Source organism: Corynebacterium felinum (assembly GCF_030408755.1).
GTDB lineage: Bacteria > Actinomycetota > Actinomycetes > Mycobacteriales > Mycobacteriaceae > Corynebacterium > Corynebacterium felinum.
The window spans coordinates 2,248,646-2,479,331 of the sequence record NZ_CP047209.1 but is presented as its reverse complement, the minus strand read 5'-3'; the positions used below and the strand labels follow the sequence as shown (position 1 = coordinate 2,479,331).

General features: G+C 53.1%; 184 protein-coding genes, 5 tRNA genes and 2 pseudogenes (1 of these 191 only partly in view). 128 read left to right on the top strand and 63 right to left on the bottom strand.

What is annotated here, in order from left to right:
• A protein-coding gene (locus CFELI_RS10470) for a DUF3558 family protein (RefSeq protein WP_277103981.1) crosses the window boundary here: on the bottom strand, window positions 1-14 show its start. 625 nt of this gene lie to the left of the window's left edge; 14 of the gene's 639 nt are visible here — the first part of the coding sequence; its start codon is at window positions 12-14; its stop codon lies beyond the left edge, outside the window.
• 144 nt (window positions 15-158) lie between these two features.
• Entirely contained in the window at window positions 159-377 is a 219-nt protein-coding gene (locus tag CFELI_RS10465) for a hypothetical protein (RefSeq protein WP_277103980.1), read from the bottom strand.
• 354 nt (window positions 378-731) lie between these two features.
• On the opposite strand from CFELI_RS10465, the gene CFELI_RS13655 reads away from it, so the two are divergent.
• Window positions 732-1,001 (top strand): helix-turn-helix domain-containing protein, encoded by a 270-nt coding sequence (locus CFELI_RS13655; protein WP_353959542.1) that lies wholly within the window; start codon window positions 732-734, stop codon window positions 999-1,001.
• Window positions 1,002-1,036: 35 nt separating this feature from the next.
• A complete protein-coding gene (locus CFELI_RS13690; RefSeq protein WP_374724702.1) occupies window positions 1,037-1,159 on the top strand; it encodes a hypothetical protein in 123 nt (40 codons plus the stop codon).
• Window positions 1,160-1,256: 97 nt separating this feature from the next.
• Here CFELI_RS13690 and CFELI_RS10455 read toward each other — a convergent pair.
• Window positions 1,257-1,330, bottom strand: a tRNA-Arg gene (locus CFELI_RS10455).
• A gap of 113 nt (window positions 1,331-1,443) precedes the next feature.
• Here CFELI_RS10455 and CFELI_RS10450 point away from each other — a divergent pair.
• From CFELI_RS10450 to CFELI_RS10430, 5 genes are all read left to right on the top strand, one after another.
• A complete protein-coding gene (locus CFELI_RS10450; RefSeq protein ID WP_277104537.1) occupies window positions 1,444-3,483 on the top strand; it encodes a bifunctional copper resistance protein CopD/cytochrome c oxidase assembly protein in 2,040 nt (679 codons plus the stop codon).
• Window positions 3,484-3,945: 462 nt separating this feature from the next.
• Window positions 3,946-4,662: a single-stranded DNA-binding protein gene (locus tag CFELI_RS10445; RefSeq protein ID WP_277104536.1), complete on the top strand. Its 717-nt coding sequence runs from the start codon at window positions 3,946-3,948 to the stop codon at window positions 4,660-4,662.
• Between the two features lie 253 nt (window positions 4,663-4,915).
• Window positions 4,916-6,586 (top strand): energy-dependent translational throttle protein EttA, encoded by a 1,671-nt coding sequence (gene ettA, locus CFELI_RS10440; RefSeq protein ID WP_277104535.1) that lies wholly within the window; start codon window positions 4,916-4,918, stop codon window positions 6,584-6,586.
• 223 nt (window positions 6,587-6,809) lie between these two features.
• Window positions 6,810-7,229: an acyl-CoA thioesterase gene (locus CFELI_RS10435; protein WP_277104534.1), complete on the top strand. Its 420-nt coding sequence runs from the start codon at window positions 6,810-6,812 to the stop codon at window positions 7,227-7,229.
• 14 nt (window positions 7,230-7,243) lie between these two features.
• A complete protein-coding gene (locus CFELI_RS10430; protein WP_277104533.1) occupies window positions 7,244-7,861 on the top strand; it encodes a DUF8185 domain-containing protein in 618 nt (205 codons plus the stop codon).
• A gap of 6 nt (window positions 7,862-7,867) precedes the next feature.
• Here CFELI_RS10430 and CFELI_RS10425 read toward each other — a convergent pair whose 3' ends face one another.
• Window positions 7,868-8,287 (bottom strand): globin, encoded by a 420-nt coding sequence (locus CFELI_RS10425; RefSeq protein ID WP_277104532.1) that lies wholly within the window; start codon window positions 8,285-8,287, stop codon window positions 7,868-7,870.
• An 11-nt stretch (window positions 8,288-8,298) separates the two neighbouring features.
• Window positions 8,299-9,222: a mechanosensitive ion channel family protein gene (locus tag CFELI_RS10420; RefSeq protein WP_277104531.1), complete on the bottom strand. Its 924-nt coding sequence runs from the start codon at window positions 9,220-9,222 to the stop codon at window positions 8,299-8,301.
• Between the two features lie 260 nt (window positions 9,223-9,482).
• On the opposite strand from CFELI_RS10420, the gene CFELI_RS10415 reads away from it, so the two are divergent.
• The 3 genes from CFELI_RS10415 (at window position 9,483) to CFELI_RS10405 (ending at window position 12,808) form a co-directional block, all read left to right on the top strand.
• Window positions 9,483-10,628, top strand: coding sequence for a cystathionine gamma-synthase (locus CFELI_RS10415; RefSeq protein WP_277104530.1), 1,146 nt, complete (start codon window positions 9,483-9,485; stop codon window positions 10,626-10,628).
• A gap of 477 nt (window positions 10,629-11,105) precedes the next feature.
• Window positions 11,106-11,597, top strand: a complete 492-nt coding sequence (locus CFELI_RS10410; protein WP_277104529.1) for a hypothetical protein — start codon at window positions 11,106-11,108, stop codon at window positions 11,595-11,597.
• A gap of 464 nt (window positions 11,598-12,061) precedes the next feature.
• Complete coding sequence (locus CFELI_RS10405; RefSeq protein WP_277104528.1) at window positions 12,062-12,808, top strand: hypothetical protein; 747 nt, start codon at window positions 12,062-12,064, stop codon at window positions 12,806-12,808.
• A gap of 26 nt (window positions 12,809-12,834) precedes the next feature.
• Here the strand turns inward: CFELI_RS10405 and pepN are convergent, their stop codons facing one another.
• A complete protein-coding gene (pepN, locus tag CFELI_RS10400) occupies window positions 12,835-15,486 on the bottom strand; it encodes an aminopeptidase N (RefSeq protein WP_277104527.1) in 2,652 nt (883 codons plus the stop codon).
• Window positions 15,487-15,727: 241 nt separating this feature from the next.
• Here pepN and CFELI_RS10395 point away from each other — a divergent pair, with 241 nt between their 5' ends.
• Both CFELI_RS10395 and CFELI_RS10390 read left to right on the top strand, forming a co-directional pair.
• Complete coding sequence (locus tag CFELI_RS10395) at window positions 15,728-16,357, top strand: mycothiol-dependent nitroreductase Rv2466c family protein (protein ID WP_277104526.1); 630 nt, start codon at window positions 15,728-15,730, stop codon at window positions 16,355-16,357.
• A 430-nt stretch (window positions 16,358-16,787) separates the two neighbouring features.
• Window positions 16,788-17,261, top strand: coding sequence for a ribose-5-phosphate isomerase (locus tag CFELI_RS10390; protein ID WP_277104525.1), 474 nt, complete (start codon window positions 16,788-16,790; stop codon window positions 17,259-17,261).
• Between the two features lie 71 nt (window positions 17,262-17,332).
• Here the strand turns inward: CFELI_RS10390 and CFELI_RS10385 are convergent, their stop codons facing one another.
• Window positions 17,333-18,148 (bottom strand): DUF1542 domain-containing protein, encoded by an 816-nt coding sequence (locus CFELI_RS10385; RefSeq protein ID WP_277104524.1) that lies wholly within the window; start codon window positions 18,146-18,148, stop codon window positions 17,333-17,335.
• Window positions 18,149-18,300: 152 nt separating this feature from the next.
• Window positions 18,301-18,522 (bottom strand): hypothetical protein, encoded by a 222-nt coding sequence (locus CFELI_RS10380; RefSeq protein WP_277104523.1) that lies wholly within the window; start codon window positions 18,520-18,522, stop codon window positions 18,301-18,303.
• 363 nt (window positions 18,523-18,885) lie between these two features.
• On the opposite strand from CFELI_RS10380, the gene CFELI_RS10375 reads away from it, so the two are divergent.
• From CFELI_RS10375 to CFELI_RS10340, 8 genes are all read left to right on the top strand, one after another.
• A tRNA-Gly gene (locus tag CFELI_RS10375) sits at window positions 18,886-18,960 on the top strand.
• A 79-nt stretch (window positions 18,961-19,039) separates the two neighbouring features.
• Window positions 19,040-19,177, top strand: coding sequence for a hypothetical protein (locus CFELI_RS10370; protein WP_290259008.1), 138 nt, complete (start codon window positions 19,040-19,042; stop codon window positions 19,175-19,177).
• Window positions 19,178-19,543: 366 nt separating this feature from the next.
• Window positions 19,544-19,617, top strand: a tRNA-Pro gene (locus CFELI_RS10365).
• A gap of 89 nt (window positions 19,618-19,706) precedes the next feature.
• A complete protein-coding gene (gene tig / locus CFELI_RS10360; RefSeq protein WP_277104521.1) occupies window positions 19,707-21,050 on the top strand; it encodes a trigger factor in 1,344 nt (447 codons plus the stop codon).
• Window positions 21,051-21,324: 274 nt separating this feature from the next.
• Window positions 21,325-21,924: an ATP-dependent Clp protease proteolytic subunit gene (locus tag CFELI_RS10355; RefSeq protein WP_277104520.1), complete on the top strand. Its 600-nt coding sequence runs from the start codon at window positions 21,325-21,327 to the stop codon at window positions 21,922-21,924.
• Between the two features lie 17 nt (window positions 21,925-21,941).
• On the top strand, window positions 21,942-22,568 hold the full coding sequence (locus CFELI_RS10350; RefSeq protein WP_277104519.1) for an ATP-dependent Clp protease proteolytic subunit: 627 nt from the start codon (window positions 21,942-21,944) through the stop codon (window positions 22,566-22,568).
• Window positions 22,569-22,772: 204 nt separating this feature from the next.
• The gene (clpX, locus tag CFELI_RS10345) at window positions 22,773-24,059 is read left to right on the top strand and encodes an ATP-dependent Clp protease ATP-binding subunit ClpX (protein WP_277104518.1); all 1,287 of its coding nucleotides are present in this window, start codon (window positions 22,773-22,775) and stop codon (window positions 24,057-24,059) included.
• A gap of 41 nt (window positions 24,060-24,100) precedes the next feature.
• Window positions 24,101-24,274, top strand: a complete 174-nt coding sequence (locus CFELI_RS10340) for a hypothetical protein (RefSeq protein WP_290259007.1) — start codon at window positions 24,101-24,103, stop codon at window positions 24,272-24,274.
• A 29-nt stretch (window positions 24,275-24,303) separates the two neighbouring features.
• Here the strand turns inward: CFELI_RS10340 and CFELI_RS10335 are convergent, their stop codons facing one another.
• Window positions 24,304-25,002 carry a TetR/AcrR family transcriptional regulator gene (locus CFELI_RS10335; RefSeq protein WP_374724743.1) on the bottom strand — a complete coding sequence of 233 codons (699 nt, stop codon included), beginning with the start codon at window positions 25,000-25,002 and terminating at the stop codon, window positions 24,304-24,306.
• A 622-nt stretch (window positions 25,003-25,624) separates the two neighbouring features.
• Here CFELI_RS10335 and CFELI_RS10330 point away from each other — a divergent pair.
• The 5 genes from CFELI_RS10330 (at window position 25,625) to CFELI_RS13650 (ending at window position 32,060) form a co-directional block, all read left to right on the top strand.
• Window positions 25,625-26,602 carry a malate dehydrogenase gene (locus CFELI_RS10330; protein ID WP_277104517.1) on the top strand — a complete coding sequence of 326 codons (978 nt, stop codon included), beginning with the start codon at window positions 25,625-25,627 and terminating at the stop codon, window positions 26,600-26,602.
• A gap of 254 nt (window positions 26,603-26,856) precedes the next feature.
• Complete coding sequence (locus CFELI_RS10325; protein ID WP_277104516.1) at window positions 26,857-29,556, top strand: valine--tRNA ligase; 2,700 nt, start codon at window positions 26,857-26,859, stop codon at window positions 29,554-29,556.
• 2 nt (window positions 29,557-29,558) lie between these two features.
• Window positions 29,559-31,088 carry a bifunctional tetrahydrofolate synthase/dihydrofolate synthase gene (gene folC, locus CFELI_RS10320; protein ID WP_277104515.1) on the top strand — a complete coding sequence of 510 codons (1,530 nt, stop codon included), beginning with the start codon at window positions 29,559-29,561 and terminating at the stop codon, window positions 31,086-31,088.
• A gap of 2 nt (window positions 31,089-31,090) precedes the next feature.
• Window positions 31,091-31,516 (top strand): DUF4233 domain-containing protein, encoded by a 426-nt coding sequence (locus tag CFELI_RS10315; protein WP_277104514.1) that lies wholly within the window; start codon window positions 31,091-31,093, stop codon window positions 31,514-31,516.
• Between the two features lie 199 nt (window positions 31,517-31,715).
• Window positions 31,716-32,060: an AlbA family DNA-binding domain-containing protein gene (locus CFELI_RS13650; protein ID WP_353959541.1), complete on the top strand. Its 345-nt coding sequence runs from the start codon at window positions 31,716-31,718 to the stop codon at window positions 32,058-32,060.
• A gap of 107 nt (window positions 32,061-32,167) precedes the next feature.
• Here CFELI_RS13650 and CFELI_RS10310 read toward each other — a convergent pair whose 3' ends face one another.
• Window positions 32,168-33,721, bottom strand: a complete 1,554-nt coding sequence (locus tag CFELI_RS10310) for an IS1380 family transposase (RefSeq protein ID WP_290258967.1) — start codon at window positions 33,719-33,721, stop codon at window positions 32,168-32,170.
• Window positions 33,722-33,853: 132 nt separating this feature from the next.
• Between CFELI_RS10310 and CFELI_RS10305 the strand changes: the two genes are divergently transcribed.
• From CFELI_RS10305 to ndk, 3 genes are all read left to right on the top strand, one after another.
• Window positions 33,854-34,060 carry an AlbA family DNA-binding domain-containing protein gene (locus CFELI_RS10305; RefSeq protein ID WP_277103360.1) on the top strand — a complete coding sequence of 69 codons (207 nt, stop codon included), beginning with the start codon at window positions 33,854-33,856 and terminating at the stop codon, window positions 34,058-34,060.
• Between the two features lie 112 nt (window positions 34,061-34,172).
• Window positions 34,173-35,042 carry an ATP-binding protein gene (locus tag CFELI_RS10300; protein ID WP_277103363.1) on the top strand — a complete coding sequence of 290 codons (870 nt, stop codon included), beginning with the start codon at window positions 34,173-34,175 and terminating at the stop codon, window positions 35,040-35,042.
• Between the two features lie 279 nt (window positions 35,043-35,321).
• A complete protein-coding gene (gene ndk / locus CFELI_RS10295; protein WP_277103359.1) occupies window positions 35,322-35,732 on the top strand; it encodes a nucleoside-diphosphate kinase in 411 nt (136 codons plus the stop codon).
• Window positions 35,733-35,859: 127 nt separating this feature from the next.
• On the opposite strand, the gene CFELI_RS10290 is transcribed toward ndk, so the two are convergent.
• From CFELI_RS10290 to CFELI_RS10280, 3 genes are all read right to left on the bottom strand, one after another.
• Window positions 35,860-36,531 (bottom strand): anti-sigma factor, encoded by a 672-nt coding sequence (locus tag CFELI_RS10290; protein WP_277103358.1) that lies wholly within the window; start codon window positions 36,529-36,531, stop codon window positions 35,860-35,862.
• Window positions 36,524-37,087, bottom strand: a complete 564-nt coding sequence (locus tag CFELI_RS10285) for a sigma-70 family RNA polymerase sigma factor (protein WP_277103357.1) — start codon at window positions 37,085-37,087, stop codon at window positions 36,524-36,526. The genes CFELI_RS10290 and CFELI_RS10285 overlap by 8 nt, the downstream gene beginning before the upstream one ends.
• 98 nt (window positions 37,088-37,185) lie before the next feature.
• A complete protein-coding gene (locus CFELI_RS10280; protein ID WP_277103356.1) occupies window positions 37,186-37,440 on the bottom strand; it encodes a hypothetical protein in 255 nt (84 codons plus the stop codon).
• A 1,483-nt stretch (window positions 37,441-38,923) separates the two neighbouring features.
• Here CFELI_RS10280 and CFELI_RS10275 point away from each other — a divergent pair.
• From CFELI_RS10275 to CFELI_RS10200, 16 genes are all read left to right on the top strand, one after another.
• Entirely contained in the window at window positions 38,924-40,591 is a 1,668-nt protein-coding gene (locus CFELI_RS10275) for a cytochrome c biogenesis protein CcdA (protein WP_374724742.1), read from the top strand.
• Window positions 40,592-41,270: 679 nt separating this feature from the next.
• Window positions 41,271-44,852: a translation initiation factor IF-2 N-terminal domain-containing protein gene (locus CFELI_RS10270; RefSeq protein WP_310127808.1), complete on the top strand. Its 3,582-nt coding sequence runs from the start codon at window positions 41,271-41,273 to the stop codon at window positions 44,850-44,852.
• Between the two features lie 187 nt (window positions 44,853-45,039).
• On the top strand, window positions 45,040-45,345 hold the full coding sequence (gene rplU, locus CFELI_RS10265) for a 50S ribosomal protein L21 (protein WP_277103354.1): 306 nt from the start codon (window positions 45,040-45,042) through the stop codon (window positions 45,343-45,345).
• A 44-nt stretch (window positions 45,346-45,389) separates the two neighbouring features.
• Window positions 45,390-45,659 carry a 50S ribosomal protein L27 gene (gene rpmA / locus CFELI_RS10260; protein WP_277103353.1) on the top strand — a complete coding sequence of 90 codons (270 nt, stop codon included), beginning with the start codon at window positions 45,390-45,392 and terminating at the stop codon, window positions 45,657-45,659.
• Window positions 45,660-45,837: 178 nt separating this feature from the next.
• Entirely contained in the window at window positions 45,838-46,125 is a 288-nt protein-coding gene (locus tag CFELI_RS10255) for a hypothetical protein (protein ID WP_277103352.1), read from the top strand.
• A gap of 412 nt (window positions 46,126-46,537) precedes the next feature.
• Window positions 46,538-49,096, top strand: a complete 2,559-nt coding sequence (locus CFELI_RS10250; protein WP_277103351.1) for an Ig-like domain-containing protein — start codon at window positions 46,538-46,540, stop codon at window positions 49,094-49,096.
• 146 nt (window positions 49,097-49,242) lie between these two features.
• Window positions 49,243-51,420, top strand: a complete 2,178-nt coding sequence (locus CFELI_RS10245) for a hypothetical protein (RefSeq protein WP_277103350.1) — start codon at window positions 49,243-49,245, stop codon at window positions 51,418-51,420.
• Window positions 51,421-51,454: 34 nt separating this feature from the next.
• The gene (locus CFELI_RS10240; RefSeq protein WP_290259004.1) at window positions 51,455-53,794 is read left to right on the top strand and encodes an Ig-like domain-containing protein; all 2,340 of its coding nucleotides are present in this window, start codon (window positions 51,455-51,457) and stop codon (window positions 53,792-53,794) included.
• A 211-nt stretch (window positions 53,795-54,005) separates the two neighbouring features.
• Window positions 54,006-55,517 (top strand): GTPase ObgE, encoded by a 1,512-nt coding sequence (gene obgE / locus CFELI_RS10235; protein WP_277103348.1) that lies wholly within the window; start codon window positions 54,006-54,008, stop codon window positions 55,515-55,517.
• Between the two features lie 5 nt (window positions 55,518-55,522).
• Entirely contained in the window at window positions 55,523-56,632 is a 1,110-nt protein-coding gene (proB, locus tag CFELI_RS10230; RefSeq protein ID WP_277103361.1) for a glutamate 5-kinase, read from the top strand.
• 457 nt (window positions 56,633-57,089) lie between these two features.
• On the top strand, window positions 57,090-58,193 hold the full coding sequence (locus CFELI_RS10225) for an HtaA domain-containing protein (RefSeq protein ID WP_277103347.1): 1,104 nt from the start codon (window positions 57,090-57,092) through the stop codon (window positions 58,191-58,193).
• A 466-nt stretch (window positions 58,194-58,659) separates the two neighbouring features.
• Complete coding sequence (locus CFELI_RS10220) at window positions 58,660-59,955, top strand: glutamate-5-semialdehyde dehydrogenase (RefSeq protein ID WP_277103346.1); 1,296 nt, start codon at window positions 58,660-58,662, stop codon at window positions 59,953-59,955.
• A 79-nt stretch (window positions 59,956-60,034) separates the two neighbouring features.
• Window positions 60,035-60,658 carry a nicotinate-nucleotide adenylyltransferase gene (gene nadD / locus CFELI_RS10215; protein ID WP_277103345.1) on the top strand — a complete coding sequence of 208 codons (624 nt, stop codon included), beginning with the start codon at window positions 60,035-60,037 and terminating at the stop codon, window positions 60,656-60,658.
• Between the two features lie 198 nt (window positions 60,659-60,856).
• Complete coding sequence (gene rsfS, locus CFELI_RS10210; RefSeq protein WP_277103344.1) at window positions 60,857-61,321, top strand: ribosome silencing factor; 465 nt, start codon at window positions 60,857-60,859, stop codon at window positions 61,319-61,321.
• A gap of 6 nt (window positions 61,322-61,327) precedes the next feature.
• Window positions 61,328-62,074, top strand: a complete 747-nt coding sequence (locus CFELI_RS10205; protein WP_277103343.1) for a histidine phosphatase family protein — start codon at window positions 61,328-61,330, stop codon at window positions 62,072-62,074.
• A 255-nt stretch (window positions 62,075-62,329) separates the two neighbouring features.
• The gene (locus CFELI_RS10200) at window positions 62,330-63,175 is read left to right on the top strand and encodes a DegV family protein (RefSeq protein WP_277103342.1); all 846 of its coding nucleotides are present in this window, start codon (window positions 62,330-62,332) and stop codon (window positions 63,173-63,175) included.
• 734 nt (window positions 63,176-63,909) lie between these two features.
• On the opposite strand, the gene CFELI_RS10195 is transcribed toward CFELI_RS10200, so the two are convergent.
• Window positions 63,910-64,389, bottom strand: a complete 480-nt coding sequence (locus tag CFELI_RS10195) for a PIN domain-containing protein (protein WP_290259002.1) — start codon at window positions 64,387-64,389, stop codon at window positions 63,910-63,912.
• Window positions 64,390-64,425: 36 nt separating this feature from the next.
• Window positions 64,426-64,827, bottom strand: coding sequence for a hypothetical protein (locus CFELI_RS10190; protein WP_277103340.1), 402 nt, complete (start codon window positions 64,825-64,827; stop codon window positions 64,426-64,428).
• A gap of 215 nt (window positions 64,828-65,042) precedes the next feature.
• Between CFELI_RS10190 and CFELI_RS10185 the strand changes: the two genes are divergently transcribed.
• The 6 genes from CFELI_RS10185 (at window position 65,043) to CFELI_RS10160 (ending at window position 72,136) form a co-directional block, all read left to right on the top strand.
• Window positions 65,043-66,238, top strand: a protein-coding gene (locus tag CFELI_RS10185) for an IS3 family transposase (RefSeq protein WP_374724700.1) whose coding sequence is annotated in 2 segments (ribosomal slippage) — window positions 65,043-65,328 and window positions 65,328-66,238 — 1,197 coding nt in all. Because the reading frame shifts where the segments join, the coding sequence is not laid out codon by codon here.
• Window positions 66,239-67,437: 1,199 nt separating this feature from the next.
• On the top strand, window positions 67,438-68,277 hold the full coding sequence (locus CFELI_RS10180) for a ComEA family DNA-binding protein (RefSeq protein ID WP_290259000.1): 840 nt from the start codon (window positions 67,438-67,440) through the stop codon (window positions 68,275-68,277).
• Window positions 68,274-70,007 (top strand): ComEC/Rec2 family competence protein, encoded by a 1,734-nt coding sequence (locus CFELI_RS10175; protein ID WP_277104189.1) that lies wholly within the window; start codon window positions 68,274-68,276, stop codon window positions 70,005-70,007. Before CFELI_RS10180 ends, CFELI_RS10175 begins: the two co-directional genes overlap by 4 nt.
• A 76-nt stretch (window positions 70,008-70,083) precedes the next feature.
• Window positions 70,084-71,031, top strand: a complete 948-nt coding sequence (gene holA, locus CFELI_RS10170) for a DNA polymerase III subunit delta (RefSeq protein ID WP_277104190.1) — start codon at window positions 70,084-70,086, stop codon at window positions 71,029-71,031.
• Between the two features lie 20 nt (window positions 71,032-71,051).
• A complete protein-coding gene (locus CFELI_RS10165) occupies window positions 71,052-71,477 on the top strand; it encodes an ankyrin repeat domain-containing protein (protein ID WP_277104191.1) in 426 nt (141 codons plus the stop codon).
• Between the two features lie 14 nt (window positions 71,478-71,491).
• Window positions 71,492-72,136 (top strand): LysE family translocator, encoded by a 645-nt coding sequence (locus tag CFELI_RS10160; RefSeq protein WP_277104192.1) that lies wholly within the window; start codon window positions 71,492-71,494, stop codon window positions 72,134-72,136.
• Between the two features lie 97 nt (window positions 72,137-72,233).
• Here the strand turns inward: CFELI_RS10160 and CFELI_RS10155 are convergent, their stop codons facing one another.
• The 3 genes from CFELI_RS10155 to CFELI_RS10145 all read right to left on the bottom strand — a co-directional run bounded on the left by CFELI_RS10155 (window position 72,234) and on the right by CFELI_RS10145 (window position 74,472).
• Complete coding sequence (locus CFELI_RS10155; RefSeq protein ID WP_277104193.1) at window positions 72,234-72,530, bottom strand: hypothetical protein; 297 nt, start codon at window positions 72,528-72,530, stop codon at window positions 72,234-72,236.
• An 858-nt stretch (window positions 72,531-73,388) separates the two neighbouring features.
• Window positions 73,389-73,652 carry a 30S ribosomal protein S20 gene (gene rpsT / locus CFELI_RS10150; RefSeq protein WP_277104194.1) on the bottom strand — a complete coding sequence of 88 codons (264 nt, stop codon included), beginning with the start codon at window positions 73,650-73,652 and terminating at the stop codon, window positions 73,389-73,391.
• A 262-nt stretch (window positions 73,653-73,914) separates the two neighbouring features.
• Window positions 73,915-74,472, bottom strand: coding sequence for a growth inhibitor PemK (locus CFELI_RS10145; protein WP_277104195.1), 558 nt, complete (start codon window positions 74,470-74,472; stop codon window positions 73,915-73,917).
• A gap of 154 nt (window positions 74,473-74,626) precedes the next feature.
• Between CFELI_RS10145 and lepA the strand changes: the two genes are divergently transcribed.
• Entirely contained in the window at window positions 74,627-76,477 is a 1,851-nt protein-coding gene (gene lepA / locus CFELI_RS10140) for a translation elongation factor 4 (protein ID WP_277104196.1), read from the top strand.
• 229 nt (window positions 76,478-76,706) lie between these two features.
• Complete coding sequence (locus tag CFELI_RS10135) at window positions 76,707-77,414, top strand: metal-dependent transcriptional regulator (protein ID WP_277104197.1); 708 nt, start codon at window positions 76,707-76,709, stop codon at window positions 77,412-77,414.
• Between the two features lie 306 nt (window positions 77,415-77,720).
• Here the strand turns inward: CFELI_RS10135 and CFELI_RS10130 are convergent, their stop codons facing one another.
• Window positions 77,721-79,583: a phosphoenolpyruvate carboxykinase (GTP) gene (locus CFELI_RS10130; RefSeq protein WP_277104198.1), complete on the bottom strand. Its 1,863-nt coding sequence runs from the start codon at window positions 79,581-79,583 to the stop codon at window positions 77,721-77,723.
• Window positions 79,584-79,998: 415 nt separating this feature from the next.
• Between CFELI_RS10130 and nrdI the strand changes: the two genes are divergently transcribed.
• The 7 genes from nrdI (at window position 79,999) to CFELI_RS10095 (ending at window position 89,820) form a co-directional block, all read left to right on the top strand.
• The gene (gene nrdI / locus CFELI_RS10125) at window positions 79,999-80,451 is read left to right on the top strand and encodes a class Ib ribonucleoside-diphosphate reductase assembly flavoprotein NrdI (RefSeq protein WP_277104202.1); all 453 of its coding nucleotides are present in this window, start codon (window positions 79,999-80,001) and stop codon (window positions 80,449-80,451) included.
• A gap of 177 nt (window positions 80,452-80,628) precedes the next feature.
• Window positions 80,629-82,818 carry a class 1b ribonucleoside-diphosphate reductase subunit alpha gene (gene nrdE, locus CFELI_RS10120; RefSeq protein WP_277104199.1) on the top strand — a complete coding sequence of 730 codons (2,190 nt, stop codon included), beginning with the start codon at window positions 80,629-80,631 and terminating at the stop codon, window positions 82,816-82,818.
• Between the two features lie 55 nt (window positions 82,819-82,873).
• Window positions 82,874-83,890, top strand: a complete 1,017-nt coding sequence (gene nrdF / locus CFELI_RS10115; RefSeq protein ID WP_277104200.1) for a class 1b ribonucleoside-diphosphate reductase subunit beta — start codon at window positions 82,874-82,876, stop codon at window positions 83,888-83,890.
• A 51-nt stretch (window positions 83,891-83,941) separates the two neighbouring features.
• On the top strand, window positions 83,942-84,514 hold the full coding sequence (locus CFELI_RS10110; protein WP_425551787.1) for an NADPH-dependent FMN reductase: 573 nt from the start codon (window positions 83,942-83,944) through the stop codon (window positions 84,512-84,514).
• Window positions 84,515-85,162: 648 nt separating this feature from the next.
• A complete protein-coding gene (locus CFELI_RS10105) occupies window positions 85,163-86,716 on the top strand; it encodes an IS1380 family transposase (RefSeq protein ID WP_290258967.1) in 1,554 nt (517 codons plus the stop codon).
• Window positions 86,717-87,948: 1,232 nt separating this feature from the next.
• Window positions 87,949-88,965, top strand: coding sequence for a 3'-5' exonuclease (locus CFELI_RS10100; protein ID WP_277104292.1), 1,017 nt, complete (start codon window positions 87,949-87,951; stop codon window positions 88,963-88,965).
• A gap of 180 nt (window positions 88,966-89,145) precedes the next feature.
• Complete coding sequence (locus CFELI_RS10095) at window positions 89,146-89,820, top strand: hypothetical protein (RefSeq protein WP_277104293.1); 675 nt, start codon at window positions 89,146-89,148, stop codon at window positions 89,818-89,820.
• Window positions 89,821-89,922: 102 nt separating this feature from the next.
• Here the strand turns inward: CFELI_RS10095 and CFELI_RS10090 are convergent, their stop codons facing one another.
• From CFELI_RS10090 to CFELI_RS10070, 5 genes are all read right to left on the bottom strand, one after another.
• Complete coding sequence (locus tag CFELI_RS10090) at window positions 89,923-91,452, bottom strand: APC family permease (protein ID WP_277104294.1); 1,530 nt, start codon at window positions 91,450-91,452, stop codon at window positions 89,923-89,925.
• Between the two features lie 3 nt (window positions 91,453-91,455).
• A complete protein-coding gene (locus CFELI_RS10085; RefSeq protein WP_277104295.1) occupies window positions 91,456-92,292 on the bottom strand; it encodes a universal stress protein in 837 nt (278 codons plus the stop codon).
• A gap of 3 nt (window positions 92,293-92,295) precedes the next feature.
• A complete protein-coding gene (locus tag CFELI_RS10080) occupies window positions 92,296-93,663 on the bottom strand; it encodes a flavin monoamine oxidase family protein (RefSeq protein ID WP_277104296.1) in 1,368 nt (455 codons plus the stop codon).
• Between the two features lie 120 nt (window positions 93,664-93,783).
• Entirely contained in the window at window positions 93,784-95,202 is a 1,419-nt protein-coding gene (locus CFELI_RS10075; protein ID WP_277104297.1) for an aminobutyraldehyde dehydrogenase, read from the bottom strand.
• 717 nt (window positions 95,203-95,919) lie between these two features.
• Window positions 95,920-97,401 (bottom strand): PucR family transcriptional regulator, encoded by a 1,482-nt coding sequence (locus tag CFELI_RS10070; protein WP_277104298.1) that lies wholly within the window; start codon window positions 97,399-97,401, stop codon window positions 95,920-95,922.
• Between the two features lie 219 nt (window positions 97,402-97,620).
• Here CFELI_RS10070 and gabT point away from each other — a divergent pair, with 219 nt between their 5' ends.
• Window positions 97,621-98,949, top strand: a complete 1,329-nt coding sequence (gene gabT / locus CFELI_RS10065) for a 4-aminobutyrate--2-oxoglutarate transaminase (protein ID WP_277104299.1) — start codon at window positions 97,621-97,623, stop codon at window positions 98,947-98,949.
• Between the two features lie 141 nt (window positions 98,950-99,090).
• Entirely contained in the window at window positions 99,091-100,566 is a 1,476-nt protein-coding gene (locus tag CFELI_RS10060; protein ID WP_277104300.1) for an NAD-dependent succinate-semialdehyde dehydrogenase, read from the top strand.
• A gap of 3 nt (window positions 100,567-100,569) precedes the next feature.
• On the opposite strand, the gene CFELI_RS10055 is transcribed toward CFELI_RS10060, so the two are convergent.
• From CFELI_RS10055 to CFELI_RS10040, 4 genes are all read right to left on the bottom strand, one after another.
• Complete coding sequence (locus CFELI_RS10055) at window positions 100,570-102,117, bottom strand: alkaline phosphatase D family protein (RefSeq protein ID WP_290258998.1); 1,548 nt, start codon at window positions 102,115-102,117, stop codon at window positions 100,570-100,572.
• A 190-nt stretch (window positions 102,118-102,307) separates the two neighbouring features.
• Entirely contained in the window at window positions 102,308-105,619 is a 3,312-nt protein-coding gene (locus CFELI_RS10050) for a UvrD-helicase domain-containing protein (protein WP_277104302.1), read from the bottom strand.
• A complete protein-coding gene (locus CFELI_RS10045; RefSeq protein ID WP_290258997.1) occupies window positions 105,616-108,420 on the bottom strand; it encodes a PD-(D/E)XK nuclease family protein in 2,805 nt (934 codons plus the stop codon). The genes CFELI_RS10050 and CFELI_RS10045 overlap by 4 nt, the downstream gene beginning before the upstream one ends.
• Window positions 108,421-108,776: 356 nt before the next feature.
• Entirely contained in the window at window positions 108,777-109,373 is a 597-nt protein-coding gene (locus CFELI_RS10040) for a Rossmann-fold NAD(P)-binding domain-containing protein (RefSeq protein WP_277104304.1), read from the bottom strand.
• A gap of 660 nt (window positions 109,374-110,033) precedes the next feature.
• On the opposite strand from CFELI_RS10040, the gene CFELI_RS10035 reads away from it, so the two are divergent.
• The 8 genes from CFELI_RS10035 (at window position 110,034) to CFELI_RS10000 (ending at window position 119,644) form a co-directional block, all read left to right on the top strand.
• A complete protein-coding gene (locus CFELI_RS10035) occupies window positions 110,034-111,008 on the top strand; it encodes a PIG-L deacetylase family protein (protein WP_277104305.1) in 975 nt (324 codons plus the stop codon).
• Between the two features lie 19 nt (window positions 111,009-111,027).
• Window positions 111,028-111,897: an ATP-grasp domain-containing protein gene (locus CFELI_RS10030; protein WP_277104306.1), complete on the top strand. Its 870-nt coding sequence runs from the start codon at window positions 111,028-111,030 to the stop codon at window positions 111,895-111,897.
• A complete protein-coding gene (locus CFELI_RS10025) occupies window positions 111,897-113,225 on the top strand; it encodes a glycosyltransferase family 2 protein (RefSeq protein WP_277104307.1) in 1,329 nt (442 codons plus the stop codon). Before CFELI_RS10030 ends, CFELI_RS10025 begins: the two co-directional genes overlap by 1 nt.
• 31 nt (window positions 113,226-113,256) lie before the next feature.
• Complete coding sequence (locus CFELI_RS10020; protein ID WP_277104308.1) at window positions 113,257-114,357, top strand: hypothetical protein; 1,101 nt, start codon at window positions 113,257-113,259, stop codon at window positions 114,355-114,357.
• 184 nt (window positions 114,358-114,541) lie between these two features.
• Window positions 114,542-116,437: a hypothetical protein gene (locus tag CFELI_RS10015; RefSeq protein WP_277104309.1), complete on the top strand. Its 1,896-nt coding sequence runs from the start codon at window positions 114,542-114,544 to the stop codon at window positions 116,435-116,437.
• A 648-nt stretch (window positions 116,438-117,085) separates the two neighbouring features.
• A complete protein-coding gene (gene relB / locus CFELI_RS10010) occupies window positions 117,086-117,322 on the top strand; it encodes a type II toxin-antitoxin system RelB family antitoxin (RefSeq protein WP_277104310.1) in 237 nt (78 codons plus the stop codon).
• Between the two features lie 121 nt (window positions 117,323-117,443).
• Window positions 117,444-117,581 (top strand): type II toxin-antitoxin system RelE family toxin, encoded by a 138-nt coding sequence (locus CFELI_RS10005; RefSeq protein WP_277104318.1) that lies wholly within the window; start codon window positions 117,444-117,446, stop codon window positions 117,579-117,581.
• A gap of 752 nt (window positions 117,582-118,333) precedes the next feature.
• Complete coding sequence (locus tag CFELI_RS10000; RefSeq protein ID WP_277104311.1) at window positions 118,334-119,644, top strand: amidase family protein; 1,311 nt, start codon at window positions 118,334-118,336, stop codon at window positions 119,642-119,644.
• Window positions 119,645-119,713: 69 nt separating this feature from the next.
• Here the strand turns inward: CFELI_RS10000 and CFELI_RS09995 are convergent, their stop codons facing one another.
• A complete protein-coding gene (locus tag CFELI_RS09995; RefSeq protein ID WP_277104312.1) occupies window positions 119,714-121,642 on the bottom strand; it encodes a solute carrier family 23 protein in 1,929 nt (642 codons plus the stop codon).
• 451 nt (window positions 121,643-122,093) lie between these two features.
• On the opposite strand from CFELI_RS09995, the gene CFELI_RS09990 reads away from it, so the two are divergent.
• On the top strand, window positions 122,094-123,194 hold the full coding sequence (locus CFELI_RS09990) for a trypsin-like serine protease (protein ID WP_277104313.1): 1,101 nt from the start codon (window positions 122,094-122,096) through the stop codon (window positions 123,192-123,194).
• Window positions 123,195-123,348: 154 nt separating this feature from the next.
• Here CFELI_RS09990 and CFELI_RS09985 read toward each other — a convergent pair whose 3' ends face one another.
• Window positions 123,349-124,545 (bottom strand): alpha/beta hydrolase, encoded by a 1,197-nt coding sequence (locus tag CFELI_RS09985; protein WP_277104314.1) that lies wholly within the window; start codon window positions 124,543-124,545, stop codon window positions 123,349-123,351.
• Window positions 124,546-125,149: 604 nt separating this feature from the next.
• Between CFELI_RS09985 and CFELI_RS09980 the strand changes: the two genes are divergently transcribed.
• From CFELI_RS09980 to CFELI_RS09960, 5 genes are all read left to right on the top strand, one after another.
• On the top strand, window positions 125,150-125,785 hold the full coding sequence (locus CFELI_RS09980) for a DUF3558 family protein (protein WP_277104315.1): 636 nt from the start codon (window positions 125,150-125,152) through the stop codon (window positions 125,783-125,785).
• 149 nt (window positions 125,786-125,934) lie between these two features.
• A complete protein-coding gene (locus CFELI_RS09975; RefSeq protein WP_277104316.1) occupies window positions 125,935-126,570 on the top strand; it encodes a DUF3558 domain-containing protein in 636 nt (211 codons plus the stop codon).
• A gap of 153 nt (window positions 126,571-126,723) precedes the next feature.
• Window positions 126,724-127,359 carry a hypothetical protein gene (locus tag CFELI_RS09970; RefSeq protein WP_277104317.1) on the top strand — a complete coding sequence of 212 codons (636 nt, stop codon included), beginning with the start codon at window positions 126,724-126,726 and terminating at the stop codon, window positions 127,357-127,359.
• A complete protein-coding gene (locus tag CFELI_RS09965) occupies window positions 127,356-129,152 on the top strand; it encodes a hypothetical protein (RefSeq protein WP_290258994.1) in 1,797 nt (598 codons plus the stop codon). Before CFELI_RS09970 ends, CFELI_RS09965 begins: the two co-directional genes overlap by 4 nt.
• Before the next feature lie 73 nt (window positions 129,153-129,225).
• The gene (locus CFELI_RS09960; RefSeq protein ID WP_277105351.1) at window positions 129,226-130,464 is read left to right on the top strand and encodes a WD40 repeat domain-containing protein; all 1,239 of its coding nucleotides are present in this window, start codon (window positions 129,226-129,228) and stop codon (window positions 130,462-130,464) included.
• Here CFELI_RS09960 and CFELI_RS09955 read toward each other — a convergent pair.
• On the bottom strand, window positions 130,435-131,664 hold the full coding sequence (locus CFELI_RS09955; RefSeq protein WP_277105350.1) for an alpha/beta hydrolase: 1,230 nt from the start codon (window positions 131,662-131,664) through the stop codon (window positions 130,435-130,437). The genes CFELI_RS09960 and CFELI_RS09955 overlap by 30 nt on opposite strands.
• A gap of 217 nt (window positions 131,665-131,881) precedes the next feature.
• Between CFELI_RS09955 and CFELI_RS09950 the strand changes: the two genes are divergently transcribed.
• Both CFELI_RS09950 and CFELI_RS09945 read left to right on the top strand, forming a co-directional pair.
• Window positions 131,882-132,478, top strand: coding sequence for a class I SAM-dependent methyltransferase (locus CFELI_RS09950; RefSeq protein WP_277105349.1), 597 nt, complete (start codon window positions 131,882-131,884; stop codon window positions 132,476-132,478).
• A gap of 42 nt (window positions 132,479-132,520) precedes the next feature.
• A complete protein-coding gene (locus CFELI_RS09945) occupies window positions 132,521-132,718 on the top strand; it encodes a hypothetical protein (RefSeq protein ID WP_277105348.1) in 198 nt (65 codons plus the stop codon).
• Window positions 132,719-132,812: 94 nt separating this feature from the next.
• Here the strand turns inward: CFELI_RS09945 and pflA are convergent.
• The 3 genes and pseudogenes from pflA to CFELI_RS09930 form a co-directional block, all read right to left on the bottom strand.
• Window positions 132,813-133,692, bottom strand: a pseudogene (pflA, locus tag CFELI_RS09940) (pyruvate formate-lyase-activating protein).
• Between the two features lie 230 nt (window positions 133,693-133,922).
• On the bottom strand, window positions 133,923-134,174 hold the full coding sequence (gene grcA2, locus CFELI_RS09935; protein WP_277105347.1) for an autonomous glycyl radical cofactor GrcA2: 252 nt from the start codon (window positions 134,172-134,174) through the stop codon (window positions 133,923-133,925).
• Between the two features lie 200 nt (window positions 134,175-134,374).
• On the bottom strand, window positions 134,375-136,462 hold the full coding sequence (locus tag CFELI_RS09930; protein WP_277105346.1) for a pyruvate formate lyase family protein: 2,088 nt from the start codon (window positions 136,460-136,462) through the stop codon (window positions 134,375-134,377).
• Window positions 136,463-137,162: 700 nt separating this feature from the next.
• Here CFELI_RS09930 and CFELI_RS09925 point away from each other — a divergent pair.
• The 3 genes from CFELI_RS09925 (at window position 137,163) to CFELI_RS13645 (ending at window position 140,231) form a co-directional block, all read left to right on the top strand.
• The gene (locus CFELI_RS09925; protein ID WP_277105345.1) at window positions 137,163-138,236 is read left to right on the top strand and encodes a sialidase family protein; all 1,074 of its coding nucleotides are present in this window, start codon (window positions 137,163-137,165) and stop codon (window positions 138,234-138,236) included.
• Between the two features lie 506 nt (window positions 138,237-138,742).
• Window positions 138,743-139,828, top strand: coding sequence for a transposase (locus CFELI_RS09920; RefSeq protein WP_290258993.1), 1,086 nt, complete (start codon window positions 138,743-138,745; stop codon window positions 139,826-139,828).
• Window positions 139,758-140,231 carry a transposase gene (locus tag CFELI_RS13645; RefSeq protein ID WP_353959546.1) on the top strand — a complete coding sequence of 158 codons (474 nt, stop codon included), beginning with the start codon at window positions 139,758-139,760 and terminating at the stop codon, window positions 140,229-140,231. The genes CFELI_RS09920 and CFELI_RS13645 overlap by 71 nt, the downstream gene beginning before the upstream one ends.
• Before the next feature lie 5 nt (window positions 140,232-140,236).
• Here the strand turns inward: CFELI_RS13645 and CFELI_RS09915 are convergent, their stop codons facing one another.
• The 6 genes and pseudogenes from CFELI_RS09915 to CFELI_RS09890 form a co-directional block, all read right to left on the bottom strand.
• Complete coding sequence (locus tag CFELI_RS09915) at window positions 140,237-142,291, bottom strand: hypothetical protein (RefSeq protein WP_290258992.1); 2,055 nt, start codon at window positions 142,289-142,291, stop codon at window positions 140,237-140,239.
• Between the two features lie 531 nt (window positions 142,292-142,822).
• A complete protein-coding gene (locus CFELI_RS09910) occupies window positions 142,823-143,911 on the bottom strand; it encodes an alpha/beta hydrolase (protein ID WP_277105285.1) in 1,089 nt (362 codons plus the stop codon).
• A 412-nt stretch (window positions 143,912-144,323) separates the two neighbouring features.
• Window positions 144,324-144,464, bottom strand: coding sequence for a hypothetical protein (locus CFELI_RS09905; RefSeq protein WP_277105286.1), 141 nt, complete (start codon window positions 144,462-144,464; stop codon window positions 144,324-144,326).
• A gap of 195 nt (window positions 144,465-144,659) precedes the next feature.
• Window positions 144,660-145,907 carry an alpha/beta hydrolase gene (locus tag CFELI_RS09900; RefSeq protein WP_277105287.1) on the bottom strand — a complete coding sequence of 416 codons (1,248 nt, stop codon included), beginning with the start codon at window positions 145,905-145,907 and terminating at the stop codon, window positions 144,660-144,662.
• A gap of 198 nt (window positions 145,908-146,105) precedes the next feature.
• Window positions 146,106-147,016 (bottom strand): annotated as a pseudogene (locus tag CFELI_RS09895) (AEC family transporter).
• Window positions 147,013-147,750: a YggS family pyridoxal phosphate-dependent enzyme gene (locus tag CFELI_RS09890; protein WP_277105288.1), complete on the bottom strand. Its 738-nt coding sequence runs from the start codon at window positions 147,748-147,750 to the stop codon at window positions 147,013-147,015. Before CFELI_RS09890 ends, CFELI_RS09895 begins: the two are co-directional and overlap by 4 nt.
• Window positions 147,751-147,885: 135 nt before the next feature.
• On the opposite strand from CFELI_RS09890, the gene CFELI_RS09885 reads away from it, so the two are divergent.
• The 5 genes from CFELI_RS09885 (at window position 147,886) to CFELI_RS09865 (ending at window position 153,648) form a co-directional block, all read left to right on the top strand.
• Complete coding sequence (locus CFELI_RS09885) at window positions 147,886-149,439, top strand: IS1380 family transposase (RefSeq protein WP_290258967.1); 1,554 nt, start codon at window positions 147,886-147,888, stop codon at window positions 149,437-149,439.
• A gap of 369 nt (window positions 149,440-149,808) precedes the next feature.
• Window positions 149,809-151,119: an alpha/beta fold hydrolase gene (locus CFELI_RS09880; RefSeq protein WP_277105064.1), complete on the top strand. Its 1,311-nt coding sequence runs from the start codon at window positions 149,809-149,811 to the stop codon at window positions 151,117-151,119.
• Window positions 151,120-151,468: 349 nt separating this feature from the next.
• Complete coding sequence (locus CFELI_RS09875) at window positions 151,469-152,467, top strand: bile acid:sodium symporter family protein (protein ID WP_277105065.1); 999 nt, start codon at window positions 151,469-151,471, stop codon at window positions 152,465-152,467.
• A 57-nt stretch (window positions 152,468-152,524) separates the two neighbouring features.
• Window positions 152,525-152,662: a hypothetical protein gene (locus tag CFELI_RS09870; protein WP_277105066.1), complete on the top strand. Its 138-nt coding sequence runs from the start codon at window positions 152,525-152,527 to the stop codon at window positions 152,660-152,662.
• A gap of 122 nt (window positions 152,663-152,784) precedes the next feature.
• Window positions 152,785-153,648, top strand: a complete 864-nt coding sequence (locus CFELI_RS09865; RefSeq protein WP_277105067.1) for a RelA/SpoT-related domain-containing protein — start codon at window positions 152,785-152,787, stop codon at window positions 153,646-153,648.
• A gap of 940 nt (window positions 153,649-154,588) precedes the next feature.
• Here the strand turns inward: CFELI_RS09865 and CFELI_RS09860 are convergent.
• The 8 genes from CFELI_RS09860 to CFELI_RS09825 all read right to left on the bottom strand — a co-directional run bounded on the left by CFELI_RS09860 (window position 154,589) and on the right by CFELI_RS09825 (window position 164,845).
• Window positions 154,589-155,779: an alpha/beta hydrolase gene (locus tag CFELI_RS09860; RefSeq protein WP_277105068.1), complete on the bottom strand. Its 1,191-nt coding sequence runs from the start codon at window positions 155,777-155,779 to the stop codon at window positions 154,589-154,591.
• A 423-nt stretch (window positions 155,780-156,202) separates the two neighbouring features.
• Window positions 156,203-157,645, bottom strand: a complete 1,443-nt coding sequence (locus CFELI_RS09855; RefSeq protein ID WP_425551782.1) for an ATP-binding cassette domain-containing protein — start codon at window positions 157,643-157,645, stop codon at window positions 156,203-156,205.
• A 2-nt stretch (window positions 157,646-157,647) separates the two neighbouring features.
• A complete protein-coding gene (locus CFELI_RS09850; protein ID WP_277105069.1) occupies window positions 157,648-158,484 on the bottom strand; it encodes an ABC transporter permease in 837 nt (278 codons plus the stop codon).
• Window positions 158,484-159,575 carry an ABC transporter permease gene (locus tag CFELI_RS09845; protein WP_277105070.1) on the bottom strand — a complete coding sequence of 364 codons (1,092 nt, stop codon included), beginning with the start codon at window positions 159,573-159,575 and terminating at the stop codon, window positions 158,484-158,486. Before CFELI_RS09845 ends, CFELI_RS09850 begins: the two co-directional genes overlap by 1 nt.
• Before the next feature lie 20 nt (window positions 159,576-159,595).
• The gene (locus CFELI_RS09840; protein ID WP_277105071.1) at window positions 159,596-161,104 is read right to left on the bottom strand and encodes an ABC transporter substrate-binding protein; all 1,509 of its coding nucleotides are present in this window, start codon (window positions 161,102-161,104) and stop codon (window positions 159,596-159,598) included.
• Window positions 161,105-161,115: 11 nt separating this feature from the next.
• Window positions 161,116-161,964, bottom strand: a complete 849-nt coding sequence (locus CFELI_RS09835; protein ID WP_277105072.1) for an MsnO8 family LLM class oxidoreductase — start codon at window positions 161,962-161,964, stop codon at window positions 161,116-161,118.
• A gap of 273 nt (window positions 161,965-162,237) precedes the next feature.
• A complete protein-coding gene (gene brnQ / locus CFELI_RS09830) occupies window positions 162,238-163,608 on the bottom strand; it encodes a branched-chain amino acid transport system II carrier protein (RefSeq protein WP_277105073.1) in 1,371 nt (456 codons plus the stop codon).
• 115 nt (window positions 163,609-163,723) lie between these two features.
• Window positions 163,724-164,845, bottom strand: a complete 1,122-nt coding sequence (locus tag CFELI_RS09825) for a MalY/PatB family protein (RefSeq protein ID WP_277105074.1) — start codon at window positions 164,843-164,845, stop codon at window positions 163,724-163,726.
• A gap of 166 nt (window positions 164,846-165,011) precedes the next feature.
• Between CFELI_RS09825 and CFELI_RS09820 the strand changes: the two genes are divergently transcribed.
• The 4 genes from CFELI_RS09820 (at window position 165,012) to CFELI_RS09805 (ending at window position 168,899) form a co-directional block, all read left to right on the top strand.
• Window positions 165,012-165,491, top strand: a complete 480-nt coding sequence (locus tag CFELI_RS09820; RefSeq protein WP_277105075.1) for a hypothetical protein — start codon at window positions 165,012-165,014, stop codon at window positions 165,489-165,491.
• Between the two features lie 215 nt (window positions 165,492-165,706).
• A complete protein-coding gene (locus tag CFELI_RS09815) occupies window positions 165,707-167,032 on the top strand; it encodes a hypothetical protein (RefSeq protein WP_277105076.1) in 1,326 nt (441 codons plus the stop codon).
• Between the two features lie 101 nt (window positions 167,033-167,133).
• Window positions 167,134-167,688, top strand: coding sequence for an isopentenyl-diphosphate Delta-isomerase (gene idi / locus CFELI_RS09810; protein ID WP_277105077.1), 555 nt, complete (start codon window positions 167,134-167,136; stop codon window positions 167,686-167,688).
• Window positions 167,689-167,738: 50 nt separating this feature from the next.
• Window positions 167,739-168,899 carry an MFS transporter gene (locus CFELI_RS09805; protein WP_277105098.1) on the top strand — a complete coding sequence of 387 codons (1,161 nt, stop codon included), beginning with the start codon at window positions 167,739-167,741 and terminating at the stop codon, window positions 168,897-168,899.
• 447 nt (window positions 168,900-169,346) lie between these two features.
• On the opposite strand, the gene CFELI_RS09800 is transcribed toward CFELI_RS09805, so the two are convergent.
• Entirely contained in the window at window positions 169,347-170,555 is a 1,209-nt protein-coding gene (locus CFELI_RS09800) for an alpha/beta fold hydrolase (protein WP_277105078.1), read from the bottom strand.
• A 32-nt stretch (window positions 170,556-170,587) separates the two neighbouring features.
• Between CFELI_RS09800 and CFELI_RS09795 the strand changes: the two genes are divergently transcribed.
• The 5 genes from CFELI_RS09795 (at window position 170,588) to crtI (ending at window position 175,517) form a co-directional block, all read left to right on the top strand.
• Window positions 170,588-172,639, top strand: coding sequence for a M3 family metallopeptidase (locus CFELI_RS09795; RefSeq protein ID WP_277105079.1), 2,052 nt, complete (start codon window positions 170,588-170,590; stop codon window positions 172,637-172,639).
• Window positions 172,640-172,828, top strand: a complete 189-nt coding sequence (locus CFELI_RS09790; protein WP_277105080.1) for a hypothetical protein — start codon at window positions 172,640-172,642, stop codon at window positions 172,826-172,828. It abuts the gene before it with no gap.
• A 9-nt stretch (window positions 172,829-172,837) separates the two neighbouring features.
• Entirely contained in the window at window positions 172,838-172,978 is a 141-nt protein-coding gene (locus tag CFELI_RS09785; RefSeq protein ID WP_277105081.1) for a hypothetical protein, read from the top strand.
• Window positions 172,979-173,162: 184 nt separating this feature from the next.
• Window positions 173,163-173,990, top strand: a complete 828-nt coding sequence (locus tag CFELI_RS09780) for a phytoene/squalene synthase family protein (RefSeq protein WP_277105082.1) — start codon at window positions 173,163-173,165, stop codon at window positions 173,988-173,990.
• A gap of 57 nt (window positions 173,991-174,047) precedes the next feature.
• On the top strand, window positions 174,048-175,517 hold the full coding sequence (crtI, locus tag CFELI_RS09775; protein WP_277105083.1) for a phytoene desaturase family protein: 1,470 nt from the start codon (window positions 174,048-174,050) through the stop codon (window positions 175,515-175,517).
• 98 nt (window positions 175,518-175,615) lie between these two features.
• Here crtI and CFELI_RS09770 read toward each other — a convergent pair whose 3' ends face one another.
• Window positions 175,616-177,658 (bottom strand): 4-alpha-glucanotransferase, encoded by a 2,043-nt coding sequence (locus CFELI_RS09770; protein WP_277105084.1) that lies wholly within the window; start codon window positions 177,656-177,658, stop codon window positions 175,616-175,618.
• Between the two features lie 202 nt (window positions 177,659-177,860).
• On the opposite strand from CFELI_RS09770, the gene CFELI_RS09765 reads away from it, so the two are divergent.
• The 13 genes from CFELI_RS09765 to CFELI_RS09705 all read left to right on the top strand — a co-directional run bounded on the left by CFELI_RS09765 (window position 177,861) and on the right by CFELI_RS09705 (window position 194,021).
• The gene (locus tag CFELI_RS09765; RefSeq protein WP_277105085.1) at window positions 177,861-179,693 is read left to right on the top strand and encodes an AMP-dependent synthetase/ligase; all 1,833 of its coding nucleotides are present in this window, start codon (window positions 177,861-177,863) and stop codon (window positions 179,691-179,693) included.
• Window positions 179,694-180,150: 457 nt separating this feature from the next.
• Window positions 180,151-180,819 carry a hypothetical protein gene (locus tag CFELI_RS09760; RefSeq protein WP_277105086.1) on the top strand — a complete coding sequence of 223 codons (669 nt, stop codon included), beginning with the start codon at window positions 180,151-180,153 and terminating at the stop codon, window positions 180,817-180,819.
• On the top strand, window positions 180,820-181,947 hold the full coding sequence (gene hemW / locus CFELI_RS09755) for a radical SAM family heme chaperone HemW (protein ID WP_277105087.1): 1,128 nt from the start codon (window positions 180,820-180,822) through the stop codon (window positions 181,945-181,947). It begins immediately after the preceding gene.
• A gap of 67 nt (window positions 181,948-182,014) precedes the next feature.
• The gene (gene hrcA, locus CFELI_RS09750) at window positions 182,015-182,980 is read left to right on the top strand and encodes a heat-inducible transcriptional repressor HrcA (protein WP_277105099.1); all 966 of its coding nucleotides are present in this window, start codon (window positions 182,015-182,017) and stop codon (window positions 182,978-182,980) included.
• Between the two features lie 593 nt (window positions 182,981-183,573).
• Complete coding sequence (gene dnaJ, locus CFELI_RS09745) at window positions 183,574-184,701, top strand: molecular chaperone DnaJ (protein ID WP_277105088.1); 1,128 nt, start codon at window positions 183,574-183,576, stop codon at window positions 184,699-184,701.
• Window positions 184,701-185,441, top strand: coding sequence for a 16S rRNA (uracil(1498)-N(3))-methyltransferase (locus tag CFELI_RS09740; RefSeq protein WP_277105089.1), 741 nt, complete (start codon window positions 184,701-184,703; stop codon window positions 185,439-185,441). The genes dnaJ and CFELI_RS09740 overlap by 1 nt, the downstream gene beginning before the upstream one ends.
• 32 nt (window positions 185,442-185,473) lie before the next feature.
• Window positions 185,474-186,460 (top strand): PhoH family protein, encoded by a 987-nt coding sequence (locus CFELI_RS09735; RefSeq protein ID WP_277105090.1) that lies wholly within the window; start codon window positions 185,474-185,476, stop codon window positions 186,458-186,460.
• Between the two features lie 4 nt (window positions 186,461-186,464).
• Window positions 186,465-187,025: an rRNA maturation RNase YbeY gene (ybeY, locus tag CFELI_RS09730; RefSeq protein ID WP_277105091.1), complete on the top strand. Its 561-nt coding sequence runs from the start codon at window positions 186,465-186,467 to the stop codon at window positions 187,023-187,025.
• Window positions 187,022-188,338: a hemolysin family protein gene (locus CFELI_RS09725; protein ID WP_277105092.1), complete on the top strand. Its 1,317-nt coding sequence runs from the start codon at window positions 187,022-187,024 to the stop codon at window positions 188,336-188,338. Before ybeY ends, CFELI_RS09725 begins: the two co-directional genes overlap by 4 nt.
• A 225-nt stretch (window positions 188,339-188,563) precedes the next feature.
• On the top strand, window positions 188,564-190,780 hold the full coding sequence (locus CFELI_RS09720) for a hypothetical protein (RefSeq protein ID WP_277105093.1): 2,217 nt from the start codon (window positions 188,564-188,566) through the stop codon (window positions 190,778-190,780).
• A gap of 610 nt (window positions 190,781-191,390) precedes the next feature.
• Complete coding sequence (pdxS, locus tag CFELI_RS09715) at window positions 191,391-192,284, top strand: pyridoxal 5'-phosphate synthase lyase subunit PdxS (protein ID WP_277105094.1); 894 nt, start codon at window positions 191,391-191,393, stop codon at window positions 192,282-192,284.
• Window positions 192,285-192,893: a pyridoxal 5'-phosphate synthase glutaminase subunit PdxT gene (gene pdxT / locus CFELI_RS09710; RefSeq protein WP_277105095.1), complete on the top strand. Its 609-nt coding sequence runs from the start codon at window positions 192,285-192,287 to the stop codon at window positions 192,891-192,893. It abuts the gene before it with no gap.
• 750 nt (window positions 192,894-193,643) lie between these two features.
• Window positions 193,644-194,021: a hypothetical protein gene (locus CFELI_RS09705; RefSeq protein WP_277105096.1), complete on the top strand. Its 378-nt coding sequence runs from the start codon at window positions 193,644-193,646 to the stop codon at window positions 194,019-194,021.
• 135 nt (window positions 194,022-194,156) lie between these two features.
• Here the strand turns inward: CFELI_RS09705 and CFELI_RS09700 are convergent, their stop codons facing one another.
• Window positions 194,157-194,951 (bottom strand): transposase family protein, encoded by a 795-nt coding sequence (locus tag CFELI_RS09700; protein WP_290258955.1) that lies wholly within the window; start codon window positions 194,949-194,951, stop codon window positions 194,157-194,159.
• Between the two features lie 381 nt (window positions 194,952-195,332).
• Window positions 195,333-195,503 (bottom strand): hypothetical protein, encoded by a 171-nt coding sequence (locus CFELI_RS09695; protein ID WP_277105652.1) that lies wholly within the window; start codon window positions 195,501-195,503, stop codon window positions 195,333-195,335.
• Between the two features lie 48 nt (window positions 195,504-195,551).
• Here CFELI_RS09695 and pdxY point away from each other — a divergent pair, with 48 nt between their 5' ends.
• The 5 genes from pdxY (at window position 195,552) to CFELI_RS09670 (ending at window position 200,140) form a co-directional block, all read left to right on the top strand.
• Window positions 195,552-196,403 (top strand): pyridoxal kinase PdxY, encoded by an 852-nt coding sequence (gene pdxY, locus CFELI_RS09690; protein ID WP_277105653.1) that lies wholly within the window; start codon window positions 195,552-195,554, stop codon window positions 196,401-196,403.
• A 49-nt stretch (window positions 196,404-196,452) separates the two neighbouring features.
• Window positions 196,453-197,370 (top strand): GTPase Era, encoded by a 918-nt coding sequence (gene era, locus CFELI_RS09685; RefSeq protein WP_277105654.1) that lies wholly within the window; start codon window positions 196,453-196,455, stop codon window positions 197,368-197,370.
• Between the two features lie 223 nt (window positions 197,371-197,593).
• Window positions 197,594-198,304 (top strand): DNA repair protein RecO, encoded by a 711-nt coding sequence (gene recO, locus CFELI_RS09680; RefSeq protein ID WP_277105655.1) that lies wholly within the window; start codon window positions 197,594-197,596, stop codon window positions 198,302-198,304.
• A gap of 28 nt (window positions 198,305-198,332) precedes the next feature.
• Window positions 198,333-199,070, top strand: coding sequence for an isoprenyl transferase (locus tag CFELI_RS09675; protein ID WP_277105656.1), 738 nt, complete (start codon window positions 198,333-198,335; stop codon window positions 199,068-199,070).
• Window positions 199,067-200,140, top strand: coding sequence for a VIT1/CCC1 transporter family protein (locus CFELI_RS09670; protein WP_277105657.1), 1,074 nt, complete (start codon window positions 199,067-199,069; stop codon window positions 200,138-200,140). Before CFELI_RS09675 ends, CFELI_RS09670 begins: the two co-directional genes overlap by 4 nt.
• Window positions 200,141-200,461: 321 nt before the next feature.
• On the opposite strand, the gene CFELI_RS09665 is transcribed toward CFELI_RS09670, so the two are convergent.
• The 3 genes from CFELI_RS09665 to CFELI_RS09655 form a co-directional block, all read right to left on the bottom strand.
• Window positions 200,462-200,881 (bottom strand): Fur family transcriptional regulator, encoded by a 420-nt coding sequence (locus CFELI_RS09665; RefSeq protein ID WP_277105658.1) that lies wholly within the window; start codon window positions 200,879-200,881, stop codon window positions 200,462-200,464.
• Between the two features lie 703 nt (window positions 200,882-201,584).
• On the bottom strand, window positions 201,585-203,138 hold the full coding sequence (locus CFELI_RS09660; RefSeq protein WP_290258967.1) for an IS1380 family transposase: 1,554 nt from the start codon (window positions 203,136-203,138) through the stop codon (window positions 201,585-201,587).
• Between the two features lie 1,015 nt (window positions 203,139-204,153).
• A complete protein-coding gene (locus tag CFELI_RS09655; protein ID WP_277103947.1) occupies window positions 204,154-204,471 on the bottom strand; it encodes an ArsR/SmtB family transcription factor in 318 nt (105 codons plus the stop codon).
• A gap of 637 nt (window positions 204,472-205,108) precedes the next feature.
• On the opposite strand from CFELI_RS09655, the gene CFELI_RS09650 reads away from it, so the two are divergent.
• From CFELI_RS09650 to CFELI_RS09620, 7 genes are all read left to right on the top strand, one after another.
• Window positions 205,109-206,662 (top strand): IS1380 family transposase, encoded by a 1,554-nt coding sequence (locus CFELI_RS09650; RefSeq protein ID WP_290258967.1) that lies wholly within the window; start codon window positions 205,109-205,111, stop codon window positions 206,660-206,662.
• A gap of 582 nt (window positions 206,663-207,244) precedes the next feature.
• Window positions 207,245-208,630 carry a glycine--tRNA ligase gene (locus tag CFELI_RS09645; RefSeq protein ID WP_277105061.1) on the top strand — a complete coding sequence of 462 codons (1,386 nt, stop codon included), beginning with the start codon at window positions 207,245-207,247 and terminating at the stop codon, window positions 208,628-208,630.
• On the top strand, window positions 208,631-209,161 hold the full coding sequence (locus CFELI_RS09640; RefSeq protein ID WP_277105062.1) for a hypothetical protein: 531 nt from the start codon (window positions 208,631-208,633) through the stop codon (window positions 209,159-209,161).
• Window positions 209,162-209,596 carry a hypothetical protein gene (locus tag CFELI_RS09635; RefSeq protein ID WP_277105063.1) on the top strand — a complete coding sequence of 145 codons (435 nt, stop codon included), beginning with the start codon at window positions 209,162-209,164 and terminating at the stop codon, window positions 209,594-209,596.
• 279 nt (window positions 209,597-209,875) lie between these two features.
• On the top strand, window positions 209,876-210,508 hold the full coding sequence (locus CFELI_RS09630; RefSeq protein WP_290258989.1) for a DUF3558 family protein: 633 nt from the start codon (window positions 209,876-209,878) through the stop codon (window positions 210,506-210,508).
• 191 nt (window positions 210,509-210,699) lie between these two features.
• Window positions 210,700-211,335, top strand: a complete 636-nt coding sequence (locus tag CFELI_RS09625; RefSeq protein ID WP_277105683.1) for a DUF3558 family protein — start codon at window positions 210,700-210,702, stop codon at window positions 211,333-211,335.
• Window positions 211,332-213,098 carry a hypothetical protein gene (locus CFELI_RS09620; protein ID WP_290258988.1) on the top strand — a complete coding sequence of 589 codons (1,767 nt, stop codon included), beginning with the start codon at window positions 211,332-211,334 and terminating at the stop codon, window positions 213,096-213,098. Before CFELI_RS09625 ends, CFELI_RS09620 begins: the two co-directional genes overlap by 4 nt.
• A gap of 205 nt (window positions 213,099-213,303) precedes the next feature.
• Here the strand turns inward: CFELI_RS09620 and CFELI_RS09615 are convergent, their stop codons facing one another.
• Window positions 213,304-215,361, bottom strand: coding sequence for a TPM domain-containing protein (locus CFELI_RS09615; RefSeq protein WP_277104850.1), 2,058 nt, complete (start codon window positions 215,359-215,361; stop codon window positions 213,304-213,306).
• 166 nt (window positions 215,362-215,527) lie between these two features.
• Here CFELI_RS09615 and CFELI_RS09610 point away from each other — a divergent pair, with 166 nt between their 5' ends.
• Together CFELI_RS09610 and CFELI_RS09605 are read left to right on the top strand one after the other, a co-directional pair.
• The gene (locus tag CFELI_RS09610; protein WP_277104851.1) at window positions 215,528-216,250 is read left to right on the top strand and encodes a YdcF family protein; all 723 of its coding nucleotides are present in this window, start codon (window positions 215,528-215,530) and stop codon (window positions 216,248-216,250) included.
• A 275-nt stretch (window positions 216,251-216,525) separates the two neighbouring features.
• Complete coding sequence (locus tag CFELI_RS09605) at window positions 216,526-217,800, top strand: deoxyguanosinetriphosphate triphosphohydrolase (RefSeq protein ID WP_277104872.1); 1,275 nt, start codon at window positions 216,526-216,528, stop codon at window positions 217,798-217,800.
• 290 nt (window positions 217,801-218,090) lie between these two features.
• Here the strand turns inward: CFELI_RS09605 and CFELI_RS09600 are convergent, their stop codons facing one another.
• Window positions 218,091-218,624, bottom strand: coding sequence for a guanyl-specific ribonuclease (locus CFELI_RS09600; RefSeq protein WP_277104852.1), 534 nt, complete (start codon window positions 218,622-218,624; stop codon window positions 218,091-218,093).
• A gap of 1,026 nt (window positions 218,625-219,650) precedes the next feature.
• On the opposite strand from CFELI_RS09600, the gene glmS reads away from it, so the two are divergent.
• Together glmS and dnaG are read left to right on the top strand one after the other, a co-directional pair.
• Window positions 219,651-221,519: a glutamine--fructose-6-phosphate transaminase (isomerizing) gene (gene glmS / locus CFELI_RS09595; protein ID WP_277104853.1), complete on the top strand. Its 1,869-nt coding sequence runs from the start codon at window positions 219,651-219,653 to the stop codon at window positions 221,517-221,519.
• Window positions 221,520-221,683: 164 nt separating this feature from the next.
• Entirely contained in the window at window positions 221,684-223,576 is a 1,893-nt protein-coding gene (dnaG, locus tag CFELI_RS09590; protein WP_277104873.1) for a DNA primase, read from the top strand.
• A 933-nt stretch (window positions 223,577-224,509) separates the two neighbouring features.
• On the opposite strand, the gene CFELI_RS09585 is transcribed toward dnaG, so the two are convergent.
• The 5 genes from CFELI_RS09585 to CFELI_RS09565 form a co-directional block, all read right to left on the bottom strand.
• On the bottom strand, window positions 224,510-224,896 hold the full coding sequence (locus CFELI_RS09585) for a bleomycin resistance protein (RefSeq protein ID WP_277104854.1): 387 nt from the start codon (window positions 224,894-224,896) through the stop codon (window positions 224,510-224,512).
• Between the two features lie 144 nt (window positions 224,897-225,040).
• A complete protein-coding gene (locus CFELI_RS09580; RefSeq protein WP_277104855.1) occupies window positions 225,041-225,607 on the bottom strand; it encodes a neocarzinostatin apoprotein domain-containing protein in 567 nt (188 codons plus the stop codon).
• Between the two features lie 117 nt (window positions 225,608-225,724).
• Window positions 225,725-225,967: a hypothetical protein gene (locus CFELI_RS09575; RefSeq protein WP_277104856.1), complete on the bottom strand. Its 243-nt coding sequence runs from the start codon at window positions 225,965-225,967 to the stop codon at window positions 225,725-225,727.
• Window positions 225,968-226,233: 266 nt separating this feature from the next.
• Window positions 226,234-226,509 carry a cg0963 family protein gene (locus CFELI_RS09570; RefSeq protein WP_277104857.1) on the bottom strand — a complete coding sequence of 92 codons (276 nt, stop codon included), beginning with the start codon at window positions 226,507-226,509 and terminating at the stop codon, window positions 226,234-226,236.
• A gap of 375 nt (window positions 226,510-226,884) precedes the next feature.
• Window positions 226,885-226,957 (bottom strand) — tRNA-Asn (locus tag CFELI_RS09565).
• Between the two features lie 205 nt (window positions 226,958-227,162).
• Between CFELI_RS09565 and CFELI_RS09560 the strand changes: the two genes are divergently transcribed.
• The 4 genes from CFELI_RS09560 (at window position 227,163) to CFELI_RS09545 (ending at window position 229,346) form a co-directional block, all read left to right on the top strand.
• A tRNA-Ile gene (locus tag CFELI_RS09560) sits at window positions 227,163-227,236 on the top strand.
• Between the two features lie 101 nt (window positions 227,237-227,337).
• A complete protein-coding gene (locus CFELI_RS09555) occupies window positions 227,338-228,072 on the top strand; it encodes a trimeric intracellular cation channel family protein (RefSeq protein ID WP_277104858.1) in 735 nt (244 codons plus the stop codon).
• 25 nt (window positions 228,073-228,097) lie between these two features.
• Complete coding sequence (locus CFELI_RS09550; RefSeq protein WP_277104859.1) at window positions 228,098-228,904, top strand: serine hydrolase domain-containing protein; 807 nt, start codon at window positions 228,098-228,100, stop codon at window positions 228,902-228,904.
• A gap of 142 nt (window positions 228,905-229,046) precedes the next feature.
• Window positions 229,047-229,346 (top strand): hypothetical protein, encoded by a 300-nt coding sequence (locus CFELI_RS09545; RefSeq protein WP_277104860.1) that lies wholly within the window; start codon window positions 229,047-229,049, stop codon window positions 229,344-229,346.
• Here the strand turns inward: CFELI_RS09545 and CFELI_RS09540 are convergent.
• Entirely contained in the window at window positions 229,320-229,616 is a 297-nt protein-coding gene (locus CFELI_RS09540) for an acyl carrier protein (protein WP_277104861.1), read from the bottom strand. The genes CFELI_RS09545 and CFELI_RS09540 overlap by 27 nt on opposite strands.
• Before the next feature lie 103 nt (window positions 229,617-229,719).
• Here CFELI_RS09540 and CFELI_RS09535 point away from each other — a divergent pair, with 103 nt between their 5' ends.
• Window positions 229,720-230,676: an alpha/beta fold hydrolase gene (locus tag CFELI_RS09535; RefSeq protein ID WP_277104862.1), complete on the top strand. Its 957-nt coding sequence runs from the start codon at window positions 229,720-229,722 to the stop codon at window positions 230,674-230,676.
• Window positions 230,677-230,686 lie beyond the last annotated feature (10 nt).

Genomic DNA, 230,686 nt, shown 5'->3' with positions numbered 1-230,686 from the left:
GTACGTAGATTCACGTATTCTCCTCTCCAAGTAGAAATCACTTGTCTGGGCCGAGGCGCCAACAAAACGCCTCTATTTATATGAGACTGAAAAACACCTTTTGCGTTCCCAAACGGGGGTAGCCCCAATTACCCCCACTGTTACACGAGTGCAAGCAATCACTCGTAACCGCCCTTGACCCGCAGTTTCTGTAGTACTTCAAAAGCCCTGCGGCAAAGCACATCTTTGCCCAGAACATCTCTCCCCGAGTGGTTGTAAGTAACGCTGAGACGACCATCTTGAGTGCTTATCGCGGCATCGCAGTATTCCTCCGTATCGCTGCGAATATGGCTGAAATGCCCCTGATCATCCGCATCAGAGAACGCCGCTTCAAACACCACTGAAATGTGTCTACTTTTCCGGAGAAATACTCACCGAACACGTCATCGACGAAACCCGCGACTACCAAAAACCAACATGGAAAAAACACAAAAAATAACCGACAGTCACTGCCCAAAAATTCAGAACAGCAACTGCCGGTTATATCCACTATGACGCGACTGAGTTGTCAACTATGACGCGACTGAGGACAACCGTGCCCCCAGCAGTGTCTGTGGTCATGACATAGTTGACAATTCTGTTCTGGGTTTTTCTTAATGACACTTGACAGATCAGTCGCGTCATTGTTGACACTTGGCATGCAAGGGCAGAGGTCTTGACACTTGACAGATCAGTCGCGTCATCGTTGACATATGAATAGTCCGAATCGAAACCTCGCGATCATCACCTACGTCCTTAAACAAGGCAACACAGTTGCAGCCGCAGCGCGCCATTTCAAAGTCTCACGCCAATGGGTATACACCCTCATCCACCGATACGAAACCAGCGGCGGAGCCGGTCTCCAACCCCGCACCAAAGCACCGCACACACCCACACCAATGAAGAATCGCGCACCAGAAAAGACAAAGTCGACAAAGCAGGAAGAGTCACACGACGCTACGCAGGCAAGCTCTACCACCTAGGCATCACACGCGCCTACAGCGGACAAAAAGTCACCATGGTCGTCGTCGACAAACACATCACCACAGCACTCACAGACACCGGAGAAATACTCACCGAACACGTCATCGACGAAACCCGCGACTACCAAAAACCAACATGGAAAAAACACAAAAAATAACCGACAGTCACTGCCCAAAAATTCAGAACAGCAACTGCCGGTTATATCCACTATGACGCGACTGAGTTGTCAACTATGACGCGACTGAGGACAACCGTGCCCCCAGCAGGATTCGAACCCGCGACCAATCGGGTAGAAGCCGACTGCTCTAATCCACTGAGCTATGGAGGCATGCCAAAGAGATTAACCTAGACCCCGCTGCAGTAGGAAATCTTGGCACCAATAAGGGTGGGTGATTGGCCGTCGATAAGCAAAAACGCAACGGTAGGGATAGTGTGGAATCTATGGCTGAAACACCCACGCAGCACACAGTGCGCCCCACATGGCCACTCTATCTGCTGTTTTTCCTCGTTGCAGGCACAACAGGCGCAATCATCTCTTATGGATTCCTCTCAGAATCCCTCGCCGCGCTTGGCATCCCCGATCCCGGCCCGCTCACCACAGCTGGGCTGCCTTTCCTCCGTGCGACCGCATGGATGCTCGCAGCATTAGCCACCGGATCGTTCATGTTTGCCGCCTTCTTCACCAGCCCACGCGACAACGATCTCAGCACCGCGCACCTGAGCGTCGACGGTATGGTCGCGACCCGCACGGGGGCTGTTGCCGCAGCAAGCTTCACAGTCATCGGCCTTGCCATGGTGCCGCTTGTGCTCTCAGATGTGTCAGGTCAGCCGCTTAGCGAAGCGATCAAACCACTCAACTGGTCACTCGCACTTGCCCAAGTTGCAGACGCCCAAGCATGGCTCGGTGCTGCCGCGCTTGCCCTCATTGTTGCCATTGCGGGCATGTTTGCAAAAAACTGGCGCTCACAACCCCTCCTCATGGTCGGTGCAATCATTATCATCGCGCCACTCGGGCTTTCTGGGCACTCCGCAGCCGGCGGTGACCACGACTACGGCACAAACTCCCTTCTGTGGCACCTGCTGTTCATGATGTTGTGGGTTGGCGGACTTATGGGTTTGGTTGCGCACGGGCGACGCCTCGGACCGGACATGGGACTTGCTGTTCGCCGCTACTCGCATGTAGCGCTGTGGTCCGTGCTTGCAATCAGCGCATCTGGGCTGATCAATGCCGCTATTCGCGTGCGCATGGAAGACTTGCTCACCTCCGGTTACGGTCGCGTCATTGTGGCGAAACTTGTGCTCACCGTGATCCTCGCACTGTTCGGCTTATTGCACCGCACCCTTACCATGCCACGCCTTAATGCTGGGGATCAACGCGCCTTCGCCCGTGTCGCAATCGGCGAAATTATCATCATGGCAGCGACAGTAGGTGTTGCAATCTCACTCGGGCGCACCCCGCCGCCCCCGCCACGTGTCTTTGATCTTTCCCCCATGGCGTTGGAGATGGGTTACGACCTGACCATTAAACCCACCATCACCAGCGTGTGGACAGTGTGGCGCTTCGACATCATGTTCACCACATTCGCCATCGTGCTCACGGGACTGTACCTGTGGGGTCTTATTAAGCTGAAGAAGCAAGGAAAAGCCTGGCCGTGGCACCGCACTTTCTGGTGGATGCTTGGCACCATCACCCTCGGCGTATGCATGTCCAGTGGCGTGGGTTTGTACATGCCTGCAACCTTCGCCATGCACATGGTTGCGCACATGGTGCTGTCGATGGTGATTCCTGTCTTCCTTGTTCTCGGGGCGCCGTTGCAGTTGCTTCTCGACGCCGCCACACCACACCCCAACTCTCACCCAGGTGTGCGCGAATGGGTGCAGGCACTACTGAACTCCAAGCTGCTGCGCTTCCTCATGCATCCAGCGTTTAACACCATCCAGTTTGTCACCATCTTCTACCTTCTCTACATCACTCCCTGGTACGACTACATGGTGTCCGAACATGCAGGTCATTTGATCATGAACTGGGTATTTCTCACCTCCGGGTACCTTTATTACTGGGATATGATTGGCTCCGACCCGAAGCCGCGTGATAATACCGTTATCCGGCGACTTGCTTGGTTGGTGTTTTCCATGCCCTTCCACCTGTACTTCGGCGTGTATCTCATGCAGCTGTCGACCATCTTGGCAGAAGATTTCTACCGCGAGCTCGCACTTCCGTGGGGCGTTGATTTGATGCATGACCAAAACGTTGGTGGCGGTATTGCGTGGGCCTCTGGCTCCTTCCCGCTCGTGGTTGTTTTCGGTACTTTGTTCTTGCAATGGCTGAAAGAAGACCGTACTGAGCAGCGTCGTGTCGATGCTCGTGTCGACGATGGCGAAGACGATCTTGAAGCGTACAACCAGATGCTTGCGGCGATGCGTCGAGGCGATGCCGACCACGTGTCTGCTTACCATGAGCAGGAATTCGACAAAAACTAAGACATAAGTTTGAGCACCACGACCTTCTTTTCCCTCACACTCCTGAACATGCAGGTAGTGCAGTGGAAAAGGAGGTTTTTTGCGTTTCGAGTGGACAGGGCAGCATAGCTGGGTGACAATGAAGAAGACAGCGACTTTAGAGTCCATGAAGCACACGGTTTTCTGTGGGGGATGTGCGTAAAACTTGCGTGGAAATATTTCACGGCAGGCGCGCACAGCCGGTGTATGTGGGTTAAAGGGTTGTGCTTGTCGACGCGCACACCACCTTTCCATCAACGCTCACCCTTGCCGCCTAGCAGCGGTGAAAGGGGAGGGAAGCATAGGTGGTGAGAGGGTTTCTTTTTCACGGGATTTGAAGAAACGAGGGCCCCAACACTTTTAGGCGTGCCACATTCCTCTTCACTGTGTGCCACACACATGTGCCGCGTGTGAAGGAAAACCATGAAAGGGGTTGAAACCCACATGCATAATTCCACCACGATCGTTGGCAATCTCACTGGGTTGCCAATGCACTACACGTTCGCTTCGGGGGCACAATTAGCCAAGTTTCGTCTGGCTACCTCCCGCTACCGCAAAAATGAGCGGGGTGGTGAAGAAAGTACCAGCCGCCAGAGCTCCAGCGCTTCGGAGAGTGCACAGGACTCGGCTGCGCCTCACAACCAAGCGCACACCATGACTGAAACCACTACGGATGGTGCTTATGCGGGCAACGGTTATGTCAGCTATAACCAGCTGTTTATTGATGTTGAATGTTGGGGCAATCTCGCCAACAATGTGATGCAAACACTGGGGAAGCATGGCAAAGGAACCCAAGTTGTAGTCGTTGGTGACTTGATTCACAAGGAATGGCATAAAGAGGACAGGCTGGAATCACGAGTCGTGCTTCGAGCCACGAATATCGGTATTGATCTGCGCAAATATGCGTGTAGCTACCGCAGGCATGAAGTGATTGTGACTCGGAGCCAAGGCGCGGACTTGGATAATCTGCAGGATCAGCCGTTCCACGAGTTGGCTTCCGAACCGGAGGCGAACCACACCTGTGCGCCTGCGGAAGACGAACATGTGATTCGTGAAATCATCAGCCTTGATGATTCGAATTCACAGATCATTGAAGAGCTCATGCCAGCAGTACCTGAATATGGTGAAGAGCTGGTTGAAGACGGAGCACCCAGCTACTAAATCCTGGCTAGGGTGCCACACTTAAGCCATGACCCTTGTGGGGTATCTGCGATGCATTGTGCGTACGCAACCCCACAAGGGTCTTGCTTGTCACTGTGGTGTACCAAAGCAGACGAGCATCTGGGAGGAATCTGGTTTTTATGGGGAGTAAGGGTGCTGGAAGGAATGCGACAAGCAGGCGGAAGTATTGTAGTCTTTCCTATTGACTAGTGTCTTAGATGCAAATTCCTAACATTTTTAAGGGGCAATCAACGTGGGTGAATTCATCTACACGATGAAAAACGTGCGCAAAGCCATTGGCGATAAGGTTATCCTCGATAACGTCACCATGGCTTTCTACCCAGGCGCAAAGATTGGTGTCGTAGGCCCAAACGGTGCCGGTAAATCATCGATTCTCAAGATTATGGCAGGGCTGGATCAGCCTTCGAACGGCGAGGCTTTCCTGGACCCAGGCGCAACTGTTGGCATTTTGCTGCAGGAGCCTCCTTTGAACGAGGAGAAGACTGTTCGTGAGAACGTCGAAGAGGGCTTGGGCGATATCTTTGAAAAGAAGAAGCGCTTCGAGGAAATTGCCGAAGAAATGGCAACCAACTACACCGATGAGCTCATGGATGAAATGGGCAAGCTGCAAGAAGAGCTCGATGCAGCAGACGCGTGGGAAGTTGATTCCAAGATTGAGCAGGCAATGGAAGCGCTGCGCTGCCCACCATCCGACGAGCCTGTCACTCACCTGTCCGGTGGTGAACGACGTCGTGTGGCGTTGGCAAAGTTGCTTTTGTCTGAGCCAGATTTGCTGCTGCTCGACGAGCCTACCAACCACCTCGACGCGGAGTCTGTGTTGTGGTTGGAGCAGCATCTAGCGAAGTACCCTGGTGCAGTGTTGGCTGTGACCCACGACCGTTACTTCCTTGATCACGTCGCTGGCTGGATTTGTGAAGTTGACCGCGGCAAGCTGTACCCCTACGAGGGCAATTACTCCACTTACTTGGAGAAGAAGGCCGAGCGTTTGGAGATTGCGGGCCAGAAGGACAAGAAGCTGCAGAAGCGCTTGAAGGATGAACTTGAATGGGTTCGTTCCGGTGCGAAGGCACGTCAGGCTAAGAGCAAGGCTCGTTTGGCTCGCTACGAAGAGATGGTGGCTGAGGCTGAGCAGTTTAAGAAGCTTGATTTCGAAGAAATTCAAATCCCAACTCCTCCACGCCTGGGTGCCCAGGTTGTTGAGGTGTCGAACTTGGAAAAGGGCTTCGACGGACGCGTCCTGATCAAGGATCTATCCTTCACATTGCCACGTAACGGCATTGTGGGTGTGATTGGTCCTAACGGTGTGGGTAAGTCCACTTTGTTCAAGACCATTGTTGGTCTGGAGCAGCCTGATGCTGGTGAAGTAAAGATTGGCCAGACCGTTCAGCTGTCCTACGTTGACCAGGGTCGCGAAAACATCGATCCTGAGAAGACTGTGTGGGAAGTTGTTTCTGATGGCCTTGATTACATCATCGTTGGTCAGAATGAAATGCCGTCGCGTGCATACCTGTCGGCTTTCGGTTTCAAGGGTGCTGATCAGCAGAAGCCTTCGAAGGTGTTGTCTGGTGGTGAGCGTAACCGTTTGAACTTGGCGCTGACCTTGAAGCAGGGCGGCAACTTGATTTTGCTTGACGAGCCAACCAACGACCTTGACGTTGAAACCCTGTCGTCGCTGGAAAATGCTCTGCAGAAGTTCCCTGGTTGTGCAGTGGTTATTTCTCACGACCGTTGGTTCTTGGATCGTACCTGTACCCACATTTTGGCGTGGGAAGGCAATGTTGCCGAAGGTCAGTGGTTCTGGTTCGAAGGTAACTTCGAGGATTACGAAAAGAACAAGGTTGAGCGCCTTGGTCCAGATGCTGCACGTCCTTCGCGTGTCACGCACCGTAAGCTGACTCGATAGTCTTTTCTTGTTGTGATTCCCATGGCCGGTGTGGTCATGGGAATTCGGCGTTTTTGGGGGTGTTTATGCAGGTGGTTGTGCACATAGCTTTGTTCAAGTAACAAATAGTGGGTGAAGAAGGTATGGTATGTGACAGACTTTCATTCGTGCTTGTTGGAGTTTTTAGCGCAAGATGCTTAGGGACTGCGACACAAATTTTCAGGAAGGCAACCTCCTTTTCATCATGACTGAGGCGACTGCAACAAACGGCAACGTCCACACTGAAACTATCCCTGTGCGCTGGGGTGATTTTGACCGTTTCAACCACATTACGAACGCGGCTTATGTGGAGTTGGCGCAGGAGGCACGTATGGTTTTTGCCCAGCGTGAGTTTGAAAAGCGCGGTATGGACATTCCCGCTGTTTTCGTGCGCAAGATTGAAGCTGATTACTTGCGCCCTATTTTGTCCAATACGAAGGCGGTCACGATTGAGACGCAGGTGATTGAGATCGGTAATACCTCTTTCACGACCCGCCAGGAAATTAAGGATGCGGACGGCAACCTTGCGTGTGTGGTGGAGGTTGTCCAGGTTGCTGTTGATATTGTGACTGCGCGTCCTCGCGCGATCACTGAACATGAGATGAAGGTTCTTACTTCTGCGTAGTAGCCTTGTAGGCAATGACTACGCAGCAGTTCTTAATCACCAGCGGGGAGCGCGGTTTACGTGCTCTTGCGCAGCGCGTGAATGTTCTAGATTCCAACGCCCTCGCCCGTCTTCGTACGGTTTCTGGGGGCGTTGATGTGTTTTTCTCCACCCCTTTTGGGGTGTTGGCATCTCGTCGCGTAACAGGGACTGTGAGCGTTGAAGGGTTGGTGGTGAAGGCATCAGAGCTTTTCGACGCCCCACTCACCCCACTTTCGCCTGCAGCGTGGCAGCAGGGTGCGCTTCCACCGAAGGAAGGGTTTGTTTTAGTAGATGAGGTCCCTGCCGATGTTGTTTATCGGTTGAATATTCAAGGCAAAGAACTTGCGCAACAGTTTTCAGGCCCTCTGGGCCCTCCGCAATCGTTGCTCAACCAAAAAGTGCTCACCGTGGAGGGCAACGGTGAGCGTGCAGAAGTTCCAATGCGGGTTATTTTCTGCTTGAGTTCTTTAGGGTTGATTCCTCGTTTTGATGCCGCTATCGAGGTGCCTCGTCATATTCGCGTTTCGAAAGTTGGCCGTTGGGTGCGTGTGGATGCACCTTTCGGCAGCGTGTACTTCAGTGAAGAATTAAACGTGCTGAGTTTTATCTAGTCACTGTTAGGTTGCTCGGTTGATCAACATGGCGGCAACCCTTTCCATGTGATCCCACATAGCGTGACGGTGTGCTTCAGGCATCTCTACCTGATCCATGGCTCGCCCCATGATATCGAGCCATCGTTGGGCTTCTTTTTCACCGATTGGGAAGTGGGCGTGGCGCATGCGCAAGCGGGGGTGGCCGCGCTGTTCGCTAAAGGTTTGTGGCCCGCCCCAGTACTGTACCAAGAACCAGCGGAGGCGATCTTCAGCTCCCTCCCAATCATCATGTGGGTACATGGGGCCGATCAGATCATCAGTCTTCATTTCCTGATAGAACAGGTGAACAACTTTTTTAAAGAGTTCTTCGCCACCGACTGCTTCATAAAAAGATTCAGGGGAATTGGTGGGACTTTGCGATCCATCTCCAAGGGGTGTTTTCATAAGTTACTATTCTACGTTTCTGCACTGGCGATCGGGTAAGGGCGGTAGGGAGTCGGGATACCTGCTTGCGCCAGCGCGTTGATGAGTGCTGCTGAGACGTGCCGTTCTACCACCCACTGTTTATCGGGCAGGGTGCGGATGCGAGTGCGGATTAGCATGTGATCGACCTTCACGGCATTCACACCATCAATAATTGGCTCTTCCAGAAGCAAATCCTTGAGTGCTTCATCTTCGCAGGCTTTCTTCGCCGCGATAGCAATGACATCAATGGCATGTTGAGTATCTGCCCCAAGGCTTACAGGCGTATTGATCAATGCGACTGCAAATTCTTGGCTAAAGTTACCGACCCGTAAAATTTCGCCGTTGCGTACAAACCACAAAGTGCCGTGTACATCTCGAAGGGTGGTTAGACGAAGCGATACATCTTCAACGGTGCCAACAGCTTCACCAATATCAATGGTGTCGCCGACTCCGTATTGATCTTCAATCAGCATAAAAATGCCTGAGAGAAAGTCCTTGACGAGGGATTGCGCACCGAAACCTAAAGCCACACCAACAACACCAGCGGATGCAATCAATGGGGCAACATTCACGCCCAAGGTTCCCAGAATTGACAGCGCGGCCCACACCCAAATGAAGATCGATGCCGCCGATCTAGCTACCGCTGCAAGCGTCTTTATGCGGGACTGGCGTCGAAGCTCTTTGGTGGCATTGAGTGCCACTATTGCGTTGCTTTCGGAGGAGGACGGAGTGGACTTTCTGGGCAGCTTAGATTCGAAAGAAGAATTGACCTGCGCAGCTTTCGATATAGCTTTGCGAACCAACCAGTGAATTACTCCAGCGGCAAGGAGCGTGAGGCCAATTTCTAAGGGCTTATCCACCAGCCAGGTTTGGAGTGATGGATGGGACTGAAAGAACTCAAGTGCGGTTTTCATAGCGATCTCTAGCCTATCGAACCCCGCCTCACATTCTCATAGTACGCACAACCCTTGCATGCACTAGCTGCCGAAAACACCCCCGATCACCATATCTAGAATACTTAGTCTATTGCCCCTGACTGGTAACTTTAATGGCCAAACTTTAGTTTACATGAGCGTTGCGGGTGGTCTACTTTGGACAAAAATGAACCGCTTAGTCTACTGTGGCCATTCAGGATTTGTTATCTATCTTTAGTTTTTCAAGGAGCTATATTTTTGTGAACGTCCAAGGTTTTTCTACAGCCAGTATCCATGCAGGCTATGAGCCAGATTCACTCTATGGCTCCATTAATACGCCGATCTACGCTTCCACTACGTTCGCACAAAATGGGCTCAATGAGCTGCGCGGTGGCTTTGAATATACGCGGTGTGGCAATCCCACCATTACAGCTCTAGAAAAAACAGTAGCGGCATTGGAGGGGGCTAAGTACGGTCGGGCGTTTTCTTCGGGTATGGCTGCAACGGATGTGTTGTTGCGGGCAGTACTGCGCCCAGGGGATCATGTGATTTTTGGACATGATGCCTACGGTGGCACATTCCGTCTGATCGATTCAGTATTTAGCCAGTGGGGGATTGAATACACAGTGGTTGATACCACCGATCCTAACCAGGTAGGCGCGTCATTGAAGGATTCGACCAAGTTGGTGTGGCTAGAGACTCCCTCGAATCCGGCCTTGGCGATCACCGATATCGCTGCTGTGGCGCACCAGATTGAGGGGCATTTCGCGCAACTTGTCGTGGATAACACCTTTGCAAGTCCGTATCTGCAGAACCCGCTTGCCTTGGGAGCTGATCATGTCCTTCATTCCACTACTAAGTATCTTGGCGGGCACTCAGATGTTGTCGGTGGCGTAGTGGTGACCAATAGTGCTGAACTGGATGAACAGCTGCAGTTCTTGCAAGGCGGAGCGGGAGCTATTCCGAGTGTGTTTGATGCCTACTTAACCGCGAGGGGGATTAAGACGCTTGCAGTTCGCATGGATCGTCACTGCGATAATGCGGATGCGATTGCGCGCCATCTTGAGGCCAGCGACAAGGTCGCTCAGGTACTGTTTCCTGGACTAGAGTCTCACCTTAACCATGATGTGGCTAAGAAGCAGATGAAGCGATTTGGCGCCATGATTTCAGTGCGCTTCCATACTGAGGAAGCGGCGCGGACGTTTTGTCTTTCAACGAAGTTGATTTGTTTGGCAGAATCGCTGGGCGGAGTGGAATCGTTGCTTGAGCATCCGGCAACAATGACCCATCAGTCTGTTACTGGCTCAACCTTAGAGGTGCCGCGGGACTTGGTTCGAATTTCTATTGGTATTGAAGATCTTGAAGATCTGATTGCGGATATTGATCAAGCGCTGGCAAAAATCTAAAAGCTTCTTGTAATCAATCAGGTCCCGGAGCAAAACTCTGGGACCTGATTGTTGTTTTTGGAAATCTGCACTATCGGCGAGTCAATTGCATGAATGTGAATCGGCCAAGGGGGGAGGGGTAGCCTGCTGTGGAAATAATGAGTGGTGGAATAAGATTTGCCTGTGTTCACAGCATGTCGCTTGCGCAATAACTCATCGCTTTTTCACCTATTTGGGGGTAAATGGGGGTGGGGAGGAATGAAAATATTGTCCGTTGTTCAACAGAATTGGACATCCTTAGACAAAGTAGTCTATTTTCTAAAATGTACTTACAGACTAGTTGGTATACATGGGCTGTTTGGTGACAGGCAGATAAACTGAATTTATTGCGAAGAATGTTGTCCAATAAACATTCTTTGTCAGATGATTTTTGGTGAATCGTTTTTGTCTTGCGACCTGCTCGTGGGGCCAGCTTTGAAATAAGGGACGGCGATTACTATGGCTAGCGGACTCACATCTGAGATAGTGCTGAATCTCATGCGTCAGGGGATGCGTCAAACTGATATTGCAACTGAATATGGTGTCACTCGTCAGTACGTGGGCAAGCTTGCGAAGCAGGGAGGCTACGAGTCGCCGATTACTGAGGTGACTCAGAATTTGCCGTGGGATGTTCCTCAGGAGTACTTCGATAATACGATCTATAAGTATCTCCGACTTCATGGGCATCGAATGCATGCCGGTGTCGATTCGCTCTCGGATGCATCAAAAGCAAAGCTTCGAGCGTTTTATCGCAAGCTCAAGCACTTTAATATGGTTGTGGATTACAGCCCTGACTATCCTCAGATGCCGGGCGTGACCAATACGCCAGGGTTTGCTTATGTTCCGAGGGTGAAGGAGGATGGCAATTATGTCATTCGTATCCGCGAGGGTATTAATCTAACCTCGGCTGGGCGAAAGCTCTGGAAGATGCCCAAGGATCTTCTTTTCTAAAATTTTTTGGGGATGTGTCCCACCGTTGCGGTGCAAAGTGTGAGTGCTTAAAGGCCGGTGGGGCCTTAAAAATCGCATGCCCACAGCACCGAGGGTATAGGGTTACAAAAGTTAAATATCTTCGAAAATGGGACTAGGTGTAACTGGTATCACTGGTGCTGTAGTGGGTGGGGTGGGGTAGGGCTTATTTCGATAGTAATCGTACGAAGAAATAGTGAAAATTGCGAAGTTTGCGAGGCTGTAGATAGATTTTGGGTGACGTATTATGTGGCTGATGGGGGCAATACTTTAGAATAGTGTGCCACCCCTATCTGTATGAAGCTGTGTTGCTGTATGTGGGGGAAACATGTTGAACGGGGGTGGTTGAAAAAATCGGGAACGGATCGCGCAGAATTTCAGTCTTTATATATAAGAGGTTGTGAGAAGCCTCCATGGATTGATACGAGTACTGAAGGGATTCTGTTATGAGCAATGCGCACAGTCAACTGTTGTACGTGAGTCAAACACTCGATGATGAGTTCAACGCTTTGATGATTGAATACGATCGCTCGCGGCTGAGTGTGTTGTCGAATGTCGAGGAAAGTGATGAAGATATTCGCACACTTTCGTGGGCGTTGAAATTGAGTGAAGCAACGACCCGTCTCTACGTCCGAAGCGTCAAGCTCTTGCGAGATCACGCGCCACGTGTTTTTGCTTACCTCATGGACACAGGAGTTTTTAGCCTCGATAAAGTTGCCGCAATCGCTAGGCCGTTGTTGGTGTTAATCCCTAGCCAAGTTGAGATGAATCAAGAGCATATTCTGCACGCGATCGTACCTAAAAAAGAGGGGCAGACAGTCCCGCAACCGAGTTCACTGAGCCGTGCGGTACGCAGCACCATGGCATCTGTTATTCACGACTATCCGGTGGAAACAAGGAAAAAAGATCTCAACACGGTGGTGGTATCTCACGACCGTGCTGGAAATACCAAGGTGCAACTCACCATGGAGCCTGAACGCGCCCGACCTTGGCTGGAACTGTTTGAAAAGATCGCCAACAAATTAACGTGCAGGGTAGAAGAAGCGATTGAGCGAGTTTTGACGGCGGAACCACACGCGATTTCATCCATGCTCGTGTGTGCAGATGATAGCAACTCGAAGCAACGGATCCCCAGGAAGGCGAAAAAGCGCCTCAAAAACTACCATCGCGAACTATTCGAGAAAGTAGCTTGAGAGACGCTTAACTAACGTGACGTTTATTACTCTGAGCAAGCTCCAGCGTCGATGCGGCGGTTGCGAACGGCACGAATGACATCCGCCTGGGCTTCGCTGATCAGGCGACGAACACCGCCAGGAAGATCTTCTTGGTCGAGGAATCGCTGAGCACGGTCGACTGTGGAGTCACTGATATTCCAACGCGGGAACAATCCAGCGATTGCGTCCTGAGCAATCTCTGAGGTGAAGGATTTCCACATGGGCAAAACCATTTCGAAGTAGCGTTCATTCAACTGCTCCAACAGCTCTGGGCGAGCAAAGCCAGTAAGACCAGCCATCTTCGCGCGGAAAATGGTGTTCGACAGCTCTTTGCCATGCTCTGTAAGCTCCGTGAATACACGCGCCTTATTTGTGGCAGTGTTGACTGCAGCACGCGCACGTTCCGCGAAAGCTTTGCCTTGAGAGGACGGGTCGTGTTCAGAGAGGATACCGATTTCCTTCTCTACCTCGAAAGACTTGTCAACGGCAGCCAATGAAATCAACGCATTCCAACGCAAGTCGTTGTCCGCGTCGAGACCCTCCAGCGAAGGAGCACCTGCCACAATATCTTTGAATAATTGAATGGCGGTAACCTCGGGTGCTTGTGCATCAGTAGACTCTCCACTATCCACAAGATTACGACCCAGCTCTTGGACAAACGCTAGTTGGATATCTGAGCTTGGTTCGGCAGTTCGTGCACCATCGAGGAGTGCATTAAGAAGTAATTGCGCACCAGTTTCTTCGACCCATGTCGGGTCGGCAAACATCTTTCGGGCTTGTGTTGCCTGTGACAAAATGCGTTGAAGAACAGCAATTTCCGTTTCGAAACGAGCACCGCGAGCAACAAGTGCAATGAAATCGCGAGCGCGCATTTCCCCATTTCGAGTCATCTCCCACGCCGCAGACCAGCACAGAGTACGAGCCATCGGATCTGCAATCTTGTCAATGTGTTTAACTGCGAAGGCCAAAGAGCCAGTATCGAGTTTCATCTGACAATAAGTCAGATCAAAATCGTTGGGCAATACTAGGTCGGCAGCTGCGACTCCAATGAGCTCAGGAATCTCAGTACGAGCAGAGTCCACATCTACCTCAATGCTGTGGGTGCGGGTAACCACGCCGTCGATAAGCGAGTACAGGCCGACGCAGGTACGGTGTGTGCGTAATTCGCCAGCGCCAGGTGTTGCGCCAGATTGCGTGATAGCGAAGGAAGAGTACACGCCGTCGACTACCTCGAACTCGCACGCAAGTTCGTTGATGCCAGTTGTTTTGAGCCATTGATTAGCCCAATGTGAAAGGTCGCGTCCGGAAGACTCCTCCAGTGCCGACAAAAGATCATCGAAGGTGGCATTGCCGTATGCATGTTCAGCGAAATGTTTACGAACCCCCGCAAAAAATGCGTCACGACCAACATACGCTTGTAGTTGCTTGAGCACAGAAGCACCCTTTGCGTAAGTAATGCCATCAAAATTCTGCTCCACCGTCTCGATATCGGAAGCATCAGTGGAAATAGGGTGAGTGGAAGGTAGCTGATCCTGCTGATACGCCCACGACTTTTCAACATTGGCGAAGGTTACCCATGCCGTCTCATATTCGGTAGCTTCAGCCTGAGAAATCGCAGCACCCCAGGTTGCAAAAGACTCATTGAGCCACAAATCATCCCACCACTTCATGGTGACCAAATCACCGAACCACATGTGAGCCATCTCGTGCAAGATGGTGTCGCAACGGCGCTCATATGCGTATCGCGTGTTCTTCGAGGTAAACACGTATTCATCGCGGAAAGTTACGGCCCCAGCATTTTCCATCGCGCCAGCATTGAAATCAGGAACAAACAGCTGGTCATACTTACCGAAGGGGTAAGCCATGCCGAAATGCTCGTGGTAGAAATCGAATCCCTGCTTGGTTTCGCGGAAAATCGTGTCGGCATCAAGATGCTCGGCCAAAGACTTTCGGCAATAAATTCCTAGTGGAATCTCCAGCTCAGTTGGCTGATCGGCCGGTGTTTCAGGATGATGGGTCAGCTTACCGGACCAAAGATCGGAGACAACGGCAAAGTCACCAGCACAGATTGCGACCAGATATGTCGACAGTGGGTAATCGATGCGTGAACTGAAAACAGCCTTCTCGCCGTCAGCCTTCACCAATTGCGGAGCATTGGTTACCACCTTCCAGTGCGAAGGTGCTTGAACAACAATGTCGTACGTGGCCTTCAAATCTGGTTGATCAAAACATGCGAACACACGCTTGGCATCGGCAGTTTCGAACTGCGTGTAGAAGTACACCTCGCTGTCGACGGGATCAACAAATCGATGCAGACCTTGGCCGGTGTGGGAATACTCGCAGGTAGCTTTAACCACAAGTTCATGTTCACCAACAGTGAGATCATTCAATTGGATGCCAGCAGTGTGGTCGTATACGCCGTCTTTGCGTGGAACTGCAGTCTCGGTGATGTCAACGCCATCAATGCTGACATGGTGAACGTCTTGGGCAAGAAGATCGATGAACGTCGAACCGGCTTCAAGGACTTCAAAGTGCACAGTGGTTTTTGAGGGGAATGTGGATTCCCCTGTGATGTCAATAGCGAAAGAATAGTTGTGAACACGAAGCAGTTGCGAACGCTGAATTGCTTCGGAATGAGTCAGATTGATCGAGGACAACGCAAAAAGGTCCCTTCGGTTTCTTAAAACTTGATGTGATGGAAATGACTATAGATATGATCGCATACAACGATACAACCGCTCTGTGACTAATGTAGAAAGCGCACGTAATTGTGGCATGGGACGCCCTGGTGATGGCGGGGGATATGGAGGACTGTTCGCCTAGCCCCAAGTGAGCGGGTGTTCACCCGATTCGTGCGCCGCAATCTATATCTTTGACATATGTAAAGGTGCTGTAACTATGGCAACAGAATCAACGAACACGGTGACTCTATGGTTCGATGTCTCCTGTCCATTTTGCTGGGTGACATCTCGGTGGATGAAAGAAGTGGAAAAGGTTCGCGACGTGCAAGTGAACTGGGTTCCGATGTCTTTGTCTGTGCTCAACGAAGGGCGGGATTTAGATCCCGGTTACATGGAAAAGATGAAGGCCAACTGGGGGCCTGCACGAGTTTTTGCTGCCGTTGCAACCCAAGAGCCCGAAAAAATTGATGCGCTGTATACAACGCTGGGAACACTGATCCACAACAACGGGGAGGGTGGAAAAGCTGGGTTTGGCGCTTACGATGCGCTGATTTTACAAGCTTTGGAAGAAACAGGGCTGGACAGTAGCTATTTTGATGCTGCGAATACAGAAGATTGGGATTCGCAGTTGCGCGCTTTTCACCAACAAGCAATGAATGAGGTGGGCAATGACGTGGGGACACCAGTGATTAAGTTGGGGTCAACAGCATTTTTCGGCCCCGTCCTTACTCGTATTCCCCGTGGCGAAGAAGCAGGCGAGCTTTTCGATGCCGCAGTGAGGCTTGCGCGCTATCCGTACTTCTTTGAAATCAAGCGTTCACGTACGGAGTCCCCACAGTTCGACTAGATGTTTCACTATGATGGGAACTTAGCCTGAAGCTGCCTAGTGGATTGAATGTTGCCCCGATTGTTCTACTGCTTGCGATTGAAGAAACTCGAATATAAATGTGGGCAATTGGTGGCAATATTTTTGTGTTTAGTGGCTCTGTGTTCGGAGTGGGGCGCAGCTCATAAATTTTGAAGTAAGTGACCTGATAGCCATCAGTGACACTAAAACTACGATAAAGAAAAGCACACTTTTCTCTTAGTATTTTCTCAAAGAACTTCCGCTATTTCTTTAGCCTTGAAATATGCCTGCTGTGTTGTTTTTGCTCGCAAGTGAAAAGATTTGTGCACGAGAATCGGAGCCGGTTGGGGATTGTGATTCTTTTAAAGCTGCGCGCGAAGCGGGGTTAGTTGTCGTGCCGACGTGAAAGAAACCAGATAGACTCTGGTGTATGCGAGTTTATCTAGGAGCGGACCATGCAGGGTTCGACATGAAGAACATTATTGCCAAGCACCTTTTAGCTGCAGGGCACGAGGTTATTGATTGTGGCGCAAATGAGTACGACGCAAACGATGACTACCCAGCATTCTGCATTGATGCTGCTAGTCGCGTAGTAAACGACCCAGGTTCGTTGGGTATTGTTTTGGGGGGATCCGGTAACGGTGAGCAGATTGCTGCAAACAAAGTGAAGGGTGCGCGTTGCGCTCTCGCATGGTCAGTTGAGACTGCACGTCTTGCACGTGAGCATAACAATGCTCAGTTGATCGGCCTTGGTGGACGTATGCACTCTGAAGAAGAAGCCTTGGCTATTGTCGATGCTTTCATTGAACAACCGTGGAGTGAAGAAGAGCGTCACCAGCGTCGCATTGATATTCTCGCTGAGTATGAAAAGACTGGAATTGCTCCAGAAGTTCCTGGCGTATAAGTCCGGATAAGGCGAAAAAGTGGGTGTTTCCCTTAGACCGAAGGGAAACACCCACCTTATGTTTCTAGCTGTTAGAAGTCGAAGCCGTCTCCGCCGAAGAAACCATCGCCACCGCCGAAGAAACCGCCATCGCCGCTGTCGCCACCACCAAAGAGGCCGTCGAAGAATCCATTTTCTTCTCCTCCTGCATCACTCATGCCTGAAAGATCTCCAGTCTCTGCACCGTCAAGGCCTGTAGCATCCCCTAGCGAATCAGGGGTGAGTGCTGAAGCTGCTGCTACGCCAGCCATGCCACTGAAAAGGGATGAGAAGATAAGGGCAGAGCCTGCGGCCCAGACGCCGGTGCGGAGTGCGCCTGCCCACCAAGGCTCGGAGTACCAGCCAGCAGGAACAGGTCGCCCAGCAACCATGCCGCCGGGATAGTAGTTGGGGGTTTGGGCGCTCGGGTGAGGCGAGGCTGTGATGTTATGGCCGTCGTGCATGATGGTGCGCTGCTCAGAAACCTTGCCAGCTTGGCGTTGACCTTCCAAAAGAGGAAGCTCGGGACCTGCAGGAAGTCCCATAATTTCTCGGGCGGCATTCATGTAGTGCAAGCCTTCGAGTGCAGATTCGCGAGCGAGCTCTGCCTGGCGAACCGTTTGCGCTTGGGCGATTTGCGAACTAGCTGCAGTGTGACGCTCAGATGCATCTGCGATCGCTTGGGTTGACGCTGCATCGGTGCCGGCAATGGTTAGGATTTGGGAGCCGAGTCGTTCATTCCAGTGACGTGCTTCAGCGAGCGCGTCGGCAAGGGAATCTGCCTCGACTTTCTTTTGCGAACCGCCAGTACGACTTAGGAGGAAAATGAGACCACCGACAACGATTGCGACGAGTAGTAAGCCTTCCACAGCTAAAAATCCACCTTTCGGAATGTGGGACGTTTATCACTAACAACAACGGCAGAGGCTACAAAAAAGTTCCCGTAGTTTACCTCTGAGAACCTCAGTGTAAACTACGGGAACTTTAATCACGTACGGTATGTGACAGGTCGAATGATCGACTACTTCTTGTCAGTCTTTGGTGCTTGGCGCTCAGCAGTCCATTTGCGGATATCATCTGAGTCCCACAGCGTAAGGCCGTGGTGCTTAGCTACGGGCTCTGGTGCACGACCGCGTCCTGCGTAGCTAGTGAAGGTTCCTCGGGCAGTTCCCGAGAAGGTTGCGCATTCAATTGCTGTCCACAGTTCGCGACCGGTGTCAGCATCAATAATGGTTGGCTTCATGTAGGAATACAATAATCCAACTTTGCAAAAAAGCAATATTGATAGCTTTAATTTGCGCAAGTACGCAGGTCATTTGCTATAAATTCTTTAATAGGCAAAGGGTATTGAATGGGATTCGACGGGTAAAAGCGGGTTTATTCTCCCAAGTAAATGCTGTTGATTTTCATTTACACCGAATTGGATTTCAATACAGCTTCCATTGCGCTGACGGCCTTCATGGTCAATTCGTATTAGCCCAGTTTAAATAGGAAGGTTGAGAATTTATGAGCGCGGGGTTGTGTTGAGGGGCTGGGGCTGAGGTGTCGGTTTGCGCGTTGGAGTGGTGTCGCGCTATCTTGTGTATCAGCGCCTGAAACGCTGTGTGGGAATGTCGTATAGTGGCTATTACCCCAGTCTTCCAAACTGGTGACGCGGGTTCGATTCCCGTCATTCCCTCCAAAAATTTTAACGAGACCCCTTCTGCGTTACATGTGGAAGGGGTTTAGTCGTTGTGGGGATCAGTCGGTCTGGGGGTGTGGTGTGGAATTTTGTCCGTGCGGTGGGGGATGAGTTTTCGGGCAAGGCGAAGTTTATAGGCAAGCTTGAGCTATTTGAGGTGAGCTACTTGATTGATTTGTTGCATAGGTGGATGGAGCGGTGGTTGCCGATTGACTGAGGGGCTGAGGCGCTTGTGTTGATAGTGGGGAACGTTTGTCGATCGGTTGAGTAAAGGATGTGCTGATGACATTGGTGGGGCTTTCTGGAAAGGGCCAAGAGAAGTAGAAGGGATATCTTGGCGAAACGGGTAGGACGTAATGCCAGACTAGGTGTGGGGTGGATAGGGGAGTGGTGAGGGGTCTTTGGGGCAGGAATTGGGGCTCATGGGTGCGGTGTTTGGCCGCTTGTGATGTTTTAACGCGAGAAGGTTCTTTGAAAAGATGCTCTGACCTGCGGATTAGGTAAAACTACTAAATCGTGGCAATATTTCCTGTGTCGCCGAGAGCGACAGTACAGAAAAGAGAGATAATCTCTTAGATGTAATCGGGACGTGGCGCAGCTTGGTAGCGCACCTGTTTTGGGTACAGGGGGTCGCAGGTTCAAATCCTGTCGTCCCGACGTAAAACCCCCGAGGAGCATATGAAAAACGATGCACCTCGGGGGTTAATGTCAGTATTACCCCAATTAGACCTACAGGAGAAACGCTCGTGAAGAGTTCCGTCGAAAAGCTGAACGATACCCGAGTCAAGCTGACCGTGGAGGTTCCGTTCGAGGAACTGAATCACGAGATCGATCAGGCTTACACCGCGCTCGCGGCTCAGGTAAACATCCCAGGCTTCCGCAAGGGCAAGGCACCCCGCAAGCTGATCGACGCTCGCGTCGGCCGTGGCCCAATCTTGGATCAGGTTCTCAACGACGTTGTTCCTTCTCGTTACCAGAAGGCTGTCGAGGAAGCAGAGCTCGCCGTTTTGGGCCAGCCAGCTATCGAGATCACCAAGCTTGAAGACAATGTTGTCATTGAGTTCACCGCTGAGGTGGATGTTCGCCCAGAGATCGAGCTGCCAAAGTTCGAGGACATTGCCGTTGAGGTTCCTGCTCTGAAGGTTGACGACGAGGCTATTGACGCTGAGATCGATAAGCTTCGCGAGCGTTTCGGTGAGCTGAGCGACACCAAGCGCAAGCTGAAGACCAATGACTTCGCAATTATCAACGTTGTTGCTTCTGTCGACGGTGAAGAGATTGAAGAGTCCAAGGCTGAGGGTCTGTCCTACATGGTGGGTGCAGATGACCTGATCGAGGGTCTTGACACTGCTCTGCGCGGCATGAAGACCGGTGAAGAGAATGAGTTCACCACCACCCTGAAGTTCGGCGAGCATGAGGGCAAGGAAGCAACCGTTAAGGTTGAGGTTGTTCAGACCAAGGAGCGCAAGCTGCCTGAGCTGAACGAGGAGTTCGTTCAGGAAGCGTCCGAGTTCGACACTGTTGAAGAGCTGCGTGAAGCTACCGCTAAGCGCGTTGAGGAGCAGGCTAAGACTGCTCAGGCTGCTGCTATCCGCGACGCTGTGTTGGCTGCTGCTTTGGAGAAGACCGAGTTCCCACTGCCTGAGGCATTGGTTGAGGAGCAGGCTCACAACCAGTTCCACAGCACCTTCGGCGAGGCTTCCCACAACGAGTCTGCTATCGATGAGTTCCTGAAGACCCAGGGTTCTTCCCTTGAGAAGTTCAAGGCTGAAGCTCACGAAGCTGCTGAGAAGGCTGTCCGTACCCAGCTGTTCCTGGATGCTTTGGCAGAGCAGGAGAAGCCTGAGGTTTCCCAGTCTGAACTGACTGATCACATCCTGTACACTGCTGACGCTTACGGCATGGATCCAAAACAGCTGATCCAGTCCCTGCAGCAGGCTGGTCAGATCGGCGCGCTGTTTGCTGACGTGACCCGCGGCAAGGCTTTGGCTGCTGCCATTTGCCGTGTATCCGTGAAGGATGACGCTGGCAACAAGGTTGACGCTGATGAGTACTTCGGCGTTGACGAGGAAGAAGCTGCTTCCGAGTAGTCAGTACTGATTCTTTTCATGCTTGACAAACGTTGAGTGTGGTTTCAGGCCCAGAACACTAGCTGCCTGTGTGGCAAGGCTATGTGTGCTGGGCTTTGTTACTTTCTGTCACCGTCGCTGCGTGCGGTGTGCGCGTGACGACGTCGTAAAGCGTGCAGCTTTTGAAACGGCTTATCCGCTGATAGCGAACAAGGGCATGAAAACCGCTGGGTTAGCGGTATGGTGGTACGAAGCAACCTTCTCATAATCAAAAAGAACCAAGGAGCAATTGGCAATGACTGATCAGTCGATCCTCATGTCGGGATCCTCCGGCCTCAATTTGAGCGATTCTGTCTACGAGCGCTTGCTGCGCGAACGAATTATTTTCCTCGGCACTCAGGTCGACGATGAAATTGCAAATAAGTTGTGCGCCCAGATTCTGCTGCTGAGCGCTGAAGACCCAACTCGTGATATTTCGTTGTATATCAACTCTCCTGGTGGTTCCGTGACCGCAGGTATGGCGATCTATGACACCATGAAGTACTCTCCTTGCGATATTGCTACTTACGGCATGGGGCTTGCTGCTTCCATGGGGCAGTTCTTGCTGTCCGGTGGTACGAAAGGTAAGCGCTATGCGTTGCCTCATGCTCGTATTATGATGCACCAGCCTTCGGCGGGTGTGGGCGGTACTGCGGCTGATATTGCTATTCAGGCTGAGCAGTTTGCTCAAACCAAGCGTGAAATGGCTGAGCTGATTGCGGAGCATACCGGTCAGACTTTTGAGCAGATCACGAAGGATTCTGATCGTGACCGTTGGTTTACCGCGGCGGAGGCGAAGGAATATGGTCTGGTAGACCATGTTATTTCCACCGCTCAGGGCCCAATCGCTAACTAGTTTGTAGGAGGATTATTATGAACAACGGTATGCAGATGCCTTCAGCCCGCTACGTTTTGCCTAGCTTCATTGAGCAGTCAGCTTATGGCACGAAGGAAACGAACCCTTACGCCAAGCTGTTCGAGGAGCGCATTATCTTCCTAGGCACCCAGGTGGATGATACTTCCGCCAATGACATCATGGCTCAGCTATTGGTGTTGGAGGGCTTGGACCCTGATCGTGATATCACGATGTACATTAACTCCCCAGGTGGTTCTTTCACTTCCTTGATGGCTATTTACGACACGATGCAGTATGTGCGCCCTGATGTGCGTACTGTGTGTCTTGGCCAGGCTGCTTCGGCTGCTGCTGTGTTGTTGGCAGCTGGTGCTCCTGGCAAGCGTGCGGCATTGCCTAATGCGCGTGTGTTGATCCACCAGCCTGCTACTGAGGGTGGCCGTGGTCAGGTTTCCGATTTGGAGATTCAGGCTAAAGAAATTCAGCGTATGCGTACGCTGATGGAGGAGACACTGTCTCGCCATACTGGTCGCCCTGCTGAGGTGATTCGTCAGGATACTGATCGTGACAAGATTCTCACCGCCCAAGAGGCGTTGGAATACGGCATCATTGATCAGGTTTTTGATTACCGTAAACTCAACGGTTAATTGTTAGTTCGATAGGTGTGGTCACGGGTTTTAGGTCTCGTGGCCGTGGCACTTGCTAGTTTTGTGTTTGTGTCAACCCACGGCTTTTTGTTGTCGTGGGTTTTCATGTTTGCCCGCCTTGGTTCTGATTCTTGGGCTAGGGTTGGGTAGGATAGATAATTCCTTTGTTGAACGTTCACGTGAAAGAGAACTGTAAAACCACCCATGGCTACTCGTACTCAAGATAGTGCAGATCTGCTCAAGTGTTCTTTCTGTGGGAAGAGCCAAAAGCAAGTAAAAAAGCTGATCGCCGGTGGCGGTGTTTATATTTGCGATGAGTGCATTGAGCTGTGTAATGAAATCATCGAAGAAGAGTTGGGTCATTCCTCCGCGAAAGAGGAACGTCCGGAGGATCGTTTGCCTCGCCCCTCGGAAATTTCTGCCTTCTTAGATAAGTATGTGATTGGGCAGGAAGCTGCCAAGCGCGTGTTATCTGTGGCGGTGTATAACCATTACAAGCGTGTTCGCGCTGAAGAGTCGAAGGCGCTTGGTTCGCGGAAGAATTCGGATGAGGCGGAGTTGCAGAAGTCGAATATTTTGCTCCTCGGCCCTACGGGTTCTGGTAAGACTTATCTTGCTCAAACGTTGGCGCGTTTGTTGGATGTTCCTTTTGCCATTGCTGATGCTACGAGTTTGACTGAGGCTGGCTATGTGGGCGAGGACGTCGAGAATATTCTCCTGAAGCTTCTCCAAGCCGCAGATTTTGATGTTGCGCGTGCTCAGCGTGGCATCATTTACGTGGATGAGGTGGATAAGATTTCTCGTAAGTCGGAAAATCCGTCCATTACTCGTGATGTGTCTGGCGAGGGTGTGCAGCAGGCTTTGCTGAAGATCCTTGAGGGAACTGTTGCTGCGATTCCGCCACAGGGCGGGCGTAAGCATCCGAACCAGGAGTTTATCCAGCTCGATACCTCGAATATCTTGTTCATCGTTGCTGGTGCTTTTGCTGGCCTTGAGAGAGTTATTGAGGACCGTAAGGGCAAGAAGAGCCTAGGTTTTGGCGCTACTATTTCCTCGAAGGAAGAGCGCGACGCGGTAGATATTTTCAAGGATGTTTTGCCAGAAGATTTGGTGAAGTTTGGTTTGATCCCTGAATTTATTGGCCGTCTTCCGATTGTGGCTACCGTGAACAATTTGGATCGCGAGTCCTTGGTGAAGGTTTTGGTTGAGCCGAAGAATTCTTTGGTCAAGCAATACCAGCGGTTGCTTGAAATGGATTCAGTGGATCTTGTTTTCGAGGATGAGGCGTTGAATGTGATTGCGGAGCTCGCCTTGGAACGCAAGACTGGTGCTCGTGGTCTTCGCGCCATCATGGAGGAAATTCTCGTGCCAATCATGTTTGATATCCCTGATCGTGAGGATGTTGCTCAAGTGTTGGTGACTGCGGCTGCTGCCCGCGGTGAAGAAGGCCCTCGTTTGATTGCTGCTGAGGAGATTGAGCAAAGCGCATAGGGCAAAACACGAGTAAATTTCGTGTGCTAGTGCTCCCACTGGTGAAAGTTATTGCTGATTGGGCATGGCTTTCGCCAGTGGGAGTTTTGTTTATGCACCCTAAACTGCCTCAAGCGATAGTCCTTCATGGATTGAGAAGGAAAAGTGGGACTGGCAAAAAAGAGGGTGATGTGGTTAAGGGCGGGTATCTCAATGCAAAAACACCCTTTCCTTAAACGGAAAGGGTGGAGCTGTTGAGAGTGTTTTAGTTGAACAAATCAGGGGAGATGTCGTAGGAGGAATCGTTGGAATCGTAGGCTTGATGTTCCAGGGATTCTCCTGCCTCTGCCGACGCAATGGTGGTCAGGTATGAGATCTGGTCGCCGGTCTTCAAATGTGAGGTCAAGAATGCAAGCACTCCTTCAGCAGCCATGCGCGCCATGCCCTTGGTGTTGGATTCATCCATCATGTCGATGTTGTACAAGTTGATGGTGGTTTCCTGAGAAAGCACACGGAATACTGACAATGACGCAATTAAGGTAAACACGTCTTGCGCGGAAATACCTGGGCGGAACGCGCCGGCGTCTTGGCCCAACATGAGGAGCTTGTCCAACTGCAGGGTGATGGCTGATTGGTCAACCAGTGGCTGCATTTCCTTTACATTGGCGTAGTGCATCAGGTTTTCTAGAGCCAAGAGACGGATTGCTTCAGGGTTTGCTGCGTAGCGGTTGAATACCGCTTCAACGACTTTCCGTACCCCGTCGACAGGGACGGTGGATTCGAGTTCAAGCTCCTGCACGGAAGGGCGAAGTCGTTGTACCGCCAGTACTAAACAGCGGTGGTACAAGCCTTTTTTATCGCCGAAGTGGTAGTGAATCATGCGCTTTGACATCCCAGATTCACGGGCGATCGCTTCCAGTTTGGTGTCATGGAAGCCAATTTCGGCGAACTTCTTTAAAGCAATATCAAGTACGGCTTCCGGAGTTGCCTCTGCAGAACCCTCCCCAGAAGAGGAAGGGTTGAAAGAATCCGCTTCGAGGGAGTCCAACCTTTCGACCGACACGAGAAATCTCCTTAAAATATGAATGAAAGACACTGAGGCGAAAATAGCGCGAAAACTCGCCGTCACACAGATGGGTTCAGCTGTGAAGCTTTATAAACTATCAGTAACTACGCCCTGATGGTACTGAGCTGACTTTTCGCCTTGGTTCAAGGGTAGTCCACTACTATATGTTAATGCCCGCTGCGCTGGCTATAACAGGAAAAATTGCCCAGATGTGGGGGTAGATCTTTTTCAAAAATCCCCGCTATTTGCACTACCTCAGTAGTCCTCACGTTCCATCATGGGGGTAAGGTCAGGCGTTCATGTGAGAAATCTCTTAACTCGAAAACAGCATTGGCTGCTTGAGTGCCTAGCAAACGATAACCACGACGCATTAGGCTAGTAGGTGTCCATGAGGTGCCTTGCCAAGGCCGAAAGAGTTTTTGTGAAAGTACGGCCAGAAATAAGGTACGAGGACACTGCCTTGAAGTTGAGTGCAAAAGCTTTGCACCATACTTGACCACGTATTTTTTAAGGAGAGTTCATGACTTCGTCCGTGAAAAAGATCGCTGTAACTGGTGCTGCTGGCCAAATTGCGTATTCGCTGTTGTGGCGCATCGCCAACGGTGATGTTTACGGCAAAGACACCCCAGTTGAGTTGCAGCTTCTGGAGATCCCCGCAGCTATTGGGGGTGCAGAAGGTGTTGCAATGGAGCTCAACGATTCCGCTTTCCCACTTCTGAAGAAGATCACTGTCACCGACAAGCTGGAAGAAGCTTTTGATGGCACCAACGCAGCATTCTTGGTGGGTGCGAAGCCACGCGGTAAAGGTGAGGAGCGCTCCGATCTGCTTGCGGCGAACGGCAAGATTTTCGGCCCACAGGGCAAGGCTATCAACGATCACGCTGCTGAGGATATCCGCGTGCTGGTGGTTGGCAACCCAGCAAACACCAATGCTCTGATTGCTATGCATGCGGCGAAGGATGTTCCGAACGAGCGCTTTAACGCTATGATGCGCCTTGACCACAACCGTGCTATTTCTCAGCTGTCTGAGAAGCTTGGTCGCGATAAGACTGACATTGAAAACTTGGTTGTGTGGGGAAACCACTCTGCAACTCAGTTCCCTGACATCACCTACGCAACCGTGGGCGGGGAGAAGATTTCTGAGTTGGTTGAGCACGACTGGTACGTTGATCAGTTCATTCCGCGTGTGGCTAAGCGTGGTGCGGAAATCATTGAGGTGCGCGGTAAGTCTTCTGCGGCTTCTGCTGCTTCCTCTGCTGTTGATCACATGCATGATTGGATTAACGGCACTGAGCGTTGGGCTTCGGCTGCGATCCCATCTGATGGATCTTATGGCATTCCTGAGGGCTTGATCGTGGGTATGCCGACTGTTGCCCGCAACGGCAAGTGGGAGGTTGTCCAGGGTCTGGATCTCAGCGATTTCCAGAAGGCACGCATTGAAGCCAACGTGAAGGAGTTGCAGGAAGAGCGCGACGCTGTTGCTGATTTGCTGGGCTAATTCACTCTGTTAGATCTGAAGGTTGCTTCCACGTTCCCCGATGGAGGGGGACAAGGAGCAACCTTGTGCGTTGCTGGGGTGTTGGGGTCGGCGTCGACAAGCTTAAAGCGTATCGACGCCGACTTCCTGTTTCTTCAGTTGATTGCGCAGTTACCGGTGTGTTTGTGTAGGCATGGGGCGCAGGTGATGCGGGTACGCGAAGATGAAGCTGTGAAAAAGTGGTTTCTGGTCTTCTGTTCTCTAAGATAGTGGGCATGGCTGAAATCAATCGTGCAGATAAGTTGCCCAAGAGTTGGGATCCGCAGGCAGTAGAGTCCGATCTCTACAACGAGTGGGTGGAAAAGGGATACTTCACCGCAGACCCTGCGTCCGCAAAACCCGCATTCTCAATCGTGTTGCCACCTCCTAACGTCACGGGTCAGCTGCACATGGGCCACGCCCTCGATCACACGCTTATGGATGCGATTGCGCGCCGCAAGCGTATGCAGGGCTTTGAGGTGCTGTGGCTGCCAGGTATGGACCACGCCGGTATCGCCACCCAAACCAAGGTTGAGGCACGACTGAAGGAAACTGAAGGTAAGTCCCGTTGGGATTATGATCGCGATGAGTTCATTTCCAAAGTGTGGGAGTGGAAGGAAGAGTTCGGTGGCACCATCGGCACCCAGATGCGTGCGATTGGTGATTCGGTGGATTGGTCCCGCGAGCGCTTCACTCTTGACGAGGGTTTGTCGCGAGCGGTGCAAACCATCTTTAAAAACCTTTATGACAAAGGGTGGATCTACCGTGCAAACCGCCTTGTGAACTGGTCGCCAGTATTAGAAACCGCCGTGTCTGACATTGAGGTGGTGTATAAGGACGTTGAGGGCGAGCTTGTGTCCATCCGCTATGGCTCCCTCTATGACGACGAGCCACACGTGATCGTGGCAACCACGCGCGTGGAAACCATGCTGGGTGACGTCGCTGTTGCGGTTCACCCTGAGGATGAGCGCTACGCTGACTTGGTGGGCACCACCTTGCCACACCCATTCTTGCCGGATCGCGAAATGATCGTAGTTGCCGACGACTATGTTGACCCAGAATTTGGCACCGGCGCGGTGAAGATCACTCCAGCCCACGACCCCAACGACTATGCGCTTGGCCTGCGCCATAACCTGGAAATGCCCACCATCATGGATGCCACCGGCACAATTGCCGGCACCGGCACCCAGTTCGACGGCATGGACCGCTTTGAAGCACGCGTGAAGATCCGCGAAGCACTAGCGCAGCAAGGTCGCATTGTGGCAGAAAAGCGCCCCTACATTCACTCCGTGGGCCATTCCGAGCGCTCCGGTGAACCGATCGAACCACGCCTGTCGCTGCAGTGGTTCGTCAAGGTCGACGAACTGGCGAAGATGGCTGGGGAGGCCGTGCGCGAGGGCGATACCGTTATTCACCCGAAGTCGAGCGAGCCCCGCTTCTTCGAGTGGGTTGATGACATGCATGATTGGTGTATTTCCCGCCAGCTGTGGTGGGGTCACCGCATCCCTATCTGGTACGGCCCCGAAGGTGAGATCGTCTGTGTTGGCCCCGATGAGACCGCACCTGAGGGCTACACCCAAGACCCCGATGTGCTGGATACTTGGTTTAGCTCCGCACTGTGGCCGTTTTCGACCATGGGCTGGCCGAACAAGACCCCTGAGCTGGAGAAGTTCTACCCAACCTCGGTGTTGATGACCGGTTACGACATCCTATTCTTCTGGGTTGCCCGCATGATGATGTTCGGCACCTTCGCATCCTCGATTACCCCAGAAGTTTTGGGCACGCATGATTCGGGCCGCCCGCAGGTTCCGTTCACTGACCTGTTCCTCCATGGTCTGGTTCGTGATGAGCACGGCCGCAAGATGAGTAAGTCTTTGGGCAATGGCATTGATCCGATGGATTGGGTGCGCGATTATGGTGCTGATGCCCTGCGCTTCACCCTTGCCCGCGGCGCAAACCCCGGCGTGGATCTGCCGGTGGGTGCGGATTCGGCGCAAAGCTCACGCAACTTTGCTACCAAGCTGTTTAACGCAACCAAGTTCGCCCTGATGAACGGCGCGAAGACCGGCCAGCTGCCCGCACGCGAGGAGCTTTCCGACGCCGACCGCTGGATCTTAGATCGCCTTGAGCAAGTCCGTGTCAGCGTCGATGACTACCTTGACCGCTACCAGTTTGCCAAGGCCAACGAGCTGCTTTACCAGTTCGCGTGGGGCGAGCTGTGCGACTGGTATCTGGAGATCGCTAAGGTTCAGATCCCACGTGACTTTGCCGCAGCGTCCGAAAAGGAGCGTACTCAGGGCGAGAACACCCAGATCGTTTTGGGCCAGGTTCTCGACGCTGTGCTGCGCATGCTGCACCCTGCGATGCCGTTTGTCACTGAGGTGCTGTGGAAGGCACTGACCGACGGCGAATCGTTGAACGTGACTGCCTGGCCAACCGCTGCGCTAACTAATGGAGGGTCTAGCACTGATGAGGATGCGGCACGCCGTGTCGCTGATGTGGAGAAACTGGTCACGGAAATCCGCCGTTTCCGCTCCGACCAGGGTGTGAAGCCCAGCCAGAAAGTTCCAGCCCAGATCGACTTTGTGGCCTGTGATCTTGGCGCACTCGAAGATGTGGTGCGTTCGCTGGCGAAGGTGGATGCACCGAAAGATGATTTCCAGGCATCTGCAAGTATTGAGGTACGCCTGAGCACCGCCACCATCGAGGTGTCGCTGGACACTTCCGGAACAGTGGACAAGGCGGCTGAGCGCAAGCGCCTTGAAAAGGATCTTGCCGCGGCTGAGAAGGAACTCAACCAAACCGGCGCCAAGTTGGGCAATGACGCATTCCTTGCCAAGGCCCCTGAAGCCGTGGTGGATAAGATTAAGGAACGCCAACGTGTGGCCCAAGAAGAAGTCACCCGCATTACCGCGCGATTAAAGGAGCTCGGCTAACAGTGGACGCACACGACCACAATCACGATCATGATCACGAGATCGAGCATTTCAACCTCGGCGAACTGAAACTCAGTGAGGAGGGCCTCTCCCTGCCCATTGATATTCACGCCGAAGGTGAAAAGCCCGAAACCCGCGAGATTACCGCTGAGGACCTCGCAGCACTCGCTGAGGTTGAAGCCGAACTTGACCTGCGTTGGAGTGAAGTCACAATCGACCCCACCCTTTCGCGCATGGAGATCCTCATGGATCTCCTCGGCAACCCTGAACGATCATTCCCCGCCATTCACGTGGCAGGAACCAACGGCAAAACCTCCACGGTGCGCATGATCGAATCGTTGATGCGTGCCTTCCACCGCCGCACTGGGCGCACTACCAGCCCACACCTGCAGTTGGTGACCGAACGTATCGCACTCGATGGGCAACCCATTCATCCGCGCGACTACGTGCGGATCTGGAATGAAATCAAACCCTATGTGGAAATGGCTGACACCATCAGTGAAAAAGAAGGTGGGCCAAAACTTTCCAAGTTCGAGGTGCTCACCGCCATGGCGTATGCCGCGTTCGCGGATGCGCCCGTCGATGTTGCCGTCGTTGAGGTCGGGCTTGGGGGGCGCTGGGACGCAACGAATGTGATCAACGCTGATGTCGCCGTCGTCACGCCTGTTGGGCTCGACCACACCGACTATCTCGGTGACACTGTGGAAGAAATCGCCGCCGAAAAAGCAGGAATCATCAAATCCCGCTGGGACACCGACGACCTCCTCACCCCACCCGATAACGTCGCTATCATCGGCGAACAAGACCCCGCCGCCTTACAAGTGATCCTCGAACACGCCATCGAGACTGACGCCGCCGTTGCGCGCGCCGGGAGCGAGTTCGGTGTCGTCGACTCCACCATCGCCGTTGGCGGGCAGCAGCTCACTCTGCGTGGGCTGGCGGGGGAGTATCCTGAGATTTTCCTCCCGCTTTCCGGTGAGCACCAAGCCCGCAATGCCGCAACGGCTCTTGCCGCGGTCGAAGCGTTCTTCGGCGCAGGACCAGGGCGCAGTCTTGATCTGGATACAGTGAAGGAAGGCTTCGCCACTGTGCAAAGCCCCGGCCGTTTGGAGCGCGTACGCACAGCACCAACAGTGTTCATTGATGCTGCGCACAACCCGCACGGGGCAACAGCACTCGGGCAGGCGCTGGCGCGCGACTTTGATTTCTCCCGGCTTATCGGTGTGGTTTCAGTGCTGGGCGATAAGGATGCACGCGGTGTACTCACCGCTCTCGAATCCCATCTGAGTGAGATTGTGGTGACCCAAAACACTAGCCCACGTGCCCTGCATTATGAAGATTTGGCGGATCTTGCCCGCGAAATCTTTGGTGAAGAGCGCGTGCATGTGTCTTCCAACCTGCCTGGTGCAGTGGAGCTGGCGGTGGAGTTGGCTGAGGAGAATGGTATCCAATCTGGTTCTGGTGTGATTATTACCGGTTCGGTTGTTACTGCAGGTGAGGCGCGTACCCTGTTTGGAAAGGAGCCGTGTTAGTCATGGCGGAGAAGACTGAGCATATTGAGTATGGTCCGTTAGGGCCAGGCCATGAGCCGGTGAAAGATCCAATGAAGGGTCTTCGCGGTGTGATGGCTGGTGCGATGGGCATGGAAGCGATCACGTTTTATTTGGTGCTGACCGTCATTTTACGCGTGGATAACGGTGCCTACTGGACTCCTGTGAATTGGGGCAGCGTGACGGTGCTGGCGACAGCCATGCTGATCATGAGCTTCTTACAGGGCCGCAGCTGGGCTGTGAAAGCCAATATCGCGCTGCAGGTTATTGCACTTTTCGGGTTCTTCATCCACCCTTCAATGGGGATTATTGCGATCTTCTTCGCGCTGGTGTGGTGGTATATCCTGCATCTGCGCAAGAATCTCATTGAGCGCATGAAGCGTGGACTTTTGACTACACAGCACATGTAGTTTGCGGTGCTGTTGAAGCCGCCACCAGAGGGAGCGATTCGCCTTTCCTCGGTGGTGGCTTTTGTCATTCCTATGCATTCACAAGCGCCCTACCGGCAGTAGTGTAAGTCCTAGGGGGCGTGGAGTATGGGCGCTTGCGGGGCATGTGGCGTGTCCGCCACGGGGTGAGCTCCCAGTTGTTGCTTGACGACGCCGTATTGTGCGTTGTCGACTGTGTGCAATTCGGCGGGGAGAGGGGAGAGAAACTCTTTGTTCTACCGTCGCCTTTTCGTTGAGGAGGAGCTACGATTGCGCTGTGGGCAATACTTTTCCTCAACGCGAGGCACGGAATTGGGAGTTTCAAGAAACCGTTTCAGATACGTTTCTCAAGACGGTGAGTGCCTTCGCTAACCATGAGGGTGGGCGTATTTTCTTCGGAGTTGCTGATTCTGGAAAGATAGTGGGATTTAACCATCCTAACCCAGATTTTTCATGGGGTGGGTTTGGTGGTGGTGGGTTGGGGTGGTGTGTTTGTGGGGTTGGTTGGTTCACCTTCGCCCTTTGATTCGTGGTTTTTAGGGCAAGGTGTGCGTCCATAAAGTTGTGTGGGGTTTGGGGGTTGGGGTGTGCCTGCAGTGTGGCTGCCAGATCGCGTGTGTGGGCCTAGGGGTGTTAGGGTTTTCGTTTCTTCCAGCGTGGCTGTAGAAGGCTCTGGGTGTAGCCAATAAGCGTGACCAGTGTGTGGGTGTGGGGGTTGTGCTGGTCAAGCTGGAGGATGATGCGTCTGCTGCTTGTGGTGATTTTTGATGCAACCGCAACAAACCTTACACGGATAGTCTTCGGCACCCATGTCCACCAAGGCTTGCTTGTTTCTTGGTGTGAATGATCCTTGTGGTGGCAGGCGTCGATGAGTTTCGTCCAGGTAAGAAGTTGGTGGGATAGTGCAACGATCAAACACCAGATTTGGTTCGCCCCGAATTGTTTAAACGGCAGTTTACTAAGGCCTTGGTCTTTGGTGTCTTTGATGTGTTGTTCACATAAAGACCGATTACGGTAGCAGTAGTCAATGTGTTGAATATTCCCAATAAGGTTCGTTACGCACAGTTGGGCGCGAACACCATGTTGGTTGAAAAGACTGTGTTGGCACCCTGGGTGGGGTGGTTCGATTCGTGCGATAACACGCATATCCTCGGGGTAGTCAGCTAGAAGATTCACCAAAGGTTGGTGCTCATCTATATTTGCGGTGCGCAGTAGTCCGGTGATGTCTTCAAGGAAATGGTTCTCATCACAAACCAGATCCCCTGAAGCACGCACAATCGGCACCCGAGTATCCCACCGATCACAGTCTTTGCCTGTGTGAGCACTGGTTCCCAAGTGTTGTGTATCAGCGTTGGTTGTTTGTTGGGATTGAAGGTGATGGTCAAGGGTGATGCGCGCTGTCGGCGGGGCGGAATAACCCAGAACATACCCAAGGTTGTGATCGTTGAGGAAACTGATGAATTTCTTTGTCCCACCAGCACTGTCAGCACGGATGACTAATCGTTTGCCCCAGGGTTGACCATCACTGTGATCAGGCAGGGTGGCAAGAATCTCGTCAACAAGCTGGCAGTGATCACGAATTGTGTTTGCCCCGGCATTTCCTGGTCGAAGCAGGCAGTTAAGAAACTCCCCACCAGGCAGACCGATGCTGGTGTAATCAATAAAGGCACATAACGGGTGGAAACCAAAGCCTTTCTTATAGGTAGGCGTCGCGTTTTCCTTATCGGAATGTGCGGTAATCAACGTGGCATCAATATCGATAACCAGTGGTTGTTCAACTGTTGCCACCCGATGCGGAGCGTGATCACCTAACAAATCCCACACCCTAGTGCGAGCTTGTTTCGCTGCGTGGATAAACCCTTCTCGCACATGCTCGCTGGTATCTGCATATTCTGTGATCCGCCGCCATGCGGTTGTCACTGACGGTAACGATTTTGATGCTAACGCGGTTGAAACAGAAGAAAGCAAGGTGATGTCGTGGACATCATCCCCACCAGCAATCAACGATAAAGCCAGATTCACCCACACATCCCCTAACGTGTGCGTGAGCCCAGAACGCGGCAAAGCGGAATCAAGGCAGTCACTTATTCCCACCAATTCGGCTACGTGAGCAAACGGTAACACCCCCGCACCGGATACAAGATGAGAACAGCTAGCAACCCGTGGAATGTATGTGGTAGTCTTCACCTTGAAAGTGTTTCTTTCTGCCTAGATTATTGACTTCAAAACATCTCTATTCTAGCAGGTCAAGAAGCACTTTCTTTACTTTTTGCTCACCTTTTCACCCCACACCCATGAAAAATCCGGGCTAAGAAAGAGATGTTGAAGATTGAAAGCAAAATCAATGATTCGATTAAACCTCGCCCAGATTTCACAATGAATCTTTCTGCTAACAACGTGATTGTGGTGGAAATTTACGAAGGTGACGATAAACCTTATTTTTATAAGAGCCAAGCATATAAACGGGCTGACACCTCCACACGGGTGATGGATACTCTTGAACTCAAGCGAGAACCGCAATTTTGAAGATCTGAGATCGAGAAATTAGGATCTGACCTTCACTTATCTTGATCGCGAGTTTAGCCAAAAACTTGGGGTAGAACAGGTTGATTTAAATATATTAAGATCTTTTGAATTGGTGTTTCGCGGTGGGGAATTTAATAACGCAGCTGCGCCGTTGTCAGATAATAATCCTTTTCCTGGTCTTCGTATTGCGTGTTTTGGGGATTCGATTAGTGAAATTTACGAGAACTTTAGTTTGAGTGGTCGGTCTATTCTGGAGCAGCTGCATCTAGCAGTAGAGAAATACCGTCAGTACTACGTTCATGAAAAGATAGAGAAAGCTACGTGGGAAACTGTGGAGCAAATCCCAGAAGCTGCGTTTCGGGAAGCAATAGCTAATGCCTTGGTGCACCGTGCATGGGATGTATCTTCGGAAATTCGAGTGAGCATGTTCAACGATCGAATTGAGATAACGTCACCTGGTGGGTTACCAATAGGAATTATTCCTGAGGAATTTCTCCGTGTGTACCTTTCGGTGATGCGAAACCCCCTTGTGGGCTTCGTGTTCCTTCGATTGAAATACATCGAGCAACTAGGTACTGGAGTTGGGCGAATCAGAGATGCGTATCGTGGATACATAGCTGAACCAGAGTTTGAAATTTATGATTCTTCAGTCACTGTCACATTGCCGGTCATTCAGGAAGCGACTGAGCTGAATGGTCGCTTCGACAACGAGGGATTACTGGTTACAAAGATTGTTTTAGAGAAGGATCTGGCGGAATCGCACAAATTAAAAGACGTGGTTTTGCAGGGAATAAAAGATGCCCGTCATGAAAAAATTGTTCAGGTGCTTCAAGCGGATGTCGCTTCGAGGCGTGAGATTGAAAAGCTCACAGGTTTGAGTAGTGATGCAGTTCAGCGAGCGTTAAAGGAACTGCGTGCACAAGGAATAGTGCAACAAGAAGGTAAAGGTCGGTCTACCCGTTATAAACTTCATCGCGAATAAGGTTGGCTATACCCCCTGATAGGTGTAGGCATCGTTGGCGACGTGATCCATGCAACAATTGCTGTCGCTTTGAATCTTGCGTGTTCCGTGCTTACTGCGTGTTGTTTTTTGACGATGCTTCGCGTACTTCCAGCCCCTCTGGGGCGGAAATAGCTAAAGGATCATGAGAATTCACCGTCGAATCGTCGCACGGGTGCGACGATTAGGAGTTATGGAATCGCTGCCTCCTTGTGGCGGTTTTCGGCATTGAGGTACAAGTTTGGGTTAGACTAGGTAACCATGACTGAACGTACCCTGATTCTGATTAAGCCAGACGGTGTTGCTGCTGGCCACGTTGGCGAGATCATTGCACGCATCGAGCGTAAGGGCCTGAAGCTTGCTGCTTTGGACCTGCGTGTGACCGACCGTGAGACTGCTGAGAAGCACTACGCTGAGCACGCCGATAAGCCATTCTTCGGCGAGCTGGTTGATTTCATCACCTCCGCACCACTGATCGCCGGTGTCGTTGAGGGCCCACGTGCAATCGAGGCTTGGCGCCAGCTTGCCGGTGGTACCGACCCAGTTGCGAAGGCAACCCCAGGCACCATCCGTGGTGATTTCGCACTGAGCGTTGCTGAAAACGTTGTTCATGGCTCTGACTCCGAGGAGTCTGCTGCGCGTGAGATCGCTATTTGGTTCCCTAACCTGTAGGAAACCGCACTCCTTTTTGTAATAAAACTCTTCTTTCGCTTTGGCCAACACCAGCGAAAGAAGAGTTTTTGATTTGTATGAGGTGAAAAAATCCTTTCCCACAATAAGACATAGGAAAGGATTTCTTTTACTTAGACACCATGATTTCGCCTAGCATGCGCCCAGTGGGTGAATCGCTGCCAGCCATAGGTTCTTCAGTGAGGAACACTTTGACGGCATCGTCATTGAAAGGCATCCACACATCTTTGTGATCCTCGGGGCCGATCACACCAGCTGAACTAATTTCACCTTGAGGATTAACACTCCATACTTGAGCACCCATCCCCGCATGAAGCTGCGCAGCGCCTTGAACTAGAGCTCCTGCTTTCGACATCGTTTCGGAGGAAACAATATCTAAAGAGGCCCCAGCAGCATGAAGTTTCGCTTGCTGCATGTCATCTGCTGCCATAATTTCATGCATCTGATCAATCCCGTGGGCACTATCGGCGTGGATACCAGTGGGCTGAGTGTCAAAGAAGGAGCTTGTATACACTCCTCCGGCAAATAAAACTACAGCTGCTGCAGCAGCCACTAGCCCACGAATCCATAGTGGGTTTTTCCGGCGGGAATGCAAGGATATAACTTCAGCGCCATGTTCGTCGGTGGTGGAAGCGGGCGGGGTTTCATCGATGCGAGCAAAAATGGCAGCTTTGAGGTCGCTAGGAGGTGGGGCAGGGGGGACTGCGCCTAGGAGTACCTCATCGAGGAATGCCTCATCATCGTTGTCGAAGGGAATTCCTGTCGGCTGATTTTTAGCCACGGGTGCCTCCTTCCTTAAGCGTTGATAGAGCTAATCGTAGCTTCTTAATGCCATCGCGTACACGTGTTTTCGCGGTTCCCAGCGGAACCCCAGTTTTCTCAGCAAGTTCGGGGTGGCTTAACCCACCAAAATAGGTCAGCATGAGCGCACTTTTGTGGGGTTCGCCAATGCTTGCTAGTGCTTGCCGGACACGCGCTGCCTCAATGTTGGTTAAGGCGTTGGTTTCGACGTCGATAAAGCGCGTGACTTTATCCAACATCGCATCCCGATCATCGCGAAGTGCCGCTGCTGTCATGGAGCGAAGTTTATCGATTGAACGAGATTTCGCGATCCGGCCAACCCAGGTTTTTGCGGAGGACTGGTTAGGGTCAAACGTGTGCGCTCGACGCCAAACTTCGACGAAGACTTCTTGCGCTATCTCTTCCGCAATGGATTGGTTTCGCACAATATGCATGCAAATACCCATCACGGTGGGGGAGAGTAGATCGTAGAGTTCGCCGAAGGCACCCTTGTCGCCTGCCGCAACAAGGGTGAGGAGTTCTTCGGTAGTGGGCATAGGCACTAAGACTAGTCCGGGCATGAGTTTCGTTTGAAGTGAGAAACGATATCGGTGGGATTATTCACACCGTGGAATAATTTAGCGAAGGAAAGCGTTTACTTCTTCTCCATTGCATCTTTTTCCATCTTGTCCGTCTTCTCCATGGCGTCCTTCTCCATTGCATCCTTCTCCATTGCATCCTTGTCCATGGCGTCCTTGTCCATCTTGTCCATGGAAGAGCTGCTGGATTCTGAAGGCATGGTTGATTCCATCATGCTGTTGGCAGGGGTGTCTTTATCACCACAAGCAACCAGGGTTGCACCAGAAAGAATCAAAGCGGCAGCAGCGGTGACGAAAGTGCGGGTGCGCATAGGAAAACTCTCCTTTACTAAAAAACAACAAGATAGTGAAGGGCACAACAGCGAAGGAAACGACCACCGAAAAATGCAACCACCCCGGAAACGAAGGAAGAAGGCGGGCTTCAACTTTTGCGCCTGTGTTTTCATGCTCAAGGCGGCTTCTGAACCTTGAACCACGCAAGACGAAAGTTGTACAGCATTCTTAAGCAGTATGTTGGCACGATGTTGTGCCCTTACATCTATGCATCCGGTGCACAAGTACAAACGGATTGGAAAAAGAAAGAAAAAACTTTTTCGCGCAGGTCAGGTATAGGTTTAGTGGTGTTCAACGATGCTTGCTTTAGTGAAAAATACAATGGCGAGAATGGACACAACCCGTAGGTGGGAAAGCCTCGGGGAAAAGGGGGGTGCCGATCAATCCAGTGGAGTTTGATCGGATGGTACTGATCTAGGCTTTTAGTAAACAGGGGAAACCCCAAACTGTGGTTATTGGGGGCGTGGTGGGTAAAGCGTCAAGGCTACGCAGGCGGGAGCGAGAGGGGGTGTTCAGAGTGGTGAAAATCGCGCTGGTCTTCAACATGTGCGTGCTTGTGTGTTGAGTATTGCTTTTAGTTTCGATCACGATCTATTCACAAGAACACAGTCGCACGTAGTTTAAGGGTGGTCGCATTCTCATTGTCTCTGTGGTGGAAAACTAGGTCTACCTTCTCAGCATGCAGGGTGGTGTGCGTAACTTTCAGCCTCACATTCCTTTGGGTACCAAAGTTGGATTGTCACTCACGCGCGTGACGTTGAGCGTATCTCATCTGTGTTTGCGTGTGCATTGGTAGCGCTGTTCTTGGTAGGGGCAAGGGGGGGGGCTTTGCAGTATGTAGGAGAAATATTAATTCGACATAGAGCAAGTGCTACCCATAAAACCGCAGGTCAATTTTTCTTGTGTTTGCTGAAAGTCGAATCAGTATTTTTGAATCAATCTCCACGTATTCATAGGTATGCTGTTCGGTTGTGGTGCGCAGGGCTTTTCCCATCCAATCGCGTCGATCATGCGTCAGTGTGTGTCGGCTCCTGCGCCTTCTTTTCATACTGCATTCTCCTGATGGGAGAAGTCCACTATTTCGCTTATATATGCCAAAGCCTTCTACCCCTACCAAGAAAAGCGCTCCCTTATGGGCTAGTGCGCTTCGCGAAGATACGCTGAACATCACGCACTTTATTGCCGAGTCTGACTTCCGTCCCTACTTGGATATGTGTTCATTGCGCAGTGAAAAAGCGAGCATACTTGGTATTTCGAGGGCGATTGTGATGTGCGCTGTGATACAGGTGCAATCCGAAAAAGCTGTTGTTCCGGATGGAGGAATGGAGGTGGAAAACACCACGCAGCGCACGTGAGCACAGCCCTGAAAAAAGAGCAGCGGGTGTGAGCTTCGATGCGTGAGCGAAATGTCTTTCCGCATTCATAGTCGCTTTCATCGATAATAGTGAGGATAACCGGATGATCATTTCACTGATTCTTATCGGCCTTGTTGGCGGTATTCTGACAAGCCTTTCCCCTTGTATTCTTCCTGTTCTGCCGTTGATTCTTGCAGTCTCAGGTGGGCAAAAACGCAGACCGTATCTTGTTGTTGGTGGTTTAGCAACCAGCTTTGCACTGCTGACATTATTGGGGTCGGTGGTGCTCAACGCACTTGGCCTGCCACAAAGCACCCTGCGGTGGATCGGGATCGGAATGCTCGTAGCGGTGGGTATTGGAATGCTCATCCCTGCGGTAGGGGCACTATTACAAGCGCCTTTTGATAAACTCCCCAAACCCTACTTTTTGCAAAACAAAGCACGCGATAAAGGTGGATTTGCAGTAGGTCTTGCACTAGGCACCGTGTACGTGCCGTGCGCAGGCCCTGTTCTTGCGGCCATTACCGTTGCTGCGGCAACCGGTAAAGTCGATGCCAGCATTGTTGCGCTAACCATTTCTTTCGCCCTTGGTGCCGCACTTCCTTTGCTACTGTTTGCCCTTGGCGGACATAAGGTAGGCCAGCGGGTGGATTGGTTCCAATCCCACAACACCACCGCCCGCCGCATTTCTGGTGTGGTGGTCATCGCACTAGCTACGGCTCTTGCTTTCGACGCTCCTGCAGCTATCCAACGCGCAGTACCGGACTGGACTGCTCAGCTACAACACTCGCTCGGTGCGCAGGTGCCAACAAACACTACAGTGGAAGGGCGGAAGGGGATCGAGCATTGCCGCACCCTAGGAGTGGGAACCCAGCCCAATGATTGTGGCGAGCTACCGAAATTTGAGGGCCTGACTAACTGGATCAACACAGATACCGCTGTTGACCCTGCGAGCAACGGAAAAGTCACCCTCGTTGATTTCTGGGCCTACGCCTGCATCAACTGCCAGCGCGCCAATACCCACATCACCAAGATGTATGACACCTACAAAGACTACGGTCTTGAGGTGGTCGGCATTCATGCACCCGAATACGGGTTTGAGCGCGATCTAGGAAACCTGAAAGCCGCCGTCGACAAGCAAAAGATTCACTACCCTGTTGCACAAGACAACGACTTTGCCACCTGGGAAAACTTCAACAACCGCTACTGGCCAGCCCGCTACCTCGCCGACCACACCGGCACGCTGGTGCAATTACACGAAGGTGAAGGAAACTATGCAGAAACCGAAACACTGATTCGAACCCTGCTTACTCAACGCGACCCAGCAATCACTCTCCCCAACCCAGTTGAACAAGAGGTGAACACACGCGCCCACGAAGCACGCAGCCCCGAAACCTACCTCGGTGCACAACGCTCCAAATACCAAAACAACCCTGCCCGTGGAAAAGTCACCGGCGAGATCGACTTCGGGGTGGGCCGCGCACCGAAACTTGGGTTCTACACCCTCGCCGGAACCTGGAACATCAGCGCCGACTCCATCGCCGCCCGCAGTGAGAACGCCAGCATCGAACTCAACTACAAAGCGAAGTGGGTACAGCTTGTTATCTCCGGAACAGGGCAGATCACCCTCACCCGCGAAAACGGGGACGAACAAATCTTCGAAGTTACTGAAGATGGAACCATCGACATCATTAAAGAAGAACACAGCCGCGAAGAGCTGATCACACTCACCCCATCTGAAGGTCTCGAACTGTACTCCTTCACATTCGGCTAAACACAAAGCGCCACACACCCTCATCACCGACTACACAAGCGTGATGAGGGTGTTGTACATTTCCCGCCGCCATGCACACCCCCAAACAGCAGCCACCTGAAGGTAAAAAGCAACCAACAACCACGAATGTGCACGCACACTACGGCAAGGTGCCAGCAGTTACACACAGCAACCCGTTTCTATGGAAGAATAGATAAACAGTGCGCCGTTTCCCCTCGAAAGGAAACACTCCCGCGCAGCACCAACCGTGCTCGCACGCCTTCGCGCACGCTTTGTTTTTAAAACTTCATACGGCCAATAAAATTTTGTAGCAAACACTCTCTGTGTCCTCTACACAGAGAAACACCCACGCTTTCTGCTGGTTCACACTACTTTTTATAATTTCATTACTGTTCGTGCGTTCTACAACCTTCTCTGCGCTGGCTGCGACGGCACAACAACACCTTTTACACACCCACGCCCTACCATGCGGGCTTGGAGGGTAAAGGGTAGACGATGTGCACGGCTGCGCCCGGAGAAACTTGTCACCACAAAGGACACGCACACAACTACCGACAACGATCCGTCACGGTAGCTTTAAAAGATTTAAGTGCGACAACACGAAAGAAAACGCAAGGGTACTGTGCTCATACACAGAACGGCTGTTTGCTGCCTCACACAATGAGGAGAATGGACACCAGTGTCTACTACCACGCACTTCGATCGGGAGATGATCGGGGAAAAAATCCGCGTTCATGTTCTCGCTAAAGAACTCGGACGCAGCTCCAAAGAGCTCATTACAGCGCTTGCTGAACTAGGGCTAAAGAAAGCAGCCCAATCAAACCTCACCGCAGATGAAGCACACATGCTTCTCGACGCCCTTCTAGGCGCCATCGACACTGCAGAAGACAGCACAAAGGCTGCGAAGAAAACCCGCAAGAAGGCACCGAAAAAGACCACAAAGAAAACCGCCCGCACACCCCAACCTGCAGCAGAGGAAGAAGCCACCCACGATACTCCCACCGCAGAGCACAACGATAAACCAGCGAAAAAAACGCGCCGCGCACGCACAACCACAACAACCGCACGCGCAGCTGCGGCCGATGACGGCGTCGACAAGCATGCAACATCATCTCGTGAGGCGAACGCTGAGCAACACGAGCTCACCGTGGACCCCGCGGACCTGCCCGAAGAAGTAAAACTACGCTATCGGGTGGAAAAGAACGTGGAAAACGAAATCCACCAAATTGAACAAAAAGTGGAGCGCGAACTCGCCGAAATCGCAGGCATCGACGAACCCGGAACCGTGAGCGAAGACGAAGAAAAAATCCGCTACCGGGTAGAAAAGAACGTCGAAAACGAAATCACCCAAATCGAGCAAAAAGTCGAACGCGAACTCGCCGAAATCGCACACACCGATCAGCAACCCACACAACCACACACCACCAAGACGCACGACGAAAACGAGGACACCATCGAAACCGAACTCATGGACCTCATCAGTGACGTCGACACCGCCACAGAACTCGACGAGATCATCGAACCGGTAATCACCCCAGCCCCAGCACACGTCGGCTTCGACATCCCACTGTTTATGGCCCCCACCTTAAACAACCAAGACCCCGACGACGACTTCGAAATGGACTTCTACGCCGAAGGCGACGAAGCCGAAGACGACGACGCCACCACCCGCAAACGCCGTCGCGGACGCCGCGGCACCGGACGCGGTACAGGTGAAGCTGCCCCACGCACAGACAAACGCAGCGAACCTGGCCACAAAAAACGCAAAGCCGACATCGACGACGACACCGCTGATGACACCAGCGAAGAACCCATCGCACTCAAAGGCTCCACACGACTAGAAGCACAACGCCGACGCCGCGTAGAAATGCGCGAAGAATCCAAGAAGAAACGCCACATCGTTTCCGAAGCAGAATTTTTAGCGCGCCGGGAATCTGTCAACCGCACCATGGTGGTGCGTGAGCGCGAGCGCACCGACCACCCAGGCATGGTGACACAGGTGGGTGTTCTTGAAGATGACCTGCTGGTCGAGCACTTTGTCACCTCCGATACCCAGTCTTCAATGGTGGGCAATATTTACTTAGGGCGTGTGCAAAACGTCCTGCCGAGCATGGAGGCTGCCTTCATTGATATCGGCAAGGGGCGCAACGGTGTGCTTTACGCGGGTGAAGTGGATTGGCGTGCCGCCGGTTTGGGTGGGCGTAACCGCAAGATTGAGCAGGCCCTAGCATCCGGTGACCAGGTGCTGGTCCAGGTTTCTAAAGACCCCGTCGGGCATAAGGGTGCGCGACTGACCACCCAAATCTCACTCGCCGGCCGTTACCTTGTGTATGTGCCTGGCGGGCGCAGTGCGGGCATTTCACGGAAGCTACCCGCACCGGAGCGTAAGCGCTTGAAGCAGATTTTGCGCGACGTGGTGCCCAAAGATGGTGGCGTGATCATTCGTACCGCCGCTGAAGGCGTGTCTGAGGAAGCGATAGCCGCTGATGTGAATCGCCTGCATTCTCTATGGGAGAAGATTCAAGCTCGGACTACTGAGGAAACTGAGTCGAAGGGCGCGAAGCCTGTCACCATGTATGAAGAACCCAACATGCTGGTGAAGGTGATCCGCGACCTCTTTAATGAAGACTTCTCCACTCTCGTCGTCGACGGTCAGCGCGCATGGAACACGGTGCATGCCTACATCCAGTCGGTGGCCCCTGATCTGTTGGATCGCCTCGTGCGTTTCGACCGTTCAGAGCACGATGGGCACGATGCTTTCGAGGCGTACCGTGTCGATGAGCAGCTTCAGAAGGCATTGAGCCGGAAGGTGTGGTTGCCATCGGGCGGCACTTTGGTGATCGATCGCACCGAGGCGATGACAGTGATCGACGTGAACACCGGTAAGTTCACAGGCCAAGGTGGCAACCTCGAAGAGACCGTGACTAGGAATAACCTGGAAGCGGCTGAGGAAATTGTGCGCCAGATGCGTTTGCGTGATCTGGGCGGCATGATTGTGGTCGATTTCATTGACATGGTTTTGCCTGAGAATCAGGATTTGGTGCTGCGTCGCCTTACTGAGGCGTTGGGTCGGGATCGGACCCGCCACCAGATTTCTGAGGTGACTTCACTGGGTCTTGTTCAAATGACTCGTAAGCGCTTGGGTACTGGTTTGCTGGAAACCTTTGCAACGGATTGTGAGGAGTGCGCCGGACGTGGCGTGATTGTGCACGACGATCCTGTGGAGCAGCGGGATGTCCCACAGACCGCTAAGGGTCGCCATGGGGTTTTGCATCAAGATCCCACCAGGCATCCAGCGGCTGTTGCGATGCAGGAGGATGCGAAGGAGGATTCGGGGCGTAAGCGCGCGCGTCGCCGTCGTATCGAGGCGTCTGAGGTTGAGGCTCGCACAGAACCTGCTGAGGTGACTCGTAGCACTGGGGCATCGATTGAGGAGCTGGCTGCGGCGGTGATCAGTGTGCCTGCAGCACCGGAGAGCACCACAGAGGCTGTGTCGCGTGACGACGCCGACACCCAGAAGCCGGAACGTCGCCGCCGCCGTGCTGGGCGTCGTCACGTTGAAAAGGAGACGGAGCCTACTTTCGATGCGATTATTGAAGGTGCGCTCGAGCTCGCTGACGACGCCGACCCTGATCACCCAACCGGTGCTGACTACCTGCCAGCAACGTATGAGGAAGCACTGGCTGCATTTGAACAGTCGCCACGCCGCAAGCGGAAGGTGCGGGGAAATTCCCGCAGCGATGTGAAACCAAAGCCGGAAGAGTTCGCGACTTCACCTTCGCTGGTGGAAGAACTCGCCGCCGATGAGCCTTCTGAGGAGGTTCAGAAGCCTGTTGTGCAGGAGTCGGTGCGGAGTCGTCGTGGGGTTCGCCGTGTGCGCAGCGCTGCGGAAATTGAGCAAGATCGTGTGGAGGCAGTAAAGCGGGAAGCTTCTCGACGCCGCCGCGCTGTGCGTCGCCGCATGACCGCCGAGGAGCCACAACCGCTAGAATCTACGGTTGCTGCTGAATCTTCTGCCTCGCACGAAGATCAGGCGCGTGTTGTGTCAGCTGTCGTTCAGGATTCTCAGCCGGCAGCGGGGCTGAAACGGGGGAAGCGACGTGCGGTTCGCCGTACCATGACTGCTTCTTCGGATAAGCCCAGTTCAGCAAGGGCTGTTGTGGCGGATGTGAATGTTTCTGCGGTTTCTGAGAGCGCGAAAAGCACTTCGCGGGGCTCGCGGGGACGTCGTCGTGTCATCCGACGCGCCGAAAGGAAATGAGCCCATTTGTCTTTTCCATCGGTTAAAGGGTAGTCTTTGACAGTCGCTGTTTTAAGTATTGCTTCGCGGGTGCTTGTGCACTTTTGGAGTGGTGTTTGGAACGCAAATGTAAAAGTAAACGTTAGTCCATTGGGAATCTTGAATCTTAAGGTTCCTGATCCTGAGATAGATAAGGGGTAGCCCTCGTATGTACGCGATCGTCAAGACCGGCGGCAAGCAGTACAAGGTTGCCGAAGGTGACCTCGTCAAGGTCGAGAAGATCGAGGGTGAGCCAGGTTCGTCCGTGGCTCTCACCCCGGTTCTGCTCGTCGATGGCGCAACTGTTACTTCTAAGCCAGAGGAGCTCGCTAAGGTGAGCGTCACTGCTGAGATCGTTGACCTGATTAAGGGTCCAAAGATCAAGATCCTGAAGTACAAGAACAAGACTGGTTACAAGAAGCGCCAGGGTCACCGTCAGAAGCTGACCGTGCTGAAGGTAACCGGCATTAAGTAAGGCTCACCGGCCTACCTAAGATTTCCTGAAGGAGGGAAAACCACATGGCACACAAGAAGGGTGCATCTAGCTCCAACAACGGTCGCGATTCTGAGGCAAAGCGCCTTGGCGTTAAGCGATTCGGTGGCCAGCAGGTCAGCGCCGGCGAGATCCTCGTCCGTCAGCGTGGCACCAAGTTCCACCCAGGTGAGAACGTCGGTCGCGGTGGCGACGACACTCTGTTCGCACTGAAGGCTGGCGCAGTTGAGTTCACCATCAAGCGCAACCGTCGCACCGTGAACATCGTCCCGGCTGCAGAGACCGTCGACGCTTAAAATCTTTTAAGCTCGCAACGCTTTGCATGTAGGCCCCCAAAAGATAATGCTTTTGGGGGCCTACATCTCTATGCTTATCTATATTGTTCATTTTTTATATTCGCGTCCGGTGTGACAATTTCATGGCCACCTAGTGGTGCTGAGTTGTGGACGTGAGGAAGGAACCTACGATTTAGTTATGTTGAAACGTCGCCTCGCTGTTGCCTTGTGCTCTGTGGTCGCTGTGACTGGCCCTGTTGTGGCCACCCCTGCCCATGTTCAGGCTTCCTCTGTTTCTGAGTTGAGCTCCAAGGTGGATCGGGAGTTAAGTGGTAAGGATGGAAAGAATGCTCCTCGGACGGAAAATGGTCGCACGATGCGCCAGATTTTGATTTCCATCGCATCTATTGTGGGTGTGTTTGCATTCCTTGCTATTTTCCTCGCTCGGTTCCAAGGGCTGTTCCGTCACATCGGCTTGAGCCACTAGGGTTGGGCTTTAGTGCTGCGCGGTGCCAATGGTGAGTGTTCGCGCGCAGTGCGTGTGTGCTTTGATTTTTCCACTCCAGAGTTTGTTGAAGTGTTCTTAGTGGTTTTTCATCCAGTGGTGGTGAAGATCGCTGAAGTGGTGCTTCCCTGGTTACCATCACGCTTTTGTGCGTGCATGATCCCACGTTTACGGTTATTTTTCACGAATTTTCCCGTATCGTGGGATTTTCCATACCCAACTTCGCATATGAGCCTTTCAGTCTTTATTGAAAGTGGGTTTAAGCTGCATTAATGCTCAATGTACTATGTGTTGCCTTCTTATTCTCGTATAATGTCGCCTGAAGCTTTTTATTCACAATGCAAATTCTTTGCCCGCGTGAACATCCCATGAGTAAGTAGAGAAGGATCACGATATGGCTTTTAAGAGAGGTAGAGGACTGGCCTTCACCTTGGCAACTGCGCTAGGTGTGGGCCTTATGGCAACGCCAGCCACGGCTGAGGAAAAGCAAGTACGTTTTTCAATGTCTTGTTTTTCGTTTGCGGACGCTAATACTGAGCTGCGTCACGGTAATGGTGAGTGGACGCGAAATACTCAGAAAGTAGATGTTGACTTCGCGGTTGTCGCTCCGGAAACTGCGCAGGTCGGCGTTCCCTTCGATTACACACTGAAACCTATTTCGGTGAAGGTGCAGAACCCTGTCTGGACTGCAGGTTTTTGGTCAACATATTCGATGACCTTCAAAAAAGTAGATTTAGGGCGCTTCCGCGTTAATCTTCCTGCAGGGGTTACTGCAAACCCGGAAGTGACAAATGCGCCTGAAGGTGTGAGCGCACAGTTTAAAGCTCATGCGGAAAATCCTGCTGTGATCATCGGTGGGGCACACAACATCGATGACGCAAGCTCGCCTAAAGATCTACCTGATGGTGCAGTGTCTTCTGATTTGAGTAATAATGTTCTGGCTACATTTCCGGAAACAAACCTCAGGCTTGTCGCTTCGGAAGTAGGATCGCTCACCCCGACCCTTCCTGTGAAAGCTCGGTCTGCTCAATGGGGACAAAACCTTTCGAACTTTGTGTTCACGGCGAAGCCTACCTGGGAATATGCCTATGACACTACTCGCGAGACCGGCCCCATTTTGTTCAGTTGCGGAAGCACAGCAGTGCAACTTCCTTCCGTGAATATCGTGCCGAAACCGGCTGAAGCGGAAGTGGAGAGTGTGTCGCTAACTGTTCCGAGCGAGCCGGTGAAAGCTGGACAGCCTGTTGAGATCACCGGAAAGGTTAAGTGGAAGGCTAACGCGCCGGAAAATGGATCTTCAGCAGTAGTGACAGTTGGAGAATCCACCAACAACGTCGTCGTAGATGCTCAGGGCAATTTCACTCACAGCTTCACTCCAGATAAAGCTGGTTCAGTTTCTATTAAGGCAGCATCAGGCGCTAAGGAATCTGAAACAATCACTCTGCAGGTAGTTCCTGACCGCAGTGTGCGCACCTTGCAGTTAGAGGCGACTCCGCAACGGATCACCGAAGGTGAGATCGTGACTGTCAACGTGAAGGCGTTGGATCGGGAAAACAACCCAGCTGAGGTTGATACCATCACCATCAACGATGGAACCACCGACCACACTGTTGCGAAAACAGGGGAAGCATTTACCCTCACCCTAACCCCAAAGAAGACCACCACAATTCAGGCGACGAAAGGTACCGTGCGTTCCAATACCCAACGCATCACGGTCGATCCGCGCCCAGCGAAGCCTGTTGCCATTGACGTCAAGGCAACCCCAGCTGAGGTAACAGTGGGGCAGAGCGTGAAACTCAGCGCAGAAATTACCTATGATGATGGAGCACCAAAACCACTACCATCCGTAGTGTTCACCATCGATGGCAAAGAGATTGAAGTCAACCGCCAACCAGGAACCAACCTGTACCGCACCACTTTTGTCACCAACACCCCTGGAACCTACCCGTATAGCGTCAAAGCAACGGAAGAACTCAGCGCGCAGGGTGTCCTGGTAGTCAAAAACCGAGTAGCGGCCGCAATCGCCCCAGCGATTACAGTGCAAGAAAAACAAGCACAGATCAGCTTCACCGTCACCGATGCCACATCCAAGCCGGTAGCTGGTCAAACCGTTACTGTGAACGTTGGTGGCAACAGCCAAGAGGTAGTAACTAACGCACAAGGTGTTGCCACTGTAACCGTGCAGCGCGAAGAAAAAGACCAATCCGTGCACGCACAGATCGGTGAGCTGGTATCCGAATCGGTGGTTGTTCCGGCAGTTCAGAAAGCACCGGATCTGACCAAACCAACTGGTGTTGCACTCCAAGTTGACCCAGTGATTGCGGAACCCGGCCAAGACGTGAAAGTTACTGCGAGGCTCACCTACGGTGATGGTTTTATCCAGGAACCTGCAACACTGCGCTTGCTTGTCGGCGACCAAGAGGTAACTGCAACCCCAACGGGGCAGCTGTACACCTATGAAGCAATGGTGAAAGCACCGCAAAGCGGTGTGCACAAAGTTCGTGTCGAAGTAGCCGAGAATGTTTTTGCTGAAGCACGCATTGTTGCCAAAGCAGGTGAAGGTGAAGATCAGCTTGGTGTTCCCGCGAAGGTTGATGTTGACGTCGATAAGCACAATGACAACTACCGGGTAACCGCAACAGTCACAGACGCAGCCGGCGACGTGGTGCCGAATCACGAAGTAACCTTCACCATCGGTGAGGCGCAGCAGCACGCCACCACCAACTATGAAGGCAAAGCCACAATCACCGTCGCGCCAGGAAAAGAAGCGACAACGGTGATCGCGAAAGCCGGTGACATCACGGCGCAAGCAGTTGAAATTCCTGCGCAGCCACAAAGCAGCGGGCTGTGGTGGAAGATCTTGCTTGGTGTTGCAGGTGTTGGTGCCCTGATCGCAGCACTCGTTGGGCTTGCCAAGCAATTCGGGCTCGACCGATACCTACCAAAGTTCTAGAAGCATCCAGCGGTGCGCGCACGCCCACCGCGCATGCTTAAAATCCCATATTCACAAAAACTCCAGATCGAAACGGCAGTGGAAACACACGCATCTAGCAGTGGGAAGTACGGTGTCGTTTCGGTAGAAAGTACATAGGCATAATCGTGTTTAAACCCACACCACGCCGTGGGATGCTTCTGGCTCTGGCACTTGGTCTGAGCACTATTGCACAACCTGCGGCGCACGCACAAGATACCCCGCACCCCAATAACACAGCGCCTGCGGCAGATCGCACAGCACCTGCTTCTGATCCCGCACGCGATGGCGCAGCAAACGCGGACACCCCCGCTGATGCACCCGCTGATGCGCCCAGCGATACGGCACCGGCAAACCCTGATTCCCAGGAAACCCCAACGGAGGACACCAGCACGAAGGTGCCGTTGAGCTGCTACTTCACTTTTGACCGTGGTACTGCGGTGGGTTCGGCACCCACCGGCAGGTACCTCGAATCCGCAGGCTATGTTTTCCCTGTCACCATGAATATCACCGCACCTAGTCGCGCGGTTGTGGGGCAGCCTTTTAGCTACAAGGTTGAAGGTGCACGCTTCAGCATTCCGAAAAAGCTGGAATATATTGCGTCCGGTTACTTGTCGAGCAACTCCTACTCGCTTGAAACCGAAGAGGTTTCCCGTGCCAGCATGCGTTTCCCTGCAGCGGCGAACACCACTATCACCGGCGTTGATATTGCTGAGAACACATCTGGTGTGCAGGCTCAAGCACACGCTAAGTATGCCCATATTGCGGGTTCAGACACCATTGATCATGTGTCAGCGCCGAAAGATCTCGACCACGCTGGATTAAGCGGTGTTGTGGGTACTGACAGTGTTGATGTGCAGTTCCCCGATTTCACGGTGAACATGGTTGCTACCAGCCCTGGCGAGGTCGCGCCAGAAGTTATCAGCAGCGGCATTGGCGGTTTTTTCGGCGGTTCTGTTGCTGCGGATAAGGCTTTTGTTTCCGCGCTTGCACAATTTAATTACTTAAGCTCCAAGGTGGAGGCAGAAGCGAATGCGCTGGTTCGCTGCACCCCAGAGAAGGGGAGTGTGAAACTTCCGTCTGTGACTGTGGTTGCTGCAACTGAGCAGGTTGTTTCACAGATCACTCTGAATGCGACTCCCGCGCAGGTGCATGTGGGTAAAGAGGTTACTTTTAACGGCAAAGTCACTGATGCTGACGGTTACCCTGTAGCTAATAAGGAGGTCACCTTAGTTATTGGGGATCGCACTTTAACTGTGACTACTAATGAGCAGGGTGAATTTAGCGCTACTGCTACGGCTACAACAGCTGGGGTACTCAGCGCGGCAGCAGCAGTGGGTGAAGTTACTGGCACGACCACCGTTGCGGTTAATTCCGGCGCTATTCACACCTTCAGCATGGATCTTCCTGAAACAGCGGTTGAGGGTGAAGAAGTGACTGTGACCGTGCACGCTCGTGATGATCAGGGCCGCGGCGCGGATGTTGCACAGATTGAGCTTGCAGTGGGGGAGGAGAAAGTTACTGTGCCAGCCCCCGCTGATGGGAGTGGGGCATTTGTGCACCGCTTTATCCCAACCGCCCCGGGTGCACTGAACGTGACTGCAACTGCCCCAGGTGTGCAATCAGTGGCGAAAACTGTTGAAGTTACTGCCGCGCCCGCCCAGGTGGCGCTTGAGGTCGCAGCGCAGGCGCGTGTCGGGCAGCCGGTACCGATTAAGGTCATAGTGACCGATAAGCGCGGTGAGCGTGTCGACGCCCCCACCATGCAGTTGACACACGGCACGCACGCTGTGAGCATGGATCGCCACGATACGGGTATGTATTCTGCTACCTTTAGCCCTGCGACTGCGGGTACTCACGAGTTGCGCGTGTCGGTACCAAAGCTGCCGGTGGTCACAGCCACCGTTGAGGTGCAGCCCGCACCAGTTGTCACTGTTGATGTGACAGAAGACGACGGGAAAGTGACAATCACCGCCACCGCGAAGAATGAGGATAACTCGGTGCTTGCACACACCCCAGTGACGATCATGGTCGGTGATGACAAGCATGAGGGTGAGACTAACGAGAAGGGTGAGTACACCCTTCAGGTGGCAAAGCCACTCAATCGGGTGAAGGTAACCGTGGATGTGCTGGGTTCACAGAAGGAAACCTACATCGGCTCGGAGGGTCGCGAGGGTTCTGCGCCACACAATATTTTGTTGGCTGTGCTCGGCAGCATTGCTGGTGTTGCTTTCATTGCCGGAATTATCCAATGGTTGACAAAAATGGGAATTATTCCTGCTGGTATTGGTTTTCCGAGGCGTTAACGACTGACTCGCGAGAAAGAAAAGACGTGACACAATGATGAAAAATCACACTTTTTTCGTCCTGCCGCGACGTGGTCGTGGGCAGAAGAAAAACACTTTGACTAAGTCCATTGCGACCGTGGTCGTCCCTACTCTGGCAGCTAGTGCACTGGCTGTGGTTGCCGCGCCCCAGGCTGCTGCGGTTCCGCAATCTTTCGACCTGCAATTCAAGTGCTCGATTTCGGTTAATAGTAGTGGTTTTGTCACCCAGGCTAATGGTGTGCATGCCATTGATGCGTTCCGATTCAAACTGAAGGTTGAAGCTCCTAAGGCAGTGGAGAAGGGGCAAAAGTTTGACTATGTGCTCAAGCCCGGCTTCGTCGGCTTGCCAAATCCCTTCAGTGCTAGTGGCGCAACTGTGATCATGAATTCCATGGAGCAAGCCAAGCTCACGATGGATTTGCCGCAGAACGCAGAAATTCATGAAACAACCATCGAAGGTCATAGCGCTGGGGTTCAGCTTTTCAAGGATTCGGATACCCGAGTTCGTCTCTCCGGTGAAACCATCACTGATGATATGGACACCAACAATCCTTCGACAATTAAAAAGAAGGATGTCAAAGGCATGACCGGCCAACAGCGGGGTAACCGCATGGGCTTCGATCTGCCGGATGTGCGCATCAGCATGACAGCAACGCAGGAAGGCGAAATTCAGCCATCTTTCCCTTTGGTTACAAACCACACGGATAGGCATTATCCAGCTAATGAATCCTTCTTCTCCATGTTGGGTGACGTGACTGCGCAAGCACCTATTGTGGGTAATCTCAACACCCTTGCCCTTGTGCGTTGCACCCCTGTGAATTTCGCGGGTATGCCAAAGGTGAAGGTCATTGATGCATCCAAGGTGTCGGGTAAAACCACAGAACTGAAGTTCAGTGCGAACCCGAACCCAGGTCGCGCGGAAGAACCAGCCGCAATCACTGTCACCGCAGTAGATGCCAACGGCACCCCACAACCACAAGAGCCAGTGATCTTGGAAGTGAATGGGCGCCGCGAACTCTTCGTCAGCGACGCCAAAGGGCAGATCGACTACACCTTCACACCTGAACAACCAGGCACCGTCTCCTTCAAGGCATCTGTAGGTGAAGTCAGCGCTACTTACGACTACCAAGTAACCACCGCAAACCCCGATGTGGTCACCCCACTGAACATCCCCTTCCTCTGCATGGCTACCCCAGACACAACACAGCCAGCAGAAAACCCCAACCCAGAAGCACCAGTACTACTCAACACCCATGTTGCGGGTGTGCACGGGGATACTGCCCGTGCGAAAACCAACCCCGGGTTCATGCTGAACATGGATGTCGTAGCACCAGAATCGGTACGCGTTGGTGATGAATTCACCTACTCGCTGCGCCCGAAGGAACTCGTTGGCGCAAGTGGCTACCAGCGCAACAGCTTCATCACCGTAACTAATACCGAGATTTCCCAAGCCCGCCTACGCCTTCGTGCCCCCGAAAATGCCCAGCTTGTTGCAGCGGAAAAAGCAGGCATTGGTGAAGGCCAAGCAACCTTAGACAGCGGAAATATCCTTATGCGCAAAGACACCGACTCCGATTCGGTAGACCCAGCCGATCTAGCATCCATTACCGCTGCCGCAACCGGTGGCCTGAGCGCACAGGTTGATGAAGATAAACTGAGCGTGAAGTTCCCATGGATCGACCTGAAGATGAAGGCAACTGAAGAAGGACTAGTGCGCGCACAGCTTCCACAAGCAGCCGACATCAACGCCAACAAGGCAGAGGATTCCTTCATCACCTTCATCGCACACTACAAGGTTGCGTCCTCAGAAAACGACAAGTTCAAGGCTGAAGCAAAAACACTGATGCGCTGCGCCCCCGCAGGTGAGCAGCAACTACCAGCAGTCGCCGTGAAATCACGCATGTCCCAGCTGAGCATTGACGGCCCCGCAAAGGTGAAGGTTGGTGAGGAAACCACCTACACAGTTCAGGTCGGCGACACCGCCAACCAACCTGTAGCCGATGCCGTTGTCACCCTACGAATCGGCGATGCTGAGTACAAAGAACGCACTTCGGACAAAGGTACTGCAACCTTCACCTTCACCCCAGAAACCGAAGGGGATGTTGTGATGGTGGCAAAGGTAGGCGGCCTGACAGCACAAAAGACTGTGAATGTGTGGGCACCAGTACCACCGGAGCCACCAAAGCCAAGCTTGTCCTCGATCATTTCCGAAGCTGTTCCTAGCTACGTGTGGAAGATCATCGCTGGTGTTGTTGGTGCGCTGGCTCTCGCAATCGGTGGTTTCTTCGCCGCCGTGCGCGCCGGCGCAGTGCCAGCGCCACAGGTACCTGGTTCCTCAACTGGGCGTCGATAAGCAGCACATAAGCGATGCACAAGGCGTTACGACGCCCACACTTCGCGACACCTTACTGCACCGTTGCACAAGGCAGCGGCCTTAAAACCCGCACTCAAAGCCACCGAAGGCGAAGCGGGGATTTAGGCCGCTGCCTTTTTCCCTTGCTAGAATCGACATACTTATGGGTCTTGATGGCCTTGAAGCAATACATGGGAAGGTAACCAAATACATGGCACGTTTTGTCGACCGCGTGGTCTTGCACCTCACAGCAGGCGATGGCGGCAACGGCTGCGCCTCCATCCACCGCGAAAAATTCAAACCACTCGGAGGACCCGACGGTGGTAACGGCGGGCATGGTGGCGACATCGTTTTGGAAGTCTCCTCCCAGGTGCACACCCTTCTTGACCTGCACTACCGCCCCCACATCAAGGCGCAGCGTGGCGCGAACGGCGCCGGCGATCACCGCAACGGTGCCCGCGGCGAAGACCTCGTACTGGAAGTACCCGCAGGCACTGTTGTGCTCAACGACAAGGGCGAGACTCTCGCCGACCTCACCAGCGTGGGCATGCGTTTTATCGCAGCTCAAGGCGGTTTTGGTGGTTTGGGTAACGCAGCATTGGCGTCTTCTGCCCGTAAAGCGCCTGGTTTTGCGCTCAAGGGTGAGCCCGGCGAACAGCACGACATCATTCTTGAGCTGAAGTCGATGGCTGACGTCGGTTTGGTTGGTTTCCCTTCGGCGGGCAAATCCTCGTTAATTTCTGTGCTTTCGGCTGCGAAGCCAAAGATCGGTGACTATCCTTTCACCACCCTAGTCCCTAACCTTGGTGTGGTGGAGGTCGGCCACGAAACCTTCACCATTGCTGATGTGCCTGGCCTGATTCCTGGCGCTTCGGAGGGCAAGGGCCTTGGCCTGGATTTCTTGCGCCACATTGAGCGCACCGCAGTGCTGGCGCACGTTGTGGATACCGCAACGTTGGAGCCGGGCCGTGATCCTGCCTCCGATATTGAGGCGTTGGAAGCGGAGCTTGCTGCCTACCAGTCGGCGTTGGATGAGGATACGTCCTTGGGGGATTTGCGTGATCGTCCGCGCATCATCGTGCTGAACAAGGTGGATATTCCAGAAGCGCAGGAGCTTGCGGAGTTTGTGAAGGAAGACCTTGAGGCGCAGTTCGGCTGGCCTGTGTTCATCATCTCAGCTGTTGCTCGTAAGGGTCTCGATCCTCTGAAGTACAAGCTGTTGGAGATTGTGCAGGAGGCGCGTAAGTCGCGTCCGAAGGAGAAGGTGGAGAACCGCCTAATTGTTCGCCCGAAGGCAGTGGATGCTAAGGGCAAGGGCCACGATTTTGAGATTCACCCTGACCCACAGATCGAAGGCGGTTTCATTGTGACAGGTGAGAAGCCTGAGCGCTGGATTATCCAGACTGACTTTGAAAATGATGAAGCAGTTGGTTATCTCGCTGACCGCCTCAACCGCATGGGTGTGGAAGACGCGCTGCATAAGGCTGGTGCACGCGCGGGCTGCACTGTGAGCATTGGTCCGGTTTCCTTTGAGTGGGAGCCAATGACTGCTGCGGGTGTTGATCCAACCTTGACTGGTCGTGGTACGGATATTCGTCTGTCGCGCACTGAGCGTGTGTCTGCTGCTGAGCGTAAGCGTGCTTCTCAGGTTCGTCGTGGTCTGATCGATGAGCTTGATTTCGGCGAGGGTCAAACTGCTGATCGGGAGCGTTGGCAGGGCTAATGAATATGCAGCTCAGGCGCCACATTAGTGAGGCGAAGCGCATTGTGGTCAAGATTGGTTCTTCTTCCTTGACTGGTCCTGACCACACGGTTGATCCGTTGCGCATTGATTCGTTGGTGAATGCGATGCAACGTCGCTTGGGCAAGGGGAGTGAAATCATTGTGGTGTCCTCCGGTGCTGTGGCGGCGGGCATGGGCCCGTTGGGTTTGAAGGCACGCCCGAGTGACTTGGCAACCAAGCAGGCTGTGGCTGCGGTGGGCCAGGTGCATCTGATGCACACGTGGGGTGCGAGTTTTGCCCGCTACGGCAAGACTATTGGGCAAGTTTTGCTCACCGCTTCTGATGCGGGTCGTCGTGATCGTGCGCGTAATGCGCAGCGTACAATTGAGCGTCTTTTGCATCTGGGTGTGGTTCCGGTCGTGAATGAAAATGACACGGTGGCTACTTCTGAGATGCGTTTTGGCGATAACGATCGCCTTGCTGCTTTGGTGGCGCATTTAACCTGCGCTGATGCTCTTATTCTGTTGTCAGATGTGGATGGGCTTTTTGATAAGAACCCGATTGACCCATCGGCACGATTTATTGATGAGGTGCGTGACGGCAACGATTTGCGCGGTGTAATCGCTGGCGATGGCGGTGCTGTGGGCACGGGCGGTATGGCTTCGAAGGTGTCTGCTGCGCGAATCGCGTCGCGTGGCGGCGTACCTGTGCTGTTGACGTCCGCAGCGAACATCGGTGTGGCTTTGGACGATGCCAGTGTGGGAACTGTGTTCCATCCGAAGGAAGATAGGTTGTCGGCCTGGAAGTTCTGGGCGCTGTACGCCGCTGACTCTGAGGGGGTTTTGCGTATCGACGCCGGTGCGGTGAAAGCTGTGACTGCGGGCGGCAATTCGCTGCTTGCGGTGGGCATTCAGGAAATTGAGGGCGATTTTCACTCCGGTGAGATCGTGGACATTGTGGGCCCTGGTGGTGAGATTATTGGCCGCGGTGAGGTGGCCTATGATTCGGAAACACTCGTGGGTATGTTGGGCAAGCATACGGTGGATATGCCAGCAGGTATGCAACGCCCTGTGGTGCATGCGGATTATTTATCGAATTTCGCTTCGCGTGCGTAGCACGAAAAGCACTGTCACAGTATGCGTAATCTCAAGGCCATACAGGGAAAACCTGTATGGCTTTTGATATTGGTCGAAGCAGGTTGGTCATCACATCCTTGATGGTGTTGAACGTCCGATCTGTGTAGTGAGTATTTTTGCGATGGTGGTTAAGCGATTCGCCTGAGGAGCATAGAGCGGTGAGATAGTGCGCGCGAGGGGGAGGGAGTCGAAAGTGGGAGGGGTTGTGCACTACGGTGCAATTTTTTTGGGGCGGGGATGTATCCAAAACCGTAAATTCCCCCTATATGGGGGTGATTTTAGGGGTGCGTCATGCGACAGATTGGGGTAGCTTTTGTGCCACTGCGCTGGTGTCTTATGTTCCTCAAAGAAAATATCGCTTGCTTTCGTTATCGATTCGTAACTACGGTTAGGGTTACCTTGCTTCAAAAGTTCTCGATCGACCGAAAGGAAACCCATGAAGCTTCGTACCTCACTCATTGCATTGACAGCCGGATCCGCAGTTGCGTTTGGTGGCGTTGTTGTTCCCCAGGCGTTTGCTGATGATCCAGCGCAGTGTGCTAATCCTGAAATTACTGTCGAGTCTGGAACCCTTAAGTGGGGCATCAAGCAGTCTTGGCGCGCTTACGTTACGGGTCCAATCGCAAAGGGTGATTGGACGGTCACTGGTGCTACTGACAATGGAAAGTCAAAGGGAGCGAATGACTTCCAGTTCCACTTTGAAGTGAATCCTTCCGGTACGGTGGTTAACTTCAATCCCGATGGAACGGTGAAGAGTGCCACGATCAAGACCATCCCTTCCACTGTGAAGTTCAAGGGACACCATGGGGCATTGGAATCAACAATGAAGTCTCCATTCATTGAGGCTTATGTTGAAGGTGGCAAGACTGTCGTTCGTCCTGGCGTGACCTATGAAGGCTACTACGTTGAGGGCAAGGGTATGACCGATTACACCCCAGATGATCGTGTTCCAGAGAACCTGAAGTCTGGTACTGATTCCTTTGCTAAGGGCGAGTCTTCGGGCTGGGTGCTCCAAGGCGATACTTTGAAGTTGGATGCTACTGCGCTGAAGTATGAGAAGAAGCCTGGTACTCGTTACGATGAAGCGACAAAGAAGCAATACATCGAAGGTGTCGACATTATCTTTATGGGTACGTACTCGGATACGTACAAGCCCGAAGTTGATGATGTCAACGTGGAGCTGAAGGTGAAGAAGACCTGCCCGCAGGCTCCAGCGCCACAGCCTACGGATCCAGCACCACAGCCTACGGATCCTGCGCCGAAGCCAACCACAACGGCACCAAAGCCAACCACTACCGCGCCGAAGCCAACCACTACCGCGCCGAAGCCGACTACTACGGCACCAAAGCCAACCACAACTGCCCCGAAGCCATCGGGTACCACCTCCACTCCAGCGCCACAGCCACCAGCGAAGACTGACTGGAAGAAGATTCTGTTCGGAATCTTGGGTGCAGTAGGTGTCCTGGCTGTGATCGGCGGTATTGTTGCGGCGCTGCAGCAGTTCAACCTGATCCCAGGATTTAAGCTTCCGAAATTCTAAAGAAGCAAAAATCACTGAATAGACTTGCCCTTTTCCCTCACTGGGCTGAATAAAGAGGGAGGAGGGCATTGCCACAAAATGCGGTGGTGCGGTTGTCTTGACCGTCAGCGAACCGGGATTACCAAACCTTTTCAAAGTAAATACGAACGCACAGAGATTTCTTCAAAGCCATCGTTTGCTATGCGCTTCTCCTCAGCTAGAGAGTCTCGACCTTCTGCGCAAGGAAACCAATTTTGGGCAATGTGGTTTCCTTGACGGGAAGTTTATCTCCAGCTGGTGCACAGCAAATATGTGGTGGGTACTGGGTAGATAAATGGGGAATCTTTTGCACTCGTTACACGGATTACCTTGAAGGTTTAGGGTAGTGCTAATCCCCACGTTACGCTGAAGGTTTGGAGGTAACCCGCACCACCGCATTTTCCGCATCCGGAACACAAACCCCCACAAGCTACTACTATTAGCGCCTATGAACACCAGCAACACAGCCGAAAACGCCCGCGCCCACGAACGCGAAGAAGTCATCAGCAAAGCCACCACAGCAAAACGCGTAGCACCACTAGCCGCACAACTCAGCGCAGGAGAAAAGAACACACTCCTTGAAGCTGCCGCGCATGCACTCATCGCACGCACCGACGAAATCCTTGCCGCCAACCAACGCGACATCGACAACGCACGCGCACACAACGTGGCAGACAATATTATCGACAGGCTCGCACTCGACCCACAACGCATCGAAGGGATCGCAGACGGGTTGCGCCAAGTCGCGCGCCTGAAAGATCCCGTCGGCGAAATAGTGCAGGGATCAGTCATGCCCAACGGAATTCACATGCGCCAGATTCGCGTCCCCCTCGGCGTGATGGGCATGGTGTACGAAGCACGCCCCAACGTCACCGTCGATGCGTTCGGGCTCGCACTAAAATCCGGCAACGTTGCGTTGCTGCGCGGCAGTAAGTCGGCAAAAAACTCCAACCAAGCACTCGTCGAAATTCTCCAATCTGTGCTGAAAGAGCACGGGCTTCCTGAAGAAATCGTGCAGCTACTTCCCTGCGAAACTCACGATAGTGTCCAAGATCTGATCACCTTGCGCGGACTCGTCGATGTGGTCATTCCGCGCGGCGGTGCGGGCTTAATCAACGCCGTGGTTACTGGCGCGACGGTGCCGACTATCGAAACTGGTACTGGTAACTGCCACTTCTATATCGACCGCGACGCCGATATCGATGAAGGCATTGCGCTGCTTCTCAACGGCAAAACCCGACGCACATCAGTGTGCAACGCCACCGAAACAGTGCTTATCGACGCCGCCCTCAGCGCCGATGCTCAGCTCAAGATTATCCAGGCACTGCAAGATGCAGGAGTGACAGTCCACGGAAACGTCGATGAACTTCAGGCAATCGGGGCACACAACGTAGTCCAAGCAACAGACAGCGATTGGGAGGAAGAATACCTTTCACTGGATATTGCTGCGAAAATTGTCGATGGTGTTGATGGGGCTATTGAGCACATTCGTCGCTATTCCACCGGGCACACTGAAGGTATTTCCAGCCGCAAGGCATCCACGCTGCAGAAATTCGCCCAACAGGTAGATTCGGCTGCAGTCATGCTGAATGCCTCCACAGCTTTTACTGACGGTGAGCAGTACGGCATGGGTGCTGAAATTGGGATTTCCACCCAAAAGTTGCATGCCCGCGGGCCGATGGCGCTACCGGAACTGACCAGCACCAAGTGGATTTTGGACGGGGCGGGCCACACCCGCCCATAACCTAGCTTGCTAAGAAAGGCTGCGCTGGTGTTCTCATCTGCTATTTGCAAAGCGATTGAAGCAAGCGCATGATCGTTGTATGACTTCGCTTCCTGAAAACCCCACGCGCGTCGGCATCATGGGTGGTACCTTCGACCCTATTCATCATGGGCACTTGGTGGCCGGAAGTGAAGTAGCCGCCCGCTTCGGTCTAGATCTGGTTGTATTTGTGCCCACTGGCCAACCGTGGCAAAAGGCGGGGCGTGAAGTATCGTCGGCGGAAGATCGATATTTGATGACAGTCATTGCCACCGCAAGTAACCCGCGGTTTACAGTGAGTCGAGTAGATATCGATCGTCCAGGGGATACCTACACCATTGATACGTTGACAGATCTGTCCAAACAATTCCCCACGGCGGAGTTGTTTTTTATCACCGGCGCGGATGCGCTGGCGAAGATCATGTCGTGGCGCGATTGGGAGAAAATGTTTCAACTGGCCACGTTTGTCGGTGTCACACGACCCGGCTATGTGCTGGAGGAAACCAATATTCCGGCACAACACCGCGATCGGGTGGAATTAGTGGAAATTCCCGCGATGGCTATTAGCTCCACTGATTGCCGCACGCGAGCTAGACAAGGCGCACCTGTGTGGTATCTCGTGCCCGACGGGGTGGTGCAGTACATTAATAAAAACCGCTTGTACTCGCACTCTGTATCCCACTGAAAGTTTCCCATTGTCACCGTTGGTATCTGACGTCAGAGAGCGCGAATCGATAGCTGCGAACACGGTTGTGGCGTCGTAAAGCGAAGCCTAGGGTCTGTGATTTTGGAGCGACTAGGCGACTGTCTTTTCTCATTCATGCCACAAACGTGGGAAACTAAAGGGTAGACATTTTTTAACGCATAAACACGAAGGATTTTTGTGACTGCAACCCAAGACACCGTACGCATTGCTCAGATTGCAGCGCTTGCGGCGAACGAAAAACTCGCAAGCAACATTGCGGTCCTCGACGTGAGCGACGTTATGGCGATCTCTGAGATCTTCTTGCTCGCCTCCGCCGACAATGAGCGCCAGGTTCGCGCCATCGTTGAAGAGATTGAAGACGAGCTGACGAAGGAAGGCTACGAGCCAAAGCGCCGTGAAGGCAACCGCGAAAACCGTTGGGTGCTGCTCGACTACGGCATGCTTGTCATCCATGTTCAGCGCAACGCCGAACGTGATTTCTACGGCCTAGATCGCCTCTACCGTGACTGCCCACTGATTGATGTCGACGGCATCGAAACCATGGAGCGCCCCGAAGAGTGGGCAAACGACATTGACCTGCGCTCCGTTGAGTCCCTCGATGAGATCCCACTAGCAGAAAACGAACCCGAAGACGAATTTTAAAAAACTATGACCCGCCGATTGATCCTTTTGCGCCACGGCCAAACTGAGTACAACGCAACCCGCCGCATGCAAGGCCACCTCAACACTGAACTGTCTGAGGTTGGTTACGCGCAGGCACAGCAAGCGGCGGATTTTTTGGCAACCTTGAACATCACCCGCATCATTTCCTCCGACCTCAATCGGGCTTATGATACAGCCTGTGCGGTCGGCGACCGACTAGGCGTGGAGGTGACAAAAGACGAGCGCCTGCGCGAAACGCATCTAGGTGTGTGGCAGGCCCGGCTCCGCGAGGAGGTTGATTCCGAATTTCCGGGTATGCGCGCGTACTGGCGCCACGACCCCACCTGGGCCCCACCAGGCGGGGAATCGCGTATCGACGTCGCCCGCCGCGCCCGCCCTGTGGTGGACGAACTCATGCGGGAAATGGACACCTGGGATGACGGAACTGTGCTCATGGTCGCCCACGGCGGAACGATCTCAGCGTTGACGTCAAGCCTTTTGGAGCTGGATATTTCCCAATACAAATTCTTCTCAGGTTTGGGAAATACCTGTTGGGCACAGCTTTCTGCGCGGCCGCGCTATAAAGCCACCAACGGTGATGATGACGAAATTCTCCCACCCAAGGGGCGTTTTGACGCCAGCAACGTGGATAATGCCGAATGGTATCTCGATGGCTGGAATATGGGAGTAGCTCTGGGGCGTCGCTCCATTGGTAGCTCTGATATGGGCGAAGCTGGTCAATTCAGCAAATAAAACACCACCCAAGGGCACGCGTTTTCTCCCGTGTTCCTTCAGGGTTGTGACCCGTGTTGGTTGTGGACTGCAGATGTGTTGATTCGATTCGATGCTATGTTCACGCCGGTAAATGGCTAAGCTAGACAATCGAGGCTGCGGAAATACTTTTTCAGCGCTGGGATTGGTGCATTTTTCATTCTCACGCTGCCTGCTTTTCCACAGTTTTCGTGTAGTAACAAGATGTGGAACAAGGGTAGGGAGGCTAAAAAAACCATGGTGGTTCGAGTTGTCACCGACTCCTCCTCTGGTTTGCCTGAGCATGTAGCCCAGGAACTGGGGATCACAGTAGTTGACCTTCACATGGTGGGGGACGACACCGACCGATCCACCTCAGGGCTTTCCGCACTTGAGCTCGCTGCCTGCTACGCCCGCCAACTGGAACGCGGTGGCGATGATGGCGTTGTGGCTTTACACCTGTCCAAAGAACTATCGTCCACGTGGTCTGCTGCAATCACAGCCTCTGGTGTTTTCGACGGCGCGGTTCGTGTGATCGATACTCACAGCGTGGGTATGGCGGTGGGTGCTGCAGCCATGGCGGCAGCCCGTATCGCACTCGATGGGGCAAGTTTGGAAGAATGCGTTTCGTTGGCTGAAGATACGCTCAGCCGTTCGGAAACGTGGATTTATTTGCATCGGATTGATGAAATCCGAAAGTCCGGTCGTATTTCAACAACGACAGCCATGCTCTCGACCGCGCTTGCTACCAAACCGATCATGCAGGTTACTCAAGGTCGTATTGAATTGGCAGTCAAGACTCGCACCCAAACGAAGGCGTTTAGCAAACTCGTTGATCTTATTGTCAAGCGTGCTGCGGGGCTTCCAGCTTTTGTGGCAATCCAACATAATGAGGCACGCGAGGCGGCACGCACGTTGGAAGATTTGCTCCGTGAGCACCTGCCCGAGGGCTCGTCCACCATGATTACGGATATGCACCCCACTTTGGCTGTTCACGCTGGTCTGGGCGCTTTAGGTATTTCTACTGTGTTCACTCAGCCGGAAGAAGAAGTCGGTCAGGATCTTCCACCGGAAGTAGATCACACCGCGCAGCAGACAAACTAGTAAGTGCCACGTTTTTGAGGAGTGTTCGTAGAATCACTGTTTGGATGGTGACGGTGTAGTTGAATACTAGTTTGTCGTAGCGGGTGGCTATTGCTCGGTTTTTGAGGTGACTTGATCTCACAAAGATCTATCTCGCCGACATTGAGCATCTCGAGGTGCTCCTCCGAAATTGCATCCATAATGCCTTAATCAGAAGGTACGGCGAACGATGGTTCGACAATGATCGAATAGCTTTCAGCGAAGAAGCAGGTAAGAGCGTCCGCAAAGCAAAGAGGCGAGCCGGCGGAAAGGAGGCACTACTTGGGAAAAACATCGCTGAGCTCAGCTTTGGCTTCTGGCGCTTCCTGTTAAGCAGCCACTATCAGGCGAGCATCTGGCCTCGGGTAGAAACGGCCTTGAAAGAAAAAACCTAACTGTAGAAAGCAGTTCGAGGACCTGGTCGTAGTAGTTTACAACATGAGAAACAGGTGTTATCACCACGAATCAATTGTCCAACAACGCGATATACCTCGTGAAGTCGCATATCTCGACTCCAGAGATAATGCCATCCAGACGATCGCAAGCTTCATTGATCCCCATACTGCGACATAGATCAAGGGAAATTCTCAAGTTCCCGCCCACTCCACGCGCACAACGACCATAGTTGGACACCTCCTAAGGGGATAACGGCGCCAGAAATTTTTTCCGTAGTACAGGATTTCGGCAAGACCAACATATAACGAAATATGCAGCTATTAGGATGGAATGTCCAGCTGAAGCGTCATAGGGGGCGGCGGAAGCTCGACAGAAACACCAGGTATAGAATTGGCGACCTTAAGCAAGCCTCTGTCAATTGTGTACACCTTCCTAACGTCAAACAACGAGGCGGTAGCCAACAACGACGCATCAATTCCAGTTAAGTGATGTTTAGCAATCAAAGGAACAGCTTCATCAACCACATGCTCATCAAGATCAGCGAATAAGAAATCAACCTCTTCAAGGAACTCGACAGCCTTGTTAACAGACTTTGCTTCGAGCGCAGGCGTACGCCCTTTACCGCGTAAGATGCCCAGAAGTTCCACATATATAGCCGTCGGCATCACAATCGTATGATCCTTGCCATTACCGTCAATCAACGCAGCAACATTTGTGGCAATCACACTCGACTCAGTGTCACGCGCGCCTGGCCTTAGATCGGATTCCTTCATTTTCTGGAAACTAAAAAAGCTACCCACGCGCATGAATCAATCATTATGAGGGGCAAAGACTTACTATGCTTCACGCTCACGCCTCACAAACTCGTCAGGCTGCATCCCGTCCAGCCACTTCGCCCCCAAGATTCCTTGCACCTCATACGCAGGCCGCGGAAGGCGCTTCTTTGCGGTAATAGCATCTACACCTTTGACCTTCACACTGACCACTTCATTAGTGATCGGATCGCGAGAAAGAATTCCCCAAACACGCACCTCCTGCTGCATCAACTGCAAAACAGCACCTACGTGCTCGACATCTATTTCGAGGTGAACAGCCTTACCAGTACGGCAGTCTTCAATCCCGCCCTTATACGGCAGCGTCCGACCATTGAACCTGTACAGCTTTCCACGCACAGACCCAAGGGAAAGTCGAACGGAAGCAAGCGCTTTGGACGCATTCTCAGCGATTCTAGAATCCATGTTCACAGGAGAGCCAAGTACACCAAATTCAATTCCAGTGACGCCATCCATAGAAGCCAAATCGCAAAGTTCTCGCACCGCAGTGAGTGTACTACGGTTGAACTCAAAACCAAGAGATTTGTCATCCTGCAGCTGCAACAGCCGGGACCTGACCCCCGTTTGGTAGACACCTGATTTCCCGCTTGTATGAGGTGGGAGGAAGGTACTGTAGTTTTATGCCAAGGTTTTATTCAGATGAGTTCAAGCGTGACGCTGTTGCGTTTTATGAGAACTCGGAACTGTCTCTAGCGAAGGCCGCTGCTGATTTGGGGATTAATCGGCAATCTCTGCATACGTGGGTCAAGGATTTGGGCACTGGTAAGCGTTCTCGTGTTGCGGTGCAAAAGCGGCAAGCTCAGGCAATTTCTGAAGCTGAACGTATCCGTGAGCTTGAGCGTGAGCTGCGTAAAATGACTGAAGAGCGTGATATTTTGCGTAAGGCTGTTAAATATTTCGCGGAAGAGACAAATTGGTGATCCGCTTCCAGTTTGTCGAAGACCATCGAACCGATTATTCGGTCAAGCGGATGTGTGAGGTGCTGAAACTTAATGCCTCATCGTTTTACAAGTGGCGCAAAGCTCGTGCTGTTCGTAACACTAAAACGTGCGAGGACTCGTTGTTGGCGGTGCGTATTCTTTCTGTGTTCAACCAGTTCAATGGCTGTTACGGGGCGAAACGTATCGCGGCTGAAATTTCCGATCAGTATGAGCCTGTTAATCATAAACGTGTTGCTAGGTTGATGGCATCGATGAATCTGCGTGGGTACAGCAAAAAACGCAAGGTCAAAACCACTATTTCCAGGAAAGATCGCAGTGTTTTCCCGGATCTGGTCACGCGTAATTTCACTGCTGATCGCCCGAATAAAGTGTATGTGGGTGATATCACCTACCTACCGATTAAAGGTGGTGGGAATATGTATCTGGCCACAGTTATTGATTGTTTCTCCCGTAAACTCACCGGGTTTGCGTTAGCTGATCACATGCGCACTGATCTTATTGGTGAAGCACTCGCCATGGCAAAAGACCAGCGTGGGTCACTAAAAGGTGCGATTTTCCATTCAGATCATGGAAGTGTGTACACCTCACAGGTTTTCCAACAGCAATGTAAATCTCTTGGAGTGACCCAGTCCATGGGTGGTGTTGGCACGAGTGCGGATAACGCGCTTGCAGAGTCGTTTAATGCCACATTAAAACGTGAAGTCCTTCAAGATCGGAAGGTCTTTGACACCATGCTCCAATGTCGAAAAGAAGTGTTTTCTTGGTGTGTCAGGTACAACACCACACGTCGGCACAGTTACTTGAAATACTGCGCCCCCAACACTTTTGAAGCGCAAGCATTTGCGCTAAAATCTATCTCAGCAATCACCGCTTAAATGTGTCTACTTTTCGGGGGTCGCGCCCCCCCTTGTCAACGGCCGCAACGTTTTCTCGATTAGCCACTACATCTATGACAGCGCTGCTAGTGTGCAATTCCTTGACGAATTGATCAGCTTGTCTACCACCCACGGCGCAAATGATCTTAGATATGGCCGCGATAGACTTTTCAAGCGCCTTTAGGTGTATTTCCCCTGGCTGGCCGTTAATTTTCAAACGCAGAACACTCTCATCGTTCATACTTTCACCTCCCATCCGTGCGCTAATCAACATGTTACCGCACGGGGGTATTAACACCACTCATGAACAATCTCAACTCTGCTTTTCGTCAAAACCAACCAGCCAGCGCCAGTGCTGCTCACCCCATCCCCGTTTTCATCAGTTCCGTCAGCGGCGCGGGCTGCGGTCGGTGGACACGGACGCTATGGGGTCGTACGGACATACTCACGCTGGCATCCACATTACAATGAGACCTCACACAAAAATGTGTGGGTCAGGTTCCTGTTGGCAGTTTGGAGTATGTCACTGCCTTGCGAAGGCATCACGCTTGGATCATTGACAGACAGGGCGGACATTAAGCCATACCGAAGCCAGCGACTAGTTCTCCTTAAATATAGAGAACGGAATCAAACATAACCCGCCCACATAGGGGACGCGCTATGAACTTCGGCTCTCAATGAAGAACTACCCAACAACGTAATGGGGCAACTTATGCAGTGCAAAACAGCTGAGATCCTGTGTTGAAACCTCGCTTGGATTGTGGCAAGAAACCGGGGTTAGGAATGAGCCCTTCAGAACAGGCACTAGGAATCGTGTTGGTAGCAGCGCGGCGGTTATGTAGGAAACACCACTAGAACCGTCTCACACCGACCAAGACACTGGAGCGCTCACCTCAAAACCCGAGCAGTAGCCACCCGCTACGACAAACAAGTATTCAACTACACCGTCACCATCCAAACAGTGATCCTACGAACACTCCTCAAAAAACGTGACACTTACTAGTTTGTCCAAAGAGTTTTTCTCCCTCTTAGGGGCAAAAGAAATCCACAGAAGTAGACACAGGATCACTTTTGTTCACAGGGAGGTGCCCTTTTTTTGTCGCCAGAGGCTGAAAAATAGGGAGTTATCCACAGTCTGACATTTTTTTGTAAAAAACTTCCACCACCCCATGCGCTGTTTTTAGCGTTGTGCTATGAACATGCTATCCTTTCGCACCCTGCGCCGCAGCCTTCGCCTTCACGCCCTAGGGGCAAGTAGAAGAAAAATCGCCACCCACTTGGCGTCTCGGCTTGACGAGCTTACGCGGCCGACAGCTATGGAAGAAGAACTAGCAGTGGCATTCCCCGAACCTGGTGAACTGCGCTTTTCTATTCCACCAAGGGTAGCTGTGCTCATTGCCGCAGTGACAGGAATTGTTGTCACCATTGTTATCCTGTGGCAGGTGGTCTCGCAGGCGCAGCATCAGCAGAGCCCACAGCTGGGCGCACCAGTGTGGAATACAACGCCGAGCCCGGCTGCGCCTGCTTCTCATGCATCGCCCACCAGTGCGGTAGCCGACGTTCAGGTGGTGGTGTCGGTCGTAGGGGAGGTGCACAATCCCGGGCTGCATAGTTTTCCACCCACCACTGCACGTATCGCCGATGCGCTCACAGCCGCCGGTGTGAAACCCGAGGGGGATATTCGGGGGTTGAATTTGGCCGAAAAACTTGTCGACGGCACCCAAATTGTCGTACCGCACCGCGACCATCACATGCCAGATCAACCGAATGCTGTACTCGATGCCCGCCTAGGCGGAGCCTTGGTGATGGGGCCAGCCGCATCACCAGGTGCTGGGGTGGAGGGGATGGCAAAAGTGAATCTGAATCAGGCTACCGAAACAGAATTGGTAACCCTTCCTGGGGTGGGGGAGAAAACCGCCCAAGCAATCATTCAGCACAGGGAGAGCATTGGTGGTTTTAGCACCATTGAGCAGCTGCAAGATGTCAAAGGAATCGGTCCGGCGAAATTCGCACAGATCAAACCTGAGGTCACACTATGACCCAACTTCGGCTTGTTCCTGCGGCGTGCGCGGTCTGGGGCAGTGCACTTGTGGTCATTGTCCTGCGCAGCTGGGACATACCCTGGTGGGCTGTTGGCCTTGCAGGATTCGTACTGATCAGCGCTACAGCAGTGGGGCTGCATGCGTTCGATCACGGCCAAGCCATCATCAGCACAAGCCTTGCCACCAGTAGTTTCCTTGTTGCCACCATGCGGCGGATCATTGTGGAAAACACCCAGATTCCTGCCACGTTTCAGGCGGTGGCGGCCGGGTCGGCGTCGATAAGCGAGAATGGGACGCTGCAACAGTTTCATCTTGCCGGCTACCCCGCACCGCTACCAGTATGGTCACGTGAACATTACGTGGTCATAGTCGGGGAAACTGTGCGCGTGAGCGGGCACAGTGTTGACAGTGACCGCATCGGGCTGGGCAACACACTTATTATCGCCAGCGATATCAGCACCGATGCGGCACCACATGCGCTGATGACCTTCGCTGACTTCGTGCGCGGCGAATTTCTCCAACTATGCACCCGCTGGATTCACGGCACCTCAACTGCACTCATCCCCGCCATGGTTTTTGGCGACACAAGCGCACAAACACCGGAATTTAAACAAGCATTCATTGACACGAACCTAGCCCACCTCAGCGCGGTAAGCGGGGCCAACGTTGCCATTGTCACCGCCACCGCCGCTGTGCTCACCGCCCGCTTCGGACCTGTGTGGCGCAACCTCGCTGCCGCAGCCACACTCGGTATCTATGTACTCATCGTGGGCACAGACCCCTCAGTAATCAGGGCGGCCGCCATGGGGATAGTCGGCATTGTTGCCATGTTCAGCCACTCCCGCACAACCCCGCTGCATGTACTCAGCCTCATCGTGATCGTATTGCTGCACTACGATACCCACTACGCAACCAACATGGGGTTTTGTCTATCTGTGGCCGCAACAGTAGGCATCATCGTGATATACCCCACCCTGCGCGTGATGATCGGGCGCAGCAAGCTCCCCGATATCTTCGTTAAAGCCCTCGCGCTTGCACTCGCCGCCCAACTATCCACCATGCCACTTGTAGCTGGCATGCAACACGAAATCTCACTCATTGGCGTAGCCGCAAACATTGCCTGCGCCCCAGTCGTCGCACCGATTACGGTGCTCGGCCTCGGCGCAGCGGTCGCAGCAAGCATCGGGGCGGGATTGCGCGCACTACCTGTCGATATCCTCACCGAACCACTAGCGGCACTGCTATCTGGGATAGGTGGGGTGATGCTGAGCATCATCTCCCCACTAGCGCAATGGATTAGCCTCATTGCGCACTCCGGTGCAGCACTACCCGGGGCAGTGATTACAGTGCCAACCTCTCGCGCCCCACTGTGGGCACTGGTGATCGCACTATGGGTGGTCTATCTGATTCACCGTGTACGCCTTGGCATCCTCCTAGCAGTAGCCACAGCAGCCGTGGTCATTCCCAGCATCCTTGCGGTGAACAACCATGAAATCTCCTACCAAGACAAACAGATTTTTCGCATCGCCACAGAGGAAGAACTCCTTCGCCTCTACCCACACCACCTACCTGCGGGAACTGCCGTGGTGGTGGTTGAAGAAGAAGGAAAACCACGCAACTATCCTTCAGCCCTACCGAATGGAATCCCAGTTCTTTATCCCAACCGCGACGGCCCCGTACGCCTTTACAGCGACGGAACATGGCATGCAGACAGCGGCAGATTCTAAACACACTACGCATTGTCAGAACCCCACGCACGCGACAACAACGGTGAGCCAGAATCTGGCGAGTAAGGTAGATCCCATGAATAATGTGCACCTGATCGTCGGCGACGAAGACTTCCTAGCAGAACGCGCCCGTGAAGAAATCGTCGCCGCCATCCGTGCCGAAAGCGAGAACGGCGACGCCATAGAAATCTCCAGCATTCGCGCAGGCGATGTCTCCGAGGCCGAACTACTCGACCTGTGCAGCCCCTCCCTGTTTGGGGAAGATCGCATCGTGATCATCAACAAAATGGACGAAGCAGGTAAAGAACCCGCTGAGCTGATAGTCAGGCTCGCCAAAGATCCCGGACCTGGGATTTCCCTGATCATCGTGCATTCCGGCGGTGGACGCCAAAAAGCGCAAGTACCTAAACTGAAAAAACTCGCCCACGTCCACGAAGTCAAAGCCCTCCGCAACAATGAACGCCCCAACTGGGTCACTCAAGAGTTCCGCCGCTATGGCATCCGGCCCACCCCAGACGTGGTGCATGCACTACTAGAAGGCGTGGGATCAGACCTCCGCGAACTCGCCAGCGCCATCAGTCAACTCATTGCGGACACCGATGGGGAAGTCACCGCCGCCAAAGTCCGCGAATACTACGCCGGTGTGGCCGAAGTTAATGGTTTTGATGTCGCCGACCTTGCCTGCGCCGGCCAAACGCATCGCGCGCTGGCCAGCATGCGCCGCGCCCTGCAGCTCGGCGTCGAACCGGCAGCACTGGCTGCAGCACTCAGCATGAAAGTATCCGGCATTGCACGGTTGTATTCCACCCGCGGCAAACCCCACATCTCTTTGGCCGGCAAGCTGGGAATGGCACCATTTATTCTTGAAAAGACAGCTCACCTGGCACGCCGATGGTCGGGCGATGCCGTCAGCGAAGCCGTGATTATCGTGGCAGATCTCGACGCGGCAGTGAAAGGACAAGGCGGCGATCCGGCCTTCGCATTAGAAGATGCAGTGCGCCGGATTTCACAACTAGCGGGATAGCTTCCTATGATGAAAAAATTATGGCTGAATTTTCTACTCCACATACCAACGAGGATCTCCCCGAAGACCTCCAAGCTTTTGTCACCGAGCTCTTCACCCTTGCACGCACCGGCGGGGACGGTGCTGCCGATCGTCTCGCCCAGTACATCCAGGCGGGCCTGAGCCCCAACCTGACCAACCACGAAGGCAATACACTGCTGATGCTGGCTGCCTACAATGGGCACGCCGACGTGGTCACGCAACTGGCTGAGCTCGGCGCTGATGTCAACCAGCTCAACGATCGTGGCCAGTCGCCGCTGGCTGGGGCAATTTTCAAGAAAGAAGAGGCAGTCATCGAAGCGTTGCTGGCGGCTGGGGCCGACCCACGCGCCGGGCATCCGACTGCTATCGATTGCGCGAATATGTTTGGTAATGCTGAACTTGCTCAGCGATTGAGCAACGCCTAAGCCAGTCTTTTCTGATGCCTTTAGCCCAGTTAGGGACTTTGATCATGCTTAATTTAGTGGGCATGATGACGCCAGGTCCCGATATTTTCTTGCTTACCCGCATTGCAACCCGTTCGCGCAAGCACGCTTTAGCGAGCGTGTGTGGCATTTCGACGGGCTTGTTGTTGTGGGTGTCGTTGACTGTTTTTGGTGCGGCCGCACTGCTTACGGCCTATCCCGCGTTGGTGGGTGTGATTCAGCTTGTGGGTGGTTTGTGGCTGGTGTGGATGGGTCGCGGGATGATCGTATCGGCGCGCGCCCAGTTCCGCGACGGTTTCAACCCTGATCTTGATTTAGATGTGTTGTTAGGCACGGTGGGGCATTGTTACCGCCAAGGTGTGGCAACGAATCTGTCGAATCCAAAAGTGGTGCTGTATTTTGCGGCAATTATTGCCCCGCTGATGCCACCGAACCCAAGTTTCGGGGTGGCAGCGTTGGTGATTGCTGCGATTGCGAGTACCACGTTGCTTGGGTTTGGTGCGATTGTGCTTGCCTTATCGACGTCGCCAGTGCGTCGGCTGTTTATGAAAGCAGGTCCGTTTGTTGATCTTGGTTCCGGCGCGTTTTTCGTGATCGCTGGTTCCACGTTGGCTGTTAATGGGGCGGCAAGTTTCTTCTAGGAGTACGAACAGTAAAAGTGTCGGGTGTCAAAAGGGATAGCCTTATGACACCCGACACTTTTTGGTTCAATGAACCCCAATGCACTACACGCAATGTTTAGCGACGGGGGAAAACCACGGAAGAAAGGTGGTCGATGACTGGCTTGAGCAGCAGCCCTAACACATCAATGGCTGCTACAGCCCCAAGGGCAATAACGCTGGCGCCGGACAGAAATGCCTTGAGCATAAACAGTGGGTCATTTCCTTGCTGGGTGTATTCCACGCTCGGTGTTGGATGGATCTGACCAACAACCTGTGATGGTGGTGGGGGAGCAGCCGTGGCTACACCAACTGAGCTGGTGCTAAGTGCACACACAGTGGTTGCTGCGATGATCACAGTGCGCAGATTTTTCATGGGGGACTGTAGAAAAAATCGGTGAATACTGACAACGATAAAGCGCATGATTAAGACGCTTATTCACCATATCGATTTCTAGCCTATAGCTGATACAGAATTTGGCAATGTTCATCAGTGAGGTTTTCCGATCAGGAGAATGCAGTGTGAAAAGAAGGCTCAAGCACCGACAGCGCACTGATGCATGATCGACGCGATTGGGTGGGAAAAGCCCTGCGCACCACAACCGAACAGCATACCTATGAATACGTGGAGATTGATTCAAAAATACTGATTCGACTTTCAGCAAACACAAGAAAAATTGACCTGCGGTTTTATGGGTAGCACTTGCTCTATGTCGAATTAATATTTCTCTTATACACAGCAAAGCCGCCTTGCCCCCTACCAAGAACAGCGCTACCAATGCACACGCAAACACAGATGAGATACGCTCAACGTCACGCGCGTGAGTGACAATCCGACTTCTGAGCCAAAGGAATGTGAGACTGAAAGTTACGCACACCACGCTGCACGCTGCGAAGGTAGACCTAGTTTTCCACTACAGAGACAATGAGAATGCGGACATCCTAAAGGATCTTTAAAGCGCACAACGTGCGACTGTGATCTTGTGAATAGATCGTGATCGAAACTTAAAGCAATACTCAACACACAAGCACGCAGGTGTTGAAGACCAACGCGATTTTCACCACTCTGAACACACCACCTCGTTCCTCGGGTGCTTGGGCTTGAGATTCCACCCGCCACGCCCCTAAAACCACTGGCCAACGTTTTATACGCAGAAAACTCACTGGGGGGTATATAAAAAATCTCGCCGGGGAGAAGAATTTTCTCCACGGCGAGATTTTTGATTGAAAAAGATTAAGCCATCTTGTTCAGGGCTGCAGCCATGCGGGACTTCTTGTTAGCCGCGTTGTTGCGGTGGAAGACACCCTTGGTGACAGACTTGTCCAGAGCGCGGGAAGCAGCACGCAGCTGAACCTCAGCGCCAGCCTTGTCGCCAGCGGCGACCAGTGCACGGAACTTGCGGATCTCGGTACGAACTGCGGAACGAACAGCCTGGTTACGCTGACGACGCTTCTCGTTGGTGAGGATGCGCTTCTTCTGGGACTTGATGTTTGCCATTTTCAAATACCTCTTGGATCTTGTAGAAAAGATTCACTCTAGGCCGCTACTAGCATCAGACTTTAGAAAACGATCCCAAGGTCCTGACCGCCATGTGGCTGATGCCACCTGTAATGAGTGTTGTTGCATTGGACAACGAGGAAAAAGCTTAGCAGCCCAAACTGTCCCAAATCAAGCACAGTCTCAGAAAAAACTTGCAACACCCTTCGCACAAGCCCCTGAAGCTTTGATGTATACCAGGGTGAGGAACGAGGCGGCGTGCTTAGGCCCAGCCGTATTCGGAGCGAAGCTTGTTGGCAATCCGGCTAAAGCGCCGTTGCGGGATTACCGCACCTTGGCGTCGAATAGCGAGTTCGGGAACGCGAATCACTTTGTCTAAGCACGCCCATGATTGCCGCCCAGCGGGATCCCACGGGCCAGCGCCGATATCGATCCAGGTTTCTTTACTCGCATGCTCGGGGTTGGGGGAGGTGAGCAGGCCCGCGACTTGGTCACCGCTGCGGGCTACCACAACGATGGCGCGTTCGATGGGTTCATCGGCGGGGGTTTCGCCGGGCACGAAAAGGAACACTACTTCGCCGGGGTCGACTTGCCCGTCCATGTTGGGGGCGTAGAAGATACTGCGTGGGCAGGAGTCGGTGTCGATGACTTGAAAGTCGGCGGCGAGGGTTTTTTTCTGTGCCACTTCATCAGCGTCATGCAACCCGAGGCGTGCGGAGAGCGTGATCAGGCCGTCGTCAAGCGTGCGCACCTCATCGCGTCTGAGTGCCGAACGCAGTCGACGAAACAGACCGCGACGGGGTGTGCGTGAGGTGTTCATGAAACCAACCTTAATAAACTTCGCGTGTCTGGGAGCAAGTTTGGAAAGAAAACTTTGCTGCTACCTGCGCGAGTGCACCTGAAATTCCCGGCTAAAGTGATCGGGGAGAAATGGGGTAATGTTGAGGGGATTAACGTTCACGAAAGGGATATGAATGGCCAAGAATTTCGCGGAGAAGACGTTTACGGATCTATCCAAGATCCGAAACTTCTGCATCATCGCGCACATTGACCACGGAAAATCGACTCTTGCCGACCGCATTTTGCAATTTTCGAACGTGGTAGATGCGCGTGACATGCGCGATCAGTACTTGGACAACATGGACATTGAGCGCGAACGCGGCATCACCATTAAAGCCCAAAACGTGCGTCTGCCGTGGGTTCCTCGCACCGGCCCGCACGCGGGTGAGGAAATTGTGATGCAGATGATTGATACGCCCGGTCACGTGGACTTCACGTACGAGGTGTCCCGCGCGCTTGAGGCGTGCGAAGGTGCAATTTTGCTTGTCGACGCCGCCCAGGGCATCGAAGCGCAGACACTGGCCAACCTGTACCTGGCGATGGAAAATGATCTGGAGATCATTCCGGTGCTGAACAAAATTGACTTGCCTGCTGCTGATCCGGAGAAGTATTCGCTGGAAATCGCAAATATTCTTGGCTGTGAGCCGGAAGATGTGCTGCGCGTATCAGGCAAGACCGGTGAGGGTGTGGAGCTGTTGCTGGATAAGGTGGCGGAGTTAATTCCTGCCCCCACCACGGATGCGCCTGCTGATGCGCCTGCCCGTGCCATGATTTTCGACTCGGTTTACGACACCTACCGTGGCGTGGTGACCTATATTCGTATGATCGATGGCAAGCTCACCCCACGCCAGAAGATCAAGATGATGTCGACTGGTGCTGTGCACGAGTTGCTGGAGATCGGCATTGTCTCACCCACTCCGAAGAAGTGCGAGGGCCTAGGCCCTGGTGAGGTGGGCTATTTGATCACGGGTGTGAAGGATGTGCGCCAGTCGAAGGTGGGCGATACTGTCACTTGGGCACAGCACGGTGCTACTGATCCGTTGAAGGGTTATGCTGAGCCGAAGCCGATGGTGTATTCGGGCTTGTTCCCGATTTCCCAGGCGGATTTCCCTGATTTGCGTGAGGCCTTAGAAAAGCTGCAGCTTAACGACGCCTCCCTCTCGTGGGAGCCGGAAACGTCTGTGGCCTTGGGCTTTGGTTTCCGCTGTGGCTTCTTGGGTCTTCTGCACATGGAGATTACCCGCGACCGTCTTGAGCGCGAGTTCGGCCTTGACCTGATTTCGACCGCACCGTCGGTGTCGTACCGCGTGGTTACTGAGGGCGGGGAGGAAATTCATGTGCATAATCCTTCCGACTGGCCTGGCGGTAAGTTGCGTGAGGTGTGGGAGCCGGTGGTGAAGACCACCATTATTGTGCCGAGCGATTTTGTGGGCACCACGATGGAGTTGTGCCAGTCGAAGCGCGGCATCATGGGCGGCATGGATTACTTGTCTGAGGATCGTGTGGAGTTGCGCTACACGATGCCGTTGGGTGAGATCATTTTTGACTTCTTCGATTCGTTGAAGTCGCGCACCAAGGGCTATGCCTCCCTCAACTATGAGGATGCTGGTGAGCAGGAGGCGAACCTGGTGAAGGTGGATATTCTGCTTAATGGTGATCCTGTGGATGCGTTTTCGGCGATTGTGCACCGCGATTCGGCCCAGTGGTATGGCAATAAGATGACGAAGAAGCTCAAGGAGCTGATTCCTCGCCAGCAGTTTGAGGTGCCGATCCAGGCTGCGATTGGTTCGAAGGTGATTGCTCGTGAGAATATTCGCGCGATGCGTAAGGACGTGACCGCGAAGTGTTACGGCGGCGATATTTCGCGTAAGCGCAAGCTTCTGGAAAAGCAGAAGGAAGGCAAGAAGCGCATGAAGGCACTCGGCTCTGTCTCCGTGCCGCAGGAAGCCTTCGTTGCGGCACTGTCTACCGACGACGACAAGTAGGGCTCTATTGAGTCTTTGCTAGGGTGGCACTGCTCCATCCCCTCCACGTTTTTAATTAATAGTTACCTCGAATCGGCGTTAGGTTATGCTGAGGCTATAAACAACGTGGAGGGGATGAAGCATATGAAGTGTCTGTGGCTCAGGGGAGTAAACAGTACGCCAGTGCAGTGGATTCGCGCTTAGTTTTACGCGCGGTTGTCGCCGAAATGGTGCTGCTAAAATAGGGCAAATGCATATCGATGTTTCCGCACTCTCCCAAGCCAACCAAGATTATGTGAAGGCTTTGTTCACGCTGAGTGAATGGAACGAAAAACCAGTCACTGCAAAAGTACTGGCTGATCAAGTAGGGGTGCGGCTATCAAGCGCCTCCGATGCTGTGCGTCGACTCGCAGGCCTTGGCCTGGTCGACCACACGCCTTACGGTGCAATCACACTCACCGAAAAAGGGCTGAGCTATGCTTTGGCCATGGTTCGGCGACACCGGCTACTTGAAAGCTTCCTCGTTGAAGTCCTCGACTACCGCTGGGACCAAGTACACGAAGAAGCCGAACACCTCGAACACGCAGTCAGCGATTTCATGGTTGACCAAATCGACAAATACCTCGGCTATCCCACCCGCGACCCCCACGGTGACCCCATCCCCACCAAAGACGGACACTTCCCTCAAGGGATCAGTGCCACCGATCTTTGCGTGCTCACAGAACTTCCCCCCAACACTCCTGCAGTGATCGAACGCATCAATGATGCCGACCCCGAACTGCTCCAATACTTCCACTCCACCGGTATCGTCGTCGGTGCCACCGTTGAGGTAGCTACTGCCGGGCCTTTCGCTGAAGCCAAACAACTACGCGTTCAAGGCACACAAGAACCTATTTTGCTCGGGCACACAGCACTACAATCCGTATGGGTGAAAACACACAAACAGCACCTAAACTGAAACCTCCCCAAGCCACATCCAATGCACGGGGAAGGGAGTATGAGTGGGGGTGGAAAAGGACTAGAAAACCACCACCACAGAAATTTCCCCAGCATCATGCGGACAGTTGGAAACAGATAGGTGCTGAATGTGCTGTTAAGCAAAAATGTGGAAACACGATCCTCAGTGCTCTTCACGCTAGAAAAGAACACGAGGTGGCAGCGACCATCAATCACCTCCTTCCCATCAAAAATCGAGACATACTAGTGGCACAGACACACGACACTTTTTTCAGACAGTGCCTTGCGCCTAAGAATGCGTACGTTCTTACAAGAACTGGCTTTCCATCGCCTCATGAGCCTGCCAAATCTCAACAGGCAGATTCTCAAACTGCTCCAAGTGCGTGCGACGATTCTTCAATTCTTCACGCCAACGCTTCTCATCAACTGTCAAAAGCGCCTCTAAATTCTCCTGCGGAAGATCCAAGCCCTCGCAGTTGAGCTCCTCAGGCTTTGGAAGCACACCAATAGCAGTAGGCGTACCCTCAGCCTTGCCCTGGATGAAATCCTTCAGCCACAAAAGGGCACGCAAATTATCGCGGTAACCAGGCCACAAATACTCTCCCGTGTTCGCATCGCGCTGGAACCAGTTCACATGGGCAAACACCGGTGGCTTTGCACACGCACCCACCACCTTCAACCACTGGGCGGCATACGCACCCTCAGGATAAGACATGAACGGGCGCATCGACATCGGATCGTAGCGCAACTGCCCATCCAAACCCTCAGCGGCAAACGTTGCTTCCGCACCCAAGGTCAAACCGTCATACACACCGGCAGGAATGTCTGCCAATGCGCGAATCAACGGCTCGCGGTCACGAGTACGTCCACCGAAAATCACCGCATCAATAGCCACACCCTTCGGATCGCTATAGTCCGCGGCAACATTGCGCACATTAGCCATGGTGGTGGTGAAACGGGAATTCGGATGCGCCCACGGCAAATCCTTCTCCTCATCACTGCGCTCGGAAATCAACGCACCAGTCCAGTCACGCCAGCCAGTAATATCAGCCGGTGGGGTAGGGGTTTTTCCTTCCCACCACACTTCCTGCAGATCCTCGTTATAGGCAACGTTGGTGAAAATCGCCCCAGAACCTTCCTCAATGGAAGCAATAGCCTCAGGGTTGGTTTTCTCGTTGGTATCCTTGGCCACACCAAACACACCGAACTCCGGATTCATGCCATACAGGCGGCCGTCCTCACCAGGCCACAGCCAGGCGATATCGTCACCATAAAATTCCACACTGTAGCGGTCGTCCAAAGCAATCGGAGCCTTAGTCATGGCGAGGTTTGTCTTACCGGAAGCGGAAGGGAAACCGCCACAGACGGTGAAGCGCTCACCGGTGTGCTTATCCACAATGGCCAGCAGCAAGAACTGCTCAGCCAAAAATTCCCCTGAAGCAAAGCCATCGTAGGCAGCGAGGCGTAGCGCGTGGGCAATCTTGCCCAAGAGCGCATTGCCGCCGTAGGCGGAGCCGAAGTGCACAATCATGCGCTCATCAGCGATGGTGGCAAACAGGCGCTGATCCTTGTCGGTGCCATGACCCATCGCATCCAAATCGCCGGTGACATGCACACCCTTGACAAAGAAGCTAGGGTCTTTGAGCTGCTTGAACAAAGCAATGCCCACGCGTGCCATGCGGAGCATCTGCAGCACCACGAGTCGGTCGTCGGTAAGCTCCACACCGGCGGCGAAACGCTCCAGTGGGGAACCGACTTCCGCCATGAGGTAGGGCAGAACGTACATTGTTTTGCCGCTGGATGCGCCCGTCATTTTTGCAATCTGGGCTGCTTTGGTTTCAGCGGCATCGCGCCAGTTGTTGTACACACCAGCATCGGCAGGATTATTGGTGGCTACAACGGTGCGTTCCTCAGAACGTGCGGTGTCTTTCACATGCGAGCGGGCAAGATAGCGGCCCTTACCCACGGGAAGAAGCTCGCCGCAGGCGAGTGCTTCGTCGATGAGGCGCTGTTCATCGTCGGGGGAGATCACTTCGATGCGGGCGGGGGTGGTGATGGATGCCCATTCGACAACGAAATCTTCGATGGCGTCGATGTCAGCCCCCGCAGCATGCAAGGTTGCGCGGATGTCCTCGGGGGTGGGTGTGTGGGATGTAACAGTGGTGGTCATTTTCTGGGCGTCACCTCGGAAAGAAAGTGTGTATGTATGGAGTGGTCGAAACCAAAAACTACGTTAGCACGTAGTTGTGTGTTACGCTAGGCTTTGCACCGGTGCTCATGACACACCGCAATGGATATAAACCCAGTTCAAGACAATAAAACTGGGTCTGCTAATTCTTATTTCTTTGATAGAAACCCCCCTTTTCTTCGGCTACCGTAGCCCGCTACGGCAGCCGACAATTCTCCAATTCTTTCTCTTTTTTAAATCCCCCCCCTATTCACACCGAGATACCCAAGGAGTGTGAGTCACCATTTCTCGTATCACCACCCCAGTTGCACCCCCAAGTGCACCACTATCAACCCCCGCCGAACCACCCGACTGCCTACCGAACCGCCACCCCAAACACCAACCTGATTCGGCGCCCATCCCACAGAAAGCCCGCGATTTACCTAACAGCACGGAAGAGAAAACTCCACCGTTGGTCTTTTTCTCCTCCGTGAGTGAAAACACCAAACGATTCGTGGACAAACTCGGATTTCCCGCCATTCGTATCCCACTTCGCCCCAGCCAGGAGGGGATGTTGTATGTGAATCAGCCCTATGTGCTCATCGTTCCCACCTATGGGGGCGGTAACCCTAAGGCGGCTATCCCGAAACAGGTGCGTGCATTTTTAAACGTGCCGGAAAATCGGGCGTTGTTGCGCGGTGTCATTACCTCCGGAAACACCAATTTTGGTGAGGCCTATTGCACCGCAGGCCCGATGATCGCACACAAATGCGGTGTTCCTGAACTGTACAAGTTTGAACTTTTAGGAACGCAGCGCGATGTGGATGTGGTGCGCACAGGTTTAGAAAAGTTCTTTGCCACCATTATGTAAGTTTTCCCCTATTTGCACCGATCACGGTGCATAAAAAGCATCCCCCTTCCCCCTTATATCCCCAGTGTTAAAAAGACCTGCACGAAGGGGCAAAAAAGGGGGGAGGTGGTTGTCTCGTTGTGATTTTTACCAGTGTGCCAACAATGCACACCTTGGACGAAAGGCTAGTAGAAGTTTATGACCCTCATTTCACCTGCCGCTGCTGATCAGGACACGCCGGTGGCGACGTCGACACGCGAAGAGAAAGCAGCAGGGATCGGTGAGCGCAAACGCTACCACGCACTCAACTCGCAGCTCAACCTCTACTCCCCGGAAGGGACGCTGCAGCTTGATAAAGACCACGAAGCGATGCTGGCGTATCTGGACGATGAAGTAACGCCGAAACTGATCAATTTTCCCAACCCGCTTGCCCGGCTGCAATGGCTCATCAGCAACAACTACTACGAACGCGGCGTTTTTGACAGTTACAGCGATGAGTTTTTAGAAAGCATTTACGCCCATGCCCACAGCGTGGGGCATGAATTTCGCAGCTTCGTCGGCGCAATGAAATTCTTCACCTCCTACGCCTTAAAAAGCTTTGATGGAACCCGCTATCTGGAAACCTTCCCCGACCGCGTCGTGGCAACAGCCCTTGCACTCGCAGGTGGCAATGAAGATTTCGCCCGCGAACTCGTCGATGAGATGCTCAGCGCCCGCTTCCAACCCGCAACCCCGACGTTTCTCAATGCCGGCAAAGCACAGCGCGGCGAGTTCGTATCCTGCTTCCTGCAGCGGTTGGAAGATAATCTCGAATCCATCGCCCAGGGGGCGGCGAATGCGCTGCAGCTGTCCAAGCGCGGCGGGGGAGTAGCGATACTGCTGACAAACCTGCGCGAGCTGGGCGCACCCATTAAAAACATCGAAAACCAGGCATCCGGTGTGGTGCCGGTGATGAAGATTTTTGAAGACATCTTCTCTTATGCCAACCAGCTCGGCGCGCGCCAAGGTGCGGGCGCGGTGTATCTGCACGCCCATCACCCCGATATCCTGCGCTTTTTGGACACGAAGCGGGAAAATGCGGACGAGAAGTTCCGCATCAAAACCCTTGCGCTGGGCGTGGTGATCCCCGATATAACGTTTGAGCTTGCCCGCGACAACAAGCCGATGATGCTGTTTAGCCCTTACGATGTGCTGAAAGAATACGGCATCCCGCTCTCAGATATCGGCATCAGCGCGATGTACGACACGTTGTGCGCGAATCCGAATATCCGCAAGCAGGAAATTTCGGCGCGCGCATTCTTCAAAACTCTCGCTGAGCTGCAGTTCGAGTCCGGCTACCCGTATGTGCTTTTTGAAGATACGGTCAATCGTGCGCACCAGCTTTCCGGCTGGATTAACATGAGCAATCTGTGTTCGGAAATTTTGCAGCGCAACACCATCTCAACTTTCGCTGAGGATGGATCATATTCCCACGTGGGTGAGGATATTTCCTGCAATCTGGGTTCGCTGAATATTGCCCAGGCGATGGCGAGTGCCGACATTGCACGCACGGTGGAAACGGCGGTGCGCGCGCTGACAGCTGTGTCTGACACGTCGAATATCCAGGCCGCCCCGTCGGTGGCACGCGGCAATTATTCTTCCCATGCGATTGGGCTGGGGCAGATGAATTTGCACGGCTACTTGGCCAGCCAGAAGATTCATTATGGCAGTGAAGAGGCGCTCGATTTTACCGATATTTATTTCATGCTCATGGCGTATCACAGTGTGCGGGCAAGCTGTGCGCTGGCTAAAGAGAGGGAGGAGACTTTCTCAGGTTTTGAGCAGTCGCGCTACGCCAGCGGCGAGTACTTCGACTACTACCTTTCCCGCAGCTTGCTGCCGAAAACTGCGCGGGTGCGAGAGCTTTTCGACGCCCACACACTGCCAACCGTCGCCGACTGGGCGCAGCTGAAACAGGATGTGGCCACGTATGGAATGTACAACGCCTATTTGCAGGCGATTCCGCCGACGGGCTCGATTTCTTATGTGAATCATTCCACGAGTTCGATTCATCCGATTGCCGCGCAGATTGAGATCCGTAAGGAAGGCAAGTTGGGCCGAGTGTATTATGCGGCCCCGCATTTGAGTGATGAGAATCGTGAGTTTTTCGCTGATGCCTATGAGCTGGGCTACGAGAAAATCATTGACACCTATGCTGCAGCCACCCCGCATGTGGATCAGGGATTATCGCTGACCTTGTTCTTTACCGATGAGGCCACGACGCGCGATATTAACCGCGCCCAAATTTATGCCTGGAAGAAGGGCATTAAGACTTTGTATTATGTGCGCCTTCGCCAACCAGCGTTGGAGGGCACTCAGATTGAAGGTTGCGTTTCCTGCGCCTTGTAAAACACCGTGCACCAGCATTTTCACACTATTTGTCAAAGGAGACGATTTCGTTTTTATGAGCACTGCTGATTCTTTATTAACCGCATCCCACACCCCACCTGGGTTTGCCCACGACCCAGTAAGTCCTATCCGTCCGATTAACTGGAACCGCCTGCAGGACGAGAAGGATCTTGAGGTGTGGAACCGCCTAACCGCTAATTTTTGGCTGCCGGAAAAAGTACCCCTGTCGAATGATCTGAACGATTGGCGCACCCTCAGCGACCAGGAGCAGACTTTGACGATGCGGGTGTTTACCGGCTTGACACTGCTCGATACAGTGCAAGCGACTGTGGGTGAGATCAGCCAAATCCAGGATGCCCAAACGGAGCATGAGGAGGCGGTGTACACCAACATTGCGTTCATGCAGGCAGTGCACGCCCGCAGCTATTCGTCGGTTTTTTCCACTCTGGCAACCACACCCCAGATCGATGATGCCTATGCGTGGGCGATCAACAACCCGATTTTGCAGCAGCGTGCAAAGAAGGTGTTGGTGCATTACTACGGTGATGATCCGCTGAAACGCAAAGTGGCCTCCACGTTGTTGAGTTCGCTGTTGCTGTATGCGGGGTTTTATTTGCCGTTGCACTTTTCTGTGCATGCCCGTCTAACAAATACGGCCGATATGATCCGGCTGATTTTGCGGGATAAGGCTGTGCATGGTTACTACTCCGGCTATAAATTCCAGCGCGGTGTGGATAAGGCGGATGCGGCGCGCCGGGAGGAGATCAAGGATTTCACTTTTGGTTTGACCCATGAGCTTTATGACCTGGAGTTGGAGTATTCCGGTGAGTTGTATGAGCCGTTGGGGTTGATGGATGATGTGGCGGTTTTTGTCCGCTATAACGCCAATAAGGCGTTGATGAATCTTGGCTACCCGGCGTTGTTTGCGCCGGAGTCCTGTGAGGTGAATCCGGAGATTTTGGCTGCTCTTGCCCCCGGTGCGGAGGAGAATCATGATTTCTTCTCTGGTTCTGGTTCGTCCTACATCATTGGAAAGGCTGTTGATACCAGTGATGAGGATTGGGATTTTTAAGTTCCGTGAGCACACGTGCTTGTGGATTTTGATGTTTGTGAAAGGATGACGATGAAAATCGCTATTATTGTCGGCAGTTTGCGCCGTGGAAGTATTGCTCGCAAGATTGCTGTGCATGCTCGTGAGATGTGTGAGTCTTCGCCGGGTGTTGAGGCTTCCATTGTGGAGATTCGGGATTTGCCGTTGTATGACTTTGATTATGATGATCCTGCGGTGGCAGATAAGCCTACGCCAAAGGAGTACACGCAGTTTCGTGAGACGATTAAGGCATGCGATGGTGTGTTGTTTGTGACGAGTGAGAATAACCGGACGATTCCGGCGTGTGTGAAGAATGCGGTGGATGTTGGGTCGAAGCCGAATAGTGATGTGGCGTGGAAGAATAAGCCGGTGGGTATTATTTCGCATTCGGTTGGCCGCATGGGTGGGTATTCTTCGCAGAAGAATTTGCGTTTGGCGTTGAGCTATTTTGATATGCCTACTGTGGGGCAGCCGGAGGTGTTTTTGGGCCAGTCGGATACGTTGATTGGCAGCGATGATAAGCTCCAGCCGGAAAAGACCGTTGCGTTTGTTCAAGACTACGTGGATCGTTTCCTCGCGCTCGCAGCGCAGCATAAGAAGGCTTAAGGCCAGCGCACACTACTTGTTGCTTTGCTTGGATGTGAATACCTTGAAGCGGAGAGCGTGAGCGAAAAGTAGCTCTGAGAATCTCGACTGAATGTACATGATGGTGTAGATTGGCATGTGCATCAAGCCGAAAGGCAAAGAGGCTCTGGCCCCAACGAATCGTTGGGGCCATCTTTATGCCCGCCAAGTTCTGGTTTTTTGAAAGCGGACGTGGCTCGCTAACTCAGGTTTCTTAGGGGATTCAGTGCGGTGAGGTTAAGCGAGTAGAGGATGAGTGACACTAACAATCCGAAATCGAAGAGCCCGCCACATTGTACGATCGCCGGAACTGTCACTGGCGGGGATAGAGGTTATTTTCTTTTTTCTTCCCTTTGTTTTTGAATTGTGAACGAGAGTTTCCATACGATTGGTAGCAGGGCAAAAAGAATGATTAAGGCGATGATAGCCTCAATGAGATTGCTTGTCGAAGATTGTTGCCAGGTAATTAAAAGCGTAATGGCACAAACGGCAGCCGCCAATGCACCTAACCCGGATTTTTCATGGGTGTGGGGTGAAAAGGTGAGCAAAAAGTAAAGAAAGTGCTTCTTGACCTGCTAGAATAGAGATGTTTTGAAGTCAATAATCTAGGCAGAAAGAAACACTTTCAAGGTGAAGACTACCACATACATTCCACGGGTTGCTAGCTGTTCTCATCTTGTATCCGGTGCGGGGGTGTTACCGTTTGCTCACGTAGCCGAATTGGTGGGAATAAGTGACTGCCTTGATTCCGCTTTGCCGCGTTCTGGGCTCACGCACACGTTAGGGGATGTGTGGGTGAATCTGGCTTTATCGTTGATTGCTGGTGGGGATGATGTCCACGACATCACCTTGCTTTCTTCTGTTTCAACCGCGTTAGCATCAAAATCGTTACCGTCAGTGACAACCGCATGGCGGCGGATCACAGAATATGCAGATACCAGCGAGCATGTGCGAGAAGGGTTTATCCACGCAGCGAAACAAGCTCGCACTAGGGTGTGGGATTTGTTAGGTGATCACGCTCCGCATCGGGTGGCAACAGTTGAACAACCACTGGTTATCGATATTGATGCCACGTTGATTACCGCACATTCCGATAAGGAAAACGCGACGCCTACCTATAAGAAAGGCTTTGGTTTCCACCCGTTATGTGCCTTTATTGATTACACCAGCATCGGTCTGCCTGGTGGGGAGTTTCTTAACTGCCTGCTTCGACCAGGAAATGCCGGGGCAAACACAATTCGTGATCACTGCCAGCTTGTTGACGAGATTCTTGCCACCCTGCCTGATCACAGTGATGGTCAACCCTGGGGCAAACGATTAGTCATCCGTGCTGACAGTGCTGGTGGGACAAAGAAATTCATCAGTTTCCTCAACGATCACAACCTTGGGTATGTTCTGGGTTATTCCGCCCCGCCGACAGCGCGCATCACCCTTGACCATCACCTTCAATCCCAACAAACAACCAACGCTGATACACAACACTTGGGAACCAGTGCTCACACAGGCAAAGACTGTGATCGGTGGGATACTCGGGTGCCGATTGTGCGTGCTTCAGGGGATCTGGTTTGTGATGAGAACCATTTCCTTGAAGACATCACCGGACTACTGCGCACCGCAAATATAGATGAGCACCAACCTTTGGTGAATCTTCTAGCTGACTACCCCGAGGATATGCGTGTTATCGCACGAATCGAACCACCCCACCCAGGGTGCCAACACAGTCTTTTCAACCAACATGGTGTTCGCGCCCAACTGTGCGTAACGAACCTTATTGGGAATATTCAACACATTGACTACTGCTACCGTAATCGGTCTTTATGTGAACAACACATCAAAGACACCAAAGACCAAGGCCTTAGTAAACTGCCGTTTAAACAATTCGGGGCGAACCAAATCTGGTGTTTGATCGTTGCACTATCCCACCAACTTCTTACCTGGACGAAACTCATCGACGCCTGCCACCACAAGGATCATTCACACCAAGAAACAAGCAAGCCTTGGTGGACATGGGTGCCGAAGACTATCCGTGTAAGGTTTGTTGCGGTTGCATCAAAAATCACCACAAGCAGCAGACGCATCATCCTCCAGCTTGACCAGCACAACCCCCACACCCACACACTGGTCACGCTTATTGGCTACACCCAGAGCCTTCTACAGCCACGCTGGAAGAAACGAAAACCCTAACACCCCTAGGCCCACACACGCGATCTGGCAGCCACACTGCAGGCACACCCCAACCCCCAAACCCCACACAACTTTATGGACGCACACCTTGCCCTAAAAACCACGAATCAAAGGGCGAAGGTGAACCAACCAACCCCACAAACACACCACCCCAACCCACCACCACCAAACCCACCCCATGAAAAATCTGGGCTAAAATGATTGAAAACTGTTTTGTTCGTTCAGTTTTTTCTGCCATTTTGGCGGAAAGTATGAGTGTGGCGATGGTAGTAGCGACAATTAAATAAGTTATGAACATAATTCCTGAAGTGCCTTCCTCGATCTGCTCTTCCTCGCTATTTGCCTGCGGTTGCTAGGAGCAAAGGGGCGTATATCTGGAAGTGCTACTAGTGTTTCGGTTACGGGGGTGTAGTTTTTCGCTTGAGTGTTCTTGAGATTGAGGGGTCTTTGAATCTTGTCCAAAAACTGCCTTCAGTGTTATATCTAAAATACAAGCTGAGGGGGAAAATAAAAATTTAAGCATGAGAGCGCCCAATGGTACCCCGCTAAGAGTTTTCGTACGTGATGGCTAGTGAGGTTTTCTCACCAGAAAAAACGTTTGTGAAACCCCAACTTGTGGTTAGGGGAGTGGGGTGGGTGGAATATCAAGGCCACGCACGCGGGAGGGGATGTATTCAGCGTGGTTGGGTTTGTGAATATCGCGCTGATCTTGAATGCGTGCGTACATATCTAGCACTGTTCTTGGTAGGGGCATGGGGGCTTTGCTGTGTATAAGAGAAATATTAATTCGACATAGAGCAAGTGCTACTTACAAAACCGCAGGTCAATTTTTCACTTGTTTGCTGAAAGTCGAATCAGTATTTTTGAATCAATCCCGACATATTCATAGGTATACTCTTCGGTCGCGGTATACAGGGCTTTTCCTGCCGTATCACGTACGATCATGCGTCAGTGTGTTGTTGGTTCCTGCGCCTTCTTTTCCCACTGCATTCTCCCGATGAAAACCTCAGTGACTGTGCCCTGTTTGACGACTATCTAGGCACAGCAGCTTCATGCGGTGTGACTTTTCAAGGCCACATATCTGAAACACAGTTGGGTCTGATACTGATTGTTTGGCATGAAGACTACGGAAGCGGAGGGCATACCCTTCGTCACTGCCGTGGGGTGGCATGGAGGAAAATGGGGGTAAACCCCGATGCTGGATACATAAGAGTGTCACTACGATAAACACTATGACTTTGAGTAGGGCTGCACATAATGGTGCGGGATTTGCGGTTTTAGCCATCAACACCACAACACGTGGCAATGACACCCGGATCGTCGAAATCGGAATAGTCCTACTCGACGCAACCGGCCTGATCGAACGCACCTGGGACACACTTATCAATCCTGGCAGCAACCTTGAGCAGTGCGCATTCGATGATGTTAGCGCCCACGATCTTCAAGGCGCACCAGAGTTTCTTGAAATTGCTGCCGAACTGATCACTGTACTCAACAACCGGGTACTTGTTGCGCACAATGCACACAGTGAAGTGCACACCCTTGTGGCAGAGTTTGAAAACTTAGGCATCGTTTTCCCCAACTTCCTCGATGTGTTGTGCACCCGCCAGCTTGGGCAAGATGTGCTGAATCAAGGTGATAAAGACCAGCTCGTTGCCGCCTTTAACCTGTATACTCCCAGCACCCGCACCGCGCTTCACGACGCCCAAACCACCGCCGCACTCTTCCTCTCACTCGCGCACCACTCACCGAAGCACCTGCCCTCGGCCCACCCCGCATACTTCGACGAACAGGTACAACAAGTCATAGGGGAGTTGCCACAACGTCGCCGTTTTTCCCGCAACGACCGCGGCGGACTGCACGATCGACGCTCATGGCTACTGCGGTTGAATGCGGTGGACAATCTTCAGCTTGAACCACAGCTCGAACAATACCTTGCAGTACTCCACCTCACCTTGGCCGATGGGGCATTATGCTTCGAAGAAATCCTCCTGCTGGAACAAGTCGCACTGCGCGGCAGCCTTCAGGTCGACGACCTCGATGCACTCCACGAACTCTATGTTCACCGACTCATCATCGATGCCTGGGCGGATGGGACAATTACCGACCAAGAACGCGCATGGATTCTCCAAATCTGTGAAATCCTCACCATTGCCACAGAACCCATGGAACTTCTCATGATCACCCCACACACCACACCAGACACCATGCTGGAAAACGCCCACCAGCCACAACTCGAAGAAAAATAAAACCCTAACCCCCCACCACCGCAGGTCATATTCATGACACCTGGTGGGGGCGTCGACAAGCACCCTTAGATTAAGTTACTGCTGTAAACACCACGATAAGCACGCACGTTGGGTAGGCTAGACACACAGAAATACGCGCAAACGCACCCCCACAACCGCGGCAAGGAACGGTGAACTGCAATGGACGGCAACCACGCACCAGCACACAACCCCATCATCATCCGCAACTACGGCACCGGAACGTCCGCCGAAGTCACCCGTATGGGACTACGCGTACTCGTCGACCACGAAAAAATCGGCAGCCCCAAATTCGAATGGGGACTATGCGCCTTAGATGGAATCATCTGGAAATACGGAAAATCCTTCGAACAAACCTTAAAAAACCTCAAACCACTCATCGCCAAAAACCACGCGCTGGAATCAGCCCGCGATGTCAACCCCCAATTCTTCGCCGACTGCTGCATCCAATCAGCCGGCGGCAGCATCCACAAACAAACACTCTGGTTACGCTATTTCTGGCGCGAAGAACACATGGAACATGACCGCGAAGCACTCAAAGTAGCCAAACAAAAACTCAAAACCTTCATGCGCCACAACCCCAGCGCACTAGACAAAACCAGCCTCTTTGGCTTCGAACGCGTCGTACTAGTCCTGCCCGGCAACACCCCACTAGCCGAGATCAGCGACTACCTCCACGCCACCCAAGGCAGCTACCTCATGCGGCTCGAAGACTTCACCACCACACCCCTGCCAGACTTTCACACCGCCCCATTTGTCACCGACACCGCAAACTACCCACACACCACAACCATCAACGAACTCATCGACAACCTCCCTACAAACCCCAACAACTAAACCCACCCCGACACACGCCGCAAGGGGTGCAGCAGGGAAAACACAAGCACCGGTGCACCGTGCGCATATGCACACGATGCACCGGTGTGTGCATTGAGCCAACTAGTCGAGCTGCAGCGTAGAATCCACCGTAATCAACGGATCATTCGGAGTGCCCTTCGTCAACGTCTCATTGCGGAAAAACTCAGGGCAACGCCACCACGTAATACCCATCATCACAACCCCGAGCAACAACACCACCGAACCAAGCACAAACACCAAACCCACACCAAAGACCTGGCTGCCAGAACCATAAGACGGATCCATCGCATCAATCGAGGTCTGGAAGAAGAACACCAACAACAGCGTCCCGCCAATCAACGGCGCAAAGAACCTGTTAAACGCATGGCTGAGCGAATCAAAAGCATGCTTACGGAAATACCACACGCAGGAAAACGCCGTAATCCCATAATAAAAACACACCATCATGCCGAGCGCTGTAATCGTATCCCACAGCACCGCTTCAGAAATCATGCGCATAATCGCGTAGAAAACAAACGACACAGTAGCCGCAAGCACCGTAGCAAAACCAGGCGACTGGAAACGCGGCGAAATATGCGCAAAACGCTTCGGCAACGCCCCATAAAAACCCATCGCCAACATCGTGCGCGCCGGGCCAATCACCGTCGACTGCAACGAAGCAGCCGATGAACCTAGCACCGCAATCGACATCAGGATCGCCAACGGACCCATCACCGGGCCAGCTAAAGCTGCGAAAATATTTTCCTGAATCGCCTCATTGCCCAAACCGAACTCACCAGAAGAGGTGCCGGCGAAATTCACCAAGGAAACCGCGATGAGCTGGTAAATAAAGACGATGACCAAAATGGTCAAAGTTGCCGCTTTACCTGGGGTGGCATGAGAGCCCTTGGTTTCCTCCGTCATGGTCAGCACCACATCCCACCCCCAGTAAATAAACACCGACAGCGACACGCCTGCGGCGAAAGCAGAGAAAGAATCAATGCCGAAGGGGTTAAACCACTCCAAGGAAATAGGGGTGGCGTCAAAAGCCTCACCCTTGGAGGTGCGCCAGAGCGCCATCACCGCAAACAGTACAAGCACTGCAAGCTGGAAGCTCACCAGCACATACTGCACAGCCTTGGTGGTATCCATCCCGCGGTAGGCGATGGTCGTAGCAACCACAATAAACACTAAACAGGTGGCAATATTGACCGGCACATTGCGGGTCAGTTCCGCCAGCTCAGGTTTATTAAAAAGCTGCGAGAGCAGAAGATAGAAGAAATCAACCGCGATGCCGGCGAGGTTCGACAGCACCAAAATGGTCGCTGCCAGCAAACCCCAGCCGCCGAGCCAACCCATCACGGGCCCAAAGGCGCGGGTTGCCCAGGTGAAGGTGGTGCCCGAATCGGGCATGGCTTGGTTGAGTTCCTTGTAGCCCAACGCAACAAGCAGCATGGGGATGAAGCTGACTAAGAAAATTGCGGGCATGTGTACGCCCACGGCACTTGCGGTGGGGCCGAGTCCGCCGGAAAGGGTGTAGGCGGGGGCGATGCAGCTCAGTCCGATGACGGCGGCTGAAATCAGCCCCACTGAGCCTGCGCTGAGTCCTTTTGCCTGCAGCTTGTCACTCATGGCTTAGGTCTCCTTTACTTTATAGTCACGGGGTACCACTACCAGAGGCAACGACAGTGCTTTGAGTAGCTGCATGGCGACACTTCCCGCAAAAACGGTCTTCTTTTCAGCAACGCGGGAGGATCCTACGAACATCACATCGCCGGGTTCCCATTCGAGGTTGTCGAGTTTTTCTACAACAACCGTTGGTTGCAGCTCAGGTATGTCTGAATGCCCACCAACCCGATCCAGTACTTCTTGAGCGTTTCGACGCGCGGCTGCGGCTGTCTCCAAATTGCCTTCGTCGCTGCCCATCAGGCCTACCAATCGCAGCGGCACATTCGCACGCCGCGAGAGCTGGACTCCTAGCTGCACTAAACTTCCTGCCCCTGGGCGCAATCCGACTGCGCAATTGATGCGCTTAATGGGGGTTTTGGTGTAGCCGCGTGGGGCAAGGGCGATGGGGAAAGCGGAGCCGTAGAGTAAATCTTGGGCAATGGTGCCCAGCCGGTGGCGTTTGAGCGGGCTTAATGATGCCCCACCCACCACGATCATTTCCGCGCCGAGATCTTCAGCGGCACGCTGCAAGCCGTTGGCGCTGCTGATATCGGAATACACGCAGCCACGTGCGGTGATATCGTCGGGGATTTGCTCCAAGGCACCTTTGATCCAGGTGAATGCTTGGGCGAGCAGGATGTCGTCGAAGGTTCCGGTTGGTGGGTACTCGTGGCTGAAAATATCGTGGCGGCGCAGCACGATCACCACATGGATTTCGGCTGCAAAGGCGCGGGCGGCGTCGATAGCAAGATTAATCGCATCGATGCCTTGCGGGGTTGCAGTGTATCCAACAACAAGCTTCATCTTTTACTCTCCTTGAAGCAAACTATTCACGGTCGCGGCAACGGCGTGACCCATGCGCACAGCACCATCAACGTGCTGATACCCTTCGCCGGCGATATCGGAGCAGGCGAAGTAGATCCGGCCAACAGGATCGAGATTGTACCTGCCCCAGCGGCTCAAACCACCCAAATCGTAGGAGGCGGCGTAGGCGCCACGGGTCCATTCTTCGCTGCCCCAATCAGATTCGTAGTAGGACTCTGGGGTGAGTGCTTCCTCGCCGAGGAAAACAGCCATTGCTTCCAAGATGGTCTTTTTGCGCTCGTTTGCATCGAGTTGGAACATCGCGTCTGCGTTGACGTCGCTGACGAAACCAACCAGGGTGCCACGCTCGTCGCCGTAGTTGGTGTTGTCGTAGATTTCTTGCACGAGGTGCTGGGAGGAGAAGCAGGTGCCGGATAGGCCTTTGTCGCGCCAGAATGGTGTGCTGTAGGTGGCGTGCACTTTGATTACCAAGCCCATGGATTGGTGCTGGTGCATCACGTGTTGCAGGCGTGGCATTTCGGGGACGTAGGAAATGCGGTGGTATAGGGTGGGTGGGACTGCCAGGATGGCGTATTTTGCCCGTACTTCGATACCTCCGTCGGCGAAGACGGTGACTCCTTCATCGGTGTAGTTGATGGTGCGCACGGGACGGTTGAGGATGATGTTTTCTTCCCCGATGCGGTCGGCAAGCCGGACGGATACTTCCTGCATGCCGCCGATGACGCGGGCGTCGAGGATGAAATCTTCATCCACGAGGTTGGAGAAGCTACCTGCTGAGGCCGCCATGTGTAGTGCTTGGAGTGCGGAGAAGGCGTGAGCTGGTTTGGTGAGCATTCCACCGGCGATGAATAGGCCAATGTTGTGGCGTGCTTCTTCGTCGTCGCTGAGTGTTTCGAGCCAGTGCTTGAAGCTGATGGAGTCGAGTTCGTGGGCGCGTGGATGATCCCAGGGTGCTTGCGGATCCATTTGCGCCACGATTTCATCCAAATGCTCGATCATGCGCACCATTTCCTGCTGTGTATGCTCGCAGCAGGGGAAAAGTTCGCCGGTATAGCGGCGAACTTCACCGTCGAAGCCAAGGTAGAGGCTGTCACCCTCGCGGTAGCGCTGGTAGGTTTCCAGGTCAAGTTCTTCGAGCAGGGCGATCAGTTCGGTTTGGTCGGGGGAGACCCATTGGCCACCGATTTCGTACCAGGCACCGTTCATCACATCTGAGCGGGTGCGTCCGCCGACACGGTCGCGGGCTTCGACGACAGTGACGTCGTGTCCTGCTTGGCGTAGCCGGTGTGCGGCGGAAAGTCCGGCGGGGCCTGCGCCGATGATGACGACGTCGGTAGTGCGAATTGGCATGAGTAAACCTTTCGTGAATAAGGAAAGTGGGTAAACAAAACCCACATGGGTACAGGGCAAAGCACAACAGTTGTGCCCATGTGGGCTGAAAAAGAAGGCAGGATAGCTCAGTTGAGCTGGTTAGTGGGCTGTCATCACATGCTTGATGCGGGTGTATTCCTCAAGTGAGTACAGGGAGAGGTCTTTGCCGTAGCCGGAGTCTTTGAATCCGCCGTGCGGCATTTCGGCAACTAGCGGGATGTGGCAGTTGATCCACACGCACCCGAATTCCAGTTCGCGGCTGGCGCGTTCAGCGATGTTCAGGTTGGTGGTCCACACTGAGGAGGCTAGTCCGTAGCTGACATCGTTGGACATGTCGAGTGCCTGGTCGATGTCGGTGAATGTTTGCAGGGTGATGACAGGTCCGAAGGTTTCTTCCTGAATCGCCTTGTCCTGCTGCTTGAGCCCTGCAACGATGGTGGGTTCAACATAGTAGCCGACTTCGCCGATGCGCTTGCCGCCGGTGAGAATGGTGGCGTGTTCTGGCAGATCAGCGAGCACCTGCATGACTTTGTCGAAGTGGCGCTTGTTATTCAGCGCACCGTAGAATGCGTCGGTATCCTCGGGTTTTCCAGGGCGCAGCTTTTGCGCTTCGGCAACCAGCAGTGCGCTGAATTTCTCGGCGACCTGCTCGTCGACGAGCACGCGTGTCGACGCCGTGCAGTCTTGGCCCGCATTGAACAGGCCCGCGGCAGCAATGCCTTCCGCGGCGGCCTGAAGGTCGGCGTCCTTGCACACGATCACCGGTGCTTTGCCTCCGAGTTCGAGGTGGGAGCGCTTGAGATTTTCACCTGCTGAGCGGCCCACGGCGCGGCCTGCCGGAACGGAGCCGGTGATCGAGACCATGCGCACGACTGGGTGGGCGACGAGCGTGGCGCCTGTGGTGGCGTCGCCAAGCACAATGTTGACCACGCCCGGTGGGAAGCAGGATGCGACGAGCTCTGCCAGTTTCACGGTGGAACCTGGGGTGGTGTCGCTGGGTTTTAACACCACCGTATTGCCTGCCGCGAGTGCCGGTGCGATCTTCCAAATAGCCATCATCAGTGGGTAATTCCACGGTGCTACCTGCGCAATCACACCGATTGCTTCACGGCGGATGGAAGATGTGTGCCCTTCCATGTATTCGCCGGTGGCCAGCCCGTTGAGCATGCGCGCAGCCCCGGCGAAGAAGCGCACGTGATCGGCACCGGCGAGGCATTCTTCGGATTGGACAAAAGCGGTGATCTGGCCGGTTTCACGCGATTGGATTGCGGCAAGCTCTGCGGCATTCTCCTCGATCAGGTCGGCGAGTGCGAGCAGACACTTTTGGCGCTCGGAAGGGGTGGTGCGACGCCAGGTGGTGAAGGCTTTTTCAGCCGCTTGTACGGCGCGGTCGATATCCTCGGCGTTGGAGATGGGCGCGTGCCCTAGTGACTCTTCGGTGACGGGGCTGATGAGTTCGACGGTGTCTTGGCCGGATGCGGAAACGAACTCGTTATCGATGAAATTTAGGTAATCCATGAGTACAAAACCTCAACAAAGCTTGTGGGGATAAGGGGGATCTTGAGCTTCCAGTGTGGCACAGCTACAACAAAATTTGTGATGTAGGTCAAAGACTACTCGGATATGTGTGAAAGACTACTGACATGCCGGTTATTCTTTAGCGCCTAATTGTCCGGTGTGTATATTGCTTTTCTTTCGCAATAACCCGTGAAAAACAGTCCTGCCCCACACTGCGAGCTATGACCGTTCGCCACTTTGCCCCTAGTGTGCTTTGTGCAACATTCCTGGTGACTTGGGGTGGGGGTGGGGCAGTGCAGCGCTACGCATACAAGTGTGCCTATGAATCCGTGGGGATTGATTGAAAATTAATAGTTAGAGTTTCGGCACACCTAGTAAAATTTGACCTGCGGTTTTGCTAGTAGCACTTGCTCTATCTCTAGGTGATATTTTACTGAGAGATGCACTTGCGCCCCGAGCTTATGCACTGCGGCGATCCTGTATCCGCACGCCCTCGCAAGCCCCCATAAGTGTGCCTATAAATCAGCGGGGATTGATTGAAAATTAATAGTTAGAGTTTCAGCGCACCTAGTAAAATTTGACCTGCGGTTTTGCGGATAGCACTTGCTCTATCTCTAAATGATATTTTGCTGAGAGATGCACTCGCACCCTACACCCCGCGCCCCCACACCCCCGCTGCGCCTGCAAGGCAGGGGATTAAGAACCAGGGAGGTAGTGTTAGGTGGCGGTTACTCGGGTGATGATCACAAGCAGAAGTTCAGCGCGGGTGACGGGATCATCGAGATCGACTTCGCAAATATCGGAGATTTTCTGCAGCCGTGTGCGCACGGTGTGGCGGTGGATGCCCAAAATATCGGCGGTGAGGGTAATGCTCGAACCCTGTTGGAGGAAAACAGCGAGGGTTTCGCGCAGCTGGGTGTCATTCGCGCGGTCGTAAGTGTCGAGTTTGCCCACTGTTTCCGCGGCGCGGTGATCAAGTGCCTCGATCACATTGGGGTGATTGAGCCAGCGGGCGGTGTTGGTGTGTGGGCTAGAGTGTGTGCCCAACGCGAGGGATTTCACCGAAAGAGTCATTTGGTGGATCAGATCAAGAGTGATGTGGTTCCAGTGCTGGGCGCTGTCGATACATATCCGCAGCTTGGGGCGGGTATTTCCAAACAGTTCCAGCACATTATTCACTGATCTGGTTCCGCGAAACAGCAGCAGGGCGGTGTAGCTGTCGAGGCGGAGGCAGCACAGTTCGCGGTCGGCAAGCATGAGGGAGGAATCCACGGCGGCGCAGGCCCGGTCGATGTGGGTGGCAACATTGGAGTGGATGAGGATGGGGCGAACATTTCCCTTGCTGTCAGAAATGCGGGCGAAGATGCGTCCGAGCTGGTCATTGCTGCCATCCACGCCGAGTAGCAGGCTTAAGGCAAGGGTGTTGAGGTCGCTGCGGGCTTTGCGTAGTTTGCCGGGGCGTTGAAGGAGTAGGTCGGCGAGGCTGATGGTGTGTTTGATCACGGCGCGGTCATGGTGGGTGGGGCGTTTGGTTCCGCTGGTGGAAAGTTGGTGATAGCGGTCGCCGAAGGTGAGCATTTTGTGGCTGATGGTGGTCAGTTCACCAGCACCGATGCTTGTCGACGGCGCTTTCGCCTGCGCAATGAGGCGATCATCGTTGTCGCGAATCACGCAGTGCGCCCCGATGAGTTGCGCGGTGGTGGCGAGTAACCCGCTGAGGCCTTTTTCAATGGCAGCTTGGTTTAAGAGCTTCTGGGCACGGATGAGTTGAGATTGCTCGTGGGCTTCTTGCCGTAAAAATTCTTTGTTCACCGCGTTCAAGATCGAGATAAACGGGGTGTTGTGGGGGACGTCGAAAAGCGCAAGGTTGTGAGTTTTACATGCGTCAGTGAGTTCGTCGGGCACAGTTTCGAAGGACAGCCCCGTGCCGAAACCCAACGCCACCACACCCGCAGCTTTGAGTTTGGCTACATAATCCGCGAAAAGATCCGTCGAGTTTTCAAAAGCCAAGCCCACGGTCAGCACGATTGAATCGGCTAGGAGGAACTGGGTGGGGTCGCGCAGCTCAGAAGGCTGCACGTAGGAAAACTGGATTCCGGACATGCGTTGCGGCCACACGGGGACAAGCTTGAGAGCTGTTTGGGCAATCAGCCACGATAAGCTGATGCTGCGCTGTGGGGTATGTGAAGTTGGGGCCAATGTGTGTCCTCGTAAAAAGTATGGGGGGTGCCTATTGGGAGCATAATGGTGTAACTACCCCCACAGCTTATACATTATGGACATTTGAGGTGATGAATTTATACGAACCGAATAAAGATATTTGGGTGTCTGCTCAATCACAATGAGCAGTGTTGTGCAGCGTGAAAACTCCCACCTGACTCACGCCACATACACGTGCAGAACTGAAAGGCGATCTTCATGAAAGAACTGACATACCGGCTGCCCCAAAAGCGCACCCTCACCGGCACCCAACCGGGGCCCGCCAGCACCGCAATCACCGCGCGACGCGAAAAAGCCGTGGCCAAAGCGCTGCAGCCGGGCCTGCCCGGCTACGTTGTCGACGCCGACGGGGGAGTGTTAGTCGATATCGACGGCAACTCCTACATCGACTTCGCCTCAGGCATCGCAGTCACCAGCGTCGGCGCCTCAAACCCCGCTGTGGCCACAGCTGTTGCTGAAGCCGCCAGCCACTTCACCCACACCTGCTTCATGGTGTCCCCCTACGAGTCCTACGTGGAAGTCGCAGAAAAACTCAACGAACTTACCCCAGGCGACCACGAAAAGAAATCAGTACTGCTCAACTCCGGTGCCGAAGCGGTGGAAAATGCGGTAAAAATCGCACGCGCCTACACCGGCCGCAACGCCGTAATCGTCTTCGACTACGCCTACCACGGCCGCACCAACCTCACCATGGCCATGACCGCGAAAAACAAACCCTACAAAACCGGGTTCGGCCCCTTTGCCGCCGAAGTATACCGCGCACCCATGTCCTACCCACTCCGCGACGGTCTTTCCGGCAACGAAGCAGCTCAACGTGCGATCACCAAAATTGAACAAGAAGTCGGCGTCGAAAACATCGCCTGCCTTGTCATCGAACCCATCCAAGGCGAAGGCGGCTTTATCGTGCCCGCCGAAGGCTTCCTGCCAGCACTAAAAACCTGGTGTGAAGACAACAACATTGTGTTCGTCGCCGACGAAATCCAGGCCGGATTCGCCCGCACCGGTGCATGGTTTGCCTGCGAACACGAAGGTGTCGTCCCCGATCTGATCACCACCGCCAAAGGCATCGCCGGTGGTATGCCACTGTCGGCAGTGACCGGCCGTGCCGAGATCATGGACGCCCCAGTAGTCGGCGGACTCGGCGGAACCTATGGCGGCAACCCCGTAACCTGCGCCGCCGCCCTCGCCTCCTTCGAGCAGATGAAAGAACTCGACCTCGTCGGCCGAGCGAAGGATATCGAAGCAATCATCCGCGAAGAACTCAGCGCATTAGACGACCTTCCCGTGGTCGCCGAAGTACGCGGACGCGGTGCTATGGTGGCGCTGGAACTTGTCAATGACAACGGAAAACCACACCCCACCTTGACCGCGCAGGTCGCAGCCGAATGCAAGAAAAACGGTGTGCTCATCTTGACCTGCGGGCTCGACGGCAACGTCATCCGCCTTCTGCCGGCACTTGTCATCCCCGAAGCGCTGCTGCGCGAAGGACTACGTGTGTTAGTCGAAGCAATCCGCACCCACGCATAACCTATTACCCAACCCACCACTGCACCAGACCCAACAAAGGCGCATACTAGGGGGAAGAACAGTCACCTGATAGTTCTTCCCCCAAAAGTGCCTAGTGGCACAACAGTGAAAAACACCCCCAACCCAAGGAAAACGACACCGATGAAAGCAACACTGACCCGCAACAACCACAGCGTGACCGTACCCACCGGTATATGGATGGGAACTCAGTGCATTGGAGCATCGAGCGGGCAGCAGTTTCCCGTTGTGGACCCCGCCACCGAAGAAGTACTGGCCCATGTCGCTAACGCAGGAAGTGCTGAGTGGATGAAAGCCCTCGACCTAGCTGATGGCGTAGCCACCACCTGGGCTGCATTTGCCGATCGCAAGCGTTCAGAAATTCTCACCGCACTCTTTCATAAACTAACGCAGCGTGCAGACGATTTCGCCCGCGTCATGAGCTTTGAAATGGGCAAACCATTTGCTGAAGCTCAAGGCGAAGTCGCATACGGTGCCGAATATTTCCGCTGGTTCGCCGAAGAAGCAGTCCGCAGCGCAGGCCGGGTGAACTCCGCCCCCGCGGGCACTGGCACCATTGTGGTCACCCGCGAACCAGTAGGCCCCGTGCTTGCGATTACCCCCTGGAACTTCCCACTAGCCATGGCAACCCGCAAAATCGCCCCAGCACTGGCCGCCGGCTGCCCCATTGTGGTCAAACCCGCCGCAGAAACCCCACTGACCATGCTGCTTCTCGGGGAAGTTATTGCAGAAGTATTCAGCGAGTTTAATGTCCCATCCGGTGTCGTCTCCATCATCCCCACCACCGGGGCGAAGGATCTATCCCAAGAACTCATGGCCGATGCGCGACTGAAAAAAGTCACCTTCACCGGCTCCACCCCCGTGGGCAAAACCTTGGTGCGCCAATCGGCCGACAACCTGCAGCGCAGCTCCATGGAACTGGGCGGCAACGCACCATTTGTTATCGACGAAGACGCCGACCTTGACCTCGTCCTGACCTGTGCGATGCAGGCAAAAATGCGCAATGGCGGCGAAGCGTGCATCGCTGCCAACCGCTTCATCGTGCACGAGGCTATCGCCGAAGAATTTACTACTCGACTCACCCATCGCATGAGCGAGGTGCGCACCGGGCACGGGCTTGACGAAGGCACCACACTCGGCCCTATCATCACCGCGAAACAGCGCGATGCGATTGCTGAGCTTGTCGACGACGCCCTTGCATGCGGCGCGCAACTGACTGTGGGCGGGAAAAAACCAGAAGGGGACGGCTTCTTCTACCCAGCCACCGTGCTTGTCAATGTTCCGGCACAGGCACGAATCCTGCACGAAGAAATCTTCGGCCCTGTTGCCACGGTGACCACCTTCACCTGCCTCGATGATGCAATTGCGAGGGCAAACGACACCGAATTCGGCCTCGCCGCCTACGGGTTTACTGAGAACATCCACACCGCACAAAAGCTGGCCAAAGAACTCAAAGCGGGCATGGTGGGTATTAACCGTGGCGCAATTTCCGATCCGGCCGCACCCTTTGGTGGCATCAAGCAGTCCGGCTTCGGCCGCGAAGGCGGAACCGAAGGTATTGAGGAATACCAGAGCATCAAGTACATCGCCCTGCAGTAAGGATCAGGGGTGCAGTGTGTGGCCGTCGTAACGCATCTGCGCTGCGACGGTCACAGCGCTTTGCGGATCTGCCTTATTAGCAACCCTCAGCCACGCCATTTCCACCCAATTTTTGGTGATCGTGGCAATGCAATAGCCATGCGCATCCAACTGCACATGCTTGACATGGTTATTAGCCTGCATAATATGCTGCTGCGCGGTCGTCGACAACGGATTAAACTCCGGCAAGAACAAATAATCATCCACATTCATCGCCGACACCGATGTACACACCATTTCCGCAGCCACCACCGCATCATTGTGCACAATCTCATTGCCCCACTCCGAATGAATATCGCCGGTAAAAAACACCGTCCGCGAATCCAAACTGCTGAGCATACTTAACAACCGCTCCCGATCACTGGTGTAGCCATCCCACTGATCACTCATCACCGGGGTGCGCACATCATGGCCAATCATCTCCTGCAGCGCAGTACGCACCTCATGGGGGACTGCCACCAACTCCAGCTTCGCCAACATCACCGAATTACCCACCAGCCGCCAGCTCGCAGTCGACGTAGCAATCTGGCGCTCAAGCCAAGCAAACTGCTCCCCACCCATCACATCAGGGGCATTCGTACCAGTCAACCACCGAATATCGCCATAAGAAGCACGGTAGCTGCGCAAATCCAACATCACCAGCTCAGCTAACTGCCCAAAATTCAATCGGCGATACAAATGTCCGCCTTCCGAAGGGTTCCCTGCACGCAAGGGCTGCCACTCAAAATAGGCTTGCATTGCGTTACGACGTCGCAGGGAATAATCCCCCTCATGCGGCTGATGATTCTTCGCCCCATCCCGATACGCATTATCCGCAATCTCATGATCGTCCCATGTCACCACCCAGGGCACCGCCGCATGAGCAGCCTGCAAATCAGGATCTGTGCGATAGGTCCCATACCGCAGCCGATAATCAGCAAGACTCACCGTTTCCCACGGGGGCTGGTGCGCACGCACAGCACCCAATTTACCCGCCATTTTCCCGCGCTCATATTCATAAATATAATCGCCCACATGGATCGCAATATCGATCAGCCCCGCCTGCGCCCTTTCCGCTAAATCCCGATAGGCCGAAAAATAGCCCGATTCCCAATTAGCACAACTACACACTGCGATACGCAATTGCTCCACATCCGCATTCGCCGCCGGCGCGGTGCGGGTACGCCCAATGGGTGAAACCTGACCTAAAGCATGAAAGCGATAAAAATACAGGGTATCTGGCTCTAAGGTGAAAGGATCAACGTGCACCGTATGATCCGAAGCGCTAGTAGCCACAGTATCCCCTGAAGCCACAACGCTACTAAAGTCGAGATCGCGGGCAATCTCCCAGCGTACCGGCACATCCGGGCCACGGCCTGAGCCGGGGAAGGCATCCGGCTCAGGGGTGATGCGGGTCCACAGCACCACGCTGGTGGGTAGTGGATCGCCTGATGCTACCCCGTGGCAAAATGCTGCATGGGGTGCGTTTGAGTGATGCTGTTGGGCATCAGCGTTGAAGGCGCGTGTGAACATGCCGCTTGCGCTTGCGAGAGCTGCCGTGCGGAGAAAATTTTTCCTTGAAATAGTACTCATAGTCCCCATTGTCGGCATAATGAGAATTAAATCAAGGAAAATGAAGGAAGTCTCATCGCTATTTCATTACCATTTTATGGTTGCGCATAAAATAATAATTATAGATATTTAAACTTCGCGATTTTCGGTTTTATTGACTCCACTTCTCAGTGCGCACCTCCACACGATCCTGACGTGGGAACAACAACTCAAGGCGATCAATGTCGCCATCAAGAAGCGGTTCGATCACACGGGCATAGAGACGCAGCTGCTGCAAATACGCCCCCACAGTCTGGGCGCTAACCGCCTTATCTGATTTGTAGTCAGCAATCACCCATTTCTCCCCATCCCGATACATCAAGTCAATCACGCCATCGATAACATACATGTGACCACCGAGTTCCTGCTGGCCAAAAACCGGCAATTCGCGGTAATGCTGAGAGCTGAAAGCTTCCTGAATATACGGGCTTGCAAGGAGCGTTTCGACATCGTTGACCAGTTCTTGTACAGCAGAGGTGGCGAGCTCATAGCGCAAAGCCACGGCACGGGCAGCCTCAACAAGATCGGCGTGAGGATCACAGTGTTCCATCAACTCATGCAAGGCATTGCCATAGTTCGTGTCATGGTTTTCCCGCAACGCAGCACCCACAGATGCGAGGTGATCAGACTCGACTGCAGAAAGCAGGGAATCGGCACCTGAATGAGCCAGTTCAGAAGGCGTATGCCGACGTTTTAGATTAGCTCCAGTAAACCAGTGGTCATCAGTGCGATCCACGAATTCACGATGCGTTGTATCGAGTGTGTCGGGGAATTCAAACCCTGAATCGAAGCGAAGATCCTGGGGGATATCCCATTCATCCGGGGAAATAACCTGATCCAGACCAGCCTGATCGCAGGCATCCCACAGTGGTTTGCCCGCAACCCGCGGATTCTTCAGCGGCGGCTGGCCACAGACAACCAGCACGCTTTCGGCGCGCGTGGCCGCCACATAGAACAAACGAGCATATTCGGCCTCATCGGCAGTAGTGTCATAGGCGGTGACATCAGAAAAACCACTGGTGCGCATATGCCCACCGCAGGAATACTCCACCACACCACTCGACGGGTGGAACCCCTGCTGGGCAGGGATGGTGTTGATGCGATTCTGCAATCCCGCCACAATCACCATGGGGAATTCCCGACCCTTGGAAGCATGAATGGTCAAAATCTTCACAGCATCAAGATCCGCATCAACCGGCTGTGGCTCATTATTACGCTGAACATCCTCGGCCTGCCGATCCGACCACGCAACATATTCCCTTAAACTGCCATGGCAGCTTGAAGTGAAATAGTGCGCTTGTGCTTGGATATAATTTAGGCGTCGTAACGCAGCCACCGGATTGGCGTAGCGTGCCGTGATCACCTGAGCGACCAACAGTTGCTGGCACACAAAACCAATAAAATCACCCACCGGCATCAACGCAGCCTGTTTCCGCAACCGCTCAATCAGCGCAATGCCCTCGCTGATCGGGGAGTCGGGATTATCCGCATGCGAATAAAAATGGTTTCCATCCATGCGCCATTGGGCAAGGTCAGCATCACTAATTCCCAGATACACTGTGCGCAACGCAGCCCCAAGCGCATACTGATCAGCCGGCTCAGCGATCGCACGAATCACCGTGTGTAAATCCACAATCTCTTCAGCCTGATACGCCAGCGAGGAACTCTCCGCCACAAAGGGGATACCCGCCGCAGCACAATGCTGCATTAATGTGCGCGCTGCCGCGTGGGTGCGCACCAGAATCGCTATATCTTTCAACGCGATCGGGGCGCTAGTACCCTTTTTCGTCTGCTTCATCCAGGTGCCTGCAACAGCAGCGCGGATGGTATCTATCACCTCATACGCTTCCTGTTTGCTGCGAGCCGCAGTTGACCCTTCACCAGGGCCTAGGCCTACCCGAAGTGCTGCGGTGTGAGCATTATCAGAGTATGCTTCAAGGGGCTCGAAAGGAACTACACCAGGGGCGAGCGCAGGATCTTCAACAGCAGTAATCTTCTCTTCTACCTGAGCAAACCACTCGCCGAATGTGGCATTAACAAAGGAGAGAACTTGGCGAGTCGAACGGAAATTCGTAGTCAACGACACCACATCTGCATCGCCACTGCTGCGGGCACTTAAATACGTATCAATATCGGCCCTGCGGAAACGATAAATCGACTGCTTCGGATCACCCACAGTAAACAACCGGCCAGGCAGCGGTGCGCCACCATTACCACTAATCGCACGCACGATGCGCAACTGCGCGGGGTCCGTATCTTGGAACTCATCAACCAAAATATGGGTGAAACACTCATGCAACGCAGCCCGCACAGGAGGAGTAGTGCACACCAGATCATCAGCGATATAAATCAGATCATGAAATTGCAGGTCCCCAGAATGACGGCGGGTACGGGCATAATCGACCACCACATGCACCAAAACACTGCGAATCACGGCAAGCGGATAGTGAAAAGATGCTGTGACCTGCTGATCCCACTGCTCACATAATGCCTTGATCTCGTCACGCACCGCCTTGCCGGAAGAAAACTCCGGCCAGGCAGCTTTGGTCCCCTTCGATCCTAACTTCGGCTTGCCCAACAACGTAGACACACTGGCAGCATTATCAGTAGCATCAACAATCGCCTCCACCTGTGCAACAAATTCACGCACAACGGGATAAAGCCCGTCCGAATGATCCACGCACGACTGCACGATAGTGCGCAGACGACGGGCGAACACCCGCGCATCATCCACACCGAAATGCACCCGCACCGGCAGTGGCGCTTGAAGGGTAGGGATCAACTCGCCCCAGTTTTCATCCATCCACGCCGCAAGCGAGTAGAAACGCGATGCAGGCTGCCCCGCATCACAGACCACGCGTAGAGCCTGGCTGAATTCACGATCACTCACCTTTCCGCCGGTCAGCGTGGCGGCCTGAAAATTCCCTTGCAAGCCGGCAGAGATCGCGTCCGATACCTTCTCACGCAACACCCGCTCATGCTTGGCGCCAGCGAATTCATCCGCGATACTCATAATCGGTGGGACGTGGGCTTCCAGCGGATACATGCTGATGATGCGCGCACAAAAAGCATGCAGAGTCTCAATCGCAGCACCTGGCAGATCAACTAAAGCTTGGTGTGCGCGTTGTTGCGCCAGCTGCGGGTCAGGGAATTCGCGAGTTTCCACCGCTGTAGTATGCACACCGTCCTCGGCAATGCTGGTAAACGCTGCACGCAATCGCGCGGTGAGCTCTTCGGCGGCTTTTTCCGTGAACGTAATCGCCGCAATCGAATGCAGACGCACCCCGCGCTCAACAACGAGTGTGATCAACCGGGCAACAAGGAGATGCGTTTTTCCACTGCCTGCTCCTGCTTCGACAAAAAGACACGTATCGACGTCGTGGGTGATGCGCTCTCGAGCCTGGGCGTCGTGCAAAGTGGTCATCGTTTCTCTCCTTGAGGAAAATCAGGTGCGGATTGTTCCACAGCGGCGTACGCTTCTTGCACCGCATTCGCGGCACGCTCATAGTTTTTCGCCCCCAGCCGCAAAATATCAGCAGGTGGCCCAAAGCGTCGCGGCTCCACAACCCGTGGGGCAAACTGCCCTGCACGAATTGCCGCAGCAATACGGTCAAGCTGCGCACACAAAAACTGCTCAGCTGCTTGATCCACGCAACCGCCAACATGGCGATTTTCAGCGGCTTGAACAAACCAAAAATCAACAGCAATATCCTCATTGCAGTGACTTCCTGTAACACCAAAAGGCGCAAGCAGCGCATCCACGCTTCCAGCCGGAAGAGCATGACGAATCACCGCACCATAAATGTGCAGCTGTAATGTCGACAAGCCATCAGTTTTCGTGGGGAAAGACGTATCAAAAGAACCACTTGTTTTAAACGGCTTGCCCGTTTTGTAATCCACCACGCGGATACGCCCAGTTTCTGGGTGGAAATCGATCCGGTCCATCACACCAGTAAAACGCCACGCAGTATCCGAATCGGAGTGAATTGGACCAACTCGCAACGCCCCTTCGCGTTGAGAGGTAGCAAAACGCTGCTCCACAGCAAGAGGAACCCAACCTTGAGACGCATTGGCCTGTTCTTCATCAAACCACGCACACAAAACTGGCTGGGCATGCCGCCACCACAGGAGCTTATCTGCTAAGAGCGCTTCACCAAAGGGGAAGGCCGCAAACTCTGCTTCGGCGATAGCAAACAAATCCTGCCGCGCCTTCACCCAATCAATATCAGCAGCCGAGCAAATCCGCGTACTGTCCAGCTTCCATGTGGTAGTAGTCCACTGCTGGAAAATCGCATGGAAAAGCGTGCCACTGCGGGTGGGTTTGATCTCCTCGCCCTCGCTATCGTTGAGAATGCTCAACCCTAGGACGCTGCGTTGGAAAAACAGCAAAGGGGATTTGAGAAACAAATCCATTGCGGTGGGGGAAAGTTCGCAACCTAAGTCCAACCACTGTGCACCGCCAGGGAAGAAACCATTGTAGGGTTCATCAAGAACTCCCCGTTCGCGGCGGTTAAAAATATCTGCTCGCCAGCGCGCAGGATTGTGCTCCGGGTGCGCTAATGATTCAAGCACACCGCCATGCAGGTGTGAGGCTGAGGGAATGTCATGCCACGATGTTGCATCAGAAGCCAACTCAACAGGCAGCCACGTACTAGGTGCCTGCGCCAGCGGGCCTAAGGAAAGGCCCACCGGTGCACTCATCGTGGTGTTACTCGCGGTGCGACAAACATGATCAAAAATGCGCCGTTGCATATCAATCTCTTCGCTCGGGCTTGAACGACGCTGCTCCCACGTCATTGCCGGATCAGCCGGAACAGCGCGGGGAAGATTATCTGCTGTGGCACCGAGAATAAACAGCTGCTCAAGATCGAGACCGATGAAATCTTCAACAGCACCCACATATAATCCGCCCTGCTCATTGGCGAGGCTTGAGCTGTGGAGGAACTCGCTAACTAATTCTTCGGCCAAATCCGGATCAAAATCAACCGTGAGCTTATCGTAATGGCTCAAAGATTCTAGATGGTGGTCAAACACAGCAACCGCGGCGGATGGGGACAGTTCACACTGTAGGTGGGTGCGCATTAACTCACGTACAGCCTGCGCCCAACTAGCCCAGGAGCGGGACTGGGATAGACGGTGACGATCGTCGAGCAATTGTACAACCCACGCTGCCTCTGTTGACCTAGCAGCTTCAAGATGAAACTGCTCAACAGATGATACCCCTAGCTTGCGGCTTAGAAGATCGAAATTAGCCAGCCGTGGTGTTTTCCCTTCTGTGCTGCGCCAGCGAACGCAACCATAACTTAAAGCCTTGGCCAACATATGCGTAGTGGGCTTGTCTGCTGGGGTGTGTAACAGTGCGTAAAGGGTGGCGAGTGCGGGGTCGTCGATAAGCGTGGTATGCGAAAGCCACGCAAGCGGCAACTGATCGGCAGCTGCCACAAGGTCAGGAATACTGCTGCTTGCACAATACGCCACCCCAATCCGGTGCAGTGGGACCCCACGGTCCAAGGCTTCACGCACACGCCGAATAGTCCCGGTTGCCTCTGCTTGCTCATCGGCATAGCGCACAGAAAGAAAAACTGGGTCCTCAATGCTGGTGAATACTTCTTGAGCCCCGCGTTTTTTTAACTGCTCTAGCAGCATTTTTTCACGAGCTGTGCGCGGAAGAAAATCAACTATAATCACCGGATTTTTCAACGCTGTACTACCGGCATATTCCCACGCTTCCCCCTCAGTCACCCGATCAGGGCGTGCTGCTATAGCAGCAGCAATGCGGGCGACCTCCTGCGGTAAACGCAAAGCGGTGTGGGCTGGTGTGCGCCAGGCCTTGGGTAGCGCAAGCAACCTTGTGACAGCACCGATCAGCCCTTTACGGGTGGCCGGCTGGTGATCGATACCGGCTTCGCGGAACGCACTGTTTTCGCTGTGCAGAAATTGGATAACTTCAGCTGTAATATCAGCCGGCTCAAGCATTCGGCGTGGGGCAAGCTGTGTTGCACTTTGGGCAACAAAGCCCGCCAGCGGCAGGATTGTAACCCCTGCTAATGGGCCAAAAGCTGCGAGCGCACACACGAGCGATTCACGCGCCTTGGGTGCACAAATTATTGTGACGTGTGCGAAGGGGTCGGGATTATCCGCGCGCGCCTGCGCTAGTGCTTCACACACGCGCCGGTAGCGTGCGACAGGCTGCTGTGCGTCTGGGAATTCGCGTGGGGCTTGCACGATCTTTGGCCTTTCGAAGAAAATCACCACAATTGTGATCTGATACGCATCAGATCACTACCGACACATTACCGAAGAACACAGTGCGGCAAACCACGGTTGGGCCGGTAGCGGGAAGAACATCCGTGCACATAGGGTACGAAATGCGAAGAACATACCCCCACAGCATGTTCGAACAATTGTACTAAGAAAGGGGTGTTAAAAAGCCGTTGACTGCGGTGGCAATCACAAGAAAGGAGAAAGGAAATATAAGCCATGCCGCAGTCAACGGTGAAACATAAGTGTACCCCATAATCGCGCAAAAAGATAGAAGTGCTTTTCAGTAGATGAAACATGCCCAGGTCAAGCATGATCAATTAGTAGCGATCGCCCACCTGAAAAACTTTTACTGGCGTGGATTCTTCTATCAAGCAGACCGGAACCTGCGCCAAGGGTGGGGTAGCGCAATGTGGATAGTCCCAAGCGTGGATAACAGCGCCTGAAATCTCCTCGTGGTTTAACCACCGACTGGAATACATGTCGGCAACAGATCCGAGGATCACATGGCGAGTATCTATGTTTCGAGTGCGCAGGCGCTCACTTTTTAAGATGCCAGCAGTGCCCCACACGTGCATGAGCATCCCCTGGGGGTTGATAATAGGCTCGATATGTTTGACTACGGCTGGCCGGTAGGCGGAGTGAATCCAGATTAGTGCCGCATCAACGGTTGTGGTGTGTGCAGCCTGCAGTGCGGCGATGAGTTTTTCAGATATACCGAGGGGATCTTTCCAATTCGCGGGAACTGGAATGTAGTGGGAAGCGTATTGGGCAGGCACTGATAGTCGCTCAGGGGCGCGTGAGACGGAAAACACGGTTGCGCCCCGACTGAGTAGTTCGCGCACTGCTCCTGCCAGCATCGTGGTCGCTCCGATGGTGATAACAGTTAAGGGGGTAGGTGTGTTGGAAGTGTTCATGATCGTGAGAGTAGAGATATTTTTGGTACCAAAACGCGTAAGCTAATTTTAGTGTAGTTACACTGCTACTAAAGGTGGCGTGGGTGGGGGGAGGTAAACATGAGTGTGGGGTTATTTTTGTAAGGTCTGCCTTAGGTGACTTGGGGCGGGGGTAGTGGTTGATCAATAGGATTGACCTCTATGTGCGCGGGGCAAAAACGGGCTTTATGTGGATGTTTATTAGTTTTACACTGTTGATACCTCACGCTTTCTCCTCTTGTGTCTTGGGTGTTCGGGGGTAGTAGCACGGGAGCGGGCACGGGGGATTTGTCGGGGCGTGTCCACAGGTAGCAACTAGGCGTAAAAGCGTAGTTCAGGCGGTATTTTGCAGACCCTGAGGGGGTGGCCGGGCGGGTTTTTTATGAGGAAAAATGATAAAAGTTTCACGAAAATTCCATTGCGCGGAAAAAAATCAGCTTGTTACAATACCGTAACGAAAATCGATCACCCATCAGTAATAAGAAAATACATAAAGTTTTCTCATTAAATACTGCGTAAAATGCCTAAGATTAGCTGAGTTTTCCTTAGTTGTATGGTGTTTTGCTGACGCAAGTATGCTGGTCAGCTGATCGACTGGTCACTGTTGAATCCGGGTAGTTTTTCATAGAGAAAGTTATTTGCATGCTTTTTTATGTCGCGCTGGTAATAGCATTTATGGCATTGTTTATTTACGTGCTCAGTGATCGCGGAACTGCGGTCTTTTTAAAAAACTTTACGTATGCGCGACGTGTTCGTGCCATGGTTCTTTTATGTTTAGCCGTGGTATGCGTATCGCTGATGACCATGGCGGGCATGGCCTATATCCATGAAGCTACTTGGGGGCCGATCGTGGAAGAGGTGGCACTGGCAACGGCCTTTCTTTTACTTGCGGCTATAGTGTTTGTGCTGATTAATCACCGCCGCGCGGTGGTGGCCAAGGCTGAGAAGCCTTTGGTCATTCTCGCGGTGGGGGCGCACCCTGATGATTTGGAAATTGCCTGCGGTGCAACGCTGGCGAAGCTCAGCGATTTCGGCCATCATGTGCATGCACTGGTGATGAGTGATGGTAAGCAGGGCGGGGATAATAAAGTGCGCCCTTTAGAAGCGCGTGCGGGCGCGAGCACCATGGGGGTATTAGATATCGAGGTGTATTCGCTGACTGATACCAGGCTTGCTGAGCACAATATGGACATGGTCAGGATTGTGGAAGGCAAGATTGAGGCGATCAAACCTGATTTGATTTTGACTCATTCCTGCAATGATCAGCATCAAGATCACCAGGCTGTGCATTTCGCGGTGTTGCGGGCGGCACGGAAGTATCCGAGCATTTTGTGCTTCGAGTCGCCTTCGGTGACCAGTAGTTTCAACCCCACTGTGTTTGTTGATATCACTGATTACATTGATGTGAAGGTTGCTGCGGTTGAGCAGCATCGGGATCAAGCATCGAAGCGTTATTTGCGCAGCGATCGGATTCGAGGCATGGCGGTTTTTCGGGGTGCTCAAGGCAAGGTGGAGTTGGCTGAGGGCTTTGAGGTGGTGCGTTTGAAGGATTCGATTGTGGGTCTTTCGAAGATGTCGTCGAAGGTAGTGGACGAAAATTCAGTGAATTTGATTTAGTGGGAGGTTTGTTGTTGTCATGAATATTTTGATTACTGGGGTGGGGGGTCCGGCAGGTAAGGCGTTGGTGAATCAGTTATCCACCACGATGCATAGCGTGGTGGGGGTGGATATGCAGACGGTGGTACCGACACAGGTGGATAGTTTCGAGTTGGTTCCGCCTGCTAGTGATCCGGCGATGGTTGAGCATCTGTCGCGGATTATTAGCAAGTATGGGATTGATTTGGTGATTCCGACGGTGGCTGATGAGCTGGTGCAGATTGCGCACGCGAGTAGTGTGGGTGCTTTTGATCCGGCCACTGTGGTGCTCAGCGAGGAATCGGCTGTGCACAATTGTTTTGACAAGTTTTTGACCATGATTGCGTTGCGCCAGGCGGGTGTGTCGGTGCCGCCTTTTGGTTTGCCCAGTGATTTCCGCAGCGCAGGCGAGGTGTTTGCGACTTTGGGGCCACATATTATTACGAAACCGCGCGTGGCGCGTGGGGGTCGTGGTTTTGCGGTGCATTCGGACCCTGAGACTTTTGATTTGTCTGGGTTTGATGATTCGTTTTTAATTCAGTCTTTTGCCCCTGGTGAGGAGTTTGCCCCCATGGTGTATTTGGGTGATGAGGTGGGGGATGAGACTGTGGCGTTGGTGCGCAAACAGCGTGATAATGTGTGTGATTCTTCGGCGGTTGTTATCCAACCGGTGCCGGTATCAGAGGCATTGGATGTTGCGATGTTGGCGGTGCGCGCGTGTCGGGCGTTGAAGCTTTCAGGCCCGATTGATTTGGATGTGCGTCGTATGGCTGATGGGCGTCCGGTGGTGTTGGAGGTGAATGCGCGTTTTGGTGCGAATAGTGAGTTTGCGCCGGAGATTTTGCAGCGAGTGTTGTGTAGTTACGTCTAATGGGTGCTGAGGGTTTTGCGCTGGCCTCGCTGGTGGCTTTGGCGGTGTTTATTTTTTGGGTGGGTCTTGTCAAGATTGCCTTTTTTCCGTTGAGTGTGTTGTTTGAGTTGCGTTCGTGTATTCGGCGGCGTGATCGTTCGGCGTGGGATCTGAGTCCTTTGGTGAGCATTATCGTGCCGTGCTTTAACGAGGCGCGGGTGCTTCCGGCGTGTGTGCATTCGGTGTTGCGCAGTGAGTATGAGTTTTTTGAGTTGATCATTGTTGATGATGGTTCGACTGATAATACGAAGGAGGTAATGCTGGAGCTGGGGAAGTTGGATAGTCGGATTATTACGATTCATCAGCGCAATGCGGGGAAGGGGGCTGCGTTGAATACGGGTACTGAGTATGCTTCGGGTGAGTTTTTGATGTATGTGGATGCTGATGGGGTGTTTCGTCCGGATACGATTGCGGAGATGCTGCGGGCGTTTCGGCATGCGAAGGTGGGGGCGGTGTGTGGGGATGATCGTCCTGTGAATGTGGATCGGACGTTGACGACTTTGTTGGCGTTGATTTCGCATGTGGGTACGGGGTATGTGCGGCGTGCGTTGGCTGTGGTGCAGTGTTTGCCGGTGGTGAGTGGGAATATTGGGATGTTTCGTCGGAGTGTGCTGCAAGAGACGGGGGTGTTGTTGACGGATTCGTTGGGGGAGGATTTGGAGTTGACGTGGCGGGTGCATCGGGCTGGTTTTCAGGTGGCGTTTGCCCCGCGTGCGATTGTGTATGCGGAGTCGCCGTCGACGTTGCGGGGGTTGTGGCGTCAGCGTGTGCGGTGGGCGCGGGGGTTGATTCAGGCGGTGGTGATTCATCGGGGGATGATTGGGAATCCGCGCTATGGAGTGTTTGGGGTGTTTTTGCTTTTTAATACGTTGAGTATGCTCGTGGTGCCGTTGGCGCAGATTGTTGTGCTTGCGGGTTTGCCTTTTGTGGTGTTTGCTTCGCCTGATTTTTTGCCGACGTCGGTGGTGGGGTGGTTGAGTTTTTTGAGTGTGACTGTGGCGGGGGTGCTTGTTGTGTATGCGCTTGTGTTGAGTCGGGCGTGGGGTGATTTTCGGCATGCGTGGACGTTTCCGCTGTGGCCGATTTATGCGATGTTTATGGGTTTTACGCTGGCGCATGCTTTGTATTTGGAGTTAACGGGTGCGCGGCGGCAGTGGAATAAGTTGGAGCGCACGGGCGCGATTAGTGTGAAGGGTTTGGAAGCAGTCAAGGGGGCAGAGGCAGTCACGGGTGTGGAGGCAGTCAAGGGTGCCGATCCGATTGTGGTGAAGCGGAATCGTTCCGCGTAGCCAAGGGAATGAGGGAAAGAGGGAGGAAGAGGTGCGAAAGTCGGTTGTGCGGAAACTGTTGTTTTTAGCGTTGGTTTTAGTGGCGATAGGTTGTGTGGTTGTGGGGTTGAAGGGGTTGGTGTTGGTGCCTGCGCCACCGGCGGTGCGTGCTGTGAGTTTTGGTTATGAGGATGTGTCTGATGCTGATTTTGATTGGGCGCGGGCTGAGCGGCGTTTGCGTGCAATCAATGCGAATGCTGTGGCGTTGAGTGCGGGCAGGGTGGAGTGGACTCCGTTTATGTGGGAGGAGTTTCCGGATGCGTATTCTGCTGATTCGGCTGTGGCTGAGGATTTGCTTGCTCGCGCGTTGTCGCATGTGGGGGATAGGGAGGTGACGTTGACGATTGATGCGTTTGTTCCGCGTTTGATTGAGGAGGAGCAGGCGTTGGCGGGGGTTGATTCTGCGGGGCGTTCTTCGGAGTTTCAGGCGAGTGCGTCGCAGTTGAGTCATGGGGTTGTGGGGGATCGGTTGGTGGCGTATGCGGTTGCGGTTGCCAGTCGTTATCGCCCTGATTTTGTTGCGTTGTCGGAGTTGCATTTTGATGATTTCACGTTTGGTGATGATGATTTAGCTGATTTTCGCCGCTTTAGTGGGCGTAAGGACTGGCCGCGTCTGAAAGGTGGTCAGATTGATGTGTCTCATGACAGTATTGCGCGGTGGCGTTCGTCGGTGTTGTCGGGGCTGGTTGCGCGGATGCGTGAGGGGTTTCCGCCGGGTGTGGGGTTGGTTGTGGATGTGCGGGCTTCGTGGGATTCGCCGACGGGGGATCGGGCTGAGTCGGGGCATGATTACGAGCAGCTGTTGGCTAGTAGTGAGTTAATTAATGTGTGGAATTATTTTGGTTTGTCTGCTCGGGGTGCTGGTTATACGGATGATTTGGCGCGGGGTTTGAATGCGAGTGTGGGGTCTGGGCGTTATGCGTTGTCGATTGGGTTGTGGGCTGATGATGATCGCACGATTAGTGCACGTGAGTTGTCGCGTGCGCTGCGTCTTGCGGCGAAAGCGGGTGCGCGCAGTGTGTCCGTGACCCCCGCCAGCAAGCTGAGCGAGCAGCACTGGACGGTACTTGAACAAGCGTGGGCGCAGCACTGAGCTTATCGACGCCGTGACTGATCGCAGTGTTAGTGCTGGTGGCGGTTGAATTGATGGTCGGAGCTGTGCCTTGAAAGTGGTGAAGTTCATGGCACCATTTCTGCTGTGGTAGAACAGTTGCCACTTTATGATGTGGTGTATGAGGAAATTACTGTATCGGCTTCGAGCCTTGTTTATTTCAGTCGTGAGCGTTGTTGCTATTTTTGGTATGAGCAGCCAACATGTAGCGGTTGCGGTTGATCCGCCACCTATTCCCATTGTTTTTTCTGACAATACAGCCACCGTGGCTGTGCAAGAGCAGGCTGAAGAGCGCGGGGAAGACGTATCAGATGCTGGCTTTTCCCCTTTCTATACTGCTGATTTCGGTAGTCTGTTGAAAGATAATGTGATTGACCTTGGGCCGGTGAAAATCCCGTGGATTGTGGGCATTGGCATTATGGCTGTGCTGGCCGCGATCGTAGCCGCGATTGTGGGCTTTGTTCGTGGCGGCGCTTCAGGCTCATCGACTCCTATTAAATACGATGCTTTTAGCGATGGCCCGAATGGTACCAAGAAGGTTGAAGGCACTGGTGGCCTGAAGTTCCCTAACCGCAGTATTCAACTTTCTGATCCACAGGCAAAGGTAACTGCGAGTGTGACTTTTGAGAAAGAAGATCAAGAAGCATTTGCCGCTTTGGCTCAGTGGGCGGCTGGTTCGGTCACTGCGATGCCGGTGGATTACACCGCAAGCCCTGAGGTTGCTGCACAGGGTATTACTATTACCCATACTTTCTCCCGGGCAATTCCCGAAGGTGCTGTTTATGGATTCTTGTATTGGGATGAGCAGGATAACATGTGGATTCCTATCGATTCCACGTTAAGTTCTGATAGGAAAACAATCGTCGCGAAGATCGATCACCTCACACGTATTGTGCCGTGGCTACGTTTTCCGCCAGGTTCTGAGAAGGTTCTTCAAGCGATATCAACACCCATAGAAATCCTCGGTGAAGGCACTCAAGCTGTGTGGCGGGACCCTATTGGAGCGACGAAAGAGTTCATGAGCCATCTGGGAACAGGTGCTGAGATTGTCAGCCACGGTTTTCAACTGACGTCAGGTATGCAAGCTGCTGCTCCTGAATGTGACGGGAAAATCCCTGCGTGGGTCAGTGCTCAGCCATCATATTTTGAAGTGAATAGGCATGCACCGGTGAAGTATTGCGCTGGGGGCAGTGATGGTTTGTTGCAAATTAAGGTTGTGAATAGCCGTTCATTCCCGATTCATGTGCATTCGAACGTGAAACCAGTTGATTTCGATACCGGTCTATCGACATGGACGGTTGCGAAAAAACTCTTTCTTGAGTTTCCCGTCGAGCCGCTAAATATTTTCACTACTGATTCCGGTGGGCTGACAGCACCTGGTGGAACGCAGACTCTGTATTTTAGCGAAGAGGATGTACGATCTGCTGGCTCACTTTCGATTAGTACTACTCACCCTAGTTTTGGGGAACAAGTAGCTTTTGTTGCTATGAATGAGCTTATTAAGGAATATCTCGATCTGGATCCGAAGTTAGTAGCGTTGATTGTTGGTGCTCGTTGTGGGGTTGATCTCGGCGAGAAGTATAGCCTAGAGCAGATAGGTTACAGCTCTACCAAATGCGCTGGTGAAATAGCGTCTGTTATGGCAGATTCAATGAAGGAAAATGCAATCAGCCGTCTACAATCCGAAGCAGCGGAAAAAGCGTTAAAATCCAAAGTCTTTTTTCTAAATGCTCTACGCATCGCAACAGGTTTCGGCGCACAATTGACAGCAGATGCACTAGCGGGATTAACAACAACACGCCTGACAATCCCAATCAAATACAAGGATGATCCTGAGCCTTCGCATGTGACGTTTACACAGGATGGATTTATGTCTATTCGGCTAGGTGATCCGGAGCAGAAGGTGAAAGGAATACTGACTTTTGAGCGGTTCGATCCAGGGGCGGGAGCTAATGCTTGTTCGCTTTACAAGAGTTCTGCGCATCCTTACACATGTTGTAGTGAAGAACGGCAGGGTTGCTACTTTTGTAGTGTGGAACTCCTCACAATCCATCAGCATTGATGGTGTTACGATTTTACCAAACGTGCATCAGATGAAGGATCTTAGTGAGCGTTTTGGAGCAGATCGTGTGCGGAAGGAGCGGAGCGGTAACGGAAGGTTCTACGTGGTTACTGCGAAAAACGGTAACTTGATTGGTTTTTATGGGCGAGAACCAAATGATTACGTTAATGGTTTCCGGATTGGGGCAAGTGTTGAGAATGCTCTCTACGAGATTTGCTCAAGTATTTAAGGTCTAGTGGTTGAGTGCTTCGAATGAAAAAGAAGCACTCAACCACCTTTTTATTCCCGACTTGTGACATTTTAGTCAGGTTTTGAATTGTTGTTGAGTAGTCTGGAGATTTCTGGCGGTATTGGTGTGTCGATAGATCCCATCCAGAAGGAGTATCGCTGCAACTGCGATTGACATAATCCGTCCACAAAGGGGACGCGCTATGAACATTCGGCTCTCAATGAAGAACTACTCAACAACGTAATGGGCGTTGGGGGTATGGCGGTATGCACAAGGAAAATCCCAAGTGGCGTAGGGGGAATCGATCATCGGTTGGGTTCAGCACTGTGTGGCAACCACTAGTGCGAAGCTCTTCTGGGAATATTTCGCCCTGTTGTATGGGCTAGACAAACTGATACCCATGTTGTAAACATGTTTACATGAGTGGTGCGGTGATTAGCTTGCGTGTGGATGCGCGGCAGAAGGAGCGTCTTGATGCACTTGCATTGAAGACTGGTAGGTCTGGGGCTTTTTATCTTCGAAAAGCTTTGGACGCTTACCTGGACCAGCTTGAGTATATTTATGAACTTGAGACAGAAGCAGAGGCGGCTCGTAAAGGTGAGCTGGAGACAATTTCTCTTGAAGATCTAGAGGATGAGTGTGGTTTGGTCGATTAATTTCACTCCACGTGCTGCCAAATCGTTTCGAAAGTTGGACAAGCCCGTCCAAAAGCAGATAAGTAAGTTTCTCCGCGAGGTTGCAGCATGAGAAGATCCCCGAGTTCGGGGTAAAGGCCTAATCGGAGACAAATCTGGCTTGTGGAGATGGCGAGTGGGGGACTATCGGGTGGTTGCCTCATTCCATGAAGCTGGTGTGATTGTCAATGTTGTTGACGTGGGGCATCGCCGCGACATCATACCTTTAAGTGAAAAATAGCATCGTAGGGGCAGCGCATCAGGGTTGAACCCCAGTTTTTATGAGCAGTATCGCAACCAAACCACAATGCTTTCCCCCACCCCATGAAAAATCCCGAGGTGAGGTACTGAGGTTTTTTGTGGCCCAGGGCGGTGTGCGACACGGTGTGGTAGAAACTTGATAACCCGCGCTTGTATGGGTTGTTGTATTCCGCGATTTTATGCAGGATTGTTCCAACGCGGCACTGTCACGTTCTTTCTGAGCTGAAGAATGAGTGCGATTCGAGAAGAGCGTCGATAACTGGGAAGGATGCCACGCTGTGTCGATACTTCCGATAAAGCTTAAATGGCTTGATAGATCCGATACTTGTGCTTCGCTGGCTTATTGCTAACTCGACCTTTACGCACAGAAGGGGTGATTTCAGGCGTGTGGGCGGAAGAAAAGTCGAGCAACGTCGATTGAGGTGATGTTGGGGCGTTGATACGCGCGGGCGAGAACAGGCGCACACTCGACCTTTGCCCGTTGAAGGTCGCGTTTTGGGAGTGCGGGAGGCGGAAAAGTCGAGTAGTGCGGATGGGGTGAGAGGGCGTCGATACGCGCGGGTGAAGCCAGCTCGACCTTTGTGCGTTAACGGGGTGCTGGTGTGTGGGTGGGAGGTGGAAAAGTCGAGTAGCGCGCTTAGGGTGGGGGAATGCTGCGTGCGCACAAGTAGGCGCGGGCTGGTTGGGCTGAAAGTGGGGTCAGGTGCGCCTTGGGCTTGCTACATTGACACAATGACATCTTTTTCCACTATGGACGCCACCGCGTGGGCAGGCACAGACAACGCCGAAGCAGGCGTGCGTTACTGTCTTGAGAAAATCCAGCAACTCGACCCCACACTGCGCGCATTCGAGCGCGTCTTCGCCGACGCCGCCATTGCGCGGGCACGTGAGCTCGACGCCATGCCCGCTGACATGCGCGGGCGACTTCACGGTGTGCCGATCGCGATCAAAGCGGAAAATGATATCGCAGGCATCCCCACCAGCTACGGCACGCGGGCAAACACTGACCCATGTGCGACCGACAGTGCGCTGGTTGCACGGTTGCGCGCGGCGGGGGCGATCATTATCGGCACCACCCGCATGCCGGAATGCGGGGCGTGGCCGTTTACCGAATCGGAACATTCCGGGATTACCCGCAACCCGCTCAACCTGCAGTTTTCGCCCGGCGGTTCGTCGGGCGGGACGGCCGCAGCGGTCGCGGCAGGCATGGTGCCGGTTGCGATCGGCGGGGATGGGGGCGGGTCGATCCGAATCCCCGCCGCCTGCTGCGGGCTGTTCGGGATTAAACCGCAGCGTGGGCGCATTAGCTGCGACCCGCACCCGCACCTGTGGCACGATCTGGGGGTGACAGGTCCGCTTGCCCGCAGCGCGCGCGACCTTGCGCTCATCCTCGCAGTGCTTGCCGACGACGCCACCACCATGCGCACCGGACACACAGAAAACCTCGTGGTTGGTCTTTCAACCGCAAGCGGGCTTCCAGGAATCACCCCACCGGACAGTCACGTACGGGCAGCACAAACCGCAGCCCAACTACTAGGGGCCGTGACAGACATTCAACTTCCCACCCCAGCAGACGCCTTCTTGCCCCAATACTTCGGCGGGATCAGCGACGAATTCAGCCGATTCAACCAGCCTGAAAAACTCGAAAGACGCACCCAGCACCTAGGCCGCATCGGCACGATCATCGGGCAGCGCGGAATCACCTGGGCGAAAAAGCGTGGGAAACACTACCAACGTGTACTCAACGATATTTTCACCACCGTTGACGTCATCATCACACCCACCATTGGGGCACGCCCCGCACCCGCCGGAATCTTGACCAAGAAAAACGCCCTCACCGCCCAATACGCCGCCGCGCCCTATGCCGCCTACACCTCATTATTCAATGTCACAGGCCACCCAGCGATCGCAGTTCCCGTCGGCATCGACACCCAAGACAAGCTGCCGGTCTCCATCCACATCGCAGGAAAAGAACACCACGAAACCCAACTCATTGAACTAGCACACATAATCCACCAGCACCTGCATGCCCACCAATGGTAAAAGGCAAGGAAGACACGTGTTCTTCCCTGCCTTTTTATAAGCACGCGTTCTTTTTATGTGGGGGAGAAGCTACTCCACCTCAGTAAACTTCCGATCCCACGCCGAACGCACCGGGTTGGCATCAGCAAGCAGAATATCGAAACGATCGTTGGCAATCTCCACGATCTCCGTGAGCAACACACGCTTTTCCTGCTGATCCGAATTCGACAAACGGCGCACACCCGACTCAATAATAGAATCCACCGTGTCATTCGTAGACAAATACGCCACAAACGGCAGGCCAAAACGCTCACGGTACGCAGCCGAAATATCCAGGATGCGCTCGCGTTCGACGTCGTCAAGCTCATCAAGCCCAATCGAGCCGCGATCAGCAGAAATCGCGTGGGCGGAATCGGCGTCGGCAAGCACAAGCGTTGCCATATCCGGATAATCTTCAATCAACGCAAACTTACGCTCATCCGACGCCGTGAGCACCGCCACCTGAATCGCCTCACGCAACTGGTTGACATCAGCAAACGGACGCGCCTCCCACGCACTCTCCAACGGCCATGTCTGCTGATTAAACAGAGGACGTAACGTCGCCACAAACTCATCACGACCCATCGCATTAATCTGCTCCAAACTCACCCCACCCGCAGCAGTACGCGCAACATCAGAACCAGACTGACGACCAATATGGAAAAACACAATATTCAACACAATCGCAGTCAGCGCACCAATCGACATGCCCGAAGAAACAAAAATACGCGACCACTCAGGCAACGCATCCGCAATGGAGGGCTTAAACGTGACCAACATAGCCAACCCCAGCGCAGTAGTGACAATCACCGCATTCCGATTGTCATTCAAATCAGCCTTCGCAATAGTCTGCAACCCCACCCACGCAACAGTGGCAAACATCGCCAACGACGCACCACCCAACACCGGGTGCGGAATCGACGCCACCACAGCACCAGCTTTAGGCAACAAACCCAACACAATCATGAAACCCGCCGCAGCCGCAGCAACCCACCGCGACTTCACATTCGTAATACGCACCAAACCCACGTTCTGCGCAAAACACGTATACGGGAAAGAATTCATCACACCACCTAAAAAGGTGGACAAACCATCCGCGCGAAGAGCACGCTTAATATCATTACGACGAATCCGCTTCTTCACAATCTCGCCAGTAGCAAACACATCGCCAGTAGTCTCCACCATCGTAATAATCATCACGATAACCATGGAGAAAATCGCAGCAACATTAAACTGCGGAACACCAAAATAAAACGGCGTCGTAATACCCACAGCACTCGCCTCACCCACAGCATCCAAAGAAGCATCGCCTAAAATAAGCGCAGTCACAGTGCCCACAACCAAGCCCATCAACACAGCCAACGTGCCCAAAAAGCCCTTAAAGAAACGCTGCGCCAACACAATAATCAACAACGTGCCGCCCGCATAGCCAAGATCCTTCAACGCCGGCGTGCCGGAAGCATAATTCGTAAAATCATTCGCCGACACCACCAGCAACGACGTACCCATCACCAGCAACACCGAACCAGTGACAACAGGAGGGAAGAACTTCAAGAAACGCGCAAAAACTGGAGTAGCGAAAAACGTAAACAAACCAGCAACAATCACCGCACCATACACAGTCGGCAGCGATTCAACACCACCCTTGCCATCAGTAACCCCCATACCAATCGCAATAATCGGCGCAACCGCAGTGGTAGTCACACCCTGAATAATCGGCAAACGCACACCAACATGCCGACCCACACCCACAACCTGAATCAACGTCGCAATACCACACGTCAGCAGATCAGCATTAATAAGGTGAATCGTTGTTTCAGTATCAAGATTCAAACTACCCGCAATCAGCAGCGGCACAATCACCGCACCCGCATAAAACGCGAGCACATGCTGCAAACCCAAAGCTACAAGTTTTGGGGCGGGAGGAACGTGATCAACGGGATGTCGGACCGGGACTGGATGAACTGTGGCGGAAGCCATAGGCGATACTCCTTCGCTGGCAAAGGCTAAAAAAAGAAACAAGCAGGATCTTTTTAAACATATCCTTTTACCCCACGCAAAAGCCAAGAAGAGAAACACACACCCAACAACACACGCCAAAGCACAACACAACCCAGGCCACTGCGAAAGCACAGCGTGGGCAACCAAGCAGTCGGAAAAGTAATGAGCACCAGGGTAGGAGCGTGTGAGTAAGTAGCGCGTTGTGGTGTGCGCGGTGGACTATTGGGAATGAGATGCAATTAACACCTCTGGAATGATAGGACTGTGACGAACCACCAATAAAATTAGGGAATAAATCAGATCCCACTCAGGTTGTACATATGTGTAAGGCGTGATGTATTCAAGCCCCAACCAAACCCCCTGTGCCTAAAAGTGTGGATCACACCAGCTAACTTTTTAAGCCCTACAACAACATATAAGGAGAATGTTCGTGAGAAAAGTACTCACAACCCTAGTAACTGCCACAGCCTGCACCCTCGCTGGGCTTGCCCCAGCACAGGCCATGGTCGGTGGCACAGAAGTTCCCGACAATGAGGAATGGGCCAAAGCAGTAGTCCAAATCGACGCCTGCACCGGCACAATCATTGACCCCCACTGGGTACTCACCGCACGCCACTGCACGGAAGTGGCCGATACGACCCGATCAGTAATGACCGGATTCAACCGGCCATTTAAAGACCATGCTGATTCTCGCACCTATAAAGCTGAAAAAGCAGTCTACGCCCCCTACGGTGATATTGCCTTGGTGTATGTGCCCGACTACATGGAGCTTGCACACTACCCGAAAATCCGCACCGCCGATGTGGAGTTTAGGACCAAGGGAAAAATCTACGGCTGGGGCAACGGCACCATGAACCGATTGAAGTACGCCGAGATTGCCGCAGGAAAATATGATTACTCCGGCCACATTTGGAATAAGCAAACCCTTGAGGTGCAGTACCTTGGTGATGCAGTTGCTGGCCGTGGCGACTCCGGCGGATCGCTGTTTATTAATGGGGAAGTCTCAGGTGTGGTGTCCCACTTCGGTTTTGGTAACCGCCAATTCATCCACCTAGCACCACTAAACCCCCATTTGGAGTGGATTAACCAAACCATCAAATCAGTGCCCAACGGTGCAACACCACCTAAGGCTAAAGAGGAAGCACCTACTTTAGACACAGCAGAAGACCATGCCCCGTCGAGCACCGATGCACCTGTTATCCCACCGGCACCAGAAATGCCGGAAATAACAGAAGTACCCAATACCCCGGCACCTGAAATTCCAGAGGTTAAGCCAAACACGCAAGAAAAACCACTGGAAAACCAAGACCCAGAACAAACTGAGGCACAGCCTGAGCCACAACCTGAGGCTGAACCCAATGTAAAACCAGAAGCGACTCCTGAGGCCGACCCGGACAAGTCAGAAGAACGCACTCCACAACAGCCGGAAGCTCCCACCACCTGGTGGCGCACGCTGATCATTACAGTCAGCTCCATTTTCTCCGCACTTGGACTCGGCGCACTAGTGGCATGGCTCAGCGGCCTGCGCTAAACCGCTAAAAATATCCCCCGCACTGTAAAAATGCGGGGGATAGCCGTAACTAGCAGCACAAACATCACCGTGCTGCGCCATTTTTACCTCCTGCGGGAGGAGCAAGCGCTGCGTTGCGTATCGGGCTTGGTGGAGGCGTCGATAAGCACAAGTGCTATGAGTATGTGTACTTGCCCTGCGCGACATGCGCCCACGCGACAGGCAACTGCGCCTTATAGTACGGCCAATCATGAATACCGCCGATTTGATAATCAACACGCTGATGAGTCATGCCATGCGCACGCATCGAATCATCCAACTCGCGGGTACACCGGTTCACCATCTTCTCCAGCACAATGCCACCAAACAACTCACTGACACCATACTGACGATAAAACTCCCGATCCTGCGCAGTCACCGCACCATCAGAAGTAAATAAATACACCCGCATATCCTTCAAACCTGAAGGATTAGCCACAGTATCATTACGTCGCCGCTGCTCAGTCACACCTCGACCCCAGGTCAAATCAGGGGAACCGCCCACGCTACGAGTAATGAAATTGAAAAACTCGCGGCCTGAAGTATTCACCGAAGAATAACAACCCGACACACTAAACACGCCCGCGAAACGATCCGGATACAGGTTTGCCAAACGAACAGCTGCCGAACCGCCCATGGACAAGCCGCCGATAAAACGAGTCCCATCAAAATTCATTCCCGTTGCTGGATCCTCTAGAACCTGCGGCAGCTCGTGAATCAGGAAAGTCTCCCACTTCATGCGCCCCAAAAACGGATCATCGGCAGACCAGTCCGTGTAATTAGAACCTGTGGCCTCAGTTGGCATCACCACCGTCACATGCTCATTGGCCATCGCACCTAAAATATTGCCCTCACGCAACCAACCCGACTGACGTGGGGCAGTCACCCCATCCAAAATGGTCAACATTGGTGCAGGCTTTGAGCGATCCTGTGGGTAGCGCACCTGAACCTGAACCACCCGCCCCATAGCAGGGGAAGAAATAAATAACCGCTCCACTGGGAAACGCTCATCCGGCTCCCGCCTTAACAACTCAGGGCGGTCAAAGCTCTGCGCCTGCGACGTTGGATAAGGGGTGGGGTTGCCATATAAATTCCAAATGGGGAAACCCTGCCAATGCGTATGGGCGTGGAAAGTTTTAAACAGCTCGTTCAAATCACTAGAAACAGTAGGAATATGCGACCACTGGCTTAAAGCTTCAGCACCTAGCTCGTAAAAGAAATCTGAAGAACTTTCGCTGGAAAGATCATTTGATTGGGCATAAGCCACACTCGGTACCGATGCCACCAGTGCTGTGCTGAGCACAACAGCCACCAGATTTTTTATACGATTCACAATACAAAGCCCCTGCTATTTGAACGAACCCCCACACATAAATGGAAACGAAATCCAGTTATGCCAATTGGCGGCAATTAATACACTAAAGCTTAGCCGAAAGCTTTATTTATGGGTTAGCCACTATTTTTCATTCGTGGTGAAAAGCAGCACTCACCGCGATTGATGAGGACACGCAAATAGACAGTGCCGATGCGCAATGAGACGATGCGTGAAAAGCAAGCGCACAACAATCCTGCCAGCTAACCCCCTCAAGAGTCGCTTGCGAGGACTCTTCGGCACACCAATGCCCACGATCGCATAATCAACAACATTTATCGACGCAGCCGTGGCGCGCCCTGCCGCAATGAGTACTGGCCCAACAGGGCTCAGTGGGCAGTGGGGGTGTGGATTGGGATTGCGGATTGCTCCACCGCAGGACTTTTTGAAACACGAACAGCACTGCGAAAAATGCTGCGGCACAGACATGGACAGCACGAATTCTCCCCAATCGGCGTGCTTACTGTTCTCCACGGGGAAAATTGTGGAAACATACACGCTCATTGTGCAGTGTTTATATATTGGGGCACAGAACTACCCGAAGCACAACCCCACGGGAGGTTTAATGCGCATACGTATTCTCACAGCGCTTGCCACCTGTTGCGCCGTGACACTTTCTGGCTGCACGCCACCACAGGACACCCAATCCGCGCACAGCACGACTACTGAAGAAACCTACCCTTTTGAAACCTGGGAGTCACCACCCAAACCCAGCATGATCCCCCTGCTACCAGACAGGGAATACGTTGAGGCCTTTGATAAGGATGACCCCAACAACACACTGTACGATCTGTGCGACACCTTCACCCCTGAAGAACTCGCAGAAATCGGACTCGAAAAAACCTCTATGACTAGGAAAAACTCTTCTTCCTTCATTGATTGCAGCATGAGCGAAGTCCATACAACCGACGGCATCCATGGGCCATTTAACGTTTCAACTCATTTTGTTCCGTATTCCTGGCTTCGTGAAGACGGGTTGGTTATTGACGCGACGTTCCCCGGCATTGATGAGCGCATCTATTTCAGCAACCTGCCTAGGGAAGATGAAAATAAGCACTGTGATGCTGCCATCAGCACGAAACATGGGCGCATCACGATCACTTTTTCACACACTGGTAAAGCCACACCAACGAAGGATGAGTTGTGCTGGAAGGCTTACGAAATACTTGAAAAACTACGTACCAAAGGCAACTTCACCTAAAACCCTCAACATCAACCACAAGCACCCCCAAATGAGGGTGTGCTCTCCGAGTGGGGAAAAATTTTTGGAACGCAAAGAACCTTTTCCCAGTCTTTATATATAAGGGCACAAAACCCTACCCCAGCACATGTGTTTTAAGAGAGGACTTTATGCGCACACGTATTCTCACAGCACTTGCCACCTGTTGCGCCGTGACACTTTCTGGTTGTACGCCACCACAGGACACCCAATCCGCGCACAGCACGACTACTGAAGAAACCTATCCCTTTGAAACGTGGGAGTCACCGCCCAAACCCAGCATGATCCCCCTGCCGCCAGACAGGGAATACGTTGAGGCCTTCGACAAGTTTGACCCCAACAACACACTGTACGATCTGTGCGACACACTCACCCCTGAACAACTCGCAGACATCGGATTCGAAAAAGCAACTGTAACGAGTAGGGACTCGTCTCCCTTCATTGATTGTGGCATGCGCGAATTGCCGCCTGTAAAAGGCGTCGATGGCTTCTTTAATGTCAGCACTCATTTTGCGCGCTATTCCTGGATGCGTGATCACGGGTTGATTATTGACGCGACGTTCCCCGGCATTGATGAGCGCATCTACTTCAGCAACTTGCCTAGGGAAGATGAAAATATACATTGTGATGCTGCCATCAGCACGAAACATGGGCGGATCAGTGTCACCTTCGGACATACAGGTAAAGCGAAAGCAACGAAGGATGAGTTGTGCTGGAAGGCTTACGAAATACTTGAAAAACTACGTACCAAAGGCAACTTCACCTAAAACCCCAACCAGCCACCACCATCATTTACCCCCGCATAGGGGTGTGCTCTCTGGGTGGGAAAAAATTTTGGGAACGCACACCCTGATTTTCCAGTCTTTATATATAAGGGCACAAAACCCTACCCCAGCACATGTGTTTTAAGAGAGGACTTTATGCGCACACGTATTCTCGCAGCACTCGTTGCTTGTGGTGTGGCGGTATCTGGCTGCGCACCACCACAGGACACCACCGAGGCTGCACACAGCACGACTACGGAAGAAACCTATCCCTTTGAAACCTGGGAGTCACCACCCAAACCCAGCATGATCCCCCTGCCACCAGACAGGGACTACGTTGAGGCCTTCGACAAGTTTGACCCCAACAACACACTGTACGATCTGTGCGACACCTTCACCCCTGAAGAACTCGCAGGCATCGGACTAGAAAAAGCAACAGTAACGAGTAGGGACTCGTCTCCCTTCATTGATTGTGGTATGCGCGAAGTCCATACAACCGATGGCATACACGGAGGGTTTAGCGTATCAACCCATTTTGCTCGTTACTCTTGGCTTCGCGATCACGGGTTGGTTATTGATGCGACGTTCCCCGGTATTGATGAGCGCATCTACTTCAGCAATGTTCCACCTTTTGACACAACGGATCATTGTGATGCTGCAATCAGTACGCCCCATGGACGAATCAGCGTCACCTTTACTCATACAGGTAAAGCCACACCAACGAAGGATCAGTTGTGTTGGAAGGCGTATGAAACCCTTGAAAAACTACGTACCAAAGGAGGATTCCAATGACCCTTTTCATGGATAAACAACAAATCATTGACAGCGTTCACACCCTTGAACAACTCAGCCAAGAATCAAAATTTGCCGCTTTGTACTCTTCAAAGAACCCGCTTGATCGGAGTTTTTCTTCGGTGAGTGGTTTAGATCAACTCGGGGAACAACACGGCCGGGTTCTTCATGGTGGGGCTGGTAGTGCCTTTGATATGCTCACAGCCTTTGAACGTCAAGTGAAATGGTTGGAAGAAAACCTCTATGCCAACTACTACTCACTTTCAGGCATGAACCGGTTTGCCACCGATGAGTTCGATCGCATCCTGGAAGAAACCGGAGTCCCAATGTTTCCCAGGGTCTATTTCCCTACCCGCCCTGACCTAGGATTCGAAGGATTCAACTTCCCACCACCAGTTGTGAATCAAGCAGCAAGCTTAGAACAACTCGCTTCAGCTCTTGCTTCCACCAACAACGCAGCAGCGATAGAAGCTGCAGATATTTGGGGGAGTTTAGCTCAACGAGCAACACAAATCAGCGACCGGTTAAACAGCGTGGCCAGTGAACTGATCGCAGCAAACAAAGGCACCCCCTTTGAAAAAGCAAACACCGCTATTACTACCATGGCGCAATCGGGCATGAACTTCGCTCAGAATGCTGCGCTGATGGCACAATCTACCACCGCGCTATCAGCAATCGCACCAGGGTTTGCCCCACAGGTGACAGCAGCAGTTGCTAAAGTCAACGCACTCCGCACCACCCAAGGAGGCATCGTTGTTGCCCAACAAGCAGAACAACTTTTCCTCCAAGGCTTCCGTACAGCCCTTGCAACCGCAGCAACAGCAGCAATGCCTGTAACACGCCACCTGATGGAACCTGCACCCGCAGGCGCAGGCGGAGGAAGCACAAACGAAGCAACCAGCACAATCACTACCACCAACTGGGTACAGAATACCCAACAAGCAGCTAGGGAGCTTGACCTTGAACCCCACGAACTTGCTGAACGGGTGTTAGATCAGGTAGCAACCCAGCAATCCGCGCTAGGGCTTGATCCTGCAACTATTAACCCACTTAATGCCCATCAACACCCAACCACACATGGTGGTGTTGGTAATGCTACTGGTTGGGGTGCAGGCGCAGGTGCAGGCTATGGTGGTGGTTCTTATGCTGGTGGCACAGCACAGTCACACATTACCGGTGGAAACACGCAGCATCATAGGGTGTCGCATACGATGCCGCACCAATCTGGTAGCAACCATGTTGGAGGAACCAACACCACCACCGGCACCGGCACCGGTGGTGGCAGAGGCACAGGTGCAGGTGCAGGTGGGTATGGTGCTGGTGTTGGTGGCTATGGTGCAGGTGCTGGTGCTGGTGGTTCTCATCGCTCGGGTGGCTCACACACTGGTAGGGGGCATAACCCAACCGGCGCTGGTTCAGGTTCAGGTTCGGGTTCGGGCTCTGGTTCGGGTGGTGGGTCCCATCGGGGTCACAGTCCCTACAACAACGGACAAGGCGCAGGAAACAATTCCAGTACTGGTGCTGGTTCTGGCGGTGCTGGTGGTTCTGGTGGTCGTGGATCAACGATGGCAGGCGGGGCACCCATGGGTGGTGCAGGCGGTGCTGGTGGTGGGCAGCAGGCGAATAATCGCAAGCGTACAACCAACCGGACCCGACGCACAGCGGTTAAAGGAGTACTCCAACAAGCAGAACGGGATAAAAACCTCCTCGACCTTCTAGGCGAAGCACCCAAAGTAGTCCCCCGCGTCATCGGCGCAGACGTCTTCAAACCACGCCACGAACGCGACAAATAACCACTGAAACGGTGCCCACGTTGAAGCAACGCTGTGTGCAACACACAGCGTTGCCCACTACTTCCCAAAACGCATGAATAAACCCTTCCGTTTAATCACAGCACTAGTCATCATTCTGTCCTTGTGCGGCTGTGGCAAGCACGAACCCGAAACACAGCTGAACATAAGGCGTGCGACCACCATCGCCGATAGTGGCAAAGAAAACACCACGCATCTACGGCACGAATACTCCAGACGTCAAGCATTCAACGCCGATGCCAGCTACTTTCTTGCCCAAGACTCCCACGGCTTTTGGCACCTCTACAACCAAGCCACCGGCACCCACATCCGCGCACTCCCGCAGCTAGTTGGCGACTGCGAGCCCCTGTGGGATCCACAGGACCCGAAACGGATCATCCACACCGACCGCAACGGTGGCATCCGCTGGTACCACACAAACGTTGACACCCTTGAACACAGCACACTGATCGACCTTGCACGCCACAGCCCCTGGCCATTGGCGACGTCGTATAGCACCAAAGGGGAAGGACGCACCAGCGCTGATGGACGCTATCTTGCACTGATCGCCGCGCACTACGACGCCAACACCCAGCACACCCACACCCATGGACTTGTTGTGGTGGATCTACAAAGCGCGCGCATTATCAGCACCCTTGACGCGGCAGATTTCCCCACACCTTATGCCAACCCCGACCACATTTCGCTCAGCCCCAGCGGCAACTTCGTGGTTGCCTCCTGGACTGCCGACGGGGGCGGGACACACATGTGGGATCGAGATTTTCGCAACCACAACCCCTTAAGCCCCACCACTGAACACTCCGACCTAGCAATCGACCACAACGGCGACGACCACTACGTATCCACCGACTACAGCCGGGGCATGATCACGAGCCAGAACCTGAAAACCGGCGAGATTATTGAACTGTCACCCCTCTACCCAGCACCAGGTGAAGCCTACGCCGCGCACATCAGTGGCCAAGCCCACCGCACACCAGGATGGGTTGTGATCTCCAGCTACGCCTACACCACCAACTACGGTGCCGACTACCCGAAACAGCACACCTCACCGTATTTCAACGCACTATGGATTCAAGAACTTAAACCCGCAGGCAAACGCCTGCTTGTCGCACACACCGGGCGCAGCCCCGAACGCATCGACCCCAACCTTGAGTACTTCCTCGAACCCCACGCCAGCGCCTCGGCCGATCTTCGCCACATTATCTTTGCTGGCACCATCGACTCAGATGCAATCGAAAGCTACATCATCGATCTACCCGCGCTGTCAGCCCTGCCGGATATGAGCCCACGCTAAAGGTAGCTGTTGCTTGTAATACATCCAGTCATGAATACCACCGTCCTGGTAGACCACCTTGGCATGGTCAATGCCGTGGGAACGCAGCGACTGATCAAATTCCACCGTGCAGGCATGCACCACCTTTTCTAAAATCGTGGCACCGGCCAATTGCTTCAAATTAGTGCGATGCTTCACCCGATCGGCCTCAACCACATTTCCATCGGCGGTAAAAATATAGACCGGCATCTTTTTTAATCCCTGTGGATTAGCCACGGTATCGTGACGCGCACGCCCCGATTCATCCCATGTCAACATGGGGTCGCCGCCCACCGAGCGGGTAACAAAATTAAGGAAATTCCGACTTGTATCCTCCGTCGTGGAATAGCAACCCGATAAACTAAACACCCCACGATATTTATCGGGATGCCTATTAGCAATCCGCACCGCCGCAGAACCCCCCATTGATAAACCACCAATATAGCGACGGCCATCAGTATTAAAACCTGATGCTGGATTCTCAATGACCGCAGGAAGCTCTTGTGTAAGAAAAGTCTCCCACTTCATCCGTCCCAAATAGGGATCGTCCTGAGCCCAGTCGGCGTAATTTGAGCCCGTTCCTTCCGTGGGCATAATCAGTGTGACCTGCTCGTTTTTCATCGTGTCCAGAACCTGCCCTTCGCGCAACCAGCCGGATTGCGACGGTGCGGTGGCGCCGTCGAGAAGCACAAGAGTAGGGGCTTGAAAGTTTCGGTTCGGGGCGGGACGCACCTGCACTTCCACCGCCCGGCCCATCGCGGGGGAAGCAATTTTTAGCCGTTCCACGGGAAACATCGGGTCAGGTGTGTGTTCGAGCAACACCGGTGCGGAATAATGACGCAACGACTCCACCGGGTAGCGGGTAGGGGTTCCATAAAGATTAAAAACGGTGTGGCGCAGCCACGGCGCATCGTTAGGAATCAAGGGGCTCAGCTGGGCAATATCGTGATGCAACTCCGGTTTGTGCGACCACGCTTCAAGCACCTGGCTACCGGTTTCATGCACCGGATCAACAGGGGAAAGTACAGGTGCAGCGAGCGCAGGCTGGGGTGAAATGGCAGGGCTGATGCACAGACACAACAGCATAGCGCACACAGGCACCCACCCACGCGGCTTGCGGCGGGGATGAGGGTGGACAAAGGTAAAAGACAAGTGATCAAACATGGCGCGGGGATTCTCCACAAAAGTATTTCTTTTTCAGCACCAACCACATAGCCTGAATATGCTCACAGCAAGGCGTGGGGGGGGATGAAAAGAGGAAAGGGGATTAAACGGTTGATGTAGGGTGTGAGCTTAGACCGTGCGCAGGGGCATAAGGGTGAGCGCCTTGCCATTCTTAGAAACTTGCGAAACAGATTTCATTAAATACTGGAAGTTTAGGGGTTAAAATTTAAAAATTATGGCTACGTGGACAGATTTAATTCAGCAAAACCCGCACCATTCCGAAAATTATGCGCAGCGTTGGCGCAGCTTTGCTGCCGAAGGGCGTGACATTGACGGCGAAGCCCGCCTCATTGATGCTCTCGCCCCGCGCCACGCCCGCATTCTTGATGCCGGCTGCGGCACCGGCCGGGTGGGCGGCTATCTTGCCCAGCGCGGGCATGATGTAACTGGCTGCGACCTCGACCCTGTGCTCATCGGCTATGCGCAGCAAGATTATCCGAATGCGAATTGGCATGTGGGGGATCTGTGCACCGACCCTATTCCTGGCGGGGAGTATGACATTATTGTTAGCGCGGGCAATGTGATGGGCTTTTTGCCGGAGTCGGGGCGGCTGGCAGCGCTGCGCGCCATTGCCGAAGCGTTGCGCCCAACAGGGCGTGCGGTTATTGGTTTCGGTGCTGGCCGTGGCTGGGCGTTTCCCGATTTTCTCAGCGATGCTGCGCGTGCAGGCTTGGAACTGCAGTCGGCGTTTTCCTCCTGGGAGCTGCATCCTTTCAGCCCCGATTCAGATTTTTTGGTGGCACTGTTCATTCCTGCCACTTCGCTCAAGTAGCTGTTGTCCAAGCACCGTATTGTTGATTGTTGAAAGGGTTGTATGCCTGCGTTTTTTGCCCACCCCGCCCTGCTTGCTGTAAGCACAAGCACCACGATGAGCCCAGCACCGGGGCAGGTGGTGGAACTATCTGGCTATCACTGGACGCTCATTGGCATCACTGTTGCGTTATTGCTGCTGTGTGCTGTGTTTTTGGTGCTGATTTTGCGTTGGCTGATGAACAATCTTTTCCGCGACTAACAAGCCGAAGCGTGTGCGTATCGACGCCCCCACCTACCATCCGTGAATCCCTCAGCGGTGTGCGGGGGGTGCGATAGATGAGGAAAGAGAAAGGCTAGTACACCTCAAAGCCACGTTGTTTAAAGACCTCGCGGGTGGCCGCTACAGATTCGCGTGTTGGGGGGGCGCACATTTTCCAGGGTGTATTTTAACCCCAAATGCTTCCACTTATCGGCACCCATATTGTGAAACGGCAAAACCTCCACCCGCTCTACGGTGCCTTTCCATCTGGATACAATATCGGCAACCGCCTCAATATTGTCTGGTGCATCTGTCAGCCCTGGCACGAGCACGAAACGTACCCACACCTTCTTTCCCAAGGCGTGGAGGCGATCACCGAATTCAATCGTCGGGGCAAGGATCTGCCCCGTGACTTCGTGGTAGGTTTCAGGCAACCCGGATTTGACGTCGAGAAGCACAAGGTCGATGGAGTCAAGATCCTCATCGCTAAGCCGCGCACCCAAAAAACCAGAAGTATCGATGCAGGTATGAATCCCCGCATCGTGTGCCGCTTTGAGCACACGGCGGGTAAACGCAATCTGAAACAGTGGCTCCCCACCCGAAATTGTTAGCCCGCCACCACTGACCTTAAAAATGCGGGCATAGCGCTTGAGTTTCGCAACAATATCCTCCACTTTTTCAACGGTGCCCTCCTTCATCCCCATCGTGTCGGGGTTATGGCAGTACTGGCAGCGCAACGGACACCCCGACATGAACAATGTCATGCGTGTCCCCGGGCCATCCACAGCAGTGACCAACTCCCACGAATGCACCAAACCCACATCTCCGGTGCGCCTTGCCTCAAACAGCTCGGGGCGGGAAAGATCTTCAGCTGCGTCCGTGCCTGTGGCATCACCCAACCCTGCTGCCACACCCCGAATCCGTGGACCGAGCTCAGGATGAACTGTCACAGAGGAATTAATGCCATCGGCCATAAATAAACCCTTCGACTTGGAAAAGGAACAAAAGCGACTACACGAGAACACCCTCGTAGGTGCACACACCGTCAACATTTTCTACCGCAGCTGTGCTAGGTAGCGGGGATTTCAAGGCGTGGGCGTCACAATTAGGTGCGCTCCTTACAGCAAGCCGCACGCCACTGCAGGAGCGCACCATACAGTAATGCCATCCACCGTGAAGGTGTGGTGCTGGATTTCAGCCAGTGCTAGGAATCGTGGTGGAAGGTGCGCGAAAGCACGTCTTTTTGCTGCTCTTTGGTCAGCTTCACAAAGTTCACCGCATAACCCGACACACGCACAGTCAGGTTAGGGTACTTCTCAGGGTGCTCCATAGCATCTTCCAAAGTGCCACGATCAAGCACATTGATGTTGGCATGGTACAGGCCAGAACCCATATTGTGCTCAGCGCGGGCAGCCTTCATATCAGCCATACGCTCATCAAAAGACTTCGAGGACATCAGAAAAACCTTTCTTCAATTAACTAGCAGTGACAGCAATGCCACACAGGTAACAACACAAATCCACGAGTAGCTCTGCAGAAAGCAAAAACAGCACTGTCCGCAGATAAAACATGTGAAAAGGAACGATTCTTATGCAACGCCTCAAGGGAAGTGTATGCCCTTCAGGCGTTGCATAGATCGCTGCATTATTTAATTATTCAGCAGCTTGAGCAGCAGGAAGGATCATCCATGATGAAACCAGCATCCAAGATGCCCACCAAGTTGCTCACCTGCTCGTCCTTGGTCCGTCCCAAGCCCGATGGGGTGATGGTGTTTGTCAAGGAAATACCGTCGAGTGCATCCTCGTAGTCGAGCTTGCCCACCGACAACATTGAGGCGAGCATGCCGTGCGAATCCATACCATTTTCGGGGTTTGCGCCAGGGGCGAATGGGGTGCCGGCGCGGTGGCCGGAGGGGAAGGAACCGGTGGCCTTTCCGTACACCACGTTGGAGGTGATGGTCAGCACCGACTGGGTTGGGATGGCATCACGGTAGAGGGGAATTTCCTTGATCTTGGCCATCACGGTGTGCACGATGGTTGCGGCAATATCGTCGGCGCGATCGTCGTCATTGCCGTACACGGGGAAGTCGCCTTCGGTGATGTAGTCGACCACGAGTCCGGTTTCGTCACGCACAGGGGTGACCTTTGCGTACTTAATGGCCGATAGTGAGTCGGCTACGATGGACAACCCAGCGATACCGCAGCCCATGGTGCGAATGATCTCAGAATCGTGCAGCGCCATTTCGATAGATTCGTAGGCGTAGCGGTCGTGGCAGTAGTGGATAATATTCAGTGCTTCCACGTAGGTGCCGATCACCCAGTCGAGCATGTCCTCATACTTGCGCCACACTTCGTCGAAGTCGAGCGGGCCGTCACCAGTAATCGGCTCGTAGCCTTCCACGATCTGCTTACCGGATACCTCATCGCGGCCACCGTTGATGGCGTAGAGCAAGGACTTTGCGGCGTTGACGCGGGCACCGAAGAATTGCATTTGCTTACCCACAGCCATGGGGGACACGCAGCAGGCGATGGCAGCGTCGTCGCCCCAGCGATTGCGGATTTGCTCATCCGATTCGTACTGGATAGAGGAGGTTTCGATGGAGATTGCGGCGCAGAAGTCCTTGTAGCCTTCAGGTAGTTTGGGGTCCCAGAAGATGGTGATATTCGGTTCCGGTGCAGGCCCGAGGTTGCGCAGGGTTTGCAGCAAGCGGAAGGAGGTTTTGGTGACCATGGAGCGGCCATCATCGGAGAAACCTGCATCCGACCAGGTTGCCCAGTAGGGGTCGCCGGAGAAAATCTGGTCGTAGTCGATGGTGCGCAAGAAGCGCACGATACGCAGTTTGATCACGAGTGCGTCGATGATTTCCTGGGCATCGGTTTCGGTGATCACACCGGCTTGAAGGTCGCGCTCAAAGTAGATGTCGAGGAAGGCAGACAGTCGCCCGATCGACATTGCTGCACCGTCTTGGCTTTTAACCGATGCAAGGTAGGCGAAGTAGGTCCACTGCACTGCTTCTTGAGCGGTGGTCGCGGGACCTGAGATGTCGAAGCCGTAAGCAGCGGCCATGGTCTTGAGCTTTTCAAGGGCGTGGATTTGCTCGGCGTGCTCTTCGCGGTAGCGTGCCCAGTGCTCGGAGAAAGGTCGGCCTGTGACCTTGTCTTTTGCGGCTTTCTTTTCTTCAATCAGGGCGTCGACGCCATACAGGGCGACGCGGCGGTAGTCGCCGATAATGCGGCCGCGGCCATAGGCGTCGGGCAGGCCGGTGATGATGTGGGAGGAGCGTGCCGCGCGAATGCGTGGAGTGTAAATGTCGAAAACTGCCTGGTTGTGGGTCTTGCGGTACTTGGTGAAGATTTCCTTCACGCGCTCTTCGGGTTCTTTGCCGGCTTCGCGGATGGCAGTTTCGACCATGCGCCAGCCACCGTTGGGCATCATGGCACGCTTGAGTGGGACGTCGGTTTGCAGGCCGACGATCACGTCATCGTCTTCGCAGATGTATCCTGCGGGGAATGCGTCGATGTCGGCTGGGGTGTGCGTATCGACGTCGTAGACGCGGCGCTGGCGTTCAACAGAGAGGTAGTTTTCCTCCAAGTGATTCCACACGCGCAGTGTTTTTTCCGTGGGGCCTGCGAGGAATTCCGCACCCTGGTCATACGGGGTGTAATTGAGCTGGATGAAATCGCGTACGTCGATGGTGTTGTGCCAATGTCCAGGGACGAAACCCTGCCACGCGGAAGTGCTCACGAGAAGTCACAGGCCTTTCTATTGAAAACATAAATGAAAAATGTGAAGAACAGTGCTCTCCAACGAGATACATTTTCAAATGTACTACCCTTAAATTCCCGCCGCATAGTGTCCGATTGTGGGATTTCTAACAAGGTTGCAGTTTGAGTTTTCCCAATGCGTGGGAGTATTGCTGCAGGTTGATTGAGGAAATAAGGAATTGTTGCACAATGCGCATGGCGGAAGGGGGTGTCTTCAAGTGTGATTCTCTGAAAGGGTATAGGGGTATCTTTGGGGGTGGAATATTTGGGTGGTACGGGATGTTCATGACAATGCTCATTCATAAGAGCTCAGGAATTAATGGGGAATCTATGTAATTGTTTGTGGGGTTCGTGATTGGTGCTTGAGTGCATGTAACCAGTGCATATTGGCTTACGGATGCATGGTGATTGCGTTGTGCTTCGTTTGATAAAGCACCCCGATGGATTGAACTGAGCCATCTGCGCGTTGATGCATGCAAGCGGGCATGAGCGTGTGTGTTCAAGGGGTAGAACATTCGGTGGTTGTTAGCCTTGAAGTGCACATTGTAAGGCTGTAGCGCAAACTAGGCGCATCCGATGGGGCTGAAGTTTTATCCGCCCCTTAAGGTGAGGGTAGGGTACAGGCTCCCCCCGATTGGAGGAATCACAGATCAGACGAATTATTCCCTACACTTAGAATCATGGCTGAGCAGTCCTTTAATCCTTTTTCATGGTCGAAAGAGCAGAAGGTGATCGCACCATCTGACTTGTCTGATGTTTTGCCGAATGTGTTGGAAGTTCGCGTTCCCGCACTCGCTGCTTTTACTGATGGGCAATTCCTTCTTGCTTTTGATGCGCGCATGGAACCTGACCCGCACCTTGATTGGGAAAAACTTGGTGGTGCGATGGCTGCGGATCTTCCGAATCCTAATTCGTTGTTGATCATGCGCGGTTGTGAAGGAGAGTTTTCCGCCCCGGAAATTTTGCGCCACGGTGATCCCTCCATGCCGACGGGCTATTCTGATCCGGCCATCATTATTGATGGCGATAAGGTATGTATCGTTCATGCCCGCAGCCGGAATGTGGGCTTTTTCGGTTCGCAACCCTTAAGTGCCAAAGATCCAGCCAATACTCTTCAGATTGAAGTTTTACTATCTACTGATCGTGGTCAAAGCTGGAGCAGCCGCTGCATTACCGATGATGTGTTGGGCGAGTTCACAGGTGCTTTTGCTACCTCCGGCCATGGGGTGGTGATTGATGGGAAGTGGTTGATTCCGCTGGTGGCTAAACGTTGCGATGGCACCACCACCCATATGACTATTAGCAGTAGTGATCAGGGGCAGCGCTGGGTTGCCGGCACACCTGTGGGTGTGGATATGGATGAAACTGCCTACGGGATAAATGGGAAAACACTGGTCTTATCCGCGAGGAAAACCTCAGCCTATGCCTCGGGGGAGTTGGGGCGCTGGTGGGCACACAGCACTGATGCTGGCACCACGTGGTCGACGCCAGTGTTTAGCCCTGAGCCTGCAGCTGCCGCGTGCAACGCCGCGCTGGTTTCTACCAGCCTAGGGCTGGTGCTGTGCTATTCCGGCAAGGGGAGAGTCGGCGGCTTTGTGGCGCTGTATCGCAGTGGAACGTGGGTGAACGCTGGCTTCTTTACTCACGGCCCGTGTGGCTATATCGACGCCGTAGTGATTGGTGATGAAATTGTGGTTGTGTTTGAAAAATCAGGGGAGCTGTGGCTTTGTAGCACCGTAATCGAAACCCTTTGAAACTGTGGGTATTTTTACACAAAACGGAATAATACCTTGATCTGTTATTACAAAGTACTTCAGTTTTAATGTGTTAGAGTATGATGAACAAAAGACGATTCTATCTCTGTAATCTCAAGTCAATATCATCTTTGGCATAATTCTAATACCAATTCAAGTGATTTTAAAAAACGTGACGTTTAATCTGGCGTGAATGCTCCAGCAGAAAACCTCACTGTTCCTACCTGTGTATTTGGTCACAAGTATTTTTAATCAAGAGATCAAGGTCCCCAACCATGGTGAAGTGTAAAAGCAGATAAGGTACTAAAAATGCGAGTATAATTAAAAAAACTGTATTAGCCCGGATTTTTCATGGGGTGGGGCTTAAAAGGTGTGTAAAAAGTAAAGAAAGTGCTTCTTGACCTGCTAGAATAGAGATGTTGTTAAGCCTTTATTCCAAGCAGAAAAGGAGCACTTTCATGGTGAAGACTACTACATACACCCTATGATGGCCAGCTGCACCCGTCTTGTTTCCCGCGCGGGGTGTTACCCTTGCTCATGTAGCTCAATTAGTCGGGATTGGTGCCAGCCTTGATCGTGTTTTCTCACGGCAACGGTTAACACATACTTTTGGTGATGCGTGTACTGGGTTAGCGTTATCGTTAATTGCTGGTGGTGACGATGTTAAAGACATCAACTTGTTAGATTCTGTTTCGACAGCATTATCGTCTCAGCCATTGCCGTCGGTATCAACCCTGTGGCGGCGACTGACAGAGCATAAAGACACCAGCGATAAAATACGTGAAGAATTCCTTCACGCGATCAAATACGCCCGTAGCACACTATGGAACCTGCTGGGCGATCAAGCCCCACATAAGCTCGCTACAGTAGACAAACCCCTGATAGTAGATATTGATGCGACACTGATCTGTGCGCATTCTGGCAAGGAAAAAGCCGCACCTACCTATAAGAAGGGGTTTGGTTTCCACCCATTATGTGCTTTTATCGACTACACCAGCGTAGGGTTAACTGGTGGGGAATTTTTAACCTGTCTGCTTCGCCCAGGTAACGCGGGAGCAAACACCGCTAATGATCATTGCCAGCTTGTCAAAGAAATCCTGACCGCTCTCCCCGATCACAGCGATGGCAAACCTTGGGGCAAACGACTTGTTATCCGTGCTGACAGTGCTGGTGGGACAAAACAATTCCTTAGCTCCTTAGACGACCATGACCTCGGTTATGTTGTTGGCTTTTCACCCTCACCTACAGCAAGTATCCTCCTCAATGAGCACATCAGATCCGGTAACGAAGCAACTAGTCACACAGATTATCGATCATTACGTAACACCCGTGTGCCAATTGTGCGTGGCAATGGGGATATCAGCTTTGATGACCAACACTTCCTTGAAGACATCACCGGACTACTACAAACCGCACACCTAGAAGATGACAAACCACTGGTGAACCTTCTTACTGATTACCCCACCACGATGCGCGTGATCGCACGGATAGAATCCCCCCCACGCAGGGTGCCAACACAGCATTTTCAATCAACTCGGCATACGCACCCAATTATGCGCAACAAACCTCAACTGCAATATTCAACGCATTGACCAGTACTATCGCCAAAGATCACTATGCGAACAACACATCAAAGACGCCAAAGATCAAGGCCTTGCAAAACTACCGTTTTGCCAGTTCAAAGCTAACCAAATCTGGTGTCTCATCATAACCTTAGCCCACCAACTTCTCACCTGGACAAAACTACTCGACCATCACTACAACAACCACAACAGCGGCAACAACAAGAAACGAAATCAATCCGACAACCCGTGGTGGACATGGGCACCAAAAACCATTCGAGCAAGGTTTATTGCAATCTCTGCAAAAATCACGACAAGCAGCAGGCGCATATACCTCCACCTCGATCAACAAAGCACACACACCCCCACACTGGTGACACTTATGGAATACACCCAAAACCTCCTACGCCCCCTTAAAAAACGAAAAACCTAACCCCCTCAACCACAACACGCAGCAGACCCCACCACCGGCAGCCAACCGCAGGCACCCCACCACAAAACCCCACCACAAAAACACGGACGTACACCTTGCCATTGAAAACCACAACCAAAGGCGAAGGTGCCCCAACCAACCCCACAAACACACCACCCCAACCCACCACCACCAAACCCACCCCATGAAAAATCTGGGTTAGCCAAAGATCTGGTTAGATTAAAATCGCTTAGTCTTAGAAATTGGCATATTTTGGAATTGAATGACTGGAACAAGGTGGGGGAAATGCTTGAATGTATAGTAGTCCTAACTATCATCCAAACAAAGTAGATTAAGCAAAGATACTGAGCCCAATACAGTACGTTGATCTGGTTATCTTTAAAAAGCGAAAGCCAAATCGTTCCCCATTCAGTGAAGTTGTTTATTGATTGATTGGGTGCGTGAGATTTGCATATAAAAAAGCGACCAATTATAGATAAAGCAAAAACAAAGGTAGCTGCGGTGTTAACAAACAAAAACAGTCGAGGAATGCCTAAAGATATACTGTTTATTTCATGTTCTCCTCGCAAAAGCCAAAGACCACTGGTAAGTGGAGGAACTGATGCGATCATAGTAATAATAATACTGCCGGTAGAAACTAATTCGCCAAGATGAAGATCCGAACCAGATTTGCGCAAATTCGATAAAAAAAGAAGAATTAGCGAAGTTATAAAAAAGCAACCAGCCGAGATCATCAAGGAAGGGAAGGCAAAATATCCTCTTCGTGTGTTGATAGTGATCTTCATAAACTCCTCCCCTCCGCTGGGAGTGCGGTTGCCAATATTAAATGAACTCTTTCCTTTTTGATAAACATCGGAAGGGGAGTAAAAGTGAATGGATGCTTGGCTCGATGATTTTTTAAATCGAAAATCTTCATCCGACGAAAATACCTGTTGGATAATTCGCGCTTCATCCGGTGCTAAAACTTTACAAGTCGCTCCGATCTTTTTAAGTCCAACTGAATTTAATGGAATGTACAAAGAAGGCATTCGGAATCCATTGTCAAAGAATCGTCGAATCCTGCTTCTTAACGTTAGATTTTGAGAATTACAAATATCAACGTCCAAATGTAGTCGTGGCGATTTATCATCTTGCGGCAAGCATATGGTCAAAGGGTAGCAAGAAATAAAGTTCATCACTCTTTCACAAAAATCATCATTATTATCAATGCAAGCTACAATGGATGAACACTCTGACAAAGGTTTGTTACAATTCGATCCGCTACCTTTCTTTTGTTCTTTGTGCTTGTCAATTAAAGCATTACGAAGTTTGCCACCTCGATCAGAGTCAAACGGAATGTCTATTTGCAAACCATTTTTAATAATTTCGTGTTCCTTATTATTAAGCAATAGATTGTAGAGCAAATTGATATCTTCCTGTTTTATACACTCAAATTCAAAGCCAGAATGTAGAAGGTATCCTACCAGGATGTACAACGCAATTCTAGTATTTTCTCGTCGGGTTACAAGGCCTATCTTTCCTTGCCATTCTCCCGTGATTCCAATTGATAAAATTTCTCCTTTTTTCAAAGGTTCTAATGGTAGCCAAACATCTTCCTGTTTGCCATGGGGTTTTCCACTAAACTGCATAACATAGTCAAAATCTATATCGTAAGAATAGATGTAGTTGAAAGTGTCTCGGTTAATGTGCTGTACGGTTTGGGTTTTACGAATTATCCATTTACTGCGATTGCTCCATAAAGAATAATAATTCAATCCGTACTTTTTTACCTCCTTGACTGTTGGTGCACCTTTTAATAGGTAAGATTGTTCCTCTGTATTTGAAGACTCTTCGTAGTCTTGGCTGTGTGCCGAGTTATCTCCTTCGTCGTTAGTCTCATGGTGAATCGACTGGGACGAAAGGACTAAGTTTTGTCTGTGCTTAATCTTTTGGATCTCGTCGTCGAGGAAAACGTCTTTTCCGCTAGGAAAATTAACAGTGATCGGCGAGTACGATTTTTTGCTCATATTTCCTCGACCTTTCATTTTGTAATATTTTATTAAATGCCCGCCGTTGCCCATTAAACTACGAATACCTTTTTAAGGATTGGAATGTTTATTGAGAAAGTCTAATAAAATGATGGATCAGTATTGAGATCTTTATTATTGCTATGGTTGCCGACAAAGTGATTCGTAGGGACGTTTGCTTTTATTGAGTTTTGTTAATATGAGTTAGTTGGGGTGGTTGAAGGCAACCTCAGGCTGAGGGTGGACATAAGCGACATTGTTTCTTGTTCGCGGGCGTAACATATTAAGATGTGATACATCAACATATTGTTCGTTGTAGTTACTTATATCCTATCCAAAATTTTTCATTGGGTTAGTTGTGGTGGTGTTGAATGGGGGTGGCTTGGTCGTGAGGTTTGTTGGTACACCTTCGCCCTGAATGTGGTTTTCGGGGTGAGGTGAATGTCCAATAAATTGTGGGTTAGTGGGTTGGCTCTGTGTCCACGGCTGGCGTCGGTGATGCTTTGTGCTTGTTGTGAATACAGACGCCTGATCGAAACAGAGGGCACAGCTGTTGTCAGTGTGCTTACTGTGTGTGGAAAGAGATTAGCGTTTCACCGCAGCGGGGTAGACAGCCTCCCAGCCCTTGCGTAGCTGCTCACCATAATAAGCCCACGCATGCACGCCACCGCGCTGTAAATGAACAACCTGATGGTGCATACCCATGCGCTCCATCGTGCGCACAAGCTCCACAGTCGATTTAAACGAAGCCTTTTCTAACAGCACCGCGCCGGGAAGCTCATGGCGGGGCTGACCCACATGGATATTGATGTCATGCTCAGTGATCCGGCCATTGGCGGCGAAAAGATAAATGGGCATATGGCGCAAACCTTCAGGATTCGCCGCCACATCGGCAGCCAAAGCAGCAGGAGTAATCCCCGGGCCCCACACATTATCCGGATCTGCATCCACGGAACGAATAATCGCCAAGGTCATACCCCGCCCCATAATCGAGGTCGTGGAATAGCAGCCAGACAGGCCAATGACGCCATGGAAAGTCTCATTATGCTTCGCAGCAATACGCACCGCACCGGAAGCACCCATGGACAACCCACCAATGACACGGCGGCCATTGAAGTTCAGACCATGCGCTGCATCTTCCATCACCTGAAGCAGCTCGGAGGAGAGGAACGTATCCCACTTATGGCGGCCAACCTTAGGGTCGTCGCGAAGCCAATCCTCATACAAGGAACCCGGTGCTTGGGTCGGCAACACCACAGTCACATGATTACTGGCCACAAAATCCTGAATCTGCCCCTCACGCAACCAGCCGGAACGCGCGGGCGCCGAAACGCCGTCGAGAAGATACAACATCGGTGCGGGAATATCCGGATCTTTCGCAGGAATCACCTGCACCTCAACCACCCGGCGCATCGCAGGGGAAGCAACATACCAACGCTCCACCCCAGGATCCTCATCGGGAATCCGGTCGATCAGCTGTGGTGCGTCAAAGTCCTGGAGAATTGGGAGATCCCCCACCAAATCCGCATACAGTGGGGGGATGCGACGCCACACGGCAGGGGTCTTTTGCACCAATGCGATGGAGGTGGAAATGGCGAAGTCAGCGATCTTCGAATTGAAGATCCGCGCCATCATCTTGCCGTATTCTTTATCGGCTTCTGCAGTATCAGTCATGGTTACAAGAAGAAAGTGGAATGAAAAGGTTTAAAGGGGGAACACGGGAAAGTTGCACCAAAACAAGCACAGCAGCACCACTTTGAGCAGGAGCAACCCGAAAGCTATCCTTGTTTTAAGATCAAGCTCATAATACTAATACACGAACATAGTTAGCTATCAGATACTTCAAGGAAATTCCTGCACAACACCAGCCACACCAAGGGCAAATGCCACGAGCAACCCTGCGGGCTGATGGTTCCACTCCTAGTGTTGTTGCCAAAATATTGGCAGTTCATGGCGTGTTTTACGCAATGTGCATGTCGGCTACAGCAGAGGTGTGTGAGGGTGCGAGAAGAGTCACTTTTGGCAAAAGTGTGAGTATCGTCGCAAATATATACTTTTGATTCTGTCCGTGCACTCTTTGCCCCCTTCACTCACAGTGGGCGTGCTCGTGCAGGTAGCATCCCCACGCCCGCCACAGCGACAGCGGCCAATCTTTGCGTGTCATAGCCTTATCAGTCAGTGCCGGATCAACCGTAGTACTTAAGGGCATTGCCACAGCGACGCTCATAGAATCTGCCTTTCGTAGAACTCACACAAACCCCTCCAAGGCTAGTAAAACTCATTCTTAACGGAAGCAGTTTTGAGCACTGAAGCCAATAACAATTCGATAACGTCCAACCTGTGCCATCACCTGCACTGTGAACATACGGGAGGCCGCGGAAAGCGCCACAGAAAGTGGTGCTATGCACGGCTTTACAAAAAACTATCGCGTAAGGGGTTCTAGCCCCTTCGTATTCCACGCGTCAGCTTGCTCAGACACATGCTTCCACGCAAAAGGAAACTGCTCGGCATAATACGGCCAGTCATGCACACCACCATGCTGAAGCACCACCTTCTGATGCGTCATGCCATGGGCCTTCATAGACTCATCCAGCTCACGAGTACACTTATCCGTGGCAAGCTCCAAAATCACCGCGCCGGGCAGATCCTTGACGGACTGGTGGCGGTAATTTTCGATATCGCGCGGAGTGACGTGCCCATCAGCAGTGAACAGGTACACCGGCATTTTGCGAAGCCCCTCCGGATTAGCCACAACATCGGTGCGCAGGCGATCAGGATTGTCGGACGTGCCGAACATCTTAGTGTGGTCAGCATTAACAGAGTTGGCGATCGACTCGATCATGAACCGGCCCATAGTGGTGGTGTTCGAGTAACAGCCAGACAGCCCGATGGCGCCGTCGAAAAGCTCAGGGTGGGCGTTCGCCAAACGGATAGCGCCGCCAGCACCCATCGACAGCCCGCCGATGAAACGCTTGCCATTAAAATTCAGGCCGTTAGCAGCATCGTCGAGAATCGGCGGCAGCTCCTGGGTCAGGAAAGTTTCCCACATGGGCTTACCAATGAGTTCATCTTCTTCCGCCCAGTCGAGATAGGAGGAGCCAGACGCTTGGGTTGGCATTACGGCGGTGACCTGCTCGTTAGCGAAGGTGGTTTCGATGTTGCCGCGGCGCAACCAGCCGTTGCGCGAGGGTGCTGTCGCACCATCGAACAGGTAGATCATCGGCGCTGGTTTGCTGCTGTCAACCGCACGCATGATTTGCACTTCCACCACGCGGCGCATGGCTGGCGATTCGATGAACCAGCGTTCGACGCGCAACCCAGTGTCTTTCTCAATTTTTACTAAGCGTGGCTGGGCGTAGTCTTGGGGTGCTTCGGTGCTGTACCACGCGTCGGAGGCGAAGAAACCTGGCGCGTGTAAGCCTGAGAGCAGCGGTGAGTTTTGTTTGAAGCGGTAGATATTTTCAAGGTGTGAAGGAACACCGGGCAGGGCGAAGGCTTGGCCGACGAGCTGATTGTAGGTGTCCATGAAGGTGTCGCTGCTGGTGCTGCTCAGCTGGGCGGATGCGCCTGCTTGAGGGGTGTGGGCGTGGGCTGCGGCGGGGGTGCCCATGATGAGTGCGGTTGCGCTAAGTGCACTCAAAAGAGCCACGCTGGTGTGTGAGCTGAGCATGGTAAGCTGCGATCTCCTTAGTATTCTTCACAGATTTTTTATCAGTACTTTACGAAAGTACTGTGAGCATTTTATTAGCCTTTGAGCTTATCGACGCCCACCCAGCATCGTTACATTCGCACCCTAAGCCGCGCACAAGGCGCACACAAACACCAGTTGGCAGGCGGCAAGCACTAGTACTGATAGAACACTGAAAACTTAGCGCCCAAACAGAAACGCGATGAGCAACATTGCCGGTAGCGCTAAGAATGTCGACAACAGCACCGTATCGCGGGCAACGACCATTCCACGCCGATATGTGGCCGCGTAATTGTAAATATTCTGCGCAGTCGGCAGCGCCGCAAGAATGCACACCGCGTACAGCTTCTCAGCATCAAATCCCATGAGCATGCCCACCGCACACGCAACAGCGGGCATTCCTAGGACTTTCAAAGCAGTAGCAGTGACTGCAGCAGCGCGGAACGTGGGATCCGATAGCGGCCGAGCAGCATGCAAGGATGCGCCGAAGCTGAGCAAAATCATCGGGATTGATGCCCCACCTAAAATCTTCAACGGCTCGGTTAATGCATCGGGGGCATTCAACCCGTTGAGGCTGACAACCAATCCTGCGATCGCGGCGAAAACAATGGGGGAGAGTAGCGCTTGCCGCATCGCGGTGGTTACTCGGGAGGAGGATGAAATCAACGCCAAAATAATAGGTGTCAAAACACCATCTGCACCAGCAGCAAGGGTGGAACATATGCGGCGTTACCCAGCACATAAATGCCCACCGGCAGGCCGATATTGTTGGAATTGACATAACCACAACTGGCAGCCCCCATCACCGTGGATGCGCGATCAGTGGGGAAAAAGAACCGCGAGATCAGCACGAAAACACAGGCAATCAGCACAGCGCTGACCGTGGAGGCCACAATCACTGGGCTCAACAGGTCTTTCGGTGTCGCTTGGGATACAACAGTAAAAATCAACGCTGGGGTGGCGGCGTAAAAGGCCACCTTATTGAGCACCAAACGTTGCTCTTCGTTGCCGATCACCTTCAGCCGCGATAAAAGATAGCCCACCCCAATGACTGTAAGGATGATGGCAAAACCTTCAGCAACCCCGATCATTGCAGGTACACCGATTGTGCGCGATGGCCGAAAATAGCTGTCCCGACCCGAACGGTGGTCGCACCTTCAGCAATCGCCCACTCAAAGTCACTCGACATGCCCATCGATAACTCTTCGAGCTGCACAGTCTCAGGAAGCAGCGGGCGCAGACGCTCACGCAACTGATACAGCTGCGAGAATGCAGCACGCACCACTTTCTCCTCAGGGGAATAGGCCGCTAGAGTCATCAAGCCACGCGGGCGAAGCCGCGGGAACTGCACCAGCTGGGTGGCGAATTCTTCCACCTGATCAACACCAAGACCACCTTTGTGATCCTCTCGCGAAGTATTCACCTGAATAAACACATCCAGCGTGCGATCAGCAGCTTCCAAGCGGCGCTGCAACGCTTCACACAACCGCACCGAATCCAACGAGTGCAGCTCAGTGGCCCATAACGCTACTTCGCGTGCCTTATTGCGCTGCACCGGACCTAACATGCACCAGGTGACGCCGTCAATAAGCTGTGCTTTTTCAGCCATCTCCAGCGGACGGTTTTCGCCGAGTGTGGTCAACCCCGCCTCAACGGCAACTTTGACCACCTCGACGGGGAAAGATTTGGATACTGGGATGAGTCGAATATCGTCTGGGTCGCGCCCCGCTGTGCTGGCTGCCGCGGCAATGCGCTCGCGCACTGCGGTGACATTAGCCTGAAAATCAGCAACAGTATGCGGGTGTTGTGGTGCGTTGATACTCATGCCGACAAGCTTAACCCGGATTTTTCATGGGTGTGGGGTGAAAAGGTGAGCAAAAAGTAAAGAAAGTGCTTCTTGACCTGCTAGAATAGAGATGTTTTGAAGTCAATAATCTAGGCAGAAAGAAACACTTTCAAGGTGAAGACTACCACATACATTCCACGGGTTGCTAGCTGTTCTCATCTTGTATCCGGTGCGGGGGTGTTACCGTTTGCTCACGTAGCCGAATTGGTGGGAATAAGTGACTGCCTTGATTCCGCTTTGCCGCGTTCTGGGCTCACGCACACGTTAGGGGATGTGTGGGTGAATCTGGCTTTATCGTTGATTGCTGGTGGGGATGATGTCCACGACATCACCTTGCTTTCTTCTGTTTCAACCGCGTTAGCATCAAAATCGTTACCGTCAGTGACAACCGCATGGCGGCGGATCACAGAATATGCAGATACCAGCGAGCATGTGCGAGAAGGGTTTATCCACGCAGCGAAACAAGCTCGCACTAGGGTGTGGGATTTGTTAGGTGATCACGCTCCGCATCGGGTGGCAACAGTTGAACAACCACTGGTTATCGATATTGATGCCACGTTGATTACCGCACATTCCGATAAGGAAAACGCGACGCCTACCTATAAGAAAGGCTTTGGTTTCCACCCGTTATGTGCCTTTATTGATTACACCAGCATCGGTCTGCCTGGTGGGGAGTTTCTTAACTGCCTGCTTCGACCAGGAAATGCCGGGGCAAACACAATTCGTGATCACTGCCAGCTTGTTGACGAGATTCTTGCCACCCTGCCTGATCACAGTGATGGTCAACCCTGGGGCAAACGATTAGTCATCCGTGCTGACAGTGCTGGTGGGACAAAGAAATTCATCAGTTTCCTCAACGATCACAACCTTGGGTATGTTCTGGGTTATTCCGCCCCGCCGACAGCGCGCATCACCCTTGACCATCACCTTCAATCCCAACAAACAACCAACGCTGATACACAACACTTGGGAACCAGTGCTCACACAGGCAAAGACTGTGATCGGTGGGATACTCGGGTGCCGATTGTGCGTGCTTCAGGGGATCTGGTTTGTGATGAGAACCATTTCCTTGAAGACATCACCGGACTACTGCGCACCGCAAATATAGATGAGCACCAACCTTTGGTGAATCTTCTAGCTGACTACCCCGAGGATATGCGTGTTATCGCACGAATCGAACCACCCCACCCAGGGTGCCAACACAGTCTTTTCAACCAACATGGTGTTCGCGCCCAACTGTGCGTAACGAACCTTATTGGGAATATTCAACACATTGACTACTGCTACCGTAATCGGTCTTTATGTGAACAACACATCAAAGACACCAAAGACCAAGGCCTTAGTAAACTGCCGTTTAAACAATTCGGGGCGAACCAAATCTGGTGTTTGATCGTTGCACTATCCCACCAACTTCTTACCTGGACGAAACTCATCGACGCCTGCCACCACAAGGATCATTCACACCAAGAAACAAGCAAGCCTTGGTGGACATGGGTGCCGAAGACTATCCGTGTAAGGTTTGTTGCGGTTGCATCAAAAATCACCACAAGCAGCAGACGCATCATCCTCCAGCTTGACCAGCACAACCCCCACACCCACACACTGGTCACGCTTATTGGCTACACCCAGAGCCTTCTACAGCCACGCTGGAAGAAACGAAAACCCTAACACCCCTAGGCCCACACACGCGATCTGGCAGCCACACTGCAGGCACACCCCAACCCCCAAACCCCACACAACTTTATGGACGCACACCTTGCCCTAAAAACCACGAATCAAAGGGCGAAGGTGAACCAACCAACCCCACAAACACACCACCCCAACCCACCACCACCAAACCCACCCCATGAAAAATCTGGGCTAACAAACACTTAAAAAATAGTCAGCTGCCAGCACCACCCTGAATGTTCACCGACGCAAACCGTGAAAACCTTCATCCTTCAAGCGTGTGCGCAGTGAACGAAGCGCCACCTGCATGCCCGTGCGCGAAGCAAAGGGGGTGGGTGATGTTCGCGGTGGCGTTTACACTACAGAAGTATGACGCATACACAGTCTTCACCCATCACCTATTTCGGGCACACCCATATCGAACACACCTTAAGCGTTGCGTGGGATCCCTTCACCAACCCTGAAGGCGAGACTTTCGAACTTTTCGCCCGCGAAATCATCCCACCCGGTGGCGAAAACTACCCCTACCTTGTGTACCTGCAAGGCGGACCCGGCTTCCCCTCACCCCGCCCCACCAGCGTCGGGTCGTGGATGGGTCCCGCGCTGAAAAAGTACCGCCTGCTGCTTCTCGACCAGCGTGGCACTGGGCGCAGCGCCCGCATCGACGCAGTTAGTGAGCGCATCAGCACGCAGCAGTTAGCATTGCTGCGCCAAGAATATATTGTGGAAGACGCCGAAGCACTCCGCCGTGCTTTGGGCGTGGAGAAGTGGTCACTGTTTGGGCAAAGCTTCGGCGGATTCTGCATCACCAGCTACCTGTCAGCACACCCCGAATCGGTGGACACAGCTTATCTCACCGGCGGGCTGCCCACGCTGGATAAAACAGCTGATGACCTCTACCGCAGCACCTACGCTAAGCTTGAGTATCGCCACGAACAATTTCTGAAACAAGTACCGTTTGCCGATGCGCGGATTCGCGAAATTGCGCATCATCTCGACAATGCTGAAGAACTACTACCCACCGGTGAGCGGCTGAGTTCACGCCGCTTCCGCACGATCGGAATTAACCTGGGGCGTGGCACAGGATTTTTGAATCTCGCATACTTGCTCGAAGACCCATTCCGGATTGTTCGGGGCGAAAAGCGCATGAAAACTGACGTGTTGCACGCACTCGGGGCGCAACTAAGCTTCGGTGCAGCACCGCTGTACGCCGCCATTCACGAATCGATCTACGGTGGCGTGGGCATGCCAGCAGCTGACCTGGGGCAGCGGTCGGCTACACGCTGGGCGGCGGATCGGATGCGGGAGGAAGTCGAAGGTTTTGCGGAAAACGCCGACCCCGTGCGCGCCGACAAGTTCTACCTCACCGGTGAGCACATCTACCCCTGGCAGTTCGATGAAGATCCCGCTTTGCGTCCCTTTAAAGATGCGGCCATGGGGCTGGCTGAGCATCACTGGCAGCGTTCGCCTTACGATGCTGCAGGGTTGGCGCAGGCCCCAACCGTGGCGGCAGCTGTGTATCTGGACGATATTTTCGTGCCTTTCGAAGAGTCAATGGCGACCGCGCGCACCTACCGTGATCTGCGATTACATGTGACTAACTACTTCCAGCATGATGGGATTGGTCACGATGGTGCGGGTATTTTTGAGCTTCTCGACGCCGCCATCGCCGATCACTAAAGTGGCGCGGTTGGAGGGGTGTATAGGACTACCCCCGAAAAAATGAGATGTTGTGTCCCAGTATGTGGATCGACTAATTTGTGAGCTACGTCAAAAATAGTGGTGCTCCAACACCCCGAAAGCGTGCACCACTTCACAGCGCCCACACACAACCCCTGCAGCAGGCATCAACACGCCCGTATGCGCAGGGGAAAGCCCAACGGCCCCGTGTGTGGGCGTGACGTAACACCCCCTGCACTTATTTTCCTGTGATACGAACACCCACTCGTTATAAGGATGCGCTTGAAGTTTCTTCCCACACATCGCTAGTGTGCCCCCACGACGAGGATTCAAGGTTTAAAACCCCACCATGGAAAATCACACCGATACCCACGCACCCGAAGCACGTTCAGCAAAAATCGTGGTGCTGGCATTCCCGCTGTTTATCATCTGTGGCTCACTGATCGCCTTTGCCCAACCAGCACCCTTCCTGCCACTGACAAGCTACATCACCTACTTCCTGATGGTGATCATGTTTGGCATGGGGCTGACACTGACCATCCCCGACTTCAAACAGGTAGCCCGTCGGCCACTTCCAATCCTTATCGGCGTCGTAGCCCAGTTCGTCATCATGCCCCTGTTAGCCGTGGCTGTGGCCAAACTACTAGGACTCAACCCCGCACTAGCAATAGGCCTACTCATGCTCGGCAGCGTCCCCGGCGGAACCTCCTCGAACGTGATCGCCTACCTGTGCCGTGGCGACGTCGCCCTTTCTGTGGCAATGACCTCAGTATCTACCCTTGTGTCACCGATCATGACCCCCATGCTGATGCTGATCTTGGCCGATGCCCACACGGAAGTGAATGCGTGGGCAATGGCGTGGAGCCTATGCCAAACCGTACTCATCCCCGTGGTGGGTGGGCTGGTTATTCGCTTTGTTGCTGACGGTTTTGTGAACAAGATTTTGCCCATCCTGCCCTGGGTGTCGATCCTTGGCATTGGTGGTGTGGTGTTCGGTGCGGTAGCCAAGAATGCCGAACGCCTCGCAACTATTGGCCTGATTGTGTTCGCCGCGGTGATTATTCACAACGTGTGTGGTTTCATCTTCGGCTACCTCACCGGTTATGCCACCAAGATGGGCACTGCCCAGAAACGCACCTTGGCAACCGAGGTGGGTACGCAGTCAGCGGGGCTTTCTTCTGGTATGTCCGCACAATTCTTCAGCCCCGAGGCTGCATTGCCGGGCGCGGTGGCGGCTGTGATTCACAACATCACCGGCAGTGTGTATGTGGCGCTGTGCCGCCGCATGGATGAGAAGAAAACTGTGCGTGAGCAGGCTGTGCCTGTTCCGGCGTTTGTGGCCGACTAGCACGTGGTTGTGGCGGGGATCATGCTTTTGTTTCCCCGCTCGACTACTATGAAATGCATGCGTGAAAAAGTGACGCCGAGCGAGTATGAAGCACAAGCCCAGTTGCTTCTGTCTGAAACACTCGCTGAGCTTTTTGAATACAGCGAGGAACGAATCATCGACCCCTCGGTTGCACTCACGATCTATTCTCATTAGTTTTCCACTTTCGTTAACTGCGCAAGGTGTTCCCCATAATGGATGGATTTTCAACTTCTTTTTTCAGTGCTAGTGGGAATCGTGCTTTGCGCCGTTTCTGGCAATAGTAAAATAGGGAACCCATGTCATTTCTTGAGAAAAAATGTCCAATTTCAGACAGTCGTCTCAAAAAGCTGGGGAGGAGCTTGCGGAAGGGGGAAGTCTGTGATGAAGAAGTTTTTGACCAATTCATATTGCATAATATTTCCATCATTGATGAAACGCAGATAATTTTGCTCAAGGTATTCGAAAATTTACCTTTCCAAGAAGCTTTTAGCGGAGAGGAAATTATGCCTTATTCTGCCAAGTATCGTTTTTCTGCGCGCCCAAAAATGAGAAAAACGATTATTGAGAAGCTTTGCAGAATGGATAAGACGCCAATTTACAGGATACAAGATATCGCAGGTTTACGATTCGATCTTGACTGTAACCTAGACGATCAATATAGGGTTGCTGAAGTTTTAAAAGATGCCCTTAGTGATGGTGGTGCGAGACGCGTGGTTATTAAAGACCTACGGGAAAGCCCACACTCTGGATATAGGGCAATCCATATCCATGCAGATTTTCCGGCCGGCAGGGTTGAGGTGCAGCTTCGGACTGCATTGCAAGCGCAATGGGCAAATGTATACGAGAAGGCATCAGATATTTTTGGCCGTGGCATTCGATATATAGATTCTCTCGAACAGTGCGATGAAAGCGTTCGGAACGTATTAAGTCTGATGCATGGAAAATCTAATGAAATTTACGCACTTGAGCAAGAGCGAAATGTGAGTGAAGATCCCCACTTAGGTCCTGTTAACACAAGTGATCTAGATCATAAGGCTAGGGCTTTGAGGGACTCTATGATTAGGATGTATAGACAGTTGGATCAGCTGGCTTCAGTGTTGCCTCAAATCAATGATACCAAGCTGTCGGCTCTGAAGATTTCAGAAAGTGGGGAAGGGTAAAAATGCGCGGTTACCTTATTGAATACAACCCGCGGACTGGGGCTGTTTCGATCGAAACGTTCAATTCCCTTCGGGAGGCTACACTTGAGAGACTGAAGCGTGAGCGCTGTAACGAAAATCAAGACGTTGAGTTAGTTACCGTAGCTAGTCATAGCGAAGAGGACTTAAAGCGATCACATTCTCGGTACTTCATGAATGAAATGTTTGTGACGTAAGTACGTACACCAAATGAAGGGCAAGTGTGTTTAAATAAGCACAATTCCCCCTTCTCCTTGAGCTTGGGGTGGGTAGCTCCTCGCCAGTTCCGCTGAGAAATCAGGAACCTAATAACGGGGAGTTTTAGTATCGGTGCTTAAGTCCTAGTCCCTCTTGGAATCGTAGTAGCTGACGGGTCGTATATGTTCAATGTCACACGCTTGAGTGGCGGCCCGACATCCGTTCCCAAAGAAGTGTCGGAGCAATGATGAAGCTCGCCAAGCTGCATGCCAAAAGCACGGTCGTCGTTTTCACCACACTGTCGATGAGATAGGTCCATCCCCAAAGATCTTCAAAGCATAGATGTGTGCACTCCGTGCGACTGTGATCACGCGAGTAGATCTTGGTCGCAACTTAAGGGTTACCTAGTGTGCCGGTACATAGACGCACGCACGTGTTTAAGTTCAGCGTGATTTTCATGATCCCAATCCATTCCGAATGCACCCCCTCGATCCCGTGTGCGTGGTCTCGACGTTCCAACCGCCAAACCCTGATAACCACAGGTGGGGTAGTGTAAGGGGTTTTCTGCTGAGAAAACCTTATTGGTTTGAATGTGAACTTCAATAGCGATTTAAGGGCCTGATCCCAACACGCTAGTGGGATCAGACCCTTACAAACCCAGCCAAGAATGAAACCAAAATCCAACTATCGGCGGCGTGTTCAAGAGTGCTAGGGAAGGGGAATTTTAGCTGGTCACGAAAGGCTTGACATACTCCCACGCGGGAACAATCTGGGTATTAAACAAATCCCAGTCATGCACACCGCCGACCTGATACACCACCTTCTGATGAGTCATCCCATGATCAATCATCGCCTGCTCCAGCTTCTGAGTACAGAAATGAGTACCCTGCTCCAACACGGAACCAGCAGGCAGAACATAGAAAGCGCTGTTCTTCGTCAGTTCCTTATCACGCTCACTGATCATGCCGTCAGCAGTAAACAGATAAATCGGCATATCTTTCAAACCCTCAGGATTCAACGTGAGATCATTCTCCCGCATCTGCTGCTCATCCCACATATTCGCCGGATTACCACCACGCGAACGCACCATAATGTTCGTAATGGTCAAACCAATCGGATCCACAGTGGAATAACAACCCGACAAACCAAAGGTAGCGTGGAAAACATCAGGGTGCTTCGCCGCAGTACGCACCGCCGAACCGCCACCCATCGACAAGCCACCAATGGCGCGCTTGCCATTGAAATTCGAATTCGCCTCCATCACCTGTGGAAGCTCCTTGCTCAAAAACGTCTCCCACTTCATCAAGCCCAAGGCCGGATCGTGGTGATTCCAATCCGCATACAGCGAACCATTGGCCTCTAGCGGCATGACAAACATTGCCTGCTCATCAGCAAACTTCTCGTGAATCTTCGCATGGCGCAACCAGCCCGAACGATCCGTCGCCGAAATACCGTCCAACAGATAGACGTGCGGGGCGGGCGAGTCGGCGTCGGCAGGCAAAAGCACCGACACTGGAATCACACGTTGCATCGCAGCAGAGGCCACAAACCAGCGCTCCACACGGGGATGATCAATATAAGGATCAGATTCCCGTTTAACCAACTCCACCGAAGTAATTGACACATCAGTCGCTTTGGGGTAGTCCGAATCAGAAGAAGTCAGCGGTCCTGGCAAACGCCGATCCCCCGACGAACCCAGCGCATTAAAGAAACCCAGCACACGATCCACGCGAGCACCCGAAGAACTCGGGCTATTAGCCAAACTTGTGACCAAATTCTGGAACAGTGATTGAGTTGAACCACTTAGCACCAACTCATCCTCACTAGAGCCCGCATAAGCTGGGGCTGCACCGAAAACACCCACGGAGGCAACAATAGAGCAGGCAAGGACTGCTTTAAATTTCTTCAACTTCATAGAACTCTTTCACAATTCAAATCACGCAAGACTCCGCAGTGCAGGCGCAGGAAACCCCTCGCAGCCACGAAATCTTCAAGAACAATGAGCCGGTGTGCGTCTCGATGGCGAAAGATAGACACAAGAACACCCGTTTCTTTATCAAACACTCAGCATCAGGATACTATTCCCGATTCGAGCATTTGCCATGAAAAGAGCAGGAAAATGCGGTTTCGTCACGGTGACTCGGGGCATGGAGCCCCTGTGCTTCTTTGGGTGTACTCTTAGCCAACGATAAGCAACAGCATATATCCTATCGGTAGCGCATAGACAAATGTTTCCGAATCTGTGTATATTTCACCACACACCACACTCCACCCTTGGGCACCACCGCTGATCACAGATGGGGCAGGTGACAGGTCAAACTCACAGCACTTCTCAACGCTACAAGTGCACAACCGCATCAATCAACGACCGTGTATAAGGATGAGCAGGTGAATCAAGCACCTCTTCCACCACGCCTTGCTCCACCACAACACCGTCACACATCACCACCACATCAGTGCAGACACTGCGCACAACATCCATATCGTGGGAAACAAAAACCAAGGTCAGATCGTATTCACTCACCAACTCATCCAACAGTGCCAGCACCTTTTTGCGCACACTTACATCTAAGGCCGACACCGGCTCATCGGCCAAGAGAATTGCCGGTCGTGGAGCAATCGCACGAGCTAAGGAAATACGCTGGCGTTGCCCACCAGAAAACTCATGAGGAAAACGCTGCGCCATCGCAGGTTCCAAGCCCACCTGCGTCAACACTTCATTCACTCGCACCGGATCATAGGAAGGCAACGTCTCAGCAATAATGTCGCCCACCCGCATCCGAGGATTCAACGAACCATAGGGGTCTTGAAACACCATCTGTAAATCGGCAGCACACTGCACCGTACCGCTGGTGGGCTTTTCCAAGCCCGCAATCATCTTCAACACAGTAGTCTTGCCTGAACCCGAACCCCCCACAATGCCTACACGCTGCCCGCGAGAAACCGAGATACTCACATCCTTGACAGCCTCAAAGGAACGGTGGAAGCGCTTGGACACATTCTCCAATCGGATTAGCTCCGGGCCAAACTCCGACCGAGCACGCGCTTGAGGCAACTTCGAGGCTTCTACCAACATTCTGGTGTATTCATGCTTCGGAGCGTGAAGCACCTGTGCCACAGGGCCACGCTCAACCACCACGCCCTTTTTCAAAACCACCACATCGTCACAAGTACGAGCCACCAAACCGAGATCGTGAGTGATAAACAACAGCGCGGTGTTATTCTCAGCCACCACCTTCAAAATCAAGTCGATGATCGCGCGTTGACTAGTGACATCCAAGGCCGTCGTCGGCTCGTCGCAGATCAACACGTCAGGTTTATGTGCCACCGCCATGGCAATGAGCACGCGTTGCCGCTGACCACCAGACAACTCGTGTGGGTAGCGGCGCATAAAAGCAGGATCGGCAAGTTCCACACGTGCCAGCAATTCCATAGCTCGCTGCTGAGCTACGCGCCGCGACACCGGCTCGTGAATCCGGATGGCTTCTGAAAGCTGCGCACCGATGGTCATCAGCGGATTCAGCGCCGTCATGGGTTCTTGGAAGATCATGGCGATCTTCTTACCCCGAATACTGCACAGTTGGCGTTCGCTGAGCTCATGAAGCTTCTGATCGTGGAAGGTGATCTCACCATCGGAGTCGATCAGTCGCATGATCGACAGCGCGGTTAACGTTTTCCCAGACCCAGACTCGCCGATGAGCCCAAGCCGTTGCCCCGGCGCGATGCAGAGGTTGAGGCTAGTGACGACGTCGTGGATGGAGACGTTGGATAGCGTGAGCATTCTTATGCTGCCTTAGTTTTCGTCGTGCGGTACTTTGGGTCGCCGAGGTCGCGGACACCGTCACCGAGGAGGTTGAAGCCTAAAACTGTCAGTGCGATCGCCATGCCTGGCCATAGCGCTAATAGTGGGGCGGAGGCTAGTGATGATTGTGCGTTGTGGAGCATGCGTCCCCAGCTGGGGTCGGGTGGTGGTGTGCCTAGTCCAAGGAAGCTTAGGCCTGCTTCGGCGAGTACTGCTAGGGCGAAGGCGGTGGATGCTTGGACGATTACTACACCAATGATGGTGGGGAGGATGTGTCGCCGTGCGATATACCATTGTGTGCGTTTGGCGGTGCGTGCTGCTGCTACATAGTCGCGTGTGAGCACTGATAGTGTTTGGGCGCGGGCGACGCGGGCGAAACCGGGGACGCTTGCAATGCCGATTGCGATCATTGTGGTTGTGGTGGTTGCGCCGAAAATGGCGGTGGCGACGATGGCTAGTAAGAGTCCTGGGAAGGCGAGGAGGAGATCGCTGCCGCGCATGATTAGTGCTTCGGTCCATCCTTGGCGCATTGCGGCGAGGATGCCAAGTGGTACGCCGATGAGTACTCCTACGGATACTGCGACGAGGCCGACGAGAAGTGTGATGCGTGCACCGACCATGATTTGGCTGAAGACATCGCGGCCGAGTCTGTCTGTGCCCATCCAATGAGCAAGGGTTGGTGGTTCGAGGCGTTGGTTGGGTACTGCGTGGAGGGGGTCGTAGGGGGTCCAGATGAGGGAGAGTGCGGCGATGAGAATGACCGTTCCTACTAGTAGCGCGCCAACCACGATGGAGTAGGGAAGTGTGGGTTTTTTCATTACTTCCTCCTTCGGGTGCGGGGATCCACGATGATGTAGGTGAGGTCAACGAGTGCGTTGATGATCACAGCGCAGACAACGAGGAGCATGACAATTGTTTGGACAGTGGGAAGGTCGCGGGTTGTTACTGCAGTCAGCAGTAGTGAGCCAAGTCCGGGGATTACAAATACTTTTTCGATGACCACAGCGCCGATGAGTAGTGAGGTCAGCTGCACGCCGGTGACGGTTACCACTGGGAGTGCGGCATTGCGGATTCCGTGGCGAAACAGCGCTTGGCGGGGGCTTAAGCCTTTTGCGCGCGCGGTGCGCATGAATTCTTCCGTCATGATGTCTAACACGGCACCGCGCACATAGCGGGTCATGATCGCTGCTTGGACGAGGCCTAGGGAAACAGCTGGTAGAACTAGGCGGCTGAGGAAACCGGGGAAATCTTGGTTTGGTACTGACCATCCGTTTGCCGGAAACCACCCTAAATGTACTGAGAAGGAAGCGACCAGTATCAATGCGGCCACGAAGGAGGGTACTGCAATTCCCATTTGGCTCAGCGCGGTGATAGCCAATCCGTCGAGGTATTTGGCGCGGGCGGCTGCCCACACGCCGAAGGGGAGGGCGATGCCAAGGGCTACTGTCATTCCAGCGGCGACAAGGAGGAGACTAACGAGCAGCCGGTCGAATACTAGGGGGGAGATGTCGGTGCCGGAGATAAGTGAGTGCCCGAAATCGCCGGTGGCAAGGCTGGTGATCCACGAGAAATATTGTGACCATAGGGGTTGGTCGAGTCCCATGGATGCGGAGAGTTCCGCCACGGATTCTTTGGTGGCGGTTACACCGAGAACTACCTCGGCGGGATTACCGGGGATGATGCGCAAGGCGATGAAGATGACAACGCTGGCCACAAGTAAGGTCAGCAAGTAGCGCAGCAGTGCAGCCCCCAAAAACAGTACGGTGCGAGTATGACCCGACTGGGGTGATCCCGCCCGCCATGTTCTATAAGCAGGGGCCAAGCCGTTACCGGTCACGGTTGGGTTTGCTGGTGGATGAGAATGTTCCGCCAGTGTCGGTGGGGTGGGGTGTTGAGGGTTGGTGGGCATGAGGGAGGTTGTTCCTTCCATCACTGAAGGTGAATGTTGGCAACGCGAAGACCATCGGAGACAGTATTGGTGGGAACACCGACGACGCGTTTATTGCTGACCACAATCCAGGGCAGATTATAAAGAGTGACCGCGGCGGCTTCGTCCATGATTGCTTCAACCGCACGCCCCATCATCAGGGCGTAGTCTTCGGGTGCGCTGCGGTCGGCGTCGTCAAGCAAAGCCTGGACACGTGGGCTATCGACACCGAGATAGTAGTCCGGATTGCCGAAGATGGTGCCGATATCGCGGGGTTCGACGTGAGCAATCAGCGACATGTCATAGTTGTGACCTTTGAACACCTGACTGAGCCACACAGCGGGAAATTCGGCGGATTCTAAGGTGACATCAAAACCAATATCAGTCAGCTGCGAGTACAATAATTCGCTTGCTGCTTGGGCATAAGGCAAGGTCGGGACAGTAATGGCGATGTCAGTTCCCACCGCCTGAGCTTGAGCAAGCAGTGCCCTGGCCTTGTCCGGATCATAAGGGTAGTTCGATGAGCCGGTGTACCACGGATCGGTGGGGGCGACGGGGGTTGCGCCGGTATCAATGCCGTAGCCTTCCCACGTTGTGTCGATCAGGGCTTGTCGGTCAATGCCGTAGAAGACTGCTTTGCGCACGTTAAGGTCATTAAAAGGCGCGCGCCTATGGTTCATAGATAGCAATACTTCGCCGTTGGTGCTGCCAACTTCAACATTCAGGTGTGGGTCGGCGAGCAGGGCGTCGATCAGTTCGGGTGCTTGCACGCCCACAGCGGTGTCAATGGTGCCAGAGCGCACAGCGTTGGTCAGCGCGATGGGGTCGAGGAAATAGCGGAACACGACGCGGTTGTTGCGCGCGGGTGTGCCCCAGTAGTCGTCGCGGGCAATCAGGGACAAGGAAGTGCCGACTGCCCAGTGGTCGAGAATGTACGGCCCAGTCCCAATCGGGCGAGTGGCAAGAGTGTCGATCCCGCCAGGGCTCATCATGGCGCCAACCAGCGTGCCCATTGACCACAGCCACGTGTTGGAGGGGTGGGAGAGGCGAACTTCTAAGGTGTAGTCGTCAATGACACGGGTGTGCTCGACGATGCTCATGTGCTTTTTCAGCCCGTTCGTCCACGCATCCCCTTTGACGCGGTTGATGGAGAAATCAGCGGTGTGCGCGTTGAATGCGTCACCGTTGGAGAAGGTGACGTTCTCGCGCAGGTGGAAGGTGTAGGTGCGCTGATCGTCGCTGATGTCCCAGCTGCGGGCAAGCTGTGGGGTGATGGTGCCGTCCTCGGCGATGGCGACGAGACCTTCGTAGATGTTGCCCATCAATGCTTGGGGGATTGCTGCGCCGGCGGTGGTGGTGAAGTCGAGGCTGGCCGGTGCGGTGGTGGTTCCGATCGTGATGGAGTCGGGGATGCTGGTGTTGTGTTGGGATGCGGTGATCCCTGCGCTGCAGCCACAAAGCAGCAGGGTTGCTATGAGGGCTGGGATGAGGTGACGGACGGTGGGGCGCATACTTGGCAAGGTTAGCCGTGTTGGGCGCACAGATCCAAGACTCTTATCAGTTGTTCAGCATTTGTTGCGCGCGGGCAGCATAAAATTTCGTCCGCCCCACTGTGGCTGAGAAAAGCCTCAATGCCGGCGTGCTCATAGGCGGTGTAGTGAAAAACCTGGCTTGAGACAGCTGCGCGGGTGATCGGTGTGGGCTGTATATTCATGGATTTCATCCACGGCAGGTGAAAGTCGGTGTTTTCGGCAATGTTGATGCTGGCAATGGCGTGGGGTTTGTCTAAGCGTTGCGACGCCCGAAATACGTCGCGGTATCGTTGCAGCGCTTCGTGGAGCAGCGTGGGTGCAAAATGGGAAGCGAAGGCATAGGGCAAACCTAGGCCTCCGGCGAGTTCGGCGCTGTGCAGGCTAGATCCAAGAACATAGACGGGGACGGGCACCAGTTGTGCCAGCTGTTTCACATCCTCGTCGTAGCTGGAGGCATCCCAGTGGGGGACATCGCCACCAGGGGCACGACCGACTCCCAGTTCAATCCGGCCGGGGTGGAGGTGGTTGAGCATAGCAAATTGGTCAGTCACACCTTGCACACTGTGGTGGGGCAGCATGACTCCACCGGCCCCTAATCTAATGCGGTGGGTATGTGCTGCAACGTGGGCGATCAGCACAGGTGGGCTGGTAGCAGCAATGGTTGCGCTGTTATGGTGCTCGGCGTACCAGATGCGCCGAAACCCACGTGCTTCAGCATACTGTGCGAGCTTAACGCTGCGCTTTAAAGCATCGGCAGGTGTTTCGCCTTCAAAAATTGTTCCCAGATCCAGCAGGGAAATGTCGACCGGCGACACGCGGGCGCGCAAAGGTGTGGGCATAGCTACCTAGCCTAGACAAAAATCCCATGCGCCTTGAAGCACCCAAAAATTACAAGGGGTACTTCAAGGCATCGCTGATTTCCTCGTGAAACCAGTACAACAGATGCGATAGCTACACCCAAGGAGTGTGCCAAAGAAACACCCCCCCTCACCGTGGAGGCGAAAACACAGTGTGTGTTTTCACCTTTGTACATGGTGAAGGGGGAGAAAGATGAACCCCGAAAAAACAGTGGGTGTATCAGCCATCACAGCTGGACAAGCGCAGATGAAACGTTAGAGTTCAGCCTTATCCTTCGCGGCGCGGGAATAGGCAAGGCAGTTGTAGCAGTTGGTTGCTGCCTGCTCTTTATCCTTGAGGTCAACAACCATGCCCACAGCTAAAGCAATAACCATGGGGATCACCCAGCCGAAATTGTGCTCTTGCCACAAAGCCCAGCTCAACGCCTCGGGAGCAATGGTGGTAATCAAGCTCCACACGGTTACTGTCCACACAGCCAGACGGAAGCCTAAGAAAATTGGGGTACGCCAGACAAAACCGATCAAGGTAATGATCACCACGGTGATAGCAATGGGGTAGAGGAAAATAATGATCGGCACCGCAATTTTGAGCACAGTACCCAAACCGGCAGAAGCAATGATGAAACTGATCACTACAAACACCGTCAGCCACACCTTATAAGACACGGCAGGAATCAGCTGGTTGAAAAACTCACTCGTTGCAGCCAACAGGCCCACCGCAGTGGTCAGACACGCTAGCAACACAATGCCACCGAATAATACCTGGCCAGGTGTGCCCAGGGTTTCGAGTGATGCTGCCGACAACAGTGCTGCACCATCGGAGAAGCCTTGCCCATTGGTGATGCGCAAACCCATGAGGGCAAGCCCTAGATAGATAATGCCCAGCAAAGCGCCAGCAATGATGGCGGCGATCGTGGTGCCCTTAATAATGGGGAAGTTCTCAGTCTTTTTGGAATTGCGGATCGCGGAAATCACCAAGATACCGAAAGCAAGAGAGGCGATGGAGTCCATCGTCATGTAGCCCTCAAAAAGGCCAGCCACCAGTGGGGTAGTAGCATATGCCTCAGTGGGGGCGGGCTTTGGGGAGTGCAGGGTGAAAATCGACAGCACCACCAATACAGCCAATAAGGCCAACAGTGCTGGGGTGAGGATCTTGCCCAGCTTATCCACCAAACCGGAAGGGTTGAGCGATAGAGCAAAGCAAATGCCGAAGAACACAAGGTTGAAGCCCACCGAAGCGGTGGTTGAATCCCAGCCGGTGATGGGGGAAATCGCGGTGGAGAAACTCACAGCACCGGTGCGTGGAATAGCAAAGAATGCGCCGATGGACAGATAAACAGCCACGGAGAAACCAATGGCGAAGATCGTTCCGCCGCGGGCAACGAGCGCGCGCACATCGTGCCCTGAGAGGGCTACTGTGATCATGGTGATCACAGGCAGTGCGACGCCGCCAAGAAGGAAGCCAATGACAGCTGGGGTGAAGTTAACACCGGCGTTAGCGCCGAGGACAGGTGGGAAGATGAGGTTTCCGGCGCCGAAGAACATCGAAAACAGCATCAGCGCGATCGGAATCAGCGCCTTGCCGCTCATTCCTCGGTGCGAAGCGGTGGCCGTGACGGTGGTCATGATGAGAAGTGTATTCCTTTAAAAGGGGAGAGAAAATTGAATGCTTTCAGACCTTAGTCGGTGATGCTAGTGCTGTGCGAACCGGTGGAATGAGGCAGGTGGGCACTGGTCGTACCTATAAAGCAGCCACAGCTTTCCCAATACGTGAGATTGCTTGTTCCAAAATATCGCGTGACGTGGCAAAATTCAGACGAACGAAATCTTTGCCCAACTCGCCAAACCACGCGCCGTCGTTAAGCGCCACCCGTGCTTGTGTGAGCAAAAACTCTGCTTTGTTCCCGGGGATGGCTGTGGCACTTAAATCCATCCACAGTAAATAAGTAGCGTGCGGTGCGGTGATTTTCACACCGGGAAGAACTTTAGGCAGCGCGGAAAGAAGGTAGTCGCGATTGGCGCGTAAATACTCAAGCTCTTCATCCAAAAAATCAATCCCTTCACGATACGCTGCCTCCGCGGCGACCATACCGAGGGTGGACGCGCCATCTTTCGTGGCATTGGTCAAACTGTTCCAGATTTCCCAATCGTTCGGGTTGCTGAAAAGAATTTGGGCGCATTTTAATCCGGCTGTATTCCATGCTTTGGATGTTGCGGTTACGGTGAAGCACACCCGCGCGGCCGTGTCATTCAGGCTTGCCGCCACCTGGTGGGTGCCGTCGAAAACTAGTGGTGCGTGAATTTCGTCGACAAGCACTCGTGCCTGATACTCATCCGCAACGGCACAGATAGCCTCAAGCTCATCGGCGCTAAAAATATAACCCAAAGGGTTAAAAGGATTGCACAGAATAATGCTTCCCGCACCGGATTGAAAGGCCTCGCGCAGATCGTCGAGATTAATCTTGTTCCGCGCATCAAGGAAAATCCCTTCGCGGCCGGTGGCGTGAAGCAGCTGGAAGAACGGCGGGTAGGTGGGAACGGGGACGACTACGGCGGAGTCAGGGCGCGTAAAGTGCTGGATTCCGATCTGAAGCCCGCGCACAACATCGGCAACAACACCGACGTGTGGTGGGCGGTAACCGTAGCGGTGGTGGTAAAAATCTTGGGTCGCTTCAATGACCCCAGGGTTGTCGCCGGGGTAGCCGAAGTATTCACGCTCAACGGCATCTTTCACAGCTTGCTTGACAACCTCGCAGGTAGCGAAGTCAGATTCAGCAACCCAGAGGGGGATCACATCGTCGGGGTAGCGAGTCCATTTGAGGGTGCTGCGGCTTTTTAAACTGTCATAGTCAGGAAAATGCATGTGCTCTATGCTACTTTCTGCCCGTGCGTAAGCGCGGCTTTATATTCACGCCCCTAGAATCCGCCACCTTTCTCTTTCACCTTGCCTTGAGTGGCTTTGTTTCAGTGTCGTTTATGATGAGTGAGGAAGAATGTTGTCCCCATTTATTCTTGGTTGAGAGGAAAGTATGAAGCGAGTTGTTGCTGGGCTGTGTGCCTGCCTGCTGCTAACTGCCTGTGGTTCGGAGGATGCGGAAGCCCCGTTGAAGGAGCAGGTGGCGGAAGCAGTTACTTCCTCCAGTCCTACTTTTAGCCCGAAAGATGTTGCCCCCATCAAAGTTGCTGACATTACGAAACCTGAGATTGATCCGGGGTTGAATATTAAGGTGGATATTCTTGGCACGAGCTCAAACCCGATGGCAAGTGGCAGTGTGATTTACCTGCTAGTGACCAATTTGAATGATGTAGCACTGCCCCCTGAGGCGCTGAAGGTATTCCTCGATGGGGCAAGCCCGGTGCAGGAAGGTTCGACTCCGCTTGATTTACCTTTGGGCCCTGGGGCGAGCGTGAATATTGATCTTGCTTTCGATGCCTCCTATGGCTCTTTGTATCAGGGGCGTTTGACGGTGGGGAATTTGGTGTTTGAGGGCAATCTGAATAACGCCTAGCTACTTTTTCATACCTCCTGCGCAGTCACTTTTCTGGTGCCTATGCAGGAGGTTTTCTTCTGTCGGCGGTTGAAACGCTCGCTTGATCACTTCCGGTTTACCCCCGCGTTACCCCCTGTGAGGGAACGCAAATGCGTTTTTTCCAGTCTTTATAGTGTGAGGGTTTTTTCTCTTGTGATTTTTGTTGACTCTTTTGTTTGAAAGTGAGTGTGGTGATGAGTTCTTCTGCTGTCACTATTAACGTTGCTGCCTTGGATGAGTCTGTGTCGCAGCTGGATGAGGTTTTTCGCCGTGTCGACGCCGTGGTCACCGTAGCTATGAACACTAAGCTCAGCGGTGCTTTTTCGCCGGTGTCTGGGTTGCATGAATCTGCTGCACAGCACGGGAAAGTGCTTGTCGGTGGGGTGGGGAGTGCGTATCGCGTATTGGGGGTGTATCGCAGCCAAGTGGAGTGGTTGGTGGATATGCTTCGGCTGACCAGTTATGGCTTGACCAAACAGAATGTGGTGCATTCGCGGGCTTTGGATGCTGGTGAGGGGGTTGGTGAGGAGGTTGTGCAGTTTCCGCCACGGCCACAGCGTACTTTTGAACGCTTCAGTTTCCACCTGCCTTTTGTGGCTACGGCGGATTCTTTGGATAGTTTGCATGCGGGTTTATCGGCAACGCAGAATCCGGATGCGCACCTGGCTGCGGATGCATGGGTGTCGTTGTCGCATCAGATGCACCGGATCGCTACTGATTTGGCGGCGATTGCTGATGATCTAATCACTGAGCATGCGGGGGTGGTGTTTGAAAATGCCAGCACCACGATCCTCCAGGTTGCTGAGGAGGGAAAGGTTTTTGCCGCTAATGCACTGGTGGTGTCATCGTCGGTGCGGCGTTTGGCGGGTATTGCTCCTAGCCTGATCGCTGATGTGTCGGCGGCTCAGGCTGCTGTGAAGGCGCTGCCGCCTGAGGAACAGAGGGAGGCGGAGCTAGAGTTTTTGTCCCAGTTGCGTGATCGGCTGGCTTTCGCGTGTGAACAGGTGGATCCGCTGTTGCGGTCATTGATGGAGGTGGCGCCGCACGGGGCGTCTACTCATGCTGCTGCTAGTGCAAGTCTTGGGGCAAGCGGTGGGCATTTCGCACCGCAGGCAGCTGGGACGGCGATTGGTGGAGTGACTGAACCTGGGCCACGGGTTGGCGCTAGTACGGCCGCTGGCGGGGCGGGGCAGGCGAGTGGTGGCACGGTGACTGCAGCGGGTACGAGCTCGCAGGGGAAGTCGGTTCTTCCTGCGGGTATTGTGCGCTCCACGCCGGTGTCTTCGCGCAAGATTGTTGGTAGTAAGAAGGCGGGGGCGGGGATTGGCCCGATGTTTGGTTCTGTTGTGAAGTCACCGCAGCAAAGCTCGAAGGATAAAGCGAAAGATAAGGTGAAGGATAAGACGAAGGGAAATTCACAACCATCGCTCGATAGTAGGAAATCTGCTCATCGCGGGATTGGGAGTATGCATCAGGTGCGGAATAACAATTCCGGCACGCGTCGCTTTGGACAGCGGTAGCGTATAGATCACGCTGGTGAACCGTCCTTGGGAGTGTAGTTGCGTGCTGTGAATCTTCTGCGTCGTGCCGGTGGTGGGGTCAAGGCACTATGGTTGAGTGCATGACTGATGTCGTCGTGCTCTCTGATCCGCTAGGCAATCCGATTGGAACCGCCCTCAAAGCCACTGTCCACACCACCGATACTCCATTGCATCTTGCTTTTTCCTGTTACGTTTTTAATACCCAGGGTCAGTTGCTGATCACGCGCCGCGCCTTGGGGAAAAAGACGTGGCCTGGGGTGTGGACGAACTCTGCCTGCGGCCATCTTGCACCGAAGGAGTCGGCGCGTGAGGCTGTGTTGCGCTGGGTTCCCCATGAGTTGGGTGTTTCTCGGGTTGAGGATCTTTGTGTCGGCATTGCGGATTTTGAGTACAAGGCGACTGATTCTTCCGGTGTGGTGGAGTGGGAGATTTGCCCGGTGTTCATGGCGTTGTGCGAAGAAGAAATCAACCCGGAGAAGTCGGAGGTTGATTCTTTTTCGTGGGTGCACCCTGCCCAGCTTTTCGACGCCGTGGATGCCACCCCGTTCGTGTTCAGCCCGTGGATGGTCAAGCAGTTACGTGATGAGAATTTCCGTGCGAAGCTTCGCGACTTCGCCACTAAACACTGCCGATGATGTGAAATGTGGGGATTGATGAGAGCAGTGGGGTGCATCTTGTGAGCCCAATGCTGAAAGTCATCGCTGCTTGTGTGGCACTTTTTCTGGGAAGTTTTGCCGATGAAGCAGCACAAGTGTCGTTCGCGTTGCACCTTGCCGGTGATGCACATGCATCTGCGCGAGTTTCGGCGCTTCTTATTGCCGGGCTGATTGGCGGGATTGGTGCGGCTGTGCTTGCTCCACGCAGTATTGTGCGATTTGGTGCGCAGCAAGTAATTAGTGGCGTTTTTGTTGTAGAAGCTGTGCTGATTTCTGTTGCTTCACTGGCAAATACTGTGGCGGTGTATGTGGGGGTGGCTCTGGCATTGGGTTGTGTGGGCGCTGTTTTATGGTCAGCTGTCATGGTTGCCCTTCCGGCGCTGAGTGCGGATGAAACCAAGATGGATCAGGCAAATCGCGTGGTGCAATCGGTGCGTAACTTAGGTTATGTTGCAGGCCCAGTTCTTGGAAGCCTCGTATACGCGTGGTTTTCTGGTAGCACCGGGCTGCTTGTTTTAGCGGGCCTTGTTCTTGTTGCTGCGATAGTTGTGAGCGTGGCATCGAAGAGTCTCATTGCCACCAGTGTTGGGAAGAACACACGTGGTGATAAACGTCGGAATGCGGATGTGGCGGGATTGCTGCGTACACGTGGAGTATTTCGTGCGCTCGTTCCTTTAGTTGCCACGGTGTTGGTCACAAGTGCTCTGAATGTTGTGCTCATTGTTCGAGTACGTCAGGAATTAAGTCTGAGTGCCGAATCCTATGGGGTTATTGTGGGGGCGATTGGTGCTGGATTGGTGATTGGTCCTGGTATATCTGCAGTGTTCGCCACAAAACTGGGCGATGCTGCAGCTGCTTCAGCAGCCGCAGCTGTTATTGGTGCGGGTATTGTTTCGATAGGGTTTGCGCACACCGTGTGGCAGTTGGTGCTTGCAGCGTTGCAGATCGGGCTTGCTAACGGTGTGCACAACACGTGCATGTCTGGGTTTATGCTTAAACGGATTGCCGCTGATCAGCGTGCCTTCCAGATGCCGGCGTACATATTGGTTATTCAGATATCGGTGCTTCTTGGATTTTTAGGTGCGGGGTTTGTCCCAGTACATGCGGCAGGATCTGTGCTCGTTGTAAGTGGATTAGCAGCGTTGTGCATTGGGGTAGTGGGGGCACTTTTTAATCGCTCAAATATTTAAAGGTTGCAAGGCGTCGGCAGTTTTTTGCTTGAGTCCTTTTGCAAACGGGGTGTGAGTTTTCTTCGAGTCCTGTGTGTGGAAATACTGATTCGACATAGAGCAAGTGCTATCTGTAAAACCGCAGGTCAGTTTTCTACAACTGTGCTGAAAGTCGAATCAGTATTTTTGAATCAATAGTCGAGTATTGATAGGTTTTTTCGCTAGGGTGGGCACCTTGTATCCGCACTCATTCCGCAGGGGCTTAGTTTCTTGCGGAAGGATCATTCTGCGCTGATTCTCGTTGGGATCAACAGATTGGAACAAGTGGGGTAGGTTCATTGCATCCAGCATTGTGGACGGGCCTTGAAATTGTGGGATCGATAAGCCGACGCATGATCGGCACACACGATCGGTGGATGATTGAGCATGGGGAAGCAACGTGCACCCGCATAGACACGAAGTTTACTGTTAGCGCAGATGCGGGCGAAGGTGGGCGAAGAAGTCCGATTCCAGTACTGCGGAATCGGCGTAATTGATGGCCATGCCTATTTTTTCTTCGCCATATTCCGGCCAGCTGGGTAGTGTGCCTTCAAAAAATACCCGAGCAATCGTATGTACCACACTGGCAGTATCTGCATCAGGGTTATAGATCACCTCTTTAATACCGGCGGGTAAAAGCTCCGTGTTGTTCAGAACCCACGGAATATCGGAACAGTGATACACCGGTTGCTCGGCGCTCCCGCGAAGCTCCATCACCCACGTGTTGTGTGGGCGGGAATCAGCGGCGTGGAGTACGAAGCGTCGAATAGCAGCATCGGTAATCAACGAGCCCAAAAACGGGCCATGCGCACGCCACGATGAACGCACCCCAAACATGCGCTTCAGCAACCACTTCGGCACAAGCGGGTTATTTTCCCACAAAAACATTTCCTCCCGCGTGCAACTGAGCACAATGGGGATATCGGCAAGCTCCGCAGGCTCAAAAGGGGCGGGGCCAAAAGCGAGATCGAAGGGGATCTGGCGCTGGAATCGCCGCTGCCCTTTCGCCAACTGCTCATAAGTGAGCGCAGCCAAATGCTTACGGGTAATGGGGGTGCCCAGGGAGCGGCGCAAAATGTGCTTACGACGCCGAAACGGGGTGCGCGGAAAGGCAGGGGAGAGGGCGAGAAGGCGTCGAAAAGCTCCCTTAAAGTGATCCTTGCGGGCAAGCCACAGCGCAATACCCGCGCCCGCCGATTGCCCCATCAACGTCACATTTGTCGGATCACCGCCGAAATCCTCAATGTGTTTTTGCACCCAGTCCAACGCCAGCTGACAATCAGCAACACCGCGAAAAGTACTCTCATCATGCAACTGGGCAAAACCAGCAATCCCCGTGCGGTATTCCACACTGACCGTGACAATACCTGGCAAGTTATGCCCATTCAGCCACGGCTCATCAAAACTACCGCCCACATAGCTGCCGCCATGAATAATCACCACGACAGGGAAATCGCTGGTGGATGTAAAATTTTCGGGGCTTGTCACCCGCAACACCAGCTCGATCTCATCATCCGTGCCCTGAGGATTGGTTTGCGGCGTGCGAAAACACTCAACCTTGGGCACCAAAACGGAATGATGAAAAGGTTTCGCAGTAGCGTAAACAATATTTGTGCTGGTCATCGGGGACGAATGCATAAGTTAAAGTTTAGCAACTACGATTATCAGCTATGACTGCAACGCAAACATCGCACAAGAACCCTTTTGCACAACCATCAACCCTGCCCTACCTGCTGCCCCCATTCGAGCAGATCGAGACGGCACACTACCTGCCAGCATTCGAATCAGGCATGGCCGCACACAAGGCAGAAATCGACGCTATCGTCACCAACCCCGAAGCACCAACCTGGGAAAACACGGTCGAAGCATTGGAACGCTCCGGGCGCGAACTAGCCCGCGTATCAGCCGTGTTTTTCAACCTGCAAGGCACAGATAGCAACGAGGACATGGAAGCGATCGCAGCAACCATCGCCCCGAAACTCAGCGCACACGCCGACAGCACCTACCTCAATGCCGCACTCTACGAGCGGGTGAAAAACGTTGAAGTACCAGCAGATAGTGAATCCCAGCGCCTCCACGAGCACCTGATTCGCCAGTTCACGCGCCGGGGTGCGGAGCTCAACGATGAGCAGAAAGCAACCCTGGGCGAGATCAACGAACGCTTGAGTGTGCTTACTGAAAAGTTCAACTCGAACCTCAACGCTTCGACCCGCCAACTAGCTGTGTCTTTCGACGAGCATGAACTTGCAGGCCTGAGCGATTCCCGCAAACAAACAGCCCGCAAGGATGCCCAAGCGCTCGGCCGCGAGGGTTTTGTGATCCCGCTTGATCTGCCCACTGTGCAAGCTGAGCAGGCTGAACTTGATGTGCACGAGGCACGTGTGAAGTTATATGAAGCCTCGCAGCGCCGGGGTGCGAACAACGCCGAAGTACTCATTGAAATGGTGCAGCTGCGCGCTCACAAAGCACAACTTCTGGGCTATGACTCCCATGCTGATTATGTGATCGAGGAAGAAACAGCAAAGACTGCCTTGGCAGTGCGCGAGCTGTTGTTCGATCTTGCACCAGCGGCGGCTACGAATGCCCGCAACGAGCACAAGCTGCTGGTTGAGGCAGCCCACGGTGAGGTTGAGGGGGCTGACTGGTCGTACTGGGCATCGAAGGTGCGCAGCCGCGACTATTCCCTGGATGAGGATGCACTGTCGAAGTATTTCCCGCTGAACCAAGTGCTTGTCGACGGCGTGTTCTATGCCGCAAAGCGCCTGTACGGTATCGATGTGGTTGCGCGTGAAGATCTGGTCGGCTACCACGACGATGTGCAGGTGTGGGAGGTCAAGGATGAGGACGGCACCGGTATTGGTTTGTTCCTCACCGACTTGTATGGCCGCCCAACCAAGCGGGGCGGGGCGTGGATGTCAAGCTTCGTTGACCAATCTGAGCTGCTTGGCACAAAACCTGTTGTGGTTAACGTGATGGGCATTAGCAAGCCTGCCGACGGCTCGGAAGCGCTGTTGTCGTTGGATAGCTTGACCACCTTATTCCACGAGTTCGGCCATGGCTTGCACGGCCTTTTGTCCCAGGTGCGTTACCCGACTTTCTCCGGCACCAATGTGCCCCGCGATTATGTGGAGTTCCCTTCCCAGATCAATGAGAACTGGGCTTTTGATCCTGCCATTTTGCGCAATTATGCCCGCCACGTGGATACCGGTGAGCTCATTCCTGATGAGCTAGTGGAGGCGATTTCTGCCGCCCGTCAGTTCGGCCAAGGGTTTGGCACCAGCGAATATCTTGCTTCCGCCATCATCGACCTTGCATGGCATAGTTTGAGCGCCGAGGAGGCAGCACAACTTACCGCTGCTGATATTGAGGAATTTGAGGCACGCGCTCTCGCCGAAGCGGGCCTTGAGGTTGAGCATCTGGCTCCACGCTACCGTTCAAACTATTTCGCCCACATTTTCGCCGGCGGCTACTCTGCCGGCTACTACTCCTACCTGTGGGCTGAGGCTTTGGATGCTGATGGTTTTGAGTGGTTTAAGGAAACCGGTGCTGCCGGTGAGGATTCCACCGATGAAGCAACCCGTGCGGCTGGTCAGCGTTTCCGCGATCTCGTGCTTTCCCGCGGCGGTGCCGATGATTTCACCACCGCCTTTGAAAATCTGCGTGGCCGGGCAAAGGATGTTGGCCCCTTGTTGCGTCGTCGTGGTTTAGCGGGTGCTGTTTAAATGGATCAGTTCACACAGTTTTTGACCACCATTCCTTTTTGGCTGCAAGCACCGATTGTGTTTGTGGTGGTGGTCCCACTGTGTGCTGTGCTTGCTGTGGTGTGGTTGCGCGCTATTGATTTTCTGGGTGCGTTTGTTTTGCGCCAATCGGCTAAGCTTGAGGCTTTAAAAGATACCGTTGAGGAATGAGTTGTAAAGATGGCTAATCCGGAAGAGTTGCGCAAGCAAGACCAGAAACTACCAAAGCCTAAGCGCAAGTATCCGCAGTCGCGTGTTACCCAGTCGTTGTACGTACTGCTGGCCATCGTCGTCGTTGCATGGTTGATTAGCCTGCTGTAACCCAACCACAGCACAAGCATTTTAAACCCGCATCACAAAGGACATGTGATGCGGGTTAATGCATAGCAACACACCAACAACAGTGCTCATTCAGGGGGAGAGAATGGTGGCGTCGATAAGCAGTGCAGGTGAGAAAACAACGCTGCTTTGAGTCTACTCACATGGTGCAGATAGTGTTGAGAATATGACGGAATATCTGGCGCGATACGACACCGCAGCACAAAAAGCAGCAGCACAAATCATCGCAAGCTACTCCACAAGCTTCAGTCTCGCCACCAAACTCCTCGCACCACACATCCGCACAGATATCTCCAACCTGTATGCCATGGTCAGAATCGCCGACGAAATCGTCGACGGCACCGCACACGACGCCTGCTGCAACTGTACTGACATCCTCAACACCTACGAAAAAACCATCCTCAACGCACCCAACACCCGCTTCCACACCGACCCAATCATCCACGCCTACGCCATCACCGCCAGACGCTGCAACCTCAACCCCGAACACATCAAAGCCTTCTTCAACTCCATGCGCGCCGACCTCAAACAACCCGGTGCCACCCACGCCGTCGACCTCGACACCTACATCTACGGATCAGCCGAAGTCATCGGCCTACTATGCCTTGATATTTTCTTAAGCGATTCCACCTACCCCAGTGCCTTGCGTGAAGAACTACAACCAGGAGCACGCGCGCTAGGCGCAGCATTTCAAAAAATCAACTTCCTGCGCGACCTCGCCGAAGATACCGAAACGCTGGGGCGTACATACTTGTCGCGGGAATTAAGCGAAGCAGAAAAAGATACGCTCGTCGCCGAAATTGAAGCAGATCTCACAGTCGCGAAAAAAGCACTAGTGAAACTACCCGATAGCTCACGCAAAGGAGTTGCTGTAGCACTGAAAGTCTTCGAAGCGCTCACAGCGCGACTCAATCAAGCAACAGTGGAAGAAATCTACTCCCGCCGCGTACGAGTACCCGCCTACGAAAAGGTACTGATCGCACTGCGGGCCTAATACGAGAACAGCGAAAATATGTGGTGAAACAGTGCGTGAAGAAAAGGTGAATAAAAAATGAAGATAGTAGTCATCGGTGCAGGTTTTGCCGGTCTTGCCACCGCCGCCTTATTGGCACATGATGGGCACGAAGTGGTTGTTGTTGAGAAAAACTCTACGCCCGGTGGCCGGGCAGGGGAGTTACGCATCGACTCATTCCGCTTCGACACCGGACCTTCGTGGTATCTCATGCCCGAAGCCTACGACCATTTCTTTGCCCTGTTGGGGGAAGAAAACCCCCTAGAATTAGTGCCCTTAACACCCGCCTACCGGCTATTCGCCCAAGGCCACGAGCCACTCGATATGACTGATCCCTATGACGTGTTTGAGTCGATTGAACACGGCGCCGGTGAAAAACTACGCCAGTATCTTGAAAGTGCCCGCGAAGTTTATGAACTCAGTATCAGGCAGTGCCTGTACACCACCTTTTCCAATCTTCGCTTTATCCCACTCAAGCTCCGGTTTATTAAACTGCTTCTGACAAGCCTGGATAGTTTTGTGGCCAGCCAATTTACCGATACTAGGCTGCGGCAAATGCTCACCTATCCGGCAGTGTTCTTATCCTCACACCCCAAGCGCACCCCAGCGCTGTACCACCTGATGAGCCACACCGACCTAACCCAAGGGGTGTGCTACCCCCAAGGTGGGTTTAGCGCAATCGTGGAAGCTATCTACCGCATGGCTGTGGAGAGGGGAGTGGAATTCCACTTCAATACCCGCGTCGATGAAATTGTCACCCGCGGCCACCACGTAACCGGCGTACGCTGCGGGGATAAAGAATTTCGGGCCGAGGCGGTAGTCTCCGCCGCCGACATCATGCACACACAAAAACTCCTGCCCGCCAACAAACGCAGCGTACCCAAGTTGAAAGACCCCGGCATCGGCACCGTTTTAGTCATGCTCGGCGTCGAAGGAAAAATCCCCGAACTACACCACCACAACCTATTCTTCAGCGCCGAATGGGATAACGACTTCGACATCGTCTTCGACGGAAAACCCGGCATCGCCAATTCCATGTACGTATCCATGCCCTCCCAAACCGACCCCGACGTGGCTGAAGAAGGCTGCGAAAACCTCTTTATCCTCATCCCCACCCACGCCACCGAAAACCTCGGCCACGGCAGCGCCTATGCCACCGAATCCCCACAGGTGCGTGCGATCGCTGAGCACGGCGTCGATACGCTCGCTGCAGTCGTGCCCAATCTACGCACACGGATCAAAGTCCAAGCCACACTAGGCCCAGCCGATTTCGCCACCCGCTACAACGCGTGGCGCGGCGGGGCGATCGGACCTGCCCACACCCTAGCGCAATCGGCGTTCCTGCGCGGAAGCAACGTGAGCAGCACACTCAACAACCTCTACTACGCCGGGGCAACCACCGTCCCCGGCGTGGGCGTGCCCATGTGCCTGATCTCCGCAGAAAACGCACTCAAACGCATCAACGGCGACACCACGCACACACCAACACCCACAGAAACTTTGAGCTAAAACTATCAACCCCCATCGAAACCTTCAGCTAAAACTACCAACGCCCACCGTCAACTGCACTGCGACGGTGGGCGTTGAAAATTTTCAGCGCACAATTGTTAGTGCTGCTGCGGGCGCTTCGACGCCTGCGCAATCACGCTAAACGACGCCGTGGGCAGATCATCAATCAACACAACCTCACCCTGGGCATCCGTCAGCGGAACACACCAGTTCGGATACTTATCCTTCGACGTACCCGGCTGATTCTGCACCCGACGATCCCCAACCATATCCACCAACGCCGTACACGTCAGCGCCGACGGAGTCTTTGCAATAAACGCATGCGTGGCAGCAACAAGATCCAACGTCTCACCGCGATCATCACGATCACAATCAGTGAAACGATCCGAATCAGTCGCACGGTTAAGCACCTGCGCCTGCCACTGCAAATCCTGAGCAAACTCAGCGTCGGGATCAGTGATCAGCAAACCAAGCTCCTCACGCAGCGAAATATGCGCGCCCTCCAAATAACCAGCCGTCGGCGGCAAATCATGAGTAGTCACCGAACTCAGCGCGGACGCACGATACTCATGGGCATGACGCGGCCCACCATGCGGGGAAGACTCAAACCACAAAACATTAGTGCCCATAATGCCGTAAGCAGCAAGAGCATCCTGAACCCACGGCTCGAACGTGCCCAAATCTTCACCAATCACCACAGCACCCGCACGCTCCGCCTCCAGCGCAAGAATGCCCACCAGCGCACGGTAATCGTAATTGACATACGTGCCGGTCGAAGGTGCCTGCATACGTGGAATCCAAAACAGGCGGAACAAACCCAGTACGTGATCGACACGAATACCGCCCGAATGGCGCAACACAGTGCGCAACATATCCCGCCACGGCTTATAACCCAACTCCGCTAAACGCTCAGGATGCCACGGTGGTTGCGACCAATCCTGACCATGCTGATTGTAAGAATCCGGTGGGGCACCCACCGACGCCAAAGGTGCCAGAACCTCGGCAAGCGTTTCCGCGTCGGAGCCACCAGGGTGAACACCCACAGCCAAATCAGCCATAATGCCAATCTTCATACCCGCATCCACACAACGCTTCTGCGCGGCAGCCAACTGCTGGTCACAAATCCACTGCAACCACATATAAAAACCAGGATCCACATGGGCGTGCTTGCCCGCAACCTCAGCCTCTTTACGCGCGCACCACTGGGCGAAATCTACCAAGCCCTGGCCTTCCATCGCCAAGTACTCCTGGTAGGCTTTCTCCCGCTCAGGAGAGCGGGGCGTCTCATAAATTTCGTGCAACACCTCAAGCTTTGCAGCATAAATAGGGTTGCGCTCAATCATGCCCGGGTTGCGGTTTTCCTTCGCAAAAGGATTCTTCAACCCTTTCGGTGCCTCAGGAATATCCTCCACCCGGATATACAAAGGGTTGGTGAACCGGCGGGTGGTTGGAAGATAAGGAGAATCCTCAATAGGAGGGAATGGTTCGGCGGCATGCAGTGGGTTAATCAGCAAGAAATCGGCAAAGTCGGCGATCTTTTCACCCAACAAGCCCAAATCGTGGAAATCACCAATGCCCCACGAGCCTGAACTGCGCACCGAATACAGCTGTGCCATGACACCAGCAACAGGATTATTGATATACGTGTCGGTAGTCGTAAGACGCGCCGGGGTAACAATCAACGTACATTTCTCCGAAATGCCCGTGGAGGTCAATTCCACCTCGTGCCAGCCCTGCGGCAATCCCGCAGGGATTTCAAACGACGCTTCACCCCAGCTCACCCCCGCAATTGTGCGGGCAGGAGTCCAGTTATCCACCTGCTGTGGCGTGACAGTGCTGCCATCTTCCAACAGAATGGTTACTTGGGCAGGTTCGCCGTCGTGAACATGGACGTTGAAAATATAGTTCGAAGAATCGTCGGTCACAATGCAGCGGGGCAGCGGGCGGCTAAACTCCGCATCGTGGCGCTGAGTAAGAGCGAGGTGAATATCCTCCTCAGTTTCCACTTCCACACCAAGGGCGTGCAAAGTTTTCACTAACGTATCATCGGAAGCTTCGATGGGCTGACCCCCGAATCCGGTGTAGCCCGAAGAAATAGCGTATGCGGCGGCTAATTCGCGCAATGATTCTTGATATCCCACGTAGTCAACGTTACACGTTTGACTGAAAATAGATGTACCCTAACTTGAGTATTAAGTCATGTTTAACCCACGGCTTAGAGGGAATGTTTCCCAACTGGAGGCATGTGGAAAAACCCACGTGAGACACCGAGTAGCAGGGGAATCTGCAGCCCGGTGGCGCGGTGTTTGTCCACCGGCAACATTTAAGGAGAATCACATACACATGCAGGAAATCAGCACCCCAGCCGAGTACACCATCGGCGATCACGACACCTGCCTCACCGCATTGCTGGCCAGCGCCAAGGCCCGCCCTTATGGTGTGATGTTTACCCGCCCGAAGAACTTTGAATGGGTCAATGTGACCGCTGCCGAGTTTATTAGCGAAGTTTATGAAGTAGCCAAGGGTTTCATCGCCAACGGCGTGCAGCAAGGCGATCGGATCGCACTACTGAGCGAAACTCGCTACGAATGGTCGCTGCTTGATTTCGCTATCTGGGCAGCTGGAGCGGTCAGCGTTCCTATTTATGGTTCTTCCTCCCTGTCGCAGGTGGAGTGGATTATTGAAGATTCCGGTGCTGTTTTCGCAGTCACCGAAAAGCGCGAACACACCGAATTAATGAAGAATTTGGTGCTGAAAGAAGACGGCAAACCAGCGCTGAGCGAATCCCCCTCGCAGCTGCGCCGCGTGCTTGAAATTAACGCTTCGGCCATTTCCACCCTCAAGTTTGAGGGGCGTTCCGTGGACGATACTGAGGTGGATGCGCGCATTGCAGCGACGAAGTCCACAGATCTTTCCTCCTTGGTGTACACCTCCGGCACCACGGGGCGTCCGAAGGGTTGTCGTCTAACACATAAGAACTGGTTGAGCGAGGTCTATGGTCTGCTCACCAACCCCATTGGTGCCATTGCAGTTCCGGGCTCACGAGTTCTTACCTTCTTGCCACTGGCACACGTGCTTTCCCGCGCGGTGTCGCTGGCTGTGGCAATTGGTGGGGCAACCCAGTCGCACTGGTCGGATTTCTCCACCTTGGGCGTGGAATTCCAGCGTGCCCGCCCGAACCTGATCTTGGGTGTTCCCCGAGTCTTTGAAAAGGTGCGCAACTCCGCTGCGGCGAATGCTGCTGAAGGTGGCGCGGTGAAAGCCGCCCTGTTTGCGCAGGCGGAAAAGACTGCCATCGAATACTCCCGTGCGCTCGATACCGCTGAGGGCCCGTCGCGTGCGCTGCGTTTGAAGCACAAGACTTTTGACAAGCTGGTGTTTTCCAAGATCCGCGCCGCCATGGGTAATTCGGTGAAGTATGCCATCTCCGGTGGATCGGCGATGAGCCCAGACATCATGCACTTCTTCCGCGGCCTTGGCGCCCCCATTTATGAAGGCTACGGCCTGACCGAAACCTCGGCGGCTGCCACCGTGGATTTCGTGGATCAAAAGATCGGAACCGTGGGTCCGCCAGTGGGTGGCACGAGTGTGCGCATCAATGCTGATTCTGAAATCCTGATCAAGGGCAACACGCTTTTCGACGGCTACTGGAACAATCCGGAAGCAACCGCTGAGTGCTTCGATGAGGAAGGCTGGTTTAATACCGGCGACCTCGGCGAACTGCTGGAAACTGGCCACTTGGTGATCACCGGCCGTAAGAAGGATCTGATTGTGACCGCCGGTGGTAAGAATGTTTCCCCCGGCCCGATGGAAGATTCCTTGCGCTCCCACCCGCTGATTTCTCAGGCCATGGTGGTTGGCGACGGAAAGCCTTTTGTGGGCTTGCTTGTTACTTTGGATGAGGATGCGATCAAACGGTGGAAGCTCAACCGCAATATTCCTGAGTCGCGCACCATTGCGGAGCTCGCCTTAGATCCAGTATTGCGCGCTGAAATTCAAGATGCCATTAACCAGACCAATGCGATGGTCTCGCACACTGAGGCGATTAAGAAGTTCCAGATTCTCGATCGGGATCTCACTGAGGAAGCCGATGAGCTTACCCCAACGATGAAGGTCAAGCGCAACGTGGTGGCCCGCCGCTACGCTGATGCGATTGAAAAGCTTTACCAGCGCTAACGCGTGAGTTAAACGAGGGGCGTGTCTGCACGATAAAGGCCATACTGTGTATGGCCGATGCAGATGCGCTCCTTTGCTTTGTGCCGTTGGGAACTAAAGATTAAGCGATTGCGCGTGCGTGCGGCTACAGCTTCACTATTCTTCCCTTGTGCTCAAGCGTGCCTGATTGTCTGCGAATCACTCTCCTCGTAGTGAGGGTTGAATCACTCTCCCCATAGTGAGGGGTGCTGTGACCTTTAGGTATGTGCCATGCCCCACCAGCACCCGCGCTTAAGCTGTATGGGGGCGGGGGATGTAGGTGGGGGCGTCGATACGCGTGCGAGCGCATGTAGTAGTAAGAGTGCATATGTGTGCCCAAGGCTAAAGGAGCTTTGTCGGCGCGCCGTCGTCGGATTGGGAAGAATGTGTTTTAGAGTCATAACTCGTAATGCTTAAGTGACGCTCTTGGGGGTGAAAAATGCGAGTTTCAGACGCGAAGGTGCGTCATCTCGAACTCACTCAAGAAGTGTTCAATATTGGTGATGAAGTAGCAAGCTACATCGAAAATATTGCTGAGGCGATCAACGATTGGGACCCAGAACTGGTGGAGGATTGCCTCGCCGAATTCGAGATGATCATCGACGAAGCCCGTTTAGATTCGCGGCGCCTGATTGCCGAGCTTTTAGGTTTGCGCCAAGCATTGACCTCCGGACTTGCCTCTGGCACTGTGTCGATGGGGCCAGAGATGAAGGAAACATCACGCCCGGTACTGATCAATTCCACGAGTTTGACCCAACGTTTCCCGATCCAGAATTCCCCAGTGATCGTCGCGGAAGTAACCCAAGCTTTGGAAGCCCGCACGGAGCTGGTGGTGGAATATTTAGCCCACATTGTGGAGTGGGAGTTGGCGGAAACTAAGCGTGCCGCCCGCGATATTGATGCCTTGTCGTTGCCTTTGTTGTATGCGCGCACGTCGGAGGCGGTGTTTTCGGCGGCGCGTGCGTGGCTTTCAACGGTTGCGAAGGAGCATCCAAGTTTCGTGCGTGCGATGCGCGGAAGCAATCCACCTGCGTTTTTGAGTGAGCGTGCGTGGGTTGATCAGGTCGTGGCTCGCGTGAAAGCGAAGATGCAAGCTAACGTATCTTAAATGTTTGGTGTCTATATTCACGTCCCGTTTTGTGCTTCGCGCTGCGGCTACTGTGACTTTAATACGTATACTCCTGGTGAATTGGGCACGTCGGCTTCCCCGGAAAGCTATATGCAGGCCCTGTCCCGCGAGCTCGACATGGCGGCAGCACAGGTGGGCCAGCAAGCGCAGACTGTTTTTATTGGTGGTGGCACTCCCAGCATGTTGGGTGCTGACGGTTTAGGCAAAGTGCTTGAGATGGTGCGCGGAAGTTTTGGCCTGGCACCAGGCGCGGAGATTACAACGGAGTGCAATCCGGAATCGACCAGCTTAGAATTTTTCGATTCGCTTCTTGGTGCTGGTTTTAACCGTATTAGTTTGGGCATGCAGTCGGCGAGTGCTGGTGTGTTGCGGGTGCTGGAGCGTGCGCATACGCCGGGTCGTGCGTTTGCTGCGGTGCGGGAGGCGAAAGCTGCGGGGTTTACACATGTTAATTTGGACATGATTTATGGCACCCCGACTGAGACGGATCAGGATGTGCGCGACACTCTTGAGCAGGTGTTGGATACTGGTGTGGATCATGTCAGCGCGTATGCGTTGATCGTGGAGGACGGCACCCGCATGGCCAGGAAGGTGCGCTCGGGGCAGCTGCCTGCACCGGATGAGGATGCGTATGCGGATCGTTTTGAGATGATTGATTCCGCGCTTCTCGACGCCGGATACGACTGGTATGAGGTGTCGAACTGGGCGAAGCCTGGTGGGCAGTGTCAGCATAATTTGGGCTATTGGCGTAACCATGACTGGTGGGGTGCAGGCCCTGGGGCGCATTCGCATCTGGATGGGCACCGCTTTTTCAACGTGAAGCATCCGCGTACGTATGCTGATGCGGTTGCTGCCGAAAAGTTGCCGATTAAGGAGTCTGAGTGGCTTTCTGAGTGGGAGCGCCATGAGGAAAAGGTGATGCTTGGGTTGCGTTTGAAGGAGGGTCTGCCGGCTGCTGATTTTTCTGAGTCGGAGCTTGCGGTGGCTCAGGGTTTTGCTGATCGGGGTCTGCTTGAGGTGGGGAAGACGGTAGCATTAACGTCGATGGGGCGTTTGCTTGCTGATGGCATGATTGCTGATATTTTGCTTGCGGGCGAGCGCGACTAGTTTTGTGAAGGGAGCACACATAGTGGCTGTGAGTAACGTGCCGGAGTTGCGGTGTGCTGACCGCCGCATGTTGGTGCTGCGGGCGATTGTTGCTGACTATATTCGGTCCCAGGAGCCGGTGGGGTCGAAGGCTTTGGTGGAGCGGCATAAGTTGGATGTGTCCTCGGCGACGATCCGTAATGATATGGCTGCGTTGGAGGCCGAGGGCTATATTGTGCAGCAGCATAAGAGTTCTGGGCGGATTCCAACCCATAAGGCGTATCGGCTTTTTGTGGATTCTTTGCAGGAGATTAAGCCGTTGTCCTCGCCGCAGCGGCGTGCGATTGAGCGTTTTTTGGAAGGCGCGGTGGATTTGGAGGATACGTTGCGCCGTTCTGCTCAGTTGCTTAGTCAGTTGACGCATCAGGCTGCGGTGGTGCAGATGCCGACGTTGAAGATGGCGCGGATGAAGCATTGTGAGGTGGTGCTGCTTGCCCCTACGCGACTGTTGTTGGTGGTTATTACTGATACCGGGCGTGTGGACCAGCGTAATGTTGAGCTGGATTCAGGCTGCACTTCGGAGCAGGTTGCGGATTTGAGAGAGCTGTTGAATCAGGTTCTTGATGGGCAAACGTTAAATGATGCGTCGGTGTCGTTGGCTGCGCTGGGCAAGATTCAGCATTCTACTCAGCCGCATCTTGCGCGGTGTGTGTCTGTGCTTATTGATACGTTGGTTGAGCATCCGACTGATCGTCTGATTTTGGCGGGTACGTCGAAGTTGCCCGCGTTTCCCACCGTGCTTGAGGCGCTGGAAGAGCAGGTTGTGATGTTGAAGCTGCTGGCTAATGTGCAGGATTTGCACTCCGTGGGTTCTGTCAGTGTTCTGATCGGCGAGGAAACTGAAGAGGATAAGATGTCGAAGGCATCGGTGGTGGCAACGGGCTACGGTGCAGGTGGGCTTGGGGTGGTTGGCCCGACGCATATGGATTATCGTGCAACGATGTCGAAGGTGCAGGCTGTCGCCCAGTACGTCTCCCGCCTTGTGTGTAGCTAAACCTTCCCCCCTTCTGCCCGCATGTTTGTGCAGGTAGCAGGGGGATTTTTATGCGTATCGACGCCCCCACATCACCCTAAGCATCGTTGCGGCTGCGGTTCAGCACGGCTGCATGCACATTACTAGTGCAAAGAATTGTCGCTGTGGCTTTTCCCTTACCTCCCCGTGCAGTACACAACTGAAACTTTTGTGCGATTCAGGGTGTGGGGGGCGTCGATAGGCAAGGGAAAGTCGAGTACGTACCAGCACCACAGTGTGATAATCCAACACCACCGGGTGATGATCCAGCACCACAGTGTAATTGTTCTGTGGCGTTGGGGGATATGCAGGTGTTTTCACGCTCGCGTGGAGTTGAGGCGGTGGGAGGAAACTGTGACAGGTGAGATGGGAGGAAACTGTGACAGGTGAGATGGGAGGGTTTTCCCTCTCCTCATCCTGAGAACTGTTGATTGAAAGCTGCAGGTGGGTGTGGAAGTTGAGCTGGAGCGCGGAGGGAGTACAATAGCTTTTTCGTGGATTGTGTGGTTTAAAAAATCGACCAGCACTAACTTTCCAACTTCGTATAAGAGAAAAGACACCAAGGAATAACTTTCGTGGCACGCGACTACTATGGCATTCTCGGCGTCGACAAGGGCGCTTCCGACAACGACATTAAGAAGGCCTACCGCAAACTGGCCCGCCAGTACCACCCAGACGTCAACAGCACCGACGAAGCGGCGGAAAAGTTCAGCGAAATCTCACTCGCTCAAGAAGTATTGCTCGACCCAGAAAAACGACGCATCGTTGATATGGGCGGCGACCCCATGTCCGCAGGTGGCCAAGCCAACGGGCACGGCGGCGGATTCGGTGGGGGCTTCGGAGATATTTTCGAAGCATTCTTCGGCGGCGGTGGAAGCGGCCGCGGCCCAATGTCACGCGTCCAACCCGGCAACGATGCTCTGCTGCGCACCCGCATCACCTTGGAAGAAGCATTTGCAGGTGTGGAAAAAGAAGTCACCATCGACACCGCCGTCTTGTGCAACGGCTGCGAAGGCACGGGCTCGGCAACCAAGGAAAAACCAGTACGCTGCACCAACTGTGGGGGTGCCGGCCACATTCAGCAAGTCCAACGCAGCTTCCTCGGCAACGTGATGACCACCGCCACCTGCCCTATGTGCGAAGGTTTCGGCGATGTCATTGAAAAGCCCTGCACCACCTGTGATGGCGCAGGCCGGATGAAGGCACGCCGCGAAAAAGTCATTCGCATCCCCGCTGGCATTGCCGACGGCATGCGTGTGCGCATGGCAGGCCAAGGCGAAGTCGGCCACGGTGGTGGACCCGCAGGCGACCTGTATGTAGAAGTTTCTACTGAACCACACCCAGTATTCACCCGCGAAGGCGACAACCTGCACCTGACCGCAACCGTGCCCATGGTTGATGCGGCGCTGGGCGCAACCTTCAGTGTCATTGGCCTCGATGGCAACCCCATTGACTTCACCATCCCAGCAGGCACCCAGCCTGCTGACCGGCTGATCGTGCCCGACAAAGGCATGAAATACCTGCGCGGCGAGGGCTACGGCGACATGATCGCCCACGTCGACATCACCATCCCGCGTGAGCTTGACGAGAAGTCCCGTCAAATCCTGGAGCAACTGCGCGAGCACCGTGGGGATGTCTGCGGTGTGCACGACGGCAAAGATCAGTCGCTGTTTGGTCGGATTCGCAATAGGTTCCGCAAGTAATGTCGCTGCCAGTCTTTATCGCCGAGCGCCCGCTTCCCACACGCGGGCTAGTAACACTGAGTGGTGTTGAAGGGCGCCACGCAGTCGCAGTCAAGCGCATCGTCGCTGGTGAGCACATTGAGCTTATCGACGGCGAAGGTGCACGCGCCGAAGTGAAAGTCACCGAAACCCGTGGAAAAGACACACTGTACGGCGAGGTGCTCACCCTTGTTGTCGAGCAGCCGCGCACACCACGCGTGACCGTGGTCCAGGCCCTGCCGAAGTCGGAACGCTCCGAACTGGCCATCGATCTGTTGACTCAAGGTGGCGTCGATGCGATCGTCCCGTGGGAAGCCAGCCGTTGCGTAGCGAAATGGGTGGGTGCGAAAGCGGACAAAGGTCGCGCCAAATGGGTGGCCGCGGCACAGTCCGCGGCGAAACAATCACGTCGGGCAACCATCCCGCATATTGCTGAATTGGCCTCGACCCCTGAGGTTGTTGCGCTCATTGAGCAGGCAGATAAAGCCTTGGTGCTTCACGAAACCGCTGCAGTGCCACTGGCCAGCATCGATGTTGATGTGGACAGTATTGTCATCATTATTGGGCCAGAAGGCGGGATCAGTGAGGATGAACGTGCTGTTTTCACTCAGGCTGGGGCACAGGCAGTCAAACTTGGCCCAGAAGTGTTGCGCACCGCCACGGCGGGGCTTGTTGCACTCGCCGCCATTGGGGTACGCAGCACACGCTGGTCAACCTTCTAAACACCACAGGCAAGACTGGTAGGGTATGAGGAATGAGTCAAACTACCCGCAGTGTTGAGCTGGACAGTGCCCACACCACCACGGTGCTGGGGATACACGACGAAAACCTGAAAGTCTTAGAAAACCAGCTCGACTGCCAACTTCACGTCCGCGGCGATATCGTCACCATCATCGGTGAAGAACACGAAGTTGCCCGCGCTTTGAAAGTGCTCAAAGAACTGCAAGCTATCGCACGCCGCGGGCATGTGATCAGCCCAGAATCCGTGAAGCACGCTATCTCCATCGTCACAGTGGAGGCACCACAGTCGGTGGCGAAGGTGCTTGCCAGCGACATTATTGTGCGTCGCGGGAAGTCCGTGCGGCCGAAAACCTACGGGCAGAAAGAGTACGTGGATGCCATTGACGAGAACACCATTGTTTTCGGCCTTGGCCCTGCCGGTTCCGGTAAAACGTACCTTGCCATGGCGAAAGCTGTGCAGGCGCTGCAGTCGAAGCAGGTCAGCCGTATCATTCTGACTCGTCCCGCTGTGGAAGCGGGGGAGAAGCTGGGTTTTCTGCCCGGCACCTTGACCGATAAAATCGACCCTTATCTGCGTCCGCTGCATGATGCGCTGCGCGACATGGTGGAGCCGGAGATCATCCCGAAACTGATGGAAGCAGGCATTGTGGAGGTCGCCCCGCTGGCGTATATGCGTGGACGCACCCTCAACGATGCGTTTGTGATCTTAGATGAGGCGCAAAACACCACCCCAGCGCAGATGAAGATGTTTTTGACCCGCCTAGGTTTTGGTTCAAAGATGGTGGTCACCGGCGATATTACGCAGGTGGATCTACCCGGCGGGCAGAAGTCTGGTTTAAGGGTTGTGCGCCATATTTTGCGTGGGGTTGAGGGTATTCATTTCGCTGAGCTGGGCGCGGACGATGTGGTTCGCCACCAGCTCGTTGGCCGGATCGTCAATGCTTACGATCAGTACGAGTCCGAGCTTCAGGCGCGTAAACAACTCACAGAGGAGAAGTAGAACAGTGACTATTGAGGTTGTCAACGAATCTGGCTTTGACGGGGTCAACGAAGAATCGCTTATCGACGTCGCCCGCTTCGTGCTCAAAGAAATGGACGTTCACCCCGAAGCGGAAGCTACTATCTCCGTGGTTGATGTCGCCACCATGTCTGACCTGCACATGCAGTGGATGGACTTGGAAGGGCCGACCGATGTGATGAGTTTTCCCATGGACGAACTCACCCCCGGTATGGGACGCCCAGATGCCCAAGCCCCTGGCCCCCAAATGCTAGGCGATATCATCTTGTGCCCCGAATTTGCCCTCAAACAAGCCGAAAAAGCTGGCCACGACCTTGGCCATGAACTGTGCTTGCTGACCACCCACGGCTGCCTGCACCTGCTGGGTTACGACCACATTGAACCGGCCGAAGAACAAGAAATGTTCGCCCTGCAAAATGAGCTGCTGCGCGACTGGTATGCCGACTGCGAAAAACGCGGCATACGCTTCCAACCGAAACCCAGCGGCCCCGGGGCGTTTCCGTCCGCAGCGCAGCGGGCGGAACTGGATGAAAAGATGCAGCAGTGAGTGTTGTCGTTTTAGCCTCAGTGATCATCGGGGCGTTGCTGCTTTCCGGCTTGGTGGGAACAGTGGAAGCGGCAGTGTCCACTATTTCCCGCGCCAGGGTCGACCAGATGATCAAGGAGACGGACGCGCGGGCGTCGAAAAGCTTAGCGAAAGTACTTGATCGCCGCGCCGAACACATCAACCTGCTGGTGCTGGTGAAAACTTTTCTCGATGCGACCGCTGCAGTATGCGCGGGCATTCTGGCCACCCAATTGCTTGAAAAATGGGCGCTGACAGCCGCTATTGTTGGCGTCACGCTCGTCTCGTTCACCATCATCGGCGTTTTTTCGCGCACCGTCGGCCGGAAAAACCCGTACCGCATTAGCTTAGGCTCCGCCATGGTGTTGAACATCGTAGCCACCATTTTGGGGCCGGTGACCAAAATCCTGATCTGGATCGGCAACGTCATCGCCCCCGGCGCAGGATTCCGCGACGGGCCCTACTCGAAAGAAGTCGAGCTGCGCGAAATGGTCGATATCGCCCAAGAACACGGTGTGGTGGAGATCGAAGAACGCCGCATGATTCAAAGCGTGTTCGACCTTGCAAGCTCCATCGCCCGCGAAGTGATGGTGCCGCGCCCAGAAATGCTGTGGATCGAATCCGGCAAAACCGCCGGCCAAGCCACCAGCTTATGCGTGCGTTCGGGGCATTCCCGCATCCCCGTCATTGGTGAGACTGTGGACGATGTGCTCGGCGTGGTCTACCTCAAAGATCTAGTCAAGCAAACCTATTACGACACCGACGGCGGACGCAGCGTGCTTGTCGACGACGTGATGCGGCCAGCAAAATTCATCCCAGATTCCAAGAATCTGGATGCACTGCTGCACGAAATGCAAACCGAACGCTTCCACATCGCCATCCTTATTGATGAGTTCGGTGGCGTTGCGGGCCTGATTTCGATCGAGGATATTTTGGAAGAAATCGTCGGCGAGATTGCCGACGAGTACGATGAGCGCGAAATCGCACCGATTGAGCAATCAGACGATGACCCCAAGGTGTATCGCGTTGTCTCCCGCCTATTCTTAGAAGAGCTGGTGGAGCGGATCTCGGACGACCACGACATCCGGATTCAATTCCCCGAAGAAGTGACGGAACAGGTCGATACCGTGGCTGGCTTGATCGCCTTTGATAAAGGGCGAGTGCCGCTGCCAGGCACTGAGATTGAGTGCGCTGGCTTAAAACTCGTAGCTGAGGGCGGGCGTGATCGCCGCGGGCGCATTAAGGTGCGCTCTGTTGTTGTGACGGTTTTGCCTCCAACTACGGAAGAGGAATAGCCCTCCGCAGGCTTGTTTTTAGAATCAGAGGGAAGGCACCAGTGTAGCGCTGGTGCCTTCCCTCCTTCGCCGATGCAAAAACGTGCATTCTTTGTGAAATATTGGCATTTACTTTTTGTTTTCTTACTACTTTTTGGGCAAAAATTGGTTAATCTTGCGGGACGGCACTGGTGCTATTAATTTGAGGTTTTATACCGTATTAGACCAGTTAAGAGGGGTTTTCTTATGCCACTACAACGCCTTGAACCGTTCAGTCTTTTCCGCCGACAACACTTCACCATCGGCGGGAACCCATCGCAGATTGCCGCCAGCGCACAACCGTGGCGGGAAGTCCAGCAATTACTCGTCCACGGTGCCGGTGAACTCAGCGCCTTAGTGCCCGAAGGATTCGAAGGCAACGTGGGGCTGGCGTATCGTCAAAACATCGGTGAGGCACTGCCCGCGGAGATGAAAGCTGCCGCTGATATCGCTGAACGCATCGCACAGGTGTACACTCAGTACGCTGACGATGTGGCTGGGGCGAATGCAACTATGGACGCCACACAACTAAAAGCTGAAGCTATCCATCAGGAAGTCAATGTTGCGGTTGATTGCGTGAATAAGTCTGAAGACAACATGTCGATTGCAAACAGCATGGGGCAACCTGTATTAATTGCCGCAGCAAAGTCTGCACTTGATGCCAGCATGGCGTTCTATGAAGCGGCGAAATGGTCGTGGGATCAATGCCTTCAGCAAGCTCAAGCACACAAAAATGATTTGCGTTCTCAGGTGCAAGCTCATGAATCTATCCTCGCCGGGGTGGTAGCAAATAGTCGCCTGGGTGCCGTTCAATTGGTGAAACCACCCCGCGAGTTGAGCTTTTTGCGTGTCATTTTGTCCGAACTGATTGAAGTTGCAGGAACCGTGGGAAAGATTATGAACCACCTTGTGCCTGCTGGTCGCACCATCCGTTCTCTCTCAGGGGTGGATGAAGTAGTAGGTGAAATCATGACCGCTGCGGATCAGAATGTGCAACGGCAATGGTCGAGTGCTTTTGAAGAACTAATACAGCTAATTCATCGGGTTGAACGGCAGGCGGCAAAGTTCATTGTGCTCTACCGTGAGGCGGATCTGATGAATGAGAAGGATCTGGCCAATGTTGAGCCGTTAATTGAGGGGCTTTTCCAATCCGTTCTGGCTGATGATAAGCGCACGAAGGTGTTTGTCGATGCAGCGATGAGCTTGGAGGAACGCATTAATCATCTGGGCACGGACAGCCTTTTGTGGGATCCTTACCTAGGTGAGGAGCTCAACCCACAGGTGATCGCTGGGGATATTCGCCGTATGAATAGCAGCATTTCAGACCCATTTTCGATAAATGATGAGGCGGTGGAGCGCAATCAGGTACGTGGGCGAAATTTGGATGATTTAGCTCGTATTCTTACTCAAACTAGTGCAGTTGAAGGACCATTTGGCCCTGGAATGACCTCGCGGATTATTAGCCTTCCTTCGGTCACTGCTGTTGCTGATGATTATGCACCGGGTCCGTTGCAGACGCCTGGCGGTAATTATTTTGCCTTCACTAAGAAGGGATTGCCTATTATCCCGAAGGGCGGTGCGAATTCTGATTATTATGCCAAGGTATCCCAAGATGGCACTTTGACTATGAAGGTCGGGGAGAAGGGCTACGAAAAGGTCTATCCGCGAGTGCCGAAAGGCAAATCTAGTTATCCTAGTGTGATCTACGAGGCTTTTGATGCCGACGCTCGTCGCCAAATCCAGTATGTCGTTTACCCGAATGGGATGATCGTCGAATATACAGTTCCAAGTTCTGGTGAATTTAGTAATCCTGAAGGGATTGTGTTGCGTCCAAGGCAAACACCTGATGGAAATACTCCATTGAGTTACGCTTGGACTACTAGGCAATTCGGTGAACTTCACATTGGAACTCCCGAGCACGGTGACCAGCACTATTATCCTGCAAAGAAAACCTATGATTTTTCAGGTATTAATAAAGCACTGAAGGCGCTTGAACCAATTGGGGTAGTTTCGGGCAATATTAAAGGCGTTGTGGAAGGGCCTTTCGAAAAATTTGTTAATGAAATTGGGGAATCGATGGGTGCAGACAAGGAAGCTGTGGCGAAATATTATGGTTACGCCAAGAAGATACCCCTGGCAGATCCTATGTTGAATGCTGCAAATGGTATTGTTGCTCTCACAGAGAGTGTTGCGACTGGTAGCAGTGTTCCACTTGCTTCGGCTATGGGCAGTAACGCAGGTGGTCTTGTAGGTGGAGCATTAGGCGTTCGATACGGTAGTAAGTTTCTATGGGGTAAGACTCCATGGGGTAGGTTTCTTTTCGGTGCGGCAGGTACCGTAACAGGCTCTTACTATGGGCAAGCGATGGGAGCCGATATGGGGCGAAGGATAGATGACTGGTGGGACGGAACGAAAACCAAATAGTTTGAATTGGAAAACGGACCTGCCCAGATCTTCATCGTGTGCTTACTAGTTAGGGGCGTGGGGTGAAGCTTTTGTTCCTGTTGCTGATGTGAGCAATCACCGATTCATGCTGCTCTGTGCAGTGTTTTTCAAGGGCGGATACACAGCCACTACGACACAACCGCAAGTGTCTACAGTGTGGAGAGGAAACATTTAAGAAGCCATTGCAGTCAAGGCGGTAGTCATTCTCAAGAGCGATCGGTAGCACATTGTTTAAGAATGAAGTGCCGAGGCGAATAGCTGTTTGAAGGGGCATGTTGCTTTGAGTGTAGAACTTCTACACAAGCGATGTGCCCTACTGGATTGTGTACGTAGTAGTAGGCAATGGGATGAATGAAAATTCTTGAACAACGTATATACGATCTGAACATATGAAACACCACTAAGTGTTCATTATGCTTATTGAGTTTCTTTCGCTAGGGTGACATCTTTATAGAGGCGAAACTTATCCAAAGCGCCCTGTGTGACTTTCATTGCTCACATGACAAGGGGTGCCGAAAGCAAACAGGGTTACGAATAGTGCTTGGGAAGAATAGCCGGAGAAAAATATTTTGAACTTGTGAGGAGAACAATGGTTTCGGAAAACATCACTGGTACTGCGCGTGTGAAGCGTGGCCTCGCCGAGATGCTCAAAGGCGGGGTCATCATGGATGTGGTTACCCCAGAACAAGCAAAAATTGCTGAAGATGCAGGAGCCACCGCAGTGATGGCCCTGGAGCGAGTACCTGCCGACATCCGCGCCCAAGGTGGCGTATCCCGTATGTCCGACCCAGACATGATCGAAGGCATCATCAACGCAGTCAGCATCCCCGTGATGGCTAAAGCTCGTATTGGACACTTCGTTGAAGCCCAAGTACTACAATCTTTGGGCGTTGACTTCATCGACGAGTCTGAGGTTCTCTCCCCAGCTGACTACACCAACCACATCGACAAATTCGCCTTCGATGTTCCTTTCGTCTGTGGTGCAACCAACCTTGGTGAGGCACTGCGCCGCATCAATGAAGGTGCTGCAATGATCCGCTCGAAGGGCGAAGCAGGTACCGGTGATGTATCCAACGCAGTGACCCACATGCGTACCATTCGCGCAGAAATCAACCGTTTGCGTTCCATGGCTGAGGACGAACTCTACGTTGCAGCAAAGGAGCTCCAGGCACCTTACGAGCTAGTGCGAGAGGTAGCAGCAAATGGCAAGCTTCCAGTGGTACTCTTCACCGCAGGTGGTATCGCCACCCCAGCGGATGCTGCCATGATGATGCAGCTGGGTGCTGAAGGTGTGTTCGTTGGTTCCGGTATCTTCAAGTCAGGCAACCCAGCACAACGTGCACAGGCAATCGTCCAGGCCACTCAGAACTTCGACGACCCAGCAACCATTGCCAAGGTGTCCCGCGGTTTGGGTGAAGCAATGGTTGGATTGAATGTTGATGAAATTCCTGTTTCCCACCGCCTAGCGGAGCGTGGCTGGTAAATGATTGGGATTCTCGCTGTTCAAGGTGGTGTAGCAGAGCATGAACGCACCTTGGCTAAACTTGGCCGTCAGGTGCGCCTTGTGCGCCGTGTTGAACATCTTGAAGGTTTAGAGGGAATCATTTTTCCCGGTGGGGAATCAACCACCATGTCTAAGCTATTGACGTTGGGTGGATTGTACGAACCACTGAAGGAAAAACTTCAACAAGGACTGCCCGCATTCGGTACCTGTGCAGGAATGATTCTCCTGGCCAACGAAGTCCACGATACGCGACCAGATGCAGTCAGCTTTGGTGCGCTGGACATTAGCGTGCGCCGAAATGCCTTCGGTCGTCAGATCGATAGCTTCGAAGCAGACCTAGACTTCAGCGGAGTCGATCAGCCTGTTCATGCAGTGTTTATCCGTGCACCCTGGGTTGAGCGTGTCGGGCCCAATGTTGAAGTATTGGCTCGCGCACACACGACTGATGGGGAAGGAAACCCCAGCGAGGCGATCGTTGGGGTGCGACAAGATAACGTGATTGCGATCAGCTTTCACCCTGAGGTCACTGAAGATACGGCGATTCACGAGCTGTTTTTGAACATAGTGGATCACAAAGCTCAACGATAGCGGCCTTTTAACAAAGAAGAACGCGAAAAACCACACCACAATTGTTGCACAACCCTAGGGTGAAAAGTCTTAGGATGAGCAATCGTGGTGTGGTTTTCTGCATCTACTTTATGAAGAGTAAATATAGAAATTAGATTAAATATTACTCCTCTATAAATAAGAAGTACATGGGTTTAGTTTAAGAGACTTCTCCCTGTTGCGATTCTTTGCCAAAAGGGCAAACAATGGTGAATTTTATGCTAATGTCTCACATAACGTGCGGGTCATATTTGTGAGCAGGCTATGTTCAAGGCTGCATTCACAAATCCGTGCTAGACAAATTCGCTTTCATCTTCACTTGCGTTCTGAAATGGTTTGACTGCTTCAGGGAATGGGGTGGAGTTTTGTGTGTCGTGGGGGCACGCGGAGAAACCAAAGTGCTAGTTGTGGGCACGATTGGTTTTGGCGGAAAGGCGTTTGTTGTGGAGGTGTGTGATTGATCAAAATGGCCTAGCCTCCTCATCTTGGGGCGCACATTTCAAGTGTCAGCTCTCATCCGTGACCATGTTTTCTCGTAACGTGCTTATGAGCGGTGCGGTTGGTTGATTTAGTCGTGGCAATAACTACTTGGACCTGCTGGTCTTCATGGCATTCGAGCTAATAACTGGGGATAGTGTTGGGTGGGGCATGGAAAAGTGTTGGCAATTGGCACGTATAGGGTGCTACTGGTATTTAAATTAACGTATTGGGATTTTTAACGGAGATGTTTTGATGGATTCTTTAGAAACCTCACGGATTGAGGCGTTTATCTATTCCTGTATTTTGTTGCTTCCAATTTGTGTGTATTATTTTATGGTAAGGCTCGAACCCCTTAAAAGAAATAGTGACTCTGAATTTCGCGCTTGGCAAATGCTCTTCTATTTTTTCGTATGGGCTGCAGTTGGGGTGAGTTTGGCCTTGCTGTACTCTGTCTTTACTGAGAAACCTTTTTGGACGTGGAGCAGTTATGATACATTTTTGCGTGTCCATGCTCCATTCGCATTCGGGTTTGTTTTATTTTTGCGCAGTGGTGGAATATTCAAATATCCTTTGAGCGTACAAGGATTTAAGCCGTTTCTTCGCTGGCTAAAAAAGATCTTCACTGCTTGATGTTCTCGGGAAAACCCTATTCCTAACGCATTGATTGTTCTGAGATATTGTTTGTAAAAGCAAGCGAGTATTTACTATGGAATACCCCCTACCAGACATTTTCATTTTATTTATCCTGGTGGCAATGAGGTTTTCTCACCAGAGTATTTTGCGGGCTAGGTGTAGGACGACTAAAGCAGTTTTTGCGATGGCTGTAATGGTTTTAGGGCATAGTGTTACACGCCGTAGTGCTTTGAGTTGTTTGAGCATGGCGTTTGCTCGTTCTGATGGTGCTCGCAAACCGTTAAGACGACGGTTGTACTCGTATTCGTCATCTGCCAGATTCCTTCCTCTGATCGGTGTGTGTACGTTGTGACCTGCACCAATGTAGCCTTTGTCGGCAAGAACGCAAATATCAACAGTGCTTATTGCATCAAGAACATGCTCACGCGCTGCTGTGATGTCGTGGGTTGATCCAGGAGATACTGAGGATACCCATAGTGGGTACCCACTCTCGTCAGTGAGCACCTGTACATTGCCACCAAATGCCTTATGTTTTCCGGAATACCACAGATCGTGACGGTTTTTCGGGTTCTTTCTCGCTACGCGGTCTGTTCGGATGAGTGTTCCGTCAAGGCAGACGAAAAGATTATTGGCGTCCTTGGCATGGCGTAGTGCGTCGATGAGGGTGGGAGATTTGGCGGAAACAACCCTGAGTGCTTCATGGATGTAGCGGTAGCCTGTGGCTTGTGAAACACGAGCATCACGAGCAATAGTAGCGATACTTGTTGCTTCATAAAGCCAGCGTAGAAGCATAATTGCTTGCTCCCAACACGTTGTGGCACGTTGATGGGGGCGAAGGTCATGTCGACGGCGATGAGCTTGAAGCCAAGCGCTGATGGTACGTGCAGTGGAAATTGGGACGTCAAGTGTGGCAGAATAGCGAAGCACGCGGGAGTTCCTTTCAGTTTGATTTTCCTGTATCAAAAACCATTCTGAGTAAGAACCCCGCGTGCTTTCGTTACGACACACCCACAAAACCCCCAAAACCACAGGTCAGCGTTTCAAACGCATTTCCCCGGTGAGAAAACCTCAATGATTCCCACATTTATTTATGATTTTGCCTTGGAGGGTTTTTGTGGCTTTCGGGAAGTAGATGAATACGAGTACCCGGGGTGGCAATTGCTCTTCTACTGCATTTTGTGGTCTTTCGTCGGGCTGTGCTCAGGACTGTTGGTGTCCACACTGTCCAACTATCCCTTCTGGGAGTGGCGGGAATTTGATAGCCAGCTGCTCATAGTAGTTACTTTCGGTTCAGGGCTTATCACATTCCTACGCAGCGGAGGACTCTTTGTTAATCGCCTCAAAATCAAGGAGTTCAAACCATTCCTCCGATGGCTCTGGCGCGCCCTGCGACCATGAACCTAAAAATAACCCTTGCATCGTGCCAGAGTAAGCAGTGATGGGGACGTGGCGGCGACGTCGATACGCGAAAGCGGGCACGCGGGGAAAAGTTAGTAAAGCGGGACAACATAGGTAAAGATAGAAGCTATGTCGATTCTTTCCATTCAATCCCACGTCTCCTACGGTCACGTTGGCAACTCCGCAGCCGTATTCCCACTCCAGCGCATCGGGCACGAAGTCTGGCCCGTACACACCGTCAACTTCTCCAACCACACCGGCTACGGCGAATGGGGCGGCGAACTCATCCCCGCTACACAGGTACGCGACGTGATCGCCGGCGTAGGCGCACGTGGCGCATTTAGTGGCATCGACGCAATCATCTCCGGCTACCAGGGCGGAAGCGACATCGCTGATGTGATCATCGATGCAGTCGCACAGATCAAAGCAGAAAACCCACACGCGGTCTACGCCTGCGATCCCGTGATGGGCAACGCGAAATCCGGCTGCTTCGTCTCCGAACTCATCCCGCCGCTGCTGCGGGATCGTGTTGTGCCCGTCGCAGACATCATTACCCCCAACCAGTTCGAACTCAGCTACCTGACCGGCGTTGAAGCAACCTGCATTGATTCCACACTCAAAGCTGCTGAGGCGGCGCGCGCCATGGGGCCGAAGACAGTGCTCGTCACCTCCGTGCTGCGCCCCGACCGCGAAGACGGCACCATTGAAATGGTCGTTGTCAACGATGAAGGCGCGTGGAAAGTGCAAACCCCCTACCTTGACACCAAGCGCAACGGTTCCGGCGACGTCACCGCAGCACTGTTCACCGGCCACTATGTGCGCGGGTTCGACGCAGCAAGTGCGCTGGCGAAGACCGCATCGTCGATCTTCGACCTGATCAAGCTCACCCACGAACGCGATTCCCGCGAACTTTTGCTTATCGACGCCCAAGACTACTTCGCTGCACCAGCACTGCAGTTCGAGGTCACCAAAATTGCCTAGTGCTAAGCTTATAAACCACTAGCAGTTTTCTATCGCTTTAAGGAGCCAGGTGAGTTTCACCGATACCCCGGAAGGTTTCCGTTCCGGTTTCATTAGTTTCGTCGGCCGCCCCAACACCGGCAAGTCCACCCTGACCAACGCCTTAGTGGGGCAAAAAATCGCAATCACCGCGAACCAGCCCGAAACAACCCGCCACCCCATCCGGGGATTGGTACACCGCCCCGACGCACAAATCGTGGTAGTAGACACCCCTGGCATGCACCGCCCCCGCACCCTGCTCGGCGAACGCCTCAACGAGGTAGTTAAAGACACCTACGCTGACATGGATCTGATCGCCATTACCATCCCCGCCGATGAAAAAATCGGCCCCGGTGACCGTTGGATCCTCGACAACGTGCGTAAAGTCGCCCCCAAAACCCCCATCTTGGGCATTGTGACCAAGGTGGACAAAGTCAGCCGCGACCAAGTTGCTGTCCAGCTCATGGCGCTGCACGAACTCCTCGGCGGGGAGTCCGAAGTAGTACCAGTCTCTGCAGTCACCGGCGAACAACGCGACGTGCTGCTCGACGTGATTGTCAAGCACCTGCCGGAAGGCCCGAAATTCTACCCCGATGATCACGTCACCGACGACGACACCGAAACCCGCATCGCCGAACTCGTACGCGAGGCCGCACTTTCCGGCCTCCAAGACGAACTTCCACACTCCGTGGCAGTGGAAGTCGATGAGATCCTTCCAAACGAAGAACGCAAAGGTGTACTGGACGTCCACGTCGTCATCTACGTGGAACGTCCAGGACAAAAAGACATCATCATTGGCAAAGGCGGACGCCGCCTCGGGCGGATTATACATAACGCGCTGCCACAAATCAGCCAACTTCTTGGCTCCAAGGTATACCTCGATCTGCGCATCAAAGTTCTCAAGAACTGGCAATCCGACCCCAAGCAGCTTGGACGGCTAGGATTCTAAACCGCAAACCGCACAGCAAAAACCGGCTGTAGCCTTAGACCTTGTGTCCATCACCGCCTGCACTGCGGAGAAAAACACCGCGATATACTTGCAGTGAAAACACAAGTGAAGGCTACAGCCGGTTTTTTATACCCGTGCCACAGCAACCCCATCTCCTCAGTACGCAACAATGGGGGAGTAGGTGGGGGCGTCGACAAGCTTAAAGCAACACCAAGGGAGGACAATGGCCCGCGAATCCTACCGCGTGCAGGGCATCGTCATCCGCACCTACGACTTCGGTGAAGCCGACCGCATCATCGTCCTGCTTACCAAAAACCACGGACTTGTCCGCGGCGTAGCCAAAGGAGTACGCCGCGCCAAATCCCGTTTCGGATCACGACTCCAACCCTTCGTCGAACTCGACCTCACCTTATATAAAGGCCGCAACCTCGAATCCATCACCAGCGCCGACACCCTCAAATTCCTCGCAACCGGCATCATCGAACACCCCGAACGCTACTTCGCAGCCTCCGCCATCCTCGAAGCCACCGAACGGCTCGCCAGCTCCGACATCTACCCACTAACCATCTGGGCGCTGGAAGAAATGCGCAGCGCAGAAAATCCCACCCTCATGCTGGACATCTTCTTACTCCACGCCATGAACATCGCCGGCTGGGCACCCAGCCTCTATCACTGCGCCTCCTGCCAAACACCCGGGCCCCACCATGCCTTTCATCCCGCACCCGGCGGGGCAGTGTGCGTGCACTGCCGGGTGCCAGGAACCATCGAGGTGGACGAAGAAACCCTCCACATCATGTGGCAACTCACCCACAAGCAGCCCGTTGTTGCAATCAGCACCCAGCACGCACGCAACATTCATCGACTCACCGAAGCGCACTTTCACTGGCACACCGAACGCACACTAGCGTCGCTGAAGGTACTGGATCAAGCGTAAAAAATCATTCCGTGGCACAATACTAGGCGTGACTGAACAACTCGTACCACCCCACATCCCGGCAGAATTCATGCCCAAGCACATCGCCTTAGTCATGGACGGCAATGGGCGCTGGGCCACCCAGCGCGGCTTGAAACGCACGGAAGGCCACAAACGTGGCGAAGCCGTACTCGTGGATATGGTGAATGCGTGCCTTGCAATGAACGTCCCACACCTGTCCGCTTATGCTTTCAGCACGGAAAACTGGCGGCGCAGCGTTGATGAAGTTCGGTTCCTCATGGGCTTCAACCGCGACGTGCTCTCACGACGCAAAATGTGGCTGCACGAACAAGGAGTCAAAATACGCTGGGTGGGACGCCGCCCACGCCTGTGGCGCAGCGTGATCAAAGAACTCGAAGCAGCCGAAGAACTCACCAAAAATAACACCCGCATGACCTTATACATGTGCATCAACTACGGTGGACGAGCCGAAATAGTCGATGGTGTGCGTGAGATCGCCCGCCGCATGCACGCCGGTGAACTGCGACCTGAGGATATTTCGGAAAAGAACTTCCACCAGTTCCTTGACGAACCCGACATGCCAGATGTAGACCTATTCTTACGGCCTTCTGGGGAAAAACGAATCTCTAATTTCCTTTTGTGGCAGTCGGCCTACGCGGAAATGGTCTTCCAAAATAAACTATTTCCCGACTACACCCACGAAGACCTATTCCAGGCCGTGGAAGAATATGCCCGTCGTGACCGCAGGTTTGGTGGTACTAAGTGAGTCAACCCACCCCGCGCCAAATTAGGCGCTGGCAACAATATTTGGCGAACGAACGCGCCGAAGCAGCAGTCTATCGTGAACTCGCCCGCAATCGACACGGCGAGCAGCGCGAAATTCTGTTGCGCATCGCCGATGCGGAAGCACGCCACGAAACGTATTGGCGTGACAAACTCGGCAATGAAGTGGGTATGCCCCGCACACCCGACTTCAAAACCCGATTCTTAGCCTTCATGGCGCGACGTTTCGGCACCGTGTTTGCGCTTGCCATGCTGCAAACCGCCGAGTCGCGCAGCCCATACGAAAGCGACGAAGACGCAACCTCGCAAATGAAAGCTGACGAAGCGATCCACGCCGAAGTGGTGCGCGGATTAGCGGCGGAAGCACGGGAAGAGATGAGTGGCACATTCCGCGCCGCAGTGTTCGGTGCGAATGATGGTTTAGTCTCCAACCTTGCGCTCGTTTTGGGTGTGATGGCTTCCGGCGCCGACCCGAAGTTCGTGCTGCTTGCTGGGTTTTCTGGCATGCTCTCAGGCGCGTTGTCGATGGGTGCGGGCGAGTACATTTCGGTGAAAAGCTCCAACGAATTGCTGGAAGCCTCTGCCCCTCACCCTGATGCGGGGCAAAAGATTCCGCTTCTCGACGTCGACGCGAACGAACTCGCGCTCGTCTACCGTGCCCGCGGCATGAGCGAAGATGAGGCAGAAATCCACGCGCAAAAGGTATTTGCCACCTTGGAAAAACACCAGCAGGTTGATCTCATGGACGGCACACATGTCGCACCTGCCCAGGAACTCGGTGGCGCTTGGGGTGCTGCGATGTATAGTTTCTTCTGCTTCGGTGGTGGCGCGCTAATTCCGATCCTGCCATTCTTCTTCAACATCAGTAACCTAACGGCAGGGATTATTGCCTCTATTCTTGTGGGCATTGCGCTGATGGTGACTGGTTCGATTACCGGTGTTCTTTCCGGAAAGCCACCGTTGATGAGGGCATTACGCCAGCTCGGCATTGGCCTCGGCGCAGCGGGCGTGACCTACGCTTTAGGGGCTGCCTTCGGAGTAGCTGTCAACTAAAAACATGTATTGTCGCAGTTCTAGGCGGGGCTGGTGCATGCAACCTTATAACTGTATGCACCAGTATTTATGGCAGCATCATTGACATGCAATAAGTGCTCAGCACCGACTACGCATAAGGCGAAATGGTGACAAGAACGCAACGCACACGTAGTGGCGGGTTACAAGCGGTGCATGGAAATGAAGGATTGAGAGGGGGGGGATAGGATTAAAAAAATGAGGGTGGGTGGGGGAAGAAAAAAATGATAGCTTTTCTTCCCCCACCCACCCTCATGTGGTGCACAACGACAGTGCACAACAAAGGGTGGTGGGGCCTAATCCTTAGACGGTGCAGTTAGCACACAAACCGTAGATCTCAGCATCATGGCCGGTCAGCTGGAAGCCGTGAGCCTTTGCCACTTCCTTAGCCCACTTTTCAACAGGGCCACCCTCGATTTCCACAGTGCGACCGCACTGGGTGCACACGAGGTGGTGGTGATGATCACCATTCAGGCAGTGGCGGTACAGGGTCTCACCGTTAGACATATGCAAAACGTCCACTGCATCAACATCAGTCAGGGACTGAAGGGTACGGTAAACGGTGGTCAGGCCAACCTTGAGATCGCGGTTGGTCAGTTCCTGGTGAATGGTCTTGGCGGAGGCAAAGTTATCCATATCGCGCAGAACAGCAATCACTGCGGTGCGCTGACGGGTGCTGCGTACGCCCAGCTTAGGTACAGAATGTTCCATCGTACGGTTCATAATAGTCTTTTCCCTTTTTATATTTTTTCAGATGCCATGATGTACGGCACAAGGACTGTCAGTTCCCGCAAACCCAACCTCCCTTGTGAACAACACAAGAAAGTTCGGCGAAGGAGGCGTCAAGGGTTGTTGTGTAACACCGCATCCGAGAGTTTTAGTGAAAAACAAGCTTTCGATGGTCGCGTGTAACGTGCGCTCACGACAGAACCACAATCTAAAACAACATAAGTAAAACTTAGATAAAGCCCAAATTTTTGATTATGTTGATATGGAAACAGTTTTCACGAAACCTTGTGATGTTTTCCACCTTAGATGTCTAGTTTCAATAGCGCAAAGATTATTTCTGCAGATTGTGGCAAGTTTCTTGGGTCTCAAAGTCTTTAAGCTGGCATTTTAATGAAAACATGAACGTCGTTCTGTGAGCAAGCTCACTGCAAAAGTGGGAATATAAAACCTTACAACCGGAAACTATTGCAAATATGCAGGATACTGCACTTCTTTTCCGGCTTAGCCCAGATTTTTCATGGGGTGGGTTTGGTGGTGGTGGGTTGGGGTGGTGTGTTTGTGGGGTTGGTTGGTTCACCTTCGCCCTTTGATTCGTGGTTTTTAGGGCAAGGTGTGCGTCCATAAAGTTGTGTGGGGTTTGGGGGTTGGGGTGTGCCTGCAGTGTGGCTGCCAGATCGCGTGTGTGGGCCTAGGGGTGTTAGGGTTTTCGTTTCTTCCAGCGTGGCTGTAGAAGGCTCTGGGTGTAGCCAATAAGCGTGACCAGTGTGTGGGTGTGGGGGTTGTGCTGGTCAAGCTGGAGGATGATGCGTCTGCTGCTTGTGGTGATTTTTGATGCAACCGCAACAAACCTTACACGGATAGTCTTCGGCACCCATGTCCACCAAGGCTTGCTTGTTTCTTGGTGTGAATGATCTTTGTGGTGGCAGGCGTCGATGAGTTTCGTCCAGGTAAGAAGTTGGTGGGATAGTGCAACGATCAAACACCAGATTTGGTTCGCCCCGAATTGTTTAAACGGCAGTTTACTAAGGCCTTGGTCTTTGGTGTCTTTGATGTGTTGTTCACATAAAGACCGATTACGGTAGCAGTAGTCAATGTGTTGAATATTCCCAATAAGGTTCGTTACGCACAGTTGGGCGCGAACACCATGTTGGTTGAAAAGACTGTGTTGGCACCCTGGGTGGGGTGGTTCGATTCGTGCGATAACACGCATATCCTCGGGGTAGTCAGCTAGAAGATTCACCAAAGGTTGGTGCTCATCTATATTTGCGGTGCGCAGTAGTCCGGTGATGTCTTCAAGGAAATGGTTCTCATCACAAACCAGATCCCCTGAAGCACGCACAATCGGCACCCGAGTATCCCACCGATCACAGTCTTTGCCTGTGTGAGCACTGGTTCCCAAGTGTTGTGTATCAGCGTTGGTTGTTTGTTGGGATTGAAGGTGATGGTCAAGGGTGATGCGCGCTGTCGGCGGGGCGGAATAACCCAGAACATACCCAAGGTTGTGATCGTTGAGGAAACTGATGAATTTCTTTGTCCCACCAGCACTGTCAGCACGGATGACTAATCGTTTGCCCCAGGGTTGACCATCACTGTGATCAGGCAGGGTGGCAAGAATCTCGTCAACAAGCTGGCAGTGATCACGAATTGTGTTTGCCCCGGCATTTCCTGGTCGAAGCAGGCAGTTAAGAAACTCCCCACCAGGCAGACCGATGCTGGTGTAATCAATAAAGGCACATAACGGGTGGAAACCAAAGCCTTTCTTATAGGTAGGCGTCGCGTTTTCCTTATCGGAATGTGCGGTAATCAACGTGGCATCAATATCGATAACCAGTGGTTGTTCAACTGTTGCCACCCGATGCGGAGCGTGATCACCTAACAAATCCCACACCCTAGTGCGAGCTTGTTTCGCTGCGTGGATAAACCCTTCTCGCACATGCTCGCTGGTATCTGCATATTCTGTGATCCGCCGCCATGCGGTTGTCACTGACGGTAACGATTTTGATGCTAACGCGGTTGAAACAGAAGAAAGCAAGGTGATGTCGTGGACATCATCCCCACCAGCAATCAACGATAAAGCCAGATTCACCCACACATCCCCTAACGTGTGCGTGAGCCCAGAACGCGGCAAAGCGGAATCAAGGCAGTCACTTATTCCCACCAATTCGGCTACGTGAGCAAACGGTAACACCCCCGCACCGGATACAAGATGAGAACAGCTAGCAACCCGTGGAATGTATGTGGTAGTCTTCACCTTGAAAGTGTTTCTTTCTGCCTAGATTATTGACTTCAAAACATCTCTATTCTAGCAGGTCAAGAAGCACTTTCTTTACTTTTTGCTCACCTTTTCACCCCACACCCATGAAAAATCCGGGTTAGGGTACCGAAAATGTGAACAAACAGTCGCGAAACGTGACAAAAAGCTAAAGACAACCTAGACAAACGCCAACATTGTTCCGACTTTAGGTAAGCCTATGACTCAAGAATCGGACATAATCGGGCAGTAGTTTCGGACTTAAGGGGGGCTCGCAGACGAAAATAAATGATCCATTAAAAACAGAGTTTGAGTGCGGGTGCAAAACTCGACACTCAAGCATGCCTCAATCTGGCTGAAATTGTGCCGAAAACTCAGTGATATCGAGCGAGATTGGATAGATGGGTTGGGAAAAACTAATTAACTCGTAAATGCTTCAATGGAAAAACTTTTAGTTGCCCCCAATGTGTCACTGTGATCAATATCAATAAAGGCAGTAAGCCGGTAAAGGATTCACAGTAGGGGAGTAGGTTAACCCTTGGGCGCTAAGAGGGTAAGCGCAAAGATATCACCTTGCATTAGCCCCGAGCTGTACCGTTCTACTGCTGGGTGGTAGAGCAACTGGTAGAAATTGCAGGTTGAAAGAACATTGCTTCTGTAACGTAGCTGTACTCAACTGTGTCTAGCTCAGCTGCACACGCCATTCCAACACCACATTAGAGCTGACATATCTGCCATGAATGTGGAAGACAGCCCCCACCTGTTTTTATTCGAATCGCGCACATGGCGATGTGAAGTTATGCGCACTAATGATTAAGGAAGAGCGTTAGCAACAAAGGCGGGGAGTGGTGACACTTCGCGGTGCACACGATGTAAAAAGGAAAAGGTGAGCGGCGCAGGCAGGTGAAGGACGGGGCGACGTCGATCCGCATGCGGTGTATAGGTCTCGAAACTGATTAAAAGTTGGGGCAGTTTAGAGGTTACGGACGCTAAGCAAGGGCGGTGTTCCTATGGGTTAGGCAGCGTGGCAGGCATTGGAGTCTTTGTTGATAATTCCCAAAACGCCTGGACAAGCTAGTTTATAGGTAATTAGGCGACCGCTGCGGGTACAGTCAACAATCTTAGTTTCACGTAGAACGCGCAAGTGCTGGCTGATCAGTGGCTGGCTGCTGTTGAGCTTTTCGACGATCTCATACACGTAGTGTTCGCGAGTGGAGAGAATGTGGATGATCTGCAAACGGATCGGAGAGTCAAGTGCCTTAAAAAACTCGGCGACATTTGCCAACTGTGGAGGGGCGAAAGGATCTGGTGCAGGGGTCTCGGAAGTGTACATGGACGTGGCTTTCTTCTTTTCAAGGGATTACGGGAGGCAATTCCGCATCCAATGGGGAAAAGGGAGCGGAACTGCTTCCATCCGGAGCATGCGACAAAAGCTACGATCCGTGTTTTCTTGTATAAATATATGCCCATGTAGTTATATATTTTTTAGTCTGAACGGTTCGGTAACTTTTGTACAGCTGTACATAATAATCTGATGAAGAAGCATTCGTGCGACTTTTATTGAATGTGAGCGCTCTCTAAGTGTGTTGTGTCAAATGAAAATGTGCTTTGTGCTGCTATTTTTCTAGCGCGGGGGGGTGTTCATTGCTTCACATCTTGAAAAATCTTTAAATTTTCCTAAATTTTACCCCTTAATGTGGGTGTTATGGATTGATCAAGTCTTTCGGTTCATGAGATTTTCCTTGATCGAGGGTGCAGAAATTCCCGCTTTTTACGTTAGTCAATGGTCAAAATGTTGCACAATCTTGAGCATTGGGAAAGTTTGGCGATACGTGATTGAACTAACTAACCCGGATTTTTCATGGGTGTGGGGTGAAAAGGTGAGCAAAAAGTAAAGAAAGTGCTTCTTGACCTGCTAGAATAGAGATGTTTTGAAGTCAATAATCTAGGCAGAAAGAAACACTTTCAAGGTGAAGACTACCACATACATTCCACGGGTTGCTAGCTGTTCTCATCTTGTATCCGGTGCGGGGGTGTTACCGTTTGCTCACGTAGCCGAATTGGTGGGAATAAGTGACTGCCTTGATTCCGCTTTGCCGCGTTCTGGGCTCACGCACACGTTAGGGGATGTGTGGGTGAATCTGGCTTTATCGTTGATTGCTGGTGGGGATGATGTCCACGACATCACCTTGCTTTCTTCTGTTTCAACCGCGTTAGCATCAAAATCGTTACCGTCAGTGACAACCGCATGGCGGCGGATCACAGAATATGCAGATACCAGCGAGCATGTGCGAGAAGGGTTTATCCACGCAGCGAAACAAGCTCGCACTAGGGTGTGGGATTTGTTAGGTGATCACGCTCCGCATCGGGTGGCAACAGTTGAACAACCACTGGTTATCGATATTGATGCCACGTTGATTACCGCACATTCCGATAAGGAAAACGCGACGCCTACCTATAAGAAAGGCTTTGGTTTCCACCCGTTATGTGCCTTTATTGATTACACCAGCATCGGTCTGCCTGGTGGGGAGTTTCTTAACTGCCTGCTTCGACCAGGAAATGCCGGGGCAAACACAATTCGTGATCACTGCCAGCTTGTTGACGAGATTCTTGCCACCCTGCCTGATCACAGTGATGGTCAACCCTGGGGCAAACGATTAGTCATCCGTGCTGACAGTGCTGGTGGGACAAAGAAATTCATCAGTTTCCTCAACGATCACAACCTTGGGTATGTTCTGGGTTATTCCGCCCCGCCGACAGCGCGCATCACCCTTGACCATCACCTTCAATCCCAACAAACAACCAACGCTGATACACAACACTTGGGAACCAGTGCTCACACAGGCAAAGACTGTGATCGGTGGGATACTCGGGTGCCGATTGTGCGTGCTTCAGGGGATCTGGTTTGTGATGAGAACCATTTCCTTGAAGACATCACCGGACTACTGCGCACCGCAAATATAGATGAGCACCAACCTTTGGTGAATCTTCTAGCTGACTACCCCGAGGATATGCGTGTTATCGCACGAATCGAACCACCCCACCCAGGGTGCCAACACAGTCTTTTCAACCAACATGGTGTTCGCGCCCAACTGTGCGTAACGAACCTTATTGGGAATATTCAACACATTGACTACTGCTACCGTAATCGGTCTTTATGTGAACAACACATCAAAGACACCAAAGACCAAGGCCTTAGTAAACTGCCGTTTAAACAATTCGGGGCGAACCAAATCTGGTGTTTGATCGTTGCACTATCCCACCAACTTCTTACCTGGACGAAACTCATCGACGCCTGCCACCACAAGGATCATTCACACCAAGAAACAAGCAAGCCTTGGTGGACATGGGTGCCGAAGACTATCCGTGTAAGGTTTGTTGCGGTTGCATCAAAAATCACCACAAGCAGCAGACGCATCATCCTCCAGCTTGACCAGCACAACCCCCACACCCACACACTGGTCACGCTTATTGGCTACACCCAGAGCCTTCTACAGCCACGCTGGAAGAAACGAAAACCCTAACACCCCTAGGCCCACACACGCGATCTGGCAGCCACACTGCAGGCACACCCCAACCCCCAAACCCCACACAACTTTATGGACGCACACCTTGCCCTAAAAACCACGAATCAAAGGGCGAAGGTGAACCAACCAACCCCACAAACACACCACCCCAACCCACCACCACCAAACCCACCCCATGAAAAATCTGGGCTAAAGAAAAAAGTAAAGTGTAAGAGGCTGTAAAAAGTCTGCCGCAAGGTAGCTTCTGCTGCAGGGTGAATGAAATCTTTTTTTTAAAAATCCCCAATTTCTGTCAGAGGGCAGTAGCCTATTCAAGGGTGGGTATGGGGCGTAAAACCATCTAGAGATGCTGCGGTGATGGAACGGTGATACAACCCCGTGGCGACATTCTTCACAATTGTTAGTAAGGTAGAGAAATGCTGTCAGACACCATTGCGATATGTTGCACGCATTTTGCGCTGTGTCGTGGAGGAATTATGAGTCTGGGAGTGTTTTGTGATTTGTTGGACCGGCTCATGGACGCCATTCATGGAGTTCCGGAACTAACCCACCATACCTTCAAGGAGATTGTCACCCATTATGGCTAAAACTAATGTCATCGACACCGTCGTTAACCTCTGTAAGCGTCGCGGACTCGTTTACCCTTGTGGTGAGATCTACGGTGGTACCCGTTCCGCTTGGGATTACGGCCCACTGGGTGTTGAGCTGAAGGAAAACATCAAGAAGCAGTGGTGGCGTACATTCGTCCAAGCTCGCGCCGATATGGTTGGTCTCGATTCCTCCATCATCTTGCCCCGCCAGGTTTGGCATGCATCTGGGCATGTCGATACCTTCACTGACCCACTGGTTGAATCCCTGCACACCCATAAGCGTTATCGTGCAGATCACCTGATTGAGGCTTATGAGGCAAAGCATGGGCACAAGCCTGAAAATGGCCTTGCTGATGTTCCTGACCCAGAGACTGGCCAGCCAGGTGCATGGACTGAGCCACAGCTGTTTTCCGGTTTGATGAAGACCTACCTCGGCCCTGTTGATAACGAGCAGGGTTTGCATTACATGCGCCCAGAAACTGCTCAGGGTATCTTCATTAACTTCAAGAATGTTGTCACCACATCCCGCATGAAGCCTCCTTTCGGCATCGGGCAGGTGGGTAAGGCTTTCCGTAACGAGATCACTCCAGGTAACTTCATTTTCCGTACCCGCGAGTTTGAGCAGATGGAGATCGAGTATTTCGTTCCTCCTGCACAGGCACAAGAGAAGTTTGACGAGTGGGTTCAGGCTTGCTGGAACTGGTTCATTGATCTGGGTATCAAGGAAGAAAACATCCGTCAGTTTGATGTTCCGGAAGATGAGCGCGCGCACTACTCTGCCGGCACTATTGACTTTGAGTACCGTTTCGGTTTCCAGGGTAATGAGTGGGGTGAGCTGATGGGCGTGGCTAACCGTACTGATTACGATTTGGGCTGCCACATTGAGCACTCTGGTGAGGATTTGTCTTTCTTTGACCAGGCGTCGGGCGAGCGTTATGTTCCTCACGTAATCGAGCCTTCTTTCGGTCTGACTCGTGCGATGATGGCATTCTTGTGTGATGCTTATCATGAGGATGAGGCTCCGAATGCTAAGGGTGGTGTGGATACTCGTGTGGTGCTGAAGCTGGATCGTCGTTTGGCTCCTGTGAAGGTTGCTGTTTTGCCGCTGTCGAAGAAGGACACCTTGATTCCTACTGCGGAGAAGCTTGCTCACGATCTGCGTCAGCTGTGGAATGTTGATTATGATTTGTCGGGTGCGATTGGTCGTCGTTACCGTCGCCAGGATGAGATTGGTACTCCTTTCTGTGTGACTGTTGATTTTGATACGCTCGAAGACGGTGCGGTTACTGTCCGTGAGCGTGACACGATGCAGCAGGAGCGCGTGAAGATTGATGAGCTGCAGTCGTACCTGGCTGCGAGGTTGATTGGTTGCTAAATGAAGTATTCAGTGTGGTCTGATCGCTCGGTTGAGCATGGTGTTCCAAGCGCCCATTTGCATGATGATGCAGATGAGTCTCGTGCGGTGTTTCCGCTGGATGTGGCGCAGCATCCTGTAGCTACTGTTGGGCAGGGTTCTTGGGAGTTGAAGGCGGATAAGCATTCTCTCACTGCGATGTTGCCGGATGGTCGGGTGTTTCAGGCCACTACTGGTGCGAAGCCGTTTGGGCGTTCGAAGCGTATCGACGTCGACTTGGCGGGCGTGTCCGTTGCGGCTGTGAATGAGGCTGGTCAGGACTGGGTTTATGTGGATTCTGCGGACGAAAAGTTGGGCCAGTTTTCTGGTGGCAATAATGGTGTGCGCAAGTCCATTACTGAGTTCGAAGTGTCTTCGTTGAGTGATGAGCAGAAGGTGTTTCTTTCGTGGGTGACTAAGACCGCTCTTGAAGCGAAGATGCTGTCGGGCACTTTGGTTTTGACTATCTGCTTGTTACTTGTGATTCCGATTGTGATCTTTGGGCTTGTCTAAATGATCCGCGTGATTTGGGCCAACAATGTTCTTCGGACTGAGTCTGGGGAGGTGTTGGCCCATGTTCGTGCTGATGTGCTTGAGGTGGGTAAAGAACGCCTGTTGATTGAGTCTGCTGTGGGGGTGGGGCTTGGTTTTCGGATGCGGGCGACGAGCACTCGGGGCAAGATTTTTACGTTGACTAAGTCGAGTGTGAGTACTCGTGTGCTGAAGGCGAATTGTCATGGGCGCCGGTATGTGGTGCAGCGGGAATCATGGCGTAGTCGGCGTCGAATTATTGTCAACGCTCAAGGGGAAAAGGTGGGCGTTGTCTATCCACGGGGGTTGAAAGAAGTGGTACTGGAGACCAATAATTCGGTGCCTGTGATTGATCAGGTGTTTCTTTCTTACGGGGTTGCTGTTGTTGATACCGGCGCAGGCAATCTGCGCTATTAATACACTCCGTTGCTAGGTTTTGCCCTAGCTTTCCTTAGAAATTGAGCAAGCGATTGGTTGTGGGTGGGGGCTGTGGGGTTAGTTTTCACCACAGAAAATAGTTCTAAGCATAGCGCCACAACACTTGTGTATTCCTCAAAAGGATTTACTCTCCTACCGCTTTGGGGGTGGTGTGTTTTACCCCCGTGGGAACGGGAATGGTGTTTTTCCAGTCCTATATAAATGAAGAGCTTTTCCTTGCCCATGGTTTTGTCCGTAACGCTGTGTGAAGGAGGGTGTATGAAATCACGCACAGCACTACTACCACTGGTGATCAGTTCTGCTCTTGTGGTGGTTGGGTGTTCTCATTCATCGACCACTCAGGCTGCATCGACAACTGTTGTTTCTTCGTTGGTGCCGACCCCGAATCCTACTGTGGTGCCTGATCTATGGTATCGACCCGCAATGATCCCGCTTCCCCCGGATCGTGAATATACGGAAGGGTTCGATCCGAGTAATCGCACGCAAAAACTCTACAACCCGTGTGATGAGTTGACTGCTGAAGAGCTCGCAGAGTTAGAGCTGGAAAAAATAGGACGTACGCGTACTGAATCAACGTTGTTTGATTGTGGGATGGAGGTGCTTGGGCAAGACGGTGGTTATAACGTCACTACGCATCTTGCGACCTATGCCCATATCAAAGAGCGTGGGCTGATTATTGATGCGACGTTCCCGGATGTCGATGACCGCGTGTATTTCAGTCACATCCGGCACGATACTGCCGATCATTGCGATGCTGCTGTGAGCACTGAAAATGGGCGTTTGAGCATCACCTACAAATATCGCGAAAAAGAACCATTACCGAAAGACGAGCTGTGTCGTCGTGCCTATGAAGTTATGCAAAAACTACGTGTCAAAGGAGGATACCGATGAACTCTCGACCCATCGTGTTTTCACCTCGAAGCACCTGCCTGTTTTTAGAAAAGTACTAGCACTCTTATCGCTTTGGGGGTGGTGTGTTTTACCCCCCGTGGGAACGCGGATGGTGTTTTTCCAGTCCTATATAAATGAAGGGTTTTTCCTTGCCCCTAGTTTTGTTTACAACGCTGTGTGAAGGAGGGTGTATGAAATTACGCACAGCACTACTGCCACTGGTTATCAGTTCTGCTCTTGTGGTGGTTGGGTGTTCTCATTCATCGACCACTCAGGCTGCATCGACAACTGTTGCTTCTTCGTTGGTACCGACTCCGAATCCTACCGTGGTGCCTGATCTATGGTATCGGCCGGCAATGATCCCGCTTCCCCCGGATCGTGAATATACGGAAGGGTTCGATCCGAGTAATCGCACGCAAAAACTCTACAACCCGTGCGATGAGTTAACTGCTGAAGAGCTCACAGAATTAGAGCTGAAAAAAGTTGTAGAAACTGCTACCGCAGGTTCAACGTTGATTGATTGTGGGATGGAGGTGCTTGGTCAAGACGGTGGTTATAACGTCACTACGCATCTTGCGACCTATGCCCATATCAAAGAGCGTGGGCTGATTATTGATGCGACGTTCCCAGATGCCGATGACCGCGTGTATTTCAGTCACATCCGGCACGATACTGCCGATCATTGCGATGCTGCTGTGAGCACTGAAAATGGGCGTTTGAGTATCACCTACACATATCGGGAGAGAAAACCATTACCGAAAGACGAGCTGTGTCGTCGTGCCTATGAAGTTATGCAAAAACTACGTGTCAAAGGAGGATACCGATGAACTATCTGTACTTGAATCTAAGCCAAGTTCGTGACAGTATCAACGAACTAAAATCCATCAAAAAAGCTGTTTCTATGGCGTCAAACTATCCAGTCAAAGGGTTGCTTGATGGGTTTTCAACGGTCAGTGGTTTAGACCACATGGGTCGGTACCACGGGCAAGCCCTTGATGGGGCTGCTGGTAGCGCGAAAGAAATGCTCGAAGCATTTGAACGCCAGATCGACTGGTTAGAACACAACCTTCAAGCTTGTTATGATGCGAATGTTGAAATAAACCAGTTCGTCACAGAAGATATCTACGCGATCGAACACAGTGGCACACCTGAGTACACCCCAGTGGTGTTCCCCACCCGCCCTGAGTTAGGGTTTGCACCCTTTGATTTCCCCGAGCCAATAACATCAAAAGCTGCGTCATTAGAAAGCCTGCAAGAAGCATTGCTTGCAACCAATAACGCAGCAGCTATCGAAGCAGCAGATATCTGGACAGACATATCAAATCGTGTGATGGATATTAGTGCGCGGCTTCGTCGTGTCGCTGGTGATCTTGCAGAGCATAATTACGGTGAAGTATTTGAAGCAGCAGCATCACGAATCCACGAGATGTCCGCCACAGGGATCAACTTCGCCACCAACGCTGATGTTATGGCTACGTCAGTACGACACCTATCAACCATCGCGCCTGCCTACGCTCAAAGCGTTGCCGGTGCACTAGCAAGTGTGCATGTGGTTGGTGCCCACCCATCAGCAATAGCGATGAAAAAACAACTCGAAGAAACCTACCTCGTAGGGTTCAAAGAAGCACTAGGCAGCACACTTGTATCATCCATGCCAGGTGTGCGAAACCTCATGGATGCACCCGAAATAGGATCTGGTGGCGGGAGCACCGGAGGGTTTACAAGCCCAGGGCACACAGGTGGTGGGATAACCCGCAGCGGACACACCGCACAAAACATGGGGATTGATCCGCACCTACAAGCCCACAAAGTCCTCGATGACATTGCAGCCCAACAAGCATCCCTCGGGTTTGACCCAAACGTGGTCAACCCAGTAAATATGCACCAATACCCCGGTGGTGTTAATAGCCTGGGGGCAAGGACCCACACCTGGGGATCAGGACAAACCAACCACGGTGGATCAGGACAGGGATTTACCCCTGCTGCAACACACGCAAACACCGGCAGTACCTGGGGCACACCAGGAACCGGACACAACACTGCTACTGGTACTGGTGCTGGGAGTGGTGTTGGTGCTGGAAGTGGTGCGGGCGCTGGTGCTGGTGGGCGTGGATCATCAGGTGGAATAAATTCTGGTGGTACACGAAGTGGCGCTGGTGGCATGTACAGTACCGGTGGGCTGCGCAGCGGCGCAGGTGGAACAGGCTCTGGTTCCGGATCAGGATCGGGCTCTGGTTCTGGTGGTAGTCGAGGTGGTTATCCAGGTGGTGGATCACAGTCAGGAACAGGTTCTGGGAACGGTAATGGAACACCAGGAACTGGTGGAACAGGCACACAAGCTGCCGGTTCAACTGGTCGTGGATCAACCATGGCAGGCGGGGCACCCATGGGCGGTGCTGGTGGTGGTGCTGGAGGTCGTGAAAATCGACGGCGGACTAATCCACGCACCCGACGCACAGGGGTCAAAGGAGTACTCCAACAAGCAGAACGCGACAAAAACCTCCTCGACCTTTTAGGCGAAGCACCCAAAGTAGTCCCCCGCGTCATCGGCGCAGACGTCTTCAAACCCCGCCACGAACGCGACAAATAACAACACACAACGCCCCTGCTTTCCGTATAAGAAAACAGGGGCGTTTTTGGTGAAAAACTCACAACAGTTCCACCCAACAACTTCGGCTTAGACGCTGACACAATCATGACGTCGGCAAGCAGCTGAAGCCCCGCTCGTGGTCGAAAGCAACCCACCTGTGTTGTTCACAACTATAGGGCAGTAGCGTTGCGCGAAAGTGCGTGGCTTAGAAGCTACCGCCACGAGACCCACCGCCGCCAAAGCTGCCACCGCGGGAACCGCCACCACCAAATCCGCCGCTGAAACCACCACCATGACGGTGACCAGAGTTCAGCAGCTCATTAATCACCATGCCGGCAATCATCGCACCAGTGGTGTTATTCGAAGAGGAATGGCGACGACGGTAATCATCATCGTCACGCTGCGCCAAACGCATCGCCTGCTGCGCCAAGCTTGCAGCCTCACGGGCAAAATTGATAGCCTCACGCGTATTCTTATTCCGATTCACCTCAGCTTGAGCAAACGCGCGCTCAGCCTCAGCCAACTTCGTACGCGCACCCGCCTTAACCACGCGACCACGAGCCGAAATGAAATCTTGGGCAGCCCGGATCTGAGCCGTAGCCACACCAGATTGCTGCGTATACACCTGCAACATGCGCTCATGGCTTGCAGTGCCCTGACGCAACTGATCAAGAAGCTCATCCAACTGGGCATCAATATCAGTCAACGTCGCCCACGTGGACAGCGGATCATCCGGATTGATTTGCTCCACCGCAGTGCGGGCGCGGGCAATCGTGCCATCCACCAAATCCCAATTCATGGCAGTGCCCAATGACTGTCCCTTCGCCCGAATCGCCACAGCCTCGTCGATTTCCGATTGGACTTCCTTAACCAGCTCAGGAATACCCACCTGGGCGCGAGTAATATCCGCTTGGGCGTTTTCAATCGCTGCCAACATCTGATCCGCCTTCGCCGCAGCCTGCTCCGCCAAGCGCACGGCGTCGACAAGCCCACCCTGCTCACCCGCGGGGCGCGCAAGCAACGTGCGGGAAAGATCGAGCTGGCGATTCGCCTCATCCAGCGCAGCCTGAGCAAGCTGAACATTATCCGCAATCGGGGCAATCATCGGCGCAGAATAGTCGCTCTTCAGTTGCTCCAACAGCACTGATGCCGCAGGCATGCGAGCCGTAATATCCACCGAAGCCTGCGTCACCTTATCTAAAGCAGCGGGGGCATTCACCAACAGATCACGCAGCTGGGCAAAATTAACCGCCTCAGCATCAAGCGCATCATCAGCCTGACCACAAGAAGAAATGATCTCCACCAGCAACGCCCGGCGCTCAATCTCGCCCGCGAACTGCTGAGTGTCAAGGCGCTGCTTCAACCCAAACGCCTTCTGCAGCGTCTGAGTTGAATGATTCATCGCACGAGTAAAACTCCGAGTGCGCTCAGCACCAAACTCCGCAATCGCAATATCAAGCTCAGCACGGGCATTCTTAATCGACTCATCCGTGCTCACCAACTCCTCCTGAGCCAAGGACTCCAACGTGTCCAACGGCAATCGTGCAAGCGAAGACGAATCAGCCGGATCCAAGGAACGTGCCTGCTCAAGTACCGCCAAAGAATCCTGCTTGCGACGCCGACGACTTGCAACATACAACCCGCCGCCGGTCGCCCCCAACGCACCTAAGCCAGCCACAGTCCACAACGCGGAACCAGTGCTCTGCCCAGACGATGCCGCAGAACCCGAGGTAGCAGAACCCGGCTGCGAATCGGACACCGCACCACCACCAGCGTTGCTGGCGGCGTCGAGAAGCCCAATGGCAGAACCCGCGAAATCACGCTGCGCTAACGGCTGGGAAGACGCATTCCACATGCGATCCAAATCAGCATCACTAAAGCCTGAACCACCAGTAAAACCAAACTGGTTTGTGCTCACAGCCATCACCACATCGTTCGGGCCCGCCCCAATTCGATTGAGTACCTCCTCCGTCCAACGCTCGGGTGTCAGACCATCAAAATCATTGACCAACACTAAACGGAACTGCCCACCAGTTTCCATCGAATACGCAGCCGCCGCATCCGTGATCTTGTCTATTTCTTCAGGGCTTAACTGGCCCCGCAAGTCAGTGACAATATCCGAATACGCCTCAGGAGCCTCAGCTAAATACGAAACCTGCTGGGCATGCGCGACAAAAAGAGGGGCTGCCAACACACCACAACAAGTGGCGGCGCCACAGCAACCGACGGTGGCAAGAAAAATACGTCCAAAACGGGAGTTCATACTTTCACAGAATACCCAACCACGACACAAAGCAAGTTTTTTTAAACTGCACAACACGCACCAGGAAGCAACGGAAAGCCGCTCGCACATCCCCAAACGCCACATAAGCGCGAAAAGATGCGCAAAAACGCAACCGCACGCCAACAGGGGATTAGACTTGCACACTATGAACGCATTCCCAGCGCATACACGCCACAACCTGCTGCCTACTCGCACGCGGCGACGTCACACACATGGGGGTAAGGTGGCACTAAGCTTGGCCGTTCTCGCGCTTTGCCCAGCGGCGCTGGTGCTGGTGCGCGGGAGGATTCGGCCGAAGAATCGGCGCGGGCGCTTTAACACAATTCTTGTGTTCGGGACCGCGCAATATAACGGTGTGCCGTCCCGCCAGTTCGCAGGCAGGCTGCGGTGGGCGCAGCAGCTGTGGCAGATGCACGAATATCAAACAGTGGTCACCGTGGGTGGAAAGTTGGACGGTGACGCCTACACAGAAGCAGCGGTGGGGCGAACATTTTTGGTGCAAAACGGCGTCGATCCCGACTGCTTAATCATGGTGGAGGAGGGCAATGATACTCGTTCCTCGCTTGAGGCTGCTAGGGAGCATCTCACCGGCCGGGTGTTGATTGTCACCGACCCGCAGCATAGTGTGCGTGCCGAGCTGTGTGCCCGCTTACTGGGCATCGATGCGGTGAGTTCACCCACCCCGCATAACCGAGTGACGATGTTTAGCGTGATGCACGAGCTTGGTGGTCTCATGGTGTTAGGCATCGAGTTCGTTGCCGGTTTTCGTGCGGCGCGAGCTGTGGAAGATGCGTGTCGACGCCTCCAAGGCGTTCTGCGACCCAGCCGGAAAGCCCGTCACGAGCAGATGAGAAAAATGACGGCCTAAAATATGATGCGTGGCTTGGCGAGGGCACAACACTCCGGTATTTTCCCACCTCCCCACATAGGTACATCAGGATTGCTACCTTTAATGACGTCGGTGACTTTCACGAGTGTGAACTTTTGTCGCATGAAAACTCATGATCACTGCGTGGGCGCGCTAGGGTAGGCTCAGCGGCGTGGTGAATAAGGCTTCCTGGTAGGATTCCTGCCGGAATCGGTGAGTTTGTTGTTTCTTGCCAGTGTTTATAGTGCTGCTTCGTTGTGGAAAGATAGAGAAAAATTAGCGGATTTAACTACCAAACCTCGGACTGGGAACGTCGGTGCGCAGAAACCGATAAACACAGCACTCTTGTTGCCCACGATGATGAACGCGGACCCTTTGCCAGGGATCGTGCGCGGGTGCTGCATTCGGCAGCATTGCGTCGACTCGCAGACAAAACCCAAGTAGTGGGGCCACGGGATGGGGATACCCCGCGCACCCGACTTACGCATTCGCTGGAGGTTGCCCAAATTGCCCGCGGAATCGGCTCGGCCCTAGGGTTGAATCCCGACCTGTGTGAAATGGCGGGACTGACTCACGATATTGGGCACCCGCCCTATGGGCACAATGGGGAACGGGCGTTGAATGACGTCGCCGCTGACTGTGGCGGGTTTGAAGGAAATGCCCAAACCTTAAGGATTCTCACCCTGCTCGAACCTAAGGTAGTGGATGAAACCGGCCATAGCTTCGGGCTTAATCTCACCCGCGCCGCCCTTGACGCTGCGTGTAAATATCCTGTGACTCACACGCGTACCGACGGCGGCACCAACAAGAAATACGGCTGCTACGACGAAGACGCCCACATCCTCGACTGGGTGCGGCGCGGGCATGACGATCAACGCGCCAGCATGGAAGCCCAAACAATGGATTTTTCCGACGATATCGCCTATTCGGTGCACGACGTGGAAGATGGCATCGTTGCAGGGCGCATTAACCTCGGGGTGTTGTGGGACTTTGTTGAGCTGGCTCAACTCGCCGATAAAGGTGCTCAAGCATTTGGTGGCAATCCGGAAGAGCTCATCGATGCGGCGGGCTATTTGAGGGAGCTGCATGTTGTGCAGCGTGCAGCGGACTTTCGCGGTAGTTTCCGTGGCTATTGTGAGCTCAAAGCAATGACTTCCGAACTTGTTGGACGCTACGTGGGGGCAGTAGTTGAGCATACGAAGCTTCGCAACGGCGCCCCGATTGGCCGGCTTGAGGGTAACCTTTTCGTGCCTGAACAGGTCATGGCGGAAGTGACGCTACTGAAAACCTTGGCTGTGCTGTATGTGATGGATGATCCGAAACATTTGGAACGCCAGAATCGCCAACGCGACCGCATTTTCCGAGTGTTCGACTATCTCAATGCTGGTGGCATTGGTGCTCTTGACCCCGCTTTCGTGCATTTTTATGAACGCGCCAACACTGATGCGGAAAAACAGCGGGTGTTCATTGATCAGATCGCATCCATGACCGAATCACGACTTGAGCGATTAGCCAAGCATTCGGCTGATCTCAGCAGCTATTACAGCTAGAACGCAGGAGTTTCATGGATGGGTGCAGGCAAGCTGTGCTGCGACAGCATGAAGGGGATCTGACTCCTGATAATCAGACACGTTGACGTGTTGAAAAGGAGATACGATGAGGCGTTGAGTGCTTTGCTGCATGGTGCGGTCAGGTGCGTGTATTTACTGACGACGTCGTCACAGCGTAGTGCACGCACAGTGCGCGTGGCAGGTGTGTTGGGGTGTGGGTAAAGAAAATCTAGGTGCATAAAGTTTCAGCTAAGCACAGCACCTGGATATGAAGGGGGTGGGGGGAATTGTTATGAGTTTGTGGGAGCTTCGGCGTCGGGAATCTCGCAGAACGTTTGGTAGTGATCTTCCGTGTAATACCACTTTTCAGGGTCTTGTTCACTACCGCCACCAGTGACAATCCTTTTGGGTCCGCGGTGGTTGAGACCTGGGGTTTCTACTGTGTATTCCCGGTAGTAGGAACGATTTTTCGGCGGTAGCTCCTTTTCATAGTTGCCGAATCGGCGACTATCGTTATCGGGATAGTCGAAGGGGCCGCCCCGCAAAATATCGTCGATGGTGTCTTTTGCCTCGGAAGGAAGATCCTTCACGTAGCAGAAGTCAAAGGCGTTGTTCGGAAAAGTTGCTGAAGCAGGTGCGGGTTTTTTCTCTGCCTGATGTGGGGTAGCTGGGGCGGCATTGATTTCCGTGGTGCTGGCCACGGATTGGGTGGACGTTTTGAATTCTTGGGTGGACGAATCAGACGGGTTTATGCCGAAATAGGCGGCCACTGCTGCAAGGAGCAGGCCGCCTGCTACTGCTGAAAGTTTCGTGCGCTTAGCCATGGCTGATATTCTGCCATATTTTCAGTTCTGCAACAGGAAATAATCTTCTTGCGCACAGCCGTTGGAAAGTAGGTGTTTAGCGCATGTTTTCAGGGTGTTTAACAACTATCTCGTGGACTTTGGGGGAATGGGCCTAAAAGGGAGTGAGTCTATTTCGAAACGGGTCGTGTCCACTATTTTCGGTTCATGCCCTATATTTTATATATTTATCCATCTGTGTTAAATATGGTGAGTGTGGGTCTCTAGCTGGGAAAATTAGGGCGTCCTTCCTGGTGGGTGGGGATTGTAATTTGAGGTGGTGTAATCCGCATGGGGCTGTCATGGTTGTGAATGGGTAAGGGCATGTGTCCTGTGGGGGTCTTGGGTAAACTTGGGTGTAGTTGCGTGGCGGGGGTTCGGGCGGGGATGTGGTGGGGGTGAGGGTATATTCGTGGATGCTTCACCTTTGATGGGGGTGATTTGGGGGTATTGTGTCGCATCGGTCGTGATGTGGGGGGTCATGGAATGTGATGTGGGTGATGGAGGTGGGGTGCCGGATGTTGAGTAAGGATAGGGGTGTGGCCGAATAGTTGATTGTTGTTTAAGTTTTATCTCAAAAATTATTGAGCTGAAGTTTAGCTATTTTTGTGGATTTTTTCGTGAAAAACAAAGCTATTCTGGATGCTAAAGAGGGGTTGATTCAGTGCACTGATGCTGATTTCGTGCAGGGATGGTGAGAAGAAATGGGACAGTGGTGTGCTTCAGTGGTGTGGAGAGGCTAAGAAAAAATCTGATTGTTGGCTGTGAATACAGGGCGGTCATGTTCAACCTGTGAGAGTGAGTTCTGCGTAGCTGTGTGAATGAACTGTTAAGAAGAAAAAGGGGGAAATGAGGGGATGGTGTGTGGTGGAGGAAGTGGTTGAGGCGAGTGTCAGGGTGAAGCGGACGAGACTTACTTTTTGTCAACGTTGGGGGTGTAAAGAGAAATGACACGCGTGTAAGCAGGTGTAATGAAAAATTGTCGGCTGCTCAAGTACCCTTATTTTTATGTGTGGAATCGTTGGATATGTGGGTCAGGCAGATCGTGCCGGCCGAGATTATGTTGCTCTTGACGTGGTACTTGAGGGCTTGCGTCGCCTAGAATACCGTGGCTACGACTCGGCAGGTGTGGCTTTAGTGCACGATTCTGGTGTGCACTGGCGCAAAAAAGCAGGCAAGGTTGCGGCTTTGGAGGCGGAGATCGCGGCCCGACCGCTGCCAGAAGCTGTCGTTGGAATTGGGCATACTCGTTGGGCAACTCACGGCGGTCCTACTGACGCGAATGCACACCCCCACGTTGTTGCTGGCGGCAAATTGGCTGTAGTACACAACGGTATTATAGAAAACTTTGCCGAGCTTAAAGCAGACCTTATGGCTAAAGGCTTTAGCTTCCTGTCGGAAACTGATACCGAGGTTGCTGCCAGTGTACTTGCTGATCAGCTTGCATCCGCAGGTGATCTCACCGAGGCGATGCGTCGCACCTGCATGCTTCTCGACGGCGCATTCACGCTGCTGGCTGTGCATGCGGATTTCCCCGAACGAATTGTTGCTGCCCGCCGTAACTCCCCACTGGTTATTGGTGTGGGTGAAGATGAGTACTTCTTGGGATCTGATGTTTCTGGTTTCATCGATTACACCAAGGATGCGGTGGAGATGGACAATGATCAGATTGTGACCATCACTCCTTCCGGCTACCAGATCATTGATTTTTCCGGTGGCGTGGCTGAAGGCAAACCGTTCCGTGTGGAGTGGGATGCTGCTGCCGCTGAAAAGGGTGGTTTCGATTCTTTCATGGAGAAAGAAATTCACGATCAGCCCGCCGCTGTGCGTGATACGTTGATGGGTCGGTTGGATGAAAACGGCAAGCTGACCTTGGATGAATTGCGTATCGACGAGTCCATTTTGCGCAGTATTGACAAGATCATTGTGATTGCCTGCGGCACCGCCGCGTATTCCGGCCAGGTTGCCCGCTACGCCATTGAGCACTGGTGTCGCATCCCCACCGAGGTGGAGTTGGCACACGAGTTCCGCTACCGCGATCCCATTGTGAATGAGAAGACTCTCGTGGTGGCAGTCTCCCAGTCTGGTGAGACCATGGATACTCTCATGGCTGTGCGCCATGCACGTGAACAAGGTGCCAAGGTGATTGCTATCTGCAACACTCATGGTGCGACGATTCCGCGTGAGTCCGACGCGATCATCTACACACATGCAGGCCCAGAAATTGCTGTGGCTTCCACCAAGGCATTCTTAGCGCAGATCACCGCCTCCTACCTACTGGGCCTGTATTTGGCACAGCTGCGCGGCAATATGTTTGCTGATGAGGTCAATCGTGTTCTCGACGAGCTTCGCGCAATCCCAGAGAAGATCGCTGAGGTGCTTGCACACGAGGATCAGATTAAGGATTTGGGAACCGCGATGGGTGAGACTACCTCCGTTCTGTTCCTTGGTCGCCATGTTGGTTATCCTGTGGCACTGGAAGGCGCGTTAAAGCTGAAAGAAATCGCCTATATCCATGCTGAAGGTTTCGCTGCTGGTGAGCTCAAGCACGGTCCGATCGCTTTGGTGGAGGAGGGGCAGCCGGTCTTTATTATTGTGCCGAGCCCTCGTGGCCGCGATTCCTTGCATGCGAAGGTAGTGTCCAATATTCAAGAGGTGCGTGCCCGCGGTGCGGTGACCATCGTGATCGCTGAAGAGGGCGATACTGCGGTGGAAGCGTATGCCAATCATGTCATCCGTATTCCACAGTCCCCAACCTTGATGCAGCCATTGTTGGCCACCGTTCCATTGCAGATTTTCGCAGCCCAGGTGGCGAAGTCTAAGGGTTATGATGTGGATCAGCCTCGTAACCTCGCGAAATCTGTCACAGTCGAATAAGCCCGACATCGTGGGCTGAGCACTCGCTGCGTGTGTCCACGTTGAGTTTCCTCCCCCCGTTGCCGATGCAGGTGACGGGGGTTTCGGCGTCGATACGCGCAAAAGTGGCGCTGAAAACAGGTGCTGGCGGGCCTCGTTGGGGTGGTTTGTTAGACTTATCCGTTATGGGCAAAGGACGCATACCGGATACAGATATCCAAGCAATTCGCGAGCAGGCAGCGATTGAAGAAATCGTTGGCGAATACGTCCAACTCAAATCCGCCGGCGCCGACAGCCTCAAAGGCCTAAGCCCGTTTAAGGATGAGAAAACTCCCTCTTTTCATGTGCGCCCCAATCATGGCTACTTTCACTGCTTTTCCACCGGAAAAGGCGGCGATGTTTTCACCTTCCTCATGGAGGTTGAGCATTTAAGCTTCCCCGAAGCGGTCGAGGCAGTGGCGGAGAAAATTCACTATCAGATCAACTATCAAGGCGGTTCCACCGGTGCGCCGCGTGTGGAGCCTGGTACGCGCAAACGCCTGATTGAAGCTAACCGCGCCGCGCACCGCTTCTACCGGGAGCAGCTGGAAACCCCTGCGGCGGCAACTGCGCGCCGTTTCCTGCTCGATCGCGGCTTTGCTAAAGACCAGATTTACCAGTTTGAATGCGGGTATGCCCCGGACGGCTGGGATACGATGACGAAGCATTTGCTGAAATCGTTTAGCTTTCAGGAGTTGGAAGCAGCGGGGTTGTCCACTATGGGTAAGCGCGGCCCCGTTGACCGTTTCCGGCGCCGTTTGTTGTGGCCGATTAAAAACACTTCCGGTGATGTGATCGGTTTTGGTGCCCGCAAACTTTTCGACGACGACAACTTGGGCAAGTATATGAACACGCCCGAAACCATGCTGTATAAAAAGTCGAAGGTGCTTTTCGGCCTCGATATGGCGAAAAAAGATATCGCCACCAAACACCAGTGTGTAGTGGTGGAAGGGTATACGGATGTGATGGCGATGCATGCTGCCGGCATCACGACTGCAGTGGCGTCCTGTGGCACCGCCTTTGGCGAGGAACACTTGCAAATGATTCGTCGACTCATGTTGGATGATAGCTACTTCCGCGGTGAATTGATCTACACCTTTGATGGTGATGAAGCAGGTCAGAAAGCAGCTATGCGTGCTTTTGATGGGGATCAGAAATTCACGGGGCAGTCTTATGTTGCTGTTGCCCCCGAAGGCATGGACCCTTGCGATCTTCGGCTGAAGAAAGGCGACGCCGCTGTGCGCGATCTCGTCGCCAGCCGTGTGCCCATGTTTGAGTTCATTATTCGCACTATCATCGCCGAATACCCACTCGATTCCGCTGAGGGCAGGCTGCAAGCTTTACGACGCGCAGTTCCCATCGTTGCCGACATTAAGGATCACGTACTTCAGGCTGAGTATGCACGTCAGCTTTCGGGCTGGGTGGGCTGGCATGATGAAAGCGCGGTGCTGCAGCAAGTGCGTCAAGCTGCGCGCAACCCGAAGCGACGTCACGAGGTAAAACGGGCAAAACGTTTTGAATCCAACACCCCGCACACCGCTATAGCCATGATGGCCCACCCCGATCCGAAGGAACCCCGCCTGTGGCCGGAGCGCGAATCTTTGAAACTCGCGCTCCAATTCCCCGCGTTTGCTGGGCACTATTTCGATGGGCTTCCTGAAGACGCCTTCAGTAACGAAACGTACCGAGCCATTTTCAACGCGATTATCGCCACCGGCGGGTGTGCTGCCGCTGATAATCAATTCCTGGCACACATCACCGACAATGTTCACGATCTCGTAGGCAAAAGCGTGGTGTCTGAGCTGGTCGTCGAAGGCTTCACTATTGATGTCACTGACCCCGACACTTTGGTCAAACACACCGACCGCACCTTATCGCGCCTGCATGAACAACGCGTGGGCAATCAGATTGCCATTTTAAAAAGCAAACTGCAGCGCATGCGTCCCAGCGAAGATGAAGCCACCTACAACGTGATGTTCGCCGATCTCGTTGCCCTTGAGCAGGCGCGCCGGGAACTGTTGCAGCGCGTGTTTCAGTGAGGTTTTCTCATCACGAAATTGCATCCTCAAAAGAAGGCTTAGGAGCCGACAGGGCACTGAAGCGTGATCGTCGTGATGTGGCGAGAAAGTCCTGTACACCGTGGCCGAAAAGCATGCCTATAAATATGTGGGGATTGATTCAAAAATACTGATTCGACTTTCAGCACACAAGTGAAAAATTGACCTGCGGTTTTGCAGGTAGCACTTGCTCTATGTCGAATTAATATTTCTCTTATATTTCCAAAGCCTTCTATCGCTACTCAGCACAGTGCTAGATATGCACATACGATCACAGAGTGAATGCGCTCAACACCACGCACTTGAGTCACAATCCGACTTCCGTGCTCAAACGAATGTGAGGTTGAAGGTTAGCTCGCAAAAATGCAAGCCATGAAGGTGATCCTAGTTTTTCATCACAGCACAAAAGCATCTGTGATGCACTGAAGTCCTTACTACGTGCCCTGGTGAACTCGCGAGTAGATCGTGGTCGAAGCTTCAAGCAATACCCAACACATAAACACACACGTGTTGAAGAGCAGCGTGATTTTCATGATCCCACACCACTCTGAATACACCCCCTCGCTCCCGCGTGCATGTCCTTGACGTTCCACTCGCCACGCCCCTGTAGCCACGGGCTGGGGTTTCGCACGAGGTTTTCTGCCCTCAAGCATGTGTCTGAGTATTTCGTCTGAACCCAGTGGCGTTGCATACTCACCTTTGACGCAGCAAAAGTGGGGTCAGGCTTGGGGGTGAGGACCTGCCTGGTCATGTGTCGTGCGATTGTTTTGGGAGTGCTGTATGGAAAGAAATTTTCTGCAACACAAGTGAACGCAGAGTTGACCAACACTGTCGGCACTCGTTTTCTGCGCGGAAAAGCTGAATCTCGGGTAGGAGCTTGCTGGCGGTTTAGCCTGTAGTGATGGGTTTGTGTTGCTAGTCAGAAATACGGATGTAGTATCCGTCAGGGTCAAGGATGGCGAATTCTTGAGGGGTGACCACGTGTTGATCAACCTGAAATTCGCGGCGTTCCAAGGGGCGATGGATAGGATAGTTCGCTGCGATCAATTGGGCGTAGACGTCCTTGATGTTTGGTACCCCGAAGGTGAGGTTCATACCGCGGCCGAAAGGGTAACTCAGTGTGCTTAGTTCGTGGTGGCTGCCTTGTTCAAGCATGAGCTGAATGCCTCTGAGTGAAATGAACAGAAATTTTTCTTGGGGGCGCTCATATTCAACGGTAAACCCCAGTAGATCACAGTAAAACCAGCGGGACTTTTCAATATCGGTGACTATTAGTTCGGGAATAAGATCGTTGTATTCCACAAGGTGACTTTCACTGAAGGGGCAGATTCTAGTAGAACAAAACCCCCACCTTGAGTGTCAACGCGGTGGTCAAGCGCACTGGCAGTGGGCTTCGCAGTAGCGACGATACACACAAGGTGGGGGAGAGGGAATAAGCGAAATGCTCTAAGAAGTGAAGGTGACAGGCAGCTCAGCGACGTTGCGGAAGCCTTCAGAGTGATCACCGAAGACCTTGATCACGCACTCATTGGTTGTGCAGTCAACGTTGTCGCCCTTAGCGGTGGCGGTGATGTTCACCGTTGCAGCGCCCTCAGCGCTCATAGTGGTGGTGCCACGGCCGGAGTTGGTGATCCATGCGGCGGTTGCAGGATCGGTCAGGGTGCCGGTGCATGCAGGAACTTCGCCTTCAGCGGTGCCAGCAGCACAGATAGCGGTGTAGTAGCCAACCTTAGGATTCAGGCCGGTCAGTTCCACGGTCAGGGCATCGCCTTGAGCAAGCTGGGTTGCGGAGGCCGAAACCTTGACGTTTTCAGCGGCAGGCTCCTCAGCGTCGGTGGAAGCAGGTGCCATTGCGTCAGCAGAAGAAGGAGCGGTGACAACCTTGCCTTCAACAGCAGTGTCAATCTTCTTGTCAGAATCTACCTCACCGGGAGGGGTGCAGGCTGCAAGAACAACACCAGCGGTGAGGACAGCAGTTGCGGCGAGAAGAGAAGAACGGGAAGTACGTGCCATTATAAAAAGACCGAGCCTTTCAAAGATCTATCAAGGTTCTAACCTTGTGTATTCTACCGTGGATAGTTATACAACCATCAGAGTATGGGGTGTGGCCTCAGCCACGTTTTGGTGCTGTTAGTCCCGATCAGGCTCCAAAATGGTGGTGTTTTTGTCCTTGCCGAGGTCTTTAATTTCCTTCATCCTCGGCTGTGGATCGAGTTTGTCAGCGATAGTTTTACGAGCAACGTTGACTGCCTGCTTTGCCACAGGCGAGTTGACCGCAGCTTGGTAACCTTTTTTGAGCTGTTCGTAACGCTTGCGCCCCGCTTTCGTTCCAAAAACGTAGCCTGCGGCGGCGCCGATGACGAACTGGATCATGGTGAACAACTGCTCCTTTAAATAACAACAGTCACACGGGGATACAGTTGCGAAACTGCCCGCGACAACGTTGAGCGAAACTGTGAACTCATCCCCATAGCAAGCACAAGCGGGGGACTTCCACCACACTCTACCAAAGTGGGTGCCACGCCAGCGTGGCCTGTGGCGTATAGATTCAGCCCAGTTGTGTAAGCGCTGGGCTGGGACATAAAAATCCTGCCTCATGGACTCACGTGAGGCAGGATGTGTGTGCGATAACGACGCGTTTAGGCGTCTTCGTTGAGGATATCGGCGCGGTCGGTGGGGGTGAGGTGGCCGGAGAACTCAGCGAAGTTACGGGCGATACTGCGTTGCATGAAAGTTTCGCACGCTTGGGCAAGGCGCTTCGCATCGTAAATGTTGAGCTGCAAAATCTGCTCAGCGGTGGTGCCGTCTTCGCTGATGCGCTCGACAGCAAGGTATTCGAAGGTATTTTCTTCAATCAGCCGAGTGACGATTTTGCGTGATTTCACGTCGGTGAAAGTTGGTTTGAGTTCAGACACAGGAACCTCTTTTTATGTTCAAGGTGGACAATTACTTCAATATTAAATGCTTATCGGTGCTTTCAGTGGCACTGTGAGAACAGCTACACGAATTGGGGGTGGATGTCGTAAACACAATGGATCAGGGTGACCAGTGTTAAAAAGGGCAGCTCAAGGTCTGTGCAGTTTTGTTTCGAGTTGAACAACCCCGTGCATGCGTTTGTTGAGCTGTGCGCGAGCTTCATCCACACAGCTGGTTGGTAGATCGTAGCGGAAACGAACACCTGTGTCTCTTGAGGTGTATCGAAGGCTTGCGTGAGGGGATGGCCAGATAGCGCGCGAGGGGCAGGTGCGAAAAACCCCAGTCAAAGAAATTCTTTGACTGGGGCTGTGTTGCTCCCCCAACTGGACTCGAACCAGTAACCCTTCGATTAACAGTCGAATGCTCTGCCAATTGAGCTATGGGGGAATAGTGGCTGTTGAAGAAGTACTGCGTAGAAAGAAGAACTTTTCTTTCTGCTGCGCTCCTTGGCAACGAGGAAAACTATACAACGGTTCTTTAAAACAGCACAAATCAGCAGGTCATGGGCATGATTGTGGATGGTTTAACGAATAAGCCTTCAAGTGGTTATACTTTCATAAGTGTTCACCCACGCGCAGTGGTGATTGAACATGGGGCTATAGCTCAGTCGGTTAGAGCCGCGGACTCATAATCCGTTGGTCCCGGGTTCGAGCCCCGGTGGCCCCACTTAAATAAGCCCCCAGAGTTTTTGCATAAAAGCTCTGGGGGTTTGAGTAATTCCGCCAGCATTCTCCTATTCAGTCGCACAGAAAACACTTGCCACACTTATGCATCACGTTGATCCTTTGATCCTGAATCTGTATCAAACCTTCGATCTCATCGGTGTTGTTCTCAATGGGATTATCGGGGGAACGATTGCACGCCAACGAAACTTCGACTTTGTGGGCTTTGTTTTCCTCGCACTGTTCTCCGCTCTCGGCGGGGGTATGTTGCGCGACGTTCTTATGCAGAAGGGAACCGCTGCGGCGATTGCTGATCCCACCTATTTGTTGTTGGCGATCGTGGGCGCAGTTATTGCGCTGATGACTGATCTGCACGGTAAACCGTGGGAGCTATTTAAAGTGCATGGTGACGCCATTGTGTTGGGTGTGTGGGCGGTCACCGGTGCTGTGAAGGCTCTAACTTTTGATATGCCGGTGGTTTCTGCTGTGTTTATGGGTGTGCTCACTGCTGTGGGTGGCGGAATGATTCGTGACGTTGTTACTGGCCAGATTCCGGCGATTTTTGGTGGGGGTACGTTGTATGCTGTTCCGGCAACGATTAGCGCGGTCAGTGTTGTGGTCTTCCATGTGTTCGATTTGGATGCGATGGGGATGATTGTGTCACCGTTCTTGGGCGCTGGTTTGGCTATCATCGCGTATTGGCGTGGGTGGGTGTTGTATCGGAGTGAAAAGTGGGCGCCGGTGAACATGACTGCCGCCCAGGTGCGTGGGTTGATCCGGCGTTCGGAGCGTAAAGGTTGGCGTTTAGGGCGTAAGTCGACGAAGCCTGTGAAGGGTTAGGAGAAAGTTGAAGGTGGTTGGTTCGGTGCTTGATGTGAATTTTGATGCGTGGCCGGCAGATAATGTTGCTGCGGCTGCGTTTAGTGGTGGGGTGCAGGTGGCTTCGCATGGGGATGTTTCGCACGTTTTTGAGTTGGCGAGCGTGACTAAACTTTTGGCTGCTTATGGTTTTCTTATTGCCATTGAGGAGGGTGTTTTTGATCTGGATTCGCCGGTGGCGGGTTCGACTGTGCGGCATTTGTTGGCGCATGCTTCGGGTGTGGGGTTTAAAAAGGGTGATCCGTTAAGGCCGCCCGCGACGCGCCGGGTTTATTCTTCCTATGGTTTTGAGTTGCTTGCCGACGCCGTGGCGAAGGAAGCTGAGATGCCTTTTGCGCAGTATGTGGATGAGGCTGTTTTTGCGCCTTTGGGTATGAGTTCAACGGTGTTGTGGGGTTCGGCGGGTCATGAGGCGCGTAGTTGTGTTTCGGATTTGTCGAATTTTGTGCAGGAGTTGTTGAATCCGACCTTGATTGATCAGCGCACGTTGGATGTGGCTTCGTCGGTGCATTTTCCTGAGTTGTCGGGTGTTGTGCCTGGTTTTGGTATGCAGCGGCCGTGCCCGTGGGGGTTGGGTTTTGAGATTCGTGGGGTGAAAGATCCGCATTGGTTGGGTGCGCAGATGCCGGAAAAGGTGGTGGGGCATTTTGGGCAATCGGGCACGTATGTGTGGGTTGCGCCGGAAAAGGGTGTGGGCATGGTAGTTTTAACTGATCGTCCGTTTGGGAATTGGGCGAAACCGTTGTGGTCTGAAACCAATGAGGCGTTGTTTAAAGCTCTAGTTGAGCTTTAATAAATGGGTGGGTATTTGGGGGTTAAAGCTGTTATTGAGAGTTGAAGATGTGACTAAAGATGACTTGAATCGGAGGTCACATCTTTTTGTTTGAACAATTCGTTGGGGAAGACGACATTTTTCAAACGAAAGGAATAAACCAATGTTCTCTCATCAGCAATTCGCTTTTCTCTGCGTCAACGGTATGCCTTGCGGTTTCCGGATGACTGTAGAGGAGACCATGGTAAAAACCCTGAAGTCTGAGCCTTGTGCGGTGAGCACAAGCACGGATTTCCTCGACATTGCCTCCTGCACAAAGTGGGAGCGTTCCACTGTTCGGGGCAGGGTGGACTGTCGCCAACTTTTGTCCGGCACTGAAGATGAGTTGGCGCAGTTTGGGCGTGAGCTTGATGCGCTTGCCCAAACGCACGGTTTCTCAGCGAGCCTGGAACTCGTCGGCTAGCTTCAACACATCCGCGATTGTGCGGAGTTGAAGATAGGTTTCCGGTTCGCTCGGAATACCGAATTTTTGCTCGAAGCGTACGGCAAGTTCAATGATGTCGAGCGATCCAAGATTGAGATCATCAACCAGCAACATGTCTGCTCGCAGCTGCTCTTTGTCGACGTCGGCAAGCGCTGCGAGTAGATCGTAGACCTGCGTCGGGGTGTCAGCAGCTTCTTTCTTGGCTGCTGGTTGGGTGAGTTTTTGCAGCTGCTCTTGTAAGGAAGCCACTGGGTCTCAACTCCTTTAACTGTGTGAGGTGTTCAGGGTCGTGTCTTAGGGTACACCTTTGACAGTTCGTGAACCGTGAAGGGTCCAGAGTAGTGTTGAATTTATGGTTTTGAGCAGCATTACCAAAAAGTTCCGGGCGTGGCGCATTGCCCGCAATACTCGCCACGAAGAGTTTAAGCCACCCCAGTTTTCTCGTGGTAGCAGGGTTGAGGGGCTGCGCTACTACATTGAGGGCGACGATTGCGCCCCAGTCACTGTTGTTTTTGTCCATGGCTATACGCTTGCTGCTTCGTCGTGGCACTTTCAGATCGCCTCGATTGCCGAAGATGCTCGCTGTATTGCGGTGGATCTGCGTGGGCATGGCAAGTCCGCTGAGGTGGCTGTGGCGGATTGTTCCATTGATGGTGCGGCGGATGATGTGATGACTGTGCTTGACGACGCCGAAGTCACCGGCCCTGTGGTGTTCGTGGGGCATTCCATGGGTGGGATGGTGGTGTTGAATTTGTTGCGCCGCTACCCCCAATTCCGCGTTAATTGCGCAGGTGTTGTGCTTATTTCCACTTCTGCGCAACCGTTTGCTACCGGTGGGGCGGCGAAGCTTTTGCAATTACCATTTATCGATAATATCCGCGACGTTGCTTTAGATAATCCCGATGAGGTGGAAGCGCTGCGCGATAAGGTCAAAGAAATCGTTGTTCCTTTGTTAAGCTCCATGTCCTTTGCTGCTGAGACCACTGATGGGCAGCAAGAACATCATGTGAAGATGATTAATGACACCCCGCTGTCTACTCTTGTGGGTTTTATTGATGATCTCGAGCACCATGATGAATCAGAGGCTTTGCAGTGTGTTTCGAATATTCCCGCCCGGGTTCTTGTGGGCGGTTCCGATGCGATGACACCAGTGTCACAGTCGGATTTCATTTGCCAGAACTGGCCTCATGCGCAATTACGGGTTGTTGATGGGGCAGGGCATATGCTTCCCATGGAACAACCAGCGATTGTCAATGCCACAATTACAAGTCTGCTCAAAGAAGTCGAGGTCATGTACAAGCCACATTAATAACTGGTGT

Coding starts and splice junctions, on each gene's coding strand:
- CFELI_RS13655 (WP_353959542.1), top strand. CDS start 732: ATGAATAGTCCGAATCGAAACCTCGCGATCATCACCTACGTCCTTAAA.
- CFELI_RS13690 (WP_374724702.1), top strand. CDS start 1,037: ATGGTCGTCGTCGACAAACACATCACCACAGCACTCACAGACACCGGA.
- CFELI_RS10450 (WP_277104537.1), top strand. CDS start 1,444: ATGGCTGAAACACCCACGCAGCACACAGTGCGCCCCACATGGCCACTC.
- CFELI_RS10445 (WP_277104536.1), top strand. CDS start 3,946: ATGCATAATTCCACCACGATCGTTGGCAATCTCACTGGGTTGCCAATG.
- CFELI_RS10435 (WP_277104534.1), top strand. CDS start 6,810: ATGACTGAGGCGACTGCAACAAACGGCAACGTCCACACTGAAACTATC.
- CFELI_RS10430 (WP_277104533.1), top strand. CDS start 7,244: ATGACTACGCAGCAGTTCTTAATCACCAGCGGGGAGCGCGGTTTACGT.
- CFELI_RS10425 (WP_277104532.1), bottom strand. CDS start 8,287: ATGAAAACACCCCTTGGAGATGGATCGCAAAGTCCCACCAATTCCCCT.
- CFELI_RS10420 (WP_277104531.1), bottom strand. CDS start 9,222: ATGAAAACCGCACTTGAGTTCTTTCAGTCCCATCCATCACTCCAAACC.
- CFELI_RS10410 (WP_277104529.1), top strand. CDS start 11,106: ATGGCTAGCGGACTCACATCTGAGATAGTGCTGAATCTCATGCGTCAG.
- CFELI_RS10405 (WP_277104528.1), top strand. CDS start 12,062: ATGAGCAATGCGCACAGTCAACTGTTGTACGTGAGTCAAACACTCGAT.
- CFELI_RS10395 (WP_277104526.1), top strand. CDS start 15,728: ATGGCAACAGAATCAACGAACACGGTGACTCTATGGTTCGATGTCTCC.
- CFELI_RS10390 (WP_277104525.1), top strand. CDS start 16,788: ATGCGAGTTTATCTAGGAGCGGACCATGCAGGGTTCGACATGAAGAAC.
- CFELI_RS10380 (WP_277104523.1), bottom strand. CDS start 18,522: ATGAAGCCAACCATTATTGATGCTGACACCGGTCGCGAACTGTGGACA.
- CFELI_RS10355 (WP_277104520.1), top strand. CDS start 21,325: ATGACTGATCAGTCGATCCTCATGTCGGGATCCTCCGGCCTCAATTTG.
- CFELI_RS10350 (WP_277104519.1), top strand. CDS start 21,942: ATGAACAACGGTATGCAGATGCCTTCAGCCCGCTACGTTTTGCCTAGC.
- clpX (WP_277104518.1), top strand. CDS start 22,773: ATGGCTACTCGTACTCAAGATAGTGCAGATCTGCTCAAGTGTTCTTTC.
- CFELI_RS10330 (WP_277104517.1), top strand. CDS start 25,625: ATGACTTCGTCCGTGAAAAAGATCGCTGTAACTGGTGCTGCTGGCCAA.
- CFELI_RS10325 (WP_277104516.1), top strand. CDS start 26,857: ATGGCTGAAATCAATCGTGCAGATAAGTTGCCCAAGAGTTGGGATCCG.
- CFELI_RS10315 (WP_277104514.1), top strand. CDS start 31,091: ATGGCGGAGAAGACTGAGCATATTGAGTATGGTCCGTTAGGGCCAGGC.
- CFELI_RS10305 (WP_277103360.1), top strand. CDS start 33,854: ATGTTGAAGATTGAAAGCAAAATCAATGATTCGATTAAACCTCGCCCA.
- ndk (WP_277103359.1), top strand. CDS start 35,322: ATGACTGAACGTACCCTGATTCTGATTAAGCCAGACGGTGTTGCTGCT.
- CFELI_RS10285 (WP_277103357.1), bottom strand. CDS start 37,087: ATGCCCACTACCGAAGAACTCCTCACCCTTGTTGCGGCAGGCGACAAG.
- CFELI_RS10280 (WP_277103356.1), bottom strand. CDS start 37,440: ATGCGCACCCGCACTTTCGTCACCGCTGCTGCCGCTTTGATTCTTTCT.
- rplU (WP_277103354.1), top strand. CDS start 45,040: ATGTACGCGATCGTCAAGACCGGCGGCAAGCAGTACAAGGTTGCCGAA.
- rpmA (WP_277103353.1), top strand. CDS start 45,390: ATGGCACACAAGAAGGGTGCATCTAGCTCCAACAACGGTCGCGATTCT.
- CFELI_RS10255 (WP_277103352.1), top strand. CDS start 45,838: ATGTTGAAACGTCGCCTCGCTGTTGCCTTGTGCTCTGTGGTCGCTGTG.
- CFELI_RS10250 (WP_277103351.1), top strand. CDS start 46,538: ATGGCTTTTAAGAGAGGTAGAGGACTGGCCTTCACCTTGGCAACTGCG.
- CFELI_RS10240 (WP_290259004.1), top strand. CDS start 51,455: ATGATGAAAAATCACACTTTTTTCGTCCTGCCGCGACGTGGTCGTGGG.
- obgE (WP_277103348.1), top strand. CDS start 54,006: ATGGCACGTTTTGTCGACCGCGTGGTCTTGCACCTCACAGCAGGCGAT.
- proB (WP_277103361.1), top strand. CDS start 55,523: ATGCAGCTCAGGCGCCACATTAGTGAGGCGAAGCGCATTGTGGTCAAG.
- CFELI_RS10225 (WP_277103347.1), top strand. CDS start 57,090: ATGAAGCTTCGTACCTCACTCATTGCATTGACAGCCGGATCCGCAGTT.
- CFELI_RS10220 (WP_277103346.1), top strand. CDS start 58,660: ATGAACACCAGCAACACAGCCGAAAACGCCCGCGCCCACGAACGCGAA.
- nadD (WP_277103345.1), top strand. CDS start 60,035: ATGACTTCGCTTCCTGAAAACCCCACGCGCGTCGGCATCATGGGTGGT.
- CFELI_RS10205 (WP_277103343.1), top strand. CDS start 61,328: ATGACCCGCCGATTGATCCTTTTGCGCCACGGCCAAACTGAGTACAAC.
- CFELI_RS10200 (WP_277103342.1), top strand. CDS start 62,330: ATGGTGGTTCGAGTTGTCACCGACTCCTCCTCTGGTTTGCCTGAGCAT.
- CFELI_RS10190 (WP_277103340.1), bottom strand. CDS start 64,827: ATGGATTCTAGAATCGCTGAGAATGCGTCCAAAGCGCTTGCTTCCGTT.
- CFELI_RS10180 (WP_290259000.1), top strand. CDS start 67,438: ATGCTATCCTTTCGCACCCTGCGCCGCAGCCTTCGCCTTCACGCCCTA.
- CFELI_RS10175 (WP_277104189.1), top strand. CDS start 68,274: ATGACCCAACTTCGGCTTGTTCCTGCGGCGTGCGCGGTCTGGGGCAGT.
- holA (WP_277104190.1), top strand. CDS start 70,084: ATGAATAATGTGCACCTGATCGTCGGCGACGAAGACTTCCTAGCAGAA.
- CFELI_RS10165 (WP_277104191.1), top strand. CDS start 71,052: ATGGCTGAATTTTCTACTCCACATACCAACGAGGATCTCCCCGAAGAC.
- CFELI_RS10160 (WP_277104192.1), top strand. CDS start 71,492: ATGCCTTTAGCCCAGTTAGGGACTTTGATCATGCTTAATTTAGTGGGC.
- CFELI_RS10155 (WP_277104193.1), bottom strand. CDS start 72,530: ATGAAAAATCTGCGCACTGTGATCATCGCAGCAACCACTGTGTGTGCA.
- rpsT (WP_277104194.1), bottom strand. CDS start 73,652: ATGGCAAACATCAAGTCCCAGAAGAAGCGCATCCTCACCAACGAGAAG.
- CFELI_RS10145 (WP_277104195.1), bottom strand. CDS start 74,472: ATGAACACCTCACGCACACCCCGTCGCGGTCTGTTTCGTCGACTGCGT.
- lepA (WP_277104196.1), top strand. CDS start 74,627: ATGGCCAAGAATTTCGCGGAGAAGACGTTTACGGATCTATCCAAGATC.
- CFELI_RS10135 (WP_277104197.1), top strand. CDS start 76,707: ATGCATATCGATGTTTCCGCACTCTCCCAAGCCAACCAAGATTATGTG.
- CFELI_RS10130 (WP_277104198.1), bottom strand. CDS start 79,583: ATGACCACCACTGTTACATCCCACACACCCACCCCCGAGGACATCCGC.
- nrdE (WP_277104199.1), top strand. CDS start 80,629: ATGACCCTCATTTCACCTGCCGCTGCTGATCAGGACACGCCGGTGGCG.
- nrdF (WP_277104200.1), top strand. CDS start 82,874: ATGAGCACTGCTGATTCTTTATTAACCGCATCCCACACCCCACCTGGG.
- CFELI_RS10110 (WP_425551787.1), top strand. CDS start 83,942: ATGAAAATCGCTATTATTGTCGGCAGTTTGCGCCGTGGAAGTATTGCT.
- CFELI_RS10100 (WP_277104292.1), top strand. CDS start 87,949: ATGACTTTGAGTAGGGCTGCACATAATGGTGCGGGATTTGCGGTTTTA.
- CFELI_RS10095 (WP_277104293.1), top strand. CDS start 89,146: ATGGACGGCAACCACGCACCAGCACACAACCCCATCATCATCCGCAAC.
- CFELI_RS10090 (WP_277104294.1), bottom strand. CDS start 91,452: ATGAGTGACAAGCTGCAGGCAAAAGGACTCAGCGCAGGCTCAGTGGGG.
- CFELI_RS10085 (WP_277104295.1), bottom strand. CDS start 92,292: ATGAAGCTTGTTGTTGGATACACTGCAACCCCGCAAGGCATCGATGCG.
- CFELI_RS10080 (WP_277104296.1), bottom strand. CDS start 93,663: ATGCCAATTCGCACTACCGACGTCGTCATCATCGGCGCAGGCCCCGCC.
- CFELI_RS10075 (WP_277104297.1), bottom strand. CDS start 95,202: ATGGATTACCTAAATTTCATCGATAACGAGTTCGTTTCCGCATCCGGC.
- gabT (WP_277104299.1), top strand. CDS start 97,621: ATGAAAGAACTGACATACCGGCTGCCCCAAAAGCGCACCCTCACCGGC.
- CFELI_RS10060 (WP_277104300.1), top strand. CDS start 99,091: ATGAAAGCAACACTGACCCGCAACAACCACAGCGTGACCGTACCCACC.
- CFELI_RS10055 (WP_290258998.1), bottom strand. CDS start 102,117: ATGTTCACACGCGCCTTCAACGCTGATGCCCAACAGCATCACTCAAAC.
- CFELI_RS10050 (WP_277104302.1), bottom strand. CDS start 105,619: ATGACCACTTTGCACGACGCCCAGGCTCGAGAGCGCATCACCCACGAC.
- CFELI_RS10040 (WP_277104304.1), bottom strand. CDS start 109,373: ATGAACACTTCCAACACACCTACCCCCTTAACTGTTATCACCATCGGA.
- CFELI_RS10035 (WP_277104305.1), top strand. CDS start 110,034: ATGCTTTTTTATGTCGCGCTGGTAATAGCATTTATGGCATTGTTTATT.
- CFELI_RS10030 (WP_277104306.1), top strand. CDS start 111,028: ATGAATATTTTGATTACTGGGGTGGGGGGTCCGGCAGGTAAGGCGTTG.
- CFELI_RS10025 (WP_277104307.1), top strand. CDS start 111,897: ATGGGTGCTGAGGGTTTTGCGCTGGCCTCGCTGGTGGCTTTGGCGGTG.
- relB (WP_277104310.1), top strand. CDS start 117,086: ATGAGTGGTGCGGTGATTAGCTTGCGTGTGGATGCGCGGCAGAAGGAG.
- CFELI_RS10000 (WP_277104311.1), top strand. CDS start 118,334: ATGACATCTTTTTCCACTATGGACGCCACCGCGTGGGCAGGCACAGAC.
- CFELI_RS09995 (WP_277104312.1), bottom strand. CDS start 121,642: ATGGCTTCCGCCACAGTTCATCCAGTCCCGGTCCGACATCCCGTTGAT.
- CFELI_RS09980 (WP_277104315.1), top strand. CDS start 125,150: ATGCGCATACGTATTCTCACAGCGCTTGCCACCTGTTGCGCCGTGACA.
- CFELI_RS09975 (WP_277104316.1), top strand. CDS start 125,935: ATGCGCACACGTATTCTCACAGCACTTGCCACCTGTTGCGCCGTGACA.
- CFELI_RS09970 (WP_277104317.1), top strand. CDS start 126,724: ATGCGCACACGTATTCTCGCAGCACTCGTTGCTTGTGGTGTGGCGGTA.
- CFELI_RS09965 (WP_290258994.1), top strand. CDS start 127,356: ATGACCCTTTTCATGGATAAACAACAAATCATTGACAGCGTTCACACC.
- CFELI_RS09960 (WP_277105351.1), top strand. CDS start 129,226: ATGAATAAACCCTTCCGTTTAATCACAGCACTAGTCATCATTCTGTCC.
- CFELI_RS09950 (WP_277105349.1), top strand. CDS start 131,882: ATGGCTACGTGGACAGATTTAATTCAGCAAAACCCGCACCATTCCGAA.
- CFELI_RS09945 (WP_277105348.1), top strand. CDS start 132,521: ATGCCTGCGTTTTTTGCCCACCCCGCCCTGCTTGCTGTAAGCACAAGC.
- grcA2 (WP_277105347.1), bottom strand. CDS start 134,174: ATGTCCTCGAAGTCTTTTGATGAGCGTATGGCTGATATGAAGGCTGCC.
- CFELI_RS09925 (WP_277105345.1), top strand. CDS start 137,163: ATGGCTGAGCAGTCCTTTAATCCTTTTTCATGGTCGAAAGAGCAGAAG.
- CFELI_RS09915 (WP_290258992.1), bottom strand. CDS start 142,291: ATGGGCAACGGCGGGCATTTAATAAAATATTACAAAATGAAAGGTCGA.
- CFELI_RS09910 (WP_277105285.1), bottom strand. CDS start 143,911: ATGACTGATACTGCAGAAGCCGATAAAGAATACGGCAAGATGATGGCG.
- CFELI_RS09905 (WP_277105286.1), bottom strand. CDS start 144,464: ATGAGCGTCGCTGTGGCAATGCCCTTAAGTACTACGGTTGATCCGGCA.
- CFELI_RS09900 (WP_277105287.1), bottom strand. CDS start 145,907: ATGCTCAGCTCACACACCAGCGTGGCTCTTTTGAGTGCACTTAGCGCA.
- CFELI_RS09890 (WP_277105288.1), bottom strand. CDS start 147,750: ATGAGTATCAACGCACCACAACACCCGCATACTGTTGCTGATTTTCAG.
- CFELI_RS09880 (WP_277105064.1), top strand. CDS start 149,809: ATGACGCATACACAGTCTTCACCCATCACCTATTTCGGGCACACCCAT.
- CFELI_RS09875 (WP_277105065.1), top strand. CDS start 151,469: ATGGAAAATCACACCGATACCCACGCACCCGAAGCACGTTCAGCAAAA.
- CFELI_RS09870 (WP_277105066.1), top strand. CDS start 152,525: ATGCGTGAAAAAGTGACGCCGAGCGAGTATGAAGCACAAGCCCAGTTG.
- CFELI_RS09865 (WP_277105067.1), top strand. CDS start 152,785: ATGTCATTTCTTGAGAAAAAATGTCCAATTTCAGACAGTCGTCTCAAA.
- CFELI_RS09860 (WP_277105068.1), bottom strand. CDS start 155,779: ATGAAGTTGAAGAAATTTAAAGCAGTCCTTGCCTGCTCTATTGTTGCC.
- CFELI_RS09855 (WP_425551782.1), bottom strand. CDS start 157,645: ATGCTCACGCTATCCAACGTCTCCATCCACGACGTCGTCACTAGCCTC.
- CFELI_RS09850 (WP_277105069.1), bottom strand. CDS start 158,484: ATGAAAAAACCCACACTTCCCTACTCCATCGTGGTTGGCGCGCTACTA.
- CFELI_RS09845 (WP_277105070.1), bottom strand. CDS start 159,575: ATGCCCACCAACCCTCAACACCCCACCCCACCGACACTGGCGGAACAT.
- CFELI_RS09840 (WP_277105071.1), bottom strand. CDS start 161,104: ATGCGCCCCACCGTCCGTCACCTCATCCCAGCCCTCATAGCAACCCTG.
- CFELI_RS09835 (WP_277105072.1), bottom strand. CDS start 161,964: ATGCCCACACCTTTGCGCGCCCGCGTGTCGCCGGTCGACATTTCCCTG.
- brnQ (WP_277105073.1), bottom strand. CDS start 163,608: ATGACCACCGTCACGGCCACCGCTTCGCACCGAGGAATGAGCGGCAAG.
- CFELI_RS09825 (WP_277105074.1), bottom strand. CDS start 164,845: ATGCATTTTCCTGACTATGACAGTTTAAAAAGCCGCAGCACCCTCAAA.
- CFELI_RS09820 (WP_277105075.1), top strand. CDS start 165,012: ATGAAGCGAGTTGTTGCTGGGCTGTGTGCCTGCCTGCTGCTAACTGCC.
- CFELI_RS09815 (WP_277105076.1), top strand. CDS start 165,707: ATGAGTTCTTCTGCTGTCACTATTAACGTTGCTGCCTTGGATGAGTCT.
- idi (WP_277105077.1), top strand. CDS start 167,134: ATGACTGATGTCGTCGTGCTCTCTGATCCGCTAGGCAATCCGATTGGA.
- CFELI_RS09805 (WP_277105098.1), top strand. CDS start 167,739: ATGCTGAAAGTCATCGCTGCTTGTGTGGCACTTTTTCTGGGAAGTTTT.
- CFELI_RS09800 (WP_277105078.1), bottom strand. CDS start 170,555: ATGCATTCGTCCCCGATGACCAGCACAAATATTGTTTACGCTACTGCG.
- CFELI_RS09795 (WP_277105079.1), top strand. CDS start 170,588: ATGACTGCAACGCAAACATCGCACAAGAACCCTTTTGCACAACCATCA.
- CFELI_RS09790 (WP_277105080.1), top strand. CDS start 172,640: ATGGATCAGTTCACACAGTTTTTGACCACCATTCCTTTTTGGCTGCAA.
- CFELI_RS09785 (WP_277105081.1), top strand. CDS start 172,838: ATGGCTAATCCGGAAGAGTTGCGCAAGCAAGACCAGAAACTACCAAAG.
- CFELI_RS09780 (WP_277105082.1), top strand. CDS start 173,163: ATGACGGAATATCTGGCGCGATACGACACCGCAGCACAAAAAGCAGCA.
- crtI (WP_277105083.1), top strand. CDS start 174,048: ATGAAGATAGTAGTCATCGGTGCAGGTTTTGCCGGTCTTGCCACCGCC.
- CFELI_RS09765 (WP_277105085.1), top strand. CDS start 177,861: ATGCAGGAAATCAGCACCCCAGCCGAGTACACCATCGGCGATCACGAC.
- CFELI_RS09760 (WP_277105086.1), top strand. CDS start 180,151: ATGCGAGTTTCAGACGCGAAGGTGCGTCATCTCGAACTCACTCAAGAA.
- hemW (WP_277105087.1), top strand. CDS start 180,820: ATGTTTGGTGTCTATATTCACGTCCCGTTTTGTGCTTCGCGCTGCGGC.
- hrcA (WP_277105099.1), top strand. CDS start 182,015: ATGTTGGTGCTGCGGGCGATTGTTGCTGACTATATTCGGTCCCAGGAG.
- CFELI_RS09740 (WP_277105089.1), top strand. CDS start 184,701: ATGTCGCTGCCAGTCTTTATCGCCGAGCGCCCGCTTCCCACACGCGGG.
- CFELI_RS09735 (WP_277105090.1), top strand. CDS start 185,474: ATGAGTCAAACTACCCGCAGTGTTGAGCTGGACAGTGCCCACACCACC.
- CFELI_RS09720 (WP_277105093.1), top strand. CDS start 188,564: ATGCCACTACAACGCCTTGAACCGTTCAGTCTTTTCCGCCGACAACAC.
- pdxS (WP_277105094.1), top strand. CDS start 191,391: ATGGTTTCGGAAAACATCACTGGTACTGCGCGTGTGAAGCGTGGCCTC.
- pdxT (WP_277105095.1), top strand. CDS start 192,285: ATGATTGGGATTCTCGCTGTTCAAGGTGGTGTAGCAGAGCATGAACGC.
- CFELI_RS09705 (WP_277105096.1), top strand. CDS start 193,644: ATGGATTCTTTAGAAACCTCACGGATTGAGGCGTTTATCTATTCCTGT.
- pdxY (WP_277105653.1), top strand. CDS start 195,552: ATGTCGATTCTTTCCATTCAATCCCACGTCTCCTACGGTCACGTTGGC.
- recO (WP_277105655.1), top strand. CDS start 197,594: ATGGCCCGCGAATCCTACCGCGTGCAGGGCATCGTCATCCGCACCTAC.
- CFELI_RS09665 (WP_277105658.1), bottom strand. CDS start 200,881: ATGAACCGTACGATGGAACATTCTGTACCTAAGCTGGGCGTACGCAGC.
- CFELI_RS09655 (WP_277103947.1), bottom strand. CDS start 204,471: ATGTACACTTCCGAGACCCCTGCACCAGATCCTTTCGCCCCTCCACAG.
- CFELI_RS09645 (WP_277105061.1), top strand. CDS start 207,245: ATGGCTAAAACTAATGTCATCGACACCGTCGTTAACCTCTGTAAGCGT.
- CFELI_RS09640 (WP_277105062.1), top strand. CDS start 208,631: ATGAAGTATTCAGTGTGGTCTGATCGCTCGGTTGAGCATGGTGTTCCA.
- CFELI_RS09635 (WP_277105063.1), top strand. CDS start 209,162: ATGATCCGCGTGATTTGGGCCAACAATGTTCTTCGGACTGAGTCTGGG.
- CFELI_RS09630 (WP_290258989.1), top strand. CDS start 209,876: ATGAAATCACGCACAGCACTACTACCACTGGTGATCAGTTCTGCTCTT.
- CFELI_RS09625 (WP_277105683.1), top strand. CDS start 210,700: ATGAAATTACGCACAGCACTACTGCCACTGGTTATCAGTTCTGCTCTT.
- CFELI_RS09620 (WP_290258988.1), top strand. CDS start 211,332: ATGAACTATCTGTACTTGAATCTAAGCCAAGTTCGTGACAGTATCAAC.
- CFELI_RS09615 (WP_277104850.1), bottom strand. CDS start 215,361: ATGAACTCCCGTTTTGGACGTATTTTTCTTGCCACCGTCGGTTGCTGT.
- CFELI_RS09610 (WP_277104851.1), top strand. CDS start 215,528: ATGAACGCATTCCCAGCGCATACACGCCACAACCTGCTGCCTACTCGC.
- CFELI_RS09600 (WP_277104852.1), bottom strand. CDS start 218,624: ATGGCTAAGCGCACGAAACTTTCAGCAGTAGCAGGCGGCCTGCTCCTT.
- glmS (WP_277104853.1), top strand. CDS start 219,651: ATGTGTGGAATCGTTGGATATGTGGGTCAGGCAGATCGTGCCGGCCGA.
- dnaG (WP_277104873.1), top strand. CDS start 221,684: ATGGGCAAAGGACGCATACCGGATACAGATATCCAAGCAATTCGCGAG.
- CFELI_RS09580 (WP_277104855.1), bottom strand. CDS start 225,607: ATGGCACGTACTTCCCGTTCTTCTCTTCTCGCCGCAACTGCTGTCCTC.
- CFELI_RS09575 (WP_277104856.1), bottom strand. CDS start 225,967: ATGATCCAGTTCGTCATCGGCGCCGCCGCAGGCTACGTTTTTGGAACG.
- CFELI_RS09555 (WP_277104858.1), top strand. CDS start 227,338: ATGCATCACGTTGATCCTTTGATCCTGAATCTGTATCAAACCTTCGAT.
- CFELI_RS09545 (WP_277104860.1), top strand. CDS start 229,047: ATGTTCTCTCATCAGCAATTCGCTTTTCTCTGCGTCAACGGTATGCCT.
- CFELI_RS09535 (WP_277104862.1), top strand. CDS start 229,720: ATGGTTTTGAGCAGCATTACCAAAAAGTTCCGGGCGTGGCGCATTGCC.